This window comes from Campylobacter insulaenigrae NCTC 12927 (genome assembly GCF_000816185.1).
In the GTDB taxonomy this organism is placed as follows: Bacteria; Campylobacterota; Campylobacteria; order Campylobacterales; family Campylobacteraceae; genus Campylobacter_D; species Campylobacter_D insulaenigrae.
In genome coordinates this window covers 57,672-288,357 of the sequence record NZ_CP007770.1, presented here as the reverse complement: position 1 = coordinate 288,357, position 230,686 = coordinate 57,672, and the positions used below count along the sequence as shown (strand labels likewise).

Genomic DNA, 230,686 nt, shown 5'->3' with positions numbered 1-230,686 from the left:
TGCAAATCATGTACATATAAAATTCGACCCTCTACATTATACTTAACACTTAATTGTTCTATCAATTCTGTATAATCTTTATAACCTCTATCCATAGGATGATGTTTAAAAACGAGATAAGATTTAGCTTTTGCATGATTTGCAAAAGAAATAATCAATTCCTCTATAAATTTTTCAGTACTTTTTTTATAATGATGAGAGAGTTGAGTATCATTAAAAACTTGTAAAATTGCCAAAAAATACTTTTGCTTTAAACTAACAATTTTTGCGTTAACTTTTTTTTCTGAAATTTTATACTTTTTCTTTCTATATAAAGATACAAACCAAGGAATAAAGTCAAAAAATTTCAAAGATCTATGATGCAAAGAATTATTAAAATACCATGCCAACAAAGCAGAAAAAAACCAATATAAAAAAGCATAAAATGCCATATTTTTAAATGAACTTGAAAAATTTTTAATTTTAATTTCATGATTAAATTTATTACGAGTTAAATAAAATTCTTTATCTCTTGGTAAGGTAGAATTTGCATTTACGCCATCTTTTTCAAAGGTTATAAAATTTGGTCTTATATAACCTTCTTCAAAAATCCATACTTCTACACCCATAGCTTTAGCTACTTTTATAGCTAATTCGTGAATTTTTCGGCAATCATTATACATAATAATGACGTCAATTTTTTTTTCTTTTAATATACCCTCATAAAAATCTTGTAACTTATCAAAACAACCTCTATAATTTATGCTTTTAAAAGGATAAAATGCAAAATCTCCTCCATTAAAATTTACTTTATAGATATTAGCATCGGGAATTTTTTTAGAAATTTTATAAAAAAAATCTCCAACAGGTCCTTGAAGCAATAAAATATTTTTTTTAGAAAATTCTTTAAGTTTTTTTTCTAAATTCATATTTTTTTAATTTCTTTATTGAAATTCACCCAAAGGAGTTGCTTCAACTAAAGCAGGTGATAAAAACATCAATTCACTAACATCTGCAAATAACGCAGTATCAAGTATGCAAGGTCTAATACCAAAACGTTTTTCAATTGGGACATTAGGATTAAAAAAAGTTTGGATACATTCACCGCCACCTTGCACCAAAGATCTAATTTGCACAGCGGAAGTAGTAGTTGGCATAATAGAAAAAACTGTTTCTAATTTTCCTGATTGCAAATCTCCACTACAAGGCTTACCAACAAAAAAACCACTTTCATCTATAGCCAAGCAAACATCTTTATCTAAAGGATTAACAAATTGAACATAACCAAATGGTAATCTTTCAGCATATAAATCTCTTGCCTTTAACTCAGGTGAAAGAATAATCTCTCTTAAAAGCCAATTTTGATCTAATAAATCTTTACTTACTTCCCTAAAAGGACTTAAAGTTATACCTGTTTCTAAGGATCTTATCGCAAAAGGAGGACTAAAATCAGATAAATCACCAGGATCAACCGCTTGTAAATTTATAAATATTGCTAATAACAATAATATTTTTTTCATTTTAAACCCCTAAAATCTTCTAAAATTAACTGGAAAATGATCAGATGCTAAAAAAGTTCTAAGGCCTGCAACAGCCAAAACAGCCGAAAGCAAAGGAGGTGTATAAGCTGCTGTGCGAGTTGAAGTACCTGTCAAGGCATAATCTATCACTCTTCTACCAGTTACCTGGGTAAAACTAGGAGGAGCTACTACTCTTAAGCGATTTCTCAAAGATGCATCTAAGTCTCTCATTAATAAATCAGGCTCTCTATTAAAATCACCCATAATTATATAATTAATCCCAGCTCTAGTTGCAAGAAAATTATCAACGGCTGTAACGGCTGCAGCCGCATCAGCTCCTCCACTTGCTAAAGCATGAACTGAAAAAAATGCATCGTTTCCGATACGAATTCCTATTACAGGACGAGCAGAAGCAACACTTGGATGTGGTATTACTATGACCTCATCTGCTCTTGTTCTGCTTACTATAGCCATATTAACACGATTTGCACCAACATCAATTCTAGAATAATAAATAAAAACACTCTGTGGTCTTGATAAAGTCCCTAAATTCCATTCATATTCATGAATTGGAATTCCCACTCCAACTGGTTGAACCTGTCTTCCAGTATCTCTTGCGCTACTTGGCAATACTCCGGCTTCTTGTACTGCTAAAACATCTAAAGCATTATCTCCTGTCATCAATTGTCTAATGCTAACATTCCACTTACTTTCAGTAGCTGCTGAAGAACCTTGTAAATTCCAAGTGCCTAAATTATAGCTTTCTAAATTAGCAAATAGAAATGTCATATTTATCACTAAAAATAAGATTATCTTTTTCATGGCTTTTCCCTATAAACTGGTCTTGCACTAAAAGGTGGTGGAGCAGCAAACCATTGTTGATCTAAATTTTTATTCCCTGGTTTAGCACACTCACCTAATAAAATTGGAAAAACTTTAAAAAAATCTCCCATAGGATTTCCAATTGTTGTTTTTAAGCAAGTCTTTGTTTGTAAATTTTGAAATTGAAAAGATTGATTTGACATAGGTATCATTTTCCAAAATTGAGCCTGATTAGACTGATCGCAAGGATAATGCACCACTCCATTTCTATATGCATTTAAGCAAGTATGAGTTTTTGCATTCTTTATCATAACAAAATCAAGTGGAAATTCTATCATCTGCCATACTCTTGCATCACCAAAACTTTTACTATTAATCAAAGTATATCCCCAAATCCAATTTCCAGGAGCTAAAGCCCATACAGTTAAAACAGGACCAGCGCTAGACATTATACTCATATAATCACTTACAAATCCTCTGTTTGCAAAAACTGATACTTCATTAAATTCTCCACTAGATTGCAACATTGGTCTTGGTTTATTGGTAAAATCTTTATTATTACTCTCTCTAAGCAAAGGAGGATTTAAAGGTGTTAATGGAACCAAATTTGATCCATCAATCAAGCTTGGAGTTTCTTGCTTTTCTGGTATGGTTGGATTTGATCCTAATTTTAACGGATCAATATCATCAATAGATCCAAATGATCTTCCAAGTGGATTAAAATCAGAATTTTTAGAAAAACACGCACTAAAAATCAACGCAATTAATAAAAATAAGATACTTTTTTGCATAAAAATCCTTGAAAAACTTATTTTGTTATAACACATTCAACTAATCTACGTATTTTTCTTAGTAAAAAAATACGTAGATCAACTAATATTTTAATATAAAATTTATAAAAATAATCTCTTTGCATTTTTAGCATTATATCCAAAGCAAGCTCAACTTCACATAAATTTTTTGTTTTTGGATGAATATATCTTGGATAAAGTATTAAAGCCCCAGCAACTAATTCTTCAATAGCTAATATTCTTGTTCTTCTGCTACAAGATTGCAAATCATTACTCAAACCCCATCCAGCATAAAAAGGCATACCATAAGTAAAAACCTTTTTTCCTCGTAAAAGTGCATCGAATCCACTTGTTGATGTAATAGTATGAATTTCATCACAAGCTTGTATAGCACTATCTATACTTATATTTTCTATTATTTCATCACAATATTGCAAAATAATATTTTTATCTTTTAAGCCCTTGCGATTTCCACTCAATACATCAGGGTGAGGTTTAAAAACTATCAGAGCTTTGGGATTTTTTTCTCTTACCTTTTGCAAAAGCTTTAAAGTATCAAAGCCACACCCACCTAAAATCATAGAAGCATCATCTTCCACTTGTGCAGGAATGAGAATAATTTTTTTATTAGTGTCAAATTGCACTTTTGTATGTTTTAAACCATTGTATTTAGAAAATTTATTTTTCGTTATGGTAATGATAAGATTTTTGGCTCTTTGTTTTAATTTTTCATCAAATTCATAATTTTGCAAAATATATTCTAAATCACTTTGTTCTTTTGGATTTACATATAAACCTTTGCTATCAACTATTAAAGAAAAAGGCCTGGTAAGATCAGATCCTAAAGAAATTGAACGCAAAAAGCCATCTTCTACTAAGAAAATTTCATTTTTAAAGTCTTTAGTTAGCAAAGCCTTATCATACTTTTTACCCCAAATGAAAATTTTATCTTGTGGATTTAATTTTATTTTATAAAGCTGTTTTTTTGAATGTAAAAAGGTAATTTTATTATTTTTAGCTTGAAAAAATGGCTTTATGAACCATCTTTTCCACAAAGTAAATCCTAAAAAATATAAATTATAAGAATTATTTTGTTCAATTTTTTTATATTTTGCTAAAGTGGTAATGACATCAAAAATATCACTTCTTTGATTTAAATAAGGATTAAAATACTCACTATAAAGTATATAAGTGGCATAAAAAATTTCTTCTAAACTTCTTTTTTTAACTCTTCTTTGACATATTAATTTATCTTGTGTCAAGCCCCATCCAGCATAAAAAGGCATACCATAACATACGCACTCACATCCTACCACTAAAGCTTCAAATCCCATACCAGAAGTTTTAGTATAGACTTTTTTAAAATAATTTAAAAGCTCAATGGGATTATAATTTTCTTCTAAAATCACACACTTATTTGGTAAATCTTGCACACTAAAATCACTTTGTTTTTTACCACTTAAGACATCAGGATGAATTTTAATATATATTTTAGCATTTGGATTATCCTTAATGGCATCGTTTATAATATCTTGGGTTAAAAATTTATCAGCTAAACCGAATTTAAGCGAAGCATCATTGGATACTTGAGTGATAATTAAAACCCGTTCTTCACAAGGATTAAATAAATTTTGTGGTATGGAAATATTATTATTATATTTACTTAATTTTTCTTTTTTTATAAGCTCTATAGCTTTTTTTGATTGTTCTAATTCTTTAAAATTAAATTCGTAATTATTTAAAATATTTTCAAGTTTTGAAGACATAGTTGCATCATAATAAATACCCACATCATCTTTTACTAAGGAAAAACTAGGACTATTATCTAATCCCAAATTTAAAGAACGCAAAAAGCCATCTTCCAAAAGCAAAAATTTACTATCATATTTTTTTGCTAACTCTAAAGCTTTAAATCCAGATTTTTTACGACCCCAGCCTATAAAAACACTATTTTTATTAGCGCCTTTTAAGAAACTAAATAATGAAATAGAATAAAAATTTTTAACATTATCAATAAGTTTTTTTGAAGTGGTATAAAAATTCACAAGATTTGCTTCATTATCATATCAATTTTATAAGCTAAATCATTTTGTATAGAATTATCTATGACATAGTCTGATTTTGGCTCATCAAATGGCATATCTACACCAACCACATCAGATATTTCTTTATTTAAAGCTTTTGTATAAAGCCCTTTTTGATCTCTTTTGATTAATTCTTGCATCTCGCATTTTACATAAATTTCAAAGTAGTTTTTAAAATTTTTTCTATTGTATTCATAAATTTCATTAAACATTGAAATAGTTGTTACAACAACTATCATCTCTTGGTCATTTAAAAATTTTGCAAATTGAGATCTTTTTAATGCCATATCAATACGGCTTTTCTTATCATACCCATAATGTCCAAGTAAATCTCTTAACTCATCTCCATCAAGGTAAATTATATTTTTATGTTTTTGCTTTAATCTTTCATACAGAGCTTTTCCTATTGTACTCTTTCCGCTACCTGCAAGCCCTGTTAACCATATAATAGGATATTTCATGTATTTTCCTTACATATTTTTTCAAATTCTTGATAATGTCTCCAAGAAGCTACTATATCTGGACGATACTGCTTGATATGAATTAATTCCTTATCAAGAATACTTTTAAGTTTTATCCTAGCCGCAAAATTATCTTTTAAATAAGCTAAAACTTCGGATTCTTTCATCATAGTATCTTCAGTATAATCAACTATATATTTTACATCATCTAAAAAATAAGATAAATAATTTTTGATTCTATCATAATTTTTATGTTTTAAAAAAAGATCTAGTTTTTCTTTTTCTATATAAATTCCAATATCATTTTTTAAATCATTTTGACTAATTTTATCAAATATATTAATATCATCTCCACCCATACCAAATCTAGTAATATTTAATTTAATATTTTCATCTACATGAAAATTTAAAGGTAATAAATATCTCATATAACCTCTAAATTCTTTTCTTTGAAAAAAATCTTTATCATCGTTATGGGGGGGGGTAAAATCAAATTTTTGTGCTAAATATGTAAAGGTATTAAAAATATTATCTGAAGAAAGCTCACTCATATCTAAATAGTGTATTTTGTCCTTATTTATTTTATCTAATAAATAATGGTTTATAAAAGTGTCATTTAATAAATTTTCAAAATCATCTTTCATATGAGTTTTTTGTGGTGTAAGAAATTTAATATAACAATTATAATCACAATTTAAATCAAAATCTTGTGGATAATTTCTTTGAACCTTGCTCCAATCTCTTCCGTAATTGTGCTTAAGCAAAGATATTGGATCTCTAGTTTGAATTAAAATTGGTGTATTTTGATCTATTAAAGATAAATACTTATCTATTTGTACCACATTAATTTCTGATATATTTATTGCTGATTGACAATATGTAATCAAAGACTTAAAATTTAAGCTATACCTATAATCAGATCTAGGAGGTAAAACCCAAGAAACAGGACAATAAATATTACATGATTGATTTAATAAAGTCAAAAAAGCAGCTGCACCAACACCATGAGGAGATATATAAATAAATTTTGCAGTTTTTAATGGAATATTTAAATTCCATGCAAGCATAGCACAATAATCACTTGCTTCAATATCTATATACTCAGGATTTAATAAAGGAGGGTAAGGATTATCTTCATATTTTTTAAATTCATCACAATTTAACCAAGTTATGATATCAGTAATATTTTGTAAAATAAATTGTTGAGCTCTTTCATCAGTACTATCTTTCAAGGCTCGTAGCAGCAAATTAGCTTTTTTGCTATCTAAATGATTTTTTAAAAACTCAAATAAATTTTGCATTATATTTTAAATCATCTATGGAATCTATTTCCATCCATTGTCCTTGAAATTTAAGTGCCTGTGCGTTATTATATTTATCTATTAAAAGTTGTAAAAAACTAGTCATATACATATTATTAAAATCTTTGCCATCATATAAAATATTTCTATCTAAATCATTATATACTTTCATAACTTCTTGTAAAAAAGTATAAGAAAATTTAAATAAACCCATGTATTGAGCATGAATTTGATCATAACTACAAGTTTTCTTGCCAAGTTCTATTACTAAATCATTTTTTATTATCAAACTTTCAGCATCATCTAATGGATTAGTAAATCTTTTATCCCAAAGTTCTTTCCAATTTTCATCTACTAAAATGGAAAAATCACTTTGAGAATTTTGTAGTTTTAAAACAGCATCTTTAAAATATACTATGTCTGCGTAAGAAATTAATAAATCTTGTTTTTGCTCTATACATCTTTGCAAAAAATCTTTAGCGCAAAACAAACTATAAACCATATTTGTTTTGTCATAATTTTTATTCTCATAAAAAAACTTGATATCATATTTGTTTTTTATATAATTTTTTAAAGTATCAAACAAATATCCACCAACAATACCAATTTCATTTACATCATTTAAAGCTTGTAATTCATAATCTATAATTTTTTGATCTTTATATTCTACCATACATTTTGGACTATTTTGTGTAAGTGGCATAAGCCTTGAACCAAGTCCAGCTGCTAAAATTAACGTATTCATTTTATTTCCTTTAACCAATTATGAAAAACACTTTTTTCATTTAAACCATACTCTCTTTCTATATGCCACATGGTTGCATAAATTTTAAATTGTTTATGCTTAAAAGCTTCTATAGTTTTATCTTCTGCAAAGGCTAAACTTTCAAGATCATTACCAAGTTTATTTATACAAAAATTATGGAAAGAATTTACATGAATTTTTTTATCATTTAAATAAATCGCATGTTCTCGTATATGTTCTTTTTTTGTGACAAAAGTAGAATTAAAAAAAGATGCTATCATTTGTGCACCTCTACAAATTCCAAGCAAAGGAATGTTTTCTCTAATACAAATCTTTATAATTTCTGTCTCATAATCATCTCTTTTTTTAGACAAATCATTTTTGTTCAAAAAATATAAATCATTGCCACCACTTAATATAACTGCACTCACTAAAGACTGATATTTTTCAAATTCAAGCTCATAAGATAAAGGTATAGGTAAAAAATCTTGTAAATTTTCTTTAAAAAATTTTCCCCAATCTAATGCTAAACATTCTCTTTCTTCATAATAACTCTCATTTGAAATCAATCTCTGACTTATAGCAATAAATTTCATAGACAAATTATTTGCTCACTTTGACATTCTATTCTTAATCTATCAGCTTGTAAATATTTTTTAAAATTTTCTTCTCCAACACCTATAACTGCTGGCATTGATAATTCTGAAGCACGTATTGCCATATGCGAATTTGCACCCCCATAACAAGTTATAAAACCTGCTATATTTTTAGAAAATAAATAATCATATCCAGGATCTGCTGCATAAATTAATATTATTTTTCCTTCTAAATCTTTATCATTTTCTAAAGCTATTTTAGCATTCACACTTTTTTGTGTTATGAAATTTGGATTTACACCAAAACTAAAAAATCCAAAAAATTGTTCATCACTTGTAAGTAAGGCAGGAAGTTTTAATGCTAAAGTAAGTTCATATTCTTTTTTATTTTCTTCTATTTGACCTAAAAATTGTTTTCTAGGATCTTTAGAATATAAAGTCGAATAAAGATTTAATATACTTTGTATATCTAAATGCGCCATATCTTCTTTTTCTATTTTGTAATACTGGCCAAGCTCTCCTATTAAACTAAGCGCATGCGACAATAACTTGCTAAATTCAAACTTAACAAATTCTCTACCTTCTATTGCAGTTTTTAAAAACATCAAAAAATCATTTGCATTGATAGCTATTCCATGCTCCTTAAGCAAAATATTTAAGCTTTTTATTTTGTCATCGCTTAATTTAAATTCTTTATGATTTACTTTTTGACCTTGTTTTTTAATATCAAAATAAAAATCAAAATTTTCATCATATCTTGGTGATAAAATATTGTAAGTTCCTGCTCTTAAGTGTCCAAATTTTTTCAAAAACTCTTTTTTATTTTCTTCATTTAAATTTTGTATATCTTCGCTAAGAGTTTTACTTACAGTATGTAATGAAGCTAAAAATTCATTTTTTTCTTCTCTAGTAAAAAAATTTATTGCTACTAAAGAATTTAACATAGTCATGGCTATAAATCCAGCTCTTGCTACTCCAGCAAAGGGTAAAGTTCCATATCTTTTACATTCTTCAATTAACCAATATATCTTATCTATAAGTGAAAAATCTGAATTAATGATTTGATAATAATTTTGTCTTAGTTTTTCTACTTTTTTAATATCTTTTATATATAATCCATTTTTACGATTAATTACATTGTTTGTTAAATTTAAAAGTGAAAATTCTATACGCTTAAGCTCATTTTCATTAAAACCATGAGCCAATAGATCCTTTAATCTTTTACCTAAATCAAAATCATAACAAGAAAAAACTATATCAAATTCCACTTTATCATGCAAATTATGATTTTGATCTAATTTATCTAAATAATAATCTAGCAATTTAGTAGCTAAATTCTCATCCAAATCTTTTGGTATAAAAGAATTAAAAGAAAGTCTAACATCAACATAAGGCATACCTAAAAAAGAATGAATTAAAGGATGGGATCTTAAGTCTTTATAACCATAATTATCTCTTTGATAAGCCCATATGCTATCAGTTATAATCTCTTTATATAAACTAAAAGCCAGTCTTTTTGGTCTAAGTCCTATAATCTCAGCAGGATTCCAATCAGGCATTACACCAAATATACCCTTTTTTCCAGATACTCTTAATCTTGCTTCTTGCAAAGAATGAAATCTTTTTTGTAGTCTTAAAAGTGCTTCTTTAGGCAAAGCATTAAATAAATTTAACTTTCCTTGCATAATCAAAGGTCTAACTTGCAATAAATATAAATCATTATTATCATCAAACGCAAATTCTATGTCTAAAAAATTGCAATCAAAAATATTTTCTAATTCTTTGATTAAAGCTATAACTCTTTTAATATCGTTATCTTTTATATTTTCATCATCTCTATAATGAAAATAACTCTTTGCACTCTTTGCACTTCCATCTGTAATGGAATTGCTAGAACCATTTTCATCGTATTGTAAACAAAAATAAGGAGCAAAATTATCTTTATCAACGCTAAAGGCTACACCACATTTTTTGATATTTTTAAGCATAGTTTGGATGAGTATTTCATCATCCTTACTAGGCATAGAAGAACCTACTTTTTTAATTGCATCCAATAATTCATCTTTTTGATTTGCAATATTTGCAAGACTTAAAAAAGCACCAGCATTTGAACACTTAAAGCTATCTTCGCTCTTTGAAGAACTACGAACTATTAATTTATCACTATTTAAAAGTGCAATTTTATTTAAAATATTTTCTTCATCGCTTGAAATTTCATTTAAAGAACAAACTACCGCTTTTAATACTTTCGCATTTTTTAAAACATTCTCAAGATTGATTAAATTTCTAGCTTTAGTGTCAAATACTAATTTATTCATTTTTCCTCTTTATTTTACCTTCTTAGCACTCCAAGCTCTTGTAGTGTATTTAATACCAAATTCAGATGGTAAATTTTGTTTTAATTTGTTAGTAATTTTTTCAAACAACTCATTGCCTTCTTTGGTTTCTAAATCCCAATAAGGATTCTTAACACTCTGCCAAGCATTGATATAATTTTCTATACTTTGATGAAAATAAAAATCTTCTTCTAAATAGATAATATTATCAAAAAGATCTTTGTGTGCTTCAATTATAGGTCTTTGGTCTTCACGTCTAGTACCGCGTGTATAACTAGGAACAAATTCCATTATTATATTCTCAGCTTCTTTTTGAATAGGATCATTTAAATCTCTATGGTTCCACATACAAGTAAAATAACAATCTTGTTTTAACAATCTATAACTTTCTTTTAAAGCCATAGTTCTATCCATAACATTAAAACTAGATCCAAAACTAACCCAATCAAATTCACCATCTTTCAAAGTCGAATCAATTCCAGTAGCTCTTACCCACTCTATATCTAAATCTTTTGTGCGTTCTTTTCCAATTTCTCTCATAGCATCATTTGGCTCAACAGCAACTACCTCACAACCACGCTCAGCTAACATTATACTTAAATTTCCAGTTCCAGCACCTATATCTGCAACTTTTACCTTAGATTTTCCACTACTTTTTTTTGCAAGCTCTATTAGCATATCTATACTACGCGGTGCATAATTTGGTCTATAAGAATAAAATTTTGCATGCTTTGTATAATCCCACACTTGTTCTACGATTTTTTCCATATTATTTTCCTTTAGCTTAAAAGCCACAAGCAAAAAGCTAAAGGATAATTTTTAAGCCTTACGCACTGTCCATGCACGAATTTTGTAAGGAATTTTTATAACATCCATGGAAGAAATTTTATTCTCTATCATTTTTAAAATTTCTTCCCATCTAGCTTTACCGGCTTGTGCTTGAATATCATTTACAGAATGCCAAGCCCCAAGATATCTTTGCTTATCCATAAGCTCATAATAATCACATTCCATAAAAAAACAATCTTTAAAATCTCCTGTCGAAACAAGAATTTCATCCCAATTTTTAACATTTTGAGTACCACTACTCACACGAGCAAGCTCTGGTACAATATGCTTAATTTCTTCTTCGATTTCATAAAACACAGAGCCTTCAACTATATGGCGTGGATTCCATATTGCAGTGAAATACCCCCCCCCATGAAGGACTCTTGCAAATTCGGGTAAAGATTTATTAGGATCAGTCCAGTGAAAAGAACTAGCCATAATCAACCAATCAGCATAATCACTTTCTATATTCGTAATCTCACCACTACCTTTATGCCAAGTAATGTTTTTAGAATCTTGAGTAAATTTTATACCCTCTTCACGCATATTATCATTTGGTTCAACAGCATCTATAAGAAGGTTAAATTCATCTGCTAATATCTTAGTAAGCTTTCCAGTCCCAGCACCTACTTCCACAACATTCATTTGTTCTTTATTTTTATCATTGACACATTTAATAAGCTTTTGTATCAACATAGTGCTATATGCTGGCCTATTGTGATAGTGTTTTGCTACTTCGCTAAAATCACCTTGTTTCATAAAATCTCCTTGAAATTAATTTTAATATTATATTAATTATTACTTATATTTTCTTTTAAAGAATCTTTTTTTCCATCCAGCTCCTCACACATTTTTTCAAATTCTTGATAGTATTTCCAAGATGCTACTATATCTGGACGATGTTGTTTGATATTTTGTAATTCATATTGCATCATTTCTTGTAATTTTATCCTTCTTTCTTTATCTTCTCTATATACTTTCAAATAATCTTCTGGCTTAACTCTAATTTTTTTATGATGCTCTATCGTATCTTTTAATTGTATGTCAAATTTTTTAAAAAATAATTTTAAATATTCAATTTGACATTCTTCTATTATATTTTTATAATATTTTTTTTCAATCAATATGCGATATAATTTCTCTCCTGATTCTGAGAATATTATACTACAAATATCCTTGTATAAATTTGAATCAAATTCCTCATCAAAACTAATCAATAATATTTTAATTCTAGAATTATCAATTAATAAATCTAAAGTTAAGCATAAAGGAAAAAATACCAAAAGATCTCCAATAATATTTCTATCATAATTAAAATCATTTTTATAAGATAAATTACAAATATTGCATATTTTTTTAATAGTATCTTTTGTATTTCGTCCTATAATATCTTTCATATCTATATAATACACATTTAATATATTATTAAATGCCTGCAAAATAGAGTATTCCATGATACAAGTTCTAAAACCCATATTTTTATGCATTATGGGCCATGATAAAAAATTTTCTAAAGATAATTCCAAAGGTTTATTTTTGCCACTCGAAAAATAATAGAAACGATCAAATACTTTATTTAAATCATCCTGAATATTAAACTCATAAATAGCACTCTTACTTTTTGTACGATGGTTAACATAGCAAGTAAAAATTTCAAAATAATCTCTTACTTGAAAAATAAAATTTACTTTTTTCTGAATCAATTTACAAAATTTTTCGAAGTCATAAAAATTATAGTCTTTAATCCTTATTGTTTTTTTTTCATTAGAATTTTCCAATAGCAGTGTTAATGCGTATTTATAACGCTGTATTCCTGTCTCATAATTAAAAAAATTATCCGGAATTTTAACTGGCAAAAAAACCTTTAATGCTTCAGTGCCTGTTCCATGACCTCCCAACCACACAAATTCATAATTATCCGGTAAAGGTAAATTCATCTCCCATGCAAGTTCAGCAGGGATATTATGATAATTTATTTGTTCATTTTCATCATTAAGTTTTTTAGGATCTAATAATGATGGATAAGGATGATTTTCTTTTTTATATTTTTGATAAAAATCATCTGATAATAACCATTCTTTTATTAATTCAAAATTATTTAAAAAATAATCAAAATTATGAAAGATATTATCTATAATAGCTTGATAATCTTTGTGAGTATGTAAGACTTCTTTGATTTTTTCAAAATTGTTTATAAATTTATCTTTATTATTTGCTATTACTTCATACACGCAAGATGAGATAATATTAAATTCTTTCAAGATAGAATTTATATTTTTATAATCTTTTTTAGCTTTTTTTATATCTTTAAATAAAGTAAAATATCCACCTTTAAATTTATTTTTATCAGCATTAATTAAAACAATCCCTAGCATATAAGAAAGATGAAATTTATATTTTATACTTTCATTATAATCACAACAAGTTTCTAATCTTGGATAAGTAAGTTGAGGAAATAATTTTATAGTTTGTTTATATATTTTTTGTTCTTTAGTGTATTCTTTTTTTATTTTATATAATTTATATATTAAGCTTAAATACCCCCCCCCATTAGCTCTATGTTCTATCATAGTAGAACCTAAGCGATAAGCTAGTTGGTTTTTAATTCTTAATATTGCTGAATTTTGCATTTATTTTTAGCCTTTTTAGTAAATTAAAGAGAGGATTATACCCCCCCCCATTTAAATTAGTCTGAATTTATTATTTATGATAAAAAGTTATTTTATTTTTCTAAATTCTTTTTTTAAGTTCCTAATTTCAAACCACAATTTGATATATCCGCCTTTGTACCAAGTTTTATTAGCTTGTATAAGAGCTTGTCCTAGTTTATAAGTAAAACATTCTTTTTCTTTTAAAGCTTCTTGATAATCAGGATATTGTTCTAAAAAAGGTAATTTTAAAGAAAGATCTTTTTTAATTTTTTCTTGATAGATTTTTTGTTCTTGTTTGTGTTTATCTTTTATATAAGATAATACAAAAGGCATTCTTATATAACCTAAGAAAGATTTAGAATTTACTATCATAGCTTGACCTAATTTATAAGCAAGTTGATTTTGAATGCGAGATTTTGCTGTATTTATTGTATCACACATTTTATTTCTAAAATACTCTTTAGAATGAAATTCAATTTTACTTTCTATTTTTTTTAGTTGTTTATATAATACTACACTTTCCATAGAAAATACTATATTATGCTCTTGTTGTAATTTATATTGCTCAACAAGCAAACTGACAGAAGGAACAGCAAGAGCATCAATACGTGTATGTTTAATTTTATTAATTAAAATAATAACTTTATTAAAAACATGTTGCCAAGATATATGATAATCATCATAATAAGAATGATTAATGCTTTTCTCGCTTACAACGCAATTCAAATCTACAGTTTCTACTAAAGTATCTACATAATGTGCATATTGATCATAATACTCACGATATAGATTTAAACCAAACAAAACAGATGGTTTTCTACATATCATAGTTGGTATAATACTCGAAGAGCCATATTCCACAATTGCCACATCAACTTCGGAACAAAAATTAATAGCATCTCTAACGGTAATATTATTTACAGATATTAATTTTACACCATGAACATTAAAATATATTTCATTAAAATAAGTCTGTGCTATATCAATATATTTTTCTAAAAAGTAATTATTTTTATTATTTTCATTAATTTTAATTCCATCTATATAAACTTTAATATTTTTAAATTTCTTTTTTAATTCATTTATTATATTAACACAAGCATCAATTTGCTCAATCCAAATTTTCCCTTCATTTTTTCTATTAACTAAAGCAAACCATATAATTAAATCATAATTATCTTTATTTTCATTTTTTAATCTTGATGTTGATTCTACATACATAACATTAGTATAATATGAAAATATACTTTTTATGCGTTGAGACTTTAGGCTAAATATCATATGTTTGACAAAATTTGGCATAAAGAAAACCATATCATCATTATCCGTTTGAGAAAAACATTTGGGAATAAAAAAACATGACGATGTTTTTAAAGGTTTTACTACACTAAACATGTACAGACATATCAAATGTTCATAAAAAAAATGCCATAAAGAATAGGTATTAGGTAAAACAAAACCAAAATCTATATCTCTATATAATAATTTATCTGATGTAAGATTTAAAAAAATATCATAGTTAATATCCCTCCATTCATAAGAAATCTCATATATAATATTATCCACTATAATTTTATTAAAAATATCACCAGCTTGAAACATTACCCAAGGATACATATTTGTTTGATCTATAAAAAAAATATAATTTCCCTCTCCATTAGTTATAGAAAACACTGCCTTGGTTAAAATATTGTTATAGATTGGGTGGTTCACTTCAAAATAATTCTTAGCTTGCTGCTTATTCCAAAAATTACATATAATTTGTAATATTGCATCTGTATGGAACTGTTTGACAATATTTGATATTTCACAATCATATTTATCAACCTCATAAGACTTTCGAGCAAAATTACTTTCTCCACCTTTAAGTCTATCTAGAAATTCTTCTATTTTTTTCATAACGCCACTCTCTTTATTTTCAAAAAAATTAAATTTTAATTATTTCACAATTACATATTTTTAAGATATCAATTTCAATTTCATCATTATAAATACCACAATTTAAAATCACTAAAACATTATTATCATTTTTTATTATTTGAGGATCTTTTACAAATAATTCAGTACCATACAATCTCTTATTCCATTTATTTTTATTATTATCTAGTATATTTTTTATATTTTTTATATATAAACCATTGTATATTAAATATTGACTAAAGGTATGTGCACCAAATAGATACATAGTTTTATTAGCATTTTGTTGAAATATTACATTTAATTCAGATATTTTATTTTGATAATATTGCTTCATACTTAAAAACATCCGTTTATTTTCTTTATATTCATTATATAAATATACTCCATTGGAGCTTATATTCTGATCTTTCTCTACACAATAAAATATACTATGTTTTAAAAAATATTTTTTGTATTTTATCTTAAATTTATTTTTGAGTAATAAGAATTCAACAATTTTTTCTGTCATTAATATGCTATGTTCAAAACTAATGCAATTAATCCACTTATTTTTTAAATATTCTTTCAAATTAGGGATGGAAAATATCATATACCCCCCCCCATTTAGTAATGTACAAATCTCACTTAAAAAATTATGAGGATCATAAATATGTTCAAGAGTATGAGAATGAATGATCGTATCATACACTCCATGTTTTAAATCAGTAGCATTAAAAAAAGACTCTATATATTGTACTTTTGGGTTTTTATGCGTTGGATTAGGTTCCATTATAGTCCAATTAATATCAGAATTTTCCAGACAATGCTTGGCAAGTTTTCCATGACCTCCGCCAATTTCTAAAACATTCTTAGGCTCAAAATTCAAAATAAATTTTGAAAATTCTTCATGATGTTGATTCCATATCAATCCTGTAGCCCCTGAATCATGTCCACTGGCATACAAGATTTCTAGAGGAATCAATTTCTTTAATTGCACCACACCATCTTGCGATATCACAACCTCTTCTTCGGCAATTAAGTCCAATTCTCTATCATCTAGTACACATCCACAAAACACTGGAAACTTAACTTTAGATAAAATCTCCAATTTTTCACTACATCCTACAGCACACTTTTTACGAACTATATAATCTAACATACTGTCCACTCCTTTTAAATATCAAACCAATATTTATTTTCTAAATATTCATCTGGTGTTCCATAAGAAAAATAATTATCAACAACAACATAACAAATATTATAAGAGTTAATTAATAATTCAAAAACATTATCTATAAAAAATTCTCCATTAGTACAAATATTATCTTTAAATATTTTTTCTATCGCCTCCATCAATATTAAATTTTGCTTAAAGTAAAAACTACCTATCATAACTAAGTTACTATCATCTAGTCTATATTTTACCGATATTTTTTCTACTACACCATGTTCTCCAATTATCCAAGTAAAATAATCAGGATTATCATAATTATATTTAGAAGCTTGGGTAACAAAAATAATAATTTCAGATTTCTCTTGTAACATTTTAAAATTATTATCTATGTGCTTAGCTATTAAATCACATGGAAGAATAAGTACATCACCTTTTAAATCACCACACGATTCTTTATAAGAATATGCTGCACCAATCTTATTTGGCTTAACATACACAACTTCTTCATTAACACTATTCCAATACTTTTTATGATCTTCAGCTCCGATACATCTAATTTTACCCTTAATATTTTTTAAGGTTTTAATAATTTTTTCTACCAAAAACGAATTGCCTAGTGGTAAAAATGGTTTTGGCTGATCAAAATTGAGATTAATAAATCTTTCACCCCTTCCAGCTGCCAAAATCACAACATTATCTATTTTTATATACTCATTATCAAAATCTTGATTATTTAATTTAGATTTTGCATATTCAAAATCTTTTGGAGTACCAAATTGATAAAATTTTTCTACAAATGGATAGCACAAAACATTTTTTAAATAATTATTAGTTATAGAAACATAATATTCTCCAGAAATCATATCTTTAGCTTCTATTTGTTTACAAATTGCATCTACAGCTAATTTTAAAGTTCTAAAATAATATATCCCTGAAGAATAGTATTCTTCAAATTTATTTTGAGAATCATATTTTTCAATGACTTTATATACCTCATAACTATTCTTATATACCTTGCATGCCGCATACACATTCTCCAAAGGAAGCAAATGCGGATGATAGCCAGTATAGCAAGGAATTATCCCTTGAGCTTCTTGATTTTCTTGAATAAATTTTAAAAAATCTTTATAATTCCACTTCTGTCCAAAATCGCAATAACTAATAATCACTTCTTCATTTAATATATTTTGCAATTGTGACATTACTCCATATAAACTCCCAGCAGGTCCTAATTTTTCTCCTTTGTATATAATAACTTTTGCATCAATATTTCTTGATTGTATAAAATACTCAAATTTATTTTTTTCACTTTCTTGCACAATAAAATAAAAGACATCTTTTTGAGTATCAAAGCATTCAAGTACATAATCTAAAATAACTTTATTTTTTTTAACCTGAACAAAAGGTTTTAGATCTTTATAACCCGCCTCTTTAAATCTCCTTCCTATGCCAGTAGCCGGTATAATAACATTCATTCTATGTTCTCGCTTTCCATTATTTTTTTTCTATATTTTTCATCTGGTAAATTAACCAATTTATTGATTTCACTTCGTTTTAAAGAAGTTAAATTAAGATTTTTATCTTTTGCTATATTCTCAATAGCATTCCTAAATAGCCACAATTCAAAATTACCAATATCAATAGCATCATCTGGTGTATAAATAAAATTATTTTGATCAAAAAAATCGTTTTTCAACTTAGCATATAACATATGCATATCTTGAATTTTTTCTGCATAAATTATAACACCATGATTTTTCAACATCACTATACCTTTTTCTTTATATACATAGTTTTTATGCAATATGGCATATAACTCATCACCTGGTAAAGCAAAATCAACCACTTCATAATCATAAAAATTATAGTTATTAGCACATAAATAAGGTAAAATATATACTGGATGATAATGAGCAACATATTTATTTTTAAAAACCATATGCATTTTTACTTCCATAGATGGTTTAATAATATTTGTCGAAAAAATTCCATTGTAACAAGAAAAAGAATTAATATTATTCTTTAAAATAGAAATTTTATGGTTTCTTTTTAAATCTTCACCAGATGACTTAATGATTAAATACTCACCATCTTTAACAGAAATATTCCCACCTTTAGATGGAGCATCTAAAATATTTCCAAATATTTTGTTTAGCTCTTGATACTCTTCAACATATTTTTTTAATCTTGCTATGTCATTTATCATTAATTTAACACCCAACGATTTTGCAAAATTATAGTAAAAATATCTTGTATTGTTTTGATTAAATCTTTATATTCACCATTATACTCTCTTTGTAAATAATTATTTAATAATATATCCTTCAATTCTATTATAAATTTTCCATTCCTCACTACAACTAAAAAATTCGCATTATCTTTTTGCTTTTCGAGATAATCTTTATAGTCTTTTTCTCGTTTTTTTATAGTATCGATTATTTTAGATTTTTCATGATTTCTTTCTAAACTATCTCGATTGATTTTTTGACTATCTGCCTCATCTGAATCAATATAAATTTTTATTTTAACAAAATCACCAATCACCTCTTTATATAAAGTATGTAATCCTTCTATAATTACAATGTCTAGATCTTTAACTTTAACTTTATCTGATTTAATTATAACACCATTTGTATGATCATATAAAGGAATATGTAAGATATTTCCAATGTCCTGATAAATATGCTTTATATCCATAGCTAATTGAATAAGATTATTTGCCTTTGGATTATAATGAGTAATCCTCTCCCATATTTTAGAATTTCTTTCATATTTATGATAACCATCTGTGCTAATTATAAAACTTGTATAAATTTCATCGATAGCTTTGCTTAAAGTAGTCTTACCACTACCACTTTTACCCGAAATAGAAATTAATAATTTAGAGCAATTATAAGGATAATAATTTATCCTATACCCCCCCCCTAAAAAATTATCAACAGCTGAATCGCCAATCATTATAATCTCTTCATCATCAATCGGCTCTTTGTACAACTCTAAGGCTCGATTAATAAGAGCTTTATTTGGTTTTTCGAGCTCAAACTCTTCAGAACAAACTAAGTAATCAATCATACCTGTAAGATTTGCACGATTTAATTTATTCATCTGTTCTATAAAATAAAAATTAGTAATAGCTATAACTTTTTTATTTAATTTTTTCACATAAGATAAAAAATTAAACATTGTTTTATCCACTTTAATATTTTCTATAAAAGTAAAAGTATATAATTCAAACATTTCTTTTGCTTTTGCAAAATGAATATTTTTATTTTCACAGATAATTTTAAAATATAATTCTTTTTTATGGTGATTAGCTGCTAAATTTCTCTTATCAAGACTTTTTTTTGCATGGTTGTAATCTTCTATAGAAAAATTAAATTGCAACATTACATTTTCTAAAGCTTTTTTATGGGCAAAAGTATAATTAAATAAAGTGTTATCGATATCAACCATAATAAGTTTATATTTTTTTGCAACGTCATTAAGATTAAACATAGCAACTCCACAAATCTGGATTTTTAGTACACACTGCAAATCCTTTAGGTAAAATTTCTTGAATAGATTTTACAAATTTTACATATGATAAATCGTACAATTCAGGAGAAACCAATATAGGAATAACTTTCTTAATATTAGGTATAATACCACTGAGGATAAATTCTTTATAATGTTCTATTTTAAAATTATCAAATTGCGAATAATCTATCCACACATATTTAGGTTTACTAATTTGTATCAGTTTTTCACTATAGGGTTCAACATCTGAAATTCTAATGATAAATTTACTTTGATATCCATTTTTTGATAATCTTAAAATATCTGGAATTTGAGAATCTAAAAAGTAATAATCATATTTATCACCGAGTAGCTTTATAACTTTTTCCTCCAAATTAGACTCTTTTATGTTGCATATGATAGGTATATTTTTTACAAACCGTATCTTATCCTTAAAAAGAGGATAACATTGATTTTCAATTAGCACATCATGATTTAATACCAAATCGCCATTAAATCTCAAATCAATTTCTACACCATAATTTTTCTCAATATACTGCTCCAAGCTATTTTGTCTATGTAAAAAAATCATTTACACCTCTATTATAATCTTGTGGTATTCCAATATCTATAAAATAATCATCAAATACTACAGAATTTATGTTTAATTTCTTATAATTTTCTTGCAAAAATTCTTCAAAAGAAAATTTATTATCTAAATTAAAATTATTAAAAATATCCTTGCTTATAAGATAAATTCCGCCATTGATTAAGCCTTGTTTGACATAAGTTTTTTCTTTGAAAGATTTTATAATATTGTTTTTGTCAATTTCTATAGCACCATATCTATCAAAATCTCTCATTTGTTTTAATGCTATACAAATTTTACTACCATTTAAAAATAATTTATTTAAATCTATATCAAAAAAAGTATCACCATTTAAAACAAAAGTCTCATTTTTAACAAATTTCAAAGCATCTTTTATAGCCCCTCCAGTGCCTAAAAGCTCTTTTTCTATGTTATAGATTATATTAATATTTTCAAATTTATCTTTAAAGTATTCTTGTATCAACTCGTACTTATAAGAAACACTTAAAATAACTTCTTTAATACCTTGCTTTTGCAAGTATTGCAACAAATATTCTAAAAATGGTTTACCATTAATGGGTGCCATGGGCTTAGGTAAGTCTTTTATCACACTTTGAAGTCTAGTCCCAAGGCCTCCTGCTAAAACAATAGCTTGCAATCAAAAACCTTTACCAAACAACTCTTCTTCTACTATAGCGCAAATGATATGTCCTATTAAAATATGTGCTTCTTGAATTCTTGGTGTGCAAGATGAAGGAACTTTAATACAATAATCACAAAGCTCATTCATAGCACCGCCACTAGCTCCAGTTAATCCCACGCTTATAATATTTTTTTCTTTGCAAAGCTCTAAAGCTTTTATTATATTTTTACTATTACCGCTTGTAGAAATTCCTATAAATACATCTCCACTTACACCCTGAGCTTGTACTTGTCTAGAAAATAAATTCTCATAGCCATAATCATTTCCTATAGCAGTCATTATGCTAGTATCTGTGCTAAGAGCTATACTAGCAAGTCCAGGTCTATCAAAATAAAATCTACTTACAAATTCGCCCGCAATATGCTGTGCATCAGCTGCACTACCACCATTTCCAGCTAATAAAGTTTTATTTCCTTTTTTGTATGCATCTAATATTTTTAAAGATGTTTGTTTTATTAAATTTAATAAATTTTCATCATTTAAAATTTCATTCTTTACCTTGATAGAATCAGCAAAATGTGATTTTATATACGCATTTAAATTTTCCATGATCTTGCTCCTTCTTTTGTAAAATAAAATTCTTGGATATAACCTTGCTCTTGATTTAAGATTTGCTTTAATTTATATTTTTTAATAGGATCAACTAAAAAAAACATAAACCCGCCAGCGCCAGCTCCACTAGTCTTACCACTATAAGCACCATTTTGCATAGCTAAAGAATGAATTCTCTCAAGCTCATCATTACTAACTATGTCTGAAATTATCTTTTTTGATTGCCAAGATTTGCCTAAAATTTGTGCAATCTTATCAAAATCAGCTTTAAATAGAGCTTCTTTCATGTCTAGTGCATCTTGTTTTATAGCATGCATAGCATTAAGTGATTTTTCATCTCCTAATTTTCCTTTTTTATGCTCTTCTATATCTTTTGCTTCACGAGTAATATTTGTAAAATAAAGTAAAATTCTAGCTTCTAATTCACTCATTATCCAATTTTTAATACGCAAAGGATTAACTATCACTCTTTTTTGATCATAAAATTCCATAAAATTAAATCCACCAAAAGTAGCAGCGTATTGATCTTGTGCTCCGCCTACTATACCCATATCTTCTCGCTCTATCTCATAAGATAATAACGCTATTTCGTAATCACCTAAAGGTAAATTTAGCCACTCTACAAATGCTTTTATAATACCCACCACCAAAGTAGAACTACCTCCTAGTCCACTTCCACTTGGTACATCTGAATAAGTATGTAAAGAAAAACTCAAAGGCTTTTTTATATAATCTTTTATCAAACGATTATAAATTGCTTTATAAAGATCTAATTTTCCATCATTTTCTAAAAATTTTTTACTATCATATTCCACATACATTTTGGTATCTGATGAATCAAAAATAATCTTTTCATCATCTCTTTCAATGAGAGTGCAGTGTATATAAAGTGAAATTGTGGCATTTAATACATAGCCTGTGTATTTATCGCTATATAAATTTATATCAGTTCCTCCACCTGCTAAACCTAAGCGTAGTGGAGTTTGAGAACGAATTATCTTCATAAATCTCGCTTTTTAAATATTGGCAAAAGAATTTACCTTCATCATAGGAAATGCTCTTAAAAGCTCTTGGATACCATCATCTAAACTATAATCAGGTTTCCAACCTGTAGCTTCTAATTTATCATTTGATACTAAATAATCCCTTTTATCAGGATCTTCACCTATGCTAGCTGAATGAATATAAAAATCAGGTACATATTTTTTTATAGTTTCTGCTAGCTGCCGTTTTGTTAAATTTGCTGAACTAAGCCCCATATTGTAAGCTTGTCCTTTCATTCTATCATAATTTTCTATACCATGAATAAAACCTTTGACAACATCTCTAACGTGTATATAATTTCTTCTAAAATGCTCCTCAAAAAGAACTATAAATTTATCCTTATATGCTCTATAAGTAAAATCATTTACTAATAAATCAAGTCTCATTCTAGGAGAGATGCCAAAAACTGTAGCTAATCTAAAAGTAACACAATTTCCTTTGTTTAATAAATATTTTTCAACTTCAACTTTATCAATACCATATTCTGAAATAGGTTTTAATGGGGATTCTTCAGTACACATAGCATCTTTTTCTCCTATACCATAACCACTATTTGTGTTTGGATATATAAAAATTTGAGATGAAGTTGCATAATCAGAAATCATTTTTACAGCTTCATAATTAATCATATGAGCTAATTTTGGATTTCTTTTACAAAGAGGAGCTCCAACTAAAGCAGCAAGAGGTATAATAATATCAGCTTTTGTAACTTCTTTTTTTATAAGTTCCTCATTTAAAACATCACCATTAATAAAAGCAAATTTTTTATTATTAGCATGAGATAAAATCGAAACTTGATTAAACATTAAATTATCTATCACACAAACCTCATAACCTTTTTCCAATAATACCGGTGTTAAAACCGAACCTATATAACCTGCACCACCTGTAATTAAAACTTTTTTTGACATAATATTCCTTTCAATCATCTATCGATTGAGAGGAATTCTGCCTTTTTTAATTTCATTTCTCCAATGCTCCAATAAATCTTTAAGCATTTTACTAACAGGAATCTCTGGTTTCCAATCGATAAATTTTTTTATTTTAGTATTATCAAACATTTGATAATCTGCATCTATAGGACGCAATCGATCTTCATCTTCTACAACTTCAATCCCCCCCCCATAGTGCTAAAATTCAATAATATATCCACAACTTCGGGTAATTTAAATGCTTCTTCACCTGCTATATTAAAAGCTTCACCACAAGGAACATTTCCTTTTTCACTTTCTAAAGAAAGTAAATAATAAGCTCTTATAGCATCACGACAATCTTGAAAAGTTCTCACACTTGATAAATTTCCCACTTTAATAACAGGCTCTTGATATCCTGCTTCAATCAAAGCTATTTGCTTAGCCACAGTGCTTTCAAAAAAAACATCACTTCTTCTTGGTCCACTATGCGTTCCCATTCTAGTAACATATGTTTTTATACCATAAGCTTCACCATAAAAACGCCCTAAATAATCTGTCCCTATTTTACTTATACTATATGGACTAGCACCATGAAAAGTAGTTTCTTCGTTCAATTTAATACCTGCTTTTGCTCTACCATAAACTTCACTTGATGAACAAATATGAACAACTGGGTCATATCCATCTTTAGCTTTTAGTATTTTTATATTTTCTAAAATATTTGCTGTACCTATGATATTAGTTTGCAAAGTTTCTATAGGTATATCAAAAGAAGTTTTTGGATAAGACTGTGCAGCCAAATGAAAAATCACATCAGGACGCTTAGTTTCAAAAAGCTTTTGAAGACTAGAATAATCATTTAAATCAGCATAAAAAATGCTGATTCTATCTTTTTTATTTATCCTATCGCTTAAATGATAGATATTATCCATAGGTTCTTGCCAACGCATCATACCTATAACATCATAGTCAGTATTTTCTAGTAAAAAATCAGCCATTTGTGAGCCAACTTGCCCCGTAAAACCTGTAATTAACGCTGTTTTTTTCATATATTTATCCTTTGATTTACTCTAAATACCACTTATACATATTCTTTATACCATCTTCAAGTTCTATTTTATGCTTCCAACCTAAAGAATGAATTTTAGAACAATCCAACAACCTATTCATAGGACTATCTGGCTTACTTGTATCAAATCTTATTTCTCCTTTAAATCCAACTATATCCTTAATAAGATAAGCTAAATCTTTTATAGATAAATCTTGACCGGTTCCAACATTAATGTGAGTATTTTTAATTTGTTTTACATCTTTATCATATAAATGTGAAAAATCAATATTATTCATTATAAAAATACAAGCATCAGCTAAATCTTGGCTATGTATAAATTCTCTTCTAGTATTCCCACTTCCCCAAATTTCTATATGATTTTCATATATCCCATTTTTATTTAAATGTTCTACACTAGATTCTATAGTGTCCATATTTAAATCTTTTAAAATATTATCATATTGTTTTTCATTTAATAACTTCGCAAGATGAAATTTCCTGAGCATAGCAGGCAATACTTTGGCTGTTTTAAAATCAAAATCTTTAGTTTCTCCATATAAATTAGTTAATGCAACTGATAAAAAATTAGTATTATATTGTAAATTATATGCTTCACACATCTTAATGCCTGTTATTTTAGGTAAAGCATAGGACTCGGCATTGTATTCTAATTCATCTGTTAATAAATACTCTTCTTTTATAGGATTTTCAGCTGATTGTGGATACATCCAAGAACTACCAAAAAATATAAGTTTTTTTACATCATATAAATAAGCATTATGAAAAATATTATTTTGCATTGTGAGATTTTCATAAAAAAGTTCAGCTGGCATCTGCATCCCTAAGTGCCCCAATTTAGCAGCTGCAAAAAAAATGTATTCTGGCTTTTCTTTTTCAAAAAATTCTTTAACAGCTATATTATTGGTCAAATCTAATTCATCATGTGTTTTAAATACTAAATTGGTATAACCTAGAGCTTGTAAACGCTTTAGTATAGCACTACCTGCAGTTCCTCTATGTCCTGCTATATAAATTTTTGAATTTTTATCCATAATCATCCTTTATTTGATGCTAAAATATCTCTTTCTGAAAGAATAGGATTTCTAGTTGGCCAATCAATCCCCATTCTTTCATCGTTCCAAGCATAAGTAAATTGATCATCAGCATCAACATACTCTCCTAAATACGCACATTTATAATAATACACAGCACCATTACTACTTACATAATGAGCATTTCCAAAACCTGCTGGGACTAATATAATTTGCTGATTTTGCTCATTGATAACAAATTTTTCCCATTTAAGATAAGTAGAGCTTTCCTTTCTACAATCGACAACTACCTGATGAACTTCCCCATGAACGCAAGTGGCAAGTTTATAAGTCTTGTTATCTCCATGAATTCCTCTGATAACATTATGTTTAGAATAAATAAATTTATCATGTATAAATTTAAGGTTATCTGGCAAAAGTTTATCTATACTTTCACTTGTAAAAGCTGTCCAAATTTCACCTCTTAAATCTTTAAATTTGTTAGGAGTAATGATATATACCCCTTTTAAAATTTTTGATTCTTGTATATCAAATTCTATTGCCATTTTTTCTTTCCTTGTTTAAAATTTCTATACTCTTTATAAAGTCTATAAGGTAATAATAAATAAGCCCCTTTGTACCAAGACTTATGTGTATTAAACAACAATATACCAAATCTATAAGATAAATGATTCATAACCTCTTTAGCTTCATCACAAACGCAAAGATTTTCTAACTGCAACCTATTTTCAATACCACCTATTAATTTATTTTGTTTTTTTTCATTACTTAACATTTTAAATATCATCAATATATTCATAGATATTAATGAATTACCTAATTTATAATAAAGACTTGATTTAATATATTTTACTACATTATATTCTTTATGAATAGAGAAAGAATTAGATATGGAGAGAATCTCATCCCTATGTATACTTTTTTCTATAAGTGATTTTAAGTAATAATACCTGTTTAAATCTCCTAAAAATTCACATATATTCATAGCCAAGAATACTATATACGGATAATGAATGTTATCAAATTCTATATAATCCTTATAACATTCATCAAAACCACCCAAAGAATAAGGTAGTAATGTTTCATAAAATCTATGATAACGTTGCGATAAAATACTTTTTAACTCCAAATTAATATCTTCGTATTTTTTTTGTGTAAACAAACATTTTAGAATGTATATTCTATATCCATCGTTATCATCATCAATCTTCAAAGCCTCATAAAGATATTGCATACTCTCTTCAATAGATTGACCTAATTCTTGAGATAATTGAAAAAGCCTAAAATAAGACATGGAAACTTGCAAAGGATGTAGATTTAATATATACATATTTTGAGCAATTAATTTTAATTGCTCTTGTTGATTAAAAACATTATGAAAAGACAATAATATATTTTTTCCTGAAATCATCATAGCAATCTTAGAAAACACAGATTCTTTAGCTGAATAAATTTTTTGTGCTTTAGACATAAAATTAATTTCAAAAAAAGCCCGTTGCATTTCATTGTATTCTACTTTTATCAATGAACTAATATCGATAATGCTTAAATGTTTATATTCTCGTAAAGATTGCAAATACATTACTAATTCTTTATTAGCATTCAAATCCTGTCCAAAAACTATAATATTTTTGTTGTTCTTCAATTCCATAATAGCAATTTCTAAAGCGATCTCATATGGAAAAAACCTCTCCACAACTGGAGTAAAATTAGGAGATTTTCTTATTTTAGAATAAATAATATCTCCTCCTCTGATATGCAAAGCTATAAAATTGTTTTGTAAATTCGAGAATTTATCTTCTACATCACATATAATATTCTTATATTCATCAGAGAAACTTATATTTTTATATAAATCACTAATCTCACCTAGACACTCTTCTTCATTACAATCTTTAAGCCATTTACTTGGTAATATATCAGTAGAATACCACCCCCAATCTTCTTCAAAATTACTTATATCAGACAAAAAATCAAGATTTCTTTCCTTTTTTCTAATAATATTTCCATGATTAGAGGCTAATGCATCTTTATCCAATAAAAATTTTGAGATGAATACTTCGTCAAATACTTTATCTACTTCATCCATAGCATTTCCAAGATAACAAATATCACTATCGTTTTTAGATTCTGTAATACCCATGAATGCTAAATCTATAGAATTAGGCCAAGTAAATCCGAAATTAAAATCGAGTTTTTTTGCCAAATACATACCAACTAACATACTTGCAAGTCTCATACCAAAGCCATCTGGTTTTGCTGAAACAATATACCCTTTTTTATTTCTTTTGAAAATTTCAACTTTAGACAAACTAAGTGTCTCCTCTCTTAATGATAACTTTACATATCTTACAGAAATTTTATTCGATAAGACAATATCACATTCAAAATCATTATATTTCCACTTACAAAATTCCTGAGGGATAAAAGTCCAATGTATATTATCAATCGAAGTATAAATTTCAACATTGCATAATTTAGATCTTGAAAAAATATTTTTAGTATTAAATAATCTTATACACTCTATATACACTGCTTTTTCTAGATCAATCAACCACCAATTATGCTTATTTGCACTAGTGCAAAAAGCATAATTATTTATGTTTAAATCATAATTTAAAGCTCTAGAGGCATCATTAAATTTAGAATATACACTTAGAGAACTTTGTATTGCTTGTTTGTTTTTAGCTATATTTATCAAGGCATTATCTGGAAATATGAATGTATCATTTTTTATTTCTAAATTCTTCTTATTTTCTCTACTTAATTTAAATTTCTTGTATGTTTTATAAAATAAAAAAGGAATCAAAAATGGTTTACCATAATACCACTTTTTAAATGAATCGATAATTATTTTTCCTAATTTATAGGAAAGATATCCTTGTATAACATATACATTTTTATAATCAGGATATTCGTGAAGTTTTGGTAAATCTTTATCTCTCTTAGTAAATTTAAATTCAATAGCTGCATAAATTAATTTAAAAGGTATTTTATAAAAATTATTAATTTTACTATTGGTAATTAGAATTTTACCCAATATATAAGCTAAGTGATTATTTATCCTATATTTAACCAATCCATATTTGCAAAAAAAATCAAATTCTGGATAACGACTGTGATTTTCTTCATATACTGGCTTATACATTTTTAACAAACTAGTTATTCCTCTAGGATCTTTTTTAAAATCTTTAAAATCAAAATGCCAAAAATATAAAAATGAAAAAAAAGCTTCTTCTAAGATGAGACCTTTTTGTTCATTTAAAATATCACTAATAAATTTTCTAATATGGTATGCATTCAAAAAAATACTACTTTTTGCATGATACTCTTTTGCAAGTTTCAAATTATTATCAAATGCGATATATAAATTATGAATATAAGGAGGTATATTATCCTTTGTCACGAGTTTATCGTATGTAGCAGTAGATGCTGATCTGATACGGTAATTATACAAATTTTTAGGAAAAACATATATTAGATCAGCTTGTGAGAATGTAAATATACCAGAATGTACATCTTCATGTATCAAACCATCTAAAAATTTAAATTCTATCTTTAATAGGTAATCAAAAGAAAACATGCCCCCACACACACACCAGAAAGGCAAATCTGCTTGAATTTTTAAGCATCTCATAAGCCATTGCATGGAAGTAATTTTTTCAGGTTTATAGTATTCATATATTTTCATTTGCGATTTAGTTAAATTTGTTTTATTGGAATAGTATTTTTTTTCTATATTATCATAAAACATTTTATAATCAAACCAAACAATCTCAACTCCTTCCATTCTAGGAACACATTCTTCTATACAGTTTAATTCCCAATAATCATCAGGATCTAAAAAGATAATATAATCAATTAAAGGATGAGAGAAATTTTCTAAGTTATTATTAAAAGCTTTAGAGCTTTTATAAGCTTTGTATATATTGTAATGATTATTTTCTACATTAAATTCTATTAAATCATTTTCTGTGTTTGTACTTTGTAGTTTATATTCTCCACTAAAATATTCTATACCTACATTTCTAGCAGTGCTTTGTCCACCATTTTCTTTATCAAATAAAATAAATCTTTCATCTTTTAAAGTATATTCTTTAGCTATATTAAGTGAATTTTCATCTGTACTTCCATCATTAACTAATACTATTTCTAAATTTTTATAAGTTTGATTGATTACACTATCTAAACATTCTCTTAGATATTTTTCTACATTATATATGGGAATTACTACGCCGACTTTTTTCATTGAAATAAACACCATTTTTCATATTTTTATTAGTAGGAAAATTATATATAATTAAAACTTAAAAAAAGAATTTAGAAAAATAAAATAACTTTTTATCATAAATAATAAATTCAGACTAATTTAAATGGGGGGGGGATATAATCCTCTCTTTAATTTACTAAAAAGGCTAAAAATAAATGCAAAATTCAGCAATATTAAGAATTAAAAACCAACTAGCTTATCGCTTAGGTTCTACTATGATAGAACATAGAGCTAATGGGGGGGGGTATTTAAGCTTAATATATAAATTATATAAAATAAAAAAAGAATACACTAAAGAACAAAAAATATATAAACAAACTATAAAATTATTTCCTCAACTTACTTATCCAAGATTAGAAACTTGTTGTGATTATAATGAAAGTATAAAATATAAATTTCATCTTTCTTATATGCTAGGGATTGTTTTAATTAATGCTGATAAAAATAAATTTAAAGGTGGATATTTTACTTTATTTAAAGATATAAAAAAAGCTAAAAAAGATTATAAAAATATAAATTCTATCTTGAAAGAATTTAATATTATCTCATCTTGCGTGTATGAAGTAATAGCAAATAATAAAGATAAATTTATAAACAATTTTGAAAAAATCAAAGAAGTCTTACATACTCACAAAGATTATCAAGCTATTATAGATAATATCTTTCATAATTTTGATTATTTTTTAAATAATTTTGAATTAATAAAAGAATGGTTATTATCAGATGATTTTTATCAAAAATATAAAAAAGAAAATCATCCTTATCCATCATTATTAGATCCTAAAAAACTTAATGATGAAAATGAACAAATAAATTATCATAATATCCCTGCTGAACTTGCATGGGAGATGAATTTACCTTTACCGGATAATTATGAATTTGTAGTACTTGGTTCATCATTATCAGGTCATGGTGCATTGCATATGTATCTTGAACTTTGTGATATAAATATAATAAGTTGCTCTCATCATGATTCATATTCAATGTATTTTTATTACTATACAAATTTACTCAAAAATGGCCTATATAATATAATTGCGTATTTTGATTATACCCACATTTATATTAGCAGAAAAGATTTAAATAGATTTTTAAAACTCATTAATAATACAAAACCTGCTGTATATCTTGCACGAGATCCTATATCTAGACTAAAAACTGGACTTAACCATATAAATTTTAAAGTAGACAAAATTGACAATTGTGATTTGAAAACACCTGTACACAATATTTTAGATAGAGAAACTTACTATTTTGAAGCCAAAAATCCAACATGTGAACACATACGAACTTATTGGAGCTATGCAGAATCTTTTTTAAGAATGGATTTTATGATAAATTCTCTAAAACCAAAATGTATTAATTATATTGATATGGAATATATTAGACCTAGTAAAATTCTACACACATTACAAAATTTAAATTCTCTATATAATATCCCAAGAATACCTTTTGAGCATGAATTGGACAATGGTTTAACTTATGATGAACTTGGCGTATTGTTACCAATTACACTAAATGCAAATTTAAAAGATGTATTAGAGAATGGGACTGATAAAAATATACAAATTATTATTACCACAAAACAATTAAAAAATGTATATAAGTTAAAAAACTATAAGAATATTAATAACATTTTAATACACAATATTTTTAAGAATTTAATATTTTGTGTTCACAATAATGATTTAAATTATTTTTTAAACAACACTAAATTAAAAGAATATACTCAGAAATATCTTAATAAATTTATTTTAGAATTAGATCAAAAAATGAAAGACAAGAAAAAACATTTAATTAAAGAAGAAAATATATTAAAATTTATGAAAGAAAATAGAGAAATAAGAAATATTTGGAAAAATACTTTCAACGCTCAATTAAATCATATTAAAACTAATCGTCCTGACATAATAGCATCTTGGAAATATTATCAAGAATTTGAAAAAATATGTGATGATACTAATTAATTTTTTTCATATCCTCAAAAAATAACTTTGGACTATACAATAATTTTTTTAAAAGTCTATAATACCTTAGATGAGAAATCTTTGTCTTAACAAAATCTGGCAACAATAAATCAAATATTTTTACAAATAAATTATTATTTTTTATCTCATAAATATAAGGTTGATATACTAAAGAATTTAAATTATACATTATTTTATCTACAGATTCTAGTTTTAATTTGTTTTCAAAATCAATATTTATTTCATAAAATTTAATACTTTGCACTTTATTATAAAATCTTTTATTTTTAAAAGTTTTTTTATATTCTGATTTACCATAACTATAAAAATATTTATTTAAAAAATATACAAATTTTAAAACCTTATTGTAATCTACTTTCAAATCACTATTTAAAAGTTTTTCAAGTTCTTGTTCATCTTTTGCCTTGTAATTTATACCTTCAAAGTTATAAAAAGCATTAGCACAGTTTATACAAGGTTTATTCATCATCATAGCATAAACACCAACCCCAGAATTTAAAGTCACCAAAACATCACAAACGTTTATTAAATCGATGATATTGGTATTATTATCAACAAAATATATTTTTTTATATTGATTTGAGTGAATTTTCAAACTTAATGGATGTTTTTTCGCTATAAAAATGTGAGTATTTTGTAATTTTTCTGCCAGCTTATTGATAATACCTAAAAAATTTTCATATGAAAATGGTTTGTAAGCAAAATATTTTACTACGCTATCATTTTCAACCTGTAAAGGGATAAAAACTACTTTTTTATTTGAATTTTTGTATTTTTTTTCCAAAAAGTATAATTTTCTTTTTCCTTGTTTTTCTAAAAAATTATTTCCATTAATTACATTATCAATATACTTTTGACATTCTAAAATCTGCTTTTCGTTAAGATTTTTGTTCCAATTATTTTCATGATATGAAGTAGAATCATAATTAAATCCATTAACATCAAAGAACCAACTATCAGGTAATGCACCTCTATCATAACAAATAAACTTAATATTATTTTCTCTTACAAAATCATATATAATGCGTCTTTTTTCATTACCGTAAGGGTTTGGAAATAACACTACATTAATTTTTTTATCTTTAATAAAATTTAAAAATTTATCTTGTTGAAAATTGCTACCATCAAAAAAATAACTTTCCTTTTCACTTTGAATTTTTCCAATATATGAAATGACATCTCTTAAGGAATTTAAAATTAATTTCTCATCATTACATAAAAGTAATATCTTATCATTTAATACACTTTTATCCAGCAAAGGTGTAATTTGATACTTTTTCAAACTCTTTAAATTCTCATAAAATTTTTTATGATTTTTTCTACGATTAGACATATAATTATTTTGATTAGGTTCTTCATGAAAAAAATGATACATATATACACCATGAAAACTCATCTCATAACCAAGCAAAGAAAACCAAGCTCTAAAACCTTTAAATTTTCTAATATTCCAAGTACCCTCATCATAACAAAGTGCTTTAGGAGATTTTAAAAAATCTGTAGTATTAAACAATAATCTTGCAAAAAAATCATGATCTTCATAGCTATGACCTATGAATTCATTGTTATTGCCACCAAGAGATAAGAATTTATGTCTATTTAAAATGACAGTACTTGATACTAAAGAAAAATATTTTATCAAAGTTCGTTTTCCACCGATAAGATCATTTTTAATGATATCATCCCACATTTTTTTATCTTGTTTATAAATAAATTCACTACCTTCTTTACTAAGATATATTACAGGTAAAACCAAAATTTCATTAATGCTTTGTGATATATTTTTAACATCTATAAGGTTTAAAATTTTTTCTAAAGAAAATGAAGAAATATAACAATCTACATCTAAGAATGTAATTACTTTAGCATTAGCAAAGATTGCACCAAGATTACGACACTTACCTTGTGAAAAAAAATCTATTTGACTTTCATCTTTTATATAAATATGTCCTTTACTTTCTATAAAATTTTTTAAATCATGCTTTAAAGATGAATATCCTTCAACAAAAATATACTCAACCTTATCATCACTCCTAAATTCATTTGCTTTAGATCTTACTCTTTCTTCTATATAATTTCGTTCTTTGCTTAAACCAAAAGGAATTATAATAGAAAGTTTCACACATTTCCTATTGCATAAAGTTGTATAATACCTACTATTTTTGTATCTTGTGTGACAATTATTTCTTTAATCTTATGTTTTAACATAAGCTCTTCAGCTTCACTAGCCATAGCATTTGCTTCTATAGTTTTAGGATTAATACTCATTATTTCTTTAGCTTTAAAATCAAATCTTGGCTTAATATTATTTTTTAGTGCTCTTCTTAAATCTCCATCAGTAATTATACCGACTAATTTTTCATTTTCTAACACTATACAAAGTCCAAGTTTTCCACTTGTCATAATATCAATCAATTCATTAAATTCACTCTCAGGAGAAACTATAGGCAATTTTTGTGAGACCATCAAATCACTTACTTTAGTTAAAAGTTTTCTTCCTAAACTTCCACCAGGATGAAACAAAGCAAAATCATCTGGCTGAAAATGCCTTTTTTTCATTAAAACTGCGGCTATAGCATCACCCATAGCTAAAGTAGCTGTTGTAGAAGACATTGGAGCAAGTTGCAATGGGCATGCTTCTTTTTCAATAGCTATACTAATAAAATAATCTGCTTGTTTTGCCAAAGTTGACTTTGCATTACCCGCCATGATTATCAAAGGAATATGCCGTCTTTTAACTACTGGTATAAGTTTTAAAACTTCTTCAGTCTCACCAGAATTTGATATAGCTAAAAGCACGTCATCACTAGTAAGCATACCTAAATCTCCATGCAAAGCCTCGCCTGGATGCATAAAAAAGCTAGGTGTTCCCGTACTTGCTAAGGTAGCAGCTATCTTAGCACCTATGTGGCCTGATTTTCCCATGCCAGTTACAACACACCTGCCTTTAATAGAAAAAATCAACTCGATACTTTTAATAAAATTATCATTTAAGTGTTTGGTTAAATCTAAAATAGTCTTAGATTCTATCTCTAAAACTTCCTTTGCTATATTCAACATATCATTTTGAGTCATTTTCTACCTCATAAATTTAAAACAACATTTGTTGCAATAGCTATTTGATATAAAATTTGAGTTAACATGCTTACAACTTGTAAATTTTGGCTATCTACTTTTGGTAAAACTAGTACAGAATCACCTGGCTTGACATCTGCTGAACTTCTACCATTGTATTTTGTTGCTTTTCCATTAGCATTAATAATTAAAACTCTTGAAACATCAGCTCTGTCGCTATAACCACCAGCTAAATTAATATAATATCTTAATTTTTCTTTGTTTATATACACAAAAGCTCCTGGTATAGAAACTTCACCTTGAACTAATACTATATTATTTTTGCTTGGAATATTAATAATATCGCCATCTTCTAAGACAACAGCTTTGTAAGCTTTTACACTATCAATAACAATCTGTCCTTTTGGTTCAACCTTTTTAGCACGCTCAATAAAGTCTAAAATTGTCTTTGCTTGAGTAGCTCTTATACTAGCTTGCTCAGCATTCACAGATGAACTTGTAAGAGCTAATGTTTCAAGCTCTTTAAGTTGAGCATTTATAAGTTGTTTTTGAGTAGCAGCTACACTTTTTCTAAAGATTTGCAAAGCTTGCATATTTGATTGTGGATTTGCGCTAATCATATCGACTACATCAGCCAAAGTAGTACCTTTTTTTACTACTATAGAATGTAAGCCACTGTGCTCACCTTCTATTTGTATATTAATATTTTGCGCAGTATAATCAGGTCTAAATTCAATTTCATCACCTGCATGCAATATTACCTCTGAAAAATCTTTTTTCGCATAAGCATCTATTTGCAATCTATGATCAGCTCTATAACTTTTAACCACCGCATTTGTTACTATAGGCTTAGCTCCTGCGATATTTGCTATATCAGCTAAAGTTTTAATATCTTGACTTAGTTCAAATCTAAAAGGCTTTTGTACATCACCATTAACAAAAACATAATCTTTCACACTACCTACTAAAATCACATCACCCATTCTAAATGGGAAAAGCCCTAATTCACCTTTTAATAAAAAGTCATATAAATCAATTTTTTTAATGACTTGATTATCTCTTAAAATTTCAATTTCTCTAAAGCTTCCATATTCTAGATTAATTCCCTTTGCTTTATCTATATATTGAATAATAGAATCTGAACTCAAACCTTGGTAAAGACCTGGCTGATTTACATTACCTGTTACAAAAACTGAAACATTCTGATAAATATCCATATCTGCATATACATAAACATTACTTTTATAAATTTTATTTATTGCTTTAGTGATAACACTTACCAAAGCACTATTTTTTACACCCAAAAGATTAATCGCTCCAACTTTAGGAATAAAAATATTTCCTTGAGAATCCACAGTTAAAGTCTGAATAAATTCAACAGCACCCCAAATTTTTACATTAATCCTATCACCTACGGTTAATTTATAATCAGGGTTATAAACATGCTGTGTAAATTTTGTGAAATTACCACTAAATAAATGTGCACCAAAAACCTTGATTACAGAAAATTGAGTTTGATTTAAATCGCTATTATTACTATCATAATTTACTACTTGTTTTTCTTTTATATCCAACGAATCATTTTGAATTTTAGCTATCTGAGAAACATCTACTGCACCAAATACAAATAGTGGTAAAACCAAAAATAATAAAATCTTTTTCATTAATATCTATGCTCCTCAATAATCATTTTAATAAATTTAACAATACCAAAAATTAAAGATAAAATCATAAAGGCTGTTAAAATATTATATAAAGTTTCAGGATATTTTGCACTTTGTGGTACACTAGGACTTTGTATAATTACCACTTGCTTAATTTTCCTTAGAGCTTCAATCCTTGCAGTTTCATAAGCTTTTAAAGCTGCTGTATAAGCACTTTCTGCAAAACCTACTTCTATAGTAAGATCTTGAAATTTAGCTGCTAAATCATTTAATTTTTGTGATGACTTTGATGAAGTGATCTTAGCTTTCTCTTTTTGAAGTTGTTTTTTTAATGCTGTGATTTCTGATTTTATAGTGACAATTTGTGGTGCATTATCATTGATATAACTTTGCATCATCAAAAGCTCAGCTTCTTTTGTAGCAATCTTAGCTTCAAGTTCAGCTACAAGTTTTAAAATTCCTTCTGATTGTTTAAGTGGGTCAAACACTCCATATTTGTTTTGAAAAGCTAAAAGTTCATCTTTTGCTTTTTGAAATCTTTGTTTAAATTTAAATAACTCTTCTTCAGCAAAAGCCATTTGCTCTCTTGCGGTTTTATGTGAAATTTCATTAATAAATCTTTCGCTTTCTTTAACTATAGTAGTAGCTATCAAATGAGCATCTTCTGGCTCAAATCCTTCTACTTCTATCTTAAATATTCCACTACCTAGATTTTCTTCTACAATTTTTACACGTTTTTGATAATATTTTAAAAAACTTTCTTGACTCATGGAATTTGACACACTATAAAAAATGTCAAATTTATGTTTTTTGTAAAGCTCTTGAATATTGATTTTTTCTTCTAAAATTTTTAACATATCCAAAGAATGAATATAAAATTTTAAATAATTTGTATCCTCACTAGAAAAAGAATTATTTGTAAGCAATGAAGCTAGACCATTGACTGCTGAATTATTCCCTGCAGTTGATTTAACACTAAGTATGCTTTCGCTTACATAACGATCTGCTGCCATAAAAAGATAATAAAATATTACAAAAAACATTATAATCAAAACAATTTTAAATGAATGTAGAATTTCTATATTTTTAATTTTCTCAAATATTTTATTTTGCATTAATCATCCCTTGATACACAGCTATTCCTTCTTCTATATCATCATAAACAGTTGCTTGACCATTTTGCATAAATATGATTTTATCGCACCATTGCTTAATTTCAGCCACATTATGTGAAACCATAATAACCTTTGATTTGCTTAATTGCTCTTTATAAAGTTTAAGACTTTTTTCTTGAAAACTTGGATCTCCAACTGCTCCAGCTTCATCAATTAAATAATAATCAAAGTCAAATGCCATACTTAATCCAAAAGAAATTCTAGCACTCATACCTGCTGAGTAAGTGTTCATAGGTTCATTAAAAAATTTTCCTATTTCAGCAAATTCCTCAACAAATTCCACCTTTTTGTCTAATTCTTTTCCTTTATATCCATATACTCGTGCAACAAATTTTACATTATCTCTAGCTGATAATCTGTGCTGAAAAGCTCCACCTAAACCCAAAGGCCAAGATAACTTTTTATTTGTTATAATTTTTCCACGATCAGGTAATTCAGAACCACTTAATAGTTTCATTAAAGTTGATTTACCTGCCCCGTTACATCCCATCAAACCTATACTACAATTTTCTGGAAATTCAAAAGATAAATCTTTAAATACATAATGTCTTCCATGTGTTAAAGGATATGATTTAGTTAAATTTACTAATTTAATCATGTCTTTCTCACTGCAACAATAGCCTGTCTATTATAATAATATAAAAACAAAGCTATAAATAAAATAACACAAACCCAAGCTAAAGGGTAAGTATAATTATAATCATCTTGCAAAGGATAATGATCAAAAAAATTATATTTTAAAAGCTCCATTACATGCATCAAAGGATTATAATATAAAATATCTAGTATAGAACGAGGGGTTAAAAAAGCAGGGAAAATAACTCCGGAAGTCCAATAAAAAACTATACTAAAATAAGTAAGAAGCAGCTTCAAAGATTCCACAAAATGTCCAATTATCGCAAAACATATCCCCAAAGAAAATGCAAATACTAACAATAATACAAAAGAAAATAATACTTCTAAGAAATGTCTTGGCAACACATCATAATGAATAAACCATCCAGCAATAAACATAACAAACATAAAAATCGTCATATAAATACAAAATTCTAATAATGCTCTTGCTATAAAAACATGTATAGGTCGTACCGGTTTATAAGCAAATAAAGGTAAATTTGAACTTATACCATTAATGATTTGATTTATAATACTTCTAAACATAAAAAAAGGTATGATTCCTACCGCTAAAAACATAAAAATAGAAATACCTGGTGGCATAACTTGATGATGAAATTCTCTTATAGCACTAACAACAGAAACTATCACAAAAACAATTAGCATAGGTTCACCAATCACCCAAAAATAGCCCAAATGTTTATTAATCCCAAATCTAGTCTTTAGCTCTCTAAAAAAAAGAGCATGGACGACATCGATCATATTTTCATTACCTTTTTTTGTAAAAATTAAAAATTTTTATATTATACTTTTTATTCTTATACAATATTTAATGAGAGAAAAAATGCGGATAAATTTCTTTACAAATTTAGAAAAAATTTTATATGAAAAAAATATCAATACCAAAATTGATATTTTTAAAAATTTTTATGAGAATTTTAAACTTAATCTATGTGATTTTAATCATAATCATAAAGCTATTATCCAAGAGAATATTCAAGTAAAAATACTTCATCCTACAAAAATACGAAGACCTAAACAAGCAAATAGTACTTTAGCATTAGCTAAAATTATCCATTCAATAGCTCATATAGAATATAGTGCTATAAATTTAGCTTTAGATGCGAGTTATCGTTTTAAGAATTTACCCTATAATTTTTATAAAGATTGGCTTGAGGTAGCAGATGAAGAAATAAAACATTTTTTATTACTTGAAAAAATTTTAAATGAATTAGGATTTAAATATGGTGATTTTAGTGCTCATGATAATCTTGAACAAGCTCTATTTTTAACAAAAGATAGTTTGGCTCAAAGAATGGGTATAGTGCATAGAGGACTTGAAGCAAAAGGACTAGATGCCAATCCTTTTGTCTTAAAAAAATTAAATTCAAGCAATCATCCTATAAAAATACTTTTCAAAGATATTTTTAAAATTATATTAGAAGATGAAATTAAGCATGTAAATAAAGGAAATATATGGTGGGAATTTGCAAAAGATGAAAAAGATGATTATATATCCTTATGTAGAAATTTCAAAGAATTTAATTTAATAGGAAAACAGTATAACAAAGAAGCTAGAATTAAAGCTGGATTTAAACAATATGAATTGGATGAAATGGAGAAACTTTATAATAAAAATGGTGGTTAGAGGCAGAATCGAACTGCCGACACGCAGATTTTCAGTCTGCTGCTCTACCGACTGAGCTATCCAACCACAAAATTGAAGTTATTATTATATTCTTTTCTTCTTTAAAAGAAGTTGAAATCTATAAATATTTATTCTATTTTGCAAACGCACCCATTTTAAATATTTTTTGCATTCTCAAAGCAGCTAACTCTCTTACATCAAATTTTTCTAATTCCTCAATGCTTTTTAAAATATAATCACTTACATTTTTTATGGCATTTTCTCTATCTCTATGGGCTCCACTCATAGGTTCTTCTATTACATCGTCTATTAAACCTTGATTTTTTAAATCATCAGCTGTCACTTTCATGGCCTTTGTTGCAGCCTCTATTTTAGATGGATCATTCCACAAAATAGCTGCACAACCTTCTGGGGAAATTACCGAAAATACAGAATTTTTCATCATAGCAAGTTTATCTGCAACCCCTATAGCTAAAGCTCCTCCACTTCCACCTTCACCTATAACAATAGCAATGCTTATAGTTTTTAGATTACTAAGTTCATATAAATTTCTAGCTATAGCTTCGCTTTGACCCCTTTCTTCTGCACCTATACCTGGATATGCACCCGGAGTATCTACTAAAAAAACAACTGGTATATCAAATTTTTCAGCCATTTTAGCTACTCTTAAAGCTTTTCTATAACCTTCTGGATGCGGCATACCAAAATTTCTATATAGTTTTTCTTTTGTACCCCTTCCTTTTTGTTCACCTATTACTATAACTCTTTTACCACCTATATATCCTAAGTAACAAACTATAGCAGGATCATCTCTAAAAGCTCTATCTCCATGTATTTCATAAGCATCAGTTAAAATAGCTTGAATATAATCTAAAGCATATAAACGATCAGGATGTCTTGCAAGTTGCAAACGTTGATAATCGCTTAAATTTTTATAAATTTTTTGTGTTTCTTTTTCTAGATTTTTCTCTAAAATTTTAACTGCTTCATAATCACCTTTGATCTTAGCATTAGCTAAATCTTCATCAATTTGCTGAATGCTTTTTTCAAAATCCAAATAAGAAGCCATTTAATCCAACTTTTTAAAGATTACGCAACCATTAGTTCCGCCAAATCCAAAAGAATTACTCATAACTACTTTTAAATCGTGATTAACTGAAACATTTGGAACATAATTTAAATCACAATCCTCATCTGCACTAGTTTGATTGATTGTTGGTGGAATAATACCTTGGTCTAACGCCATTAAAGAAATTACTGCTTCAATAGCACCTGCAGCGCCTAAACAATGTCCAGTCTGCCCTTTTGTAGAACTAACTAGTGGAACTTTGTCTTTAAATAATTCTTTAATAGCTGCAGTTTCATTTTTGTCATTTGCAGGAGTTGAAGTTCCATGTGCATTAATATAATCAATATTTACATTACCAGCCATATTTAAAGCTTTCTTCATAGCACGCAAAGGACCTTCTAACGTCGGAGAGGTTATATGATTAGCATCAGCACTTTCACCGTATCCAACTAATTCAGCATAAATTTTTGCACCACGTTTTTTTGCTACTTCATATTCTTCTAAAACTAAAGCTCCAGCACCTTCGCCCATAACAAAACCATCTCTTTCTTTATCAAACGGTCTTGAAGCTTTTGATGGTTCATCATTTCTAGTAGAAAGTGCTTTCATTGCGGCAAAACCACCAATTCCTACAGAACAAATTGCAGCTTCAGCACCCACAACAAGCATCCTATCTGCATTACCCAAAGCTATACTCTTGTATGCTTCTCCAACAGCATGAGTCCCTGCAGCACATGCTGTTACGCAAGATATATTTGGACCTTGCAATCCATGTTCAATGGAAATAATTCCACCAAGCATATTGACCAATGCCGAAGGAATAAAAAAGGGAGAAATTTTACGAGGTCCACGCTCTGAACAAATAACAGAATTTTTTTCAATGTTTGGTAGTCCGCCTATTCCAGCAGCTGAAACTACTCCAAATTCTTCTTTATTTATATCACTATCAAATTTAGCATCTTCCATAGCCTCTTTTGCAGCCTTGATGCCAAGCTGTATAAAACGATCTACTTTTTTAACCTCTTTGGCATCACACACACTCAAAGGATCAAAATTTTTTACTTCAGCAGCAATTTGAACTGGAAATTCAGAAGCATCAAAAAGAGTAATTTTATCAACGCCACTTTTACCTTCACAAATAGCTTTAAATGAACTATCCTTATCTAATCCAAGGGCATTAATCATTCCTAAACCTGTTATTACAACGCGTTTCAACCCGTTCTCCTTAAAATTTAAAAATAATTATTTTTGAAGATTATCAATATAATTTACAACATCTTCTATTTTTACAAGTTTTTCAGCATCACTATCTGGAATTTCAACATCAAATTTTTCTTCTAAAGCCATTACTAATTCAACAACATCTAAAGAATCAGCACCTAAATCTTCGATAATTTTTGATTCCATTTTTACTGTATCTTCATCGACACTTAATTGCTCAACCACAACCGCTCTAACATCATCAAAAGTTGCCATTTATATCTCCTAAAATTAAAAAATAAGCCGTATTTTACAATAAAAAAATAAATTTCTCATTTAAAAAACTAAAAATTCCAAAATAACACATATACAAGATAAATAATAAGTCTTATTCTACACTTTATGAGCAACAACCTCTATCTCTACTTTTGCTCCTTTTGGAAGATCTTTAACCGCAAAAGCGCTTCTTGCTGGATACGGAGCTGCAAAAAATTCAGAATAAACTTCATTAAATGAAATAAAATCTTCGATATTTGCTAAAAAACATGTAGTTTTTATCACATTATTAAAATGAAGATTATTTTCTTCTAAGATCGCTTTTATATTTAGCAAAGATTGTTTAGTTTGCTCTTTAATGTCTTCATTTTCTATATTACCACTTTTTGGATTAATAGGAAGTTGACCCGAAATAAACAGCAAACCATTTGCTTCTCTATAAACTGAATATGGACCAATAGCTTTTGGATAATTTGCCATAAATACTCCTTATGTTTTATTAAATAATCAATAAAATACTATCACAATATTTTAATAAAACAACAATTATTTTAAAAACTCAATAATAATTAAAAAACAATTTGTGATATAAAATAAGCACTTACAACAGCACCAATAATCAAAGCAAAACCTGGTCTTAAATAAGAGTGATTTATCACAAATTTACCTATTTTTGTAGTGCCTGTCCTATCAAAAGCTACACAAGCAATTTGATTTGCACCAGGTACTATAAAATCTCCACTTACACAAGGATAAAGTACTACAAGAATATGAGGAGGAATTCCCAAACTCACACCTAAAGGCATTAAAGCAGCTACTGTTGCTGATGGAGAGAAAATCACCATAGAAAAAGCAAATAAAGCTAATCCAAACAAATAAGGATAATCTCTTACAACATGCGATAAAGAATCGCTAAATAAAGGTTTATAGGCTTCAAAAAACGTTCCTGTCATCCAAGCTATACCAAAAACTCCTACAACACCTATTAAACCAGATTTAAACACTGATGCTTCGGTTAATTTGTTTGCAGGAATTCTAGCAAAAAGCATTATGAAACAGGCAGTTGCAAGCATAATCATTTGGATTAAATTCGGGGTGGAAAGTCTTTCTATTTCACCACCAGCTAATTTATAGTGAGGTAATAAATTCGTAAAAGTACCAAAGAAAATGATAGTCAAAATGCCTAAAGAAAATATGATTAAAGCTCTTTTAACTTTTGGATCTATTTTTTGTTTTGTCTCTTGTATTTCTGGAGCTAAAAACTGATATTCTCCTGCCATTATTTTTCTTTTAAATTCTTCATCTTGTTCAAGTTCTTTACCTCTTTTAAAAACACTCAAACATGCACACATGACACCTATTAAAAATGCTGGCATTATGACAACTAAGATTTGAACAAGTCCTACACCACTCGCAGCCAAAATAGCTACCATTCCAGCAGTAGCAGCACTCATAGGAGAAGCCACCACTGCAATACCTGCTGCTATAACTGAAACTGAAAGTGGTCTTTCGGGACGAATTTTAGCTTGAGCAGCTACTTCAGCAATAACAGGATAAACAGAAAATGCCACATAAGTAGTGCCACAAAAAATCGTAAAAGTAGAAGTGATTAATGGACCTATAAAAACAATAGCTTGAGGTTTTTTCTTTAACGCCCTTTCTGCTATCTTAACCAATAAATCAAGCCCACCTGCACTTTGCAAAACACTCACGCAAGTAATCACAGAAAGTATAATAAAAACAACATTCACAGGAAGCGAGGCTGGTTGCATACCAAAAACTAAAACTAAAATGCACATACCAAGCCCACCAGAAACTCCAAGACCTATGCTACCATATCTACCACCTATAGCTATCATAGAAAAAATGATAAAAAGTTGGAGTATAAAAATAATATCCATATTAATCTTTGCCTTTTATGATTTATTTTTATTTCTACTTAAAAGTTCTTTTGCATATTCAATTTGTTCTAAGACTACTTTAGTTCCCGTACCACCATAAGAATTTCTTGCATCCACGCAAGTTTGTAAAGCAATTGCCTCATAAATATCTTCTTGAATATTTTCATTAAACTGACGAAATTCTTCTATGCTAAGTTCTTCAAGCATTTTTTTACACTTAATACAATAATTCACAGCTTTACCTACTATACTATGAGCTTCTCTAAAAGGTATATTTTTTCTTACTAAATAATCAGCCATATCAGTAGCATTAGAAAAACCATTTGCAGCTGCTTTGTACATATTTTCAGCACAAATTTGCATTTTTGCTATCATAGGTGTTAAAATATTTAAACTATCTACTAAAGTATCCATAGAATCATACACTTGAGCCTTATCTTCACTCATATCAGTATTATAAGCAAGTGGCAATCCTTTCATGATAGTTAACATTGCCATAACATTACCATACATTCTACCTGTTTTACCACGCATTTTTTCAGCCACATCTGGATTTTTCTTTTGTGGCATAATACTTGAACCTGTGCAAAAATCATCGCTTAATTCTATAAACTTTAAATCTTGACTTGAAAAAAGAATTATCTCCTCACAAAAACGGCTAAGATGCGTAAAACACATTGCTGCCACAGAAGTAAATTCTATCATATGATCTCTATCACTAACGCTATCAATGCTATTTTCAGTCGGTTTAGTAAAACCTAATTCTCTAGCGCAAAAATGTCTATCTATATCAAAAGTAGTTCCACCAAGTGCTGCTGCTCCCAAAGGACACTCTTCCATTCTTTCATATAAATTTACAAAACGAGAATAATCTCTACTTAACATCCAAAAATAAGCCATAATCCAATGAGAAAATAAAATAGGTTGAGCAGTTTGCAAATGAGTATAACCAGGCATAATAGCTGTAATATTTTTTAATGCTTGATTAATAATTTCATTTTGTAAATTTAAAATTTGCTCTAAAATTACTTTGATTGTTGCTCTCATATGCATTTTAGAATCAAGCGTTGTTTGATCATTTCTGCTTCTTGCAGTATGAAGTTTTCCGCCAACACTTCCTGCAATTTGTGTCATTCTTTTTTCCACAGCCATATGAATATCTTCATCAGCCGTATCAAAAATAAAAGTATTGTTTTGAATTTCTTCTTTAACTTGCCCTAAAGCTTTAATGATAATATCTGCTTCATTCTTATCTATGATTTTTTGATTTGCAAGCATGGTACAATGAACAACACTACCTTGTATATCAAATGGGGCAAGTCTTGGTTCTACCAATAAAGATGCAGTATATTCTTCAACTAATTTATTTGTAGGTAAATCGAAACGTCCACCCCATAATTTTTCTTTTTTTTCTTGCATAAAATAATCCTTAAATTTTTAAGATTATTTTATAATTTTTATTCTATTAATTGCTTTAATTTTTCTTTCTTTTAAAAACTTTTAACACAAAAAAAGCTAATTTTTTAAGGAAACTTTTTTTAGAATTTTGTGCTAAAAATTCCACAATTTCTCTATGTCCAAACATTACTGCAAAACTAAATGGTGTCATACCTAAACCGTTATTCTCATCAATATTAGCTCCATAATGAACTAAAAGTTTACACATAGGAAGATATCCTTTAAAACACACTCCAGCTAATGGAGTTTGACCCTTATCGTTTTTATCATCTACCCTAGCACCATTTTCTAAAAGAAATTGAGCACATTCATAAGAATTGTGATAACTTGAAAGCATTAAAAGACTATCACCCTTATGATTTTTTAAATTAACACTCAAGCCTGCTTCTATCATAATCTTTAAATTTTCTAAGTCATTTTTTCTTGCAAAATCAAAAGCCATAGTACAAAGCTCTTGAATTCTTTGTTCTTCTTCATTATTAAACATATTTTTCCTTTATAATCTTTAGTTTGCCACCTTTATAAAAAGGTAGCAAGTAAAAATTATTTATTTAAAGCCTTTTTAACTCCATTTGCATATACATTTGAAATTTTTTCAAAATGATTTAATGCTCTTTGTATAATTTTTTCATCAACTCCCTCCATAGAAGCAGCAATATTTTTAAATAATTGTTCTTTTTGTTTTTCACTCATTAAATCAAACAAAGCTCTTGGCTGGGTATAAAAATCATCATCAAGTGGTGCATATCTTTGCGCATCACCTTCTAGTTTCAAATCAGGCTCAAGGAAATTTTTATCTTCTTTTGGACTATCATCATAACTATTTGGTTCATAATAAGCCAAACCATTTTTATAAGTATCAAAATTCATAGCCCCTGCAACATTATAGGTATTAACTTCACTCCTTGAGCGATTAACAGGGAGTAAATGATAATTTGTTCCTATGCGATATCTGTGCGCATCTGGATATGAAAAAATTCTAGCTTGAAGCATTTTATCAGGACTAAAACTAATGCCTGGAACAATATTACTTGGACTAAATGCAGCCTGTTCTACCTCATTAAAATAATTTTGAACATTTTTATTAAGCACCAATTCTCCAACTTCAATCAAAGGAACTTTACTATGAGGCCAAACTTTAGTTAAATCAAAAGGATTAAATCCTAATTTTTCCACCTCATCTTCTTTTAAAATTTGAATTTGGAAAGTCCATTTCGGAAATTCTCCTTTTTCAATCGCATTAAATAAATCCCTTTGATGACTTTCTCTATCGTTTGCTACAATTTTTGCAGCTTCTTCATTGGTTAAATTTTTAATACCTTGTTGAGTTTTAAAATGAAATTTAACCCAAAATCTTTCATTTTTATCATTAATTAAACTATAAGTATGACTACCAAAACCATGCATGTGACGATAACTAGCAGGAATACCTCTATCACTCATTAAAATAGTTACTTGATGCAAGCTTTCTGGACAAAGCGTCCAAAAATCCCAGGCTGCATTATTGCTTCTTAAATGACTTCTTGGATCTCTTTTTTGAGTATGAATAAAATCTGGAAATTTATAAGCATCTCTTATAAAAAATGTAGGAGTATTATTACCAACTAAATCCCAATTTCCTTCTTTGGTATAAAATTTAATTGCAAAACCTCTAACATCACGCTCTCCGTCAGCAGCTCCCATTTCACCAGCAACAGTTGAAAATCTTATAAACAAAGGAGTAGTTTCTCCAAGCTGTAAAACTTTTGCTTTAGTATATTGTGAAATATCCTTAGTTATTTTGAGCTCACCATAAGCACCACTTCCTTTAGCATGAACCGTTCTTTCAGGAATTCTTTCTCTATTTTGATGAGCAAGTTTTTCAAGTAAAAGATAATCTTGCATTAAAAGTGGGCCTTTAGCACCAGCACTTAATGAATTTTGATTATCTGCAACTATATTTCCGAAATCATTAGTTAATTTTTTCATATTTTTTCTCCTTTAAATAATAATTTTTATTATTTGATAAATTATATCAATAAAATATAAAAATAATATTAATCAAGATAAATTATCTTTGAATTTAATAGCTAAACAAAATATTCTTTTTGTTTTTTAAGTATATTTTTTCTATTTTATATTAAAATTACCGCAATTTTACTATAAAAAAGGGCAAAAACATGAATAAAAATACTAAAGCTTATTACATTAAGCTAGTGAAATTTCTAGCAGACACACTAGGGAGAAATTATGAGATTGTCTTACATGATGTTAGTGAAGATGGGGCAAATATAGCAGAAATTGCTAATAATCATATTAGCAAAAGGACTATAAATTCACCACTTACTGGTATTGCTATGGAGATGATTAAAAACAAAACTTATCTTGAGCGTGATTATATTACACATTATAAAACTTCAGATGAAAATTCAAAATCAATGAGTGGATCAACCTTTTTCATAAAAAAAGATGAAAAATTAGAAGGATTGCTTTGTATTAATCATGACACAACAGCTTTTAAAAAAATATCTGATGAAATTTTAAACCTAGCTTGTATTTATGATAATCCAAATGATGAAGTTGAAAATAAAGAATATATAAAATTAAATTTAGAAGAATTAATAAAAGATATCACTGGTATGAGTATAGAAAATTTTAAAAATAAAAATTTAAAACCCAAAGAAAAGCAAAAAATAATAGCGAGTTTTTACGAAAAAGGAGTGTTTAATGTAAAAGGTATTATACCAAAGGTAGCAGAAATTTTAAATATATCCGAACCAAGTGTGTATAGACATTTACAAAAAATAAAATAAGCATATCAATTTATATTATAGAATAATTTGATACAATTACAGTTTTATAAAATGCAAAAGGAATAATATGGCAGATGAAATGATGGATGAACAAGCTCAAACCAAAAAAAAAGGTGGAAATACTTTAGTTATTATTATTGTTGTATTTTTATTTGTTTTTTTATTAATCATTATAGGAGCTATAGCTTACTTAATGTTTAGTGGTAGTCCTGAAGAAAATCCTACCCCACAAACTGAAAATCAAACTCAAACTATGCAAACACCTAAAAAAACAAATTCTGTAGCTGCAAGAGGAAGTGATTATACAAATATTGGTGTAATGTATCCCTTAGCACCTTTTACTTTAAATTTACTTAGTGATGGTGGAGCTAGATATGTTAAATGCACTATTCAACTAGAGCAAAATGTCGAAACACTTACTCCTGAATTAGATAAAAAAAGTGCAATCATTAGGGATATTATTATTAGAACTTTAACTTCTAAAACATTTGAAGAAGTTAGTACGACCAAAGGAAAAGAAAGACTAAAAGATGAATTAACTGGTAAAATCAATGAAGTTTTGACCGATGGTTTTATTAAAAATATTTATTTTACAGATTTTGTCGTTTCTTAATGGTTGGATGTGATATAGTTGCATGTTCTCGTATAGAGAAGATTTACAATAGACACAAAACATTTTTCTTGGATAAATTTCTATCCAAGAAAGAACAAACATATATTAAAAATTCCAATACCTTAGCAGGGTTTTGGGCAATTAAAGAAGCTGCTTCTAAAGCTTTAGGAGTTGGAATTTCTAAAGAGTGTTCTTTTTTTGATATCATCATTTCCAAAGATGATAAAAATGCCCCTTATATTGATTTTTCACAAAAAGTTATAAAAAATTTTAATATAAAATCAAGTAGCGTTAGCATGGCTCATGATGGTGGATTTGCTATAGCCATTGTCACAATAGAAACATTAAGCAAGGATAACCTTGCTTAATTACATGTAAAGACCACCATTTACTTTTAAAGTCTCTCCTGTTATGTAAGAAGAAGAATCACTTAGTAAAAAAGCTACAGCTTGCGCTACTTCACTAGCTTCTGCAAGACGTTTTAGAGGAATATTATTAATATAATGCTGTTTTATTTCTTCACTCAAAACATCAGTCATATCGCTTTTAATAAATCCTGGGGTAATACAATTATATCTTATATTTCTAGCAGCACCTTCTTTAGCAAAAGATTTAGTAAGAGCTATCATACCTCCTTTACTTGCACTATAATTTGTTTGACCTGCATTTCCCATCTCACCTACAATGGAAGCTATATTTACAACTGCTCCAAAACGTTTTTTGCTCATAGTTTTTAAGGCTTCTCTACATCCTAAAAAACTCGAATTTAAATTAGCATTAATTACCGATGAAAAATCTTGCATGCTCATTCTAAGTGCCAATTTATCATTTGTGATACCAGCATTATTTACTAAATAACTCAATTCACCATCACTTTCTACAATTGTAGCAATTGCATTTATAAATTCTTCTTCTATACTAGCATCAAATTTTATTACAGCTGCTACACCACCATTTTTTTCTATTTCTTCTTTAAGTGCATCAGCAAGTTCAGGCTTACTTCTATAATTAATCCAAACTTTTAAACCATAACTTGATAATTCTTTAACTATAGCAGCACCTATACCTTTACTTGCACCTGTAATTAATACATTTTTTCCACTAAATTTCATTATTCTCCTTTGAATTAAAATAAAGCCTCATCCATTTCTTTTGGAATTGGCAAATCTAAGATTTTAAGCACACTAGCAGCAATATTACTAAGTCCTTTATTATTTTTTAATTTATTCACCCCACTTGCCTCTACAAAAGCAAATACATCAAAAGTGGTATGATTTGTCAGCATATTTTTATTTTTATCCCTCATCTCTTCACAATTACCATGATCAGAGGTTATAATGAAAGCATAATTATTTTCTCTAGCAACTTTAATTACTTTTCCTAAACACATATCAACACTTTCTACAGCCTTAATTGCTGCTTCAAAATTTCCTGTATGACCTACCATATCACCATTTGCAAAATTTACAACAATAAAATCTATACCGCTGTTAATACCTTTAACAACCTCATCACTCACTTCTTCTATACTCATTTGAGGTTGTTGATCATAGGTTTTTACCTTTGGGCTTGGAATTAAAACACGAGTTTCATTGATCTCTACTTCTTCTTTACCTCCATTGAAAAAGAATGTTACATGGGCATATTTTTCTGTTTCAGCTGTATGAAGTTGCGTTAAATTTGCCTTTGCTATAGTGGCAGCTAAAGTATTTTTTAACTCTTCTTTTTCAAACATCACAGGTAAATTAAAATTTTCATCATATAAACTCATGGTAATTGCATTACGAAAAATACATTCTCTACCAAATTCATTAAAATCTTCTTGGGTTAATGCTTGAACTAACTGACGCATTCTATCATTTCTAAAATTGATAAAAATTATACCATCATCTGGTCTGATTCCATCAAATGTAGGATTAATCACAGGAGTTAGAAATTCATCGGTGATATTTTTATCATAGTTTTCTTGTATAAATTGCAAAAAATCATCACTTATTTGAGCTTTTGCTAGTAAAGCATCATAATACGTTTTTATTCTCTCATAACGTTTATCTCTATCCATGGCATAAAATCTACCAGATAAAGAAGCTAAACATATATTTTCATCTTTACAAAAATCATATAATCTTCTAATAAAATCCAAACCTGATTTTGGAGAACAATCTCTTCCATCACTAATTGCATGAGCAAACACTTCTTTATTTTCTTGCTTGCAAATTTTCAAAAGGGCATCAAAATGTGTATGCATAGAATGCACACCTCCATCACTATAAAGACCTATAACATGAATTCTCTCAGATTTATTCAAAAGATTTTGCAAAGCATTATTTTCTCTTATGGTATTATCATCAATTGCTTGATTAATTTTTACTAAATTTTGATAGATTACACGACCACTACCTATACACATATGTCCTACTTCGCTATTTCCCATCTGACCTTCAGGCAAACCGACAGCTAAACCACTTGTCTTAATTAAAACATTTGGAGTATTCTTAAAAAGCTCATCATATGTTGGTTTTTTGGCATGAAAAAATGCATTAAATTCTTGATTATCGTTATATCCTATACCATCTGTTATTATTAAAACACATTTTTGACTCATTTTTTACTCTTTTTTATGATTTATTTATTATGATTTTACTAAAATTATGCTTTCAAAAAACAAACATAAGGTTAAAATTTTGCTTTATCTTACAAATTATACTGATTATATGTTTTTTTCTTACATAAGTGTGCGAGCTGGATTTGCTTTTTTTATTGCATTATTTTTAAGTTTATATTTTATGCCACGATTTATTAAATGGGCGCAAAATAAAAAAGCAAACCAACCAATTTACCAATACGCTCCACAATCTCACCAAGTAAAATGCCACACTCCAACAATGGGAGGGTTGATTTTTATATTCGCTACCATTATTGCAAGTGTTATATGCGCTGATTTAAATAATTTTTATGTAATAGTAGGTTTGTTGTGTTTGATTTTATTCTGTGGTATAGGTTTAATTGATGATTTAGGTAAAATTTTAAAAAAAGACAATCATGCAGGACTTAGTCCAAAAATGAAATTATTTAGTCAATTTGGTGCTGCTTTAATTTGTGTCGTGTTGCTTTATATAATGAATATAAATACCGAATTTTATCTACCACTTTATAAATATGCCTTATTTGATGGTAGTATTTTTATGTTAATTTTATGGGTCTTAGTTTTGATATCAAGCTCAAATGCTGTCAACCTAACCGATGGATTAGATGGTCTTGCAACAGTTCCTTCAATGTTTTCATTGGTGAGTCTTGGAATTTTTTTATATCTAAGCGGCAATGTCATTTATAGCTCTTATTTATTTTTACCAAAAATTCAAGGTCTAGGAGAACTTGTAGTAGTAAGCGCTGCTTTGATTGGTTCTTTGATGGGATTTTTATGGTATAACTGCTATCCTGCGCAAGTTTTTATGGGCGATAGCGGAAGTTTAAGCATAGGTGCTTTTTTAGGTTATCTTGGTATAGTTAGTAAAAATGAAATTTTACTTTTATTGATTGGTTTTGTTTTCGTCTTAGAAACAATTTCAGTAATTTTACAAGTAGGTAGTTTTAAAATTTTTAATAAAAGAGTATTTAAAATGGCACCAATTCATCATCATTTTGAAAAAGTAGGTTGGGTGGAAAACAAAATTATTGTCCGTTTTTGGATGATTGCACTACTTGCAAATATCATTGCATTGATTAGTATAAAGTTAAGATAATGAAAATTTCACTTTTTGGATATGGAAAAACTACAAAAGCTTTTGCGCAACGCTTCGCAAATTGCGATATCTATGATGATAATTTTAAAGATATTAGTAAAGATGAATTTAACAACACTTTTTTACCACCACATGAATTTGATTCTAATAAAAGTACATTAGAAATTCCAAGCCCTGGGTTTCCTAACGATCATTTTCTCATAAAAAATGCAAAAAATTTAATCAGCGAATATGACTTTTTTTATGATGCTATGCCAAAAAGTGTATGGATAAGTGGCACAAATGGCAAAACAACTACTACCCAAATGACTCATCATTTATTAAAACATATCAATGCACAAATGGGTGCAAACATAGGAATACCTTTAGCAAATTTAGATACAAACGCAAATTTATGGATACTAGAGAGTTCTTCTTTCTCGCTTTTTTATACTAAGGTTGCAAAACCTGAAATTTATGCGCTCTTACCTATAAGTCCTGATCATCTCTCATGGCATAATAATTTTAAAGAATACGAAGAAGCTAAATTAAAAGTATTAAAACGAATGAATGAAAATGATGTTGCAATATTACCTAAAAAATATGAAACTTATCCTTGTGCAGCTCATATTATAAGTTACTTTGATGAATACGAACTTGCCCACAAAATGGAAATCGACGTAGAAAAAATAAATTTTAAAACACCCTTTTTACTTGATGCAATAATGGCACTAAGTATTGAAAAAATTATATTAGATCGATGCTCTTATGATCTTTTAAACGAATTTAAAATTGAAAAAGATAAATTAGAAGAATTAAATGACCATAAAAATAGACTATGGGTAAATGATACCAAAGCTACAAATTTAGATGCGAGTTTAGCGGCATTAAAACGCTACAAAGAAAAATCAATTCATCTTATTATAGGTGGAGATGATAAAGGAGTAGATCTTAGTGATTTATTTAATTTTATGAAAACACTAAATATAAAACTTTATGCCATAGGTTCTAATACAGATAAAATTTTAACATTAGCAAAAAAAGCAAATATACAAGCGTATTCTTGCAAATTTTTAGATGTTGCAGTAAATAAAATAAATGAGAATTTAAAAATTGGTGAAATTGCTCTTTTAAGTCCAGCTTGTGCTAGTTTGGACCAATTTAAATCCTATCAAGAAAGAGGAGAAAAATTTAAAAAATATATAGCGAATTTAACTTAAAATTCTCTTTGAATCTGTTTGATTAAAAATTCACAAAAATTTATAAATTTCTTGTTTGGTTCCTTGCTTTTATGATAAATCACAAACAATTCTCTTGAAATTTTAAAATTTTTTAATCTTATTTGAAATAATTTTTTATTTTCTAGTTCTTCTTTTACGCTAAATTTTGGTAAAACAGCTAAAAAATTTCCTTTTTTTACAAGTTCTTTTATCATAGCTGTAGAATTTAATTCATATATTAATTTTAAATCAACACCTTTTGGAAGAGCATTTAAAAATACTTCTCTAGCTCCAGAACCTTTTTCTCTACTAAGCCATTTAAAATTTTTTAATTCATCTATAAAAAAATCTTTATTAAAATAATTTTTACTAACAACGATTAATTCATCATCACAAATTTTAATTTTTCGAAGATCTTTGTCTTTACATATACCTTCTATTACGCCAAGATCAATCTCCTTCTCTAAAACACTTTTTATGATATTTTTACTATTATCTAACGAAAGATCTAATTTTATATTATCATCTTTTTTATCTAAAACTCCACAAAGTAAATAAATACCGATATTTTGACTAACCTTCATGCTTAATTCGTAAAAATTATCATCTTGCATTTGCTTTTGTATGCATTCAAATTCAAAAATCAAAGGAGAAATTTGTTTTAAAAATACCTTACCTTTTTCATTTAAACTTAGAAATTTTGAATTTCTATCAAATAATTTTACATTTAAATTTTTTTCTAATTCAAAAATAGCCAACGAAAGTGCAGCTTGAGTAATATTTAATTCCTTTGCACAAGATCTTAAATTTAGATTTTTACTTAGTGCTTGAAAATATTTTATTTGCTTAAAAGTCAAAATAGTCCTTAAATATGATAAATATTTTTTATCATTATATCAAATAAAATTAATTTTTCTAATCATTTAAAAAAAGCTAAAATTGCACAGAAATTATAAAAAAAGGAATTATATGCACAAAAAAAGAAAAAATATTTACAAAGGTAGAAAATTTGAAAGTGCTATGTTATTAATTGTATTAGCATTTTGTTCATATGCTGTATCAGAACTTTCATTTTTTAAAAATTATGGGATTTCAGCTTTAATTGTAGCAGTGCTTATTGGAGCTATGATAGGAAATTTTGCACATCAAAATACAACTTTACTTAAAAAAACAGGAATCTTAAATATAGCTACAAAACAAGTTTTGAGACTTGGCATAATACTCTATGGCTTTAGAATTACTTTTTATGACATACAACAAGTTGGAATGGGTGGTATTTGCGTAGCTTTAATAATAGTATTTTCTACATTTTTTATAGGACTTTTACTTGGGAAATTTTTCAAACTTGATTTAAAAGAAAGTATGTTAATTAGTAGTGGTTCTAGTATATGTGGTGCAGCAGCAGTTATGGCTAGTGAAAGTATAATAAAAGGTGGTCCAGATAGAGTTGGTATAGCTATTTGCACCGTAGTTGTTTTTGGGACTTTAGGAATGTTTTTATTTCCTATTGCTTGGAATTTAGGTTGGCTTAACTTTTTTGATCTAAATCATATGGGATATTTTATGGGAGCTACGCTACATGAGGTTGCGCATGCAGTTGCTGCAGGAGAAGCCATAAAAGCTGGAGATAGTGCTGTTATTGAAAAAATGATCAGAGTTTTAATGTTAGTTCCATTTTTAATATTTCTTGCAATTTTTTCTTTAAAATTTTTAAATAAAAATGGTGAAAAAGTTGGTATAAAAGATAATATTCCTTATTTTGCTTTATGGTTTTTAATAGCAAGTGGAATTAGTTCTTTAGATATACTAAATACTGATTTTGCTATAACCTACATAAAATCAACAATTACAATTATAGATACACTTTTGCTTTCTATTGCTATGGTGGCATTAGGTGTCAATATACATAGAAATGTTATTTTAAAAGCAGGATTTAAACCTTTTTTTATGGCTTTGGTACTTTTTGTATGGCTTATAGTATCAGGAATTTTTCTTGTTAATTATTTTATGTAATTTTCTAACTAGCGTATTAACAATAAAGGTTTTTTAGATTTTGTTAAAATTTCATTTGTTAAGCTTCCAAAAAGAATACTTTTTAACCAATGATGAGAATACGCACCCATTATAAGCAAATCTACATTATTTTGCTCTTGAAAATCAAACAAAGCTTTACAAATTTCACCATTTAGATGCTTAGTTTCGATTGTTAAATTTGCATCTTTAAAAAGTTTATTTGCCTGCAACAATAATTCCCAAGAATTTTTCTCATCGTTAGATACATTTACTACATAACGCTTTGCATCTTTAAAAAGTGGGGCTTGTATTGCTTGTGTTATAGCTTTTTTTGCTAATTGGCTTCCATCATATGCCATCATAACGCTTTTTATTTCTTTAAAAGCAGAATTTATCAGTAAAATTGGCACGTTAAGTGCTCTTACTAATTCTTCTATGTGCTTTCCTATCTTTTGTTTTTCTCCATTACCTTTTAATCCAGCTATAACTAGTCTCATCTTACCATCATAGTCTTTTAAAATTTCTTCTAAATCACCATCTCTTTGTACACCAAAGCACTCAGCAACACCTTTGTCTTTTGCGTAAAGACTCAATTCTTTTAAAATTTTTTTACTTTCTTTACATAAATTTTCATTCTTTTGAGTTTGTTCTTCAACCAAATCTTCTATCACGCATCCACTAGAACCTATTCCAAAGCTACAAGCAAGCTCTGTATTAGTAAAATTTGATTCTACAACATATAAAAACATCAAAGGTAAATTTAATTTTTTAGCAAAATATATACCATAATCTACACTATTTTTACAAGGTTCTAAAATATCAATACAAACTAAAATTTTTTGTCTCATATTAACCCCCAAATCTTAGTTTTGCGACTTTTGCGTAATTAATACACCTTCAATTATTTTTTTAATATCCCCATCTAAAATATTATCAACCTGAGCATAAGCTTCATTAGAACGATTATCTTTTACCTGCTGATAAGGAAAAAGCACATAAGAACGAATTTGATGGCCCCAACCTATTTCACTTTTTTCATTTGCATTGGTCTCATCTTGTTGCTTCATAAGTTCAAGCTCATAAAGACGTGATTTTAGCATTTTAAAGGCTGTGGCTTTATTTTTGTGTTGGCTTCTATCATTTTGACATTGCACTACTATACCTGTTGGAAAATGCGTGATTCTTACAGCTGATTCTGTTTTATTAACATGTTGCCCTCCAGCTCCACTTGCTCTATAATAATCAATCCTTATATCTTTTTCTTCAATCTCTATCTCTATATCATCATCAAGCTCAGGACTTACCATCACACTAGAAAAGCTAGTATGACGACGCCCTGCACTATCAAAAGGTGAAGTTCTAACAAGACGGTGTATGCCATTTTCAGCTTTTAAATACCCATAAGCATTCTCACCCTTAACTAAAAAACTCACATCCTTAAGCCCTGCTTCATCACCTTCTTGAAAGTCCAAAGTTTCTACTTTAAAACCTTCTCTTTCACAAAATCTTAAATACATTCTATAAAGCATACTAGCCCAATCATTACTTTCAGTGCCACCTGCACCAGGGTGGATAGAGACGATGGCATTTTTATTATCATTTTCTCCGCTTAAAAGCATAGAAATTTCAAGACTTACTATAAGTTCTTCTAAATTTGTAGCATCATCAAACAAAGCTTCTATAGTTTCATCATCATTTTCACTACTTGCAAGCTCAAAAAGCTCACTAGCATCATTAAGAGTATTATTAGCATTTTCGTATTTTTTAAGTAAATTAGCTATTTTAGTTTTTTCTTTTCCTATAACGCCAGCTTGCTTAATATCATTCCAAAAATTTGGAGAATTTTCTAAATCTTCTATTTCTTTTAATCTTATCATAATATCTTGTGGCTTTATAATAGAAGCGATATTTCCAACTTTATTTTTAAGCTTTTTTAAAAGCTCACTATATTCGTAACTATCCATAAAAATTTTCTTTCTAATTTTAATATAATTTAATTTTTTAATTTTAGCAAAAATTAAAAAGAAATTATTTAATTTTGCTTAAATTCCCTTTTCAACTTCCTAATTTCAAACCATAATTTGATATACCCGCCCTTATACCAATTTTTATTAGCTTATATAAAAGCTTGTCCTAGTTTATAAGTAAAACATTCTTTTTCTTTTAAAGCTTCTTTATAATCAGGATATTGTTCTAAAAAAGGTAATTTTAAAGAAAGATCTTTTTTAATTTTTTCTTGATAGATTTTTTGTTCTTGTTTGTGTTTATCTTTTATATAAGATAATACAAAAGGCATTCTTATATAACCTAAGAAAGATTTAGAATTTACTATCATAGCTTGACCTAGTTTATAAGAAAGTTGATTTTGAATGTGGGATCTTGCTGTGCCATATTTAGTTTGAAATGATAATAATTTTTCTTTTTCTTGTATGATATTTTCCAAATTTAAAATTTTATTAGCTTTACTTACTAATTTCAAACCTCTAGATTCTATTTGATCGTATAAATTTTTATTATATAAACTATTATCTATGATTACATCTTTAAAAAAATCGCTTATAAAATGTAAGGTATATTCTGCAGAATTGCTAAGATTAATTAATTTAAGAAATATATCATATAATATAAAACCTAAGCATTTCTCTGGAAAATGTAAAATTTCATTTCTCCATAATTTCAATTTTTCACTAAAAATATATTGAAATATTTCAATATATTGTTTATCTTGATTTTCCTCTATAAATTTAAAAACCATTGCCGCTGTTAAAAATAAACTACTATGACGATAATATTGTCTTGTTAATTTTATATCCTTGAATTCTTTATATATATAATTATTATACAGAGCTAAACTATTTAAATTAGGATTTTTTATTGAACTCATTATACTGTCTGTTCTTTGTCTATAGAAATATAATTTCTTTAGCAACACAAATATATATTTAGATTGAAAAAATAAAAGTTTAGCGAAATAATGATCTTCATGCGAAATTTTATCTAGAAACTTAAGTTTAATAAATTTCAGATAATTGAAATTTATCATACCATGCCAACCAAACCAAAAAGAATTTTGTTTTATATAAGCAGTTCTGTCCAGCCAATATTTTAAAGAAATTATACCTGAATGATTCAACCCATATCCTTCCAATATAGTACTTGGTATTATATCTGGTTTTTCTATATCATCATAATAAAAAAAATGATCAAACCAAACAATCTCAACCCCCTCCATTCTAGGAACACATTCTTCTATGCAGTTTAATTCCCAATAATCATCAGAATCTAAAAAGATAATATAATCTATAATAGGATAAGTAAAGTTAGTTAAATCTTGTTCATTATTAAAAACTTTAGAGCTTTTATAAGCTTTGTATATATTGTAATGATTATTTTCTACATTAAATTCTATTAAATCATTTTCTGTGTTTGTACTTTGTAGTTTATATTCTCCACTAAAATATTCTATACCTACATTTCTAGCAGTGCTTTGTCCACCATTTTCTTTATCAAATAAAATAAATCTTTCATCTTTTAAAGTATATTCTTTAGCTATATTAAGTGAATTTTCATCTGTACTTCCATCATTAACTAATACTATTTCTAAATTTTTATAAGTTTGATTGATTACACTATCTAAACATTCTCTTAGATATTTTTCTACATTATATATGGGAATAACTACGCCGACTTTTTTATTCATTGTAAATGCCTTGATTTTTATTTTTATATTATACTATCATTCTGAAAAATTGTATTTAGGAGAATTATGTCAAAACTTTTTTTAATGTCTTTAGGTTGTAATAAAAATTTAGTTGATAGTGAAATTATGCTTGGATGTTTAAATACATATGAAATTTGCGATGAACCAAGCAAAGCTGACGTATTGATAGTAAATACTTGTGGATTTATAGAAAGTGCTAAAAAAGAAAGTATTAATGCGATTTTAAATTTACATGAACAAAGAAAAAAAGATTCTTTGTTAGTAGTAACTGGATGCTTAATGCAACGCTATCAAGAGGAATTAATGAAAGAATTACCCGAAGTAGATCTTTTTAGCGGTGTTGGTGATTATGAAAAAATAGATGAAATGATACTTAAAAAAACCAATCTTTTTTCAAATTCTACTTATTTACAAAATGAAAACACTGAACGTGTTATCACAGGATCAAATTATCATGCTTTTATTAAAATTGCTGAAGGCTGTAATCAACAATGCTCTTTTTGCGCTATACCTAGTTTTAAAGGTAAGCTAAAATCTCGATCTTTAAAAAGCATAGTCAATGAAGTTAAAACTCTTGTTGATAAAGGTTATAAAGATTTTTCTTTTATCGCGCAAGATACAAGCTCATATTTGTTTGATCAAGGACAGAAAAATGGACTTTTAAAACTTATTGAATCAATAGAAAGTATTCAAGGAATAAAAGCAGCTAGAATTTTATACTTATATCCAACAAGCATCAGCAAAGAAGTAATAGAAAAGATTATTAATTCAAAAGTTTTTGTAAATTATTTTGATATGCCTTTACAACATATAAGCGATAATATGCTTAAAATTATGAAACGTGGAGCCAATAAAGCAAAATTAATCGAACTTTTAAATTTAATGAAACAAGCTCCGAATTCATTTTTGCGTACAGGTTTTATAATAGGGCATCCTGGTGAAAGAGATGAAGATTTTGAAGAATTATGTACTTTTATAAAAGAATTTAGTTTTGATAGGATTAGTATTTTTGCCTATTCTAAAGAAGAAGACACTGCAGCTTTTAACATGGAACAAATTCCTAGCAAAATCATCAATAAAAGATTAAAAACTATAGAAAAAATTGTTGATGAATGCATAGAATCAAGTTTCAAAAGACAAGTTGGCAAAAAAATTCTAGCATTTTGTGAGGGAAAAAGTAGCGAAGGTGACTTTTTTATAGGAGCTAAGGATATTTGCTGGGATAGAAATATTGATGGCGAAATTCTTATTAATGAAAGTGATTGTGGAGATTTAATTATGGGTGAAATTTATGAGTGTGAGTTACTTGATAATATAGACAAAAAACTTATTGCTAAAGCTTTAAGAAAGAAATAACAACTAGTCAAAATATTAAATATGTCTAAAAAGTAGATAAAAAATTTAAATTATAAAAATGATAGAACAATACTATAATATTTTAACACAAGGAAAAAATCTTTTAGCCTTTTCTCATGGTAGTGATTCTAGTGCTTTGTTTTTTATACTTTTAGAAAAAAATATAGAATTTGATTTGATATTTATTAATTATAAAACACGCTTAAGTAGTGATATAGAAGAACAAAGTGCCAAAGAATTAGCTAAAAAATACAATAAAAAAATTTTTATCAAAATAGCACCTAAGATAGAAAAAAATTTTGAAGCAAACGCAAGGCAAGTGCGCTATGATTTTTTTAATGAAATTTGCAAAAAATATCATTATGATAATCTAATTTTAGCCCATAATTTAAATGATAAATTTGAATGGTTTTTAATGCAAGTTAGTAAAGGTGCTGGTTTTGTGGAGCTATTGGGCTTTAAAGACATAGAACAAAGAGAAAATTTTACTATCATTAGACCCTTATTAAATACTAGTAAAAACGAAATTATAAATTTTTTAAAACAAGAAAACATTAAATATTTTAATGATGAAAGTAATCAAGATGAAAAATATTTTAGAAATCATATAAGAATTAATTATACAAATGAATTTTTACTCAAATTTGAAAATGGAGTTAAAAATACTTTTAAATATTTAGAAAAAGATTTGATGTTTTTTGAAAATAAATTTGATGTTTTTTGTGGAATTTATATTTGTTTTAAACACGAAAGTGTGATCGCTAAATGCTTTAAACGCTTAGGCATACTTTTAAGCTTCAAACAACGCCAAGAAGCTTTAAAACACGATGGAGTAATTTCTCATAAAATTGCTATTGTATATATCCAAAATAAAGCTTTAATTTTTCCTTTTACTATTTGCGAAAAAATTCCTAAAGAATTTAAAGAAAATTATAGAAAGGCGAAAATTCCTAAGCTTTTAAGAGCATATTTGTACCAAAACCACATTGATTGCAATGAGCTTATGCAAGCTCTTTTAAAATAAGTTTATAGGTTTCTTTCACTTTTGCTTGAAGAAAATCTTTAAAATCTTTAGTTGTAGCTTCTGTTCTCATAATAAGATAAGGGCTTGTATTTGAAGCACGCAAAAGCGCCCAACCATTTTCAAAAATAATTCTTACACCATCAATTTCATTACATTCGAGCATATTTTCAAAAATATTAGCTTTTACTTTTTCTTTAAATTTTTCTATAATTTGGAACTTATTTTCTTCACTAACCTTTAACTTCACCTCATCACTTGCATAAAGTTTTGGTAGTTCATCAACTAAAGCCTTGAGATTATAATTTTTTGCTAAAAGCTCTAAAGTCCTCAAAAATGCATAAATTCCATCATCATAGCCAAAATATCTATCTTTAAAAAAGATATGACCACTTAATTCTGCTGCTAAATCTATATTATGTTCTTTCATCATTGCTTTGATATTAGAATGTCCTGTTTTACCCATCATAATAAAACCAAATTTAGCCACTTCATCAAAAAGATTTTTAGAACATTTTACTTCCCCTAAAACTCTAGGATTTTCAATATTTTTAGCAAATAAATAACAAAGCTCATCACCTTTAAAAACATAATCGCCGCTTACAACCACCAAACGATCTCCATCTCCATCAAAGGCAAAGCCCATTTTCGCTTGCATATCTTTTTTTAAAACTTCTTGTAAGACATACAAATTTTCAAGTTCCGTTGGATCAGGCGCGTGATTTGGAAAATTACCATCTGCTTCTTCGAATAAGATTTGCACATTAAGACCTAATTTTTCAGTTAAAGGTCTAATAATTACACCAGTGGCTCCATTAGCACAATCAATAACAATTTTTTCCTTATAATTTCTAAGATGATTAAAATGCTTAACTAAGAAATCTATATACGCATTTTTTATATCATAAGCCTCACATTGAAAATTATCCTCTATATTTATATTTAAATATTTTTGTACTTTCTTGGAAAGAATTTTTAAATTTTCACCAAAAAAACTTTCTTTATTGATAGTAATTTTAAAACCATTGTATTCTTTAGGATTATGTGATCCTGTTATCATAATATTTGCATCAAACATATCATCAAAAAATAAACTAAAATATCCCATAGGAGTTGGACCTAATCCTATATTGTATACTTTCATACCAGCTTTATTTAATCCACTTATTAAATAATTAAAAAGCTCATTTGCACTATATCTTGCATCATAACCCACACTAATTTTATGGCATTTTTTTTCTTTCATCACTAAGCCTAAAGCATAGCCTATAGCTTTAACACTCTTTTCGTTAAGTTCACTAGGATAAAGACCTCTAATATCATATTCTCTAAAAATCAAATCTAACATCATAATTCCTTTATTTTTTTAAGCTCAATTTTAGCTTGCTTAATACTTTTTTCTATGTCAGTATTTTCATTTGATAAACAAAGCGAAATTTCCAACTTAGCACTTTCTTCATTAAATTCAAAGATATATTTTTGCATAAAATTCTCTAGCATTTGTAATTTGCTCTGCACAAACGCTACACTTTCTTCTTCAAAAACAATTATTAAATAATCTCTCTCATCTTTAAAAATTCTAGCATGCAATGCTTTTTTAAGAATTTTAGTAAAAGAATGCAAAACATACTCTTGCATCTTATATCCCTTATCATCACGAATTTGATTAAGATTTTTAAGTTTAATTACTGCTAAATGAAAATTTTCTAATCCTTGTGAGTATCTTCTTAAAGCTTTTAAATTTGGTAAATTTGTAATGCTGTCAAAAAAAGCTATTTTATAAGCTTTATATATCAAAAAAGTTATAAAAACTAAAGATGCAAATTCATAATATCCTAAATCTACATTATTGTAAAATAAAAATTGCACACTCAAACCTACATAAGCAAATAAAAAATGAAAATCATTGTTTTTAAAATACGAAAATAATAAAAATATAAATCCTACCCAAAATATACAATAGCTAAATTCACTAATAGGCTTAAAAAATCCATTATAAAAACCAAAAATTTCACTTGTTATATAAGAATTAAAATTTGTATTTGTGCTAAGAATCAAAGCAATAATGCTAATAAAAATGATATAGGTAAATTTAATAAAATTTATTTTTTCAAAAACTAATTTACTATCTTGCAAAAAAACAAAAAGCACATATGAAAATGGTAAAAATATAGAAATAAACAAATGTGCTTGGTATTCACTAGCAACCAAAGAAAGACTTCTAGCACACAAAATCAACAAAAGTAAGAAAAAGATTTTATTTTGTTTAAAAAAATAAGCTAGGCATAAGGCTAAAATTTCTAGAACAAAACTCAAAGAAGGTAAAAAAGATAATAAAACCAAACTCAATCAATAACCTTAAATAAAAAATAATCCTGAAATTATACAATAAAAATAAATCTATTTTTTTAATACATATTTTTGCACATCTTTTTGAATTGATGAAAGTTTTTCATAATATTCTTTACTTTCCTTGACAGCTTCTTCAAAAGCCAATCCTTGCATAATTATGCGATAAAGGTTAGGACGTGTTTTTTTCCAATTCCGTAAAGTTTGAACATCAACACCTAAAAAGCCTGCTATATCTCGTTTTGTCATTTTAAATATCTTTTTCAAATATAATTTGGTAAAGATACTTCAATAATCTTTAAAAGCAAACAACATAATATTTATTCTTTATTTAATATAAAAATATAAATATTATTTATTTTAAGATTTATTTTATATTTATTTTTTATAATTTTGAAAATAAAATCTAAGTTAAAAAATTAAGGAGGAGTTAAATGTGAGTGCTGAAGAAATAGGTAATACTACAGCTATTATAATATTTACATTATATATGCTTCCATCAGTAATAGCACTTTGTAGAAAACATAGCAACTGGTTTGCAATTATTGCTTTAAACTTATTGCTGGGATGGACTTTAATAGTATGGATTGTTTGTTTAATATGGTCTTTCATAAATAAATCACAGCAAGCAATAATTATACAAAATGAAAAAATAATATCAAAGGATAAAAAAATGAATAAAAAAATTAAAATTGCTTTTATAGCAGGATTAGCAAGTTTATTTGTAGCATGTGGTGGAGAAAAATTTCCAGGACAACCGAGTGATACAGTCAAAATAAACCAAAGTCAATATACAAATGGAAATCTTAAAGAAGAAATTCCTTACAATTCTCAGTCTAGAATTCATGGAATAAAAAGAACTTTTTTTAGTAATGGACAATTACAAAGTGAAGAAGAGTATAAAGATGGTAAAAAAGAAGGATTTGTAAAACAATATTTTGAAAATGGACAACTCCAACTTGAAGCACAAACTAAAAACAATCAATATGATGGACAATTTAAATCTTATTATGACGATGGAAAAATAGAAGTCGAAGGAACTTATAAAAATGGAAAATATATTGGTGCTTATAAATTATATGCTTCTAATGGGAATATCGTTTCAGAGCAAAACTACAACAAAGATGGTAAAAAAGATGGAATTTTTAAAGAATATAATCCAGATGGAGCCTTAATGTCAGAAGAAGAATATAAAAATGATTTAAAAAATGGTATTTTTAGAAAATATAGAAATGGCGCTATAATAGACGAGCAAAAATTTGAAAATGGAAAATTAATTCAAAAATAATCTAAAGGTTTTCTATGAAAAAAATTATTTTATTCTTACTTTTTCATACTTTTGTTTTTGCAAATTTTTTACCAAAATGTGATGATCCAAAAATCATCACTCTTTTAGACCAGAAATTAAAGGATTTTTATATATCACACTATGATGAAATGTTTAATACAGCTATAAAAGAAAAATTAAATCAAAGTGATTTTGAACCAGCTACATTTTTTGAAAAAAATAAAATTGAAGTTTTTAATGGAATTAAAAATTTTAACTTTGGTTTTCAAAATTTTAAATTTATCATTGACAGTAATATTCCAAATATTAGACATTGCAGTGTTAAAGCTTCTTCACCTTTTTTATTTTCAGCCCTAGCAATAGATGTTAATGATGTTGATATGGCAGAGTATATAAAAATAGAAGGAATTTATAACATAACACAATTAGAATCAGAAATTTATATTGAGATTGTTACAGGTTTTGCAATAGATGTATTTTATGATTTTCTTGAAGATAATAAGAAATTTTTAAAAGAAATTTCTATAAAAGATTTCAAATAATACTCATTATTTGATACAATTTCAAGCAAAAAACTTAGGAATATTCATGGTGGAAGTTAAAAATCTCACTATGCGTTTTGCAAACCAACTTTTATTTGAAGATGTAAATTTAAAATTAAACCGTGGTGAAAGATATGGACTTATAGGCGCAAATGGCGCAGGAAAATCAACCTTTTTAAAAATTCTCTCAGGCGAAATAGAATCAAGTAGTGGAGAAATATGCATAGATCCAAATTTAAAAATCGCTGTTTTAAGTCAAGATCAATTTGCTTTTGAAAATTATACTGTAAAAGATACAGTAATGTGTGCAAATAAAAGATTATATGATGCACTAAAAGAAAAAGAAAAACTTTATATGAGTGAAGAATTCACAGATGAAATCAATGACAGGTTAAGTGAACTTGAAATAATTACCGCAGAAGAAGACCCAAATTATGATTGCGAACTTAGATGTGAAAAAATTCTTAGCTCTTTAAATATCAAAGATTTTAACGCTTTAATGAGCACTTTACAAAGTGCGGATAAATTTAAAGTTTTATTAGCTCAAGTTTTATTTTTAGGAGCTGATATTTTATTTTTAGATGAACCCACAAATAACCTTGATTTAGAAGCAATATCTTGGCTTGAAAACGAACTTTTAAGACATGATGGTACTTTAGTGGTGATTAGTCATGATAGACATTTTTTAAATAAAGTTTGTACAAGAATTTTAGATGTTGATTTTAAACAAATTCGAGATTTTGCTGGAAATTATGATGATTGGTACATGGCTTCAACTTTGCTTGCCAAACAAGCTGAACTTAAGCGAGATAAAACCTTAAAAGAAAGAGAAGAATTAGAAAATTTCATTCGTCGTTTTAGTGCAAATGCTTCTAAGGCCAAACAAGCAACAAGTAGAGCTAAAGCTTTAGAAAAACTTGAACTTGAAGAAATTAAAACTTCAAATAGACGCGATCCTAGCATAGTTTTTAGAGCTAATAGAGAAATAGGTAATGAAGTTTTAGAATTAAAAAATATAAGTAAAGCTTATGATAAAACTTTATTTGAAAATTTAGAATTAAAATTAGAAAAAGGTGATAAAATAGCTTTAATAGGTGCAAATGGTGTTGGAAAAAGTACTTTAGCTAAAATCATCGCATCAAAATTACAACCTGATAATGGAAATATTCATATAGGTGCTACTATAGAAATGAGTTATTTTGCTCAAGATACTACAAATTTAATTAATGAAAATTTAAAACTTTATGAATGGCTAATGAGTGAAAAATTTAAAGACTTAGATGAAATTCGAAAATGTCTTGGAAGAATACTCTTTAGTGGAAATGATCAAGAAAAAGTGGCAGCAAGTTTAAGTGGTGGAGAAAAACATCGTCTGATGCTTTCAAAACTTATGCTAGAACGAGGAAATTTTTTACTTTTAGATGAGCCAGATAATCACTTAGATCTTGAGAGTATTATTGCATTAGGAGAAGCTTTATATAATTTTAAAGGTTGTGTGATTTGCATTAGTCACGATAGGGAATTAATTAATGCTTTTGCAAATCGCATATGGTTTTTAGAAAATGGTCAGTTAACAGACTTTAAAGGAAGTTATGAAGAATTTTTAGGAGGTTTAGAATGAATTCATTTAAAATAAAATATGCTGCAGGATTTGGACATTTTACACAAAATCACAAAGGTTTTGGTCCTACTATATATATAGAAGAAAGTGTGAATTTTCAAAGTGAAAAAGATTATTTTGATTATGTGGATTTTTATAATCTTTATTCTAAAGAAGATGATACATATTTTCATATTTCATTTTTAGAAGAACGCCCATTAAATGAAAAAGAATTACAAAGCAAAATTGCTTATAGAAAAATTAGAGACGAACGCTGCCACAAAGCCAGAGAAGAATTTATAAAAAACAATGAAATAGAAGCTGAATATCATCCGACCCACGGAGACTAAGGAATATTTTTTGCTTGTTACTCCTTGCAATATTTATGAAAGGAGATAACATGCAAATTAACGATAATTTATCTGTTAAAGAATATGGTTATAGTCAAAGTGTCTATAAAGATTTTCAGAAAAATAATGAAGATTTTATGTCTTTGCTCAATCAAAATATTGATGAAAATCTTAATGAACAAGGTGCTAAATTTGATGAATTTTTTTCTAAAGCCACAAATCATGATAAATTTGGCCATGGAATTTATAGTTCTAATATGTCAAATATCTACAATTATCGCTTTAGAAATCAGCACAATGAAACACCTATCCAAACACATTTAACAAATGAATCTGATTCCAAAGACATGGTAAAAGATTTATTAAATTCATTATAAAAGTAAGCGCTTTAGCTTACTTTTATAGATTTATATTTCTTTAATTTCAAATTCTTTTGCAAAATTTTTAAAATCTTTTTCTTCTTTTTCATTAACATAAATTGTTAATTCTACACATTCTGTAAATTTTCTCTCAAAATTAATATTATTTTTATTCAAAAAATATTCAAATCTAGAATAAACTGCAAAAGGAATACACAAATTTAAGGCTTGTTTTAATTCAAATTCTAAAAGTTTCGCATTTAAAACAACAGCATTAGTGGCTTCGCTATAAGCTCTTACCAATCCTCCAACACCAAGTTTTATACCACCAAAATACCGCACAACTATTACCGCACAATTAATAAGAAAGGCTCCCCTTAAAACATTTAAACAAGGCATAGCAGAACTTCCTTTAGGCTCACCATCATCACTTTTATCTTCAACGATTTGTTTGTATTCGTTTAAATATCTATAAGCATAAACAAAATGCACTGCTTTTAAATGCTCACTTTTAAGCTCTTTTATTAAATTTTTAAAATCTTTATATGGACATAAAAAAGCTAAGAAATTTGATTTTTTAATTTCAATTTTAGCTTGATAAATTTGATCAATAGTTCTCATTTTTACCTTAGAATTTGATATAATCAGCAAAATTATAATTAAATCAACTTATAAAAATTTAAGGAATAACTTATGCTTCAAACTTGTGTATTTCCTGCAGCCGGATATGGAACAAGATTTTTACCTGCTACAAAAACCCTACCTAAAGAAATGTTGCCTATATTAACAAAACCACTCATACATTATGGAGTAGATGAAGCTTTAGAAGCTGGTATGGAAACTATGGGGTTTGTAACAGGTAGAGGAAAAAGAGCTTTGGAAGATTATTTTGATATATCTTACGAACTTGAACACCAAATTGCAGGTACTAATAAAGAATATCTATTAAGTGAAATTAGGACTTTAATCAATCGATGCACTTTTACTTTTACAAGACAAAATGAGATGAAAGGTTTAGGTGATGCGGTATTAAAAGCAAAACCCTTAGTACAAGATGAAGCATTTGGAGTAATCTTAGCAGATGATTTGTGTATAAACGAAGATGGTATAAATGTTATGGCACAAATGGTAAAAATTTATGAAAAATATCGTTGTTCTATTGTTGCTGTTATGGAAGTAGAAAATGAACAAGTTTCAAATTATGGGATTATCGCTGGCAACAATGTTGAAGGAGATTTAATTATGGTAAATTCTATGATAGAAAAACCTGATATAAAAGATGCACCAAGTAACTTAGCTATCATAGGAAGATATATTTTAACTCCAGATATTTTTGGAATCTTAGAAAACACAAAAGCAGGTAAAAATGGTGAAATTCAATTAACAGATGCTTTATTGTCTCAAGCAACCAACAATATGGTACTAGCTTACAAATTTAAAGGCAAAAGATTTGATTGTGGTAGCGTAGAAGGCTTTATCGAAGCAACAAATTATTTTTATAAGAAAAATAAATGCTAAATAATACTTTACACTTTAAATTACAAGATTTATCTAAAATCACTGCTTATGCTAATAGAATGAATGATGAATTACAAAGTGGTGACATAGGATATTATCATCTAGTAGATACAAGTTTAAATTTAATTCAAGAAAGTAAAGAATTTATAGCAAAAAAATCTCATATAAAAAATATTGTTTTAGTAGGTATGGGTGGATCAAGCTGTGGAGTTAAAGCTTTAAAAGAACTTTTATTCGATTCTTGCGCAGATAAAAATCTTTTTATTATTGATAATACCTCTTCTCATATTTTTACTCATACAATGCAAAAATTAAATCCAGAAGAAACACTATTTGTTATTGCAAGTAAGTCAGGCACTACAATAGAAGTAATTTCTTTATTTAAACTCATCATAGCGCATTTTAATTTTAAATGTATGAATTTACACAAATATTTTGTTTTCATTACAGATTTAAATTCTAAACTTCATAAACTAGCAGATGAATTAAATATAAAATGTTTTTTTATACCTAAAAATGTTGGCGGTAGATTTAGTGTTTTATCTGCTATTGGCATAGTACCTTTAAGTTTTTGTAATTATGACACAGAGGCTTTATTAAAAGGAGCAAAAGCTTGTTTTATTGATTTTTTTGAAAAAAAAGATACAACAATTTTACAAAAAGCTTATCATTATTGTACGCATAAAAACGCTCATATCAATGTTCTTTTTTCATATGGAGATGCATTTAAAGCTTTTAATGAATGGTATGTTCAATTAATAGCCGAGAGTTTAGGAAAGAAACAAGGTTATAAACGCATTGGTTTAACCCCAGTTGCTTTAATTGGAGCTAGAGATCAGCATAGTTTTTTACAGCTTATTATGGATGGACCTAAGGATAAAACTATAACTTTTTTAAAAATTAAAGATAGCTATAAAGCTCCTTTGATTCCAAATATAAGTTTTAATTATCTACAAAATTGTGATTTTACCAATGAAATAAATCTACACGATCTTTTAAATGCTCAATGTGATGCGACTGCACAAGCTTTAATAGCTGAAAATTTAAGCGTAGATATCATAGAACTTGAAACTTTAGATGCTTGGCATTGTGGATATTTGATGTATTATTATGAATTATTTACTTCAGCTTGTGGAATTATGCTTGGTATTGACACTTATAACCAACCAGGCGTTGAAGTCGGTAAGCTTATTCTAAAAAATATGCTTAGTAAATAAATTTGCATTATTATAAAAAAAGAGTATAATGAAAACGGAATAACTTATAATATATTTATTATTAAATAATAATTTTTATTATTTAATAAAATTATGTTATAATATTTTAAAATATAAAAAAGGAGATAACATGTCAGTTACTAAACAATTATTACAATTACAAGCAGATGCTCATAGTTTATGGATTAAATTTCATAATTATCATTGGAATGTAAAAGGACTTCAGTTTTTTTCAGTTCATGAATACACAGAAAAAGCATATGAAGAAATGGCTCAGCTATTTGATGAATGTGCTGAAAGAGTTTTACAACTTGGAGAAAAAGCTATAATATGTCCAAATAAATTATTAGAAAATGCTGGAGCTCCAAAAACTCAAAAAGAATGTTTTACTCCAGTCGAAGTATTAGAACTCATAAGAGAAGATTATAAATATCTTTTATCTGAATTTAAAAAATTAAATGAAGTATCAGAGAAAGCTAGTGACACTACAACAGCAGCATTTGCTCAAGAAAATATAGCTAAATATGAAAAAGTACTTTGGATGCTAAATTCAACTATTCAAAACACTTGTTCAATGTAATTAAGCAGGATATTCCTGCTTAATGCAAATCTTCATTTAATTTTATTGCTTTTTTATTCAAAGTCACTATCATTGCACCTGTAATTGAATCTTGTCTAAAATGAAGTCCATTTAAATTAGCCAATTCCAATCCTTTGTATATATCTTTGTCAAATTTAAAATTAGAGTTAATTTTTTGCAATTCTTCTTTATTTTTAAGTACAAATTTAGTACCTTCTAACACTGCTATACCCGCATCCACAATGCAATTATCTCCTAATGGAATTCCTGTGACTGAATTTGCACCTAAAAGACAAGCTTTACCTATACTAATAGCATTTCCACTAGTGCCACTTAATACTCCAAGTATTGATGCACCACCTCCAACATCGCTACCTTCGCCTACAACAGCTGAAGAACTAATACGCCCCTCCACCATACAAGCACCGGTTGTTCCTGCATTAAAATTAACATAAGCAGCTCCTGGCATAATTGTCGTTCCAGAAGCTAATACAGCACCCATTCTAACTTTTGAACTTTCTAAAATTCTAGTATTATCCTCAGGAATAATATGAGCTAAAAATCTTGGAAATTTATCTACATAATCAATCTTAGGATATCTTTTACTCATCTTAAGATCAATCTCATTTTCTCTTAAAAAATCCAAATCTATAGGATAATTATCGCTCCAAGCAACATTTGGTAAAAGTCCAAAAGCACCATTTAAATTTAAACTCCTAAGTTCAACTTTCTTACTAGAAAGCAAATATAGCTTCAAATATACATTTTCTAATGTTTTTGGAGCTTCATTTTCAAACATACACACAAAAGCAAATTCATTTTCTCTAAAATTTTCCCTAACTGCTTTTATAATATCAATATTTTTATGACCTTGTTCTTCCAAAAATGGCTTAAAGCATTCTAGTGCAAAATCCAAATCTTCCTTAATTAATGTACCTGTGAATTCACTTTCATTAAAATCAATTTCAATTCCTCTTCTAAAAAATGCCTCAAACATAATAGCTGCTGATGCATAATTTTGTTCATAATTTACCAAAGCAAAAGAAGCTTGCATTTTTTTACTTGCATCTACTTGACTGAGATCAAGTCTTGCTACGCCGAAAGCTTTAGGTTTTTTATAATTTATTTTTTGCTCAATTTGTTTAACCAAATTTAAAAATTCTTCTTTACTTTCAATAGCCATTTTATCTCCTTATTGTGAGCAAGCACTCTTGCCATTTGTTATCGGTTGTATTGCTGAATTACCTACTTTGCCTTCCTGATTTACTTTTTCTATAAAATCCCAAATTTTTTCTGCAGCTTGCAAATATCTTTTTGAGCTTATACTTTCTGGAAGATAAAAACTCACAGGCTTACCTTCGTCACCACCTTCTCTTATACTCATTTCAATAGGAATTTGAGCTAAGATATCACATTTATACGACTTTGCCATCTCTTCAGTAGTACCTTTTCCAAAAATATCATATTCTTTACCATTATCAGGACATAAAAATCCACTCATATTTTCCACAATACCTGCTATTGGAATATGAAGCTTTTCAAACATATCAAGTGCTCTTTTACTATCATCTAAAGATACAATTTGCGGAGTACTTACACATACTCCTGCACTTACTGGAACACTTTGCGCTAAAGTAATTTGTGCATCACCTGTACCTGGAGGCATATCAAGTAATAATATATCAAGTTCTGGCCAAAGCACATCAGCTAATAATTGTTCTATAGCTTTCATTATCATAGAACCACGCCACATGAGACCTTTACCCTCTTCTATCAACACACCCATACTCATCATATAAACCCCATGAGACAAAATAGGACGAATTTTTTGACCCACTATTTCTGGCTTACTTTTACTCTCACCTAACATTCTTGGTATATTAGGTCCATAAATATCAGCATCTAAAAGTCCAACTCTTTTTCCCATTTTTGCTAAAGATATTGCCAAATTTAAAGTAGTAGTACTCTTTCCAACCCCTCCCTTACCACTTGAAATCATAAGAAAATTCTTAATTTGCGGTGCAATATTCTTTCCACTTCTTGAATTACTCTTTTCTTCAGGAATTTGAGGTTGAATCAACTCTAAATTAAGTTCTAAATTTAAATCCTTCAAAGTATTTACAATATTTAGTTTTAATTCTTGTGCTATCTGTGCATTGGCTGATACAATTTCAACAACAATATGAGCTTTTTTACCATCAGTTTCAATCTTTTTTACAAAACCAAAACTCACAATATCTTTTTTAAATCCTGGATATATGACTTGCTTTAATCTCTCTTCAATTTTTTCTTTCACATTTTTCTCCTTGATTGTCAAAAAAATAATTCTACTAGTATAAATATTAATTTTGGCTTTTATTGTGTATAATATTGTAACATTTATGAAAATTAAGGTGTAACAAATGTTAGATATTTCCTTGATTATGCTTTCTGCTGGGGATTCTTCAAGATTTAATCTTCCTGTAAAAAAGCAATTTTTAAGACTAAATGATTTACCATTATGGCTTTATGCTACAAAAAATATCAGTTCTTTTTATCCTTTTAAGCAAGTAATTGTTACTTCTAGTAATATTTCTTACATGAAAAAATTTGCTCCTGAATATAATTTTGTTAAAGGTGGAAAAACAAGAGCTCAATCTTTGCTCAATGCTTTAAATTTAATTCAAAGTGAATATGTTTTAGTAAGCGATGTAGCTAGGGTTTTAATTAGCAATAATCTATTTAATAATCTAATGGAGAATTATGATAAAGCCGATTGCATCAGTCCTGTTTTAAAGGTAGCTGATACCACAATTTATCAACAAAATATCATAGAAAGAGAAAAAATCAAACTCATACAAACTCCGCAACTTTCTAAAACGACTATGCTAAAAAAAGCTTTAGAAAAAAATGTAAATTTTACAGATGATAGTACTGCTATACAAGCTATTGGGGGTAAAATTTGGTATATACAAGGTGATGAGATGGCTAAAAAAATCACCTATAAAGAGGATTTGAAAAGTCTAAATTTACCAAAACCTTCTCAAGATATTTTTAGTGGGAATGGATTTGATGTACATGAATTTGGAGAACAAAGACCTCTAATTTTAGGTGGTATAGAAATTCATCCTAATATGGGGCTTAAAGCCCATTCTGATGGAGATGTTTTAGCACACTCTTTAATTGACGCACTTTTAGGAGCAGCAGGACTTGGTGATATAGGTGAATTATTCCCAGATACTGATAAACAATATAAAAATGCAAATTCTATGCATTTATTGCAACAAAGTTATGATTTAATTCAAAATTATGGCTTTGAACTTGTCAATACTGACATTACAATAATAGCTCAAACGCCTAAAATGAAAGATTTTAAAGATAAAATTATTTTTAATATTGCTAAATTTTTGAAAATTACTCCAAATAAAATTAATGTAAAAGCCACTACGACAGAGCATTTGGGTTTTGTAGGTAGAAAAGAAGGAATCGCTGTTTTAACAAGTGTAAATTTAAAATATTATGATTGGACAAAGCAATGAAAGTATTAATTGTTGAAAATGAATTTTATTTAGCTCAAAGTATAGGTTCAAAATTAAATTCAATAGGCTACAACTGCGATATTATCACAAGCACTAATGAATTAACACATTATGAGTATGAAATCATATTACTTTCTACTAGTATAGCTAATTTTGAATTTATAGTAGAAACATTTAAACACAAAATTATCATTTTATTAATCTCATACATAAGCTCAGATACGGTTTTATCACCACTTAAAGCAGGGGCAAGTGATTATATACAAAAACCCTTTATGATAGAAGAACTTACGCGTAAAATTAAACATTTTCAAGATTTTAAGAAAATGGAAATTTTAAACCATACCTATGAAGCTTATTTAAAACATAAATTTGAAACCATTAAAATAGCTCATTTTGACTATAAAAAAATTAAGCTACCATTGATTTTAAAAGCAAATAATCAAATACAAGCAGATTGTTTTGTATTTAATTATTCTAAACAAAATAATATTGCAAGTGTGTATGTAAATCTTTCTCATCCTCATAATTTAGATAAAATTTTAAAAGATACCAATACATATTATCTTACAAATTTTCAAAGCCTAAAACCATTAGAAAAAGAAAAAATATTAAATTTAGCAACCAAAAAATCTATTATTATTCACACAAACAACAATATAGAAAACAAGAATTTCCAAACTTTAGAGCTTATAGATGAAGAAAAAAACTTCGAAAGTAATGGAATTTTAACTATAGATGATTATGTCAAACATATTATATTAAGTTATCAAAATGTATTTCCTGATACAGATTTATCTAAAAAATTAGGAATTTCAAGAAAGTCTTTATGGGAAAAAAGGAAAAAATATGGCATCAGCAAGAAAAAATAGTATTATCATTTCAGAAGAAGAATATGAAGTTTTATGTTTCATAAAAGAAGGAATTTTTGGATCATTTACAAAATTAATGAATGAAAAACAAAGGGATCAATTTCTAAAAACTGGTATGATTGATCAACATAAAATTCCTTATGCATTAACGTTTGCTCCAAGTAACGAAAATAAAAAAGCGATAGAAAATGCAAAAGAAAAAGACAAATTAGAATTTATCTGTAACAATCAAATAGTAGGACATATCATTTTTGAAAGTAAATTTAAAAATGATAAAAATAACAATGATATTTTTAGGCCTAACATTTGCTCTATAGAAGATTTTAGAGAAATTTGCATCAGTGGAGAAATTGAAATTTATCAAAATCGTATTAAGGCTATCAAAAAAGACTTTGAAAAAATTACAAAGAGATTAAATCCTTCTAATATTACCGCCATAGTATCAAGCTTTGATCCTTTTCATAGAGCCCATGAAAGAATTCTAAGATGGTCTATAGAGCAATCTGATTTAGTAGTAATTTTTTTAATAGAATCTTATGAAAGTAATGGCTTAAGTTTAAATCTTAAAAAACGATGTTTTGATATATTTGCACAAAATTATTTACCTTCTTCAAGAGTTGTACTTATACCTTTACACAATATAAAAATTTTTGCTTCCCACTTAAACCCTGTTTTAGAATGTGCCTTAGCAAAAAGTTTTAATTGTAATAAAGTTTTTGTAGGACAAAATCATGCTGGACTTGGAATGTTTTTTAATCATAATAGAACTTTTACAATACTTGATGATTTTGCGAAAGATTATAATATAGAAGTAACCATTCTTCCTGAGTTCGTATTTTGCGATGAATGCAAAATGATAGTTAGTGCCAAATCTTGTCCTCATGGAGCACATCATCATATGAAATATCACGGAGATTCTTTAAAAAATTTACTTAGACTTGGTATCATTCCACCAGCAGTTTTTATAAGAAGAGAAATTTCTGCCCTGATTTTATCAGAACTTTTTCCAAATCGTTTTCATAATAAACAAAACATTTATAGTAATTTATTTCCAACACATGGAATTTTAGAATATAGAAGTGATAAAGAATTTTATGAACAACTTATAAAGCTTCATCAAATGTCTTATATGGTGTGATAATGCAAAAACTATTTTTAACTTTTTTTTATTCAGGTAGTATTAATAAAGCTCCAGGAACTTTTGGAACCATAGCAGCGCTATTCCCTGCATTTTTTATTTTAAGGTATTTGGGCATAGGAACTTTGATCTTATTTGCAATTTTACTTTTTTTAATCTCTATAAAAATTATCGATCAGTATGAAAACAAAACAGGTAAACACGATGATAAACATATTGTGATAGATGAAGTTGTTGGGGTATTTTTAGCCTTAGCAATTTGCGGGCAGAGTATTTTTACTTTTTTACTTTCTTTTATTTTATTTAGGTTTTTTGATATCACCAAACCTTCTATCATAGGCAAAATCGATAAAAAAGTTAAGGGTGGGTTAGGCGTAATGCTAGATGATGTTTTAGCAGGAATTTTCGCAGGATTACTTAGTGCAGTAATTTATGGAATTTTGCTTAAATTTAATCTTTTATGGTTTGATATAAGCATTATGGAGATATTTTAGTCAATATCAATATGACTTTTATGATAATTCATACTAACAAACACGATATTCCATATAAAACATACTAAGATTTATCGCGTAGTTTTTATAAAATATAGCTTAAAATAGCCACGATTATAATTATGCAAAATATTAACTTCACAAATATTGAAGCGACTATGCCAAGTATAGAATCAAGTTTTGATATATTACCACCTGATCTATAATTGACACTTTGAATAAAATCATTATCAACAAAAGAAAATAAATCAACCTTGAAAATAAAATCGATATAATAAGCTAAAATAAAAAAAATATCCATAATTACTCCAAAGTTTCTATAAACTCACCTTTTATTTTTACATCTTTGTAGTTTCAACTTTGCTAAATTTAATTTTTCAAGAGCTGTTATTCTTTGTCTATCATAAAAATTCCTAACCTCATTTTGTATATTAAAAATATCTTTTATTTGATTAACTTGATCTCTATTTCTATTTTTAATAGATTGATAAGAATTATAATTAGGACTAGTTATCTCATCTATTATATCTGCTTGAGTTTTTAGATTCTTTCTAGAGTAATTAGCTAATTGTGTATCCAAATCCATTTGCTCTTGTTGATCTAAATTTTGTATAGCAATTTTATATTCTAATACAGCTACTTTATAATCATTTTGCTCATTATTGCAATTATCTGCGTACATTACAGATAAAAATAACATAAAAATTACTATTCTCATTATGTTTCCTTGTTATATATTCTCTTTTTCAAAGAATATTGCCTTATCTAGTACTTGAAAAAATGAATGATAAATTTCTGGATCTTCTACAAGAATTAGAGCTTGCATATTAGATCCATATTGAGCATTAGCTCTAATAGTTGATTTTTTATCTCCTTTTTCTCTTGCAACCAATGTCATACGCATTGTTGCACCTTTTGATAATTTCGTTGCAGTAACTGTTCCTGTTTGCAAATCCGCTTTATCAATTACAAAACCAAGATCTTGTAATGCAGAAACACCAGCTTTCGCAACAATTTTTTTAGGATAATCATATTCTTTTGTTTGATATATTCTAACTTGAAGCTGCTGAGTATTTTCAATAACCATTTGTCTAGAATTTGTACCACACCCAACAAAATACAAAACCATTATAAATAATAATATTTTTTTCATAGTTCATTTGCCTCCAAAAACACTGATTTTGATAATTTTTCATAAAATTGTTGATAAATTTCTTTATCTTTTATAGTTCCAACTTCATTAACAGAGCCCTCTTGATTTCTTACAATTCTTTGCATTGTAAACCTTACAAAAGTCTTTTGGATTTTATTATTCGTAGAGATAACTACACTTGCCTTAATTTCTTGCGTATGATCTGACTGTTTTGAAGCAGCCATAGCTGCACCCGGAGATAAAAGCGCCAAGACAACAATCCCAGCTTGAGTAGAAACTTCTCTTGCATCTCGTGTTTTAGATGCACTTACTATTCCAAAATCTCTATTAATTTCATCTATATTAAATCCAAGATCTTGCAATGTTGCAATACTAGATGATAAAATTTTATTTGTATCAACAGTATTAAAACTTTTAGTCTGCAATTGCCTTTCTTGTGCTGTAGATGTTTCAATCTTCATCATCTCTTTAACACTAGTTGTTGCACAACCGCTAAAAATAAGTAAAAAAATAGGTATTATAAACTTCATATTTAATACCTTAAAAACTTGAAGTGTGGTATGCCACATCTCTAACTTTTTGGTTATTATCAAATTTGATAATAACAGTTAAAGTTCGTTGCGTACTAACGTTACTACCACTATTTCCAGTAACTCCGGCCAAAATAATACTTATACCACCAGATGAATTTTGATAAGCTCTTTGGGTGCTAATCTTATCATATACCCAAACTTCTCTTCTTTGTTCATCAGTTGATATAATATTTGGAGATCCCATTATTTCTATGATTTCAGACGAGCTCATACCAACTTTTATATCTTTTTGAGCTTTTGATACTGTTATTTTTTCATCCACTTGTGGATTATATAAAGTTTTATTACATGCAGTGAATGATAAAACAATGACAAAAAGTAATGAAACTTTACGCATTAAACCTCCTTTAATTTATCCTATAGGATATATTTTAAAAAATTATATCTTTGTAAAGTTTAATTTCATATTAATCCTATAGGATAAAAAATGGAAGATGACTTTAGTAATTCTAGCGAAGAAGAAATTCTAAATTTTTATAAAAAAGTATCATCAAATATAAGAAAATTTAGGGAGAAAAAAGGAATTTCTCAGCTTGAACTAGCCCTAGATATAGGTATAAAATCCGTTGCATTCTATTCAAATTGTGAGTGCAATCGATATGGTAAACACTTTAATTTAGAACACTTATATAAAATTTCTAAAAGCTTAGAAATTCCATTAAAAGATTTATTAGATTAATCACTAATCACTATAATGCTAAAGGGTTGCAACTCTTTAGCATTATTTTATAAATCCACTTGCAAGTACTAAATCTTTATCGTAAAATACCGCCATTTGTCCACTAGCAAGGCCATAAACAGGTTCTTGCAAGATAATCTTAGCGCTTTTATCTTCATTAATCAAAACTTTACATGGAGTTGATCTTGATCTATAACGTATTTTCACTTCGCAATCTAACTCTTTTGTATCAACAAATAAATTTATATTATTAAGATTAAACTCACTTATTTTAAGTTCTTCTTTTTTGCCTACTACGATTTCATTCTTTTTAGGATCAATCTTTAAAACAAAATGAGGCTCATGTGCTCCACGCACTTCAAAACCTCTTCTTTTCCCTATAGTGTAGTGCATATATCCTTCATGTTGCCCTACTTCTTCACCTTTACTATTCCTAACAATACCAGGAATTTTTGTATCCATAAATTGATTAAGTACACCAACATAAGTATCTTCCACAAAACAAATTTCAGAACTCTCTTTTTGCGTAGCAAATGATTTTAAAATCTCGATTGTAGAAGCAAATTTTTTAACATCTTCTTTTTTCATATCTCCAAGCGGAAAAATTAAATATTTTAATGCTTCCTTATCTGCGTTAGCTAAAAAATAACTTTGATCTTTACTCTCATCAAAGGCACATTTGATTAAATTATTTTCTATTCTTGCATAATGTCCAGTAGCAAGTTTTTCACAACCTAAATTTTTAGCAAATTCTAAAAGCTTACCAAGCTTAATAAAACGATTACATAAAGCGCAAGGATTTGGAGTTTTTCCTTCTTTATATGTATTAACAAAAGGCATATAAACTTGATTTTTGAAATCTTCTTGTAAGTCTAAAATATGATATTCTATCTCAAGAAATTTAGCAACTTTCTCAACTTTTTGTATATTTTCTTCATGATAATTTGGCTTCCCATGAAGCTTCATATAACATCCTATAATCTCATGGCCAGCTTGCTTTAATTTATAAGCAGTAACAGTACTATCCACACCCCCACTCATTGCAACAAGAATTTTCATTATTTTCCTTTATAATTCTTATAATTTCATCTAAATCATCACTTATACTATACTTCAACCTATCATCTTTAGATATAGTCTGAAGTTCAAGTAAAGAAGTTTTGATAAATTTGTCAAGAGTATGCCAAAATTTTTGCCCAACCAAAATAATAGGAACATTTTTTCTAATACTAAGTTGTTTAAGCGTAAGAATTTCAAAAAATTCATCTAATGTTCCAAAGCCGCCTGGGAAAATCACAAAAGCAAAACTCTTTTGAATAAGAGCCATTTTGCGAATGGCTAAGCTCTTAAAAGTTATATTATACTCTAAAAAACTATTTGCTTTTTGCTCAAATGGTAAATGTATATTAAATCCTACAGATTTCAAATGCGAATTTTTACTCAACATAGCTCCATAGTTAGAGGCTTGCATAATACCTGCTCCACCACCACTTACAATACAATATCCTAAATCAGCTAATTTTTTAGCTAAATTTGAGGCAAATACACAATATTCATTATCCTGTTTTAATCTTGCTGAACCAAAAAAAGTTACACAATTATGTATCGGCTCTAGTTTTTTTAAATATTTAACATCATCAATGACTTTTTTTGTCATCTTAATTGCTCTAATCTTTCCTTTTTAGATCCAATTTCAGTAATTTGAACTCCAAAATTACCATCAACAATTACAACTTCACCATATGCAATTCTTTTATCACCTATTAAAATTTCTAAAGGATCATTAGCAAGCTGATCAAGTTCTATAACAGAACCTATGTCCATTGTTAAAACGTCTTTTAAAAGCATTTTTTTGCTACCTATACGAACCCTTATAGGTAAACGTACATCCATAATAAGACCAATATTTTTTAATTCTTCAACATTGGCTAAAACTTTATGTTCTTGTGTATTATCTGCAGAATTTAATGGAGCTTCTATCACTTCTTCTAAATCTGTTTTGGTTAAAATATTATAAATCTTTTCATCAAACACTAATGAAATTTTTTCTTCCAAATCAGCAATTTTTACATTATAAAAATATAATTTATAAAAGCCTCCAAGCTCTAGATTATCAGTAATAAATTCACAATTTTCTAAATTAAATTCCATTTTAGGAATTTCTTTTTGAGCACCTAGAGTTGTTGAAAATGCTGAAATGATGTTTTGTAATGCTTCTTTTGCAGCATCCATCTCATCATCATTTAACTCACTATTTTTAGAAATTTCCTCTTCACCCATCATCCATTCGCCGATGGCACTCATTAAAACTGCACTAGATAAAATTTTAATTTTCATATCATTGTTTACTACAAAAGTAGCACTTACCAATGGAGGAGTCATTGAATCTTGAGAACTTACATCGTACTCATAATACTCGCTAAATTCAGCACTTTTACCTGTTAAACCTTCGATGGTACTTATGCATTCATTTACAAATATACTTAAAAAATTATTGATCATCTTCTTCCTCTTCTAAATCATCATTATCATCATAAGAATTTGCTTTTGCTCTTCTTTCATCCTCATACTTCTCAAGTATCTCTTTAATCTCATCTTTATCAGTTTTAATCAATTCTAGTATTTTGATTGATTTTCTAAATCTGTGAAGTCCAACCTGAGCTAAAAATACTTCTTTTTTATCTATAGAAACTATAGCCTTATCATCAGCCGTTCTGTCAAGTTTTAAAATATCTCCTTGTTTGAGTTCTAAAAATTCATTAACATTGACAAAGGTTTTACCCAGCATCGCTTCATATATAACTTCAGCACGCCCAATTAAAGTTTTTAATTCTTTATTTCTTGATTTTTTTGCTGATGTTTCACCCATCATAATATCACGATTTGCTAAACGACTCAATACACTTTCTAAATGCACAACTGGATAACATATATTAACCATACCACTTGAATTTCCTATGATAATTTCCATTACAACCATAATGACAATTTCATTTTGAGAAACTATTTGAACAACATTAGGACTTGATTCTTTAGCTTCAACACTAGGATAGATTTCTGTTACATTCATCCAACTTTCTTTTAATCTTTGCATTATAATACGCAATATAGAATCAAGTAAATTAAGTTCAATTTCTGTCAATTCCCTTAAAGTATCAAAACTATCACCTTGTCCGCCTAAAAGCCTATCTATCATAGGGAATGCTATGCTTGGATTAATCTCTAAAACACAATTTCCGTCTAAAGGTTTTATAGAAAAAACATTAAAACTAGTAGGACTTGGTAAAGACATTAAAAATTCTCCATAAGTCATTTGATCTACCGAATGAAGTTTAATCTCAACTATACTCCGCATCATAGAAGAAATTTGCGAAGCAAGATTCCTTGCTAATTTATCATGAATACCCTTAATAGAACGAAGCTGTTCTTTAGAGACTCTATTAGGACGTTTAAAATCATATACGACTATGTCTCTTTTATCTTCTAATTCTTCAAGTCTAGAAGAAGCGGCGCTATCATCACTATCATCATCAACAACTTCTAATAAAGCATCAATTTCTTCTTGGGAAAGTATTTCAGCCATTTTAAGCTAACCTCTCACGAATTTTCTTTAATAAACGTTTGTGAATTTGAGAAATTCTAGATTCACTAATCTCCAACACCTCAGCTATTTCTTTTAAATTTAATTCTTCATAATAATAAAGCTGGATTACAAGTTTTTCTCTTTCTTTAAAATCTTCTAAAACCAAATTAATTTTTTCTATCAATTCTTCTTTCTCAATTTGCTCTATGATATTACTATCATTAAAACAATTTAATTGCTCATCTAAAGGCATAACAAGAGAAATAGCATGTGCAGCTCTAGCTTCTTTTACTTTTTCAATCTCCAAATTTAATCTTTGTGCTAAATATTCATCATCTGGCTCTGTTTCATTTTCTTGATAAAATTCATCAATAATTCCATCAATGTCCTTAATGATCTTTCTATTGCTTCTACTCATTACATCAAGACTTCTTAAATAATCAAGCATAGCACCATTAACTCTTTTTCTAGCAAAGCCCCAAAAACTATCGTTTTGTTCTTTGTCGTAGCGACGCGAGAGTTTTATCATCTCCTCAACGCCTATACTAATTAAATCATTTACATCAATACTTGCTGGCAAACGCTCTCTTAGTCTAAATGCCATAGCTTTTAAAGCAGGCATATAAGAAATAACCAAATCATCTTGTTCTTTTTTTAAGGTAGAAGCATAAGCATTATGCGGCTGCATGTCTCACACTTCTTTTCTTATGAGAAGTTTCAAGCTTTTTAAGATCTTCTCTTTCTTCTTGAAGTTTTTCAAGTAAATAATCCATTTTCTTTTCTCTAGAAGCTAATTCTGTAATAAATTTATTATTTTCTGTCTCATATTTTTCTTTATTAAAATGCCTACCGCCAATTTTATGAATATCTACAAAAATCATTATAACAATATGAATCAAAACATAAAAAACAAAGGTAATTAAACAAGTATAAACCAATATTTCTACAGCATCGCTAATGTTTACTATAGTAAACATTAAACCTATAAAAAAACCGCAAACTGTAAAAAAAGCTACAAAATTTTCTGGCCTCATAATTTTCCCTCAATCTAAAAACGATCCAAAAGCTTTTTAAAAAAGCTCATTATATTTTTGTCTCCCACATCACTAAGCACTTTTTGTTCCAACCTATACAAAAGCTTAGAAGCTATAGCTTTGAGTTCATCACTTGCATTAGTATCATCATCACTAAATAAAGTTCGCTTTTTAATGCTTGAGCTAATATCTTTACTTTGAGATAAAAAACCTAAAAATTCTAGATTAAGATTATGTTTTATATTAATATTTGCAACTTTTTTAATATTATCAAAAATTCTCAAAGCTTCATTTTCGTTTTTGACTACATTAAAAATCATTAGCAAATTTTCTTTAGTTTTTGAAGTAGTTTTAATAGTAGCATAGGCATCTGTAATCGCAGCAGGATCAGGGACAGTCACCACTATAACCTCATCTGACATTTCTAAAAAATTTCCTATATTACCGCCAATTCCTGCACCTGTATCAATAATCAAAAAATCTAAATCATCTAAAATACTCGTTTGATTTAAAAATCTTTCATAAATATTTTTATCATTGTATTTTAAAATTTCGTCACCACTTTCACCAGGTATTAACCATAAATTTGGTTTAACATTTATCAAAATATCTTCTAAAGAACATTCACCTTTTAAAACATGCAAAAGATTTTTTTCAACTCGAACATTTAAGATTACATCTAAATTAGCAAGTCCTATATCCGCATCAAAAAGTCCCACTTTATAACCATTTTTAGCTAAAATATTGCCTAAATTCGCACTAAAGGTACTTTTACCAACACCACCTTTACCACTAGTTACAGCAATAAAATGAGTTTGTTTAACACTAGCTTTTTCATCTTTTACAAGATTTCTCAATTTTTCTGCTTGATTACTCATTCTCATCCTTTTTGAAACCCTCTAAAACACAATGAACTAAAAAATCACTATTTGCTACTTCTATATCATCAGGCACTTCTTGTCCTATAGAAAAAAAACTCATAGGGGTGTTTGTTTCATAAAGTAAAGAAAAGACATTTCCAAAAACTTTAGTTTCATCAAATTTAGTAATAATCAAAGTATCTATATTCAAAAATGAAAAATTCTTATAGGTTTCTAGCAAATCTTCATATTTTGTATTTGCAGAAAGTACCAAATTTACATCAATTTGCGCATTAGAATGTGACAAAAATTCCTTAGTTTTTTCAAGTTTTACCTGATCATATTGCGAATTTCCTGTAGTATCTACTAAAATCACTTCACAAGTATTTAAACTTTTAATAGCATCATCTAAATCTGTAGGTTCAATACTATCAATAATCGGTAGTTTCATCATTTTTGCATACTGAAAAAGTTGTTCAACAGCACCAATTCTATAAGTATCTAACGTGATAATACCCGTTTTATAGCGTCGATCACCATAAGCATAACGAAACGCAAGTTTAGCTAAAGTAGTAGTTTTACCTACCCCAGTTGGTCCAACTAACATCATAATTTTTTGTTTTTTAATTTCACTTTCTAAGCGGCAAGGAAACATATTTCTTAAAAGTGAATAAAAATACCTTTGCACAGCTTCTTGATTGGCTTTCATAGTACTTGGCATATTTTCTATAGTAGCTTTCATAATAGCCTCTAGATGAGACTCTTGCATGCCACTTGCTTTAGCTTGTTTATAAATACTGGCAAATTCAGGGGGTATAATAAGCTCTTTGCGTAAATCCGCTTTATCATCCCACATCATATCCACAAGTAAATTCATTTTATCATTTAACTTACTCATTTGTTTTTCAAATGATTCTATTTTTTTATCATAATTTGTATTTTTAGGCATAGAAAAATCTTGATAATTAGAAACTTTACTAATTTCTGAACTTACTTGAGAAAGTTTATTTTTTAGATTTAAAAAATTATCATCTTTATTTTCTTTTTTGTGCGTATTAGCTGATTTTTGTTTAACATTTTGAGAAAAATCAAAAACTACATCTTCTTCTTTTTCTTCTTCATACACAGGAGTTTGAATTTTTGATTCTGGAAAATTTGCAGCATTTGGCTTTTTTTTCTGCGGTATTGGTTTATTATTTTGCTTTAAATGCTCTTCATAGTCAGCTTCTTCTATAGCAACGATAACTTCATATAACGGCTTTTGATTTATCGTCTTTGGGCGAATTTGTTTATTAGTTACAATTAAAGCCTTATCTCCATAATCTTGTTTAACCTTAGGTATAATTTCATCAGTGCTTTCAACTGTAAAGGTGTGAATTAATTGTCCCATTTTAATCCTTATCTTAACAAGCCCAACGGCAAAATCACGCTAATCCTGTCATTTACCCCTTGATGAGGCACTATACAATACTCATCTTTTCTCACTTTCTTTGAAAAATATAACAAATCCAAATCTAGTGTTCTAGGAGCATTTTTAAAAGTTCTTTTTCGTCTGAATTTAAATTCATAAAAAAATAAAACTTTTAAAAGCGCTCTTGCATGTAAACTCGTACTAATCATCATTACGGCATTAGTAAAATCTTTTTGTTTTTCAAAACCAAAAGCTTTATTAATTAAAAACGGTGAAGTTTGCAAAATTTGCAAACGCCTATCTTGCATTATTTTTCTAAACAAAGCTAAAAAACGATTTTTTTCATTTTCTATATTACTTCCTAAGCCTATAATAGCTAAATATTTTCCTTTTTGCTGTTTTTTAGAATAAAAAGGGAAAAAACGATTTTTTTCTATCTTTCTAGCTCCTTTTATAAACAAACTATAACACCGCCTTTTCTTGATATTTAATACATCAGGTTTTCTAATAAATAAATCTTATCTTAGTTTCATCAATTTTGCTGATTGATTTGTGCTGCTTTATGTGCGTTAATTCTGTCAAAAATTTGAAAAAGCCCCATTAATGCCATATGATAACCAAATGGACCAAAACCTATAATACTCCCTGCACAAACTGGCGCTATCATACTTTTTTGTCTAAATTCTTCTCTTCTGTATGTATTGCTAATATGCACCTCAATCACTGGTAAATTTATTGCTGCGATAGCATCACGAATCGCAATAGAAGTATGTGCATAAGCTGCAGCATTAATAATAACCCCATCAACACTTCCTATACATTCTTGAATCTTATCTACCAATTCGCCTTCAAAATTACTTTGAAAAAATTCAATTTCACTATTTGCTTGCTTAGCAGCCATTTTCATTTGTTCATGGATATCATCCATTTTCATATTGCCATAAATATGTGTTTCTCTCATTCCTAGCATATTGATATTTGGACCTTGTATAACCATAACTTTCATATATCTAACCTTTTTTAGCAAAATTTAATACATTATAACATTTAAAGCTAAATTTTAGCTACAATTTCCCTTTTTAAAGGTTGATATATGTACATAATTGCTCCTAAAATAATTTTTACTTGTGATAATGATTTTAATATATTACAAGATAAAGCTTTGCTGTTTAATGAAAAAATTTTACAGATAGATACTCTAAAAAATTTACAAAAAAACTACCCACAAGCACAACTTATTCAAATTGATGAGAATTCCTTGCTTTTGCCAGCATTTATTAATCCTCACACTCATTTAGAATACAGTGCAAATAATGGAAATTTAATTTTTGGAGATTTTTTACAATGGCTTGATAGTATATTTAATAATCGCTTTGTTTTAAACGAAAAAGCAAAAGAAAAATTAATCTTAAAAAATATTCACAAGATGTTAAAAAGTGGTACAGCAACTATAGGAGAAATATCAAGTTTTGGAAGCGATCTAAATCCTTGTATTCGTTCTCAAGCAAGAATTATATTTTTTAATGAAATCTTAGGATCTAACGAAAATTTTATAACAGAAAAAAAAGAAGATTTTTTGCAACGCTACGAAAAAAGTTTGATGCAAAAAAATTCTAAATTTATTCCAGCTATTTCAGTACATTCACCTTATTCTACACACCCTGAGCTTGTTAAATTTGCAATACAACTTGCACAAAAAAATAATAATCTAATCAGCACTCATTTTTTAGAAAGCAATCATGAAAATAATTGGTTAAGATTTAAAAAAGGAGGATTTAAAAAGAGTTTGTCTAAATTTGCTAAAAATCCTATGCCATTTTATACTCCGCAAAGTTTTTTAGAATTTTTTAAAAATCAAAGAACTTTATTTACTCACTGTGTCTATTTAAAAGAATTTGAACTTTTAGATAATAACTTGCATTCTATCACTCATTGTGCTATGTCAAATAAATTTTTAAGTAAAAAAACATTTAAGTTAAAACAAAATTTAAAATATGGGATTAATATCCATCTTGGAACTGATGGCTTAAGTTCTAATACCTCTTTAAGTATGCTAGATGAAATGCGTGCAAATTTACTCATTCATAATGATTTTGAATTAGAAAAATTTGCTAAAATATTAATTTTAATGGCAACTAATAAAGCCGCAAAAGCACTGAATTTAAATTTGGGAGAGATAAAAAAAGATAAAATTGCTGATTTTAGTATTTTTACTTTACCAAATAGTGCAAATTTTGATCAACTTCCTTTGCAATTTATCTTACAAAGCAAAGAAGTATTAAAACTCTTTATAGAAGGAAAAGAATGCAAATTATAAAATTATTTTTTAAGGGCATAGGAAAAACTATTTTTTATATCAATAAATACTTTAAAACCTTTGTATTTTTGTTTATAGTATTTTTAATCTTATCTCCAGATGAAGAAAAAACAAAACTCTCTAATGCTAATCTAGCACAAATAAATCTAAAAGGTGAAATCACAAACGTAGATAATCTTTTAGAGCAAATATACAAATTAAAAGATAATGATGCTATAAAAGGTGTCTTGTTTTATATAGATAGTCCAGGCGGAGCATTTGCTCCAAGCATGGAATTGGCTTTAGCTATTAAAGATTTAAAAGCTAAAAAACCTGTAGTCGTATATGCAGGTGGCACTATAGCAAGTGGAAGCTATTTAAGTGCAGTAGGTGCTAATAAAATAATTGCAAATCCAGCAAGTTTTGTAGGTTCTATTGGCGTAATAATGCAAGGATTTAATGCAAGCGATTTAGCTCAAAAAATAGGCATAAGCGATCAAACCATAAGCGCTGGAAGCTACAAAGAAGCAGGTACTTTTATGCGAAAATGGAGTGATCAAGAAAAAGAATTTTTACAAAATTTAGCCAATCAAAGCTATGAGCTTTTCACAAGTTTTGTTGCTAGCAACCGTAATTTAGATTTAAATCAAACCTATCAATGGGCTGATGCTAAGGTATTTTTAGCAAATGAAGCATTAAAATTAAAACTCATAGATAAAGTTGGAAATTATGAAGAAGCTAAAAAAGATTTAGAAAAAATTTCAAAAGTACAAAATCCTATATGGCAAAAAGAAGATGCTTTTGATAAATTTATAAAAAGACTAGAAGAACAAAGCACAAGCTTTTTTTCTAATGTATTTACAAAAATTTTCATAAAACTTAATGAACAAAAAATTTATTAAGATATTTGAATTTTCTCATAAATTCCATAAGTATCATTTTCTAAAAAGCCTTTATACAAAGGCTTTAGCTTCATATCTAATTTAACATTTTCAAAAGTATTTAGATTTGAACTTGAAAAAATCAAAAACATATCCATCTCATCTTTAAAGGCATTTAAAAAATTCTCTCCACCCTCATACATGATAAATCTTGCATCATTAGGAATACTTGAAAAAACCTGTCTATTTGGCACACCGAACAAAGGTATATTTTTATCAAATGTTTCTAATTTTTTATGACTTAATATACATACATTTGGTGCCTTAGCGTTTGCTAATCTTGCATCTAAAATAGGCCTATCATACCTTATAGTTTCTCCACCTACCACAAGCAAATCAAGCTTTGAACGTATCCTATGAGCGTAAGTTCTACTGGCTTTAGAACTGACTATTTTTCCAAGAGCTGAGCCGTTTAAAGAAAGAGCTAATTTAAAAATTTTAAAACTTGATTTTTGCCATTTTAAAAATGGTTTTAAAAGCTCCTTGGCTATTTTTTCACAAATCCCTATTTGCACTTTTATACCTTGATTTTTTAAAAATTCTGCTCCGCCACTTGCAAGTTTGTGCTCATCTTTAGTAGCGATAAAAACTTCACTAAAACCAAGCGTGCTAAAAAGCTTTGTGCAAGGTGGAGTTTTACCTTGATGATTACAAGGTTCTAAACTCACATAAGCAGTGGCATCTTTTAATAAATTCTGATGATTTTTACAAATAAACTCATGCAAATCGTTTACATTTTGTGGCAAAACTAAATTTGGATTAAGCATTTTTAAAGCTTTACTCACTGCTTCAAGCTCTGCATGGGCTTTGCCCGCTTCTTTGTGTGCCTCTATGCTTAAAATTTTGCCATTTTTATCCAAAATCACACATCCAACAGCTGGATTTGGATAGGTTAAAAACTGATACTTCCAAGCTTCATCTATGGCTAAATTCATATAAAATTCGTGATTCATATAATTTCCTAAAAAGGTAAAGGTGCAAAAAATACTTGCACTTTTATATCATCTTTAAAATAGCGTTTTTCATCTTCAAACCACAAATATTTACTTGCATTAAATATTAAAGGCTTTTTGATTTTTTCTTTTAATTTCATAGTTCTTTCACAAAGTGGATATACAAGCTTTATATCATGAATTTTAAATTTACAAGCATAAGCAAACATTTGATATAAATCACTTTGAGCTATACCATGCTTTTTTTCATCTTCACTATCATCTGGAATTTTCCATTTGATATCTAAAATCATTTTATCCTTAATACATAAATCAGGTTTTAACATAAAACATTTTTCATCATTTTTTGAAACTAAATACTTTTCACTACTTTGAGTTTTTATATTTTCACTAGGATTAGCAAGTTTAAACATATACGCTACGTAGTTTTCAAAAAGTTTTTCCATAGGAAAAAGCAAAGCAAAGGCTTCGTTTTTACCTTTATATGGAGCAAAGCTTTGATTTTGTAAAAATATCTTACACCAAGAAAGTATATTTTCATAATAAGCAAAATTTCTTGAAATTTTAAAACTAAAATCTTTTTCATAATTTTTAGAAAATTCTACCTCATCAAGCATTTGCATGGCTTTGATAATTTTAAATTTATTCAAGCTTGTTTTGGATTTTAAAAAATTTAGAGTTGATTTTACTAAGCGATTTGGCGCTATGTCTAAAACAAATTCATCACTACTTGTAAAAAATCTTTCTTTGTGTATTAAATTTAATTTTATATGTTCGTTGAAAAGTAGTTTTCCTTTTAAAAAAGTTCTATTTTCTTCGCTATTTACATAAGATCTCATCAAGCCTTTTTTATACATGCTATCAAATTCATCTAAAAACATCGTGATAAATACCTCAAACAAAGGCATTTTAGTAATTTGTAAAGATACAATTTGAGACTTTTTAAAAGGAGAATTTTTTAAAGTTTTTAGCATGTTGATTAAAAGATTTTTGGGGTTGAAATTAAAATCCTCTCCATAAAAATTCTCATCAGCTTTAACCTGATTTATTTGTGTTAGATCATAAGTTTTTAGCAGTTTTTCTCTCAAGATAGTATATGTTTTACACTCTTTATCTTTATAGCTATCTAAATTTGTGCATTTTGGTAAAATCTGCAAAACCCCGCTTTTAGTCTGTATAATACCTACATAATTTTTAGCTTTTAAAGTATTTTTGTTTTTAAAGCCTAGAAGATTTTCGTTATTTTTTGCAAAGTCTTCTAGTTCTTTATAAAAGCTTTCAGCCTTTTCTTTGAAAATATCTTGTAAATCTTCTTTAGAAAAAGCTTGATATTCGATGATAGAAAATGTGTTATTGCTTATCATTTTTTATTTTATCATTATAAATTACTTGATATGTCTTTATATCGTCCCAAATTTCATCGTTAAATGGAGTGATAGTATAAATATTTCTTTCACTATCTACATTATGTAAATTTTTTATTTTTTGAAGATATGTATCATCTTTTTTATCTTCAAAAATCATACCATTATCATTTAAAACCGCATTTATCAAAGCATAATCATTATAAAAATACTCTTGCAAAAGTGGAATGATTTTATTTTGAAAAACTTTTTTTAAATCTTCTAAATTTTCAACACCTATAAAAAACGCATGTCCTATAGTTTTTTCTCTATCTAGTAAGTATTCTATACGCGTATTTATGGCTTTTGATAATTCTTGCAAATTTACACCTTTACAATTATCAGACAAAACATTAGGATTAGGCATCATCTCGACAAATTCAAAGCGTCTTCGCAAAGCTGTATCAAGTGAAGTTATACTTCTATCAGCTGTATTCATAGTGCCTATGATATAGACATTTTTAGGCACTCCAAATTCTTTAGCACTATAAGGTAAAATTACTTTTAGCTCTTCTTTTGCACCTATCCTTTTGCTAGGCTCTATTAAGGTTATAAGCTCACCAAAAATCTTACTTACATTTCCACGATTAATCTCATCTATGATTATTATGTGAGGTTTTAAATTTTCTTTTTTTATTTTAAATTTTTCATTTTGTATATTTTCAAATTCTTTTAATTTATTATAAAACATAAAATAGTAAATTGCATTACTATGATAATCACTTTGACTATCATATTTTGGTTTAATATCTTTAAAAGATAAAATTTTTCCATTTTTAAAACTTAAATAATCCCTTTTTACAATGTCTACAGTTAATCTTTGAGGACTTTTAATTGAACCACCTAATAAAAAAGACCGATATTCATCTTTAGAATTTAAAAGGATTTTTTTTAATGCTAACTTTATTCTCTAAAGGAAATTCATTTCCTTTGTCTAAAAAATTTTGATTAATATAATTAGCAAATTCAAAAATTAATTTATCTAAATCAGTTTCATTTTCATTTTGCATTGACAAAATATAATTTTTAAAAGATTTATCGCATAATTCTTTAAAAATTCCATCTTTTATATCGTATTTGATTTCTTGAGAATTTTCATCATTGTTTATTATGGGTTTTATACTTTCAACAAATTCTTCATATCCATAGCTTTGATGAAAGGTAGTAAAAACGATTTGCCCATTTTTTATATATTCATCAAATTTTGCTTTTTTCTCATCTCTACTTATTAAATTTTCACCCAAAATCTCTAAAGCCTTATCTATAGTATGATAAGTTTTTCCTGCCCCTGGAGGTCCATAAAGAATTTGATTTAAAGGTGGATTTTGGTTTTCTTTATTTTGTTTGAGGATTTCTTTTGTATTAAAATTTTCAACTTTTGTTTTTAAATGCTCTTTTTGTGTCTCTTTAGCTTCGTACAATTTAAAATCATTTTCATCTAAAGAACTAAAATAATTCATCATTTCTAAAAAATCTTTTACTAATTTATCTTTGTCATCTAAATCATAAATAAAATCAAATTTCTGTAAATATCCTTCACTCTCCATTTTATTTACTGCTACACATCTTGAATTTTCAATATCACCTTGCGGAAAACCAAATTTTAAAACTAAATGTCTATTATTTTGAAAATATCCAGAATATGCTATAAACAAATAAACACCTTTTGTAGGGGTAATTTTTTTACCATTAATAAGATTCTCTTTTAACAAATCATTTCTAACAAACATTATCCAACAATCATTACTTAAAAAACCATTAGAATTTCCTATTGCTATTTTGAAAGAATAATTATATTTATCACTAATAAAACTTAAATTTTGTTTTATATTTTGACTAAAACTATCTTTATTACTAACATCACCCCGTTGTGTTCTTTTATTTCTTAAGATACAATCATCTACTTGTTTTACTAATTCGTCTATAGCTTTTATAAACTTTTCTCTATCCTCATTTGAAAATTCAATCATAATACAACCTCACTAATCTACAATTGCAAAAAAATTACAATTTTGTAGTATTCCCATAAAACACTTTCTTTGTTTTTATTTATAAAGTTTAAACAAATAAGACTTTGTTTTATAACTACATAATAAGTTTTTGTTTAAATTTATTATAACATGATTTATAATAGCTTAAGAATATTTGAAGGTTAAAAAACCTTCAAAAAGTTATATTTAGCTTCCTATAACTCCGCCATCAAGTTTGCGTATTTGTATAACAGAGCTGCGAGGAGTAGTGCTAGCTCCATGTGGAAAATGACTTGGAGCAAGTTTTTCTCCGGGGTGTTGGATACCAACAAACATAGTAGTATAATCCTCATCAAAAGCGATACCTGTAAGCTCACAAGCTATAGGACCTGTTAAAAAGCGTTTTATTTCTCCTGTTTTAACATCAGCTGCAAGTATTTGATTATTGCCCATTCCTTCAAAATCACCCTTATTAGAATAATTTCCATCCGTTTGTATCCATAATCTCCCATCCTTGTCAAAAGCTAAGCCATCTGTGGAATTGAATTTATTTTTGCTAGTGATATTGTTTGAGCCTTTATTAAGCGTGCTTTGATTATCAGGATTACCAGAAAGAGCAAAAATTTCCCATGAAAAATCCTCATCTTTATGTGAATTTTTAGGACTCCACTTAATAATTTGCCCATAGATATTTTTAACTCTAGGATTAGCAGCATTAGGTTCTTTCCGAGACTTGTTATTAGTAAGGGTAGCAAATACTTCTTTAGAACCACTTTCTTTGTGAGAAGCTATCCATTTACCACTACCTCTCATATCTCCTAGTTTGCCGTTAAATTGTCCTACATATAAAATTCCCTCATCAAGAATCTTACTAGTATCCATACCTTTTTTAAATTTATGTTTGCTAACAAATTTATAAATAAACTCATCAGCCTCATCATCTCCCATATAGATAATTACAGAGCCATCTTTTTCGATTATAATCTCAGCATTTTCATGCTTAAATCTTCCCAAAGAAGTTCTTTTAACAGGCGTGCTCTTAGCATCAAAAGGATCAATTTCTACTATCCATCCAAAGCGATTGGCTTCATTGGGATTTTTGGCTAAATCAAATCTTTCATCAAATTTTTCCAACCGTATTTACTTTTAGTCTTAAAACCAAAACGCTTTTAACCTTTGTTAAAATTTATATTTTCATCAGAACTACCAAAAAAATCATCTATATTTTCTTCACAGGTAATATAAGTTCCCCAAGAAGTTTTACCATTAGAGCAATTATTTAAAGTCCCATAAACAAATTTTTGTCCTTTTAGCACCTCATTTTTAGCCTCACCGCTAACTTTCATTTTAGTATGTGCATCAATACGGCGATTAAATTTCGAATCTTCAACTAGCTCTCAAGTATCACCTTTCTTTTGCACTTCTCTTCTATAATGCTAACGCCAAGACTTTTTTGCTCATATAAAACATCTTCTTTGCTTAGCTCTTTACCTTGGTGATTAAACATAATTTCAGGATTAATATATTCATTATTAATAGCTAAAATAGCTCTTGTTTTAGATAAAGAAAAAAACTCATACCATCATTATTATCACCAAAAACAAAAGATGCATTTTTAACAGCCTCATCATCTATCAATTTATTTTCATCATAAGGTTTTGCTTTGCTAAAAAGCTTATCACCCCAAGAAATCAAAAGCTTAGCTTCATAACCATCAGGTACAACAATATTATCCTCTATGCTAACATCTATTGCTTTAAATCCCAACAAAGATTTATTTTTAAGTAAATTAGCATGTAGATTAGATCCAGTAAAAAAAGCTAATATAGAACTAAATGCTGAATATTTTAAAACACTCTTCTTTGCACAATAAACTCCTTTACAATTTTAAGCTGTATAGGCAGTATAAAAAAATTTGGAAACTTTTTTGGAAACATAAAAAATAAAATAATATTTACTAATAAAATATTTTGCTGATTATATAATTAATAAGAATTGATGAAATTTATATAAAAAGCTTAACTAAAAATTAGTTAAGCTTTAAACAATTTATTTAGAATTTTTTCTTTTTTACATCTTCTAAGATACTATTAGCAATATCACTAACTGCATTAGATATGATTGCACTTTCATTAGCTATTGCTACATTGTCTTTAGTTGTTTGATCAATTTGAGCTACAGCATCATTAATTTGAGTAATACCTGTAGTTTGTTCTTTAATACTTTCACCCATTTCATTAATAGATTGAACTAAGATATTAGTATTAGCTTCAATTTCACCTAAAGACTTTTGAGTTCTTTCAGCTAGATTTCTAACTTCATCTGCAACAACAGCAAATCCACGTCCATGTTCTCCAGCACGAGCTGCTTCTATTGCAGCATTTAATGCTAATAGATTGATTTGATCAGCAATATCTCCTATGATAGAAGTAACATTTTTAATCTCTTCACTTTGAGCTACTACTTCACTAGTTTTAGATGAAACATTTTGCATAGAAGAAGTTATTTCTTCTAAAGCTGCTGCAGTTTCTTCTAAAGAAGAAGCTTGAGAATTTGAACTAGTAGTTAAACTTTGTACTGCTGATTGTAATTTATCACTCTCATTAACTAAAGAGTTAGCAAATTCAGAAGATTGTCTTAACATTTGAACAATTTCTTGTCCTAATACATTAGTAGTTACTTCTACTTCACCTTTAGCATTTTTAACTTCAGTAGTAAAGTCTAATGCTTTATAGCTATCAAATACACGATTGATTTCATTCATATTAGAACCAACTTTTGCTTCTAATACACTAAGCATTTTATTTAATACATTTTTTAATTCTATTAATTGAGGATTTCTTGGATTTGCAGTAATTCTTGCTGTTAAATCACCGCTTTCTACTACAGAAACAGTTTCTACACTTTCTCTAACTGCTTGATTATCTTGTTCAAGTCCCTTTTTTGTAATAAGAATATTTTCATTTAACATTTTTCCTATAGCACCAAGCTCATCATTAGCATGAATTTCTATAGTTTGTAATTCAATTTTTTCATGATTTAAAAAGCGAAATAAAGAATCTAAAGATTTTACAAGCACTGGAAGTCTTGATCCGACTATTTTTCTAATCAAATAATAAACCACGATCATAATAACAATTAAGAATATTAATCCTATACCAACAAAAATAAATTGAAGTTTATATAAAGGAGCAAGAACAGAGCTCTTAGGCGCTGTAACCATAACACTCCATTCACTAGAATTACCTATAGTTTTAAATGATGCTATACTTGCATAACTTTCAACACCTGTAGTAGTATGGTAATTATCAATTATAATATTTTTATTGGCTTTTACCGCATCAACTACCATTTTAGCTTCAGGGTATGAATTAGCTTCTTGTAAATTTTTAAGAACTAAACTAGATACAGAATGAACTGCTATTAATCCATCTTTATTCAATAAAGCTTTAACTTCTCCATTAAAAATATTTAAAGAAGGATCTAATAAAGCAGTTGAAAAACTATTTAAATCAAAAACATATCCAACAGCACCAATATTTTTATCATTTTGGTCAAAAATTGGTATTGCAATATTAATACCAATAAATTCACCTTTTCCTAAATCTTGTTTAACTGGTATACCTACAAAAACCTTATCGCGATCATTATGTTTAACTTCAGCATAAAGTTTATTAATTATAGGCATATTTTTAAGCTTTTCTGTAAATTGAATCGTCTCCAATCCTCCTACATTATTTACATCATTATCTAAAAAAAGCATACCAAAATTACCATTTTCACTTCTGTATTGTTTTTTGACATTAGTGCTATCTAAATTTGACTTATCTTCTAAAATTAAAAAAGCATAAGAAGCATGAGAAGCTGAATCTAAAGTATTTTGAATAATATTTTCAATACTAGAAATATCAAATCTACCTTCTCTTAATATGAAATCATCAATTGAACTTGCAGTAGATTTTGTTGAAGCAATGCTTTCATTTAAAGCACCTTCAATAAAATTCATATAACGCTTAGATGATTGATGAATAATTTCTTTGGCTTGATTTTCCATATTTGAGGAAACTTGCGTAGAAACAACAGAAATGAGAATCACTACTCCTATAATAACGGCAATAGCTACAGATACAACAAGCTTTGCACCTATATTTAAAGATTTAAACATTTATTATCCCCCTAAATTATTAAAAATTAATATAAAAATGAAATTGAGATTATAATCCAATTAAGATAAAATAAATATGAAATACACTCTCTTAAATAACTATATTTAAAAAAATTAATTAAAGCAACTCAAAATAAGCAATCTTACCATTGCACAAAAGTTCTAGCTTTTTTTATTGCATCAAAATTAATAATCACCTTTTCACCATTTAAAAGTTCTAAATTAATATTTTTATCATCAACACTTAAAATTTTAGCCTCGATTTTTTCTTTATCATTGGTAGTAATTTTTACTAATTCATTAACACTTTTTGTAAAATGTTCTACCTTACTAAGCTTTCTTTCAAGTCCACAACTTGAAACCTCTAAAAAATATTCTCCATTCACAGGAGATTCAACATCTAAAATAGGTGATAAAATTTCACTCAGTTTTGCACAATCATCTAAATTTACTCCACCTTGCTTTTGGACATAAATTCTATAAATTTTTTTACCATTTTCATTAACTAATTCATCATCATAAAATTCTAATTGTACTTCTTTACACAATGCTTCAAGATTCATTTTATCCCTTTTTTATTTTTTCAAACAAGGCATCCATATGATTTTGATATTCTAACCTATCATCAAATTTAAAATGGAAATTAGGACATCTATACCAACCTTGTTCGCTCATACAATAATTTTGCAAAGTATGAGAAGCTTTTTTAAGCTTATTTAGAATTCTCTCTTGTTCTTGGATATTAAAAAACATTTTATCAAGATACACAAAAGCATCATAGCGACCTTTTTTGCACTCAACATCTACCACACACAAATTTCTCAAATTTTCATCATCTAAATTAGATAAAGCTTCAGGAATAAGTTCTTTTAAAATACTCTCTGTGCGTAATTTTTTAATTTCATTTGGATTCATAAACTCACTTTTTCCTCAACTTTTTTATAACTTTCTATATAATCGCCCTCTCTCATATCATTACATCCTTCGATACCAACACCACATTCATAGCCTTTTGCTACTTCTTTAACATCATCTTTAAAGCGTTTTAACGAACTTATATTTCCTTCAAAAACAACAACACCTTCTCTTATAAGTCTAATCTTAGCACCACGGTTAATCACACCTTCAGTTACCATACATCCTGCTATTTGACCTAATTTTGGCACATTAATTACTTGACGAATTTGAGCTTGTCCAAGTTGCTCTTCAGAAATAACAGGACTCATCATACCGCCAAGTAAAGCTTTTACATCATCAAGTAAATTATAAATAACATTATAAGTTTTAATCTCAACACCTTTATCTTTAGCTCTTTCTTTAATCTCACCTGTTGGACGAATATTAAATCCAAGAACTATAGAATTTTCACTAGCACTAGCCAATTCTATATCGCTTTGTGTAATACCACCAACTCCGCTATGTATAATATTTACTTTAATTTCATCATTAGTTAATTTTTCCAAACTTGCTTTTAATGCTTCAAGCGATCCTTGTACATCAGCTTTTAAAATAACTGGCAATGCTTTAAGATTACCTTCTTTAATTTTAGCACCAAGTTCATCTATACTTACTTTAGTAGATTTGCTTAATTCTTTTTGACGATTGTATTCATGGCGCTTATTAGCATATTCTCTTGCTTGCTTATCACTTTCTACTGCGATTAAAGTTTCTCCCGCATCTGCTACTTCGCTAAGACCTATAATCACCCCGCACTCTCCAGGGCCAATTTTTTTTAATGCCTTACCTTGATCATCACTCATCGCACGTACTTTACCATAAGCTTCTCCAGCTACGATAGTATCACCTACTTTTAAAGTTCCATTTTGAACAATAATAGTTGCTACCGGCCCTCTTCCTTTTTGTACAGAAGATTCTATAACACTCGCTTTTGCGAAAGTTTTTGGATTGGCTTGTAATTCCAATAAATCAGCTTGCAATAGCACTATTTCAAGCAAATCTTCAATACCATCACCTTTCTTAGCAGAAACTGGTACGAATTCATAAGAACCACCCCATTCAACAGGCATAATTTCCATTTCAGCAAGCTGTGTTTTTACCATATCAGGATTAGCATTTTCTTTATCCATTTTATTGATAGCTACGATAATAGGTACATTTGCAGCTTTTGCGTGATTAATAGCTTCTTTGGTTTGCGGTTTTACACCATCATCAGCTGCAACAACAATTATAACAATATCAGTAATACTAGCACCTCTTGCGCGCATAGCTGTAAAAGCTTCGTGACCTGGGGTATCAATAAAGGTAATTTTTTTACCATTTTTTTCAACCATATAAGCACCTACATGTTGAGTAATTCCACCTGCTTCACCACTTGCAATACGTGATTTTCTTATAAAATCTAACAAAGAAGTCTTACCGTGATCAACATGACCCATTATAGTTATAACCGGTGCTCTATGGGCTAAATTTTCTTGAGTTTGACTATCATCATAATTTTTTACATAATCAAATTCATTAGCTTCATCAATAATATTAATTTCTATACCAAATTCATCTGCTAAAATTTCTATAGCATCTTCATCTAAAAAATCATTTTTAGTTGTCATCATACCTAACATAAAAAGTTTAGAAATAATTTCTCCGGTATTTTTTCCTATTTTGTCAGCAAATTCATATACACGAATTTCTTTAGGAATGCTAACATTTGTAATTACTTCATTTTCTTTCTTTTCTACTTTTTTAGGAGGTTTTTTACGGCTTCGTCTTTGAATACCACCTTCTCCAAAAGGATTAATTGAGTTATTTAGCGATTGTCTTAAAACATTAGGTTGTTTTTTATTTAAAACTGGCTTTTGTTGCTCTTGCGTACTAAAATCAGGTAACACAACCTCATCTTCATCATCTAAAGAAATATCTGCAAAATCTTTATCACCCAAAAGATCCATTTTAGTTGTATTTTCTTTTTTACTTGCTACAGGATGACTTTTCTTTTCTTTTTTCTTTCTTTTTAAATTTTCATCTGAATTTGAAAAAATCATACTCAAACTTAACCCTTGAAGATTTTGAGTTGGTTTATCTTCTTTTTCATTTAAATTTTCTTTAACTTCTTCTTTTTTCTTTTTGACTATAACTAAACCTCTTCTTTTGGCTAAATTTAAATTTGAACCCAATTTTTCCTCTAACTTTATTTCTTCTTTTTCTTTTTGAGTAATTTCTTCTTTTATAGGATTTGGAATTTGCATAGATTTTTCATCTTTTTTTTCTTCAAGAGTTTTAGTGCTTTTTAACTCTTTTTTGCTAGTTTTTTTCTCATCTTTTTTTGATTCTTCTTTTTTACTAGTCTTTTTTACTGTAGTTTCTTTCTTTGGCTTTTGCAGTTTTTTTACTACATCTAAAATTTTTCCTGATTGAACGAATTCATATATTGCTACCGCTATCTCAGAAGATACCTTTTTATTAGGCGATTTTATATCTTCTAAACCCATTTCATTAGCTTTTTCGATAATCTCTTTACTCGTATATCCTAATTCTTGAGCTATTTCACTAATCTTTACATCTGCCATTAAAAAACATCTCCTTTAAATCCTGCTTTATATTTCCATTAAAATTACCTTTACTAACTCTCATAAAGGCTTTATGCAAAGTTTTATCGTCTTTATTTAAACATAAATCACAAATATACAAGCTTCTTCCAAATTCTATCTTTGTAACAATTTGAGAATTACGGATTTGAAATTGATATAAATTTTGTTTTTCGAAACGACCTTTACATACAATGCACATTCTAATGGGTATATGATTTTTCAAAATTATATCTTTTTTTTTGAAATTTTTAGCAAAATTTAAAGCCTTTATCATCAAAATCTAAAAGCTCTACTCTAAATTTATTAAATTTATTTTTAAGTTTTACTTGAATATTTTTTGCATCTTCTTCATAAGCTAAAGTAAAAAAACTTGAACCAGAACCTGAAAGTGTACTCATAAGAGCGTTATTTTCTAGAGAAATTTTTTGCACTTGAAATAATTCAGGTAAATTTTTCATTCTTTGTTCTTGATGAAGTTTATCTAAACTTGCATATTTTAAAAGATCATACTTTTTTTCCAAAAAACAAGCAGTCAAAAACGAAGAATGGCAAATATTAAAAACACCTTCGTTAAAATTAATTTTTTTAGCTAAAACCGATCTAGATTTTTGCGTATTCATAGAAACATTAGGTATAGTAATGATCGCTCTTAAATTTTCATCTATTTTCTTCTTGATGGCCAAAACTTTTTCATTATGAACCATAGAACACACAAAACCCCCAAGAACTGCCGGAGCTATATTATCAGGATGGTTTTCAAATTTCAATGCTTCATTTAATATGTTATCTTTATCTATCTTAAAACCACTTAATTCATAAGCACAAGCAATGGCTGCAACTATTACAGCAGAAGAACTCCCCATACCTCTAGATAAAGGGATATTATTATGAAAAATAAATCTAAAATTTTGCTTTTTCCCATTTAATTTTTGATAAATTTCATTAAAAATATTTACAAAAACATTATTTTTTTTAAGATAAATATTTTTCGAACCTTCTCCATAAATACTAATGCTAAATAAATTTGATTTTTCTATTATAGTTTGATTAAAATATTTTAAACTCAAACCTAAACAATCAAAACCTGGTCCTAAATTTGCACTAGTGGCAGGAACTAAAATTTTCATCTAAACTAATTAACCGCTTCTAAAACATATAAAGGTGTATTATCATTACTAAAATTCAAATTTTGCAAAGTCTTTGGCATAAAAAAATCACCACTTTGGGTTTTTTGTAGAATAATTTTTTCATCTTTATCTTTAACAAAACAAAAATGTTTATTAGCTGGAATAGGTTGATTGCCATTTAATTCAAAAGCATTGATTGCTAGTAAAGGTATATTTTTTACTATAGCTAAAGTTTGCAAAGAAATATAGCTAATTTTTATACCCATGTAAGATCCTGGCCCATTAGCATAAATAAGCTTTTCAAATTCATATTTTCTAAGTAAATCTTGCAAAATTTGTGGCAGTATTTCACTTATTTTCAAATGACTATCAATCATTTCTATTAATACACCTTTTTCATAAACACCTAACATTAAAGGTTTAGAAATGGCATTTAGAAGCAATGCTACCCTTTTTATGCAAAAACCTTTTCATAAATTTTATAACTACTTTTTTCTAAATTGACTATTTCATATGCACTGGCATCTTTCAATAATTCTTTAGTTAAAAGATGATTTAATCTATGAGAACCTGCATAAGATACATAATCACCAAATACTCTATATCCTAGCAAAGTTAAATCTCCGATGGCATCTAAAATTTTATGACGAACAAATTCATCTTTAAAACGTAATCCTTCAGGGTTTAAAATACGATTATCATCGATCACAACAGCATTTTCCAAACTTCCACCAAGTCCTAAATTTAAAGCTCTTAAAGCTTGCACATCTTTTAAAAATCCAAAAGTCCTTGCTCTTGCTATTTGTTCAATATAATTTTGCTTGCTAAATTCAAAATAATAATTTTGCTTACCAATAATAGGATTATCAAATTCTATAGTATAATTAATAACTGGCATATCAGTAGGAGTCAAGCGGACAAATTTATTTCCTTCTTGTACTTCTATTGTTTTTTTAACAACTAAAATTTTTTTTACCTCATCAAGCTCTTTTAAACCTGCTTCATCAAGCATCATACAAAAGCCTATACTGCTACCATCCATAACTGGTGCTTCATTAGCATCAAGTACAATACGAACATTATCAATACCATAAGCATTAATAGCGCTCATTAAATGCTCTATAGTTGAAACATAACCTCTATGATCTCCAATGACAGTAGCCATTTTTGTATCAATTACATTTTCTGGTTTAGCTTCATATGAAATTCCAAGATCACTTCTATAAAAAACTATACCACTATTTGCATCTAGCGGTTCTAATTGTATGCTAATTGGCTCACCTTTATGCAACCCTATACCCACACCTTTGACTACTTTTGCTATAGTTGTTTGATTCATATTATCCACTTATTTTTTTCTTACTTGTATCTAAAATATTATAAATATTTTCTTTTATCCATTTTGCATCTTGCCACTGCTCAGGACGCACCTCAACCCCTTGAATTAAAACACCAAAATGCAAATGATCGCCAAGTGCTAATCCCGTAGTTCCAGTAGTTCCTATAACCTCGCCAGCTTTTACCTTATCACCTACATTTACATTTATACTAGTACAATGGCCATAAAGAGTATAAATTCCAAAACCATGATAAATTATAATATTTAAACCATAAATCCCATTTTCTTGAGCAAAAACAACATCTCCTGCATTATTGCTCATAATAGGAGCTTCTTTTACACTTGCTATATCAAGTCCCATATGATAAGAACTGCTAAATGTTTGATCATTATAAGAATAAAATCTATGATCAGCAAAATCTGCAACCTTTTGACCGTTTTTTAAAGGTATAAAAAGATTTATTTTGAAATTATTAAGAATAGTATCAGGAACTTTACTTGTAATTTCGTGTATAAGTTCTTCATTTGAATTTCTTAAGTCTTCATTTACAAATTTAAATTTTTCAAGTCTGTTTAATTCCTTATCTTGTGGAGCATAATTTTGAGCTAATACATCAATCTTACCATCTATAAAATTATCATTTAATTTTATATTAGATACACGATATTTACGATTTGCAAAATAATATTTTATTCTTTGTTTATTAATATTACCTGCTTTATCCTCTGCCACGACGTAAGCTCTAAAATTTTCATCTTTAGCATCCCAAGCAATTAAAGCTGCATAATATCCTTCTTTAACAAAAGGAGTTGCCTTAAAAATCTTATCTTTATCAGTTACTATATAAACGCTTTCTAAATTTTCATCATTTGCTTTAAATACGACACTTCCAACTCCACCTTGTTCTATTTGATAAGAATTATCTAAAATCTCCACATAAGGATTTTTAGTATCTACAATAATTTTTATCTCTTTATAAGCTGTATTTCCTAGAAAAAAATTCCATAAACTATTATCACTAGCTTCGATTAAAAGTTTAAAAGAATCTACTTTTTCTTTATAAGCTAATTTTGGTAATTTTAAATCAAATTTAACATTGCGTTTTGAACCTTTAACATTTTCATTTACTAAAATTTGACCATCTAAATCATTATTCTTAAACAAAACTACCTTAATATTTTTTAATGGTATCTTATCATCTATCTCTATAGAAATTGGATTATTGAGATTGCTATATATAATTTCTGACTTAGTTTGTATATTAGGAACACCTCTTTCAAACCAACTCGTATTCAAAACAAATGCCACTATTGCAACCAAAATTAAAAATACTAAAAAAAACCATTTTTTATTAGACTTTTTACGAGCAAAAACCATCTTAACCTTCAAAATTCATAATTTTTATATTAATAATATGATTCTATAGCAAATTAAGAGTAAATTAACTAAATAAAATTATAAAATTTCTCTTAATTTATTTGCATCTTTTATCCAAGCTTCAAGCTCATTGACATCACTTTTTTCTATCATTTTCTTACATTCTTGTAACTCTTTTTGAAACATTTCTATGGAATTTAACAAATTTTGTTTATTTTGCTGAAAAATACCACTCCACATTTTTGGATTAGATTTAGCTATTCTACACATATCTTTAAAAGAAGGACCTCCAAGATGAGTTATATTTTTTTTATTTTCTTCTTTCATGACAAAATTTGCCAAAGAAAAACTTATAACGTGAGGCAAGTGCGAAATAATAGCTGTATGATGATCATGAGATAGACTATCCATAAAAATAATTTTCATACCTAAATCAGAAAAAATCTCTATGGCCCGTTTTTGATGCAAATGAGCAGCATTTTGAGTATCACAAAGTATACAAACTGCATTTTTATATAAATCTCTAATTGCTGCATTTGGTCCACTATTTTCAGTTCCAGCCATAGGATGAGCTGCTATAAAATGTTGTTTTAATTTAGAAGTTAAGTGTTTACTAATTTCTTCTTTTGTACTTCCAAGCTCGATAATAGTACAATCTTGCGAAGTATCTTCTAAATCTTTTAAAATTTCAATAATTGCATTTACAGGTACAGCTAAAACAATCACATCGCAACGTTTAATTTGTTCAAAGTTTACTATCTTATCTACCAATTTTTTTTCTGCTGCTATTTTTTCAAAATCTTTATTGATATCGTATCCATATACCATATCAATCATTTTGTTTTCTCTTAAACTAAGACCTAAAGAACCGCCCATTAAACCAAGTCCAACTATACCTACGTCCATATTTTTGCCTTCAAAACTATTGATTAAAAATATTTTGGTATTATAACGATTTTTGTATCAAATTTTTAGGTAAATTTAATGAAACGATGGATTATATTTTTTGCGTTATCAAGTTCACTTTGTGCATCAACAATCAAAGAAATCAAATTTGAAGGCTTATCTCAACTTTCTAAAGAAAGTGCTATAGAAATTTCTAAATTAAAAATTGGACAGAAAATTGATGTTGAAAATATCAATACAGCAATTAAAAATCTTTTCAGTAGAAATTATTTTAAAGATATATTAGTAGAAGAAAAAAATGGAATAATCCTATTTAAAGTGGTAGAAAAGCCATCTATTGGAAAGATAGATATTCAAGGTATTGCAAGTAATGATAGAAAACAAATGGAAGCACTTGTAGGTTTAAGACCTGGACTTTTATATGATGAAAATTCCATTAAAGAGTCTATAGAAAAGATAAAACTTTTTTATCAAGCTAAAGGCTTTTATGACACAGTAGTTGAAGTCAAAAACGAAAAATTAAGTAATTCTAATGCTTTAAAAATAACCTTTATAGTTAATCGCGGTGAAAATATCATTATAGAAAATGTTTACCTTAGTGGTGCTAAGAAATTAGATTATTCTGACATAGAACCAGCAATAGCTAATAAACAAAAGGAGCCTTTTGGTTGGATGTGGGGATTTAATGATGGTAAACTTAAAATTTTTGATTTAGAAAATGATAGTTCAAGAATTTCTGATGTATATCTAAAAGAAGGTTATTTAGATGTTAGTGTTTCCTCAGCATTTTTAAAAACTTATACAGATACCTATCAAGCTGATTTAACTTATTTCATAAATGAAGGTGAAATTTATAAAGTAAAAGATATTAAAATTTTTAATCCTATATTTAGCGATGAAGAAAATAACGAACTAGCTCACGATCTTGAACTCACCATAGGAAAAAAGGTCAATATAGAAAAATTAAGAAAAGATATCAAAACAATAGAAACAAAAACTGCTGATTTAGGTTATGCTTTTGTTCAAGTGATTCCTGATATACAAAAAGATAAAGAAAATCACAAAGCTGTTATACTTTTTAAAGTAATTCCAAATGAAAAAGTGTATGTAAGAAATGTTGAAATTTCAGGTAATACCAAAACTGTTGATAGGGTAATACGTAGAGAACTTTATTTGACCGAGGGAAATCTTTATAATAGAACAGACTTGATTGATTCAAAAAACGCACTAAGAAGAACAGCATATTTTGATAATGTTGATATTAAAGAGCAAAGAATTGATGATACACATGTTGATTTAATAGTTGAAGTTAAAGAAGCATCAACTGGTGCTATTTCAGGTGGCATAGGTTATGGCACTAGTGATGGAATTTTACTTAGTGCTTCACTTTCAGATGCAAATATTCTAGGTTCTGGTATGAAAGGTAGTGTAAATATTGATAAAGGAGATGATACCTTATCAGGAAGAGTTTCTTTGAAAAATCCTAGATTAAATGATAGTGATTATTCACTTGGAGGATCTTTATATTCAGATCGATTCGAATGGAATAGCTATGATGAAAGAAATTATGGTTTTGAAATTAGCTTAGGTAGATCTTTAGGAAGATATACTAATGTAGATTTATCTTATAATCTTGAGCAAAGTGACATTTATAAATTAAGCGACAGGTTGATTAAACAAGGTTATAAATTAGGTAAATCTTATAAAAGCTCTCTTACTCCATCTATAGTGTTTAACAATACAGATGATTATTACCTTCCACGTTCAGGAATTATAGCCTCTACTGCCTTAGAATATGCAGGAATTGGAGGAGATCAACAATTTATTAATTCCACCACAAAATTCAATTATTACAGGGGATTAGAAGATTATATTGGTTGGGATTTAATTTATCGCTACAAAGCAAGTTTTTATAAAGTATGGGATCAAGGATATTTACCTATTAATGAAAGAGTATATCTTGGTGGTATAGGGACTATTAGAGGTTTTGATAGAAGAAGCGTAAGTCCTAAAAACGAATGGGGGGATGAAACAGGAGGGACTGTAGCGTTTGCAAATTCTGCAGAACTTAGCTTCCCAATATTTGATAGAATTAAACTTAGAGGAAGTGTATTTGTTGACTATGGCACAATAGGAGAACATTCGCTCACTCAAATTCAAAGATGGAGCACTGGTCTTGGTTTTGAATGGATAACTCCTTTAGGGGCTCTAAATTTAGTTTTTGCCAAACCATTTAATACAAAACCTAGTGATGATTTAAGTAAATTTGAATTTATGCTTGGTGCAAGATTTTAATTGTTATAATTGTGAAATTTTATTTTAGGTAGAGATAATGAATTTTTTAGATATTTTTTCTAGCATAAGACGTAAGCAGGCAGCTCCAAATGAAGCACCTAACCACTGGATAAAGTGCAACTCCTGCCATGCCTTAATGTATTATAAAGAAATAGAAACTTCTTATAATGTTTGTCCTAAATGTAATTTTCATATGAGACTTTCTCCGCTTAAACGTATAGATTTGCTTTGTGATGAGGGTACTTTTATAGAAATGGATAAAGATTTGCACGCTGTAGATCCGTTAAAATTTGTAGATAGCAAATCTTATAAAAAACGATTAGCTGAAAATGAAGAAAAAACAGGTAAAAATAGTGCTATTATAAGCGGTGAATGTAAAATCGATGGAATTGACACTCAACTTGTTGTATTTGATTTTTCTTTTATGGGAGGGAGTCTAGGATCTGTTGAAGGTGAAAAAATTTTAAGAGCCATAGAAAGAGCCATAGAGAAAAAAAATCCTGTTGTTATTATAAGTGCTTCTGGTGGAGCTAGAATGCAAGAAAGCACTTATTCTTTAATGCAAATGAGTAAAACAAGTGCTGCATTAAAGCTTTTAGCAGAAGAAAAATTGCCTTATATTTCGGTTCTTACTGATCCTACTATGGGTGGAGTTAGTGCTTCTTTTGCATGGCTTGGAGATATCATTATAGCCGAACCTGGTGCTTTGGTAGGTTTTGCTGGAGCAAGAGTTATAAAGCAAACCATAGGAGCTGATCTACCTGAAGGCTTTCAAAGGGCTGAATTTTTATTAGAACATGGTCTAATTGATGCTATTGTAGAAAGAAACGATCATAAGAAATTTATTGCAGATTTTTTAAGATTTTTTTCTAAAAATTAAACGATGCAAATTAATCTTATTAGTATTCAAAAAAATAATAACGATGAATTCTCAAAGCTTGATGAATACTATTGTAAGTTAATAAAAAAATTTGCTAATTTTAATGATATAAGTATTTTTAATAAAAAAATAGCAAATGCACAAAATATTAATACAAATGAAGCAAAAAAAGCCTACACCCAAGCATTGCTTCCTTACAAAAAAGGTTTTTGTGTCGCTTTAGACGAAAGAGGTCAGGAGTTTACAAGTATTGAATTTGCATCATTTTTACAAGATAAAAATGAAATCTCTTTTTTTATCGGTGGTGCATATGGTTTTGACAAAAATTTTATAGATCAAATGCAACAAAGTATTGCGCTTAGTAAAATGACAATGGCTCATAAATTTGCAAAAACAATGCTTTTAGAACAAATTTATCGTGCATTTTGTATTAATACCAATCATCCATATCACAAATAGGAATATCTATGCAAGAATTCAACTTAAAAGATTTTCAATATATTTTAGAAACAAGACAAAAAGAAATTTTACAAGAACTTCAAGGTAACACAGCAAATATTTGCAATCTTCACAATAGCGAACCGCGAGATGAAGTAGACATGCAACAAATTTCCAATAGTTCACATATTGATTTTAAAATAAATGAAAATTTAAAAAAAGAATTAGATGAAATTAAAATTTCATTAAACAAAATAAAAAATAATACCTATGGAATTTGTGAATATTGCGAGGAAATAATTCACTTAGAAAGATTAAAAATCAAACCTCACGCAAAATATTGTATTAATTGTCGTAAAAATTTAGAGAAAAGGAAAGAAATATGAAAATAAGATTATTTTTCTTTGCAAGTTTAATTTATCTTTTGATTATTGCAGCTTTGGTCTATAACCTAGAATTAGGAAACTACATTTTCAATATTTTTACATTTAGTTTAAATCTTCCTATTAGTTTGTGGATTATTCTTCCTGCTTTTATTTTAATGTTATTAGCACTTTTGCATATGAGTTTTTACGGTTTTTTAAAGCATTTACAATTTAAAAATCTTATTAAAGATAGTAAAAATTATGAAAATTTAATTGAGAATTTATTATTAAAAAAAAGGACTAAAATCAAATTTAAAACTCAAGAATTCCAAGATATAGAAAAACTTACTCATTCTTTGGTATTTAAAGAAAAAACGCAAAATGAAAAAATAGATCATATATTAGATATTTTACAAGATGTTAATGAAGGAAATTTTGTAGACCTTAAAAAATATAAATTAGATTTTGAAAATGAAATCACTATATTGAATGAAAAAAATCATTGTATTCAAGATAATGATTATGCCTATTCATTGATTAAAAATAAAAAAGATTTAAATAATGATTTAGAATTATTTGCTTATAAAGAAATTTTACAAAATTCATCGTACGAAAAAATAAAAAATCTTAAAATAAAAAAATCTCAAGAAGATATTTTATCTTTATTTAAACGCTATGAAATGCAAAATTTAGAACTTTCTCTCTCTGAAATAGAAGTATTACTTAGTATGAATGATTTTGATGAAACAATATTTTTGCAAATTGCTAAAATGCTTAGTAAAAAAATAGAACCTCAAAATCTCATAGCTTTATTCAAAAAACTACAAGATAATAATATAAAAGTTAAAAGAGCTTATTATTATACACTTGCTGAATTTGGAATGTTTGATGAATTACTAAATCAGCTAGGAAACAACCAACAAGAATTTAAAGATTTCCAACTTGTATTATTTTTAAAAGAACATGGCAAAAAATTTAACTTAGATGTGCTGATCCAATGATTGATTTTAGTAAAAAACCTTTATTTTTAGCACCTATGGCTGGATTTTCTGATCTGCCTTTGAGAAATTTAGTTAAACAATTTGGTGCTGATGTTACTATTAGCGAAATGATAAGCTCTAATGCTTTAGTTTATGAAAGTGAAAAAACTTTAAAAATGCTTGAAAAAGCTGAACTTGAAAATCCTTATATAGTGCAAATTGCTGGATCTGATGAGGAAATTATAAAAAAAGCAGTTGAAATTTTAAACAAATTTGACTTTATAGATGGAATTGATTTTAACTGTGGATGTCCCGTCAATAAAGTTATTAAGCAAAGTGCTGGAAGTGCTCTTTTATTAGAACTTGATAAACTGCAAAGAATTTTAGAACTTATCAAAAAAACAAGCAAAAAAAGAATTACAAGTGTAAAAGTTAGAATTGGATACGACAAAAAAGATCCAATTGAAATCGCAAAAGCTTGTGAAAATGCTGGAGTAGATTTTATCAGTATGCATGGACGTACAAGAAAACAAATGTATAGTGGAAATTCAGACTATGAAGCCATAGCTTTAGCTAAAAAAAGTATCCAAATTCCTTTGATAGCTAATGGAGATATCAGCGCGATAAATGCAAAAGAAGTTTTCGATAAAACAAATTGTGATGCTTTGATGATAGGTAGAGCAAGCATAGGAAATCCTTGGATTTTTTATGAAATCAAACAAAATAAAAAAATAGACAAACAAACAAAAAATAAAATCATTTTTACCCATTTTGACGAAATGTTAAAACATTACAAAGAACAAGGGGTAAGTATTTTTAGAAAGCACTTGCATGAATATTCTAAAGGATATGATGATGCTTCAAATTTTAGAGACCAAGTTAATCGCATAAATAATGCTAAGGAAATGAAAAAATATATAGAAGATTTTTTTAATAAGGAATAATTTTTGCTTATTATTTTATAAGCAATATATGAAGAGATACCATAAACAAGGAAAGTTAAATGGGAGCTCATATTAATTCAAAGGGAATTCACAAAACAATAGGTAGCATTAGAACTAGTGCCAACAATTTTGCTGCACATGCTTCAAAACTTAGTAATCAAACTTTAAATTTTGAACAAATTTTGCAAAGTCAAAAGCCAAAATGTATCCATTCTTGTATTAAAAATTCTCAAATACAATTAAATACATTATTAAAAAATATCGAAAATACCAAAGAAAATCTCTTAAAAAACACCACACATAATAATAATTTCAAGATTATCGCGAAATTAAGACAAGAAGCTATCATGATGTATGATATTACTCTTAAAATCCCTCTTTGATAATTTTATATAATTTATCAATACTTTCATCGCTTAAATGCGATGAATTCTTTCTTTTATAAAAATCATAGATTTCTTCACATGTAAACTTACACCCAAAAATACATTTTATATGTGCTGGAAGAAACGCTCTGACTAATACAATATTTTGCGTTATACTTTCATCACAAGCAAAGCATGTAAAATCTTCATGTAAACGCCCTTCATAATTTAAAATTTTTAAATACGCATCTACGATAACTCTTTTACAATCTTGCTTTTCAAAACGTTTAGCACACTCATCTAAAAGCTCATAATAAAATAAGTCTATTTTCTCAACATCTTTTAAATGCCAATAAAAAAGCTTTATAAATTCTTGCCAAAAAATCATTTTTTCTCTATCTAAAATCCAAGAAAAACCAATATGCATTACATCTTTTAAACGTGGCAAAAATCTTGAATTTTCTTCTAGCTCAAAATCTATCTTATAGCCACTTAAAATATTTGAATGTCTCATTCCATAAAAACGGAATGATTTAATCACTTGCACAGGACTGAGTATATAGACGATTAAATCTTCATCTTTTACACTCTGAGTGTGTAAAATATAACCTTGCATTAAACAATTTTCACACCGTAAGCCCTTAAAATATCAAAAGAACTTTGCTCTAATTTTTCATCAAAACTAGCACTAGCGTCTTTATGTAAAATTATTTCAGAATTACAACTAGCACTTTGTGCTAAAATAATATTACTAAATACACATATGTGAGAAACTAAACCACAAAATTCTATACAATCATAAAAATTATCTTTTAAAAAATTAGCAAATTCTAAGCTACCAAAAGAATTTTTATAAAAAATTCTTTTTGATTGTTTTAGATAATAATCAAATTCCTGAGGCATCGACCAACCAGAAGTATTTTTTATACAATGTAAGACAGGAATATTTTCACCTTCTTTAGTCGATAAGTAATTTTGTTCGTGAGTATCAAAAGTAAAGACAATATCCCCTTGATGATTTTTTAAAAGAGAAATTATATTATCTTTAATTCCAATAGCTTGTTTGAATCCTAAGCTACCATCTATAAAATCGTTTTGATAATCTACTACAACTAAAAGTTTAGGCATTTTGAGTACAAAAAAAACTATTTGTATGGATATTACTAAAAGCGGTTTTTAAACTAGTAAACAACTTTGGATTTTCTTTTTCTAAATTTGCTAAAAGCTGTTTTGCCTCTTCTCTAGCATGTGGAAATTTGATATTTCTTTCACTAAGCTTCATACCAGGACAAAATTCATTTCCTATTACTTCTAAAGCATTATTAATAGCATTTTCTCTAAGTTGTCTTTCTCTCACAAAAATTAAAGGCCTTATTACTTCTATCCCTCTTTGACTTTTATATTTTGGCGCTAAACTTCTTAATGAACCATTATATATAAAATTCATAAAAAAACTTTCCACAGCATCATCTAAATGATGCGCAATAGCAAGTTTATTGTATCCTTGATCTAAAGCATAAGTATATAAAGCCCCTCGTCTCATTCGCGAAAAATAACTACAAAAACTTGAATTTTTTCTTATAGTATCACCAGAAATTTCATAAATATTTGAGTCAATAACTTCATGATCAATGCCATAATCTTCACAATGTTGATGAAGATTTGTATAATCTTCACCCATTCCATAACTCAATGTTACAGCCTTCAGCTCAAACTTAAAAGGAGCATGTTTTTGCATACGATTTAAAAGATGAGCTAAAGCTAAAGAATCTTTACCTCCACTCAAACCTAACAAAACTTTATCATTATTCTCTATAAGAGAAAATTTAGCATTAGCTTTTGCTACCTCTCTAATAAGTTTCTTACTAAGATTTATCATTATAATTTATCGCATATCTTCAAAACAAAATTTGCCGAAATCTTTGCTGATTTTTCCACAAATTCGTCAAAATCAAATTCCGCTTTCTCTCCAGCTTTATCACTCATAGATCTTAGTATAAGACAAGGAATTTTCAAAGCATCGCAAACTAAAGCCACACTAGCTCCTTCCATTTCACACGCATCTGCATTAAAAATTTCTCTTATTTTAGTCTTTTTATTTTCATCACAAATAAATTCATCTCCAGTTGCTATAATGCCTGCTTGAATTTTAATTTCCAATTCATTTGCCACTTTTAAAGCTAGAGCATTTAATTTGTCATCCGTTTTTACAAAAATTTCATTACCAGGAACAAAACCTAAAGGATGGCCAAATGCTGTAATATCTAAATCATACTGAACTAATTTTGTAGCATAAATTAAATCACCTATTTCTAAATTAGGATTAAAAGCACCTGCAACACCCGTAAAAAGCACAATCTCAGCTTTGAATTTTTCTATTAATATTGTTGCACTAAGAGTTGAGTTTACTTTTCCTATTTTTGAATAAGCAATCACTAATTCATGGTTTTTATATTGTGCTAAATAATAAGTATTATTTGCATAATCAATTTGCTCGTATTCTTTTAATGTTTCCAATAAAGGCGTAATTTCCTCTGGCATAGCCCCTAAAATTGCAATTTTCATTTTAAAATCCTCAATACTTCATCTATATCTTCTATTTTACTAATACTATAAGTTTGCTTACTGCTTATTTTTTTATTTAAACCTTTTAAAACATTGGCGCCAAACTCTATATAAAAATCAATCTGATCGTCTATATTTTGTATGCTCTGTTTGTAAAGCACCGGTTTTACTAGTTGATCACTTAATAATTGTAAAGCTTGTGTTTTATCATTATAAGCCTTTGCATTAACATTTGATATTACATTATTAAATTTAGAATTTAAAACACTATCTAATTCATAAGATAACTTTACCGAAGCATCTTTCAAAAGTGGACAATGGCTTGCAACACTCATATTCAAAAGCATAACTCTTTTAGCACCAGCTTGTTTAAAATCTTTTTCTAGCAAAATCAAATCAGCTTTTAAACCTGCAATTACAATCTGTCCTTCACAATTATAATTTGCTGCATATACTTTCGCACCATTTTGTTGTGCTTTTTGACAGATGTCTTCCACACATTTATCTTCAAGTCCCAAAACCACCATCATACCAGCTTCAATTTTTAAACAATCTTCTTGCATAAAAATTCCACGCTTATTTACTAAAGAAATAGCATCTAAAAAATCAAAAGCTCCTTGAATAGCCAAAGCACTAAATTCACCCAAAGAGTGACCAAGAGCATTCGCAGTTTCTAAAGAAATATTTTCTCTCAAAGCCTCATACGCCATCAACGAATTTAATACTATTGCCATTTGAGTAAATTCACTTTGATTTAATTTATCATTTTCTTTAAATAATAAATCTTTAAAATTAATTTTACAAAAATCACTTGCATTATCAAGTAATTCCTTAGCTTTTTTAGAATTTTCATAAAAACTAAGGCCCATACCAAAATTCTGAGAACCTTGACCTGGAAAAATAAATGCACTATTCATTAATGGCCACCGCAGCAACCACCGCCATGACCATGGCCACCGCAGCAACCACCGCCTCCATGATGATCGTGATGATCATGATGATGTCCTCTACTAGCACAACCGCAACTTTTACTTCCCGCAATTATTCCTGTTAAAATTTCATCTTCACTTGCAGCTCTAACATCAACAATATTTAAAGAAAATAATAAATCTCTTCCAGCATAAGCATGATTATAATCAATAGTTACTTCATTATCACCAATTTCTCTTACTATAACTCTAACAGTTGCTCCATCTTCACCCTCTCCAAAAAGCTCCATACCAACTTGCAAATCAATCCCAGCAAATTGTTCTTTCGGTAGAGTTTGTAGTGCATTAGCATCATAATCACCCAATGCTTTTTCTTTCTTAATAACAATATCTTTATTACAAGGAGCATCTAATTTTTGAATTTCTTCCTCTAAACCTTCTAAAATTTGTCCTTTACCTAAAATAAAAGATATAGGTTCTGCATGTAAATTTGATTCTAAAACTTCATTTGTGTTTGCATCTTTTAATTCATAAAACATAGAAACCACACTATTTTTTTCTATAGCCATCTTTTCTCTCCTTAATTATTTTCTATTTGGCGAAGCTTTTGCTTCCGGACTATCAGGATAAGCTGTTTTTAGTGCTTTATAAAATTTATTAGCACTTTTAGTATCACCAACCTTATCCAAACTAATTGCTGTGTGATACAATAATTTCGGTACATAATCGCCTTTGGTACTAATAGCAGAACTTTTTTTATAAAAATTCAAAGCTTCAGCATAATCTTGCTGCTTATATCTTATTTCACCAAGCCAAAATGTAGACCTTGCTGGTTTATAATGAATATTTACCAAATATTCAAATTTAATCTTAGCTTCATCGAATTTATTTTTATTAACTTCTTCGATAGCTTGTTTTAAAATTTCACTTGATTGTAGTTTTTTCCAACTTTCATCTACAATTATTTTATTTTCTTCTTTTAATTCTTTTCTTTCACTATCACTAACATTTAATTCTTGATTTATATTACTAATATTATCATCACTTTTCATCTCAACTTTAGAAATCATATTTGCTTTATTTTTTTCAACTCTAGCAATTTCAGATTGAAAAAAAATCATGCTTTGATTCATATCATCTTTAGAAATATAATCTGCGTTGATTTTATTTATTGCGTCGGTTATCTCATTTAAAATTTTTTGAATTTCTTGATAATTGTTTTCTTGAATCTTTCTATTTTCTTCTACATACTTTCTTAAATTTTGAATTTCTTGGGTAATGTTTGAATCAAAATCATTATAACTTTGTTCTAAAGAAAACAGTCGAGTATTTACCTTAGAATACTGTGTATTTAATCCTTCAGTCACACTTTGTAGACCTTCTATATTTTCCACTGCTAAATTAATTTTATTGGTTAAATTTGTATAATACTCATTTAGCATTTTTAAGCGTTCTTGATTTTCATATTGGAGTTTTTCATTTGGTGTTAAGCCATAAGGTGTTTTACTATCTACTTTTCCTGCATCAAAAGCTGATATTTCTGCATGTAAAAAAGTAGCTCCACAAAGAGCTACTAAAAATAATTTTATCTTCATATTTTAGAATAAAATTTATTTTGCCATTTTAAATTCAGCACGACGATTTTGAGCATCGCATGCTTTTGTTCTTTCAGTACATACAGGATTAGTCTCTCCGTAACTTTTAACACTAATTCTATCAGCACTAACACCTTGAGCTACCAAAGATTCTTTTACTGCTTTTGCTCTTTTTAAGCCAAGAGCTTGATTATATTCATCAGTTCCCCACTCATCGCAGTTTCCTTCAACAAGAATAGAAGAACCAGCAGCTTCACCATTGAAAACTTGAGCATTTTTGGCTATTACTTTTTGCATGTCATTTCTAACATTAAATTTATCAAAGTCAAAATAAATGCTAGAAACGGAATTGAAAGAATCTAAGTTTCCATAACTATCTGAACCACCACTTCCTTTAGAACTATCAACACTACTTGAGCTACTCATAGTTGTGTTATTCTTTGTAGCACAACCACTTACAATTACTGCAAATGCAGCTATTGAAGCAAAAACTATTTTTTTCATCCGTATCTCCTTAATTGAATTATGTTTTAATTATAACAAAAAAAAGATTATTTTATACTTACCAATCAATAGATTGAATTTTACCAACCTTTAAACCATAATAAAATGCTTTATTTGCATTAATTCTTATAATACCTAATGCACTTTGAGAACCTAAATATTTAATAAAAACAATACTTTCACCATCGCTTGAAAATCTTGGAAAAAGATTTTTTCCATTTGCAGTTAATTGTCTAATATAATCACTTTGCGTGGACATTAAATACAAATTAAAAACGCCGTTTTGATCATGTTCTCTACTTGAATATACCATATAATTTTTATACGTTGAAACTGACGAATTATTTTTTCCATGAAAAACAACTTGCTCTGTAGTATTATTTTGTAAATCTTGCATAAAGATATTTGGATACCCTAAACGATCAGAAACAAAAGCAATTTTTTGAACACCATCAATAAAATTTCCATTTACATCTATACCAGAATAATTGGTAATTTGTTGATAATTTTTTGTATTAATATCATACAAATATATATCTGGTTGATCTTTTGGTGCCATAGTAAGCAATATTTTTTTGCCATCATCGCTAATATCAGAAGCTACCATCATACCTTTACTTGCTATAATTTTTGTAGTATTTTTATTTTTAATATCATATTTGTATAAAGTTGGAACCTCATCATCATAGGCAGTAAAATAAAATGCACTTTGCTCTTTATTTGCCCATTTAGGAAATAAATTTAACCCTTTTGAAATTAATATTTTCTGATAAGTTAGCGTATAGTCTGCAAGCAGAATATCGCTTTGCTTACTTCCTTGCGTTCTTGCTATTAAAATCTTATGATCCATCCAATCAACTGGAGCATAACCTAATTTTTTATTCATTTGTGAAACACTCTTATGTGCCAAGAAAGGATATTCTTCTACAGATACAATTTGCTCATAAATTTTTGCCTTAACTTCGTTTGCAGCAAAAATATCAATATTAATATCTAAAAGTTTTCCATTTTTATTTAAAATATAAGAAAATATATAATCACCCTGATTTTCTTCTTTAACTATTTCATAATTTGCACTTACTTTTATGTCATTTACCAACATGTTGTAAAAACTTTTTTTCAACTCTAAATCAGCTAGATTAGACTGATCTTTAATATAAATCTTTGGTAATTGCACACCCTTATTTACCACAGAAATAGTCGCATCTTGTCCAAATAAAATCATACAAAAGGATAAAAAAACTAAAATCTTTTTCATTGTTTCTCCGTATTAAAATCAATTACATCACTAAGTCTCATTTTAATTTGTGTTATTTTACCACTTGGAGGTAACGTTACGTACTTACCTTCTAAATTTTTCAAAAATTCTTCTGCTTTTAAATCAAAATTTTTACTAAATGCCTTAGAAAAATTGATTACATGAAAATATCCTTCACTATCAATTATAAATTCAACTTCTATACTCAAATTACCACTTGGATTATAAATTCTCCATCTCTCTTCAAGATGTTTTCTTACAGCTCCTAAAAATTGATCATAAATTCCAACTTTTTGTTCCATTAAAGATTGTCCTAAATTTTCATTAAGTTGTAAATTTTCATTAAGTTGTTGAGAAAAATTTGAAATTTTTTCTCTAGAAGTAAAAGTAGGCTTTTTTGAAGGCATAGAAGATTGAACTTTAGTTGTTTTTTCCTCCTGATACTCTTCTATATCTCCAAATAACTCATTAAATTTACTTGCTTGTTGTTCTATATTTTGTGTTTTCACACTTTTATTGGTGGTATATTTTTGAGTTAAATTATCTTTGAAAAGATTTTGCAAAGATTCTTCTTTAAATTCTTGTAAATTCTCTGAAGATTTCTGTGCAATATTATCACCTAACTCTATATTGATAAAATTATTGGGATTATCAGTATATTCCAGCGCTTGTTGCTTAAGTTGCACAATTTTAAAAAAAACCAAAAATACAATACAAAAATAAATCAATACTGCATAAATAAAAGACTTAATATTAAAATCTGAGTATTCTTTCATATTTTACTCAGTCTGCAATGCAACTTTATAAAATCCGATGTGTTTCATAGTCTTTAATACACTCATGACATCATCATACTTTAAATTTTTATCAGCACGTATAAACACTACTTCATTAGTATTATATTGATATTTTAAAGAATTCATATTATCAGCAAAACTTATAAAATCAAATTTTTCTTTGCCAACAAAAATCTCTTTTTTTGCATTGATAGTAATAATGAGACTTTTTAAATTTGGTGCGCTAGAATTATTTTGAGATCCTTGAGGAAGTTGAACTTTTTCTTCATAAGTCATGCTCGGCGCTGTTACCATTAATATAGCAAGCAAGACAAGCATAATATCAACTAAAGGAGTGATATTTAATTCGGGTTTATCCTCTAAAAATTTCACTTTAAACCTTTAAACTGATTAATAATTTAATTTCACTATCTAAAATATTAATTAACTCATAAGCTTTGCGTTTAATAATCAAATGAAAACTATAAGCTGGAATAGCAACTAATATCCCACATCCTGTCGCAACTAAAGCTTCACTGATTTTTGGCGCAATAATACTCAATGAATTTTGAACTTCAAGACCACCAAAAGTTTCAAGTATAGAAATAACTGTCCCAAAAAGACCTATAAAAGGTGAAGTAGATGCTACAATACTAAGCCAAGTTAGACCTATAGTTGATTTTTTTTCAAGTAAATTTCTATAAATATTTAATTTTGATTCATCTATATCAACACATCTTTTTAAGATCGACGAGCTTTGATTTAAATCCTTCTCACCTCTCATTAAAGCTTCAAGAGATTGACTTTCATCTTTAATCCAGCCACCAATAATTGCTAATCTTGAAAATAAAATCGTAAAACTAAGTATAAAATATATCGACAACCATGCCAATACTATATAAGTAATCAAACTTGTATTGTCAAAAAAATTAAAGATTGCTTGAAAGTCCATCACTTTTGCCTTACATTGTTATCCATTTTAGCAAAAGTTGAAGCTAAAGCCATACTATCACTACTCATAGATTTTATGAGTTCTTTTGCTTCGTTGAGTTTTTTTGCTATCTCACTATCACTATTGCCACCAACCCACACAGCACCTTTAGCAAGAACACTTATTTTTGTTTCAGATATTTTGGCATGACCAGAATCAATAGCCACTAATTCATGGGTAGAATTTGATGTTTCAATATCTATAATTCCAGCCTTCAAAGAGGAAATCAAAGAAGCATGGCCTTTCAAAACCCCAAATTCTCCTTCACTTCCTGGTAAAACAACAAGCTTTACTTGATCTTTATAAATCACTCCAATTGGTGTAACTATTTCTAAAGATATTAAATCTTCCATAAATTAACCTTTTTTAGCTTTATCCACTTTGCAGTTATCTAAACACACATCATTTCTACTTACTTCTTTTAAAGTATCAGCTTTTGCAATGGCTTCATCAATATTTCCTACCATATAAAACGCATTCTCCGGTAAATCGTCATATTTACCATCTAAAATTCCTTTAAATCCAGCTATCGTGTCTTCTAAAGTTATATATTTTCCTGGACTTCCCGTGAATACTTCAGCAACGAAAAATGGTTGTGAAAGGAATTTTTCAATTTTTCTAGCTCTTTCTACTGTAAGCTTATCTTCTTCACTTAATTCATCCATACCTAAAATAGCAATAATATCTTGCAAATCTTTATACTTTTGAAGCACTGATTGTACCCCGCGCGCTACTTTATAATGCTCTTCTCCAATAATTTGAGGATCTAGCATTCTTGAAGTTGAATCTAGAGGATCAACAGCAGGATAAATACCTTTTTCAGCTATAGATCTATTCAATACTGTAGTCGCATCTAAGTGTGCAAAAACTGTTGCTGGTGCAGGATCTGTTAAATCATCTGCTGGCACATAAACTGCTTGAACTGAGGTAATTGATCCTTTTTTAGTTGAAGTAATTCTTTCTTGAAATTTACCCATTTCACTAGCCAATGTTGGTTGATATCCAACAGCTGATGGAATTCTTCCTAAAAGTGCAGACATTTCAGATCCTGATTGAGAAAATCTAAATATATTATCAATAAACATCAAGACATCAAGACCCATTTCATCTCTAAAATATTCTGCCATAGTAAGACCTGTTAAAGCAATACGATTTCTTGCACCTGGTGGCTCATTCATTTGTCCATAACATAAAGCAACTTTATCTAAAACATTACTCTCTTTCATCTCATTATAAAGATCATTACCTTCACGAGTTCTTTCTCCAACACCGGCAAAAACAGAATATCCACTATGTTTGAATGCCACATTATGAATAAGCTCCATAATAATTACTGTTTTTCCAACACCAGCACCTCCAAAAAGACCTACTTTACCACCTTTTGCATAAGGAGCTAATAAATCTACAACTTTAATACCTGTCTCAAAAATTTCGCTTTTTGTACTTTGTTCTTCAAAAGCAGGTGGATCCCTATGAATTGACCAATGCTTGTCAAAACTAACATCCTCTCCTTCATCAATCAAGTCACCCGTTACATTAAAAATTCTTCCAAGAACTTTTTCGCCTACTGGTACACTTATAGGATTTCCTGTAGCTTGTGCCTTCAAACCTCTTACTAAACCATCAGTCATATCCATAGCAATAGTTCTAACTTTGTTATCACCTAAATGTGCAGCCACTTCAAGGACTAATTTAAATTCTTTTCCTTCTAAATCATAATTTACCACGATTGCTTCATTAATTTGAGGTAAATAATCTTCAAATTCTACATCAACAACTGGTCCTAAAACTTGAGAAATAAAACCTTGCATCATCACTCCTAAATTTATTTCATTGACTCAACACCGCTGATAATTTCTATCAATTCGGTTGTAATAGATTCTTGTCTGGCTTTATTATAAGCCAAATTTAATTCTTTTACTCTAGCTTTTGCGTTATTAGTTGCATTGTCCATAGCTTGCATTCTCGCACTATGTTCAGCAGCTAAAGAATCCACTAAAGCAAAATACATATTGTATTCAAAATATGTATTTAATAAATCATTTAATATTTCTTCGCTTTCTGGCTCTAAATCAAGCAAAGAACTTGATTCTTGTTCTTCTTTGCTTGCAATAGCAGCAACAGGTAATAACTCATTAATACAAAGCTCCTGTGAAATCATATTTTTATATCCATTATGAATAATTACTACCTTATCGCTTAATCCTTGTATGAAATCTTCTACCACGCTTTTAATAATTTTGCATGCTTTTTCATAATCTGGACTAGAACTTGTATCCAAGTACTTTTCTAAAATTTCAATGTTTTGAAAATTAAAATATTCTATACCTGTTTTGCCTATAGCTCGTAGGCGCACTTTTATTTTTTTTGCTTTATATTCATCAAGCATTTCATTAACTGTTTTAATCGTTTTGATATTAAAACCACCGCACAAACCTTTATCCGCAGTTATAAAAATAATATCCACCTTTTCCACTTTTTCTTTTTTTCTAAAAAATGGAAGTTTATTATCAAGCCCCTCATATTGATTTATTTTAAATGCAATTTCTGACAAAACTTCATCAATTTTTTGTGCAAAAATCTTTGACTGTTTAGCTGCTTCCTCTGCTTTTCTAAGTTTAGCAGTAGAAACAAGTTTCATCGCATTCGTTGTTTTTTGCGTATTATGAACGCTTTTAATTTTTCTTTTTATTTCTTTTAAATTAGACATCAAAAAACCTCATATATGGTTTGCTTTAAACTCACTCAATGCTTTAGCTAATTTTTCTTCTAAATCTTTATCTAAAGACTTTTTAGTTCTAATTTGCTCAAAAATTTCCGGATATTTAGCTTCAATAAAAGGATATAAAGCAGTTTCAAATTCGCCAATTTTAGAAACAGCAATATCGTCTAAATATCCTTTAGTTCCAGCATAAATCATTACAACTTGATTTTCTGCTGATAGTGGAGAATAAGGCGGTTGTTTTAAAACTTCTACCATTCTTTGACCTCGTTCGAGCTGTTTTCTGCTTGCTTCATCCAAATCACTTGCAAATTGTGCAAAAGCTTGTAATTCTCTATACTGAGCTAAATCAAGCCTTAAAGTTCCCGACACTTGCTTAGTTGCCTTAATCTGTGCTGCTCCACCTACTCTAGATACCGATAAACCCACATTAATAGCAGGTCTAATACCTGAATTAAATAAATCTGTCTCTAAGAAGATTTGTCCATCGGTAATCGAAATAACATTAGTCGGTATATAAGCTGAAACATCTCCTGCTTGTGTTTCTATAATAGGTAACGCTGTTAAGCTTCCAGCTCCCAGTTCATCACTCAATTTACTTGCACGCTCTAACAATCTTGAATGCAAGTAAAATACATCTCCAGGATAAGCTTCACGACCTGGAGGACGACGTAAAATCAATGACATTTCACGATAAGCAACCGCATGTTTACTCAAATCATCATAAACAATTAAAGCGTGTCTTGAATTATCTCTGAAATATTCTCCCATAGTTACACCAGTATAAGGAGCAAGATATTGTAATGCGGCAGGATCTGATGCGCCAGCATTAACAATAATACTATATTCCATAGCGCCATATTCTTCAAGTTTCTTAACTACTTGAGCTACAGTACTTTGTTTTTGACCTATTGCAACATAAATACAAATAACATCTTTACCTTTTTGACTGATGATAGTATCAATCGCTACAGTAGTTTTTCCTGTTTGTCTATCGCCTATAATAAGTTCTCTTTGACCACGACCTATTGGAACTAAAGCATCAATAGCTTTTATACCTGTGTGTAAAGGCTCATGAACACTTTTTCTAGCCATAATACCTTTTGCTTTTTCTTCAACAAAACGAAATTCACTAGCTTCAACCACACCTTTAGCATCAATTGGCTCACCTAAAGCATTAACAACACGACCAATTAAGGCATCACCAACCGGAACTTTTAAAAGTTTTTTAAGTCGTTTTACAGAGCTACCTTCTTTAAGACCCAAAGCTTTACCTAAAACAACAATACCTACACTAGATTCTTCTAAATTAAGAACCATACCTTTTTCACCATTTTCGAATTCAACCATCTCTCCAGCCATAGCATTCTTAAGACCATAAACCTTAGCAACACCATCAGCCACTGAAATAATTTTACCAGTTTCTTCTATCTCAAGATTAAAATCAAAATTTTCAATCCTTTCTTTAATAATAGAACTTATTTCATCTGCTTTAAATTTCATTCAGTCTCCTTAAATTGCTTTTAATATATATTCATTCATTTTGGCTTTTAAATTTTGCATAGAAAATGATATTTCATATCCTAAAGTATCTAAACTAATTTTTACACCATCATTATCATTTATTTTACTATCTAACCTAATTTTTGCGTTAAATTTCTGACTCAATTTATCTTCTAAATTTTTAATTTCATATTCGTTTAACGCTTCTTTGGAATAAATCTTCCCTAAAAAAATATTATCCTTTAATGCCTTTTGCTCACTTAATTCTTTAGTGATTTGAGGTATTAAATTTTCTCTAGAGTTACTTACAATCAATGCTATAAAATTTTTAAAAGCTTGTGTTGGATTATCCACCAAAGAAAATAAGAAATTTAACTTTTGTTCTTGCTTTATATCATAAGAATTTAAAATATCTAAAAATTTAGATGATCCAAAGGCTGAAGAAAGTATTAATAATTTTGAATAAAAATCTTCAAAATCACCCCTACTCAAAACAGCCTTAGCATAAACCTTTGCTATAATATTATCCATTACGATGCCTTTTTCATCATTATATTAATAATGTCTTCTTGTTTTAAATATGAATTATCATCTTTAAAAACTTCCTCTAAAACTGAATTTATAACCTCTTTTTCCATTTTTCTTATCTCGTATTTTTTATGCTCTTGAAATGATTTTTCCAATACGCTTAATTCAGTTTTTGTTTCATTTTCAATTTTACTAGCCAATATTTCAGCTTCTTTCTTAGCAAGTGCGACAGCGTTAATTGACTCTTGCTTAGCAAGATCTAACTTTTTCATCATTTCTAATTTTAAATTTTTACTAGCAATTAATTTTTCTTGAATTTCATTCATTTTAGATGAAATTTTATTAATTCTATCATTATAAAATTTTTTTATAGGAGTCGCAATGAAATAATATAAAATTGCCACAAATAAAATAAAGTTTACCGTTCTTGGTAAGATATCATAATTTCCACTCCCATCCCCTGCAGCAAAAACATAAAAAGGTATGATGGTAATTAATAAAATATTTCTTATCATTTCTAGTTCCTTAAATTTTATTCAAGCTATTTTGAAAACTTTGCTTGAATTCTGGTACTTTTAAATACAATTCTTCTTTTAATTCTTTTTCTTTCTCCTTCAAACTCTTCAAAAAAACATTCATTTGTTCTTCAAGTTCTTTTTTCTTGTTAGTTAATTCTTTTTCTTGTTTTATTTTTGCTTCTTCTATAGTTTTTGCTTTAATTTGATTAATTTCATCTCTAGTTTTAACATGAATTTTCTCCAATTCAAATTCTACACTAGAGATATCATCAGAATTTTTTTTCATTTTATCTTCATCATTTTTAATAGTTAAATCTCTAGAATCCATAAACTTTATCAAAGGCTTATAAAGCATAGAATTTAAAATTGCTATCATAAATAAAAAGATTACTCCCGTGGCAATCATAATAGAAAAATGTATATCATCAAACATTGATACTCCTAAAAATTCTTTAAAGTAAGCTGAGAATTATAACAAATAAATCCTAAAAACATATTTAATTTAAAATATGTAACAGTTTTTCAATTTGATTTTCATCTTGAAAATCAATCACAAGCTTAAAATTTTTAACATTAGATTTAAAACCGAGCAATTTAAGCTTAGAATGCAAATTTTTCATTACTACTGATACTTCCTTATGACATTCATCTGGCTTTGTATTCATATCTATATTTTTAAAATTTTTGATTAATTTTTCAGTATCTCTCACATTTAATTTTTGTCCAACAATCGTATCAACAATAGTTTTTTCATCTTCTTTTTCAAGTCCAACTAATACTTTTGCATGACCTTGAGATAACTTACCTTCTATAATCAAATTTTGTGTTTGTTCATTTAAATTTAACAATCTTAAGGTATTTGCAATCTGAGATCTTGACTTATGTATAATATCTGAAAGTTTTTCTTGAGTAATATTATAAATATCTAACAATTCTTTATAAGAATGAGCTAATTCTATAGGATTTAAATTTTCTCTTTGTATATTTTCAATTAAAGCAAGCTCTCTTAGCTTTATCTCATCTACATCAAGGACAATTGCTTTTATTTCAGCATAACCTAAAAGTTTACATGCTCTAAATCTTCTCTCACCGGCTATTAAAATATAAGAAAATTCATCTTTTTTTAAAACTACGATAGGCTGTAATAAACCATATTCTTTTATAGAATTTGCAAGTTCATCTAAAGCTTCTAAGTCAAATTTTTTTCTTGGCTGATAAGGATTTGGTGTAATTGTATCTATATCCACCATTTCAATTTTATTATTAATGCCAAGCTCTTTCTCATAAGCTTCATCAACATCTGCTAAAATACTACTTAAACCTCTTCCTAAAGCACTCTTTTTTGCCATAAATCATCCTAAAATTGACTGAGCTAAATTTTGATATGCCAAAGAACCAGGAGATTTTATATCATAAAGTATGATAGGTTTTCCATAACTTGGACTTTCTGCTAATTTAACATTTCTTGGAATGATAATAAAATCATCTTCATTTTCACCTGTTTTAAATAATTTTTGCCTAAAATTTTGCTTTAAATCTTCCATAGTATCTTTTGAAAGATTATTTTGCGAACTATACATTGTAGGTAAAAAACCTTTAATTTTAAGCTTAGGATTTATACTCTTTTTTACGAATTTAATAGTATTTAATACCATAGCAACCCCTTCAAGCGCATAAAATTCACATTGTATAGGAATAATCACACTGTCACTAGCTGCAAAAGCATTAACAGTAATACTACCAAGTGCTGGAGGAGAATCAATAATAATAAAATCATAATCATCAGCAACTTCTTTCAATTTTTCGCGTAGTATAGTTCTATATTCTTTATTTTCTTCAGCCATCTCTTGTTCAATGCCTACTAAAGAAATATTTGAAGGTGCTAAATACAATTGTGGCAATTCTGTTTTTAAAATAATTTCAGAAAGCTTTTTTCTACCTATAAAAACATGGTAGATATTGTATTCATAGTTACTTCTATTAAAACCAAGTCCAGTAGTAGCATTAGCTTGCGGATCAATATCTATTAAAAGTATCTTTTTTTCAGCCACAGCTAAAGATGCTGCTAAGTTAATAGCAGTCGTAGTCTTTCCAACTCCGCCTTTTTGATTTGCTATAGTTATTATCTCACTCATCTTAAACTATATATCCTTTTATTGTCTAATAATATAGAACCATCTTTATACAACAAAGCATCATTTAATGACAAAATATCACCATCATTATGTATAAAAAATTTTCTTGATTTTTCGAATTCTAACATATACTTGCTAAAAATATTCTTCCATAAAATTTTCTTTTTTATATATGAGAAATATGCATTTAAAAGTTCTTTGATATCTACTTCTATATCTAAAATTTCAGCATTAAAAGGTGCAAATTTCAAATTAATTCCTATACCTATAACCAAAAAATCATTTATTTTAGAACTCATTAAACCGCCAATTTTTTTATCATCAATATAAAAATCATTAGGCCATTTAATCCAAACTTTAGATTCTCTTTTTTCTAAAATCTCTTTCATCAAAAATGCAAAATAAATACTTGCCGAAGCTAATGGCAAATCATTTGGTAAGTCTTCAATTCTAATACAAAATGATACATGCAAATTTCCTTTTTTACTCTGCCACAAATTTTCTCTACTTCCTATACCGGCAGTTTGAGAAAAAGCACAAATTGCATTATTATGATTTATCTCATTAGAACGAATTTTTTCACATAAATACATTTGAGTAGAGTCAAGCTCATCAAAATAAGTAATTTCCAAGCTTTAACCTTTTTCCATTTAAATATGTTTTGCCATCTAATATTTTTTTACCACTTTCTTGTAAAAATTTAATTTTTAAAATACCTTTTTCACAGCCTAACAAAAAACCATCATTTTCTATATTTAAAATTTTTCCACTAGTTTGATTTTCACTTGTATTAATAAGTTCAATATCAATAAATTTCAAACCATTTTCTAAAAAAATTCCAGGCCAAGGATAAAAGGCTAAAAATTTCTGATAAATTAATTTTGCATCATTTAGTTTTATAAGACCATCTTCTTTTTTAATTTTTCTACAAAAAGTTACCTGATTTTCATCTTGAATTTTCGGGATAATCTGCTGAAAATTATTTAAAGTACTCACACAAAGTTTGGCAGCTATATTTGAAAACAAAGCAAATACTTCTTCGGAATTTTTATTTTCTATATCACATGTTACGCTCTCTAAAATAGATCCGCTATCAAGCCCTTCTTCCATTAGCATCGTGCAAACCCCGCTTATCTTATCACCATTTAAAATAGCACTTTGTATAGGACTTGCTCCGCGATATTTTGGTAATAAGGAGGCATGTAAATTAACACAAGGGGCTATATCTAAAATTGATTTTGGCAAAATTTTTCCATAAGCAGCAACTACTATAAAATCGGGTTTTAAATTCTTAATATCTTTTATAATATTTTCATCTTTTAAACTCTTTGGAGTAAAAATTTTTATATCCAAATTACACTCTGTGATAAATTGCTTGACATTGCTTGGGGTTAAAATTTGTTTTCTGCCGACTGGTTTATCAGCCTGAGTTAATACAGCTTGTATATTAAAACCTGTATCAATTAATTCTTTTAAAATACAAGTTGCATAATGTGGAGTTCCCATAAAAACAATATTTTTCATAATTTCCCTATATCTGCAAATAAAGTAACATTATAATAGATATAGGTAAATTTTATATTTTAGTTAAAACTAAAAGTCCAATCCCCATGATCGGTTTCAACTTGCACTTCTAAAACTTTATCACAACTAACAAGTGGAATATAATCCCAAGTTTCTCCATAAGATAAAATTTTATCAATTTTTGCCTTATCTTTATCCAACAATCCGCCAACTTTACACTTCCCTCTATTTGGAATAATATTGGTAATTTTTACACTATCAACCAAAGAAGTTATACTTAAATACTTAACATATCTATGTAAGATAGGATTGTGCCTATCACTTACAGATACCTCAATGAGAACTTTATTTTCTCCACCACATGCAGCAAAAAACACGGATACAATAAAAATAAATATTTTTTTCATCAATCTCCTTTTTTAATCTATAATAATAGAGTGGATATATTTTGATTTACGAATTTAATAAAAATGAAATTAATTATTTATTTTATAAACAAATAGCACAAAATGTAGCTAAAGTTAGAAAAGAAAAAGGTTATTCTTAGTTAGAACTAAGTTTGGCTATAGGATACAAATCCGTTTCACTAGTAAGTGGAGCAGAAGCTGGATACAAAAATATTCATTATATTATTGAACATTTGTATAAAATTACAAAAATTTTAGAAGTAGATATTAAAGAATTTTTTAAAATTCTTTGATTATTTTTATGTATTTTTAATATAATTAGCTAGCTTAACTTCTAATTTTTTTAATTTCATCTAAAAGCATAAATTTAAGTTCTTTCAGTCCTGTCTTTTCTAAACTTGAAACTTTAACAAAAAAACTTTGAGGATTGTTTTGTTCTTTTAAATACTTAGAAAGCTCATCAAAATCAAGATCCATTTTTTGTGCAAATTCCTCACCTAAACTTGCACTATCACTTTTTGAAAGCATAATTCCAAATTTTCTACTAAAAAGTTTGTTAGAAAATTTTTCAAGTTCTTTTCTTAGAATTATAAATTGATCTTTTAAACTCATATCTCTTAAAGGGTCTAAAACAAAAAGTAAAAATGAAGTACGCTCAATATGTCTTAAAAATTCAAGCCCCAAACCTTTGCCAATACTTGCACCTTCAATAATTCCTGGAATATCAGCCATTACAAAAGAATTATAATCATCAACCTCTACCATGCCAAGTTTTGGGGTTAATGTTGTAAATTCATAATTAGCAATCTCTGGTCGAGCGTTTGATACAACACTTATAAGAGTTGATTTACCCACATTTGGAAAGCCTACAAGCCCGACATCTGCTATGAGTTTTAATTCTAAGCGCACACTTAAGGTTTTTCCTGCCACGCCTGGTTGTGCGTAGTCTGGGCGTTGATTGGTTGAATTTTTAAAATGAGTATTACCAAGACCGCCTTTACCACCTTTTAAAAAAAGTTCTTTTTGGCCTTCTACTAGCATATCAAGCAAAACTTCCCCACTTTGTGCATCAATAATTTGAGTACCTTGTGGAACAATTAACTCCAAATCTTCCCCGCGTTTGCCATTTTTATTACGACCAAGTCCTGGATAGCCATTTTGAGCTTTAAGTTCTTTCTTTCCTTTAAAATGTGCTAAAGTATGAGTATTATTATCACAAATAAAATATACACTACCGCCATTTCCTCCATCGCCACCATCAGGACCACCCAATGGTACATGCTTTTCTCGACGAAAACTTACAGCTCCTTTGCCACCATTTCCAGAACTTAGAGTTAATTTAACATTATCTATAAACATGCGATCACCAAATACAAAAATTTTAAAATGATACTATAATTTTTATAATATTTTAAGTTTAAAACGAAGAAAAGGCTACAAAGTAGCCTTAAAAATTATGCAGGGTAAACAGAAACTTTTTTTCTATTTTTATCTTTTCTTTCAAATTTCACAAAACCATCAATTAAAGCAAAAATAGTATGATCTTTTCCTATACCTACGTTATTACCTGCATGAGTTGCTGTTCCTCTTTGACGAATAATAATATTGCCAGCGCGAACAAATTCTCCACCAAATTTCTTAACGCCTAAACGACGACCTATAGAATCACGATTATTCTGAGTTGAACCCTGACCTTTCTTGTGTGCCATTCTTTACTCCTTAAGCTTTAATATCTACTACTCTAACACGAGTAAATTGTCTTCTAAAACCACGTTTTAATTTTGAGTCTTTTCTACGTCTTTTTTTGTAAATTACAACTTTCTTATCTTTTCCGTGAGTAATTACTTCTAAAACAACTTTTGCACCCGCAACAAATGGTGCACCTACCTTTAATTCTTTATCGCATACAGCAAGAACTTCGCTTACTTCTATGCTTGATTTTATTTCAGCTTCAAAACGATCAAGTTTAAGCTCATCACCTTGGCTTACTTTATATTGTTTTCCACTGTGTTTTATAATAGCATACATACAGCTATCCTTTCTTAAAATATTTTGGTAGCACCATAAAGCATTATGTATAAAACATAAATTTAGAAAGCTTTAATGGCTAAAACTTGTGATTATACTTATTTTTTTTTAAATTTAGGTTAATCACCAACCCAAATTTACTGTTCCATTTTGATTTACACTATGTTGTTTTTCTATTCCTACGCCACTGTCATCTAAAGGTCTGCATACATCTCCTTTTTTTACATTTCCTTCAATGATTTGCGCATAAGATAATTTCGGTGTTGAGTGTATAATTTTTACCATTCCATTTTTAGTTTCAATTCTTGCAGTGTTTTCCTTTGTATAAGAATCTTTTATAACTTCACCCAAAGAATAGCATTCATAAATATCATCATTGGTTAATGTTTGCGAAAATATAATCTCATTGTTACTAACTTGTGCAACCTTTAAAGGATAAATAGCATTTAAAATATCATCTGAAATTTTCTTTGCGATTTTTTCGCTTACTTTTTCACTAGCTATTAAAGAATTATCTTTTAAGTTTACTTTCATAGTTAAAGTATTTGAAAATTTAATTTGTCTTGTTGCAAATAATAGTACTCTATAATCAACCACAATCTCAATTTTATTTTTATTTCCATTAGCTGCAGCATCTATACCACTAACATTAAATAATAATATATAATCTGTTGCCAAGACATTTTTTAGCTTATAAATTTCATCAGAATTAGCATCATCTGATTTAATAAGAGATTTTTCCATATCATAATATCCCTTACTATCTCTATCTAAAACATTAAATTTCCTACTTTGAAGCAAATCGGTGATAATTTTTTGCTGTAAAATATTACCAAACTCTCTATAATTAGAAGAGGTATTAAACACTGTAATACTTCTTCTACTATCTGATTTATGACCTGGAATATCATAAGCTTTTTTTACCGTAGATTTAAAAATTTCTACTGAAGCAATATATTTATTTCCGTTTTCTTCTACATTTATAATTTTATAAGAATCAATTTTTCCACTGGTAGCTTTTAATAAATTTTCACTATATAGCTCTTTTAAATTAGTATTTTCACCATCACTAATCATAAAAGCATTTGATGTTTTTATAGAATTTATACTAACTCCATTAATTTTTCCTACAGCTTCAACAATTGCATTATTAATTGCTTCTTCTCTAGTTAAACCTGTTCCTTCCCCTACACTTGTTTTTGTAGAGACAGATGTAACAACCTTTGCATTTAAATTTAATCCTAAAATTAAAATTAATATAGCTATATTAATAATTTTCATCTTATACACCCTTAAAAATCATCAATATCATTGACTACATTAGATTTTCTTTGTATATTAGCTGGATTTTTAGGTGTTTGTTGATTTTTTCCTTCTTGATTTTGATTTGAATTTAAAGCTTCATTTGTATTTTTTAAATTATCATAAGAATAATATCTCACAGCACCAACAAATTCTACCCCATTTTCTCCTGTATAATTCCAAGTTTTAAGTGTTCTAATGCCTCTTAATTTACCACTAGCACTGGCCTTAATCTGTGTTTTAACTTTATCTATAATATTTGCTATAGTTTGCTCTTGATCTTGTACAGAATTATCATTTATATTCAGACTCTGCTTAATAAGCTCCTCATAATGTTCACCTGCAACTCTTTCATCTTTAAAACTTGAATTTGTATTTACAAATTCTAAGATAGCAGCGTCTGCTTGAGTGGAAGCATTTTTCTTAGCATCATCTTCTAGGCGATTTGTCATTTTATTATTAGCATTTGGCACAAAACCCCAATTTCCATAACTTAAAATAACAGGAGCCCCATTTTCATCATAAATTAAACGAATTCCATATTCATTTAAATAAGATTTCTCATCCTTAGGTAAATAATCATTTATAGATCTTCCTTTACCTACAATCAAACTTTTTCTACCCAAACTCATATCTTTTGCAATTTGTCTAGTTTTATTAGAGATAACAGCTATTACACCGACTTGATATTCTCCTCTTTTTTGTGTAATAATTGTTTGTACAGGAATTAAACCACTCATACTCCTAAAAGCAGAAGTTAAATTTTTAATTAAAAATTGTTCTTTAAATAGAGTTTTTTTCCTTTCCTCGGTTAAACCACTAACATTTATACCCATATCTTGCAAAGCCTTATCTAATTTTGCGCCAGCTAATTGTGTTACTTTATCTATAATTTGAGAAAAAGTTCCTCCTTTTGATAGCTCTTCAAACTCTCTTGCATTAGTTGAATTATCAGCTTCATAATTACTTATCTTCTCAGTACTCATACGCCCAAAAGCATCTTTGATAAATTCCACTTGAAGATTTAATAAAGCTTTTTGATAAGAAAGTTGTAAAGCTTTTGAAAATTGAGGATCTGTATCATTTACCAAAACATCAGCTCTACCAATATAAAATGTTCTTCCTTTTTCAGTTTGTCCATATTCTATGCCGTATTGCTCTTTAAATTCGTTAAAAAAATTATCTAAATTTTTAGGCATATTTTCATTAATACTAGATATTTCATTTTGAATTTTTACATCCTCTTGAGTAATTTCATCTTGTGCAAAAATAAAATTTGCTAAACATAAAAAACCTATCCATAATATCTTTTTCATTCTTATCCTAGTTTATAATTATTACCAACTTACAGTTTTGCTAGACCCAAGTTTATTGATTCTATTTGTTTTTTGCCATACTACCAAACCACTAACTTTTTCAGCTAACTTCATAACAAAAAAGTATTCCACTTGGGTTTTTCCATTGCTTAGCTTTACATTTTTTTGATCTAATCTACCTTGTAAAGTTAAAGATGCGCTAATTTGTGTGTAATTTTTTGAAACCGTAGCTTTGTCATATCTATCATCATCTTTATCACTCATAACATCATCCATATTGTTTTGAGTGGCAGTATCATTACCTTGAGTAGCTGAAGCTGCAAATTTACCTGAATTGATAAGTTCTTCTACCATTAAATCAGTTAAATTCCTTGTATCCACCCTTAAAGCAGTGTTATTTACTACATCATAAACTGCAACAATAGCCTTGCCTGAATTTCCTATTTTATTTACAACATAAGCTGAATTAAATAAACTATTTAACATTTCTTTTGCGGTATTATCAAAATCTTCTCCAGTTAAACTCATACTTAAAGAATCACCTTGTTTTACTTTAGCTGCAGTACCATCTACATAAGTTGGTTGTTGCATACAAGCACTAAATAAAACACCAACAGCTACAATACTTGTCAAGATTTTAATTTTTTTCATATTTTTTCCTTTTATTTAATATAGATTTTGTATTTTTTTATTTTCTTATCAGTAGCAATATTTTGCACAATATGCTCTTGTCTAGCCATTAATCTAATAGTTTTATAATTTCTATCTATAGTATTTTTTACTACAAAACCATCTTTATCAAACCATTCTATTTTGTAAGAAAGCTCCTTATTAACTGAGCTATAAAAAACTATTTGGACCTCCAATAAACCTGAATCGCCAATTCTCTCTTTAACGCTTTTAACATTGGCATGTTTAATTTTACCAATGTCATCTTGGGAAAACAAAAACATGCAACTTAAAAGTAGAAAAATTATTTTTTTCATTTTTCTATCACATTAATATTAGGTGTAATATTTGGTGCAAAAGAACGAACTATAATCAAAACATTCTTTTTTAAATTCACTTTTTGGTTAAATAATACCTCTTTATTAGGTGTTTGGATAACAACATTACCATTATTTTCAACCACAACAACTCCTATACTTTGCGGCAATCCTCTCCAAGATCTAACATCTGCTTTAGTTACCATTGCTGTTGTAATCCCACTAGCTAAACTTAAAATTCCTCCTGTTGAGTCATTATTAGCCACTGCTGCATTTACAATTGTTTTTAAAATAGCAGAACTTATAGCCTTTGTAACTATTGCCGGTTGTTCAAATTTAAATTCACTCGCAACCACATCATCTAAATTTACTAATTTTGTAGTATTAACATCATTTACACTAAGATGATCAAAAGATTGACTTCTTTTTTTCAAAGTCGGTAAAGCAATTGATGCTGAAGTTATCGCATCATTTAAAATTAACGGTAAAGTAAGTTTAAATTCATCTTTTATCACACCAAAACCATTTTCATATACCACAAAAATATATTTTTTATTTTTTTTAGCAGAATTAATTACTTTCCATTCTTTATTAATTTCATTATTTTTAGAATTTAAAATTCTAATTTCTTTAAATAAATCCTTAGCTATAGTATAATCTTGATTCATAAAATAAAAAATCGAAGCAAGGTAAGTTGCGTAAGGATTGGTAAATTTTTCACTCGTTGAAAATTCTTCAAATAAATTAACATATTGAGCATTTATTTCTTTAGCTGAATCATTAAAATTCTTTGTAAAATTTGGGTCTTCTTTTTTAGCTTTTTCTAAATCTGCTTTATTTTTTGCAATTTGATTTTTAAAATAATCTTTTGCCCTATCTTGACGTAATAATGCTCTTTTAAATTCAACTCTAGCATTATTATGATCACCTTCGCTCATAAAATTTAAACCCTTATAAACATTTACCATAATTCTTTCATATAAAGATCCATCATAATCTAACATATCATCATTAATTAAAGTAGTTGCTGTAGTTTTTAGAATTTTTTCAGCGCCATTTCTAAGATCAACATCGACTTGATATGAATTTTCTACCTTATCAAAAAAATCATTACTAAGATTAAAATCACCGCAATTTCTTGCGATCAACCCTACATTTAATCCCACATAAACTGCATCATCTTTTTTGTCCACCTTACTCATTTCCTGAGTAAAAAAATCATCTGAACAAAATTTCTGAGTTAATTTTTGCTCTAAGTCATTGTTTACTTTTGCATGATCAGCACAAGCAGTAAATATAAATATTATTGCACTCATAAGACAAAATAAAATTTTAGTTTTCATAAATAATCCTCAAATAGTGTTTAAAAGGTTGGAATTGTACAAAAAGAATAATTAAAGATTAATTATTTTTAAACCCAAAAAATATATTTTTGGGTTCTTTATTATTAAAGCTCTGGTTTTGGAGTTTTTTCAGTAGCTTTTGGAAGTTGTGGATAAGTGATAGTTGGTTTTTTACCTGTTAAAGTATTTAAAAATTTTTCAATAGAAGCTGCTTCTTTATCAGAAATTTCTATACCAAGTTGAACACTACCCATTTCCTTGATAGCATCTTGCAACGACCAAATAGCACCATTGTGGAAATAAGGTGCAGTTTCAGCTATATTTCTTAAAGTAGGAGTCTTAACTAAACCATTAGCATCACCTTTAAAATCTCCAACATTTGCAAATTTATATTGTGCAGCCACTTGAAAAGCTTGCATGCTTCCACCTAAATTTACACCAGTATGACAAGCTGTACATCCTTTATCAATGAAAGTTTTTAAACCTTCTTGCTCTTTTTTATTTAAAGCTCTTGTATCACCTTCTAAGAATTTATCAAATTTAGATGGAGTTAAAAGTGTTCTTTCAAAAGTCGCTATCGCATCAGCGATATTATCAAAAGTTACTCCATCGTTTCCATAAACTTTTTTAAATTCTTTTACATATTCCGGCATAGAAGCAATTTTTTCAACAGCTAGCTTTGCTGGAGTTGCCATTTCAGGTTCTGCTTCAATAGGACCTTTTGCTTGATCTGCTAAAGTACCTGCTCTACCATCCCAAAATTGAGTTGAATTTAAAACAGAATTGTATGTCGTTGGAGAATTTAAATGATGAGGGTTTTCTGTCCATTTATGTCCAACAGCAGCTTCAACACCATCAGCACCACCCATGCCTAAGTTATGACAGGTATTACATGAAATCAAACCACTTTTTGAAAGTCTTGGTTCAAAATACAATTTTTTTCCAAGATTTACTTTTTCTTTAGAGAATTTACTTGCTTTTACACCCATTTGATCTAGCATTTTTTCAACCCCAGCTTGATCTTTTGGTAAAGGCATTAAACCAGCAGCTTTAGCTTCTTCTAACAATGCTTTGTCAGCAAATGCTGAAGTCGCAACTAATAATGAAGATGCAATCAATAATGGAATTTTTTTCATCATTTTACTCCTAAAAATAAGATAAAATAAAGCCTAAATTAATAAACTTTATGAAAATATATCTATAATTTTCTTTAAATAAGATAAAAAATTATAATCAAAAAATAAAAATTATTATGAAATATAATCCTTATTAAAACTTATTTTCAGCGTTATTTTATTATCATTTCCATTCACTATAAATATAGTAGGAAAAATTAATGGAAAATTTAATCATTTATCTTTTAGCATATCTTATAGGAGGTATTCCTTTTGGCTTAATACTTACCCAAATTTTTGCCAAAACTAATATTAAAAATTTCGGTAGTAAAAGTATAGGTGCAACTAATGTTTTAAGAGTTTTAAAAGAAAATAATCCGCAATTAGCTAAAAAACTTGCTATTACCACGGTGGTACTAGACGCTTTAAAAGGCATTGTGCCTATTTTGATAGCTAAATTTTTAAATTATGATGATAATATTTTATGGACCATGGCTGTTTTGGCAGTTTTTGGACATTGTTTTTCTCCATATTTAAAATTTGAAGGTGGCAAAGGAATTGCTACTGGAGCTGGTGTGTTGATCTTGTTTTTACCCTTAGAAATACTTGTAGCTATTATAGCTTGGTTTCTTACAGGAAAAATTTTCAAAATTTCTAGCTTAGCCTCACTCATAGCTTTACTAGTTTTAATCATTTCATCATTTATATTCCACTATGACATTCCAGTTATAAATACACATGCCCCTATATTTATTATCGCATTTATAGTCGTTTATAAACATATTCCTAATATTGTGAGATTAATAGGAAAAAAAGAATGCAAAGTCATATAAAAATCAATTTAGAATTTAAGTGCATTATAGGACTTTTGGATTTTGAGAGAATTCAAGAACAAAAAATCCTAATAGATTTGGAAGCTAAAAGTGAAAAATTTCTCGATTATGCTAAATTATGTAAACGTATAGAAAAAATTTATAAAAAGAAAAAATTCAAAACTATAGAAAAATCTTTAAAGTATGTATGTAAAAATATAAAAAAACATCATAAAAAAGTTAAATTTATATCTATAACTTGCTATAAGCCAGATATTATAGCTAATGCCAAAGTCGGTGTTACCTTAACTAAAAAATATTAAAATATTTTTAAAGAATTTTGAATATTTGCTTAATTTGTGATATACTTGCTTCCTAAAATTATCCTTAAAGGAATATAATGCGTATTTTAGTAGTAGAAGATGAAGCAACTCTAAATAAGACAATTGTAAACACTTTAAATGAATTTGGTTATCAAACAGACTCTTCTGAAAATTTTAAAGATGCTGAATATTTTATAGGTATTCGACATTATGACCTAGTATTAACAAATTGGTTAATTGAAAGCAGTGATGCGAGTGATTTAATAAATATAATCAAACAAAAATCACCTAGAACAGCCATTGTAGCACTTTGTTCTAAAGCAGATAAAGATAATGAAATTAAAGCATTAAAAGTTGGTGCTGATGATTTTATAAAAAAACCTTTAGATTATGATATTTTAATGGCTAGAATAGAAGCTAGGCTTAGATTTGGTGGAACTAATATTATTAAAATTGATGATTTAACAATAGATCCAGATGAAGAAAAAATCACTTATCAAGGAAAAGATATAGAATTAAAAGGAAAACCTTTTGAGGTTTTAACACATTTAGCAAGACACTCTGATCAAATAGTATCCAAGGAACAACTTTTAGATGCAATTTGGGAAGAACCTGAACTTGTAACTCCAAATGTTATAGAAGTAGCAATTAATCAAATAAGACAAAAAATGGATAAACCTTTAAATATTTCTACTATAGAAACTGTACGTCGCAGAGGATATCGCTTTTGTTTTCCTAAAAAATCAAATTAAATATTAAAATGGAATTTCAAAATACAAATAATGAGATTTCATTTTCTTTCTTTTTAAATTACATATAAGTTTTTATATAGTATAAGTTTTTCACTATTTATAAAAAGGAAAAGAATGTCACTTTTAATCACCAGAGATTGTATATCATGTGATGCCTGTAGGGAAGAATGTCCTGATGAGGCAATTTACGATAATGATCCAATTTATGTAATAGATCCTGATTTATGCACAGAATGTGTTAATGAATTTTCAGAGCCAGCCTGTATAGTAGCTTGTCCTGTTGATTGTATTATTCCTGATCCTGACAATGTTGAAAGTATTGAAGAACTTCGCTTAAAACACAAAAATAAAGCTTATTAATGGCTAAAAAAACTACAGTAATTGATCTTGGTTCAAATTCCATCCGCATGGTTATTTTTGAAAGAACATCAAGGTATGGTTTTTATATTTGTAGTGAGTACAAAAAAAAAGTTCGTCTTGGAGAAAATGCCTATAACAACAATAAAATTCTTCAAGAAAGTGCAATGTATAAAGCTGAACAAGCTCTAGCTTATTTTAAAGAAAAAGCTTTGAAAGAAAAGTGCAATAAGATTATCGCAGTTGGGACTTCAGCTTTAAGAGATGCGCCAAATTCTAAAGATTTCATAAAAAGGATTATGCGCAATGTTGGTTTAAATATAAAATGCATCAATGGCAAAACAGAATCCTTTCTCGGTGGTCTTGCTGCATTAAATTTATTATCAAATACACAAAATGCCACGACTATAGATATAGGTGGTGGATCTACAGAATTATGCTTGATAAAAAATGGTAAAATTATTGATTGTCTTTCTTTAGATATTGGAACTGTAAGGCTTAAAGAGTTGTTTTATGATAATAAAAAATTTAATGCTTTAGATAAATTTATACAAGAAATTTTAATACAAATTCCAAAAAAATTTCATAATGACAATATTATAGCAATTGGTGGAAGTTTAAGGGCTATATCTACCTCCATTATGAAAAAAAATTCTTATCCTTTGAAAATACTTCATAATTTTTGCTATGAATTCGAAAAAGAAAAAAATCACATAGAAAAAATTTTAAATGCAAAAAATTTGATTGATTTTAATATAAAAAAAGATCGCTTTGACACCATAAAAGAAGGTTGTGTGATATTCCTTGCATTGCTTAAAAATTTAAAAGCAAAAAGAATTATTACATCGGCAGTTGGGGTAAGAGAGGGAGTCTTTTTATCTAATATTTTCGCTAAGCATAATAAAATTCAAGAACAAACAGATGACTTTTTAAAATTTAATTCCAAATTTCCTCCAAATTTTAATCCAAGTTTAAAATCTTTGCAAGATCGCTTTAGCGTGAATTATCCTAATAAAATTGCGTACTTTGCTAATAAAATTTTTGATACTTTAGAACCTTTGCACAATATAGACAAATGTTACAAAAATGATTTGATCAATGCAGCGAAGATAGCTTTAATTGGAGAGAAAATAAATTTTTATTTTTCAAATGAACATAGTGCATACATGGCATTAAATGGGTTAAATTTTGGATACTCTCATCAAGAGTTAGCATTGATTTTTACTTTATTAAAATTAGATGGTAAAAAAATAAATCCTTACACAATAGAATATTTTAAAATTTTATTACCAAACACCCATATTCTTTCTTGGTTAAATTTCATACTAGCTTTAGCAAAAAAACTCGCAAAAGATACGAATGAAAATCTTAATTTTGTATTAAAAAATCATACTTTATATATTTATTTGAATGATAAAGAAATATATTTTTCTAATGATGAAATCAAAAAGATAGCAAAACCAAAACTCATAGTTTTAGCATTTAATCAGAAAATATAATTTTTATTTTTGTTTTGATAATAAATCTTGCAATCTTTGTTTATTTTCTTCAAAATAAGAATTAAAATCTTTTTCTTGAGTCTCTTTAGGAGTTAATTTTAAAGAATTTTCTTCCATTGAAATTTGATTTGACTCTAAAACAATATTAGAGTTTCCAACTACCATGGTATAACGCTTCATTCCATATTCAAATACCACAAGTTGATTATGTCTGTCAAGTGGTCTTTGAAAAATTAAATTAAAATTTCTATCTAAAGGATATCTTTGTCTTAGATAAATTTTTAAAATCCACAACCCGACAAGTAAAAGTATTAAAACACTCATAACCAAAATATAAGTTGTAAAATCATATTCATTTTGCTTGGTATCCATCTGCATTTCTTTAGTTTGCAATGGCTTTTGAACAATTCCTTCTTTTTGAACACGCAATCTTAACACATACTGATCTACATCAGCTTTTAATTCCACATTTTCTCCCGTGTCTAAAACTACCAAAGTTTTTTCTTTTTGAGAAAATATTTTAATCTTTTTTACGAAATTAGAATTTATAACTTTATCTTCTTCTTTTGAAATTTTTGCATTTAATGTTACGATGAGAGTATTGCCTTTTTTATTTTGACTCACACCTCCTTTATAAGGCGTATCAAAAGAAAAAGTGATATCAACTCTATCATCTCTTGTATAAATATTATAATCTACTATTTTTGCAGCAAAAAGTGGTAAAGCTAAAATAAAAAGCAGCAAAAACCTCATTGCAATTCTTTTTTAAAGTATTGTAATACTGATTTAGAATCTAAAATTTCATTTATTCTAATGGCGAGATTTTTTTCATATACCATTACTTCGCCCTTACCAAAAATCCTTTTGTTTAAATAAAGTTCAACACTTTCTCCAGCGGGCTTTTCAAGATCTATCACTGAGCCTACTTCAAGCTTTAACAACTCTTTGACACTCATATTTGTAGTGCCAAGTTCACTAACAAAATCTACACTAATATCTAAAATTTCTTCATAAGATTGTAATAACCCCAGATGATCTTCCATCATAAACTCTTATATCCTATTCTAAAACTAGAATTCTTTAAATTATAAGTAAATTTTTCCTTTAATTTAATAGACGAAAGTTTTTCTACATGACCTAAATATTCTGGCACGCCAAGCTTAAATTCATCTTTTCCATTAGTATCATTAAGTAACTTTTTAGCATAACCTACAATTTGATTAGCAATTTCCTTAACTAAATCTGCCAAACCATCTTCTTTTAATTTATCATGCAATAAAACTGCAGCTATTTCATTTAAAGCTTCTTTTTGAAAAAACAGATAAAAACTATATTCTTTGTCTTTAAAATATATAGGAATAGAAGCTCCATAAAGCTCTCCTCTTATAGTGTTTGTTGATTCTATTTTAAATTTCAAAACTTGTACAAAAAAATGGTGTATAGAATATTCTAAAGTTTTATTCATAACAAATCCTTACAAAAGCTCGATTTTTAATAGAAATTATTTTACTAAATAAACCTTTAATCATAATTAATAATTTAACTATAAAATACATATAAAAATTAAAGGGAAAATAGTGTTTATAGAAAATTTTGATTTAAATGAAAAAGTTTTTATCATCGCTGAACTTTCTGCTAATCATGCAAATGATTTAAATACAGCTTTAAAAACTATAAAAGCAGCTAAAAAAGCAGGCGCTGATGCTATAAAATTACAAACTTATACCCCAGATAGCCTAACCTTAAATTCAAATAAAGATGATTTTTTGATAAAAGATGGATTATGGAAAGGGAGAAAACTCTATGAGCTATACGAAGAGGCCAAAACTCCTTATGAGTGGCACAAAGAACTTTTTGAATGCGCAAAGAAAGAAAATCTAATGTGCTTTTCTAGTCCGTTTAGTAAAATAGATCTTGATTTTTTAAAACAATTTAATCCACCAGCTTATAAAATAGCTTCCTTTGAAGTTAATGATTATGATTTTGTAAGATATGTTGCAAAAGAAAAAAAACCTACTTTAATATCAACTGGAATTGCTTACGAAGAAGAATTAAATGAAATTATCAAGATTTTTCAAGAAGAACAAAACCCAAATTTAATTTTACTAAAATGTACCTCTGCTTATCCATCTAAAATAGAAGATTTAAATTTAAATGCTATTATCACTTTAAAACAAAAATTTAATACAACTATAGGCTTAAGTGATCATAGCGAAGGTTTTTTAGCTCCCGTTTTAGCTGTCGCACTGGGAGCTAGAGTAATAGAAAAACATTTTATGCTCGATAAAACTTTACAAAGTGCTGATGCTAATTTTAGTCTTGATTTTGACGAATTTAAACAAATGTGTCATATGGTACGTTTAAGTGAAAATGCCTTGGGAAAAAATGATATAAAATTAGATAATAATACCTTAAAAAATCGCCATTTTGCAAGAAGTTTATATGCTAGCAAAGATATAAAAAAAGGGGAAATTTTTACTTTAGATAATGTCAAAAGCATAAGACCTAACTTAGGCCTACACCCCAAATTTTTAAATTCGATCTTGGGAAAAAAAGCTACTAAAAATATAGATTTTGCTCAAGCTTTAAAAGAAAGTGATTTTGAAGGAAATTAATGCAAGAAAATTTATTTGATAAAAATATCAATGCTTTAAAAGATAAAAGATTAAAAGAAAAATTACAAAATTTTAATGAAAGAAAATTTCAAGTTCAAATAGGAGATGATAGCTTAGATATCAATTTTATAAAAGAAAATTATGGGGGGGGGTATAATAAAATTTATGATGATGCTCTTTTTGATTTGCATGAAAAAATTAAAACTTATGATGATAAATATTTTTTATATCCCATACTTTATTTTTATGGTTTTGGAAATGGAATTTTATATAAAGTGCTATTACAAAACAAACATCATCAAAAAATAGTAGTTTTCGAACAAGAACTAGAATTTATTTTTCTTAGTTTTCATTATATTGATTTTAGCGAAGAATTAAAAACCAACTCTTTAATCATTTTTGATACTAGCGCCATAAATATAAATGATTTTGAAAGAATCTGCAGACATTCTCCATTTTTTAATTTTTTGCGAGTTTATTTTTTAGACTTACATTGTGATTATTATGAAAAATATCAAGATGATATCTTAAAAATAAATAGACAAATGCAAGAGCATATAAAGAAAATTATTTATGGTTTTGGAAATGACTCAAAGGATTCTTTGATCGGGGTGCAAAATTTTATACATAATATTCCAAATATTGTTTCTTGTATCACTTTTAAAGAATTACTTAAAAAAAGAAGCAATGCAAGAGAAAATGCCATAATAGTTTCTACAGGTCCTTCTTTAATAAAACAATTACCGCTTTTAAAACAATACTCTAATAAAGCAACAATATTTTGTGCTGATAGTGCTTATCCTATACTTGCAAAATACAATATAAAACCTGATTATGTTTTATCTTTAGAAAGAGTTGATTTTACTAGTGAATTTTTTAATAATGATTTTGGAGAATTTGATAAAGATATAGTTTTTGTTTTAAAATATTTAACACACCCTAATACTTTTAAATATTTGAATAAAAAACAAACTAATATTACAATTATATCTGAATATTCTCCTTGTATAAATTTTATAGGACTAAATGATTTTGGTTATATATACACCGGAAGTAGTGTTGCAGTAATGGGTTATATGCTAGCAATGCATTTAAAACATCAAAATATTATTTTAATAGGTCAAGATTTAGCTTATGCAAATGATGGTGCTTCCCATCCTGAAGAGTATCACTACGGAAAATATGATACTTATGATCCCAAAGATATAGATTATAATTTAAAAACTACCGCTTATGGAGGTAAAGGAGAAGTTAAAACTACAACAACTTGGAATTTATTTAAAATTCAACTTGAAGAGGCTATTTTTAATGTCAAACAACTATGCAATATCACTACTTACAATGCAACAGAAGGTGGAGCTAGGATAGAAGGAGCTATAGAAAAGTCTTTTAAAGAACTTTGCGAGAATATATTAGATAAAAACTTTGAAAAATCATTTAAGAATTTAGAAAAATTAAACCATAAAAGACAAATAGAATTAAAACTAAAAGCCTTTTATAATATATATGAGATAATTAAATTTTGTCAAGATTTAGAAAAAGAATGTATAAATATTCATAATCACATAAGTTTTTTGAGCTCTGATGAGCAAAATTTTACAATTTTAATTAAAAAGCTTGATGAATTTAAAACTAAAATAGAAAAAAATTCTATTATAGCATCCATAACTACTTCTATCAACATACAATTTGACTTAAATTTAGCTAGAATTTTTGTCTTAAACCCAAAAACAAAAGAAGATAGTTTTAACAAAACTCTACTATGGATACAAGAACACTTAGAATGGATTACCATGTTAGAAGAGCATATAAAAACTTTAAGAAAAACTTTAGAACATTCTTCTTTGTTTTTAGAAGAAAATTTAAAACAACACAATTTACACAGGCAAATTCAAAAAATAAAATCTACTAAACTTAAACAAAGAATTTTTACTTTCAAACCTATGAATTTTATTTAATGCCATTTTGATATAATTAAAAAATGGCTTAATAAAAATTTATGGGAAAAATATGAATAAAGAATTGTTTTTAAAAAATACTCAAGCTTTATTTGAAGTTGATCAAATTTTAGCTTACGAGCTTAGAAAAATCTCAACTACTATTCGTTTTAAATTAATACAAAATCAAATATTTGATGAAAAAAATCAAGTATTTTTAGATAAGAATCACAACTTCGATAAAGATAAATTTGAACTTTATCCTGTGTTGTTTTTTTATGGTTTTGGGGATGGAACTTTTTTTACAGAATTAAATGCAAATAAAAATTTAAAACATATAATTATTTTTGAAAAAGAATTAGAAATTTTATATTTAGCCTTTCATCTATATGATTTTAGTCTTTTTTTAAAAAAAGAAAAACTAATTTTATTTTTTACACCACATATCACTACAGCTCAACTTAAAATTCTCTTTGATTATCCTAATATCAAACATACTATGAAAATTTTTAATTTTCATTTTTACAATGATTTTTACTTAAATTTTTATTCTGATGAAGCTAATGTTTTACTTCAAAATTTACTAAACATTATCAAAACTTTAGTTTTAAGCAGAGGTAATGATCCAAAAGATGCCCTAATGGGTATAAAACATAATATTATTAATCTTGAAAAAATCATTTCTCATATGCCTTTTAAAAATTTCTTAAAAGAAAGGAAAAATAAAGCAAAAAATGTTATTATAGTATCTACTGGACCATCTCTTACAAAACAACTTCCTTTGCTTAAAAAATATCAAGAAAATGTGATAATTTTTAGCGCTGATAGTTCATATCATATACTAGCAAAATATGATATCAAACCTGATTATGTTTTTTCTTTAGAAAGAGTTGATTTTACTAGTGAATTTTTTAATAACGATTTTGGCGAATTTGATAATAATATTTTATTTATTATATCCTCTTTAACTCATCCTAAAACTATAGAGTATTTAGAACAAAATAATAGAAATTATATGCTTGTCTTAAGGCCTTTATTTTTTGAAAGTAAACTTGGTTTAAATGAATATGGATTTTTAGGGAGTGGCATTAGTGTGGCTAATATGGCTTATGAACTAGCTGGTGCTTTAAAATTTGAAAATATTATTTTAATAGGGCAAGATCTAGCGTATGCAAAAGATGGCACTTCACACCCAAAAGAACACCTATATGGAGAACAAGGAGATGAAGAACTTTTTTATAAAAATATCTGTGCTTATGGTGGAAAAGGAGAGGTTAAGACTCAACTAACTTGGTATTTATTTTTAAAAAGTTTTGAAAAAGATGTTGCTTTAGCAAGAGATATTTTAAAAATCACAACTTATAATGCAACTGAAGGTGGAGCTAGGATAGAAGGAACCATAGAAAAGCCTTTTAAAGAACTTTGTGAGAATTTATTAACTCAAAAATTAGATAAAAAAATATTTTTACAAGCTCCAAAAAATGTAGAAAAAACACTAAAAAAATGCAAAGAAAAACTAAAAAAGCAAATAAGACAAAGTGAATTGTTTGTAAAAGAATGTCAAAAAGCTATTGCAGAAAAAAATATAGCAAAATTAGAAAAACTCAGACTAAAAATTCCAAAAAGTGATTTTTTTTCCGATATACTACACGCTAGATGTTATCAAAATGAATGTGAAGTTGTAAAATACCAAGTTAATAAAGAAAGAAATGAGAAAATATATCTGCAAGAGCAAATCAATTTCTTTGAAGAAATCATTCTTTATCTGGAAGAATATAATAAAACTATAAAAGAAAATTTAAAAGAGTAATTATGGATAAAAATTTATACACAAAAAATATTAACGCCTTAAATCCAATTTTTAAAGATACATTTAAACAAATCACTTCATCAGCATATAAAATAATACAAGGAAAAGATCCTTTAGATATAAATATTAGTGATAGACAAGGTCGAGCCATTTACCAAAATCCTCTTAAAGAATTAAATATGATGCTAAATCACTATAACCAAAATTTTAGTCTTTATCCTGTATTGTATTTTTATGGCTTTGGCAATGGTATTTTATACAAAGCCTTGCTTCAAAATCCGAATTTAAAACATATAGTAGTATTTGAAAAAGATTTTGAATTAATACATTTATTGTTTTTTTATATAGATTTTTCTAAAGAGCTTCAAGAAGGTAAACTAATTTTAGCAAAAGATGATGCTGAAAATTCTATGCTACTTTCTTTAATGTCTAAAAATCCTTTTAGAGAATTTATAAGAACATATTTTTTAGAGCCTCATTGCAAATATTATGAACAATACCAAGAAAATATTTTAAATCTAAATACCAAAATACTCTCATGCATTAGAACTATTTCTATTAGTAAGGGCACTAGCACTCAAGATACTTTTCAAGGTATAGAACAATTCATAAATAATATACCAACCATGATTTCCAAACCTTCTTTAAAAGAACTTTTAAAGAAAAGAAAAAATAAAGCAAAAAATGCCATTATAGTATCTACTGGACCATCTCTTACAAAACAACTTCCTTTGCTTAAAAAATATCAAGAAAATGTGGTAATTTTTTGTGCTGATAGCGCTTATCCCATACTACATGAAGCCAGTATTAAACCTGATTATGTTTTTATGGTAGAAAGAAGCGATTTTACAGCAGAATTTTTTAATAATGATTTTGGAAAATTTGATAAAGATATCACTTTTATTTTAACTTCTTTAGTTCATCCAAATGCCATAAAATATTTAGAACAAAATGATAGAAATTTTATGCTTATTTCAAAAGAAACTTTTGAAGTTTATTTTGCATTACACAATTTTGGCTATGTAGATTATGCTATATCAGTAGCACATCTCGCTTTTATATTAGCCAGTTTATTAGAATTTCAAAATATTATTTTTATAGGACAAGATTTAGCTTATAATGATTTAGGCGAATCTCATCCTAAAAATTACAAACATAGTTCAGATTTTGAAAGCAATTTAGATAAAATTCAAACTCTAGCTTATGGTGGTAAAGATTACGTTCAAACTCATATAGCGTGGGATATGTTTAGAGTAAATTTAGAATATTTAATCTCTAACTCTAAAACAACAATTTATAATGCCACTGAAGGTGGAGCTAGGATAGAAGGAACTATAGAAAAACCCTTTAAGGAACTTTGCGAAAATTTATTAACTCAAGTGATTAACAAATCTTTTAATAAACTTAGCAACCCCTTACCTAATAAAAAACAAGAATATCTTTTAAAATTTTACCATAGGACTTTAATTTTACTAAAAAATACTGAGTTTTATATCAAAAAATACACAAAAAAATGTGAATTTATACAAAAAAATACCGATTTAGATAAAATTATAAAATACTTAGACGATTTTGATCTAGATGATTTTAAAGACAACATATTGATCAAACTTTTATTAGCATGTTTTCTTGATCAATTACGCTTTACACTAGGAAAAATTTATGTGATACAAGCATTTGATGAAAATATGCGTTTAGAAAAAACAAAAGCTTGGGTACAATCTCACTTAGAATATTTTAATCTAATATGTGTTAATTTAGAATATTTAAATTCACTCATACTAAAAAATAAGATATTTATAGAAAATGAACTTATACAAAATAAACTAGAAAAATATATCAAAAATGACGATATTTGTAGCAAAAAAAGGTAGACTATGAAAACAAAAATTTTTAAGAAAAATCTAAATTCTTTAGCAGGTGGAGAATACAAAATATTAAAACAAAAATTAAGTAAAATAAAAGAGAGTAAAGATTATACCTATGTTTATGATAAAGACCCATTAAATTGTAATATTCTTTATAAATATTCTAAAACATTATATAAAAATCCGTTAAAAGAATTAGAAGAAAATTTAGAAAATTTTAATAAAAATTATACAAGATATCCAATTTTATTTTTTTATGGTTTAGGAAATGGATTTTTTTACAAAGCCTTATTAAAAAATAAAGAACATAAAAGAATAGTAGTTTTTGAGAGAGACTTAGAACTTATATTTTTGATCTTAAATGTAATTGATTTTTCCAAAGAATTACAAGAAGGTAGGTTTATACTCATACATACCAAAGAAATGAATGATGCTAAAGCTGATTTTTTATGCTCTTTTTTTGATTTATTTTTAAAAACATACAATCTTCACATACATTCTAATTTTTACGAACAAGAACAAAAAGAAGAAATTAAAGCTATTAATGATCTAAATTCAAAAGTTATTAAAAATATGGCTTTAAGAAGGGGTAATGATCCAATTGATGCTATGCAAGGAGTAGAACAATTTGTATTAAATTTACCAAAAATGCTGACTCATCCTAGTTTTAACGAACTAAAGAAAAAAAGAAGCAATAAAAGCAAAAACGCTATTTTAGTGGCTACTGGACCATCTTTAAAAAAACAGCTTCCTTTGCTTAAAAAATATGCCTCTAAAGCCACAATTTTTTGTGCTGATAGTGCTTATCCTATACTAGCAAAAGAAGGTATCAAACCTGATTATGTTTGTATGTTAGAAAGAGATGATATAGTAGCAAAATGTTTTGATAATGATTTTAGCAAATTTGACGAAAATATTATTTTTATCTTAGCTTCTTTAGCACATAAAGATACCATAAATTTTTTGGAAAAAAACAAAAGAAAATACATGTTAGTATCTAGATCTTATCCTTTTGCACATTCTTTGGGTTTACATGATTTTGGCTATGTTCAAGGTGGAATGAGTGTAGCTCATTTAAATTATGAATTAGCACTTTTATTAGGCCATGAAAATATTATTTTAATAGGGCAAGATCTAGCTTATAGCAAGGAAGGTAAATCCCACACCGAAGATTTTTTACATAGCGATTATCATATAAATGACTATGAAAGAGATAAAGATAAATTTAAAATTCCAGCTTATGGTGGTAAAGGTTTTGTTCAAAGTTCTCAAGTTTGGGTTTTATTTAAACAAGTATTTGAAAATTTATTTTACAAACAAACAAAAGCAAAAATTTATAATGCTACCGAAGGCGGGGCTAGGATAGAAGGAACTATAGAAAAACCCCTTAAAGAACTTTGTGAAAAATTATTAACTCAAGATATTAAAAAGCCTTTTACGAAATTACAAAATTTAAAACGTAAAGAAAGCGAAGAGTTAATGCTTAAAGCTTATAATCAAATCAAAAAAAATATTAAATTAAGCCAAAATTTTTTAAAAACTTGTAAGAAATTGCACAAAGAATTAAATACTCAAAGTAAAATTCGCTTAACTTTTGATGAATTAAATTTAAAAATCGATTCTTTAAAAGAAAAATTAGAAAGCAATAAATTTATCTTTTTAAGAGAAATTTTAAGTCCTTCATTGTTTCATCTAGAAAGTACTTTTTCTAAAATTTATGTTAGTTCTATTCATAATGAAAGTGATAGACAAAATAAACTAGTAGCTTGGCTTGAAGCACATAAGGCTTGGATTGAAGACATCACTGAACTTATTCAAGTTCAAGAAAAAGCTTTAAAAATAGCTATTATACCTTTGCAAGATGTATTAGAAAAAAGAAAATTGATTTAGTAAAGAGTTTTAAGCTCTTTACTAAAAATATTATTGTAAAAGTTTTAAAACGTTTTGCTGCACCGCATTTGCTTGACTCATAGCATAAGATCCACTTTGAGCTAGGATGTTATACTTTGAAAAATTCGCACTCTCAGCAGCAAAATCAACATCTCTAATGTTTGATTCAGCTGATTTTATATTTACTTGAGTAACACTGATATTATTTAATGTAGCAGTAATTTGATTTTGCACCGAACCAAGATCAGCTCTAATAGCATCTAAATTTGCAGTAGCAGTTTCAGCTATATCCATTACAGCCATAGCTCCTTTTAAAGTAGTAACCCCAGGAGTTTGATCTTTAGCTGCTATACTCATAGAAGCTAAAAAATTTGCAAACTGAGAATTTCCAGCAACAACAGTTACACCAAAGGCTACAGAGAATGCAGTAGCAAATAAAATATTGTCTGCTGCATATATAGCAGAATAATTTTTACCACTACCTACAGAGAATCCTGAACCAGCAGACATACCACTACCATCCGCACTCATATAAGCTGAAACAGAAGAATGAGTTACAATTATTTTACCACCACCCTTGTAAGCATTAAATCCCATAGCATCAGCTACATTAGTGTCAATTTGTCCTTTTGATTCTCTTAAAGATACAGAAGCTTGAGATATCATATCTGTAGCTCCCATGCCCATAGCAGAAAGACCGGCACCTGAAATCAAAATATCCTTACCATTGTTTTTAATCAAAGATAAACGACCATAATTTTCATAATGATCTTTCAATATTCCTGATCCTCCACCCATATTGCCTTCTATCTTTATACCTCTACCTTCTCTAGAAGTAAGGATTAATTTACCATTTTCATCTTTAGCTGCTTCTATACCTGTTGCATCTTTAACTGAGTTAATAGCTGAAATTAAGGCTCCATTTTGATCATTTTCTTGATATTCTATCTTACCAATTTTTACTCCATTAATTGCAAAATCATCACTTGTAGTACCAGCTTTCATAGGAGCTGCACCTGTAGTTTGAACTAAGAAGTTAGCCCTAACTCCTGTTACATCAGCTACTCTATTAATCTCTTCAGCTAAAGCTCCAAGACCAGTTCCTACTGAAGTAGATATAGTAACAGGAGGAAATTTAAAATCATCCACACCATTATAATTTTTAATAACAAACTCAGTTACACCACTTGATTTAGACATAGAACCTGTTTCAAATCTAGTAACTCCTATCTTAGAGCTTTGAGTAGGTCCTATAGTAGCTTTAACGGTTTGATTAGACTGAGCACCCATTTGGAATTCTTGATTTACAAAACCACCACTTAACAATTGTTTACCATTAAAAGCTGTAGTATTTGCTATATTATCAAGTTCTTCCATTAAACGATTAATATCTGCTTGAAGCATGTTTCTTGTTTTTGTGCTTTGTCCATCTTGAGCAGCTTGGGTAGCTTTTACTTTAATAGTATCTAAGATTTTAAGCTGTTCATCCATAGCTTTATCAGCTGTTTGTAAAATACCTATAGCATCGTTACCATTATTAATAGCTTGTCCTAAAGTGCTAGCTTGTGATCTCAAGCTATCAGCTATTGCCATACCTGAAGCATCATCAGCTGCAGAGTTAATTCTAAGACCTGAACTAAGTCTACTTAGAGATTTATCTAATTCTCTTGCATTTATAGTTGAATTTGCATGTGCATTCATTGCACCTATATTGGTGTTTATTCTAAAACCCATTTTAAATCCTTTCAATAATATTGCTATGAAAATATAAAAGCAATATCTATTCCAAGATTAAAATAGATTGAATATATTTTTAAATTAATAGCGGATAATAGAAAAACACCTTAAAAATAAGGTGTTTAAAAGTTATTGTAATAATCTTATTACATTTTGCTGCACCGCATTTGCTTGACTCATAGCATAAGATCCACTTTGAGCTAGGATGTTAAATTTAGCAAAATTCGCACTCTCAGCAGCAAAATCAACATCTCTAATGTTTGATTCAGCTGATTTTATATTTACTTGAGTAACACTGATATTATTTAATGTAGCAGTAATTTGATTTTGCACCGAACCAAGATCAGCTCTAATAGCATCTAAATTTGCAGTAGCAGTTTCAGCTATATCCATTACAGCCATAGCTCCTTTTAAAGTAGTAACCCCAGGAGTTTGATCTTTAGCTGCTATACTCATAGAAGCTAAAAAATTTGCAAACTGAGAATTTCCAGCAACAACAGTTACACCAAAGGCTACAGAGAATGCAGTAGCAAATAAAATATTGTCTGCTGCATATATAGCAGAATAATTTTTACCACTACCTACAGAGAATCCTGAACCAGCAGACATACCACTACCATCCGCACTCATATAAGCTGAAACAGAAGAATGAGTTACAATTATTTTACCACCACCCTTGTAAGCATTAAATCCCATAGCATCAGCTACATTAGTGTCAATTTGTCCTTTTGATTCTCTTAAAGATACAGAAGCTTGAGATATCATATCTGTAGCTCCCATGCCCATAGCAGAAAGACCGGCACCTGAAATCAAAATATCCTTACCATCATTTTTAATCAAAGATAAACGACCATAATTTTCATAATGATCTTTCAATATTCCTGATCCTCCACCCATATTGCCTTCTATCTTTATACCTCTACCTTCTCTAGAAGTAAGGATTAATTTACCATTTTCATCTTTAGCTGCTTCTATACCTGTTGCATCTTTAACTGAGTTAATAGCTGAAATTAAGGCTCCATTTTGGTCGCCATCTTGGTAATCAACCTTACCAATTTTTACTCCATTAATTGCAAAATCATCACTTGTAGTACCAGCTTTCATAGGAGCTGCACCTGTAGTTTGAACTAAGAAGTTAGCCCTAACTCCTGTTACATCAGCTACTCTATTAATCTCTTCAGCTAAAGCTCCAAGACCAGTTCCTACTGAAGTAGATATAGTAACAGGTTGAAATTTAAAATCATCCACACCATTATAATTTTTAATAGTAAGCTGAGCTACACCACTTGATTTAGACATAGAACCTGTTTCAAATCTAGTAACTCCTATCTTAGAGCTTTGAGTAGCACCTATAGTAGCTTTAACAGACTGATTAGACTGAGCACCCATTTGGAATTCTTGATTTACAAAACCACCGCTTAACAATTGTTTACCATTAAAAGCTGTAGTATTTGCTATATTATCAAGTTCTTCCATTAAACGATTAATATCTGCTTGAAGCATGTTTCTTGTTTTTGTGCTTTGTCCATCTTGAGCAGCTTGGGTAGCTTTTACTTTAATAGTATCTAAGATTTTAAGCTGTTCATCCATAGCTTTATCAGCTGTTTGTAAAATACCTAAAGCATCGTTACCATTATTAATAGCTTGTCCTAAAGTGCTAGCTTGTGATCTCAAGCTATCAGCTATTGCCATACCTGAAGCATCATCAGCTGCAGAGTTAATTCTAAGACCTGAACTAAGTCTACTTAAAGAGTTATCTAAAGCTCTTGAGTTTATGTTTGCACTTGTTTGAGCATTTAAAGATGCTACGTTAGTATTTATACGAAATCCCATTTTAAATCCTTTTAAATAATTTCAACCGCTTCCATGCGATTGCTAAATACCATATCGAAAATGTAAAAAAAAAGTTTATAGTTTTAAAAGAATTTTATATTTTTCAATAGCTAAATTTGTATTATCTAAGCTTTGCTTGCAAAATTCTAAAAAAATTTTTAAAAAATCGACATAAGCACTTGCTATGTTATTTGGATCTTGATAAAGATTTACATTAAAAAAACCTCTATAATAAAACAAAGGTTTATACATAAAATATTTTAAAACATAAGAATTATCTATCACTGCATTAAAATCAAAAATGCTTTTTATAATTTCATCATGATTTTGCATTTCTTGATTTTGCTCTAAATTTTCTAAGAGTTTTTGAGCTTGGCAAGAAAGATGAGTTAATTCCAAATTTTCTTGTTGAATTTGATCTAATATTTTTTTACAAGCTTTTTCTTGTTTATTATCGCTTAAACCATCGGGTAAAATATAATCTTTTTTTTCTTGTTTGAGTTTTTTTAAAATTATTTCAAAAGGTATTTCTGTAGTGTAATCTATATAAGCACCACCTTCGGTTGCATTATAAAAATTTATTTTAGAATTTGATACAAATAAAACTTCTAAACGCTTCCTAAATTCATCCCAACCTATATGAGTTTGCACAAAATCTTTTTGACCATAAGCTAAAACTGAAAGCTTTTTTGCTTTGTGTTCTACTTCTTCTACATCGTGGAAAGTAAAGACACTAGCATCTGCATGAGAATTACCATTTTCATTAAAAGCTAAATCTTGTCCTATCATAATAACATTTAAAAACCCAAGCGCTATGGTAAAACTATATGCAAAATGTGCTACATTTACACCTGAGTCTATGTAGCCAAAATCATTTAGTCTAAAGTCTTGTTGATAATCCATATTTTTCAAAGTAAAAATTTTTTTCTTTTTATCTTTTAATACTTGAATTAATGCTTGATCCACACTAGAATTAATCACATAAATAGGTTCTTTAAGATTGAGTGGCAAATTCTCATAAAATTTCGCACATTCTTCATAAATATCCATAGAAAAAACAAAATCAGGATAAATTTCATTTTTTAGTAAAGTTTTATAAGTAGCATCTAAAGAAAAAATTACAAAATCATTTTGATACTGTTTTAAAAGAGCTAATTGCTTATTTAAAGAAGGTCCTGCACAAACTACTACAACACTTTTATTTTTTCCTTTATTTTCATAAATAAATCTTTGCAAAGGGGTGTTTTTCAACACTGAAGGTAAGTTCAGCAAAAACTGCCTATGAATTTTAGTTTCCATATTAAAATTTGTATCCACATTACCTACCACCCTAGATATAACACTTATACATTTTTGATAAACAAAATCTTCCATTGTGCTTTTTTCATAAAATTGACTATAGGCAAAAAGTTTGAAAAGCCCTAAATACTCAAAACAATCATTTTGTGAAAATAATAAGCACAATTGCTCTTCTAATCTCTTTTCCTCCACATCACAAAGATAAATTTTGCCACTAGAAAGCTCTGTACTTAAATCAATTTTACTTAAAACATTGGCAAAAAATTCAGCCTTATCAAATATAAAAATATGTTTATTGATTAGTTTTTTTAAGAAAAGTCCTTCACCTATACCACAAAAAAATATATTAGGCATCATCAAAGCCTCTTTTGGTGGTATGAAAGGCGTTTGACTTGGAAAGATATTGAGAAAATATTCTTCTTTTAAATTTAAAATTTTGTCTTTTAGTGGCCTATTTGTTAATTCCAAAGCATTAAGATTTTTTTGTAAAATCATTCTTTTCCCTATTTTTAAATTAACTAAAATTATAACATTAAATGTATTTTATTTAAACTGCATTTTATAAGCAAAAAATTTATTTTTTTTGTATAAACTTTTATAAACTTATATTTTAAGGCAATTAATGAAGAATTTAATTATAGTAGAATCACCTGCAAAAGCTAAAACTATAGGAAATTTTTTAGGAAAAAACTATGAAGTAATAGCTTCTAAAGGACATATAAGAGATCTACCTAAAACTAGCTTTGGTATCAAAATAGAAAATGAAGAATTTAAACCAGAATACCGAATTTCAAGCGATCACTCTAATTTAGTTAAAGAATTAAAAGAAAAAGCAAAAAAAGTTGATCAAATCTATCTTGCAACCGATGAGGATAGAGAAGGTGAAGCTATAGCTTTTCACATAGCAAAAGCTATTAATAAAGATGAAAAAACTCTACCTAGAATTGTTTTTCATGAAATTACAAAAAATGCCATAGAACATGCTTTGCAAAATCCAAGACACCTAGATACAAATAGCGTAAATGCTCAACAAGCAAGACGCTTACTTGATCGTATTGTTGGATATAAGTTAAGTCCTTTGCTAAATCAAAAAATTCAAAAAGGCCTTAGTGCTGGTCGCGTACAAAGTGCAGCTTTAAAAATAATTGTAGATAGAGAAAGAGAAATCAACGCTTTTGTGCCTTTAAAATACTTTAGTATTGATATGATTTTTAAAAAAGACTTAGAAGCAGAATTGGTTGAATTTCAGGGTCAAAAAATAGAAAAATTTACCATCACTAATGAAGATAGAGCAAAATTAATTTTCAATACTTGTCAAAATTCTAACTTTAAAGTAAAACATATAGAAAGTAAAGATAGAAAAATAACTCCCCCTCCTCCTTTTATGACCTCTACTTTACAACAAAGTGCTAGTAATCGCCTAGGATTTAATCCTAAAAAAACTATGATGATTGCACAAAAACTTTACGAAGGCGTGAAAACACACCAAGGGATTATGGGTATTATTACTTATATGAGAACTGATAGTTTAAATATAGCTAAAGAAGCTTTAGAGCAAGTTAGAAAACTCATAAAAGATGAATTTGGAAAAGAATATTTACCTAGTAAAGCCAATATTTATACCACCAAAAGCAAAGGTGCACAAGAAGCACACGAAGCTATAAGACCTACAAATTTAACTTTTACACCTCAAATTGCGAGCGAATTTTTAGATAAAGATGAAGCAAAACTTTATACACTAATTTATAATCGTTTTTTAGCTAGTCAAATGCAGCCAGCTATATCGCAAACACAAAATGTTTTTGCAAATTCCAATGAAGCAGTGTTTAAAATCAGTGGTAGAAAAATTTTATTCGATGGACACTATAAAGCTTATGGAGATATGGATAAGGATAAAATTTTACCTAATTTAAATTTAAATGACAATTTAAATATACAAAATATAGAATTAAATTCACATCTTACCGAGCCTCCTTCAAGATATTCTGAAGCTGGGCTTGTAAAAAAACTTGAGAATTTAGGTATAGGACGTCCATCAACTTATGCACCAACTATATCTCTTTTAAGCACAAGAGCTTATGTTAGAATCGATAAAAAGCAACTAATCCCTAATGAAATAGCTTTTAATGTCACAGAAATTTTAGAACAAAATTTTAGTGATATTGTTGATAGTGATTTTACCTCGAAAATGGAAGAATCTCTTGATGCTATCGCAGAAGGAAAAATGGACTGGCAAGAACTTTTAAAAAATTTTTATTTTCCTTTTATGCGCAAAATAGATGCAGGTAAAAAAAATATAAAAAGTCAGAAAACCTTTACTAAACTTGATGAACAATGCCCTGAATGCGGTGGTGAGCTTGCCATACGAAAAGGTAGATATGGAGAATTTATTGCTTGTTTAAACTTTCCAAAATGTAAATATTCAAGAAATTTAAAACAAGAAAACCAAGAACAAGAAAAATCTCCACTCAAATCTATAGGATTAAAATGTCCTTTATGTCAAGAAGGTGAAGTAGTTGAACGCTTTTCAAAACGAGGAAAATTTTATGGATGCAGTGCTTATCCAAAATGTAATTTTATTAGCAAATATAAACCAAGTGAAGAAAAATGTACAGAGTGCGGAGAAATTATGGTTATTAAAGAATTAAAAAAAGGAACATTTTTGGAATGTTTAAAATGTAAAATAAAAAAGGAAATTTAATGCAAATAATGCTTTGCGCTATATCTAATATAGCAAGTGGTGGATGTAGTGAAGATTGTAAATACTGCACTCAAAGTGCTCATGTAAAGACTAATATACCAAAATATAAAAAAAAAGATATTGAACAAATTGTAAAGGAGGCAAAACTCGCAAAAAAGAATGAAGCTTTAGGTTTTTGTTTAGTAACAGCAGGTCTTGGGCTTGATGATGAAAAATTAGAATATGTTTGCAAAGCCGCATATGCTGTTAAAAAAGAAGAACCTGATTTATTACTTATAGCCTGTAATGGTAAAGCAAATTTAGATCAATTAAAAGAACTTAAAAAAGCTGGAATTTTTTCTTATAATCACAATCTTGAAAGTTCAAAAGAATTTTTCCCACATATTTGCTCTACTCATAGCTGGGAAGAAAGATTTCAAACAAATCTTTATGCCAAAGAAGCAGGATTAATGCTTTGTTGTGGTGGAATTTATGGATTAGGAGAAAGCCAAGATGATAGAATTAGTCTTAGAAAAAGCTTGCAAGAGCTTCAACCTTTTTCTAGTCCTATAAATTTTTTTATTCCTAATGAAAATTTAAATTTAAAACAAGAATTACTAGATACAGAAGAAGCTTTGCAAATCATCAAAGATAGCGTCAAGGCTTTACCTCAAAGCGTTATTATGGTAGCAGGAGGTAGAGAAGTGGTTCTTAAAGAAAGACAATACGAAATTTTTGAAGCAGGCGCTAGAGCTATAGTTGTAGGAGATTATCTTACAACTAAAGGTGAAGAACCTAGTAAAGATATACAAAAACTAAAACAAATGGGATTTAGCTTTGCTACACAATGTCATTGACACCCAAGCTGCAGTAGATTTAAAAATTTTACTTGTTGTGGCAATTTGTTTATTAACATCTCCTTATATCGCTAAATTTTTAAAGTTGCCTCTTTCGGCAACTGAAATCATACTTGGCTCTTTAATAGGATTTTTAGGCTTCATAGGAGAAAGTGAAAAATTTAGACTTTTGGCTAATGCTGGATTTTATTATTTGATGTTTATAGCAGGCATGGAAATCAATCTAAAAACTTTCTTAAAAACAGAAAAAAGTTTATTGCATAAAGCATTAATTTATATTATTTGTTTATATTTATCTAGCATTATAGTAGTAGAAAGCGCTGATCTTTCTTATATTTTTATCATTATTATACCTATTATGAGTGTGGGATTACTCTCTACTCTTTATAGAGATTTTGGTAAAAATTGTGATTGGTTAAACATTTCCATGGTAGTTGCAACCCTTGCAGAAGTTGTAAGTATAGTTTTACTCACTATTACAGCAGCTTTTTTAGGACAAGGAACAGATATTTTTTCTTTGGCTCAAAATTTATTATATTTAGTAGGATTTTTAGCTCTTTGCATTTTTGGATTTAAATTTTTAGAAGTACTTTTTTGGTGGTATCCTCAACTTAGAACCATACTGATGCCTTGGCAAGATCAAAATGAAAAAGATATAAGATTTTGTATGGCAATATTTATAGCCATAGTAGCTATTATGATTTATTTTAAACTCGAAGTTGCCCTTGGAGCTTTTATAGCAGGTTCTTTTATAGCAACATTTTTTGATCACAAAAAAGATTTAGAACATAAATTATCAAGCTTTGGTTATGGTTTTTTAATCCCTATATTTTTTATTTATATAGGATCAAGTTTTAGATTAGAAAAACTACTAAATTCTGAGGTTTTATTTATAGCCTTTTTACTTACCACTTTTATGATAGTCTTAAGAATTTTATCTGCTTTAGTTTTTATAAAAAATTTAGGTATAAAAAATACTTTTTTATTTGGACTTAGTCATTCTATGCCATTAACTTTACTTATAGCTATAGCCACACTCTCATTAGGAGCTAAAATTATTACAGAAGAAATTTATTCAGGATTGGTGCTTACAGCTTTGCTTGAAGCCATCTTAGCAATAAGCTTAATCAAATTTATCAATAATTTTAGCAAAAACAAATCTCAGTAATATTATGCTATACTTCATACTATGAAAAATTTAGATACACTTTTAGAATTGGCCTTAAAAGCAGGCAAGGAAGCAGCAAAAATTTTGTTGGAGTATAAAAATAAAAATACTCTATGGACTAAAGATGATAATTCTCCAGTTGGATTAGCTGATATAAAATCGAATGAAATCATAAGTGAAATTCTATCTTCAAGTGATATAGCAATTTGTTCAGAAGAAAATATACTTTCTTATGAAATACGATCACAATTAAAATATTTTTGGCTAATTGATCCGTTAGATGGAACCAAATCTTATGCTAAAAACGATAAAGAATATTGCGTACTGATTGCTTTAATTCATAAAAATAGACCTGTATTATCCCTCATAGTTGATGTTGAAAACGATGCTTATTATTATGCACACACTCATACAAAAGTATACAAAAATGAAAAGCTTATAAATTTTGATGATGAAGCCTATAAAAAGGTACAAAATATAGCTTTATACTCTAAAAACCACGATAATAATGAAGATTTTTTTATTCAAAATAAATTAGAAGGGATAAAAGTTTCTTCTGCTTTGAAATTTGTATATTTACTTGAAGCTAAAGCTGGAATTTATCCTCGTTTTGGTGGTCCTAAAGCTTGGGATATAGCAGCTGGTGATTTTTTGATCATACAAAATGGCGGAATTATGCAAGATTTTAATAAAAATTTACTTGATTATAACACTAAAGATCTTGCCCTGCCAAGTTTCATCGCTTTTGCTAAAAAAGAATACACGCTTAAAGGTTTTTAGTGAAATTTTTTTTAATATTTTTATGTTTTGTCAGTGGAATATTTGCAAATTCTTTTGAAAATAAAAAAATTATCAAATTAGATACTCAAGATGAATTTAACATCATAAATCTAAATCAAGACATTGATTATGAAAAACTTTCAAACATTACCACTTTAGCCTTAATTCCAAGCTATGAGAAAGAATATAATTTTTATTTTTCAAATTTTAAGATTGACTCTTATACTATGGCTAAAAATACTCTTTTAAAATTAAATTATATTGTTAATCAAAATAAAGATTTTATTTTAATCAGTCAAAAAGAAAATCAAAATTATATTAATTCCCAAAGTTTTATTTATCCACAAAAAGAATTTGTTAATGCAAACAACTTTTTAGAATTTAATAATTTTAAAAAACCAAATTTTATTGTTTTACTTGATTTAAAAAATATACAAGCAACTCAAAGAAATTTCTTATTTTTTTTAAGCTTTGACACATTAATTGACATAGAATATAAAATTTACAATGCAAAAACAAATAAATTAAAAGATCATAGATTATTAACAATTCAAAGTAATTTCAATACTAACAATAAAGAAAAATCTTATGAAGAACTTGTAACAAATATATCCAACGCGATTTATGAAGATATAAGACAAATTATATAATCACTACTTCTTCTTCCAAAAGAATACCAAATTCATCGAAAACTTTTTTCTTTGCTAAATTTATTAAATATATAGCATCTTCAAAATTCGCATGTTTTTTATTAATCAAAAAATTCGCATGCTCATTGCTAAACATAATATCATTTTTATTAAATCCCTTCAAACCCACCGCTTCTATAAGTCTTCCCGCATGATCATTTATAGGATTTTTAAAAATAGAACCAAAACTAGCACCTTTAGGTTGATTTTTTCTGGCATTTTTTAAAAACTCATCTTTTTGCATATCAAAACCAAATTCTAAGAAAAAAACAGCACTAAACATCACTGTTTCAATAGGATTAAACCTATAAGCAAAAGATATATCTTTTTTAAATATTTCTTTTTTAAAAACTTTTATACTAAACAAATGATTGCTGATATTTTCATCTTTCAAACCAGCATTCATTTTTAAAATTCCACCTAAAGTGCCTGGAATATTTCTTAAAAATTCAAATCCCTTAAGATTATTCTTTTTAGCAAAATTATACATACTTAAAGACTTGCTAGCACAACCTATTTCTAAAAAAAGTCCATTTTGTTTTTTGTCCAAGATTTTTATATAATCAAATTCCTTACCCAACATTCCAAGTTTTTTAGCTTTTGGAGAAACTAAAATATTGTTGGCTCCACCTATTAATATCCCATCAAATTCACAAGGTTCTTCTAAAATTTGAACTTCAAATTTATCCCCTATACGTACAGAGCTGTACTTAGAAAAATCAATATTCATTGTATAAAATTTGGAATATGATTTATCATATTAATAGTAAAATCCATCATAGAACTTATCATCCATGGCATTAAAAAAACTATTACAACAACAACGAGTAAAATTTTTGGAACAAAAGAAAGTGTTGCTTCATTAATCTGCGTTACAGCTTGAAAAATACTTATAATCAAACCAGCAATAAGCCCAGCTAAAAGCATTGGTAAAGATAGCATAAGGGTTATTTTGAAAGTTTGAACCCCTAAGGATACTAAAGCACTTTCCATTATTTCTCCTTCATAAAAGACAAAATTCTATCAAAATTTTTTAAGAATTTCTAAATTTTTCATATTCATCAGGAATGAGATACAACCTACTTTTAATCAAATTGTCATAAAAATTATGTTCATAACCTAACTTAAAAAGTTTATCAATAGCATTATACTGCCTATCGCTCATATTGATTGAATTTTTATTTGCATATAAACCTAGGTAAATTTCTAATTTTTGTTCATTTACGCGTATTAAATTTCTTTCCATCAACATAGGTGCTAAAATTTTTTTATTATGATCTGCTAATTGCACAGCTTTAATCAAATCTTTTTCTATATTAATAGCATCATTTAAAGGTAAAGATCTTCTTAACGCCATACCGCCAAGTGGCAAAGGCAAATCATCTTTTATTAAATCTTGCCATATATCCCAAATTTCAGCTTCAACACACAATGAATCATCAAAGTCTAAAATACTTTCATGAATCAACACTCCAGCATCAACTTCATCTTCTAAAACCGCCTTTTCAATTTCTAAAAAATTCTTATAAATAATTCTTGCTTGAGGATACTTTATACGAAAAATCAAAGCATTACTAGTATGCATTCCACTTAAAGCTACTTTAAAATTTGGCTTTAATTTTTTATTTTTTTTTCTAATAAGTTTTGGACCATAACCCTCACCAAAACTCACTGCAGTCTTTAACAAAGCATATTCACTAGCTATTAAAGGATACAAAGCAAAAGAAATTGCACTCACATCAAATTCATTTTGTAAAGCCATTTCATTTAATGTTTGTATATCTAAAGCTATATTGTTATATTTATAATTATTACCAACCCAACCAAATTTAATAGCCATATACATAAAAATATCATCAGCATCTGGAGAATGTGCGACACTAATTTTTTTCATATTTTTTCCTAAAAATTTTTGTAAAGTATTTTAGCAAAATTAAATACTAAAACTTATATTAAATTTCTTTTTGATACAATTTTTAACATAATTTAACAAGGAAAACAACTATGGATGATAACAAAAGAAAGTCTTTAGATGCGGCTTTAAAAAGTCTTGATAAAACCTTTGGAAAAGGAACCATTTTAAGACTTGGTGATAAAGAAGTGGAAAAAATCGATTCTATTCCCACTGGTTCAGTTGGACTTGATCTAGCTTTGGGTATAGGTGGAGTTCCAAAAGGTAGGATTATAGAAATATATGGACCTGAAAGTTCAGGAAAAACTACTCTTACTTTACATATTATTGCTGAATGTCAAAAAAAAGGTGGAGTGTGTGCATTCATAGATGCTGAACATGCATTAGATGTAAAATACGCAAAAAATTTGGGCGTAGATACTGAAAATCTTTATATTTCTCAACCTGATTTTGGCGAACAAGCTTTAGAGATCGTAGAAACCATAGCAAGAAGCGGTGCGATTGATTTAATTGTGGTAGATAGTGTTGCTGCACTTACGCCAAAAGCTGAAATAGAAGGAGATATGGGAGATCAACATGTAGGACTTCAAGCAAGATTAATGTCTCAAGCTCTTAGAAAATTAACTGGCATAGTTCATAAAATGAATACTACTGTTATCTTTATAAACCAAATTCGTATGAAAATAGGTATGATGGGATATGGAACTCCTGAAACTACAACAGGTGGAAATGCACTTAAATTTTATTCTTCTGTACGTTTAGATGTAAGAAAAACCGCTACGTTAAAACAAAATGATGAACCTATTGGAAATAGAGTCAAAGTAAAAGTTGCTAAAAACAAAGTAGCACCTCCTTTCAAGCAAGCAGAATTTGATGTAATGTTTGGAGAAGGAGTGAGTCGTGAAGGAGAATTAATAGACTATGGAGTCAAACTCGACATTATCGATAAAAGTGGTGCATGGTTTTCTTATAAAGCTACTAAACTTGGACAAGGAAGAGAAAATGCAAAAGCATTTTTAAAAGAAAACGAAGCTGTTGCAGATGAAATTACACAAGCTATACAAAATTCTATCGGTATTGACAATGTAATTTTAGGTGCTAAAGAAGACGAAGAAGGAGAAGAATAATGCTAATTATAGAAGATTTAAGAGCTTTTGAAGTTTTAGATAGCAGGGGAAATCCTACAATAAAAGCTGAAATAATGCTAAGTGATGGTAGCTTAGGAAGTGCTATAGTTCCAAGTGGTGCAAGTACTGGAAAAAAAGAAGCTTTAGAGCTTAGAGATAATGATGAGAGATTTGGGGGCAAAGGAGTTTTAAAAGCTATAGAAAATATTAATGGTATTATTGCTGAAAATATAATAGGACTAGATGCTTTTAATCAAACTCAACTAGATAATACTTTGCTTGAAATTGATGGTTCAAAAAATTATTCTAATTTAGGAGCAAATGCCACTTTGGGAATTTCTATGGCGACTGCTCGTGCAGCAGCAAATGCACTAGACATTCCATTATACCGATATTTAGGTGGAGCAAATGCAAGTGTGTTACCTGTACCAATGTGTAATATCATAAATGGTGGTGCTCACGCAAATAACAGTGTTGATTTTCAAGAATTTATGATTATGCCTTTTGGGTTTTCAACTTTTAAAGAAGGCTTAAGATCGGTATGTGAAATTTATGCTGTCTTGAAAAAAGAATTAGCAAATTTAGGACACTCTACTGCTTTAGGTGATGAGGGTGGATTTGCACCAAATTTGGCAAATAACACCGAACCACTAGATCTTTTAATGACTTGCATTAAAAAAGCTGGTTATGAAAACAAAATCAAACTTGCATTAGATGTAGCAAGTAGCGAGCTTTACAAAGATGGCAAATATCATCTAGAAGGAAAAAGTTTTTCAAGTGAAGATCTTATTGCTCGCTATGAAGAACTTTGTGCGAAATATCCTATATTCAGTATAGAAGATGGTTTGGCTGAAGATGATTATGATGGCTGGATAAAGCTTACTCAAAAACTTGGAAATAAAATTCAGCTTGTAGGTGATGATTTATTTGTAACAAATGAAGATATTTTAAGAGATGGTATAATGAAAAATATGGCAAATGCTGTATTAATTAAACCTAATCAAATTGGAACTATTACTCAAACTATGAAAACAGTAAGATTAGCACATAGAAATAATTACAAATGTATTATGAGTCATAGAAGTGGTGAAAGTGAAGATGCATTTATAGCTGATTTTGCTGTCGCATTAAATACAGGACAAATTAAAACTGGAGCTTTAGCTAGAGGCGAAAGAACTGCAAAATACAATCGTTTATTAGAAATTGAATTAGATAATGATGAATATTTGGGAGAAAAACTCTGAGTGATTTATTAAAAGAATATGATGAGCATTCTAAGAAAAAAGAAGCTCATCAGCATCTTATTAAAACCATCATGTTATCTTTACTAGCAATTATTGTTGCTATATATTTTGGTAATATGTTTTTTGGAAAATCATCACTAGATGTATTGCTAAGTTTAAAACAAGAAAAAAAGCAATTAGAAAATAATATTGATATTTTAAAAGCAAAAAATGCTCAAGCACAAAAAGAATATTTACAGCTTTTAAGACTTAAAGGAGCGAATGTTGAAAATTAGATATTTAATATTTTTATTACTAGGGGTATTTTTAAATGCCAAGGAAAATCCTTTTGATAATGAAATGGAAAAAAAGAATCTTGAATTTGAAAATTTTAGTCCTTTTCAAAGACAAGATTTTAACTTTGATTCTAATGCAAGGATTTTAAAAAATATTACCTTAACTTATATAAATCTTGATGGATCAGAACAACAAATCATTTTAGATATAAACAAAAGCATAGATTGGCACGATAATTTTGCTTTTATAAAAAGCAAAGCACCTAATACAACACCTATACTTGACGTTTCTGTCACAGTTCCAAAAGAAAAGAAAGCTGAAAGAAAAAGTGGAGAAAATAACACAACTGTTAATATAGAAACTCCTTTATTTACAGGAGATATCTACAATTTCATATCTCTTAGTTTTTATAATAATAAAATCAACATTAATACGCGCGATAAAATGTTACGAAATTTATCTATAGGTGATCCAACCAAAATCATTGTTGATTTTGCAAAAAATCAACATTTTAATACAAAAACACTTCAGGTAAATACTGCTAATGTGAAAAAAGTAGTATTTGGATCACATAAAAATTTTTATAGACTAGTAATTTATCTAGATGGTAAATATGATTATGATTATTCAAAAGGTAAAAATCTTCACACCTTTAATCTTCGCTAAGAGTTTTTTATAACTCTTAAGCGAATTTATGTTCATAAATAATCATTTGAAATCTTTGAGCAATCATTTTTGCTCTTTCTAATATAACACTTCTTGCCTCATCTTCAAAAATTTCCTCTAAACTTTCATCGAATAATTTAAGCCATATATCAAAAAACTCCCTTGGAAAGGGTGGTAAATCGTGATGAGCTTTTAATGGAGATCCGTTATATCCACCCTCTCCTAAAAACATTCCCATCCAAAAACTTGCTATTTTTTCTTTATGTTTAGTCCAACTTTGTTCATCTGTCCCAATAGCTGTATTGAAAATTGGCGACAAATCCTTATCTTTTCTTACTTTTGCATAAAAAATATCCATCAACTTTTTTATACCTTCTTGATTGATAGTATCAAATTTCATATTTTTCCTTTATTTTTTATTTTATTTTAGTAAAATTACCGCACAAAAATATAAACACTAGTTAATTTTTAGTATAATTTTTTAAAAATTAAAGATTTTAAATGACTTATACTATTTTACCTCCTAATCAATTTTTAGATGATTATATTTTAAATGTAGAATTTTATCATTACGCTAATATTTCAAAAAACGCTTTTAAATTTTGGAAAAATACGCAAGCTGCAAAATATCAAGGTACACGAGTAATTTTTTTACATAAAAAAAATATTTTGAATAAATATCAAAATATCATCAATCAATGTACAAATTTAAGTGGATATGTTTTAGCAAGTGCCTTTTGTTCTTTTACTACTTTAGCACCTTCGCATTTAGTTAAAAAAAACAATTCTCAAATTTATAAACTCTTACAATTAAAAGAAGTTCAAGGCATAAAATTCGTAAATTTAAAAGCATTTTATGATTTTTTAAAGCTTGATTATAATTGTAATATCTATATAGAAAAATGTCACTTTTTTAGTCCAACCCCACTAGAAAAAAGGATCCAAATTACTCCTTCTTTGTGTGTGGGGTATTATTAGTATTATAAACTTTCATCATTAAAATGCTAGCCACTAAAGCAGCCAAACAAACAATCAAAATATAAATACTTGGTCCATATAAAACATAGCATGTGTTTTCATTATCCTTAAAACAACTGATGCTATTTATAGCTTTGCTATGTAAATATGTAATAAGCTGAGGTGTAAAACCACCTGCAATAGCATAAGCTATATTATATGCAAAAGAAATTCCACTAAATCTAATATAAGGTTTAAATGCATCATTCATAAAAATAGGACAAAAACTCACAACACCACCTGCACTCAAACAAGTCAAACAATAAAAAATAACAATAAATTTTTCATTTTTAATTTCTGGTAAATTGTAAATTTCTGTAAAAAATAAAAAACTAAACACAGCAAATACAAGCGTGAAAACGATACAGATCTTATATGCTTTAATTTTATCTGCTAAAAAACCACTAAATACAATAGAAGCCATCAAACAAAGCAAACCTGTAATTTGCAAATAAGTTTTTTCAAAAACATCAAAGTTAAGTATCTTATAATTAGCAATTTCAGGTTTAATTAAAAAATTTGGCATTATTAAAATAAAAATCAAAATACAGGCTGTAAGAGTCCAAGTTATAAGCATAGAAGCTATAATACCTATTTTAGGACCTTTTAATACTTCTTTGAGCGGAAATTTTACTAATGAGCTATCCGTTTTCATTTGTTTAAAAACAGGTGTCTCTTCTAAAAATTTTCTTAAGTACACAGAAATCATACCAAAAATTCCACCTAAGGCAAATGGTATACGCCAAGCCCATTCTTGAACCTCTTTAGTATCAAATAAAGCATAAATACTAATATACACTAAAGATCCAAGCAAAATACCAGCTGTAACCGAAGCAGTTAAAAAGCTTAAATAAATATTTTTTTGTCCTTGCGGTGCGTGCTCATGTATAAATACCCAAGCACCTGGTAACTCCCCACCCACAGCAATACCTTGACAAATTCTAATTATTATCAAAATAATAGGTGCAGCATAACCAATATCTTCAAAAGTTGGCATAATTGCCAATAAAAAAGTAGGAATAACCATCAGCAAAATACTCAACATAAACATATTTTTTCTTCCAAATTTATCCCCAAAATGCGCCATGACAATTCCACCTAAAGGACGTGCTAAATAACCTGCTGCAAAAATACCATATACATTAATATCCTTCCATATAGGTTCTAAAGTGTTTGGAAAAAAATGGTTTGCAATAATACTTGCAAAAAATACATAAATGATAAAATCATAAAATTCTAATGTTCCACCTAAAGATGAAAGTCCTAAAATTTTAAGTTGCTTTTTATTTAAGGTCTTTTTCATTAATCTATCTCATAAGTATCATCATCACTATAATCATCATCGTATTCATAGTCATCATCATCATAATTATAAGATTTTTGCCTATCTACATACTCATTTTCTTCTACATCTTCATAATTTTCATCTTCATAATTTTCAAATTCTTCATCATAAGCCATTTGTTTTTCCTCAATTTATTGATTTTTGGCAATATTTTAATATAAAAATATATATTTTGATATAATTTTTTAAATTTTCAAGCAAGGAAAAATATGAATTTGACACATTTAGATGAAAAAAATCACCCAAAAATGGTTGATGTAAGTGCAAAAGATATCAGTTCTAGAGAAGCAGTAGCTAGTGGAAAAATTTATATGAGCGAAGAAGCTTTTAAAACTATTATAGAAAATAAAGCTAAGAAAGGTCCTGTTTTACAAACTGCTATCACAGCAGCTATTATGGGTGCTAAACAAACTTCAAATATTATACCTATGTGCCATCCTTTGATGATTTCAAAAATTCAAGCCCGTATTGAAGAAAATCAACAAGAATACTCTTTCAAACTTTACATTAGCGTAAAATGCGAAGGAAAGACAGGTGTTGAAATGGAAAGTTTAACAGGAGTGAGTATAGGACTCTTAACTATTTATGATATGATAAAAGCTATTGATAAAAGTATGAAAATTACAGACATCGTATTAGAAAGTAAAGAAGGAGGAAAAAGTGGTAAATATTTGCGATCTTAAAAAAGAACCTGTTATTAATTATCCTACTTTTTGGGATTATAAAGTAGTAGTAGAAGCTGATGTTGATATTTTAAAAATTTTTAATAATATTTTTAACGAAAGAGAATTTACATATAAACCTTCAAATACTAGCAAAGAAGGTAAATACAAAAGTTATTTTTTAAGTGTTTATGTTGATAGTAACACAGATCGTTTAAATATTTTTAATCAACTAAAAAATCAAACAAAATTTGTACTCTAAGGATTGATTATGAAAAATTTATTATTAATTTTTGAAAATTCCATTTTAGCCGCAGAAAAAGAACAAATTCCTCATTTAATTAGCGAATTAACTTTTAATTTAAGCTATAAAAAAATATCAACCGAATATATAAGCAATGAAATATTATTAACAAATTTCATACAAATTTTAGAGAAATTGCAACTTTTAAATGAAGAAAACGTAACAAAAATCATACAAGCAATAACTCAAGCTAGAATTGAAAATGAAAAAAAGGTGTTTTTTAATTATATCAATGAACTTGGAAAATTAAAGACTAAAATAGAAGAACAAAAAGACACTATAAAAAATAAAATTTGTGAAAATTTTATTGATCTAGAAAATACTTTAAATGTGTTAAATTTAAAACATTTTAATATTAGCATTAACGATGCAATGCTTTATGATATAGAAATTTTAGGACTTTTACAAGAAACAGCAGAAAACGCTTTTATTACAACCTTGGAAAAAGGAGAAGATATAGAACTCACAAGTTGTGAAATAGCAAAAAATTTAGTATTTAATGCTATTTGTGAGGGGGAATTTGAATCTAAAAGAATTTTAGATATTTCTAAAGTTGTTTTAAATGCTGCTTTTGACTTAGCTAATGAATCTAAACTTTTTACTTATGATTTATGTGTAGGTGTAATATATGGCACACAAGAAGGAATTTCCTTGGCAATAGATAAATTTAAATCTAATTTCGCATATTGTGCTTTAGAACAAGATTTAAAACAAAAAGAAAAAGAACTTATAGATATTGAATATGAATTTATACAAATATTAAAAGACATCAGCTTTTCTATAAATAATCCAGTAAAAGATATATTAAAAGACTTGCTTGATAATAAATTTGATACTTTATTTGCGAAACTTAAGCGTCTCATACAAGAAAATAGAGAACAAATTTTAATAAAAATTACCGAACTAAAACAGAATCCAAAAATTGATGATTTTAGTAAATTTGCTCAAAATAAATTAAATGTATTAGCAAAAGAATTTAATGAACTTGAAAAAATAGCTAGCAAAAAATACAAAAATTTAGACAAACTTAATGCTAAAGAATTAGGAAAAAGGTTATGGGAAAAAGCTAAAAAAATTATTAAAAATAAAAATTAATTAAAAAATATTCTCATTTATATTTAATTTAAAATAAAAAGGAATAATCTCGCAAAACAATCTAAGGAGTTATAGTGAGACAAAAAATACGAGGTTTAGCTAACAAATTGACTTTTTTAATTGCTTTTTGTATTGTTGCTATTTTAATTGTGACAAATATAGTGAGTTATTCTTCTTCTAAAAATGATAGCAATACTTTTATAAATAAACAACAGCTGCTATCTTTAGATGATAGTTTAAAATTTTTTGAAATATATAAAGAAAATCGAAGCAATGCTATGATTGAACTTAGCAAAGAAATTGCTCAGCATCAAGATAATGAAGAAGATATTTATAATATTTTAAAATTCTTTAAGGAAATTTCTGGATTTGATTCTGCATTTTTTGCCTTACACTCAACCAAAAAAACTTATTTATTCAACGGAACATATTTAGATTTAAGTAAAAAATTTGATGTTACCACAAGACCTTGGTATGCAAATGCTTTAAAAGAAAATAAATTAATCACAACAGAACCTTATGTATCAAAAAGCACTGGTAATACAGCAATTGGCTATGGAATTCCTGTATTAAACAATCAAGGACAAATTATAGGCGTAGTAGGCGGGGAATATAATTTAAAAAAATTTTCAAATGATATTTTAACAGTTGGTATCACAAAAGAAATTCAAAGCGGCGTCTATAAAAACGATGGCACAATCTTATTTAGTTTAGATACTGATTCAATCTTAACAAAAACCGCTTTTAGTACAAATATTGCAAACACCATTCATAACGATCCAACACTAATTGACCAAAAGGCAATGTTTTTCAAAGCAACTGATGATAATAACATAGAATACCAAGTAACCTGTTCAAAGACTAGTGATCCTTCACTTAGAATTTGCAATTTTTCACCTAATACTATCTACACAGAATCTGCTAATAAAACGCTTATAAAACAAGCTTTAGTTGGAATTATCGCTATAATCTTAGCTTTAATCATTATCAAATTTGTTATAAACTTTAGTCTTTCCCCACTTCAAAAAATCCAAACCGGCCTAAACTCATTCTTTGACTTCATCAATCATAAAACAAAAGACTCTGCTATGATTAATGTTAATACTAATGATGAATTTGGTGCTATGGCTTTAGCTATTAATGAAAACATTACTAAAACTAAAAATGCTTTAGAACAAGATGGTCTAGCAGTAGAACAATCAGTTGAAACAGCTAAAGAAATAGAAAGTGGTAATCTAACAGCAAGAATTACTGCAATACCTGCTAATCCTCAATTAATAGAATTAAAAAATGTATTAAATAAAATGCTTAGTGTATTAGAAGCAAAAGTTGGTTCTAATATGAATGAAATCAATCGTGTATTTGATAGCTATAAAGCATTAGACTTTACTACTGAAGTTAAAAATGCTAAAGGTGAAGTAGAAGTAACTACTAATGTATTAGGACAAGAAATTGTTCAAATGTTAAGACAATCTTCTGAATTTGCTAATTTATTAGCAACAGAAAGTGGTAAATTACAAAGTGCTGTTAGAGAATTAACAGATTCATCTTCTAGTCAAGCTTCTTCTTTAGAAGAAACTGCAGCAGCTTTAGAAGAAATAACTTCTTCTATGCAAAATGTTTCATCTAAAACTAGTGAAGTAATAGCTCAAAGTGAAGAGATTAAAAATGTTACTTCTATCATAGGAGATATTGCTGATCAAATCAATCTATTAGCATTAAATGCTGCAATAGAAGCAGCTCGTGCTGGAGAACATGGACGTGGATTTGCTGTTGTTGCAGATGAAGTTAGAAATCTAGCTGAAAGAACTCAAAAGTCTTTAGGTGAAATTGAAGCTAATACTAATATCTTAGTTCAATCTATTAATGAAATGGGTGAAAGTATTAAAGAACAAACTACAGGTATTACTCAAATTAATGATGCTGTAGCTCAAATTGATCATGTAACTCAAGAGAATTTAAAAATAGCTAAAGATAGTTCAGTTATATCAGAGAATGTAAATCAAATAGCTCATGATATCTTAGAAGATGCAGGGAAGAAGAAGTTTTAATAATTAAAGAGGTATATTGTTATACCTCTTTGTTGTTAATGTTGGAAGCCAACTATTTTATTCTTATCAAAAGATGATTGTAATTCTTTTTCTATAGTTTCGATAAAATAATCCATTTTGAATGTACTTTTCTAAATATACTTTATTTTAATATTAAATTATATAGTTACTTGTGAATTTCATATAAATTGTTTTGTGTTTATTTATTGTTTAAAATTAAGTTCTTAAATTATAAACAATAAGTTAATGAAATAAAATAAACTGCAATCATATTTTATTCATAATTTTTAGGATATTTTTATCATAATTTTACAGAAATTATAAAAATTTATGCAACTTTTATAAAATTTTGTTATATAATACATACAAGTTTATAAACAAAACTTAAATAAACCCACAAGGAGAACATCATGGGAACAAGAAGAGAACACGATTTTATTGGAGAATTAGAAATTTCTGATGAAGTTTATTATGGGGTACAAACCTTTCGGGCACTAGAAAATTTTCAAATGAGTGGTAGAAAATTACAAGATTATCCTTATTTTGTTAAAGCTTTTGCACAAGTAAAAAAAGCTGCCGCTCTTGCTAATAAAGAAGTTGGAGTTCTTGATGCTAGCAAAGCTGATGCTATTGCTAAAGCTTGCGATAGATTAATTGCTGGTGAATTTTTAGATCAATTTGTAGTGGATATGATACAAGGAGGTGCTGGTACTAGCACAAACATGAATACTAATGAGGTAATTACAAACATTGCACTTGAAAGCATGGGGCATAAAAAAGGTGAATACCAATATCTTCATCCAAACGACCATACAAATTTAGGTCAATCAACAAATGATACTTATCCAAGTTCAATTAAAGTTGCAACATATGCAAAACTAACTGATCTTTTAAATGCTATGGAAAATCTAAAAGTAGAATTAGAAGCAAAAGCAAGAGAATATAAAGACGTAATTAAAATGGGTAGAACCGAACTTGAAGACGCTGTTCCAACCACTTTAGGAAACACTTTTAACGCTTTTGCAAGTTATATTAAAAGCGATATTGCCAAAATCACAGCTGCTCGTGAAACTATGACATTTTTAAATCTAGGTGCAACTGCTATTGGTACAGGAATCAACTGCCATCCAGATTATAAATTTGTAGTTGAAAAAAAATTAAAAGAAATTACAGGAGTTGATTTTAAACCAGCTGAAGATTTTATAGCCGCAACTCAAGATACAGCTGATTTTGTTCATGTAAGCGGTGCTTTAAAAACTGCTGCAGTGAGACTTTCTAAAATTGCAAACGATTTAAGATTAATGAATTCAGGTCCAAGATGTGGATTAGGCGAAATAAATCTTCCTAAAATGCAACCAGGCAGCTCTATCATGCCAGGTAAAGTAAATCCTGTAATTTGTGAAGTTGTTGGAGAAGCTTGCTATGAAGTTATAGGCAATGATGTAACAATTATGCTTTGCTCAGAAAGAGGAGAATTTGAACTCAATGCATTCGAACCAGGTATTGCATATAGTCTATTTAATTCTATAGTATTGCTTGAAAATGCAATGAAAACACTAGCTCAAAAAGCTATTAAACACTTAACAGCAAATCCAGAAGCTTGCAAAAAACTTGTATTAAACTCAATTGGTATTGTTACAGCTTTCAATCCTATTTTAGGATATGAAAAATCAGCAAGCATTGCTAAAGAAGCTTTAGAAACTGGTAAAGCAGTTGGAGATGTTTGTCTTGAAAGGGGTTATTTAACAAAAGCTGAAATCGATGAAATTTTAGCACCAGAAAAAATGTTAAATCCTCACATGACCAAGGAAAGAAAAGCTTAATAAGCTAAAAAAGGAGGGAACTATTATGGACATAATGCTTATTTTGCAACTTATTGTTTTTCTTGGAGCAATTTTTATAGGTATCCGTCTTGGTGGCATAGCTATTGGCTATGCCGGCGGATTGGGTGTGGTTATTTTGGGTCTTGTTTTAGGAATGAAACCAGGAAATATTCCTTGGGATGTTATATTAATCATTGCAGCAGCAATTGCAGCGATTTCTGCTATGCAACAAGCAGGTGGTCTTGATTATATGGTAAAAGTTACTGAAAAAATTTTACGCAAGCATCCAAAATTTATTAATTATTTAGCTCCAGCTTGCGGCTGGTTACTTACTATTTTAGCAGGAACAGGTAATGCAGTATTTTCATTAATGCCTGTTGTAATTGATGTTGCAAAATCTCAAAACATCAAGCCTTCAGCTCCGCTTTCATTAATGGTTGTAGCTTCTCAAATAGGTATTACAGCATCACCTGTAAGTGCTGCAGTTGTTTATATGACGGGAGTATTAGAGCCTCTTGGCTGGAATTATCCAGCATTAATTGGAATTTGGATTGTAACTACTTTTGCTGCTTGTATGATTACAGCTTTTATTGTAAGTTTAATCACTCCTATGGATTTAAGTAAAGATCCTGTATATCAAGAACGATTAAAAGCAGGTCTTGTAAAGAGCTCTTTAGATGTTTTAAAAAGTGAAGATAAGCCTGGTGCAAAACTTTCAGTTGCAATCTTTTTAATCACTGTTTTATGTGTTGTACTTTATGCTACAGCTATCTCCAATAATATTAAATGGATTGATCCTGTTGTAATTCCAAGAGATGCTGCTATTATGAGCTTTTTATTAACAGCTGCGACTTTGATAACATTCTTTTGCAAAGTTGAACCGGCAAAAATTCTAGACACTAGTGTATTTAAGTCAGGTATGACAGCTTGCGTATGCGTATTTGGTGTTGCTTGGCTTGGAAATACTTTTGTTGCAGGTCATGAAGCAGGTATTAAAGAAGTAGCCAGTGAATGGGTAAAACAAAAACTCCTGCTATGCTTGCAGTTGCTTTCTTTTTTGCTAGTATGCTTTTATATTCTCAAGCAGCTACTGCAAAAGCCATTGTTCCGGTAATTGTTGCTGCATTAGGAATTTCAGCAGCAAATCCTGCCGATTCTTATATGCTAGTTGCATGCTTTGCTGCTGTTTCAGCTTTATTTGTTTTACCAACCTACCCTACTTTATTAGGCGCTGTACAAATGGATGACACAGGAACTACAAGAATTGGAAAATTCATATTTAACCACGCATTCTTTATCCCTGGTGTATTAGCTATAGCTATAGCTGTTGCATTAGGATTTTTAGTAGTAGGAATGCTTTAACACTCTAACTTTCCACGTTTTAAGTGGAAAGTTCTCTTTTTACTTATTAACTAATTTTGAGTAGAATGTTTTAATTTTAAAGAATCAAAATGACAAAATTATCCTTAGATAGAAAAAGTATAAGAATTTTATTTATAGGTTACATCCTAGTTGCACTTTTTGGCACCTTTATTCTAATGCTTCCTATTATGCACACTAAGCCCATATCTTTTTTAGATGCATTTTTTACTAGTGCTTCAGCTGTAAGTATGACAGGACTTATTGTATTAAATACCTCACTAGATTTTAGCTTTTATGGACAACTTGTTATCTTATTGCTTATTCAAATAGGCGGCTTGGGTTATATGAGTATAGCTATGGCTTTATATATTTTAGTACGTAAAAAGATGAGTTTTGGAGAAAAAAACCTTTTAAGAGAATCCTTGATTTATCCTGAAGCTGATGGCCTTATAGGATTTTTAAAAAAGGTTTTATTTTTTGTATTTACTATTGAGCTTTTAGGTGCTCTATTGTTATTTTTAAGATTTAAGCTTGATATGAATTTAAGTGAAGCTCTATGGGTTAGTATTTTTCACTCTATTTCTGCTTTTAATAATGCAGGATTTAGTATATTTGAAAGCGGTCTAATGCCTTATAGAGATGATTTTTGGATTAATTTTGTTATCACCTCTTTGATTATCATTGGAGGTTTAGGGTATTTTGTATTATTAGAATTATACTTTTTTTCTAAAAAACGTTTTGCAAGCTTAAGTTTACACACAAAACTTGTTTTAATTTCTACTGTTATATTGATTATTTTTGCAAGCTTAGTAGTCTTTTTATTTGAATACCATAATTCAAAAAGCATAGGAGAATTTTCACTTTTTGATAAAACTATGAGTGCATATTTTACAGCAGTAAATTACCGAACAGCAGGGTTTAACACTCTTGATCTCAGTACCTTTAAAGATGCAAGCTTATTTTTTGGATCTTTGTTTATGATTGTAGGTGGTGCACCTGGTGGAACAGCTGGGGGCATTAAGATAACTACAATTGCTGTATTGCTAATCTATGCTTATTGGAGTATCAAAGATAGCAATACAAGGATTTTCAACTTTGAAATTCCTACAGAAACTATTAACAAAGCTTTTATTATAACAGTAAGTTCTATTGTATATATCATCACTTGTGTATTAATTTTATCCTTAATTGAAGATGATAAAAGCTTTTTACCCTTGCTTTTTGAAACAAGCTCGGCATTTGCTACAGTAGGAGTTTCAGTAGGCGATGGTGGGGCTTTATCGCTTAGTGCGCTTTTTAACTCTGAAAGTAAATTACTTATCATATTGTTAATGCTTAGTGGTAGAGTGGGTGTGCTTGCATTTTTATTTAGTATATTTTTTAAAGAAAAAGAAAAATATTTGAATTATCCAAAAGGAAAGATAATATTATGAAAAAAGAAACTTATGGTATTATAGGACTTGGAAAGTTTGGCTCAGTTTTAGCAAAAGAGCTTATTGATCAAGGTAAAAGAGTTATTGTTTCTGATATTGATGAAGAATCAGTTAAGGAATTACAAGATCATGCAGACTTCGCTTATATTTTAGATTCTACTCATACCATAGCCTTAAAAGAAGCAGGTTATGCAAATGCAGATGTTGTCATACTTAGTATAGGTGAAAATTTAGAATCAAGTATACTTACTTTCATGGCTTTAAAAGAAATAGGAGTAAAAAACATTATTGCCAAGGCAAACTCTTCTACACATGGGCAAATTCTTTCAAAACTTGGAGTTAATAAAGTCATCTATCCTGAAAAAGAATCAGCAAAGCGTTTGGCTAAAATTCTTATCACTAATCCAAAATTTGAAATCATAGATCTTTCAGCTAATACCATCAAAGTAGCAAAACTTTTAGTGGATGAAAACTTAGCAGGAAAAACTTTGCAATCTATTGGTCAAAACTTAAAAGTCATTGCGCACAAACAGCATGATACTTGGAGTATTATGCCAAATTTAGAAACCACTGCTTATCTGAATGATATATTAATGCTACTTGGCACCCAAGAAGAACTAAATCAATATGAATATTAATAAATTTAAAGCTTATTTTTAAGCTTTAAATTTTATACTTAAGCCACCTTTCATTTTCCATTAGTTATTTTAACATGTTATTTTATCTAGCATCTAAGTTATAAAAACATATAAATTATAATTGAATATATTTTATAAGTTATTTTAAGATTACAACAAGATATTTATATTCTTTTATTTATTATCATATATAGTTTGATACATATGATAGATCCTGTATTAATAACATTTATATAAATATTAAACAATGCAATAAAGTATAAACATCAAAGCTATAAATCTATTGCTGTATTATTAAAAAACAATACCAAATCAAAGTAATTTTGATTATAGGTTATAAATGATATTTTTATAATTTTACTATTGCTTTTATGTTTTTGTACTATATCTCCATCACAGGTAAAAATTAAACATGAGTTATAGCAGATATCAAAAATCTTACAGAATATAAAAATTTATTATTAAAAGTATTATCATTTTCAAAATAAATCAAAAACGTTTAATTATGAAAAAATACATACATTTTATTAACATCTTTGAAGAAACTTTTTCATATAAATTTTGTAAAATATCATCAAAATATTAAAAAATCACTAGAAAATGTTTTTAAAAAGCTAGATGGTGTCAAGGGGGAGACTTGAACTCCCGACCTCCGGCTTATGAGACCAGCGCTCTAACCAGCTGAGCTACCCTGACATAAAATTAAGCTAAAATTATACTTAATTTTGCTTAACATTTAATAAAAAATATATTCTAAATACTTTTTATATTTTTTTTATATTTTTTGTGTTAAAAATATAAAAAATTTCGAAAGTATTTTATGCAGATTAATTCTAATTTTAACAATTATTTTTACTCACAATATTCGCAAGATAATAAAAAAGAAAATCAAAAAGATCAATTAACACTTAAAGATGAAAATACTGACGAAAATGAAGAAAAAAATACTCAAAAAATTAATGGCAAAGATTTAAATCAAGAAGAAATTAGACAAGTTAAAGAACTTGAAAAGATAGATAGAGAAGTTAGAGCGCACGAAGCTGCTCATCAAGCTGTAGGTGGTGCTTTAGCAGGATCAGCTAGTTTTGGTTACACCAGAGGCCCTGATAATAAAATGTATGCGGTTGAAGGAGAGGTACCTATTAGAATGCAAAAAGGTAATACTCCTGAAGAAACCATAGCCAACGCTATGCAAATTATAGCTGCTGCCATGGCACCAGCAGATCCTAGTCCACAAGATTATAAAGTTGCAGCCGATGCTATGCAAATGCAAAATGATGCACGTATTGAACAAATAAAATTAAAAGCCGAAGAAACAAAGAAAAAAAATGAAGAAACTTCTCAAGAAAGAACTTCAGATTCAGATATTATAAAAACTTATATACAAAACACCGAGGATAATTCTTTGGGAAATAATATAAATAAGAGTTTTTAATGGCAGAGAGGAAGGGATTCGAACCCTCGGTGAGTTGCCCCACACACGCGTTCCAGGCGTGCTCCTTCAACCACTCGGACACCTCTCTAAAAGCTAAAATTATAACTTATTTTTTAATTTAAAGCAAAAAAAGGTTTAAAATGTCTATAAAAAAAACTATTTTAGTGTTATTAAGTTTTGTTTATTTTTGTTTTTCACAAGAGATAGATTTAAATAAAACTATTGGTGAAGGATACGGTCAAACAAGAGATAAAGCCTTAAAAAGTGCTATAGAAGATGCATTAAGCACAACACAAGAAATAACACTTGAAAAATTTAAATTTAATTTTAGTGGAGATTTTGATATTGGTTATGATAAAGAAATTGATTTGGCCAGCAAAGCGGTTTTTAATAGCTACAGTGTTGAAGAATTAACTCAAATCGACACTGATAAGTTTTATGCTAAGGTAATGCTTTACAAAAAAGATAATAGTACCCACATCAAACAAAAATCACTTATTGTTATTAATACCAAAGTAAATAATTTGTCAAAAAATATAGAACAAGAAATTTTTAATACTTTATTGCAAGATGATATTTTTAAAATTCTAGATCAAAATGCTTCCAAATCTTATACACAACCAATACTATCTCAAATATCTCAAAGTGAAGAATCGAAGAAATTTTTTAACCCTTTAAAAGCTAATTTTTTGCTGATAATTTCACCAGATATTACTCAAATATCAAACGAAGATTCTGCAGAATATAGTGTTAATATTGACTACGGATTAATAAATTTTACAAGCAATATAATACATTTTTTTTCTCCGATTAACTTAACAATGAGCTCTACAAGCAAACAAAGCGAACAAAGAGCTTTTAAAAATATAGCTAAGCAAATAGTTGATCAGATAACAATTTATTCTCAAAATACATTTTTAAAATAACAAATTAAACTTTTGGGCTTTGTAGAATTCACATCTTTTACAAAGCTCAGCCTTTAATATGCGTTGTTGAAAACCGTGTTTTAAATCCAAATATAAAGAAGAATGTAAAAGCTCTTCAAAACTTTGTTCAAAACAATTTCCTAAATTTATATCTGCTTTAACGTCTAAACAACAAGGGACCAAAGTACCGTCGCTTAAAATAGCAATTTGTTTAGTCAAAGCATGACAACTTCCAACTTCATTTAAAATTTTATCTTGCAAAGATGGCCATTTAAATAATCTTGCTTGATTTAAAATTATATGTCTTGCTAAACGATTTTTTTCTAAATTTGTATGGATTTTTATGCAAAATATATCTTGTAAAAACTCATATATTTGATTGTTTTCAAGAGGTGGTACAAAATTTTTATCTAAATTCCAGAGCCTTAAATTAATAAAAGATGATTTTTTATTTTTAATATGCAAAAAAATAAATTCTAAAATAGGTTTAAAATAAGCATTTATATTTATTTTACTTTGAGATAAAAAAGCAGCTAAGGAAATATTTACTTGATGAATATTACTTGCATTGAGTATTAATTTTATTCTTTCATCATCAAAATAAAATCCACTAGTAGTAAGTTCTATTTTCATATTATATTTATTAGCTATATTTAAATAATCTTTCAAATGTTTATTCATCAAAGGATCACCTAAAACATGAAAAGTATAAATTTTAGCAAAACCTTGAACACTCTTGCATATATGTTCAAATTTATCAAGATCCATTTTTTTTCTTTGGCCCTTTATACTAGGGCAAAAATCACATTTTAAACCACAAACATCACTTAATTCTATATATATTTTTTCAAAGCTCATTTATAAACTCTTCTTATAAACATCTAAAGCCTTTAAAGCAAATTTAGATAATGCTATTTTTTGTAATTTCTCATATGTAAAAAGCTCTTCATCTTGAATTTCAAACATATCATCTTGTAAAAAATATACCTTAGCTTCAATTTTATATTTAGTATAAGAATGTTTAAAGCTACCTATATATATGGCATTTTTGTGCTTTTTAAATTCTAAAAAATTATACATGTTAAAATACAATTTTTCTTGACTCTTTTTTAATACAAAAAAATCATGCTTTTTTAATACGAGTAAATTTAAATTTAATTTTTCATAATTAATCTTTTTATGAATATTATATTTTTCATAATCAAATTTTGCTTCACAAAATTTATATAGTGGACATTTATCACATCTTGCATTTTTAGGTAAACATATTAAAGCTCCTATATCTAATAGGGCTTGATTGTGAGTAAAAGCATCAAAATGATTTAATAATTCTTTAGCCTTTTGAATTAAAATCTTAGGAGTTGGATTATTTAGTTTATAAAATCTAATCAAAATCCTTTTTATATTTGCATCAACAAAGGCTTCATTTTGCAAAAATCCAAAACAAGCAATTGCACCTGCACTATAATCACCAATACCAGGAAGCTTTTTTAAATTTTGAATATCACTTGGTAATTTAGAATCAAATTTCTTTACACAAATTTGAGCACTTTTGTATAAATTTCTAGCTCTTGTATAGTATCCAAGTCCTTGCCAAGCTTTTAAAATTTCTTCTTCTTTGGCCTTTGCTAATTTTTCTAAAGAATTAAATTTTTCTAAGAATTGAAAATAATAATTTTGTAAAACGCTTTTTACCTGAGTTTGTTGTAGCATAATCTCACTTATATAAACCCCATAAGCTGGATCTATATTTTTCAATTTTAATAAATACTCTTTTTTAGCATAAATTTTAAATTTATCATGCAAAGTTCTCCATGGAAGATCTTTTCTTCCATTATCTTTATACCATTGCAAAATGTTTTGATGAATTTGTTCCATAAAATATTTTCTAGATTTTTAAAAAACATTATACAATCAATTTTTAAAGGCTTTGTGTTAAAATACAAAATAATTTTAAATATAAGGATAAATAATGAAAAGTTTTTTTAAAGGACTTGGGGTAGGATTGTTATGCTTACTTGTCTTTGTCTTAGGCGTAGTATTTAATACCGAATTTTTAGGTTTAAAAAATCAAAATTCGAATTCTTTACAATTTACAAGAGATATAGAAGTCTTTGATGAAATAATACCTAATACCTATAAAGCGGATTTAAATTTTAATGCAAGTAATGAACTTAGTCAAAAAACCATTATAGATGAAGAAGAAAAAGCATCTATTGCAAAAACCTTTAAAGAACTTAGTACCCGTATAGCTAAGGAAAATTTATGCAAAGGAGGTAGCTATACTTTAGAACCAAGCTATAGTTATAATCAAGGACACAAGACCTTAAACGGACATAATTTTTATTCAAATTTTTCTTGCGCTTTTACTAAAGAAAAAAACAAAGATTTTGACAATCTCATCAAAGATATTAATAATATCAGTGCTAAAAATTCTTTAATTGTATTTTCCACAAAAGCTTTACAAGCTATGATTGATGAAGAAATTTTAGAAGAAAATAAAGAAAAATTATATGATCTTGCTTTGAAAAAAGCTTATGAAAAAAATGAATACTATTCTAAGAATTTGAATAAAATTTGCTCTATAAAAAGTATCGATTTTGATACAAATCCATCAAAATTAATGCGGGCTAATATGGTTTATGATAGTGTTGCTTTACCTATTGTGAAAAACGAAAAACAAAAACTCTTAGCAAAAGTTATTTTTGAGTGTAAATAATTTACACTCATTTGCATCAAAAAAAATGAGTTTATGCAATGCAAATTGATATAGATAAAATAAATATAAATCAAGATTGGAAATTATTTTTAAAAGATGAATTCTCAAAGTCTTACTTTTTAAAAATAAAAGAAAATTACATTAATGCTTTACAAAACAAAGAAATCATTTATCCACCAAGTAATCTGACATTTAATGCCTTTAACTTAACCCCACTTGAAAATCTAAAAGTTATAATTTTAGGACAAGATCCTTATCATGGTAAAGATCAGGCTATGGGACTTAGTTTTAGCGTACCTTTTGGTGTAAAAATTCCACCTTCTTTGCTAAATATATATAAAGAACTCTTTAATGATTTAAATATCCCTATAGCTAAACATGGAAATTTGACAAAATGGGCTAAGCAAGGAATTTTGCTTTTGAATTCAATACTAAGTGTTAAAGCAAATAACCCAGCTTCTCATGCAAATTTTGGTTGGCAAAATTTTAGCGATAATGTTATTTCAAAATTAAGCAAAGAAAAAGAAAAGTTGATATTTTTGCTTTGGGGAAATTATGCAAAAAGTAAAAAAAATCTTATAGATGAAAATAAGCATTTTATTTTAGAAGCCGCTCATCCTTCTCCTTTGGCAAGAGGAGCATTTTTTGGTTGTAAACATTTTTCAACAACTAATAATATTTTAAAACAAATAGGTAAAGATCCTATTGATTGGAATTTAAACCTTTAATTGAGTAAAAATTATAAAGTTTTAAAAAATAAATTTAATTTATATATTTTATAAATAAATATTATTAAAAATTTTCTTTATATGTTACAATAAAATAATTTTACAAAAAAGGAGAACTCATGAAAAAAATCATTATTAGCACATTGTTAGCTTCAAGTTTTTTAGTCACTGCAAATATAGCAAATGATGATTTAAAAATGCAAAAAGATGGCTTAGTAATAAAAATGCAAATGCTTGAAGATGCAAATAAAGATATCGGAGAGATTATAGCTGTTCAAACAAAATATGGAGTCGCGTTCTATCCAAATCTTAAAGGATTAAAAAGTGGAATTTATGGGTTTCATATTCACGAAAATGCAGATTGTGGAGCAAATGAAAAAGGCCTTGGTATGAAAGCTGGAAGTCATTGGGATCCTGATAAAACCAAAGCACACTCAACTCCTTGGGATGATAAAGGCCACAAAGGAGATTTACCACCTCTTTATGTTGATAAAGATGGTAAAGCTACAAACCCTGTACTTGCACCAAAAATCAAAAATATAAAAGAATTAAAAAACCACTCATTAATGATACATTTTGGCGGGGATAATCATAGCGATCATCCAGCAGCTCTTGGTGGTGGTGGAGCCAGAATGGCTTGCGGTGTAATTAAATAATTACAAACTAAAGGCTTCTTTGCCTTTAGTTTTACTTAAAAATCTTTTTAAAATCATTTTTTGTATCAAAATCCATGCCGCAAAAACTTTGACCTAAATTATAATTAGCTATGGCTATTGCAAGTTCACTAAGTAGTGAAGAAACTTCTTCTCTTTTATCTTCTATATATGCCTTCATACCTGCATAATCACTATTTTCTAGAATTTTTATTGGATTACAAATTTCAAAACTAAAAGCTTTATTTCCAACATTTACATTATAATTATTATCAAATAAAGCACTACCTAAAAACGAGCAATTATCTACTATTTTAATGCTTTCACTGGCAATTAAAACTTTATCTTGAACATCTTCATAATTCCTATCTTCTAGTAAATTTAAAATCTTTTTTAACGAAGAATCCAAGATTTGCAAAGCACCTACAAAATCATTCGCATCTGTAATATCTTCACTAAATTTTTGTGTTTGATGCTTTAAACTTGCACCATTTAAATCAACTTGTCCTAAATGCTTTTGTAATATTTCTAATTCATCTATCATAATACAACCTTCTTTATTATTGCTATAATAAAGAAGCATTTTTTATTCCAAATTTTTTATCATCCAAGTAGAAAATTCTTCACCAAATTGTTTAAAAATATCATTATAAGCTTTAATTAGCAAATCAGGCTTAGTATTGTTAAGTTTTTTTTCATAGTAAAAATATTGACTAGCAACAATATTTTTATCTTTAGCATTTACCAAAGTAAGATTGATAGCAAATTTAGCTTTAGAATGTGTTCTATCTAAAAATTCTTGCTCTAAGATGTTTACTTTACTTTCTAAAATAAAATCTACTTTAGCCAAGCTATCTTGGTTTAAAACTGCTTTAAAAATTTTAAGATTTTGCAAGTTAAATTCTAAAAAATTCTTAATCATTAAATTAGGATTTTCTTTCCAAAAATGATACGCATAAGTATAAATAATCTCATCTTTTTTATAAAAAATATTGTTTGAATAATCCAAACTTTTAGGAAGTGCTACAATAATACTTGCGTCTTTATAAATACTTGTATTTATCTGTATATTTTGTAAATTTATAGAAAAATATTTCATAGAAGGTAAAGTTTGAGTTGGATTAACTACAGAACAAGCACTAAAAAGCAAGGCTGTTAAAACAAAATATAGAGTTTTCATATTATTCCCCTGGAGCATATTGAATCTTTTGATCTTTATAAATAACATTAGAAGGATTTTGTTTTACTTTTTCAAGTAATTGAGTAAAATCTAAAAGCAAAAATCTCAAAATTTCTAAATTATCATTTATCAGCATCTTACTTTTTTCTAACCCATCAAGTTGTAAATTTGCTTTACTTAAGAATAAAGCAAATTCGTCTGAACTTTTAGCTATTTTTGAAGAAGTATTTTGAATATTTGATAAAAATGGCAACGACTGTTTATTTAATTTTTCTACTAATTGAGAAGAATTAGATAAAAAATTTTCAAAATTTCTTAAATTTTTGTCACTTAAAAGAATATCGAGTTTAAGTTTTGAACTAGAAATTAATTCTAAAATATTTGTAGTTTGTTTGTCTATACTTGCAAAAAAACTTTCTTTAGAATTAATAACTGGATACTTGCTATTAAATGCTTTTAAAATTGGTGCTTTTTCGCTTCCTCCAGAAAGTTGTATAAATTTAAAACCAGTGATACCTTGGATTTGCAAACTAGCATAAGTATCCGTTTTTATCACTAAATTAGAATCAAGCTTTACTAAAATTTGAACTCTAAAATTTGAACTTGTTGTATCAATACTTATTTTTTCAACACTTCCTACATCCACACCTAAAAATTTAACAGGGGCTTTAACACTAAGTCCTGCCACAGATTCTTCCATAAAAATTTCATAATAAGCAAAAGTTTTTTCATCTTTTAAATTACCATACCAAACTATAAAAAATAAACTCATAAAAAAAATAACACTTACAAAAATTCCTATAAGTATGTAATTTGCTCTATTTTCCATTACTGCATAAACCTTTTGTATAATTTTTCATTTTGATCTTGTAATTGCTTTAAATCACCTAAAAATCCTACTTTTTTATTATCTATAATTAAAAATCTATCTAAAACTTTTTTCATACTTTCTTTATCATGAGTTACTAGCACCACACATAAATTAAAACTATGCTTTAAATTTAAAAGCAAATCATCAAATTCCCTTGAACTATAAGGATCAAGTCCGGACGTTGGTTCGTCTAAAAATAGTAATTTTGAATCAAGCGCTAAGGCTCTTGCTATTGCTACTCTTTTTTTCATACCACCACTTATTTCACTAGGATAAAGCTTAGCAGTACTCTCATCAAGCCCAACCATTTTGAGTTTCATCATAGCTATTTCTTTGATTTCATTTTTTTTTAATTTAGTGTATTCATTTAATGCTACGCTGATATTTTCAATCACATTAAAAAAACTAAACAAAGCTCCATATTGAAAAACAACTCCCCATTGTTTTTGTAAAAATAAAGCATCTTCATCGTTTATATCGCGTAATTTTTTACCTAAAACTTCATATTCGCCACTATCAAAATGTTCAAGCAAAAGCATTTGTCTTAAAAGCACTGATTTTCCACTACCACTACCACCTAAAACTCCAAAAATTTCATTAGCCTTAATATCAAAACTAATCTCTTCATGGACGCATTTTTCACCAAAATAAGTGCTTATGTTAGTAGCTTTAATAATCAAATTCCAGCCTTTGTTAAAAATACAGAAAAAATAGCATCAAAAGCTATAACCCAAAAAATAGCATTGACAACGCTTTTTGTTGTATAAACCCCTATACTCTCAGTTGTTTTTTGTACAAAAAATCCCCGAAAACAAGCTATAGAAGCAATTAAAAATCCAAACATAGGTGCTTTTATAAGTCCGATAATAATATGTTTTAATTCTACTGCTTCTTTAAAACGATTCATAAATTCACTTGCAGTAATTTCTAAACTTACCCAAGCAACTACAACACCACCTGAAATACTCAAAATATCAGCTACTATTACCACAAAAGGCATGGCTAAAGATAAAGCCAAAACTCTAGGTAAAATAATAAATTCACTCTCTTTAAAACCCATTGTCTTCATAGCATCAATTTCATCTGTTAATTTCATAACTCCTATTTGTGCTGTATAAGAACTTGCACTCCTTCCAGCTATCACAATAGCACTAATTAAAGGTGCTAATTCTCTAGTGGCAGAAATTCCCATTAAATCAACTATATAAATGTTTGCACCAAATTGCACAAGCTGATAAGCTGCTTGATAAGCCAAAACAATTCCAACAAGTAAAGAAGTAAGCATAACTATGGGTAAAGCGTTAATAGCGCTATTTTCCACATGATATAAAAAAGCTTTAAAACGTAATTTTTTAAGACTAAATAATGTTTGAAAACAAGTAACAATTATCAAGCCTATAAAATTTAAAAATTGAATTAATATTTCAAAAGAAATAAAAATTTTCTTTCCCAAATTTTCAAAAAAATCTTTGATTTTGCATCGCTTACCTTGAGAGTCATCTAAAGTTTTATAATATTTCTCGCACAAAGTAAAAAGTATATTGTGTTGATTTGATAAATTTATCCTAGCTATTTCATAGCCTTTTTGTTTTAACTCATTTTCTAAAGCTAAAAAATATCTTACGCCTATAGTATCTATAAAATCTAATTTTAAAAAATCAAAAACAATATTTTTATTCTGTGGAAGATCGGGAATTTTAGCGTTAGTTATGCTATCTTTATCCCAACTTCCAAAAACACTAAAAACACATTCTTTAGTATTAATAAATGTTTTAATCTCCATCACACAAACTTATAATATAAGAACTTAATTTTTCCTCACTAAATCCAAAAAATTCAAACACATCTTTATCTTTGCCACTTTCACCAAAGCTTTCTATACCATAAACCTCATCGCAAATTCTATAAAGTTCGTTTGAATTAGCCGCTTCCACTCCTATAACTTTTCCTTGTAAAATTCTTTTCATATAAGCTTTATCTTGTTTAATAAATAATTCATAGCAAGGCATAGAAACTACATTACAAATGATATTTTTTTCTTGTAATTTCATAGCAGTTTTTAAACACAAAGAAACCTCACTCCCACTAGCTAATAATGTAAATTGAGCATTAGCTTCTTCTTTTAATAAATACGCTCCATTTTCGACATCTCCAAAAATTGGATCATTTAAAGCATCTAATTTTTGACGTGATAAAACAAAAATACTTGGCATATTTGTTTTAAGTGCTATTTGCCATGCTTTGACATTTTCCACTCCATCTCCGACGCGAAAGGTAAGAGAATTAGGCATAGCTCTAAAAGTGCTAAGTTGTTCTATTGGTTGGTGAGTTGGTCCATCTTCTCCTACACCTATACTATCGTGAGTAAAAATAAAAAAATGTTTTATCTTCATTAAAGCAGCAATTCTTGCTGCTGGCTTTAAATATTCACTAAATATAAAAAATGTAGCCGAAAAAGGCAAAAATAAACCATAACGGGCAAAGGCATTATTTATAGCCGTCATAGCATGTTCTCTTATACCATAGTGGATATTTTTTCCACAAGGAAAATCACCCATATCTTTAAGTTCTGTCTTATTTGAAGGTCCTAAATCTGCACTACCGCCTAAAAATCCAGGTATAGCTTTTGCTATTTCATTTAAAATCACACCATTACTATCTCTAGTAGCTAAATCCTTTCCTTTAAAGTCTGGAAAATTAATCTTGCTAAAATCAGGTTCTAAAAGTTCTTTCAATAAAGCTTTTTTATCTTCACTTAAATTCTTTACTTTTTGCTCCCATTTAGCTTGTAATAAATCTCCAAGCTCAACAACTGCTTCAAAACGCACTTTTACATCTTCAGGAATTTCAAAAGTTTTTTGTGGATCAAAACCTAAAGCTTGTTTTGCTTTTTTGATAAGCTCTTCTCCTAAAGGTGCTCCATGAGAATGATGACTTCCCTCAAGTTCTAAAGCCCCTTTAGCTATGGTAGTATGGGCTATAATTAAACAAGGCTTTTTACTTTCTTTTGCAGTTTTTAATGCTAAATCAATTTGTTCAAAATCATGTCCATCTATCTCAAGCACTTCAAAATTTTGTGCTCTAAAACGATCTTTTACATTTTCATTAAAAGCAATAGCCACATCACCTTCAATTGAAATATTATTACTATCATAAATGATGATTAAATTATCAAGATTATGAAAACCCGCTAAAGAACACGCTTCATAAGAAATTCCCTCTTGTAAATCTCCATCACCACAAAGACAATAAACTTTATGATTAATGATATCTTCTCCTAAAAGCAAGCTTGCTTTCTTAGCTGCCATAGCAAAACCTACCGCATTAGCAATGCCTTGTCCTAAAGGACCTGTAGCTATTTCCACTCCTGAAGTAAAAATTTCAGGATGGCCTGGCGTTTTAGAATGAAGTTGGCGAAAATTTTTTAAATCATCTAAATTTATATCATAACCACTCAAATATAAAAAGCTATAAAGCAAAGCACTAGCATGACCACCTGAAAATACTAATCTATCGCGGTTTAACCATGTAGGATCTTTTGGATTATGCACTAAATGAGTACTTAAAACACTCATAATATCTGCTAAACCCATAGGTGCACCTGGATGACCGCTATTTGCCTTTTGTATCATATCAGCACATAAAAATCTTATTGTATTTGCTTGTTTTTGTAACATTTCATCCCTTTAAGTATTTATCTATTAATTTATAAAGTTCATTTGCAATTTTTGGATCCATTTTTTTTATTTTTTCTTCACATAGAGTAATTTTGTCATTTTTTGCCTTTTTAGCACCTTCTAAACCTAAGAGTTTTATAAAAGAATTTTTATGCGTATCATTATGTGTAGGTTTTCCAGCTTCATTTGCGTCTAAAGTCGCATCAATGATATCATCTTTGATTTGGAAAATTAGTCCAATCAAAATTCCTACTTCGTAAATTTCTTCACATTCTTTTATTTCAAGCTCACAAATTATCGCACCCATTTTTAAACTAGCTGCTATTAATCTTGCAGTTTTATGAATATGTAAAAATTCAACCTCATCTAAAGTTAAATTTTTATCTTCAAAATAACAATCAATAGCTTGACCTATAATCATTCCATTAAGCCCAGCATTAAAAGCTAGTGTTTGAACTAACTTAACCTTTATCTCATCTTTTAAATCAAGTTTTGAAAGTAGTAAAAAAGCTTCAGTATTTAAAGCATCTCCTACTAAAATAGCTGTAGTTTCATCATATTTTTTATGTAAAGTTTCTTTACCTCTACGCAAAAAAGCATTGTCCATAGCAGGTAAATCATCATGTATTAAAGAATAAGTATGAATAAATTCCAAAGCCAAAGCTGCATTTAGAGCCTTATCAAGTAAAGTAGGATTTTTAGCATTAACTATACCCAAAAGAAGTTGTGCCCTAAAATGTTTTCCACCAGCTTCTAACATCCATTTTAAAGCATCATTAAAAAATGGATGAAAATTTTGTACTCGTGGATAATTTTGCTCTAAATGCTCATTAAATTTAGCAAGTATCACTTATTAAGCCTTATAAAAAAGTCAAAATATCCTTTATTGATTTGTTCTAAATTATTATTTTGTGCTGAAGGCATATTGGTAGCTTTTCTTGAAATTAAAATATCAAAAGAATTTTCTTGCATTAAGATATTTTGAAATTCGTTCATATTATGCATTTTGTGATTATTTACTCTTAATATTTTATCTCCTACCAAAAAACCAGCCATTTGTGCTTTTGAGTTAGAACTTACCTCTATAACATTCATTTTTGTATCTACGCGTAATCCTAAATTACTATAAAAAGAAGTTGGTTTTGCAGGAGCAGCCTTTTTTGGCTTTGCATAGATTCCTAAATCTTTATCAAAAACCATAGTAGAGATATTTAAATCTTCATTATCTCTTAAAACATTAAAGTACAAAGTACTTCCACGATCAGCAAATAAAATTTTTTCATTGAGTTTTCTTATATCATCATATGGCTCTCCATCAACTGCAATCAACTCATCATTAAGTAAAAATTGTCCGTTTTTACGAATTTTTTTAACATAAATTTTTCCATCACGCATTTCAAAATCTACCCCTATATCACCCCAATATACATCAGGATATTTCATAAAATGCTTTAAATAGCGATTGCCTATTAATTTACCATTATCTAAAGTGATGCCAAGCATTTTGCAACATGGTGAATTTAATTCTCCTATTTTAGTTTCAAAATCAAGCTGATCTCCTTCAGTTAAATTTTGACCAAAATACTTTAAATGACCTATGTAACTTTTATTATCATCTAAAATACCCACCCAATTACTACGCGTAAGCTCTTCTTCATTGGCCATAGGTGCAGGAATTAAACTAAAATCTGTTTTTACTAGATATAAATTTAAAAATGGGTCATATTTAGTATATTTGTTTAATTTTCCATCTTTTGTTTTTACCACTGCTAAAGTATTTTCATCTAAAGCAAAGGCAGGTAAGCCCTCATAAATCAACATACTTGCTTTATTTTTTTGATAACACCCCAAAAAATCATTAAAACTCGGTCTTGGAATAGCAAATAAAATCCCAACTAAAGTTAAAATACATACTATAATTCTCATATAACTCCCATTCCGCTAAATAAATTACTAGCCATTGACTTTTTATTTTGTTCTACCATTTTAAGCACATCGTTAATCCCAGAAATTAATAAAATTTGCATAGATTCTTTATCTTCTAACAAAGAATCATCTATATCTATGTCAATAATTTCACCTTTTCCATTGGCACTTACCTTTACAAGACCACCGCCACTTTTTGCACTAAATTCTTTTTTTAAAGCTTCTTGCTCTAATTCATTTGCTTTTTCTTGAGCTTTAGTTAAAAGCTCTCCCATTTTTGAAAAATCCATATTTTCAAACATTTATTTTCCTTCTTTTAATATCTCTAAAACTACTTCTTTATCATTAAAAGGATATTTAACTCCTTTAATTTCTTGATAATCTTCATCACCTTTTCCTAAAATTACCACAAATTCATCATTTTGTTGTAATTTCAAAGCTTGCGTGATAGCTTGCTTTCTATCACATTCTACAAACACATTTTCATCTTTTTCTATGCCACTTAAAATATCATTAACAATATCCATAGCTTCCTCTGATCTAGGATTATCGCTTGTGATGATAAGTTTTTTAGCATAATGTTTTGCTACTCTTGCCATTAATGGACGCTTGCTTTTATCTCTATCCCCGCCTGCTCCAAAAACTACAATCAAGTCTTTATATCTTAAAGCATCAAGAACTTTTTCTATGCCATCAGGAGTATGTGCAAAATCTACTATCACATTTTTAGCTACAACTTGCATTCTACCTTCAATACCACCAAAATTACTAATGGCTTTTTCAAGCTCATTTAAATTTGGCTTTACAAGTTCATTTACACAAGCACTAGCCGCTAAAAGATTATAAAGATTAAAAAGTCCTACTAAAGAAGAATCTATCAAAAAAGTTTCTTTACCAAAATTTACCACAGCTTCGATGCCATGCTTTAAAGCATAAGCTTTTATATGATAAAAACTTGGATTTTCTATCCCGTAAGTAAAAGCATTTTTTACATTAAATTTAATAGCTTTTGCATCTTTGTTGATAAATTTCATACTTTCATCAGTAAAAAAACTTTCTTTAGCTTTTTGATAATTCTCAAAAGTTTTATGAAAATCTAAATGATCTTGAGTAATATTAGTAAAAATTTTAGCCTTAAATTTAAGCCCTTCAATACGATTTTGCACAAGAGCATGAGAGCTAACTTCCATTATCAAAAAATCACATTTTTCTTTGCTTGCTAAAGCTAAAAATTCTAAAGTTTGTAAAATAGGAGTCGTAGTTAAGCCTTTTGGATAAATTTTTTTATCATTAATAAAACTTCCCCTAGTTCCCATTAGAGCACATTTATATCCTAAATCAAGCAAAATAGAATAAATCGCTCCAGCGGTAGTTGTTTTGCCATTAGTGCCACTTATACCGATGAGTTTGATATTTTCATCTATTTTTAAAAGTCTTTTACATTCTTGTATATTAATAATCTTTACTTGTTTTTCTAAAGCTTGCTGAATAAATCTTTCATTTTGCGTAGTTTTTAAAAAATAGCATTGATATTCGCATTTGCTGGAATTATCCGTGATAAAAGTATCATTTACTTTAACTATCACAATAAGCCTTTTAATTTTTCACTTAGTTTTATAAAACGATAATTAGAATAAAAATGCGGTGATACATCTTCCATATAAGCTACCAACATATCTTTGTATCCGTATTCTAAAAGTTTTTCTAAAAAATCCACAAAATCTTCTTTATCATCTATAACGAGTTTATTGGAAATTATAACATTTTCTAAAGCTTGTTTAAATCCCACTTCTTTTTCACTTAGTAAAAAATCTTGATAACTCAAACCCTCAAAATCTTCACTATTTTCTTCAAACTGCACACTTTGACTTAAATTTATAAGTTTTTCTAAATCAGTATCTATTTTTGTATTTTTATAATTTTGTAAGAAAAATTCAAAAAATACAAAAGCTTCATCTGGGCTTTGTAATGCTAAATCACAAATGTTTATAAAGGTTAGCAGTCTTTTGTTTTTTCTTTTTTGATAAGCTAAAGAAAAATACATTTTAGCATTTTTAAAATCTTTATTATAAAAGCACTCAATAGCTATTTTTTTATAATTTTGCAAATTCGCTTTCTCCACCTGCTAAATTTACTATGCTTATATCAGGGTGTATATCGATTTTTAATTGTTTTTCTAAACCATATTTTAAAGTAGTGCCGCTAGATGGACAACCATTACAAGCACCTGTTAATTTTACATAAACGATGCCATTTTTAATACCTAAAAAATCAAGTCCCCCGCCATCACTTTCTAAAATATGCATAGTTTTTGCTAAGCTTGCTTTCACAGGTTCTATTAATTCCTCATCGCTAAAAGGCATATTCATAAAATTTTTCCTTTTATTTTTATTTTATCTTATTTGGCTTTAAAAAATGTAAATTATTGTTTATTTTTAACTTAGATTTTCTTTAATTTTTATTTTTTTTAATATAAAATTTAATAAAAATTATAGGATATTTTATGCAAAAACGCACGCAAATTCAAGGTTTAGACAAATTAAAACTCATCATTATACTAGCATTTTTATCAGCCATAGCTCCTTTATCGACAGATATGTATTTGCCTGCTTTAAATGAAGTAGAAAAAAGTTTTCAAACAAATTCTTTTTACACTCAGTTATCTTTAGCAAGCTTTTTTATAGCTTTTTCTTTAGGTCAGCTTTTTTATGGACCATTAAGCGATGTATTTGGTAGAAAAAAACCTTTGTATATAGGGCTTTTTTTATTTATCTCTTCAAGTATAGCTTGTGTGCTAGTAGATTCTATCCATGTTTTTATAGCCTTGCGTTTTTTCGAAGCCTTAGGAGGTTGCGTGGGAGTAGTAGTTGCAAGAGCTATTGTCAATGATTTATTTGAACTCAAAGAAGCTGCTGGAATTTATGCTTTGATGATGGTTTTTACTTCTTTAGCTCCTATGCTTTCACCAACTTTTGGGGGAATTTTATTGCAATTTTTTTCATGGAGAAGTATATTTTTTACTCTTTTTATTTTGGGATTTGTATTGTTTTTATTGGTAATTTTTGTTTTAAAAGAAAGCAATCACAACACGCAAGGTAAAAAATTCAATCACAAAGAAGTTTTAAAAAGTTATAAAATCACTTTAAAAGATCGTCGTTTTAATGTATATTTGTTATGTGGAAATTTAATATTTGCTGGATTTTTTGCATATTTGACAGGTTCATCTTTTGTTTTTACAAGAGTTTTTGAACTTAGCGAGCAACAATACGCTGCACTTTTTGGAATTCATGCTTTAGGCTTTTTAATATCTGCTAAAATTAACGCAAAAATGGCACTTAAATATTCTCCATACTACATACTTCCTAGAGCTTTAATAGCCATCACTTTTTTGACTTTTTTACTCATTATAGGCGCTACTTTTGATTTAGGATTTTTTGCTTTTGAACTTCCTTTAATTTTTATCATCGCTTCTTTAGGATTTATCTTGCCAAACACCACAGCTTTAGCAATGTCTAGATCAAAACAAAACGCAGGAAGCGCTTCGGCTCTTTTAGGCTCAACTCAATTTGCAATGGCAGGGATAATGGCTTTTGTAGTAAGTGTTTTAAATGCTAATACACCTATTTTATTAGCAATAATTTTAGGCATTTGCACCTTTTTAGCTTTAACTTCTTATCTTAGCTTGATAAATAAAAGAAAATTAAATAAATTAATTAGAAGATTAAGCGTGAGAAATCACGCTTAATTAAGCAATATTTTTGAAAAGATTCATTAACTATATCGCATATTTGTCAAAAAACTTTATATCGCAGTAATTTAAATCAATGAAATTTAAAAAGTTAAGATTTGTTATTAATTCTTATTTTATCTTGTCGATATGACAATCATGCTACCCACTCCTTAAGGCAAAAAAAGAAGTGAGTTAGCAATAGATTGAAGGCCAAGGCTATCAAGTATTACAAGATTACCATGATAACCTTGTAAAGCTTGAAAACCAAGGCTTTTAAAGCCTTGGAAGTTATTGTTTTAATTGAAGCAAAGTATTTAAAAGCTGATCACTTGTAGTGATTGTTTTAGAACTTGCTTGATATCCTCTTTGTATAACTATAAGCTGAGTTAAAGAACGACTCAAATCCACATTTGACATTTCTATAGCAGAAGATTTTAAGCCTCCTCTACCGCCTTCACCTGCGTGACCTATAGTAGCCGTTCCTGAATTTGCTGTAGCTTTGAAAAGATTACTACCCATTTCTTCAAGACCCATATTATTTGGGAAAGTTGCAAGTGCTACTTTAGCTAAAGCTAGAGTTTTACCATTAGTAAATTCTCCATACACATAACCATTTTCATCTGTTCTTAATGCATCTGGTTTTAAATTTCCCCCTGTGTAGCCATCTGTTTCTTGCTTTGTTGTAGCTGAATCTTTATCATAACTTGTTAAGCCATCAAAAGCCCCTGTTGTTCCAAAATCAAGTTTTACTACTTGGTTTGGTTTTGAGCCGTTATTTCCTGTAAAATTTAAAACATTTGGAGTATAGCTTTGAAGTGAGCCATCATTACCAAATCTTAAATTTCCTACTACTATATTTCCTGGTGCACCATTACCAGCAAAATTAATCTGTGCAGGTTCAGGTACTGATATGATGATAGACCATTCAGCTCCACCATCAGCAGTTTTTACTTGCTTTGTAAATTGCACTGTTAATTCATGCTTACTTCCTAATGAGTCAAAAATTTCTATACTAGCAGTATGAGCTGAAAGATACATATCTTGAGAGAATTTTTCATCTTTTCCGGCATTAAAATTTCCATCAAAAGCACTAAACATGGAAGTAAATTTGTCATTTGTAGCTATTTTATTAGTTTCATTAGAATAGCCGGTAACTTTAAAAGTCATATCTTTAGCACCAGGATCATTAGGATTTACTATTTTAAATCTACCATCTTTTTCTACTGTTACTTTTACATTAGCATTTTCATCAGCGCCAACACCCGCACCAGCTACCCAGTTTTGTATTTGTCCATCCCCATTATAATCTACTGCAAATCTAGCATCTCTTTGCATTAATTCTCTTAAATCTTCAGTAGTATGGAAGGTTCTTTGACCATTAGCTTGAGGCATATTTGCATTTTGTTGTTGCTGTGCATTAGGATCTGGATTTGGACCTATATCTACATTATTGGTGCTATAAATATATTCATGTGCTGTAACAACTTGTCTATTCATTACAGCATTAGTATTACCAGCCCCAACAATTCCAAGCCAAGCTCCATTACGACCACCATTTGCTACATGCGCTACAAAGTTAGCTTGTGTTGGAGCACCACCACCAACTATAGGTAAATTTCGAGTAGTTACTTGTGCTCCTGCATTATTATTTGGTCCAATTTGAATATCAATATTTTTAGTTTTCCCTGTAGTTCCTATATCATTTTTATTTGTAAAAGTTATTTTTCCACCTACTATAGAAGCAGTTACACCAGTTTCAGCTGTCTTAGCATTAATAGCATTGATGAAAGTATCCTTACCTACACCTGTAGCTTGAATATGCGTTCCGTTTATAGTAATATCTAAAGTAGCTGAAACAGGTTGTCCATTAAAATTATAACCCCAAAAAGTATAATTTCCATTTTGCCATTTTGCAACATCATCAGGTAAATCAGTATTCATCGTAATATTAGAAGTATGTTTAGCATCTTGGTAGCTTACCCACATACCCTGACCATCGCGTAAATTTAAGCCCTCACCTTGAGCATTAAACACTACACCCATATCCACACCCTTTTCAGTAACTTGTGCTCCTGTTTTAGATGAAGTATAAAATTCTGTATGACCCGTATCATTTTCATTTATATTTGTTCCTGTATCTTCTCTCATTCCATGAGTTGAGTCAAGTGCAAATATAGGGCGTTTAGCTGAAGCATTCGCACCTAAAGTGTTACCACTATCAAGATTTGCTGTGAGTTTTACATTAGAACTAGCTCTAGCAGGCATACTCATACCAGGTGGTATCACTATATCTTCTACTGATTTAGAAGAATCAATCTGACCTGTTTCTTGATTATAATTCCAGCCTTGAACTGTGTAGCCGTTATTATCTACGAAATTTCCTACAGCATCAGTTTTAAAGTCTCCTGAACGAGTAAAAAACTGAGTTACACCACCATCATTAGATACGACGAAGAATCCATCTCCATTTATAGCTAAGTCTGTATTTTTATCTGTAGTTTGAACATTACCTTGAGAATGAATTCTAGTAGTAGAATTTACACCTGTACCAAGTCCTACTTGCATAGGATTTTTACCACCTAAATTTCCATCTGGAGCGGTTGCTATCTTCGAAGTTTGACTCATAAGTGTAGAAAAATCTGCACGAGAATATTTAAACCCGAAAGTATTAACATTGGCTATGTTGTTTCCCTCTACATCCATAGCGTATTGGTGTGCTTGAAGTCCTGAAACTCCAGACCATAGAGACCTCATCATAATTGAATCCTTTAAAAAATATTGTTTTTGTGAAATATCACAATTTCTATTGCTTAGCAAAATCAAAGCAATAAGTGTTCCAAAAATGTAGCAAAATGTTAAAAAATGAATACTTATTTTATAAAATAAACATAGCAAATTAATCTAAAAATAGTGTTTTGATGAAAATTAAAATAAATATACTTAAAACAACGAAATGTTAAATTGTATTATATGAATATAAAGTTTTTAAAAAAATACTCGATATAGTTGGTGAATCTTTTCAAAAATATTGCTTAATTAAGCGTAATTTTCACGCTTAATTTTTATTTCTTTCTTTTAATTTAGCAATCACATCATTTAAACTCAAATTTGCATCGGCTAGCAAAACTTCTAAATGATAAAGCAAATCTGCTGCTTCGCAAATAAGTTCATCTTTATCTTTAGCCATAGCTGCTAAAGCTGTTTCAACTCCTTCTTCACCGACTTTTTGAGCTATGCGTTTAGTGCCTTTTGAAAAAAGTTCAGCTGTATAGGAAGAATGTGAAGAAGAATTTTTTCTTGAGTAGATGAGTTTTTCAAGGCGTGATAAAAATACAAAATCAGCCCTTTTAGAAAGTTCTTCAAAACAAGAAATACTACCTTTGTGACAAACTTCTCCACAAGGTTTTACAAGCACTAAAATACAATCTTTATCACAATCAAGCCCTAAATCTATGATATTTAAAAAATTACCACTTTCCTCACCTTTCATCCACAAACGCTTTTTAGTGCGTGAGTAAAAGACAACTTTTTTATGTTTGAAACTTTCTTTTAACGCCTCTTGATTCATAAAGCCTTGCATTAACACTTCACAACTTTGATAATCTTGCACTATCACAGGCACTAAGCCATCAACCTTTTGCCAGTTTATACTTTTTATAAATTCTACTTCATTATTTATCATAGCTTTTTCCTAAATGCGAATTTGCAAACCTTGCTCTTTTAAAAAAAGTTTTAATTCTTTTATATCTATAAGTTTTTTATGAAAAATTGAAGCAGCTAAAGCTCCATCTAAACCTAATTTAAAAGCGTCTAAAAAATGCTCTTTAGCTCCTGCTCCACCACTTGCTACTAAAGGCACAGGGCAAATTTTTCTTACTAAGGCTAATTGTTCTAAATCATAGCCTTTTTTCATACCATCTTGATTCATCATATTTAGCACAATCTCACCTGCACCAAGCTCACAAGCTTGTTTGATCCATTCTAGAGTTTTTTTGCCACTATGATGGGATTTACTCTCATCGCCTGTGTATTTATAAACTAAAAGCTCACCATTTTCATCTTTAAAGGTATCTACTCCCACCACAACACACTGCACGCCAAAGCTTTTTGCAAGATGTGAAATTAAATCAGGATTATTTAAAGCAGGGGAATTAATAGAAATTTTATCTGCTCCATTTGCTAAAAGCTCTTTTGCATCATCTTCGCTTTTAATACCCCCTGCAACACAAAATGGTATGGAAATATTTTGAGCTACCTTACTTACCCAAGTCCTATCCACACGCTCATTTTTGGCTGAAGCAGATATATCATAAAATACAAGTTCATCAATGCCATTTTGTGAGTAAAATTTAGCAAGCTCTATGATATCTCCCATATCTTCGTGATTTTTAAACTGCACGCCTTTTACAACCCTACCATCTTTTACATCTAAACAAGCTATTATGCGTTTTGCAAGCATTCTTTAGCCTCCTTTATGCTAAATTCATTATCAAGCAAAGCCTTACCTACTATAATACCACTTACTACGCCATTTAAATTTTTAAAATCTTGCAAACTTGCCACACCTCCGCTTGCTTGTACGCTTAAATGTGGAAATTTTTCTTTTAAACTTTTGTATAAGGCTATATTAGCTCCGCTCATAGTGCCATCTTTTGAAATATCTGTACATAAAAGATGCTTTAAATTTTTATAAAATTTTAAAAGTTCAAATAAACTTTCATTACTCCTTTTACTCCACGCATCTGTGCTTACAAAAAATTCATTATTAACACTAAGACTATCAAGCGCTAAAACTATGTTTTCTATACCAAAATATTCTAAAAGCTCTTGAGTAAATTTCTTATCTTTAACAGCTAAAGAACCTATTACGACTCTTTTAATACCACAATCAAATAAAGCTTTTATTTCATCTTTAGTGCGTATGCCTCCACCTATTTGTAAATTGACTTTAACATTTAAAGCTAATTTTTCTATGAGTTTTAACTGCCTTTTGCTAGGATCTTTTGCTCCGTCTAAATCTACTAAATGAAGCCACAAAGCACCCTGAGCTTCGTATTCTTTAAATTTAGCTAAAGGATCATAAGAATACTCTTGTTTTTTAGCATAATCACCTTTATAAAGTCTTACTACTTTGCCATTGATTAAATCAAGTGCTGGAATGATTTGAGTTTGCATTTTTACCTACATTTGTATGAAATTTTTTAACAATACTTCGCCTGCTTCACCACTTCTTTCAGGATGAAACTGCACACCATAAAAATTGTCTTTATTTAAACTTGCACTAAATTTAGTAGAATACTCACACTCTGCTATGGTATAAGCATTTAAACTCACACAATAACTATGTACAAAGTAAAAATAAGCCCCATTTAAGCCTTTAAAAAGTTCGTGCGAGCTAAAAACTTGATTCCAACCCATATGCGGGAAAGTATAATTTGCTTTTTCTTCAAATTTTTGCGTTTTAAAAGGTATGATATTAAGTGTTTTTTGATGCAATTCTTCTGAAAATTCTCCTAAAATTTGCATACCTAAACAAATACCTAAAAGTGGTTTTTTGGTATTTTGTATAAAATTTTCTAAATCGAGCATTTTTAAATTATACATAGCTTTTGCTGCTGTACCAACACCTGGAAGCAAAAGCTTATCAGCTTGCGAGAGTTCTTTTAAATCATGAGTGATAATACTTTCTTGATTTAAACGCTTTAAGGCAAACTGCAAGGAAGCCAAATTCGCACAACCTGTATCTATAATGGCTACTTTCATATCACTCCTTTAGAGCTTGCTAGGTTTTCATTTTCTATTTTTATAGCCATTTTTAAAGCTCTTGCAAAGGCTTTAAAAAGTCCTTCTGCCTTGTGATGATCGTTTTTTCCTTTTACTTTTAAATGCAAACTTGCTCCCATAGCATAGCTTAATGAATAGAAAAAATGTTCTATCATTTCAGTGCTTAATTCTCCAAGTTTTTCTTTTTTAAATTTAGCCTTATAAATTAAATGCGGTCGGTTGCAAAAATCAATAGCACAACTTGCTAAGCACTCGTCCATAGGTAGAGTAAAACCATATCTTGCAATGCCTATTTTATCACCTAATGCTTTTTTTATAGCCTCGCCTAAAGTAAGTGCTATATCTTCTACACTATGATGCTCATCTATCTCTAAATCTCCTTTGCATTTGAGTTCTAAAGAAATATTTGCATGTGTAGAAATTTGCTCTAACATATGATCAAAAAAAGCTATACCTGTATCAATATCACTTTTTGGAGTATCATTAAAAGCTAACTTTACTTGAATTTGTGTTTCTTTTGTATTGCGAGTGATATTTGCATTTCTAAAATGCTTTAAAATATACTCACAAATTTGCTCCCAATTAAAATCAATTTTGTCATATTTTAGACCTTGAATTTGAAGATTTTTAGCTAAAAGCATATCGCTTTGCCTATCACCAATCACGAAACTTTGATTTTTATCAAAAAGCTCATTTTTAATATAGTTTTCAAGCATAGCAGTTTTTGGTTTTCTACAAGCACAATTTTCATGTTCAAAATGCGGGCAAATAAAAATATCTTTAAATCCTATGCCACAACTCTGAAAAATATTTAACATTTTTTTATGAGGAAGTTCAAAAGAATTTATAGGAAAAGAATCTGTTCCCAAGCCATCTTGATTAGTTATCATAACAAATTTAAAACCATAATTTTTAAGCTTTAAAAGTGCATTAATAGCACCTTTTTCAAATTCAAGTTTCTCTAAAGAATCTATTTGAAAATCACTTTTTGGCTCATCAATTAAAGTTCCGTCTCTATCTATAAATAAAATTTTAGATTTCATTTTAAGCTTTCTAATCTTATGCTTACGGCATTTTTGTGAGCATCAAGTCCTTCAGCTGCTGCTAAAATTTCCACTATAGGTCCAAGTGCTTTAAAGCCTTCTTTGCTAAGCTCTTGCACTGTCATTCTTTTCATAAAATCAGCAAGTCCTAAAGAAGAATAAGCTTTCGTTAAACCATAAGTTGGTAAAACATGATTTGTTCCACTTGCATAATCACCCATAGACTCAGGAGAATACTCACCTAAAAACACTGAACCTGCGTGCAAAATTTTATCAAGTACATAATGAGGATCTTGGGTATGGATTATCAAATGTTCTGGAGCGTATTGATTTGAAATATCTATAGCATTTTTTAGATCTTTTGCTATGATGATTTTGGAATTTTCTATGGATTTTTTTGCAATTTCTTTTCTAGAAAGCTTTTCAAGTTGCAAAAAAACTTCATCGTAAACATTTTTAGCTAAATTCTCATCTACACACACTAAAAGTGCTTGAGAATCTACCCCATGCTCAGCTTGAGAAAGTAAATCAGATGCTATAAATTTAGCATTAGCCTTTTCATCGGCTAAAACTAACACCTCTGAAGGTCCTGCTTGCATATCTATAGCTACGCCGTTATTATTTACTTGCTTTTTTGCTTCAGTTACAAAAGCATTACCTGGACCAAAAATTTTATCTACTTTTACTACACTTTGAGTACCATACGCAAATGCAGCTATGGCACCTGCACCACCCATTTGATAAACTTCATCTACATCGCAAAGTTTTGCTACAAAAGCAATAGCTGGATGCAATGGTGCAGGTGAAGCTAAAGCTATATGCTTACATTTTGCGATTTTTGCTGGAATTGTAAGCATCAAAGCAGTAGAAAACAAAGGTGCTAATCCTCCTGGTATATAAAGTCCTACTTTTTCTATGGCTCTAGTTAATACTTTACAAGTTACTCCTTCAAAAGTTTGCACTTGTATAACTTCACCTTCTTGGGCTTTGTGAAATTTATATATATTTTCATAAGCTATTTGAATGGCCATTTTTAACTCATCATCAACTTTGGAAGCTAAATTTTCTAACTCATCTTGAGTTAATTTTATAGCATCTAGTTTTGTTTTATCGAATTTTAAAGCCATCTCTTTAAGGGCTTCATCGCCTTTTTCCTTGACTTCTTTGAGAATACCTTCAACTATAACCTTAACTTCTGCATTAGCACTCATAGCAGGACGCTTTAAAGCTTGTTCTTGTTCTTTAGAGTTTAGATTTTGAAATTTTAATATCTGCATATTTTTCCTTAAGAGAGCATTTTTTCTATAGGCAAGACTAAAATGGCAGTTGCCCCTTCTTTTTTTAAAGCTTCCATAGTTTCCCAAAAAAGATTTTCTTGGCTTACCATATGCAAAGCAACTCTTGCTTTATCGTTTTCCAAAGGTAAAATTGTAGGTTTTTCAACACCTGGCAGTAAGGCTGTAATTTTTTCCAACTTTTCAATAGGTGCATGTAACATAATATACTTTGACTCTCTAGCTTGTATCACACCATTTATACGTATAAGTAATTTATCTATTAATTCTTGTTTTTGCGAAGTTAGTTCTTCTTGTTTTTGCACAATACAAGCTTTAGATTTATAAATTACCATAACTTCTTTTAATCCATTAGCTTTTAATGTAGCTCCACTTGAAACTAAATCACAAATTCCATCAGCCAAATTAGCACTTGGAGCGACTTCAACCGAACCTGTAAGCATACAAGTCTTATATGGAATATCATTTTCTTTCATAAAACGTCTTAAAAGCTGAGGATAAGAAGTAGCTATGCGTAAATTTTTAAAACTTTCTATACCTTTATACTCGATATTTTCTGGCAAAGCAAGCGACAATCTACATCCACCAAAATCAAGCTTTTTAAGCATTTTGTATTCTGATATTTCGTGCTTTGATTTTCTTTCTAATTCATTTTCTTCTAAAACATTTTCACCTACTATACCAAGATCAACAACTCCATCAAAAATAAGTCCTGGTATATCATCATCTCTTACTCTTAAAAGATCAATAGGTAAATTTGTAGAAAATGCGATTAAGCTTTGATCATGTATGCGAAGTTTTACACCTATAGATTCAAGTAAAGCAATAGAATCTTTACTTAATCTTCCTGATTTTTGTATAGCGATACGTAATCTTGAATTTTCTTGCATTTTTTCCTCTTTTTGTTAGAATTTTAATCTTAGCAAAAAAAGGATAAAAACACAAAGTATAAAAAGAAGTTTCAGCCTTAAAAAAGGCTAAAATTAAGCTACAAACTCAATAAATGCCATTTCAGCGGCATCACCACGACGAGTTCTAGTTTTAATAATTCTTGTATAACCACCATTTCTATCAGTATATTTTGGTGCTATTTCTGTAACAAGTTTATTAGTAGCTTCTTTATCTTGTAAGCTTGCAAATACAGCTCTATGTGCATTAAAGTCACCTTTTCTTGCACGAGTAATTAATCTCTCAACATAACCTCTTAATTCTTTTGCTTTAGGTAATGTTGTTTCTATTTTACCAGCCTTAATAATAGCAATGGTAAGATTTTTTAATAAAGCAGCACGATGAGTTGAAGTGCGGCCCAATTTTCTATATCCATGTCTATGTCTCATTGATTATCCTTCATTTTGTGCTTTTAATTCTGTAATTTTTACTCTTAGTGTTTCTTTAGCACTATCACTAAGACTTGTACTTCCTATAGGAAAACCTATAGATTCCATAACGCTTTTAATCTCATCAAGAGATTTTTTTCCTAAATTTTTTAAATCAGCAAGTTCACCTGTGCTCATTAAAGCAAGTTCGCCTATATAAACAACATTTGCTTTTTCTAAGCAATTATAACTTCTAGCACTTAAGTTCAAATCAGTGATATTTTGAAGTAACTTCACATGTTCTACTTCATTTGCTGCAGTTTGATTTGTCACTACATTCTTTGCACTAGCTATTTTATCAAACACTGATAATTGTTTATACATAGCTTCTAAAGCATTTTTAAAGGCATCACTTGGAGAAATTTGTCCATCAGTTGTGATAGTAAAAACAACTTTTTCATAATCAGGATTATCTTCAAAAAGCACTTTTTCTATATCATAAACTGCATGTTTTACGGGAGTAAAAAATGCATCAAGTGCTATAAATTCAGGATTTAAGAAATTTTGAATTTCTTCAGATGGAACATATCCTATACCTTTTTCTATAACCAAAGTAAATTCTAAATCAGCATCTTCATTGATAGTTGCAAGATAGCTATCTAAATTTACTACTTCAACAATATCATTGTTTAAATCTTTACCAAAAATTTCCTTTGGTCCTTTAAAATTAAAAGTAATAGTTTCTTTTTCAGAATCAGTTTTTAATTTAAATCTTAATTTTTTTAGATTGATAATAAATAGTGCTACGTCCTCTAACATTCCACGCATACTATCAAATTCATGCGACACGCCTTTGATCTTTACACCAGTTGGTGCATAACCTATAGTGCTAGAATAAAGCAAACGACGTAAAGGATGTGCTAAAGTAATGGCATAACCTATTTCAAAAGGCCAAGCACTTACTTTTGCAATCGTATCACTGATATTTTCAATACTAAACTCTGTCGGTGTATAAGCAGAAGTTGTAATATGTCTCATATCAAATACCTTTATTATTTAGAGTACAACTCAACGATAAATCTTTCCTCAACTGGAATGATCACTTCTTCTCTCTCAGGTTTTCTTGTAAAAATTCCAAATCTTTTATCTTTTTCTACATCAACCCAAGCAACTATGCCAGTTTGAGCTGTAAGCTCGATAGCTCTTGTAATTTGAGGATTATTTTTGCTTTTTTCTATCACCTCAATTTTTTGACCTGCTTCAACTCTATAACTTGGAATATCAACTCTCTTACCATTTACTAAAATATGTCCATGAGTTACAAGCTGTCTTGCAAAACGACGAGTTGTAGCAAATCCCATTCTATAAACAACATTATCAAGTCTTTGTTCTAAAAGTTGAATCAAAAGCGCACCCGTATTACCATCTTTTCTTGCAGCTTCAGAAAATAATCTTCTAAATTGTTTTTCACTAACGCCATACATAAATTTAGCTTTTTGCTTTTCTCTTAATTGAAGTCCATATTCACTAATTTTTGCTTTTCTTTGTCCATGTTGACCTGGTGCATAAGGGCGTTTGTCTAAAGCACTTTTACCTGCTAATCTTCTTTCGCCTTTCATTGCTAAGCTTACGCCAAGTCGTCTTTCTAATTTTTCTACTGGTCCTCTATATCTTGCCATAATATTCTCCTAAAATCTTCTATCTTATTCTTAGACACGACGACGTTTTGGTGGTCTACAACCATTATGAGCTAATGGAGTTATATCTTTTAAGAAAGTTACTTTAATACCTTCCATAGCTCCTACACTTTTTACCGCTGTCTCACGACCACTTCCTGGTCCTTGAACTTTAATACCTACTTCTTTAATTCCATGTTCTTTCGCTTTATTTAAAGCATCTTCAACTGCTTGTTGTGCTGCATAAGGAGTTGATTTTTTAGAGCCTTTAAATCCTAAACCACCTGCACTGCTCCAAGCTATGGCATTTCCCATTTCATCTGTAACTGTTACCATGGTATTATTGAAAGTTGCACTGATATATACTATACCTTTTGCAATATTTTTCTTAACTACTTTTTTCTTAACTACTTTTCTTTTTGCCATTTTTTATCCTTATGATTTTGCACCAACAGTTTTTCTCTTACCTTTTCTTGTTCTAGCATTTGTTTTAGTTTTTTGCCCACGAACTGGTAAGCCTTTTCTGTGTCTTAAACCTCTAAAGCTTCCTAAATCCATCAATGCTTTGATATCCATAGCAACTTGTTTTCTAAGATCACCTTCAACCATATAGTTTTCTTGAATTTCTTTACGAATAGCAGCAGCCTCATCTTCGCTTAACTCATGAACTCTCTTATCATAAGAAATTCCAGTTTTATCTAAAATTTTTCTTGAAGTATGCAAACCTATACCATATATATAAGTTAAGCCATATTCAACTCTTTTTTTCTTTGGTAAATCCACACCTGCAATACGAGCCATAAATTATCCTTGTCTTTGTTTGTGTTTTGGATTTTCGCAAATAATGCGAACAACGCCTTTACGACGAACTACTTTGCATTTGTCACACATCTTTTTAACAGATGGTCTAACTTTCATGCCTCACTCCTGTATTGTAAATTCCACTTTGTTTTTTACAACTGCATCAGGTTTTTTGAATAACCAACTATTTTCAAAATAAGTGGTGATTTTGAAAATACTTCTTCATACAGTTTAATTGCAATTTCTGCAAAAGTGCTAATGATAGCTTAATTTTGCTTTTAAATAACTTAGACTATTTATATCTAAAAGTTATACGACCTTTGTCAAGGCTGTAAGGGGTAAGCTCTACTTTAACTCTGTCACCAGGCATTATCCTTATATAATGCATACGCATTTTACCAGCAATATGACAAAGTATTATGTGCTTATTATCCAATTCAACTTTAAAAGTTGCATTCGGCAAAGCTTCAACTACATTACCATCTATCTCGATAACATCATCTTTTGCCAATGTTTCATCCTCCTTTCAAAAAATAAAAGTGGATATTCTAGCATATTTATTCTTTATTATATTTTTAATACCTATTAATATCTTAAAATATAAATTTACAAAATATTATTTTGATAAGATATCCGCTTTGCCATTAATAATTGCAACACAATGCTCATAATGTGCAGTATTTAAACCATCTTTACTTCCTGCCTCCCAATTTCCTTTTAAGTGGATTGGAGTACCATCTTTTTGGCATATCATAGGTTCGATACAAAATACCATTCCATTTTTTATTTTAGGACCGCTTTTTGCACTAGCCCCATTTTCAAGATAGTTTGGAATTTCGGGTTCTCCATGAGGTTTTCTTCCTATGCCATGACCACAATATCCCCTCAATGGAACAAAGCCTCTTTTAGTAATAAATTCACCAAGTGCATAAGAAAGTTCTTTAAAACGCATTCCTTCTACAATAATATCAATAGCATAACACAAAGCATCTTTTGCACAAGCTATCAAAGCCTCATCTGTAGCTGAAATTTTGCCTATAGGGATAGTTCTTGCAGCATCTCCATAAAAACCATCTATGCAAGTACCTACATCAAGACCTAAAATATCACCTTCTTTTAAAATTCTATCATCTCCTACTCCGTGAATACAAGCTTGATTTAATGAAATACAAATTGTTCCTGGAAAGCCATATAAACCTTTAAATGAAGGTTTAGCTCCATGTTTTAATATAAATTCATCTGCTTTTTGATCAATATATTTTAAACTCATACCAGGCTCTATAATGCTTTCTAAATAATCTAAGGTCCTAGCTACAAGCTCATTTGCTACGCGAAGTTTTTCTATTTCAACAGGTTTTTTAATTTCTATCATAAATCATTCCTAATTTTTTCAGAAATTTAACATTAATAGACTTTTAAAAGAATTAAGAAAAAATCTTAGAAAATCTAAGATTTTAGCAAACATTAGTAAGGTTAGTAGCTAAACCACCAAGGGAAGTTTCTTTGTATTTTGAATTCATATCTTTACCTGTTTCATACATAGTCTTAATAACCTCATCAAGACTAACCTTAGGTGTAGATTTTCTACTCATTGCCATTCTAGCAGCTGATATAGCTTTAATGGCTCCAAAAGCATTTCTTTCTATACAAGGAATTTGAACTAAACCAGAAACTGGATCACAAGTTAAGCCTAAATGATGCTCCATAGCAATTTCTGCAGCATTGCAAGATATATTCGCATCATAACCCATAACCGTAGCCATAGCACCCGCAGCCATAGAGCTAGCACTTCCAATTTCTGCTTGACATCCAGCTTCAGCGCCACTTATACTAGCATTTTTTTTATAAAAAGATCCTATCAACATAGCAGTTAATAAAAAATTTATAGCTTTTTCATCGTTAAAGCCAATGGTATGATTTTTCAAATAAAGCATCACAGCCGGCACTACTGCACACGCTCCATTAGTGGGAGCAGTTACCACTCTAGCACCACTTGCATTTTCTTCTGCAATTGCTATAGCATACAAAGAAATAAAATCAATAATTCCCAAAGGATCGCTTGTCATAGCTAAACGTTCGTTAAGTCCTTTTGCACGACGTTTTAAGTGTAAATTTCCAGGAAGATAGTCCAAATTTGGATGGATACCATTATAATATACTTCTTGCATCACTTCCCAAATTTCTAAACAATATGCTCTAATTTCTTCCTTAGTGTGAAATTGCAATTCATATTCATAGGATAACTTTGCCAAATCCCAAGATTTTTCTTCACAAATTTGCAAAGCATCACTTGCATTATTAACATCTAATTCTAATTTAGCATACTTTTGCTCATGTATTCCATTTTTGTGTTTTGAAAGCTCATTCTCACTCATAACAAAACCACCGCCTATAGAATAATAAATTTCTTCAACAACAAGTTCATTGTTTTCATTGTAGGCACTAATTTTCAAACCATTTTCATGTAAAGGTAAAAATGCTTTTTCAAAAATTAAATCTTTATCATAATCAAAATGAAGTTCTTTTTTAGCATTTAAGATTAAAATTTTATCTTGCAAAATTTTATTAAAAACACGATCTTGCAAAGCAGCATTAAGCTCTTTAGCTTTTAAACCACTTAAACCCCATATGATAGCTTTATCACTTAAATGCCCTTTACCAGTTAATGATAAAGAGCCATAAAGGCTAACTTGAATTTTTGTAATTTGCGTGATTTTATCTTTAATTTTCTCACAAAACATATTTCCAGCTAACATTGGTCCTAAAGTATGAGAGGAAGAAGGACCAACACCCACTTTAAATATACTTAAATTACTACTCATCTAATAAAACCTCAAAAAGTATAAATCACGGTAATGATGGTTAAAATTCCTGTTATAAATACAAAAGCATCTAAAGCTTTATTTTGGAATTTTTTCATTTTAGAGACAGTGTAAATAGCAATCATTGGCATCAAAAATAATATTGCAGCTATGATTGGCCCTCCAAGACTTTCTATAAAACCTAATATACTTGGATTTACATAAGCAGTTACCAACATCACAATATACATAATTAAAGTTGAATAAACCGCAATTTTTTTCAAATCAGGATTTTCATTGCCTGTTAATTTGCAACACTTTCTTACTATACCATAAGCACCCTCTCTAGCACCAAAATAGTGTCCAAAAAATGAACTTGAAATCGCTAAAAATGCAATCAATGGTCCACCATAAGAAATAAAAGGATTATCAAGTTTATTGGCAAAATAAGAAAGCACAGGTATATTTTGAGATCTTGCATCAGCCAATTCTGCTGGTGTTAAAGAAAGCACACAAGAAACCACAAAAAACATTACAAAAGCAAGCAACATTACAGAAGTTCTAAATAAAATTTGATTTGCTTTTTGTACTGAATTATCAGGATAATGTCTCTTTATATTTAATGAAAAAGTAGAAATGGCAGGAGAGTGATTAAATGAAAACACCAACACAGGCAAAGTAAGCCAAACTATAGTGATAAATTCTTTAGTTTGTGGGATAGCACTAAAACTTTCAAAAGACCATTGTGGTATAAGATATAAAGAAAACAAAAATAATATAGTACATAAAGGATACACAAGCCATTCGCAAACTTTAGTAATTAATTCTTCACTAAAAAGCATAATAAGCATAAAAATACTTACCAAAATAAAAGCAAACATCGCTCTATAAAATGGTAAAAGATTCGCTACTACCTTACCAGATTCTGTTACATTAGTCTCATACATCAAACGAATAGTATTTGCTAATGAACCTTCTGTATCTAATAATGGTAAAAATTGATGATATACAAAACTTTCAAAGGTATTTGTTATACCTACACAATATGCCAAACAAATTGGAAAAATAGCAAAAAAATAGAGTATAGAAATAAAAACACTAATTTTTCTACCAAAATATTCTTCGGCAGCATGAGTAATATCTTTGTCATGTCCATTAGCCTGACAAACAAAACGACTCAAAGCTCTATGACTTAAATATACCATAGGAAAAATAATTAATGCCATTACGACAACTGGCCAAAATCCACCAATACCTGCTTTTATGGGTAAAAATAAAATTCCCGCACCAACTGCAGTCCCAAAAAGAGAAAGCATCCAACGCGTATCAAAAGAATTCCATTTGAGTTTATCCACATTTTCTCCTTGATTAAAATAATAAAAAAAGTTTTTTCAAATTAAAAAAACTTTGTATATTATTTTATAAATATGCCCTTGAGTAATTTGGCATTATCTTTTCTCTTTCATTTAAAACAACTGCTGCTTCATTAGCAAAATTTGGATTTTGAAGCAATTTTCTACCATAACACACCAAATCACAAACTTCACCTAAAAGTAAAGCCTCTCCTTCACTAGCACTATTTATCAATCCTACGCATGCAACTGGAATATTTAAAATTTCTTTTAAAGCTTTAGCATAAGGAGCTTGATATAGTGGCGCAATATGTGGCATCAAAGAAGGTTTGTTTATATTTCCTCCTGCTGAAACATCGAGCATATCAATACCTAGTTCTTCTAAAATCAATGCTAGTTTTTTGCTATCTTCTAAATTCCATCCATCTTCTTGCCATTCAGTAGCTGAAATTCTCACAAATAAAGCAATACCAACTTCTTTTTTAATACGTTTAACAATATCACATAAAAGCCTTATTCTATTTTCAAAGCTACCACCATATTCATCTTCTCTTTTATTAGATAAAGGTGATAAAAAAGAGCTTAGTAAATATCCATGTGCACCATGAAGCTCAATTGCATCATATCCTGCCTCTTTAGCTCTTTTTGCACTTTTAACAAATTCTTCTTCAATCTGAATAATTTCTTCCTTGCTTAGAACATGAATTTTAGAAAATTTTTCACTAAATGCTATGTTGCTTGGAGCTTTTCCTATAGCATTTATACAAGAATTTTTACGACCACTATGGTTGAGTTGAATAGCTATTTTTGATCCAAAATAATGACATAAATTTACAAGTTCTTTATGTCCTTTGATTTGCATATCACTCCAAAGACCTATGTCATTATCTGCAATTTTTGCATTTTCATTAATGGCTGTAGCTTGAACTATTATAAGCCCAACTCCACCCAAAGCTCTAGCTCCATAATGAGTCAAATGAAATTGATTAATTTGACCATCTACAACTTCTATCTCATACATATCCATAGGAGGCATAACAATACGATTTTTTATATCAAAACTAGAAAAATTTAACCTACTCAATAGTAAAGACATCAATACCTTTTTAAAACATTTTCCGTTACTATAATAGAAAAAAAATTAATTTTTATTAAAAAAATACTAAATTTTAAAAAGTGTAACAATATATAATAATAATTTATTATATATAAATATATTAAAAATAATTTATTATATTTAATACCGCTATAGTTTAATCAAATAAATTCTTTTCAAAACATCTTAATGTGAAACTTTTTCTATGTAAAGGTGAATAACCATATGTTTTAATTTTTTCTATATGAATTTTAGTTCCATAGCCTTTATGTTTATAAAACTCATATTTATCATAAATTGCAGGCAAAAAACACATTTTTCTATCACGACTTACTTTAGCCAATATGCTTGCTGCAGAAACTTCTTGAATTTTCATATCTGCTTTTATCATAGTTTTGACGCCTAAAACACCGTAATTTAAATTTCCATCATATAAAATTTCATCTTTATTAAAATGCTTTTGTATAATTTCTAATGCAAGCTTTAAACATTTGCTAAGTCCTAAAGTATCGATTTGAAAAGGAGAAAACGCAAGTATCAAAAAGTTTGAATTTTTTATGATTTGTTCGTATAGCCGTTCTCTTTGTGTATTGTTCAATTTTTTAGAATCTGCCAAACCATCTATATGATTTAAGAGCTTGCAAGCTCCTATATGCATATCTCCAGCCAAAGCTCCTCGCCCTGCTTCATCAATCCCAACCAATGTCATTATCTTCCTTTAGTAGTTATATTTTACCAAATAAAAATATTTTAAGGCAATGATGAAAATTATATATAGTATTTAATCCTTGATAAAAAGAAAAATTATTTTATCAAGGACCTTAAAGTTTACCCTAGAAATTCTCGTTTGAAGTATTCTTTTGGAGCCTTACACAAAGGACAGGCAGCTGGTGCTTTCTTTCCTCTATGAATATGTCCACATACTTCACAAACCCATAAATCTTCAACTTCTGAATTAAAAAAATCTTCTTCCTCAAGCATTTTTTTAAGTGCTAAATATTCTCGCTCATGCTCAATTTCAACTTTACCAATAGCAGTAAACAACCTAGCAATATTTTTCTTTCCTTCATCTTCAGCAATTTGTGCAAAATTTGGATACATAATAGTGTGCTCATAATTTTCTCCATCAGCAGCACAAAGTAAATTTTTTGCAGTTTCTTCTAAGGCTTTACCATCAACTAATTCATGATAAGCTTTAAATTCAGCTCTTGCATGCCATTTTTCATTTTCAGCAGCCTCTCTAAAATGTTTGGCAATAGCATGCCAACCTTCTTCTTGTGCAATATCAGCAAACAAATCGTATTTATTTCTAGCCATTGATTCACCTGCAAAAGCTTTCATTAAATTTACCGCAGTTAAATCTTGTGTGGTACACTCCATTTCTTGTCCACAGCAACTTAGTTTACCACCACCTACATTTTGAATTTCAACCTCATTGCCACATTTGTGACATTTGTATGTTTCGTATTGTTTCATTAATATTCTCCTATAAATTAAATTTAATATTTTAAAAAATACTCTTGAATTTTCTTAGTATCATTAGTTTTTGTCAAAGCAAGCATTAATAAGACTCTAGCCTTTTGTGGATTCATATCACCTGCATCAATAAAGCCAAGTTCTGCATCTGTGTCACTGATCGCCACTCTTCCAGCTATTACTCTAGAACTCACAGCAACCTTTAAACCTTTTTTTAAAAGTTCTTTTAAAATATCCTTTTGATAATTATGAATACTCCCTGCACCACTACCAGCTACCACTATGCCTTTAGTTCCATTATCAAACAAAGCTTTAGCAGCAACACCGCTACCATCATTTGCATAACTATAAAGAATATCTACTTTTGGTAATTTTTGTAATTTACTCACTTCAAATGGAGATTTTTTGGTATGTAATTTTGTATTGATATTATAAAAAAATACTTTTCCATCTACAATATATCCCATATCACCCATATTAGGAGAGCTAAATGCATCAACATTTAAACTATGGGTTTTTACCACACCTCTAGCACTTTGAATTTTATCATCCATAGCCACCATAACACCTTTATTTTTGGCTTGTGGATCTGCAGCCAATGCAACTGCATTATAAAGATTTTTAGGACCATCAGCACTTATTGCAGTAGATGGACGCATAGCACCAACTAATACAACAGGCTTATCGCTTTTTATTGTCAAATTTAAAAAATATGCAGTTTCTTCCATAGTATCTGTACCATGAGTAATAACAACTCCATCAATATCAGATTTTAATAATCTATTAATTTCTTTAGCCAATTTTAGCCAAATTTCATCTGTCATATCTTTGCTATCAATATTCGCAATTTGTTCACCACTAATTACTGCTAAATTTTGAATTTCAGGCACAGCTTTGATTAAAGCGTCAACCCCTAAAACTCCAGCAGTATAACCCGTAGTAGCCACAGAACTATCAATAGATCCAGCTATAGTACCACCGGTAGCTAAAATAGCAACTTTTGGTTTTGCTTCCAAATTTACAACTCCTAAACTTAATGCCATCACAGCGCATGCTAATATTTTTTTCATCATCAACCCTTTTTTGTTTGAAGTATAAGGATTGTAATACATATAAATTTAAATTAAAATAAATTATAAATAAAATATACAAAATATTAAACAATAATCAATCAAGCCACAATTTTGCAATATCTCTTAATTTTTTCTCATCACTTGATGCAAAAAAAGAAAGTTTAATATCCTTATATTTTTCTCTTAAATCATACTCTTGTTTAAGCTGTAAAGCCATAGCTTCACCAGAGTGAATTAATTTTGTATTATTTCCAAAATATTGTTGTAATGATGAAGAGATTAATGGAAAATGAGTGCAAGCTAATATTAAAGCATCGGGAATATAAGTGAGATTATCAAAATAATATTTAAAAGCTGATTCTAGAAAATACCCTTGAAAAATTCCTTCTTCTACCATAGGCACAAAAAGTCCCGTAGCTCTTTCTTCTATATTAAAAAAACCTTCCTTATTTAAACCTTTTTTGTATTCGTGAGAATCTACAGTAGCCTTTGTGGCAATTACTAAAATTTTTGATTCTTTATCTAATAAAGTATTTTTTGTTGCTAAAATTCCTGCATCAATTACTCCCAATACTGGAAAGTTCGCATTAGATCTTAAAATTTCTAAAGCATGGGCGCTAACAGTATTACAAGCAACAACGAGCATATCAACTTGTTTTGTTTTAAAAAAGTCTAAAGCTTCTAAAGAAAATTTTATAATCGTATTTTTATCTTTAACACCATATGGAACCCTAGCAGTATCTCCATAATAAATGTATTCTTTAAAAAAATGGGTTTGTAACAATGACTTTAAGACGCTTAATCCTCCAACACCACTATCAAAAACACCTAATTTCATCATTAAAAAAAAGAAAGTAGAAAAACTACTTTCTTATAAGCCTACTGCGCTTAAAGTTTGGTATTTGCTCATATAAATTTGAGCTTCAATTTTTCTCATAGTATCAAGAGCAACCTGAACAACAATCAAAACTGAAGTCCCGCCAAAATAAAAAGGCACACCAAATAATTTCACTATAAGCCAAGGTAAAGTTGACACAAGTCCTAAATAAATAGAACCTGAAAGAGTCAATCTAGACGCAATTTCATTTAAATAATTCGCTGTTCCTTCACCTGGTCTAATTCCTGGTATAAAACCGCCTTGTCTTTTAAGATTTTCAGCTATATCCTTTGCATTAAATACAATTGATGCATAAAAATATGCAAAGAAAATAACAAGTAAAAATGTTAGAATATGAAAGAAAAATCCATTAGGGTTTAAAAAATCATAAATTTTTAATACATATTCATTAGTACTTGTTTGCAAAATAGTACTTGGAAACATCAAAATAGCACTAGCAAAAATAGGAGGAATTACCCCACTTAAATTTATTTTAATAGGAATATAATTCATAATACGCTTGTTTTGATTTTGCATAATAACTTTTCTAGAATAAGAAATAGGAATTCTTCTTTCTCCAAGTTCTACAACAATAATTGCCCAAATAGTAAGTAAAATTACCGCTAAAATAGCAATGATAGTCAAGAAATTCATCTCACCTGTATTTACCAAATTTACCGTTCCGCTAATTGCACCAGGAATAGAAGAAACAATACCACCAAAGATAATTAATGAAATACCATTTCCAATTCCACGCTGAGTAATTTGCTCGCCAATCCACATTAAAAGCATGGTACCAGCCAGCATAGACACAGCAGATAATGCAATGAAAGTATTCATATCAATCATGATAGCAGATTGTCCAGTTTTCCCATGAAGACTCTGTAAGCCTATAGATACTCCAATACTTTGAATTAGTGTAATAACTATAGTAGCATAACGGATAATTTGCATATATTTTTGCATGCCATCACGCTCTTTTTTCATCTTACCTATATTAGGAAAAGTAGCAGCTAAAAGCTCCATAATAATAGAAGCAGTGATATATGGCATAATGCCTAGAGAGATAATGCTAAGTCTTTCAGCAGCACCTCCACTAAACATATTAAACAAGCCCAATGCATTAGATGCATTAGAATCAAAGAATTCCTTGATAACATTGACATTTACTCCAGGAACTGGCACATAAGCTAAGATTCTATAAGCAAATAAAAAAGCCAATGTGATAAGAATTTTATTTGTCAATGTTTTATTCATTATTTTTGTCCGCTAAAAATAATCTTTTCATCTTTTATTTTACTTGCAAGATCTTTTGCACTCGCACCAATAAGTTTAACTTTATTTATATTTTTTGAAAGTTTATGAACGCTATTGATAGTTTCAAAAGTTATCTCACTAAGTTCTTTTATAGCTGTAATTTTTTCTACATTAATTACATAAGGTTTTTCGAATTTAGAAGTAAAACCAACCTTTGGTAATCTTCTTTGAAGTGGTTGTTGACCACCTTCAAAACCTCTTTTTTCATTATAACCTTTTCTAGCAGTTTGGCCTTTTCCACCTTTAGTAGAAGTTTTTCCCATACCGCTACCTTGACCACGACCTATTCTTTTAATTTTATGTGTTGAACCTGGTGCTTTTATTAAATTCATTGATTATCCTTTAAGCATTGTAAGTGCCTTGATAGTAGCACGCACAACATTTGCTGAATTATTCGAACCTAAAGATTTGGTTAAAATATCTTTAATACCTGCAAGCTCTACTATAGGACGAGTTGAGCCACCAGCAATAACTCCAGTACCTTCACTTGCTGGTTTAAGTAAAATTCTACTTGCATTGTATTTTACTTCTACATCATGAGGAATAGTTGAGCCTTTGATTTTAACTTCAACAATATTTTTGAAAGCATCATCAACAGCTTTTCTTATAGCATCTGGAACCTCTTTTGCTTTTCCATATCCTACGCCAACTAAGCCTTTTCTATTTCCAACAATAACTAAAGCAGTAAATCTAAATCTTCTACCACCCTTTACAACCTTAGTAACCCTGCCGATATCGACGATTACTTCTTCAAATTCTTCTCTATTATATTTTTCCATCGATCTTCCTTTTGGGTTATAGTTTGATTGCATTTTCTCTTAGCACTTCAGCTAAAGTTGCAATTACACCATGATATAAATAACCATTTCTATCAAACACTACTTCTTCTATATTTTTAGCTTTCAAAATTTTAGCAAATTCAGTCGCTATTTTCTTAGCACCTTCTTTATTCGCTTTTACGCCAATTTTTCTACCATCAATAGCCGCTAAGGTTACTGATTTTACATCATCAATAGCTTGGATGTATAAAGTTCTGTTTGATTTAAAAACAGATAATCTTGGAAGATTTTGTGTTCCTGAAATTTTTGCTCTAATTCTTTTTTTTCTTTTTATTCTTAAAGATATTTTTCTTTTTAATACATTTGCTCTCATATTCTATCCTTACTTCTTAGATGTCTTACCAGCTTTGCGGATAATACGCTCATCTGAATATTTAACACCTTTTCCTTTGTAAGGCTCAGGTGGTCTAAATTCGCGAATTTGAGCAGCAACTTGACCTACAACTTGTTTATCACTTCCTTTAACAATGATATTGTTTTTTTCCACTGTGATTTCTATACCTTCTGGTATAGCATAATTAATAGGATGAGAAAAACCTAAAGCAAGTTCCAAAACTTTACCTTTTAATGCTGCTTTATAACCTACACCATTAATTTCTAAAGTTTTACTAAAACCCTCAGTTAAACCAATAATAATATTTTGGGTTAAAGCTCTATAAGTTCCCCAATACGCCCTGCTTTGTCTATCTTCACCTTTAGGAGAAAAAAGAATTTGTCCTTCTTTAATCTCAATATTAACATTTGCTTTTGTATCGAGTTCTTTTGCTAAATTTCCTTTTTTAAATTTTAGCAAATTACCTTCTAATTTTACTTCCACTCCATTTGGAATAGAAACTGGTTGTTTTCCTATACGTGACATATTTTTCCTTTTTATTTGCCTACGATATGACTACTTTATAAGAATGGATACCGAATACCATAAAAAGTAGAAACTTTTACCAAATAGTACATAAAACTTCGCCGCCAACACCAGCTTTATAAGCTTCATCGTTGGCTAACACACCTTTTGAAGTGCTTACTACAATAGTACCATAACTATTTTTAAATCTTTTGATTTCATCTTTGCCTTTATAAACACGACGACCTGGTTTAGAAATACGTTTAACTTCATTGATCACACTTCTACCTTTTTCATCATATTTTAAAACTACGTTGATGAATTTCTTTTTATCTTCTTCTATTACATTAAAACTTTCAATATAACCCTTAGCTTGAAAAATTCCAAGCAAAGCTTCGATAACTTTAGAATGTAAAAGCCGAGTAGTTTCTAATCTTCTCATACCTGCATTTCTAATTCTTGTTAACGAATCTGAAATTAAATCATTTATCATGGTTCTTTCCTCTTACCAACTTGCTTTTTTGAGACCAGGAATTAAGCCTTCATTTGCCATTTTTCTTAAACAAACTCTACAAATTCCAAAATCTCTATAAACTGAATGTGGTCTTCCACAAATTTGGCATCTAGTATACCCTCTAACACTAAATTTAGGTTTACGGGCAGCTTTTGCAATCATTGATTTTTTAGCCATCTTACTTTCCTTTTGCAAATGGCACGCCAAATAATTCTAATAATTTTTGTGCCTCTTTGTCTGAATTTGCTGTTGTAACGATAGAAATATTCATACCATGGGTTCTTAAAATTTTATCATATTCTACCTCTGGGAACATTAACTGCTCGTCTAAACCGAAATTATAATTTCCTCTTCCATCAAAACCATCTCTTGGAAGACCTCTAAAATCTTTAACACGAGGAAGTGCAATAGTAATTAATTTATCTAAAAAAGCATACATGTTATCTTTTCTCAAAGTAACCATTACACCTACTGGAAAGCCTTCTCTTACCTTAAAACCTGCAACTGATTTCTTAGCTTTTGTAATCACTGCTTTTTGTCCAGCAATCAAAGAAATAGTATCTGCTACATTTTGTAAAACTTTTTGATCTTTAGCCAATTCTCCAGCACCCACACTTATAACAACTTTTTCAACAAAAGGAATTAACATAGGGTTTTTTATATCAAATTCTTTTACTAAAGCAGCCTTGATGCTTTGATTATATTTTTCTTTTAATCTCGTCATCTTACTCACCTGCCTTTGCTACATTTGAAATATCCATTGGCATTTCTTTATTTACAAAACCGCCATTTGGGTTTTTATCACTTGGTTTAACAGCTTTTTTTACTATTTTACATCCTTCAACAACCACTTTATTTGTCTTAGGAAATACTGCTAATACTTTTCCTGTCTTACCTTTATCATCTCCGGCAATAACTTTAACCATATCATTCTTTTTAATTTTCAATTTCATTACAACACCTCCGGTGCTAGTGAAACAATTTTCATAAAGCCACCATATCTTACTTCACGACCTACTGGTCCAAAAATACGAGTTCCGACTGGCTCTCTTTTAGCATCAAGAATTACAGCTGCATTCTCATCAAAACGAATTAAAGAACCATTATCTCTATGAATTTCTTTTTTAGTTCTAACAATAACAGCTTTTACCACTTGACCTTTTTTAACCTTACCATTTGGTAAAGCTTTTTTTACAGATGCAACAATCACATCACCGACCGTAGCATATCTTCTTTTGCTACCACCTAAAACCTTGATACACATTAATTCTTTTGCACCGCTATTATCAGCAACTGCAAGCCTAGTAAAACTTTGAATCATTACTCAACTCCTGCTGATACTATAGTTTTCAAACGAAACGATTTTCTCTTAGAAAGTGGTCTACATTCGATTGCTATAATCGTATTTCCCACTTTAAGTTCATTTCTTTCATCATGAATTAAATATTTTTTAAAGCGTTTTACAATTTTTCTATATTTTGGGTGAACAACTTTTCTCTCAACCAAAATTGTAGCTGTTTTATCTCCAGCAATTTGAACAACAACGCCTTGAATTTCTCTTTTAAATGCCATTTTCTATCCTTATTGTAAAGCACTAATTGCAGTATTGATTCTAGCAATGTCTTTTTTAACTTCGCTAATTTCTTTAGGATTAGTTAGCTGCATCGTTTTTAGCTTTTGTCTTAAAGTAAACAAAAGCACCTTTTTTTCTTTTAGCATTGTTGCAAGCTCGGCTGCTGTCTTATCTTTAATATCAGTATATTTCATTTTGGCTCTCTCTTGTAACAAACTTAGTTTTAAATGGCAATTTATGCATAGCTAAAGTTAAAGCTTGTCTTGCCATTTCTTCATTCACACCCGCCATTTCATAAATAATACGACCTGGCTTAATATTCATTACCCATTCTTCCACTGCACCTTTACCTTTACCCATACGAGTTTCTAAAGGCTTTTTGGTTAAAGGTTTGTCTGGAAAAACTCTAATCCAAGTTTTACCTTGTCTTTTTACAAAACGAGTTAAAGCAATACGAGCTGCTTCAATCTGACGTGAATTTATACGACCTGCTTCTGTTGCTTTTAAAGCATAATCACCAAAAGTAAATTCAGTTCCTCTATTGGCATAACCTCTATTACGCCCTTTCATCATTTTACGATATTTTGTTCTTTTTGGCATTAACATGATTATTTACCTCTTCTTGCTCTTCTTGGTTTTTTAGCTGGAGCATTTTCATCGGTTTTTTCAGGTTGAACACCCTTTTGTAAAACTTCACCTTTAAATATCCACACTTTAATACCTATATTTCCATAAGTTGTATGAGCTTCAGCAAAACCATAATCGATTTTTGCTCTTAAAGTATGAAGTGGTACACGACCTTCTAGATACCATTCTGTTCTTGCCATTTCAGCTCCACCTAAACGACCTGAAACTGATACTTTGATACCTTTAGCACCTGCTTTTTGTGCTCCTTGAATTACTTTTTTCATAGCTCTTCTAAAAGCAATTCTTTTTTCAAGCTGAGTAGCAACACTCTCAGCAGCAAGTTGTGCTGAAGCACCTGCTTTTCTTTCTTCTTTAATATTGATGTTTACTTCTTTACCAATTAAGTTTTGAAGATCTTTTCTTAAAACATCAACATCACTACCTTTTTTACCAATAATAATTCCCGGTCTTGCAGCCACAACAGTTACTCTTAATTTTTTTGCTGTTCTTTCTACAAGAATTTGACTAATTCCAGCATAATATAATTTTCTTTTTAAAAAAGTTCTAATTTTATAATCTTCACCAATATTTTCTGCTACATTAGCCTTAGTAGGAAACCATCTTGATTCCCAATTTCTGTTAATTCCTAATCTCAAACCAATCGGATTTACTTTTTGTCCCATATTAGCTTTCCTTTTTCACTGATGCTTTTTTAGCTTTTGTAGTTTTTTCAGCACTTAATTCTACTTTGCTAACTTCTACTAAAATATGTGAAGTTGGCTTTCTAATACGACTAGCGCTTCCTCTTGCTCTTGGTCTAAATCTTTTTAATACTGCACCAGCATCAACACGACAACTTGAAACAATAACTTCATTTGCTTCAAAACCACCATTTGCAACAGCACTTGAAATAGCATTTGCTATAAATTTAGCACCTTTATTTGGCATAAACTTTAAGCTTGCTAATGCAAGTTCAGCATTCATACCTTGAACTTCTCTAGCAATCAATCTTGCTTTAGTTGGAGACAATCTTATGAATTTAATTAACGCTCTACTCACAATTTCTCCTTACTTGCCTATTTTCTTTTGAACAGAGCCTTTGTGACCCTTAAATGTTCTAGTAGGTGCAAATTCACCTAATTTATAACCAATATGATTTTCAGTTACGTATACAGGTATAAAGCTTTTTCCATTATGAACATTAAAAGTTAAACCTATCATATCAGGTATAATAGTGCTGCGTCTTGACCAAGTTTTAATTGGCTTACCATCGTTAGCTTTTTTAGCAGCGATGACTTTTTTCATTACATGGTCATCAACAAAAGGACCTTTTTTTAGTGACCTAGCCATCTTACTTTCCTTTTCTTCTTGAAATTATTAGCTTATCGCTAGCTTTTTTACGGCGAGTTTTAGCACCTTTAGTTGGTTTACCCCATGGAGTAACTGGATGACGACCAGAGTTTTTCTTACCTTCTCCCCCTCCGTGTGGGTGATCAACTGGATTCATAGCAGAACCTCTAGTTTGAGGACGAATACCTCTATGGCGATTTCTTCCTGCTTTACCTATGGTGATATTTGACCATTCTTCATTACCTACTTCACCAATGCTTGCCATACACTCAGCTAAAACTTGTCTCATTTCACCACTTGCAAGTCTTAAGATAACATATTTTTCTTCTTTACCCATAAGTTGCGCATAAGCACCAGCTGAACGGATCATTTGACCACCCTTACCTGGCTTTAATTCAATATTATGCACAATAGTACCCACAGGAATATTTTTAAGCTTCATCGCATTACCTGGTTTAATATCAAGACCGCTTTCTGCTGCACAAACAATATCGCCAACACCTAAGCCTCTAGGTTGCAAAATATATCTTTTTTCACCATCTCTATAAGAAATTAATGCAATACGACAATTTCTATATGGATCATATTCAATTGCTTCAACTTTACCTTCTATGCCAAATTTTCTTCTTTTAAAATCTATAATTCTATAAAGTTTTTTAGCACCAGCTTCCTTATGACGACTTGTAATTCTACCATTATTATTACGGCCTGCATGTGCTGGAAGCTTAACAAGCAATGATCTCACACTAGCTTTTGCAGTAATATCTTCAGAACTTACACCTGTAATGTATCTTCTACTTGGAGTATATGGTTTGTATGTTTTAATTGCCATCTTATGCCTCCGAACTTTCTAAGCTAACACCCTCTGGTAGCTTAACATAGAATTTTTTAAAGCTATTTCTTTGACCTTCACGACCTCTAAAACGCTTTATCTTTCCATCCATTTTTAAAGAATTGATTCTTACTGGAGTTACACCAAAATATTCTTTCAAAACTTCTTTTAAACCATTTTTTGTCATCTTTGGAGAAGTTTGGATAACTACAACACCTTGCTCTTGAAGGTTTAAACTTTTTTCAGTGTAAAGTATTGTTTTTATATCAGTAATATCTGCCATTTTAACCCTCTTTTACGATAGATTCAAGTGCTGCTTTTTCAATAATAACAGCATTAAATACAGATACTAAATAAGCATTAACTTCACTTGCATCAACAACATAACAATTTGCTAAATTTCTAAAAGCAAGTAATGTTTTTTCATCTAGTAAATCTTTTACAATTAAAGTATCTTTCAAACCAAGCTTTTTAATAACTGCATTTGCATCTTTTGTTTTGCCACTTTCAATACTCAAACTATCTACTGAAAATAATGCATTTTTTTGAGCTTTATCAGCTAGTGCTCTCTCAAGTGCTAAGCGTTTTTGTTTTTTATTCACTTTTTGAATATAGTTACGATTATTTGTAGGACCAAATGCTACAGCACCACCTACCCAAACATTCGTTCTGCTTGAACCAGCTCTTGCACCACCACGTCCTTTTTGTCTCCATGGTTTTTTACCACCACCACTTACATCACTCCTACCTTTAGTATGAGCTGTATTTGCTCTAAGACCAGCAAGATAAGATTTTACATATAAATAAAGGTTGTGAGAATTAACTTCTGCATATTTTGCTGGAAGTTCGAGTTCACTAGTTTTTTCAAATTTATCATTTAAAACAGTTACTTTACTCATTTTGCAATCCTTATTTTACCCATAGCACCATTATATCCTGGTACAGCACCCTTAACTACTAAAACACCATTTTCTTCATCAAACGATACTATTTCATTTTTTACAGTAACTTTTACATTACCATAATGACCTGCCATTTTCATACCTGGTTGAACACGACCTGGCCATTCACGATTACCTATTGACCCGTGGCGTCTATGAAATCTTGAACCGTGACTTGCAGGGCCTCCAGCAAATCCATGTCTTTTCATAACCCCGCTATAGCCTCTACCTTTAGAATTAAAACTAACTTTTAATATTGAAGCCTCTTTTAAGGGATTTAAATCAATATCCCCTGCTTGAGTATTTGCCACTTCTAAATTAGCAAATCTATTATATTCAGCTGAAAGATTATATTTTTTTTGCTGACCAGCAATACATTTGTTATTTGCTTTACCTTTCACATAAGCGACTAAAGCTTTTCCATTTTCAACTTCACATACCTTAGTTTGCACAAGTTTAAGTAAGGTTACAGGAATGCTTGGTGTGCTTATTGTTCTACTCATACCAATTTTTTCTACAATGTATTCCATAATTTTATCCTTATTTACCCATAGCTCTTACTTCAACATTAACTTCAGGAGCTAAGTCAAGTTTTGTGAGTGAATCTACTGTATCTGGAGTAGCTGCTACAATATCAAGCATACGTGCATGAATTCTCATCTCAAACTGCTCGCGTGAATCTTTGTTGATATGTGGAGATTT

Annotated in this window: 247 protein-coding genes, 3 tRNA genes and 7 pseudogenes (2 of these 257 only partly in view); 68 read left to right on the top strand and 189 right to left on the bottom strand. The window is 28.5% G+C overall.

Going from position 1 to position 230,686, the window contains the following annotated elements:
* From kpsS to CINS_RS08055, 28 genes and pseudogenes are all read right to left on the bottom strand, one after another.
* Nucleotides 1-908, bottom strand: the 5' portion of a protein-coding gene (kpsS, locus tag CINS_RS01570; protein WP_039649268.1) for a capsule polysaccharide modification protein KpsS. It extends 259 nt beyond the left edge of the window; 908 of the gene's 1,167 nt are visible here — the first part of the coding sequence; the start codon lies at nucleotides 906-908; the stop codon falls past the left edge of the window.
* Nucleotides 909-923: 15 nt separating this feature from the next.
* Nucleotides 924-1,499, bottom strand: coding sequence for a cytolethal distending toxin, subunit CdtC (locus CINS_RS01565; protein ID WP_039649266.1), 576 nt, complete (start codon nucleotides 1,497-1,499; stop codon nucleotides 924-926).
* A 9-nt stretch (nucleotides 1,500-1,508) separates the two neighbouring features.
* On the bottom strand, nucleotides 1,509-2,321 hold the full coding sequence (locus CINS_RS01560) for a cytolethal distending toxin subunit B family protein (protein WP_039649265.1): 813 nt from the start codon (nucleotides 2,319-2,321) through the stop codon (nucleotides 1,509-1,511).
* Nucleotides 2,318-3,112 (bottom strand): cytolethal distending toxin, subunit CdtA, encoded by a 795-nt coding sequence (locus tag CINS_RS01555; protein WP_039649263.1) that lies wholly within the window; start codon nucleotides 3,110-3,112, stop codon nucleotides 2,318-2,320. The genes CINS_RS01560 and CINS_RS01555 overlap by 4 nt, the downstream gene beginning before the upstream one ends.
* A gap of 17 nt (nucleotides 3,113-3,129) precedes the next feature.
* Nucleotides 3,130-5,157: a capsular polysaccharide export protein gene (locus tag CINS_RS01550; protein WP_039649261.1), complete on the bottom strand. Its 2,028-nt coding sequence runs from the start codon at nucleotides 5,155-5,157 to the stop codon at nucleotides 3,130-3,132.
* Nucleotides 5,154-5,657 (bottom strand): adenylyl-sulfate kinase, encoded by a 504-nt coding sequence (locus tag CINS_RS01545; protein WP_039649259.1) that lies wholly within the window; start codon nucleotides 5,655-5,657, stop codon nucleotides 5,154-5,156. Before CINS_RS01545 ends, CINS_RS01550 begins: the two co-directional genes overlap by 4 nt.
* Nucleotides 5,654-6,958, bottom strand: coding sequence for a capsular polysaccharide biosynthesis protein (locus CINS_RS01540; protein ID WP_039649258.1), 1,305 nt, complete (start codon nucleotides 6,956-6,958; stop codon nucleotides 5,654-5,656). Before CINS_RS01540 ends, CINS_RS01545 begins: the two co-directional genes overlap by 4 nt.
* A complete protein-coding gene (locus CINS_RS01535) occupies nucleotides 6,942-7,703 on the bottom strand; it encodes a phosphoramidate cytidylyltransferase (protein WP_039649256.1) in 762 nt (253 codons plus the stop codon). Before CINS_RS01535 ends, CINS_RS01540 begins: the two co-directional genes overlap by 17 nt.
* The gene (locus tag CINS_RS01530; protein WP_039649255.1) at nucleotides 7,700-8,299 is read right to left on the bottom strand and encodes a gamma-glutamyl-CDP-amidate hydrolase; all 600 of its coding nucleotides are present in this window, start codon (nucleotides 8,297-8,299) and stop codon (nucleotides 7,700-7,702) included. Before CINS_RS01530 ends, CINS_RS01535 begins: the two co-directional genes overlap by 4 nt.
* Nucleotides 8,296-10,617: a PEP/pyruvate-binding domain-containing protein gene (locus CINS_RS01525; RefSeq protein ID WP_039649252.1), complete on the bottom strand. Its 2,322-nt coding sequence runs from the start codon at nucleotides 10,615-10,617 to the stop codon at nucleotides 8,296-8,298. Before CINS_RS01525 ends, CINS_RS01530 begins: the two co-directional genes overlap by 4 nt.
* A 9-nt stretch (nucleotides 10,618-10,626) precedes the next feature.
* On the bottom strand, nucleotides 10,627-11,403 hold the full coding sequence (locus tag CINS_RS01520) for a class I SAM-dependent methyltransferase (protein WP_039649249.1): 777 nt from the start codon (nucleotides 11,401-11,403) through the stop codon (nucleotides 10,627-10,629).
* Nucleotides 11,404-11,454: 51 nt separating this feature from the next.
* Entirely contained in the window at nucleotides 11,455-12,222 is a 768-nt protein-coding gene (locus CINS_RS01515; protein ID WP_039649248.1) for a class I SAM-dependent methyltransferase, read from the bottom strand.
* Nucleotides 12,223-12,254: 32 nt separating this feature from the next.
* Nucleotides 12,255-14,093, bottom strand: coding sequence for a putative glycosyltransferase (locus tag CINS_RS01510; protein WP_039649246.1), 1,839 nt, complete (start codon nucleotides 14,091-14,093; stop codon nucleotides 12,255-12,257).
* 87 nt (nucleotides 14,094-14,180) lie between these two features.
* On the bottom strand, nucleotides 14,181-16,013 hold the full coding sequence (locus tag CINS_RS07925; RefSeq protein ID WP_052251937.1) for a hypothetical protein: 1,833 nt from the start codon (nucleotides 16,011-16,013) through the stop codon (nucleotides 14,181-14,183).
* 28 nt (nucleotides 16,014-16,041) lie between these two features.
* On the bottom strand, nucleotides 16,042-17,172 hold the full coding sequence (locus CINS_RS01500; RefSeq protein ID WP_039649244.1) for a class I SAM-dependent methyltransferase: 1,131 nt from the start codon (nucleotides 17,170-17,172) through the stop codon (nucleotides 16,042-16,044).
* A 14-nt stretch (nucleotides 17,173-17,186) separates the two neighbouring features.
* Nucleotides 17,187-18,662, bottom strand: a complete 1,476-nt coding sequence (locus tag CINS_RS01495; RefSeq protein WP_039649242.1) for a sugar phosphate nucleotidyltransferase — start codon at nucleotides 18,660-18,662, stop codon at nucleotides 17,187-17,189.
* The gene (locus tag CINS_RS01490) at nucleotides 18,659-19,393 is read right to left on the bottom strand and encodes a class II aldolase/adducin family protein (RefSeq protein ID WP_039649241.1); all 735 of its coding nucleotides are present in this window, start codon (nucleotides 19,391-19,393) and stop codon (nucleotides 18,659-18,661) included. Before CINS_RS01490 ends, CINS_RS01495 begins: the two co-directional genes overlap by 4 nt.
* Nucleotides 19,393-20,682, bottom strand: coding sequence for an HAD-IA family hydrolase (locus CINS_RS01485; protein WP_039649239.1), 1,290 nt, complete (start codon nucleotides 20,680-20,682; stop codon nucleotides 19,393-19,395). Before CINS_RS01485 ends, CINS_RS01490 begins: the two co-directional genes overlap by 1 nt.
* Complete coding sequence (locus CINS_RS01480; protein WP_039649236.1) at nucleotides 20,675-21,274, bottom strand: phospholipase/phosphodiesterase; 600 nt, start codon at nucleotides 21,272-21,274, stop codon at nucleotides 20,675-20,677. Before CINS_RS01480 ends, CINS_RS01485 begins: the two co-directional genes overlap by 8 nt.
* Nucleotides 21,258-21,929: a D-glycero-D-manno-heptose 1-phosphate guanosyltransferase gene (hddC, locus tag CINS_RS01475; protein ID WP_039649233.1), complete on the bottom strand. Its 672-nt coding sequence runs from the start codon at nucleotides 21,927-21,929 to the stop codon at nucleotides 21,258-21,260. The genes CINS_RS01480 and hddC overlap by 17 nt, the downstream gene beginning before the upstream one ends.
* The gene (gene gmhA2, locus CINS_RS01470; protein WP_039649232.1) at nucleotides 21,930-22,523 is read right to left on the bottom strand and encodes a D-sedoheptulose 7-phosphate isomerase; all 594 of its coding nucleotides are present in this window, start codon (nucleotides 22,521-22,523) and stop codon (nucleotides 21,930-21,932) included. It abuts the gene before it with no gap.
* The gene (hddA, locus tag CINS_RS01465) at nucleotides 22,511-23,530 is read right to left on the bottom strand and encodes a D-glycero-D-manno-heptose 7-phosphate kinase (RefSeq protein WP_039649228.1); all 1,020 of its coding nucleotides are present in this window, start codon (nucleotides 23,528-23,530) and stop codon (nucleotides 22,511-22,513) included. Before hddA ends, gmhA2 begins: the two co-directional genes overlap by 13 nt.
* 12 nt (nucleotides 23,531-23,542) lie before the next feature.
* Nucleotides 23,543-24,481 carry an NAD-dependent epimerase/dehydratase family protein gene (locus CINS_RS01460; RefSeq protein ID WP_039649226.1) on the bottom strand — a complete coding sequence of 313 codons (939 nt, stop codon included), beginning with the start codon at nucleotides 24,479-24,481 and terminating at the stop codon, nucleotides 23,543-23,545.
* Between the two features lie 18 nt (nucleotides 24,482-24,499).
* A pseudogene (locus CINS_RS01455) lies at nucleotides 24,500-25,533 on the bottom strand (GDP-mannose 4,6-dehydratase).
* Nucleotides 25,534-25,549: 16 nt separating this feature from the next.
* Nucleotides 25,550-26,587, bottom strand: a complete 1,038-nt coding sequence (locus CINS_RS01450) for a GDP-L-fucose synthase family protein (RefSeq protein ID WP_039649223.1) — start codon at nucleotides 26,585-26,587, stop codon at nucleotides 25,550-25,552.
* A 2-nt stretch (nucleotides 26,588-26,589) separates the two neighbouring features.
* Nucleotides 26,590-27,132, bottom strand: coding sequence for a dTDP-4-dehydrorhamnose 3,5-epimerase family protein (locus tag CINS_RS01445; protein WP_039649221.1), 543 nt, complete (start codon nucleotides 27,130-27,132; stop codon nucleotides 26,590-26,592).
* Nucleotides 27,123-30,224 (bottom strand): discoidin domain-containing protein, encoded by a 3,102-nt coding sequence (locus tag CINS_RS08010; RefSeq protein ID WP_414973619.1) that lies wholly within the window; start codon nucleotides 30,222-30,224, stop codon nucleotides 27,123-27,125. The genes CINS_RS01445 and CINS_RS08010 overlap by 10 nt, the downstream gene beginning before the upstream one ends.
* Before the next feature lie 252 nt (nucleotides 30,225-30,476).
* Nucleotides 30,477-30,836, bottom strand: a pseudogene (locus CINS_RS08055) (glycosyltransferase family 2 protein); the annotation flags it as partial.
* A 176-nt stretch (nucleotides 30,837-31,012) separates the two neighbouring features.
* Between CINS_RS08055 and CINS_RS01435 the strand changes: the two are divergent.
* Nucleotides 31,013-32,824 (top strand): capsular polysaccharide biosynthesis protein, encoded by a 1,812-nt coding sequence (locus tag CINS_RS01435; protein WP_039649218.1) that lies wholly within the window; start codon nucleotides 31,013-31,015, stop codon nucleotides 32,822-32,824.
* On the opposite strand, the gene CINS_RS01430 is transcribed toward CINS_RS01435, so the two are convergent.
* The 6 genes from CINS_RS01430 to kpsM are packed head-to-tail and all read right to left on the bottom strand — an operon-like array spanning nucleotide 32,817 to nucleotide 40,136.
* A complete protein-coding gene (locus tag CINS_RS01430; RefSeq protein WP_039649216.1) occupies nucleotides 32,817-34,967 on the bottom strand; it encodes a glycosyltransferase-like protein, family 2 in 2,151 nt (716 codons plus the stop codon). The two genes, CINS_RS01435 and CINS_RS01430, sit on opposite strands and share 8 nt — an antisense overlap.
* A complete protein-coding gene (locus CINS_RS01425; RefSeq protein WP_414973618.1) occupies nucleotides 34,964-35,905 on the bottom strand; it encodes a KpsF/GutQ family sugar-phosphate isomerase in 942 nt (313 codons plus the stop codon). The genes CINS_RS01430 and CINS_RS01425 overlap by 4 nt, the downstream gene beginning before the upstream one ends.
* A 23-nt stretch (nucleotides 35,906-35,928) precedes the next feature.
* Nucleotides 35,929-37,584 (bottom strand): capsular polysaccharide export system, periplasmic protein, encoded by a 1,656-nt coding sequence (locus tag CINS_RS01420; RefSeq protein ID WP_039649213.1) that lies wholly within the window; start codon nucleotides 37,582-37,584, stop codon nucleotides 35,929-35,931.
* Nucleotides 37,584-38,699 (bottom strand): capsular polysaccharide export system, inner membrane protein, encoded by a 1,116-nt coding sequence (locus CINS_RS01415; protein ID WP_039649211.1) that lies wholly within the window; start codon nucleotides 38,697-38,699, stop codon nucleotides 37,584-37,586. Before CINS_RS01415 ends, CINS_RS01420 begins: the two co-directional genes overlap by 1 nt.
* Nucleotides 38,689-39,357 carry a capsular polysaccharide export system, ATP-binding protein gene (locus CINS_RS01410; protein ID WP_039649210.1) on the bottom strand — a complete coding sequence of 223 codons (669 nt, stop codon included), beginning with the start codon at nucleotides 39,355-39,357 and terminating at the stop codon, nucleotides 38,689-38,691. The genes CINS_RS01415 and CINS_RS01410 overlap by 11 nt, the downstream gene beginning before the upstream one ends.
* On the bottom strand, nucleotides 39,354-40,136 hold the full coding sequence (gene kpsM / locus CINS_RS01405) for a capsule polysaccharide transporter KpsM (protein WP_039649209.1): 783 nt from the start codon (nucleotides 40,134-40,136) through the stop codon (nucleotides 39,354-39,356). The genes CINS_RS01410 and kpsM overlap by 4 nt, the downstream gene beginning before the upstream one ends.
* A gap of 82 nt (nucleotides 40,137-40,218) precedes the next feature.
* Here kpsM and CINS_RS07570 point away from each other — a divergent pair, with 82 nt between their 5' ends.
* Nucleotides 40,219-41,022 carry a ferritin-like domain-containing protein gene (locus CINS_RS07570; RefSeq protein WP_052252000.1) on the top strand — a complete coding sequence of 268 codons (804 nt, stop codon included), beginning with the start codon at nucleotides 40,219-40,221 and terminating at the stop codon, nucleotides 41,020-41,022.
* Here the strand turns inward: CINS_RS07570 and CINS_RS01400 are convergent.
* The 9 genes from CINS_RS01400 to CINS_RS01360 form a co-directional block, all read right to left on the bottom strand.
* Nucleotides 41,013-41,088 (bottom strand) — tRNA-Phe (locus tag CINS_RS01400). The two genes, CINS_RS07570 and CINS_RS01400, sit on opposite strands and share 10 nt — an antisense overlap.
* A 67-nt stretch (nucleotides 41,089-41,155) precedes the next feature.
* Nucleotides 41,156-42,091: an acetyl-CoA carboxylase carboxyltransferase subunit alpha gene (locus CINS_RS01395; RefSeq protein ID WP_039649207.1), complete on the bottom strand. Its 936-nt coding sequence runs from the start codon at nucleotides 42,089-42,091 to the stop codon at nucleotides 41,156-41,158.
* The gene (locus tag CINS_RS01390; RefSeq protein ID WP_039649205.1) at nucleotides 42,092-43,306 is read right to left on the bottom strand and encodes a beta-ketoacyl-ACP synthase II; all 1,215 of its coding nucleotides are present in this window, start codon (nucleotides 43,304-43,306) and stop codon (nucleotides 42,092-42,094) included.
* 27 nt (nucleotides 43,307-43,333) lie between these two features.
* Nucleotides 43,334-43,567, bottom strand: coding sequence for an acyl carrier protein (acpP, locus tag CINS_RS01385; protein ID WP_039649204.1), 234 nt, complete (start codon nucleotides 43,565-43,567; stop codon nucleotides 43,334-43,336).
* A gap of 117 nt (nucleotides 43,568-43,684) precedes the next feature.
* Entirely contained in the window at nucleotides 43,685-44,047 is a 363-nt protein-coding gene (locus CINS_RS01380) for a Rid family detoxifying hydrolase (RefSeq protein ID WP_039649202.1), read from the bottom strand.
* A gap of 89 nt (nucleotides 44,048-44,136) precedes the next feature.
* Entirely contained in the window at nucleotides 44,137-45,468 is a 1,332-nt protein-coding gene (locus CINS_RS01375) for an anaerobic C4-dicarboxylate transporter family protein (protein WP_039649201.1), read from the bottom strand.
* A gap of 15 nt (nucleotides 45,469-45,483) precedes the next feature.
* Entirely contained in the window at nucleotides 45,484-46,887 is a 1,404-nt protein-coding gene (gene argH, locus CINS_RS01370; protein WP_039649199.1) for an argininosuccinate lyase, read from the bottom strand.
* A 55-nt stretch (nucleotides 46,888-46,942) separates the two neighbouring features.
* On the bottom strand, nucleotides 46,943-47,413 hold the full coding sequence (locus CINS_RS01365) for an ankyrin repeat domain-containing protein (protein WP_039649198.1): 471 nt from the start codon (nucleotides 47,411-47,413) through the stop codon (nucleotides 46,943-46,945).
* A 56-nt stretch (nucleotides 47,414-47,469) separates the two neighbouring features.
* Complete coding sequence (locus CINS_RS01360; RefSeq protein WP_039649196.1) at nucleotides 47,470-48,894, bottom strand: catalase; 1,425 nt, start codon at nucleotides 48,892-48,894, stop codon at nucleotides 47,470-47,472.
* Nucleotides 48,895-49,085: 191 nt separating this feature from the next.
* On the opposite strand from CINS_RS01360, the gene CINS_RS01355 reads away from it, so the two are divergent.
* The 3 genes from CINS_RS01355 to acpS all read left to right on the top strand — a co-directional run bounded on the left by CINS_RS01355 (nucleotide 49,086) and on the right by acpS (nucleotide 50,699).
* Nucleotides 49,086-49,718 carry a YheO-like PAS sensor domain-containing protein gene (locus CINS_RS01355; protein ID WP_039649195.1) on the top strand — a complete coding sequence of 211 codons (633 nt, stop codon included), beginning with the start codon at nucleotides 49,086-49,088 and terminating at the stop codon, nucleotides 49,716-49,718.
* Nucleotides 49,719-49,785: 67 nt separating this feature from the next.
* The gene (fliL, locus tag CINS_RS01350; RefSeq protein WP_039649194.1) at nucleotides 49,786-50,331 is read left to right on the top strand and encodes a flagellar basal body-associated protein FliL; all 546 of its coding nucleotides are present in this window, start codon (nucleotides 49,786-49,788) and stop codon (nucleotides 50,329-50,331) included.
* Nucleotides 50,331-50,699: a holo-ACP synthase gene (gene acpS, locus CINS_RS01345; protein WP_039649190.1), complete on the top strand. Its 369-nt coding sequence runs from the start codon at nucleotides 50,331-50,333 to the stop codon at nucleotides 50,697-50,699. Before fliL ends, acpS begins: the two co-directional genes overlap by 1 nt.
* Here the strand turns inward: acpS and fabG are convergent, their stop codons facing one another.
* Both fabG and gpmI read right to left on the bottom strand, forming a co-directional pair.
* Nucleotides 50,700-51,443 carry a 3-oxoacyl-ACP reductase FabG gene (fabG, locus tag CINS_RS01340; RefSeq protein ID WP_039649188.1) on the bottom strand — a complete coding sequence of 248 codons (744 nt, stop codon included), beginning with the start codon at nucleotides 51,441-51,443 and terminating at the stop codon, nucleotides 50,700-50,702. It abuts the gene before it with no gap.
* A gap of 14 nt (nucleotides 51,444-51,457) precedes the next feature.
* Nucleotides 51,458-52,936: a 2,3-bisphosphoglycerate-independent phosphoglycerate mutase gene (gene gpmI, locus CINS_RS01335; RefSeq protein ID WP_039649186.1), complete on the bottom strand. Its 1,479-nt coding sequence runs from the start codon at nucleotides 52,934-52,936 to the stop codon at nucleotides 51,458-51,460.
* A gap of 46 nt (nucleotides 52,937-52,982) precedes the next feature.
* On the opposite strand from gpmI, the gene mraY reads away from it, so the two are divergent.
* Nucleotides 52,983-54,074, top strand: coding sequence for a phospho-N-acetylmuramoyl-pentapeptide-transferase (mraY, locus tag CINS_RS01330; protein ID WP_414973611.1), 1,092 nt, complete (start codon nucleotides 52,983-52,985; stop codon nucleotides 54,072-54,074).
* Nucleotides 54,074-55,273: a UDP-N-acetylmuramoyl-L-alanine--D-glutamate ligase gene (murD, locus tag CINS_RS01325; RefSeq protein ID WP_039649179.1), complete on the top strand. Its 1,200-nt coding sequence runs from the start codon at nucleotides 54,074-54,076 to the stop codon at nucleotides 55,271-55,273. Before mraY ends, murD begins: the two co-directional genes overlap by 1 nt.
* On the opposite strand, the gene CINS_RS01320 is transcribed toward murD, so the two are convergent.
* The gene (locus tag CINS_RS01320; RefSeq protein WP_052251936.1) at nucleotides 55,270-56,130 is read right to left on the bottom strand and encodes a LysR family transcriptional regulator; all 861 of its coding nucleotides are present in this window, start codon (nucleotides 56,128-56,130) and stop codon (nucleotides 55,270-55,272) included. The two genes, murD and CINS_RS01320, sit on opposite strands and share 4 nt — an antisense overlap.
* Nucleotides 56,131-56,242: 112 nt before the next feature.
* On the opposite strand from CINS_RS01320, the gene CINS_RS01315 reads away from it, so the two are divergent.
* Nucleotides 56,243-57,286 carry a YeiH family protein gene (locus CINS_RS01315; protein ID WP_052251935.1) on the top strand — a complete coding sequence of 348 codons (1,044 nt, stop codon included), beginning with the start codon at nucleotides 56,243-56,245 and terminating at the stop codon, nucleotides 57,284-57,286.
* Between the two features lie 8 nt (nucleotides 57,287-57,294).
* Here CINS_RS01315 and CINS_RS01310 read toward each other — a convergent pair whose 3' ends face one another.
* From CINS_RS01310 to CINS_RS08045, 3 genes and pseudogenes are all read right to left on the bottom strand, one after another.
* Complete coding sequence (locus CINS_RS01310) at nucleotides 57,295-58,134, bottom strand: universal stress protein (protein WP_039649177.1); 840 nt, start codon at nucleotides 58,132-58,134, stop codon at nucleotides 57,295-57,297.
* Nucleotides 58,135-58,149: 15 nt separating this feature from the next.
* Complete coding sequence (prfB, locus tag CINS_RS01305; protein ID WP_039649175.1) at nucleotides 58,150-59,250, bottom strand: peptide chain release factor 2; 1,101 nt, start codon at nucleotides 59,248-59,250, stop codon at nucleotides 58,150-58,152.
* A 1,204-nt stretch (nucleotides 59,251-60,454) separates the two neighbouring features.
* Nucleotides 60,455-60,986 (bottom strand): annotated as a pseudogene (locus CINS_RS08045) (glycosyltransferase family 2 protein); the annotation flags it as partial.
* Between the two features lie 66 nt (nucleotides 60,987-61,052).
* On the opposite strand from CINS_RS08045, the gene rimO reads away from it, so the two are divergent.
* A complete protein-coding gene (gene rimO / locus CINS_RS01295; RefSeq protein WP_039649174.1) occupies nucleotides 61,053-62,363 on the top strand; it encodes a 30S ribosomal protein S12 methylthiotransferase RimO in 1,311 nt (436 codons plus the stop codon).
* A gap of 58 nt (nucleotides 62,364-62,421) precedes the next feature.
* A complete protein-coding gene (gene tilS / locus CINS_RS01290) occupies nucleotides 62,422-63,387 on the top strand; it encodes a tRNA lysidine(34) synthetase TilS (protein WP_126437483.1) in 966 nt (321 codons plus the stop codon).
* Here the strand turns inward: tilS and CINS_RS01285 are convergent.
* Genes CINS_RS01285 through CINS_RS01275 form a run of 3 tightly spaced genes read right to left on the bottom strand, consistent with a single transcriptional unit; the run spans nucleotide 63,365 to nucleotide 65,982 of the window.
* Nucleotides 63,365-64,732, bottom strand: coding sequence for a phosphomannomutase/phosphoglucomutase (locus CINS_RS01285; protein ID WP_039649171.1), 1,368 nt, complete (start codon nucleotides 64,730-64,732; stop codon nucleotides 63,365-63,367). The two genes, tilS and CINS_RS01285, sit on opposite strands and share 23 nt — an antisense overlap.
* Nucleotides 64,732-65,733 (bottom strand): diguanylate cyclase domain-containing protein, encoded by a 1,002-nt coding sequence (locus tag CINS_RS01280; RefSeq protein ID WP_039649170.1) that lies wholly within the window; start codon nucleotides 65,731-65,733, stop codon nucleotides 64,732-64,734. The genes CINS_RS01285 and CINS_RS01280 overlap by 1 nt, the downstream gene beginning before the upstream one ends.
* Before the next feature lie 51 nt (nucleotides 65,734-65,784).
* Nucleotides 65,785-65,982 carry a hypothetical protein gene (locus tag CINS_RS01275; protein ID WP_052251934.1) on the bottom strand — a complete coding sequence of 66 codons (198 nt, stop codon included), beginning with the start codon at nucleotides 65,980-65,982 and terminating at the stop codon, nucleotides 65,785-65,787.
* 187 nt (nucleotides 65,983-66,169) lie between these two features.
* Between CINS_RS01275 and CINS_RS01265 the strand changes: the two genes are divergently transcribed.
* The 5 genes from CINS_RS01265 to CINS_RS01245 are packed head-to-tail and all read left to right on the top strand — an operon-like array spanning nucleotide 66,170 to nucleotide 69,890.
* On the top strand, nucleotides 66,170-67,021 hold the full coding sequence (locus CINS_RS01265; protein WP_052251933.1) for a superinfection immunity protein: 852 nt from the start codon (nucleotides 66,170-66,172) through the stop codon (nucleotides 67,019-67,021).
* 14 nt (nucleotides 67,022-67,035) lie between these two features.
* Nucleotides 67,036-67,563, top strand: a complete 528-nt coding sequence (locus CINS_RS01260) for a hypothetical protein (protein ID WP_039649168.1) — start codon at nucleotides 67,036-67,038, stop codon at nucleotides 67,561-67,563.
* Nucleotides 67,564-67,609: 46 nt separating this feature from the next.
* Nucleotides 67,610-69,184, top strand: coding sequence for an ABC-F family ATP-binding cassette domain-containing protein (locus tag CINS_RS01255; RefSeq protein WP_039649167.1), 1,575 nt, complete (start codon nucleotides 67,610-67,612; stop codon nucleotides 69,182-69,184).
* Nucleotides 69,181-69,513: a hypothetical protein gene (locus CINS_RS01250; RefSeq protein WP_039649165.1), complete on the top strand. Its 333-nt coding sequence runs from the start codon at nucleotides 69,181-69,183 to the stop codon at nucleotides 69,511-69,513. The genes CINS_RS01255 and CINS_RS01250 overlap by 4 nt, the downstream gene beginning before the upstream one ends.
* A gap of 50 nt (nucleotides 69,514-69,563) precedes the next feature.
* Complete coding sequence (locus tag CINS_RS01245) at nucleotides 69,564-69,890, top strand: hypothetical protein (protein ID WP_039649164.1); 327 nt, start codon at nucleotides 69,564-69,566, stop codon at nucleotides 69,888-69,890.
* 30 nt (nucleotides 69,891-69,920) lie between these two features.
* Here CINS_RS01245 and CINS_RS01240 read toward each other — a convergent pair whose 3' ends face one another.
* Nucleotides 69,921-70,493, bottom strand: a complete 573-nt coding sequence (locus CINS_RS01240) for an IMPACT family protein (protein WP_039649163.1) — start codon at nucleotides 70,491-70,493, stop codon at nucleotides 69,921-69,923.
* A 72-nt stretch (nucleotides 70,494-70,565) separates the two neighbouring features.
* Between CINS_RS01240 and galU the strand changes: the two genes are divergently transcribed.
* The 3 genes from galU (at nucleotide 70,566) to CINS_RS01225 (ending at nucleotide 73,187) form a co-directional block, all read left to right on the top strand.
* Nucleotides 70,566-71,390 (top strand): UTP--glucose-1-phosphate uridylyltransferase GalU, encoded by an 825-nt coding sequence (gene galU / locus CINS_RS01235; protein ID WP_039649162.1) that lies wholly within the window; start codon nucleotides 70,566-70,568, stop codon nucleotides 71,388-71,390.
* Nucleotides 71,384-72,607, top strand: coding sequence for a glucose-6-phosphate isomerase (locus CINS_RS01230; RefSeq protein WP_039649161.1), 1,224 nt, complete (start codon nucleotides 71,384-71,386; stop codon nucleotides 72,605-72,607). The genes galU and CINS_RS01230 overlap by 7 nt, the downstream gene beginning before the upstream one ends.
* A 130-nt stretch (nucleotides 72,608-72,737) precedes the next feature.
* On the top strand, nucleotides 72,738-73,187 hold the full coding sequence (locus CINS_RS01225; RefSeq protein ID WP_039649160.1) for a Dps family protein: 450 nt from the start codon (nucleotides 72,738-72,740) through the stop codon (nucleotides 73,185-73,187).
* A 19-nt stretch (nucleotides 73,188-73,206) separates the two neighbouring features.
* Here the strand turns inward: CINS_RS01225 and CINS_RS01220 are convergent, their stop codons facing one another.
* Together CINS_RS01220 and CINS_RS01215 are read right to left on the bottom strand one after the other, a co-directional pair.
* Nucleotides 73,207-74,370: a 2,3,4,5-tetrahydropyridine-2-carboxylate N-succinyltransferase gene (locus tag CINS_RS01220; RefSeq protein ID WP_039649159.1), complete on the bottom strand. Its 1,164-nt coding sequence runs from the start codon at nucleotides 74,368-74,370 to the stop codon at nucleotides 73,207-73,209.
* Nucleotides 74,371-74,379: 9 nt separating this feature from the next.
* Entirely contained in the window at nucleotides 74,380-75,483 is a 1,104-nt protein-coding gene (locus tag CINS_RS01215) for an Mrp/NBP35 family ATP-binding protein (RefSeq protein WP_039649158.1), read from the bottom strand.
* Nucleotides 75,484-75,589: 106 nt separating this feature from the next.
* Between CINS_RS01215 and CINS_RS01210 the strand changes: the two genes are divergently transcribed.
* Genes CINS_RS01210 through CINS_RS01195 form a run of 4 tightly spaced genes read left to right on the top strand, consistent with a single transcriptional unit; the run spans nucleotide 75,590 to nucleotide 79,209 of the window.
* Nucleotides 75,590-76,705 carry a bifunctional 2-C-methyl-D-erythritol 4-phosphate cytidylyltransferase/2-C-methyl-D-erythritol 2,4-cyclodiphosphate synthase gene (locus tag CINS_RS01210; protein WP_039649157.1) on the top strand — a complete coding sequence of 372 codons (1,116 nt, stop codon included), beginning with the start codon at nucleotides 75,590-75,592 and terminating at the stop codon, nucleotides 76,703-76,705.
* On the top strand, nucleotides 76,702-77,577 hold the full coding sequence (locus CINS_RS01205) for a receiver domain protein (protein WP_039649156.1): 876 nt from the start codon (nucleotides 76,702-76,704) through the stop codon (nucleotides 77,575-77,577). The genes CINS_RS01210 and CINS_RS01205 overlap by 4 nt, the downstream gene beginning before the upstream one ends.
* The gene (locus CINS_RS01200; protein WP_039649155.1) at nucleotides 77,555-78,715 is read left to right on the top strand and encodes an ATP sulfurylase (sulfate adenylyltransferase); all 1,161 of its coding nucleotides are present in this window, start codon (nucleotides 77,555-77,557) and stop codon (nucleotides 78,713-78,715) included. Before CINS_RS01205 ends, CINS_RS01200 begins: the two co-directional genes overlap by 23 nt.
* A gap of 2 nt (nucleotides 78,716-78,717) precedes the next feature.
* Entirely contained in the window at nucleotides 78,718-79,209 is a 492-nt protein-coding gene (locus CINS_RS01195) for a phosphatidylglycerophosphatase A family protein (protein ID WP_039649154.1), read from the top strand.
* Nucleotides 79,210-79,294: 85 nt separating this feature from the next.
* Here the strand turns inward: CINS_RS01195 and CINS_RS01190 are convergent, their stop codons facing one another.
* The 5 genes from CINS_RS01190 to bamE are packed head-to-tail and all read right to left on the bottom strand — an operon-like array spanning nucleotide 79,295 to nucleotide 81,292.
* Nucleotides 79,295-79,510, bottom strand: coding sequence for a hypothetical protein (locus CINS_RS01190; protein ID WP_039649153.1), 216 nt, complete (start codon nucleotides 79,508-79,510; stop codon nucleotides 79,295-79,297).
* Between the two features lie 24 nt (nucleotides 79,511-79,534).
* Nucleotides 79,535-79,927 carry a hypothetical protein gene (locus tag CINS_RS01185; protein WP_039649152.1) on the bottom strand — a complete coding sequence of 131 codons (393 nt, stop codon included), beginning with the start codon at nucleotides 79,925-79,927 and terminating at the stop codon, nucleotides 79,535-79,537.
* Nucleotides 79,928-79,939: 12 nt separating this feature from the next.
* Entirely contained in the window at nucleotides 79,940-80,338 is a 399-nt protein-coding gene (locus CINS_RS01180; RefSeq protein ID WP_039651279.1) for a hypothetical protein, read from the bottom strand.
* A gap of 20 nt (nucleotides 80,339-80,358) precedes the next feature.
* Nucleotides 80,359-80,892 (bottom strand): hypothetical protein, encoded by a 534-nt coding sequence (locus tag CINS_RS01175; protein ID WP_039649151.1) that lies wholly within the window; start codon nucleotides 80,890-80,892, stop codon nucleotides 80,359-80,361.
* A 10-nt stretch (nucleotides 80,893-80,902) separates the two neighbouring features.
* Complete coding sequence (gene bamE / locus CINS_RS01170; protein WP_039649150.1) at nucleotides 80,903-81,292, bottom strand: outer membrane protein assembly factor BamE domain-containing protein; 390 nt, start codon at nucleotides 81,290-81,292, stop codon at nucleotides 80,903-80,905.
* A 90-nt stretch (nucleotides 81,293-81,382) separates the two neighbouring features.
* Here bamE and CINS_RS01165 point away from each other — a divergent pair, with 90 nt between their 5' ends.
* Nucleotides 81,383-81,634, top strand: a complete 252-nt coding sequence (locus tag CINS_RS01165) for a helix-turn-helix domain-containing protein (RefSeq protein WP_039649148.1) — start codon at nucleotides 81,383-81,385, stop codon at nucleotides 81,632-81,634.
* Nucleotides 81,635-81,676: 42 nt separating this feature from the next.
* Here CINS_RS01165 and mnmA read toward each other — a convergent pair whose 3' ends face one another.
* From mnmA to aroQ, 10 genes are all read right to left on the bottom strand, one after another.
* On the bottom strand, nucleotides 81,677-82,693 hold the full coding sequence (mnmA, locus tag CINS_RS01160) for a tRNA 2-thiouridine(34) synthase MnmA (RefSeq protein WP_039649146.1): 1,017 nt from the start codon (nucleotides 82,691-82,693) through the stop codon (nucleotides 81,677-81,679).
* A complete protein-coding gene (locus tag CINS_RS01155; protein WP_039649145.1) occupies nucleotides 82,656-83,291 on the bottom strand; it encodes an LOG family protein in 636 nt (211 codons plus the stop codon). Before CINS_RS01155 ends, mnmA begins: the two co-directional genes overlap by 38 nt.
* Nucleotides 83,288-84,136, bottom strand: coding sequence for a flagellar motor switch protein FliY (gene fliY / locus CINS_RS01150; protein ID WP_039649143.1), 849 nt, complete (start codon nucleotides 84,134-84,136; stop codon nucleotides 83,288-83,290). Before fliY ends, CINS_RS01155 begins: the two co-directional genes overlap by 4 nt.
* Entirely contained in the window at nucleotides 84,126-85,217 is a 1,092-nt protein-coding gene (gene fliM, locus CINS_RS01145) for a flagellar motor switch protein FliM (protein ID WP_039649141.1), read from the bottom strand. The genes fliY and fliM overlap by 11 nt, the downstream gene beginning before the upstream one ends.
* Nucleotide 85,218: 1 nt before the next feature.
* A complete protein-coding gene (locus CINS_RS01140) occupies nucleotides 85,219-85,905 on the bottom strand; it encodes an RNA polymerase sigma factor FliA (RefSeq protein WP_039649139.1) in 687 nt (228 codons plus the stop codon).
* Nucleotides 85,892-86,251, bottom strand: a complete 360-nt coding sequence (locus CINS_RS01135) for a hypothetical protein (RefSeq protein WP_039649137.1) — start codon at nucleotides 86,249-86,251, stop codon at nucleotides 85,892-85,894. The genes CINS_RS01140 and CINS_RS01135 overlap by 14 nt, the downstream gene beginning before the upstream one ends.
* Nucleotides 86,252-86,265: 14 nt before the next feature.
* Nucleotides 86,266-87,129, bottom strand: coding sequence for a flagella biosynthesis ATPase FlhG (gene flhG / locus CINS_RS01130; RefSeq protein WP_039649135.1), 864 nt, complete (start codon nucleotides 87,127-87,129; stop codon nucleotides 86,266-86,268).
* Nucleotides 87,122-88,501 (bottom strand): flagellar biosynthesis protein FlhF, encoded by a 1,380-nt coding sequence (flhF, locus tag CINS_RS01125; RefSeq protein ID WP_039649133.1) that lies wholly within the window; start codon nucleotides 88,499-88,501, stop codon nucleotides 87,122-87,124. The genes flhG and flhF overlap by 8 nt, the downstream gene beginning before the upstream one ends.
* An 8-nt stretch (nucleotides 88,502-88,509) precedes the next feature.
* Complete coding sequence (gene folK / locus CINS_RS01120; protein ID WP_039649131.1) at nucleotides 88,510-88,983, bottom strand: 2-amino-4-hydroxy-6-hydroxymethyldihydropteridine diphosphokinase; 474 nt, start codon at nucleotides 88,981-88,983, stop codon at nucleotides 88,510-88,512.
* 71 nt (nucleotides 88,984-89,054) lie between these two features.
* Nucleotides 89,055-89,528 (bottom strand): type II 3-dehydroquinate dehydratase, encoded by a 474-nt coding sequence (gene aroQ / locus CINS_RS01115; RefSeq protein ID WP_039649129.1) that lies wholly within the window; start codon nucleotides 89,526-89,528, stop codon nucleotides 89,055-89,057.
* 87 nt (nucleotides 89,529-89,615) lie between these two features.
* Here aroQ and mqnF point away from each other — a divergent pair, with 87 nt between their 5' ends.
* Complete coding sequence (gene mqnF, locus CINS_RS01110; RefSeq protein WP_039649127.1) at nucleotides 89,616-90,839, top strand: aminofutalosine deaminase family hydrolase; 1,224 nt, start codon at nucleotides 89,616-89,618, stop codon at nucleotides 90,837-90,839.
* Nucleotides 90,827-91,720, top strand: coding sequence for a signal peptide peptidase SppA (gene sppA, locus CINS_RS01105; protein WP_039649125.1), 894 nt, complete (start codon nucleotides 90,827-90,829; stop codon nucleotides 91,718-91,720). Before mqnF ends, sppA begins: the two co-directional genes overlap by 13 nt.
* Here the strand turns inward: sppA and ribD are convergent.
* From ribD to CINS_RS01030, 14 genes and pseudogenes are all read right to left on the bottom strand, one after another.
* Nucleotides 91,717-92,712, bottom strand: coding sequence for a bifunctional diaminohydroxyphosphoribosylaminopyrimidine deaminase/5-amino-6-(5-phosphoribosylamino)uracil reductase RibD (gene ribD, locus CINS_RS01100; RefSeq protein ID WP_039649123.1), 996 nt, complete (start codon nucleotides 92,710-92,712; stop codon nucleotides 91,717-91,719). The genes sppA and ribD overlap by 4 nt on opposite strands.
* A gap of 8 nt (nucleotides 92,713-92,720) precedes the next feature.
* The gene (locus tag CINS_RS01095; RefSeq protein ID WP_039649121.1) at nucleotides 92,721-94,076 is read right to left on the bottom strand and encodes an McrBC 5-methylcytosine restriction system, component McrC; all 1,356 of its coding nucleotides are present in this window, start codon (nucleotides 94,074-94,076) and stop codon (nucleotides 92,721-92,723) included.
* A pseudogene (locus CINS_RS07720) lies at nucleotides 94,063-95,437 on the bottom strand (McrB family protein); the annotation flags it as partial. The gene CINS_RS01095 and the pseudogene CINS_RS07720, both read right to left, overlap by 14 nt.
* 855 nt (nucleotides 95,438-96,292) lie before the next feature.
* Nucleotides 96,293-97,912, bottom strand: a pseudogene (locus tag CINS_RS01080) (PhoX family protein).
* A gap of 226 nt (nucleotides 97,913-98,138) precedes the next feature.
* Complete coding sequence (locus CINS_RS01075; RefSeq protein ID WP_039649119.1) at nucleotides 98,139-100,250, bottom strand: MCP-domain signal transduction protein; 2,112 nt, start codon at nucleotides 100,248-100,250, stop codon at nucleotides 98,139-98,141.
* A 143-nt stretch (nucleotides 100,251-100,393) separates the two neighbouring features.
* Nucleotides 100,394-100,813 (bottom strand): ribosome maturation factor RimP, encoded by a 420-nt coding sequence (gene rimP / locus CINS_RS01070; protein ID WP_039649117.1) that lies wholly within the window; start codon nucleotides 100,811-100,813, stop codon nucleotides 100,394-100,396.
* Nucleotide 100,814: 1 nt separating this feature from the next.
* Entirely contained in the window at nucleotides 100,815-101,165 is a 351-nt protein-coding gene (rbfA, locus tag CINS_RS01065; protein ID WP_039649115.1) for a 30S ribosome-binding factor RbfA, read from the bottom strand.
* Nucleotides 101,162-103,774, bottom strand: a complete 2,613-nt coding sequence (gene infB, locus CINS_RS01060) for a translation initiation factor IF-2 (RefSeq protein ID WP_039649113.1) — start codon at nucleotides 103,772-103,774, stop codon at nucleotides 101,162-101,164. Before infB ends, rbfA begins: the two co-directional genes overlap by 4 nt.
* Nucleotides 103,755-104,018 carry a YlxR family protein gene (locus CINS_RS01055; RefSeq protein ID WP_084593994.1) on the bottom strand — a complete coding sequence of 88 codons (264 nt, stop codon included), beginning with the start codon at nucleotides 104,016-104,018 and terminating at the stop codon, nucleotides 103,755-103,757. Before CINS_RS01055 ends, infB begins: the two co-directional genes overlap by 20 nt.
* A gap of 25 nt (nucleotides 104,019-104,043) precedes the next feature.
* Nucleotides 104,044-104,922, bottom strand: coding sequence for a homoserine kinase (gene thrB, locus CINS_RS01050; RefSeq protein ID WP_039649111.1), 879 nt, complete (start codon nucleotides 104,920-104,922; stop codon nucleotides 104,044-104,046).
* Nucleotides 104,923-104,927: 5 nt separating this feature from the next.
* Complete coding sequence (locus CINS_RS01045; protein WP_039651269.1) at nucleotides 104,928-105,335, bottom strand: glycoprotease; 408 nt, start codon at nucleotides 105,333-105,335, stop codon at nucleotides 104,928-104,930.
* 41 nt (nucleotides 105,336-105,376) lie between these two features.
* A complete protein-coding gene (lpxC, locus tag CINS_RS01040; RefSeq protein ID WP_039649109.1) occupies nucleotides 105,377-106,261 on the bottom strand; it encodes a UDP-3-O-acyl-N-acetylglucosamine deacetylase in 885 nt (294 codons plus the stop codon).
* 1 nt (nucleotide 106,262) lies between these two features.
* Nucleotides 106,263-107,639 carry a peptidoglycan metallopeptidase Pgp6 gene (gene pgp6, locus CINS_RS01035; RefSeq protein WP_039649107.1) on the bottom strand — a complete coding sequence of 459 codons (1,377 nt, stop codon included), beginning with the start codon at nucleotides 107,637-107,639 and terminating at the stop codon, nucleotides 106,263-106,265.
* Nucleotides 107,640-107,717: 78 nt separating this feature from the next.
* Nucleotides 107,718-108,545 carry a chorismate mutase / prephenate dehydrogenase gene (locus CINS_RS01030; protein ID WP_039649106.1) on the bottom strand — a complete coding sequence of 276 codons (828 nt, stop codon included), beginning with the start codon at nucleotides 108,543-108,545 and terminating at the stop codon, nucleotides 107,718-107,720.
* Between the two features lie 78 nt (nucleotides 108,546-108,623).
* Here CINS_RS01030 and bamA point away from each other — a divergent pair, with 78 nt between their 5' ends.
* Genes bamA through CINS_RS00995 form a run of 7 tightly spaced genes read left to right on the top strand, consistent with a single transcriptional unit; the run spans nucleotide 108,624 to nucleotide 114,830 of the window.
* Nucleotides 108,624-110,840 (top strand): outer membrane protein assembly factor BamA, encoded by a 2,217-nt coding sequence (bamA, locus tag CINS_RS01025; protein WP_039649104.1) that lies wholly within the window; start codon nucleotides 108,624-108,626, stop codon nucleotides 110,838-110,840.
* A 37-nt stretch (nucleotides 110,841-110,877) separates the two neighbouring features.
* Nucleotides 110,878-111,720: an acetyl-CoA carboxylase, carboxyltransferase subunit beta gene (gene accD, locus CINS_RS01020; RefSeq protein WP_039649103.1), complete on the top strand. Its 843-nt coding sequence runs from the start codon at nucleotides 110,878-110,880 to the stop codon at nucleotides 111,718-111,720.
* A 3-nt stretch (nucleotides 111,721-111,723) separates the two neighbouring features.
* Nucleotides 111,724-112,179 carry a 23S rRNA (pseudouridine(1915)-N(3))-methyltransferase RlmH gene (locus CINS_RS01015; protein ID WP_039649101.1) on the top strand — a complete coding sequence of 152 codons (456 nt, stop codon included), beginning with the start codon at nucleotides 111,724-111,726 and terminating at the stop codon, nucleotides 112,177-112,179.
* Between the two features lie 8 nt (nucleotides 112,180-112,187).
* Nucleotides 112,188-112,544: an RNA polymerase-binding protein DksA gene (dksA, locus tag CINS_RS01010; protein WP_039649099.1), complete on the top strand. Its 357-nt coding sequence runs from the start codon at nucleotides 112,188-112,190 to the stop codon at nucleotides 112,542-112,544.
* Nucleotides 112,541-113,524: a hypothetical protein gene (locus CINS_RS01005; RefSeq protein WP_039649097.1), complete on the top strand. Its 984-nt coding sequence runs from the start codon at nucleotides 112,541-112,543 to the stop codon at nucleotides 113,522-113,524. The genes dksA and CINS_RS01005 overlap by 4 nt, the downstream gene beginning before the upstream one ends.
* Nucleotides 113,521-114,447 carry a tRNA dihydrouridine synthase gene (locus CINS_RS01000; protein ID WP_039649096.1) on the top strand — a complete coding sequence of 309 codons (927 nt, stop codon included), beginning with the start codon at nucleotides 113,521-113,523 and terminating at the stop codon, nucleotides 114,445-114,447. Before CINS_RS01005 ends, CINS_RS01000 begins: the two co-directional genes overlap by 4 nt.
* A 59-nt stretch (nucleotides 114,448-114,506) precedes the next feature.
* Nucleotides 114,507-114,830, top strand: a complete 324-nt coding sequence (locus CINS_RS00995) for a hypothetical protein (protein WP_039649094.1) — start codon at nucleotides 114,507-114,509, stop codon at nucleotides 114,828-114,830.
* Here CINS_RS00995 and recO read toward each other — a convergent pair.
* The 24 genes from recO to CINS_RS00875 all read right to left on the bottom strand — a co-directional run bounded on the left by recO (nucleotide 114,814) and on the right by CINS_RS00875 (nucleotide 132,767).
* Complete coding sequence (recO, locus tag CINS_RS00990) at nucleotides 114,814-115,428, bottom strand: recombination protein RecO (protein WP_039649093.1); 615 nt, start codon at nucleotides 115,426-115,428, stop codon at nucleotides 114,814-114,816. The two genes, CINS_RS00995 and recO, sit on opposite strands and share 17 nt — an antisense overlap.
* On the bottom strand, nucleotides 115,428-115,940 hold the full coding sequence (locus CINS_RS00985; protein WP_039649091.1) for a cysteine hydrolase family protein: 513 nt from the start codon (nucleotides 115,938-115,940) through the stop codon (nucleotides 115,428-115,430). The genes recO and CINS_RS00985 overlap by 1 nt, the downstream gene beginning before the upstream one ends.
* The gene (locus tag CINS_RS00980) at nucleotides 115,933-116,691 is read right to left on the bottom strand and encodes a PP-loop family protein (RefSeq protein WP_039649089.1); all 759 of its coding nucleotides are present in this window, start codon (nucleotides 116,689-116,691) and stop codon (nucleotides 115,933-115,935) included. The genes CINS_RS00985 and CINS_RS00980 overlap by 8 nt, the downstream gene beginning before the upstream one ends.
* Nucleotides 116,691-117,377: a 5'-methylthioadenosine / S-adenosylhomocysteine nucleosidase / 6-amino-6-deoxyfutalosine hydrolase gene (locus CINS_RS00975; protein ID WP_039649087.1), complete on the bottom strand. Its 687-nt coding sequence runs from the start codon at nucleotides 117,375-117,377 to the stop codon at nucleotides 116,691-116,693. Before CINS_RS00975 ends, CINS_RS00980 begins: the two co-directional genes overlap by 1 nt.
* Complete coding sequence (fabD, locus tag CINS_RS00970; protein ID WP_039649085.1) at nucleotides 117,374-118,294, bottom strand: ACP S-malonyltransferase; 921 nt, start codon at nucleotides 118,292-118,294, stop codon at nucleotides 117,374-117,376. Before fabD ends, CINS_RS00975 begins: the two co-directional genes overlap by 4 nt.
* Nucleotides 118,294-118,875 (bottom strand): FKBP-type peptidyl-prolyl cis-trans isomerase, encoded by a 582-nt coding sequence (locus CINS_RS00965; RefSeq protein WP_039649084.1) that lies wholly within the window; start codon nucleotides 118,873-118,875, stop codon nucleotides 118,294-118,296. The genes fabD and CINS_RS00965 overlap by 1 nt, the downstream gene beginning before the upstream one ends.
* Before the next feature lie 15 nt (nucleotides 118,876-118,890).
* Nucleotides 118,891-119,901, bottom strand: a complete 1,011-nt coding sequence (locus CINS_RS00960; RefSeq protein ID WP_039649082.1) for a Tol-Pal system protein YbgF — start codon at nucleotides 119,899-119,901, stop codon at nucleotides 118,891-118,893.
* A 15-nt stretch (nucleotides 119,902-119,916) separates the two neighbouring features.
* Complete coding sequence (locus tag CINS_RS00955; RefSeq protein ID WP_039649080.1) at nucleotides 119,917-120,405, bottom strand: Tol-Pal system peptidoglycan-associated lipoprotein; 489 nt, start codon at nucleotides 120,403-120,405, stop codon at nucleotides 119,917-119,919.
* A gap of 58 nt (nucleotides 120,406-120,463) precedes the next feature.
* Entirely contained in the window at nucleotides 120,464-121,663 is a 1,200-nt protein-coding gene (tolB, locus tag CINS_RS00950; RefSeq protein ID WP_039649077.1) for a Tol-Pal system protein TolB, read from the bottom strand.
* Nucleotides 121,660-122,439, bottom strand: coding sequence for a Tol-Pal system subunit TolA (locus tag CINS_RS00945; protein WP_052251930.1), 780 nt, complete (start codon nucleotides 122,437-122,439; stop codon nucleotides 121,660-121,662). Before CINS_RS00945 ends, tolB begins: the two co-directional genes overlap by 4 nt.
* 3 nt (nucleotides 122,440-122,442) lie before the next feature.
* On the bottom strand, nucleotides 122,443-122,778 hold the full coding sequence (locus CINS_RS00940) for a biopolymer transporter ExbD (protein WP_373274113.1): 336 nt from the start codon (nucleotides 122,776-122,778) through the stop codon (nucleotides 122,443-122,445).
* A gap of 55 nt (nucleotides 122,779-122,833) precedes the next feature.
* Complete coding sequence (locus CINS_RS00935; protein ID WP_039649073.1) at nucleotides 122,834-123,391, bottom strand: MotA/TolQ/ExbB proton channel family protein; 558 nt, start codon at nucleotides 123,389-123,391, stop codon at nucleotides 122,834-122,836.
* The gene (gene atpC, locus CINS_RS00930; protein WP_039649071.1) at nucleotides 123,391-123,783 is read right to left on the bottom strand and encodes an ATP synthase F1 subunit epsilon; all 393 of its coding nucleotides are present in this window, start codon (nucleotides 123,781-123,783) and stop codon (nucleotides 123,391-123,393) included. Before atpC ends, CINS_RS00935 begins: the two co-directional genes overlap by 1 nt.
* 3 nt (nucleotides 123,784-123,786) lie before the next feature.
* Nucleotides 123,787-125,241, bottom strand: a complete 1,455-nt coding sequence (gene atpD, locus CINS_RS00925; RefSeq protein ID WP_039649069.1) for a F0F1 ATP synthase subunit beta — start codon at nucleotides 125,239-125,241, stop codon at nucleotides 123,787-123,789.
* A 14-nt stretch (nucleotides 125,242-125,255) separates the two neighbouring features.
* Nucleotides 125,256-126,140, bottom strand: coding sequence for an ATP synthase F1 subunit gamma (gene atpG, locus CINS_RS00920; protein WP_039649067.1), 885 nt, complete (start codon nucleotides 126,138-126,140; stop codon nucleotides 125,256-125,258).
* A 9-nt stretch (nucleotides 126,141-126,149) separates the two neighbouring features.
* Nucleotides 126,150-127,655: a F0F1 ATP synthase subunit alpha gene (gene atpA, locus CINS_RS00915; RefSeq protein ID WP_039649065.1), complete on the bottom strand. Its 1,506-nt coding sequence runs from the start codon at nucleotides 127,653-127,655 to the stop codon at nucleotides 126,150-126,152.
* Between the two features lie 9 nt (nucleotides 127,656-127,664).
* Entirely contained in the window at nucleotides 127,665-128,186 is a 522-nt protein-coding gene (locus CINS_RS00910; protein WP_039649063.1) for a F0F1 ATP synthase subunit delta, read from the bottom strand.
* Nucleotides 128,186-128,698, bottom strand: coding sequence for a F0F1 ATP synthase subunit B (locus CINS_RS00905; protein WP_039649061.1), 513 nt, complete (start codon nucleotides 128,696-128,698; stop codon nucleotides 128,186-128,188). Before CINS_RS00905 ends, CINS_RS00910 begins: the two co-directional genes overlap by 1 nt.
* A 10-nt stretch (nucleotides 128,699-128,708) precedes the next feature.
* A complete protein-coding gene (locus CINS_RS00900) occupies nucleotides 128,709-129,134 on the bottom strand; it encodes a FoF1 ATP synthase subunit B' (protein ID WP_039649059.1) in 426 nt (141 codons plus the stop codon).
* 64 nt (nucleotides 129,135-129,198) lie between these two features.
* Entirely contained in the window at nucleotides 129,199-130,050 is an 852-nt protein-coding gene (locus tag CINS_RS00895) for a ParB/RepB/Spo0J family partition protein (RefSeq protein ID WP_039649057.1), read from the bottom strand.
* Nucleotides 130,051-130,053: 3 nt separating this feature from the next.
* A complete protein-coding gene (locus CINS_RS00890) occupies nucleotides 130,054-130,836 on the bottom strand; it encodes a ParA family protein (protein WP_039649055.1) in 783 nt (260 codons plus the stop codon).
* Nucleotides 130,833-131,468: a biotin--[acetyl-CoA-carboxylase] ligase gene (locus tag CINS_RS00885; RefSeq protein ID WP_039649053.1), complete on the bottom strand. Its 636-nt coding sequence runs from the start codon at nucleotides 131,466-131,468 to the stop codon at nucleotides 130,833-130,835. Before CINS_RS00885 ends, CINS_RS00890 begins: the two co-directional genes overlap by 4 nt.
* A complete protein-coding gene (gene fmt / locus CINS_RS00880; protein WP_039649051.1) occupies nucleotides 131,449-132,360 on the bottom strand; it encodes a methionyl-tRNA formyltransferase in 912 nt (303 codons plus the stop codon). The genes CINS_RS00885 and fmt overlap by 20 nt, the downstream gene beginning before the upstream one ends.
* Before the next feature lie 59 nt (nucleotides 132,361-132,419).
* Nucleotides 132,420-132,767 carry a hypothetical protein gene (locus tag CINS_RS00875; RefSeq protein ID WP_039649049.1) on the bottom strand — a complete coding sequence of 116 codons (348 nt, stop codon included), beginning with the start codon at nucleotides 132,765-132,767 and terminating at the stop codon, nucleotides 132,420-132,422.
* 152 nt (nucleotides 132,768-132,919) lie between these two features.
* On the opposite strand from CINS_RS00875, the gene CINS_RS07915 reads away from it, so the two are divergent.
* Nucleotides 132,920-133,060 carry a hypothetical protein gene (locus CINS_RS07915; protein ID WP_232012947.1) on the top strand — a complete coding sequence of 47 codons (141 nt, stop codon included), beginning with the start codon at nucleotides 132,920-132,922 and terminating at the stop codon, nucleotides 133,058-133,060.
* Nucleotides 133,061-133,094: 34 nt separating this feature from the next.
* Here CINS_RS07915 and obgE read toward each other — a convergent pair whose 3' ends face one another.
* From obgE to CINS_RS00825, 9 genes are all read right to left on the bottom strand, one after another.
* Entirely contained in the window at nucleotides 133,095-134,126 is a 1,032-nt protein-coding gene (gene obgE / locus CINS_RS00865) for a GTPase ObgE (protein WP_039649047.1), read from the bottom strand.
* A gap of 95 nt (nucleotides 134,127-134,221) precedes the next feature.
* Complete coding sequence (gene rpmA, locus CINS_RS00860) at nucleotides 134,222-134,476, bottom strand: 50S ribosomal protein L27 (RefSeq protein WP_039649045.1); 255 nt, start codon at nucleotides 134,474-134,476, stop codon at nucleotides 134,222-134,224.
* A gap of 10 nt (nucleotides 134,477-134,486) precedes the next feature.
* On the bottom strand, nucleotides 134,487-134,795 hold the full coding sequence (rplU, locus tag CINS_RS00855) for a 50S ribosomal protein L21 (protein ID WP_039649043.1): 309 nt from the start codon (nucleotides 134,793-134,795) through the stop codon (nucleotides 134,487-134,489).
* A gap of 123 nt (nucleotides 134,796-134,918) precedes the next feature.
* Entirely contained in the window at nucleotides 134,919-136,076 is a 1,158-nt protein-coding gene (locus tag CINS_RS00850) for a hypothetical protein (RefSeq protein ID WP_039649041.1), read from the bottom strand.
* An 11-nt stretch (nucleotides 136,077-136,087) separates the two neighbouring features.
* Entirely contained in the window at nucleotides 136,088-137,413 is a 1,326-nt protein-coding gene (locus CINS_RS00845; RefSeq protein WP_039649039.1) for a DUF6844 domain-containing protein, read from the bottom strand.
* Nucleotides 137,414-137,434: 21 nt separating this feature from the next.
* On the bottom strand, nucleotides 137,435-138,064 hold the full coding sequence (locus CINS_RS00840; RefSeq protein WP_039649037.1) for a hypothetical protein: 630 nt from the start codon (nucleotides 138,062-138,064) through the stop codon (nucleotides 137,435-137,437).
* Between the two features lie 11 nt (nucleotides 138,065-138,075).
* A complete protein-coding gene (locus CINS_RS00835) occupies nucleotides 138,076-138,399 on the bottom strand; it encodes a putative periplasmic lipoprotein (protein WP_039649036.1) in 324 nt (107 codons plus the stop codon).
* Complete coding sequence (locus tag CINS_RS00830; protein WP_039649035.1) at nucleotides 138,396-139,742, bottom strand: COG3014 family protein; 1,347 nt, start codon at nucleotides 139,740-139,742, stop codon at nucleotides 138,396-138,398. The genes CINS_RS00835 and CINS_RS00830 overlap by 4 nt, the downstream gene beginning before the upstream one ends.
* A 104-nt stretch (nucleotides 139,743-139,846) precedes the next feature.
* Nucleotides 139,847-140,878, bottom strand: coding sequence for a cytochrome c551 peroxidase (locus CINS_RS00825; protein WP_039651265.1), 1,032 nt, complete (start codon nucleotides 140,876-140,878; stop codon nucleotides 139,847-139,849).
* A gap of 200 nt (nucleotides 140,879-141,078) precedes the next feature.
* Between CINS_RS00825 and plsY the strand changes: the two genes are divergently transcribed.
* The 5 genes from plsY (at nucleotide 141,079) to CINS_RS00800 (ending at nucleotide 144,600) form a co-directional block, all read left to right on the top strand.
* Entirely contained in the window at nucleotides 141,079-141,690 is a 612-nt protein-coding gene (gene plsY, locus CINS_RS00820; RefSeq protein WP_039649033.1) for a glycerol-3-phosphate 1-O-acyltransferase PlsY, read from the top strand.
* A complete protein-coding gene (locus CINS_RS00815; RefSeq protein ID WP_039649031.1) occupies nucleotides 141,675-141,992 on the top strand; it encodes a dihydroneopterin aldolase in 318 nt (105 codons plus the stop codon). The genes plsY and CINS_RS00815 overlap by 16 nt, the downstream gene beginning before the upstream one ends.
* A gap of 77 nt (nucleotides 141,993-142,069) precedes the next feature.
* Complete coding sequence (gene hsrA / locus CINS_RS00810) at nucleotides 142,070-142,744, top strand: homeostatic response regulator transcription factor HsrA (RefSeq protein WP_039649029.1); 675 nt, start codon at nucleotides 142,070-142,072, stop codon at nucleotides 142,742-142,744.
* A 114-nt stretch (nucleotides 142,745-142,858) separates the two neighbouring features.
* The gene (locus tag CINS_RS00805) at nucleotides 142,859-143,104 is read left to right on the top strand and encodes a YfhL family 4Fe-4S dicluster ferredoxin (RefSeq protein WP_039649027.1); all 246 of its coding nucleotides are present in this window, start codon (nucleotides 142,859-142,861) and stop codon (nucleotides 143,102-143,104) included.
* The gene (locus tag CINS_RS00800) at nucleotides 143,104-144,600 is read left to right on the top strand and encodes a Ppx/GppA phosphatase family protein (RefSeq protein ID WP_039649024.1); all 1,497 of its coding nucleotides are present in this window, start codon (nucleotides 143,104-143,106) and stop codon (nucleotides 144,598-144,600) included. Before CINS_RS00805 ends, CINS_RS00800 begins: the two co-directional genes overlap by 1 nt.
* A gap of 3 nt (nucleotides 144,601-144,603) precedes the next feature.
* Here the strand turns inward: CINS_RS00800 and CINS_RS00795 are convergent, their stop codons facing one another.
* Genes CINS_RS00795 through CINS_RS00785 form a run of 3 tightly spaced genes read right to left on the bottom strand, consistent with a single transcriptional unit; the run spans nucleotide 144,604 to nucleotide 146,065 of the window.
* Entirely contained in the window at nucleotides 144,604-145,353 is a 750-nt protein-coding gene (locus CINS_RS00795) for a hypothetical protein (protein WP_039649022.1), read from the bottom strand.
* Nucleotides 145,350-145,646, bottom strand: a complete 297-nt coding sequence (gene fliN / locus CINS_RS00790; protein WP_039649020.1) for a flagellar motor switch protein FliN — start codon at nucleotides 145,644-145,646, stop codon at nucleotides 145,350-145,352. The genes CINS_RS00795 and fliN overlap by 4 nt, the downstream gene beginning before the upstream one ends.
* Nucleotides 145,643-146,065 (bottom strand): chemotaxis protein CheX, encoded by a 423-nt coding sequence (locus CINS_RS00785; protein ID WP_039649018.1) that lies wholly within the window; start codon nucleotides 146,063-146,065, stop codon nucleotides 145,643-145,645. Before CINS_RS00785 ends, fliN begins: the two co-directional genes overlap by 4 nt.
* A 112-nt stretch (nucleotides 146,066-146,177) precedes the next feature.
* Between CINS_RS00785 and pseI the strand changes: the two genes are divergently transcribed.
* Genes pseI through CINS_RS00760 form a run of 5 tightly spaced genes read left to right on the top strand, consistent with a single transcriptional unit; the run spans nucleotide 146,178 to nucleotide 154,720 of the window.
* Nucleotides 146,178-147,215, top strand: a complete 1,038-nt coding sequence (pseI, locus tag CINS_RS00780) for a pseudaminic acid synthase (protein ID WP_039649016.1) — start codon at nucleotides 146,178-146,180, stop codon at nucleotides 147,213-147,215.
* On the top strand, nucleotides 147,215-149,173 hold the full coding sequence (locus tag CINS_RS00775; protein WP_052251929.1) for a motility associated factor glycosyltransferase family protein: 1,959 nt from the start codon (nucleotides 147,215-147,217) through the stop codon (nucleotides 149,171-149,173). The genes pseI and CINS_RS00775 overlap by 1 nt, the downstream gene beginning before the upstream one ends.
* A 52-nt stretch (nucleotides 149,174-149,225) precedes the next feature.
* Nucleotides 149,226-150,962, top strand: coding sequence for a motility associated factor glycosyltransferase family protein (locus CINS_RS00770; RefSeq protein ID WP_039649015.1), 1,737 nt, complete (start codon nucleotides 149,226-149,228; stop codon nucleotides 150,960-150,962).
* A gap of 2 nt (nucleotides 150,963-150,964) precedes the next feature.
* Nucleotides 150,965-152,836: a motility associated factor glycosyltransferase family protein gene (locus CINS_RS00765; RefSeq protein ID WP_039649014.1), complete on the top strand. Its 1,872-nt coding sequence runs from the start codon at nucleotides 150,965-150,967 to the stop codon at nucleotides 152,834-152,836.
* A 3-nt stretch (nucleotides 152,837-152,839) separates the two neighbouring features.
* Nucleotides 152,840-154,720, top strand: a complete 1,881-nt coding sequence (locus CINS_RS00760) for a motility associated factor glycosyltransferase family protein (RefSeq protein ID WP_039649013.1) — start codon at nucleotides 152,840-152,842, stop codon at nucleotides 154,718-154,720.
* A 30-nt stretch (nucleotides 154,721-154,750) separates the two neighbouring features.
* Here the strand turns inward: CINS_RS00760 and CINS_RS00755 are convergent, their stop codons facing one another.
* The 3 genes from CINS_RS00755 to CINS_RS00745 form a co-directional block, all read right to left on the bottom strand.
* Nucleotides 154,751-156,454, bottom strand: coding sequence for a flagellin A (locus CINS_RS00755; RefSeq protein ID WP_039649012.1), 1,704 nt, complete (start codon nucleotides 156,452-156,454; stop codon nucleotides 154,751-154,753).
* Nucleotides 156,455-156,586: 132 nt separating this feature from the next.
* Nucleotides 156,587-158,290, bottom strand: a complete 1,704-nt coding sequence (locus CINS_RS00750) for a flagellin A (protein ID WP_039649011.1) — start codon at nucleotides 158,288-158,290, stop codon at nucleotides 156,587-156,589.
* A gap of 75 nt (nucleotides 158,291-158,365) precedes the next feature.
* A complete protein-coding gene (locus CINS_RS00745) occupies nucleotides 158,366-160,084 on the bottom strand; it encodes a motility associated factor glycosyltransferase family protein (RefSeq protein WP_039649010.1) in 1,719 nt (572 codons plus the stop codon).
* Nucleotides 160,085-160,211: 127 nt separating this feature from the next.
* Here CINS_RS00745 and topA point away from each other — a divergent pair, with 127 nt between their 5' ends.
* The 5 genes from topA to CINS_RS00720 are packed head-to-tail and all read left to right on the top strand — an operon-like array spanning nucleotide 160,212 to nucleotide 165,724.
* Nucleotides 160,212-162,290: a type I DNA topoisomerase gene (gene topA / locus CINS_RS00740; RefSeq protein ID WP_039649009.1), complete on the top strand. Its 2,079-nt coding sequence runs from the start codon at nucleotides 160,212-160,214 to the stop codon at nucleotides 162,288-162,290.
* The gene (locus tag CINS_RS00735) at nucleotides 162,290-163,126 is read left to right on the top strand and encodes a biotin synthase (protein WP_039649007.1); all 837 of its coding nucleotides are present in this window, start codon (nucleotides 162,290-162,292) and stop codon (nucleotides 163,124-163,126) included. Before topA ends, CINS_RS00735 begins: the two co-directional genes overlap by 1 nt.
* A complete protein-coding gene (locus tag CINS_RS00730) occupies nucleotides 163,107-164,294 on the top strand; it encodes a sodium/hydrogen exchanger family protein (protein WP_052251928.1) in 1,188 nt (395 codons plus the stop codon). Before CINS_RS00735 ends, CINS_RS00730 begins: the two co-directional genes overlap by 20 nt.
* Before the next feature lie 21 nt (nucleotides 164,295-164,315).
* The gene (locus tag CINS_RS00725; RefSeq protein WP_039649005.1) at nucleotides 164,316-165,074 is read left to right on the top strand and encodes a 3'(2'),5'-bisphosphate nucleotidase CysQ family protein; all 759 of its coding nucleotides are present in this window, start codon (nucleotides 164,316-164,318) and stop codon (nucleotides 165,072-165,074) included.
* Nucleotides 165,074-165,724: a hypothetical protein gene (locus CINS_RS00720; RefSeq protein WP_039649002.1), complete on the top strand. Its 651-nt coding sequence runs from the start codon at nucleotides 165,074-165,076 to the stop codon at nucleotides 165,722-165,724. Before CINS_RS00725 ends, CINS_RS00720 begins: the two co-directional genes overlap by 1 nt.
* On the opposite strand, the gene CINS_RS00715 is transcribed toward CINS_RS00720, so the two are convergent.
* From CINS_RS00715 to CINS_RS00705, 3 genes are read right to left on the bottom strand one after another with little or no spacing between them, the layout of a single operon-like run.
* Nucleotides 165,717-166,493 (bottom strand): UDP-N-acetylmuramate dehydrogenase, encoded by a 777-nt coding sequence (locus CINS_RS00715; protein ID WP_039649000.1) that lies wholly within the window; start codon nucleotides 166,491-166,493, stop codon nucleotides 165,717-165,719. The two genes, CINS_RS00720 and CINS_RS00715, sit on opposite strands and share 8 nt — an antisense overlap.
* Nucleotides 166,490-166,759, bottom strand: a complete 270-nt coding sequence (fliQ, locus tag CINS_RS00710; protein WP_126418539.1) for a flagellar biosynthesis protein FliQ — start codon at nucleotides 166,757-166,759, stop codon at nucleotides 166,490-166,492. Before fliQ ends, CINS_RS00715 begins: the two co-directional genes overlap by 4 nt.
* A gap of 37 nt (nucleotides 166,760-166,796) precedes the next feature.
* Entirely contained in the window at nucleotides 166,797-167,657 is an 861-nt protein-coding gene (locus CINS_RS00705) for a menaquinone biosynthesis family protein (protein WP_039648996.1), read from the bottom strand.
* 110 nt (nucleotides 167,658-167,767) lie between these two features.
* On the opposite strand from CINS_RS00705, the gene recA reads away from it, so the two are divergent.
* The 4 genes from recA (at nucleotide 167,768) to CINS_RS00685 (ending at nucleotide 170,988) form a co-directional block, all read left to right on the top strand.
* Nucleotides 167,768-168,802 carry a recombinase RecA gene (gene recA, locus CINS_RS00700; protein ID WP_039648995.1) on the top strand — a complete coding sequence of 345 codons (1,035 nt, stop codon included), beginning with the start codon at nucleotides 167,768-167,770 and terminating at the stop codon, nucleotides 168,800-168,802.
* Complete coding sequence (gene eno / locus CINS_RS00695; RefSeq protein WP_039648994.1) at nucleotides 168,802-170,046, top strand: phosphopyruvate hydratase; 1,245 nt, start codon at nucleotides 168,802-168,804, stop codon at nucleotides 170,044-170,046. The genes recA and eno overlap by 1 nt, the downstream gene beginning before the upstream one ends.
* A 71-nt stretch (nucleotides 170,047-170,117) precedes the next feature.
* Nucleotides 170,118-170,321 (top strand): hypothetical protein, encoded by a 204-nt coding sequence (locus CINS_RS00690; RefSeq protein ID WP_052251927.1) that lies wholly within the window; start codon nucleotides 170,118-170,120, stop codon nucleotides 170,319-170,321.
* Nucleotides 170,308-170,988, top strand: coding sequence for an AMIN domain-containing protein (locus CINS_RS00685; protein WP_232012946.1), 681 nt, complete (start codon nucleotides 170,308-170,310; stop codon nucleotides 170,986-170,988). The genes CINS_RS00690 and CINS_RS00685 overlap by 14 nt, the downstream gene beginning before the upstream one ends.
* A gap of 16 nt (nucleotides 170,989-171,004) precedes the next feature.
* On the opposite strand, the gene CINS_RS00680 is transcribed toward CINS_RS00685, so the two are convergent.
* Nucleotides 171,005-171,388 (bottom strand): group III truncated hemoglobin, encoded by a 384-nt coding sequence (locus CINS_RS00680; protein WP_039648988.1) that lies wholly within the window; start codon nucleotides 171,386-171,388, stop codon nucleotides 171,005-171,007.
* A gap of 101 nt (nucleotides 171,389-171,489) precedes the next feature.
* Between CINS_RS00680 and cheQ the strand changes: the two genes are divergently transcribed.
* Nucleotides 171,490-171,966 carry a cheVAW transcriptional regulator CheQ gene (cheQ, locus tag CINS_RS00675; RefSeq protein ID WP_039648987.1) on the top strand — a complete coding sequence of 159 codons (477 nt, stop codon included), beginning with the start codon at nucleotides 171,490-171,492 and terminating at the stop codon, nucleotides 171,964-171,966.
* On the opposite strand, the gene CINS_RS00670 is transcribed toward cheQ, so the two are convergent.
* Both CINS_RS00670 and CINS_RS00665 read right to left on the bottom strand, forming a co-directional pair.
* Nucleotides 171,935-173,308 (bottom strand): MFS transporter, encoded by a 1,374-nt coding sequence (locus CINS_RS00670; protein WP_039648985.1) that lies wholly within the window; start codon nucleotides 173,306-173,308, stop codon nucleotides 171,935-171,937. The two genes, cheQ and CINS_RS00670, sit on opposite strands and share 32 nt — an antisense overlap.
* Nucleotides 173,308-173,466, bottom strand: coding sequence for a highly acidic protein (locus CINS_RS00665; protein ID WP_039648983.1), 159 nt, complete (start codon nucleotides 173,464-173,466; stop codon nucleotides 173,308-173,310). Before CINS_RS00665 ends, CINS_RS00670 begins: the two co-directional genes overlap by 1 nt.
* A gap of 93 nt (nucleotides 173,467-173,559) precedes the next feature.
* Between CINS_RS00665 and moaC the strand changes: the two genes are divergently transcribed.
* The 9 genes and pseudogenes from moaC to CINS_RS00625 all read left to right on the top strand — a co-directional run bounded on the left by moaC (nucleotide 173,560) and on the right by CINS_RS00625 (nucleotide 182,718).
* Nucleotides 173,560-174,033 carry a cyclic pyranopterin monophosphate synthase MoaC gene (gene moaC, locus CINS_RS00660; RefSeq protein ID WP_039648981.1) on the top strand — a complete coding sequence of 158 codons (474 nt, stop codon included), beginning with the start codon at nucleotides 173,560-173,562 and terminating at the stop codon, nucleotides 174,031-174,033.
* The gene (locus CINS_RS00655) at nucleotides 174,011-174,274 is read left to right on the top strand and encodes an HP0495 family protein (RefSeq protein WP_039648980.1); all 264 of its coding nucleotides are present in this window, start codon (nucleotides 174,011-174,013) and stop codon (nucleotides 174,272-174,274) included. Before moaC ends, CINS_RS00655 begins: the two co-directional genes overlap by 23 nt.
* Nucleotides 174,275-174,283: 9 nt before the next feature.
* Nucleotides 174,284-175,411 carry a hypothetical protein gene (locus CINS_RS00650; protein ID WP_039648978.1) on the top strand — a complete coding sequence of 376 codons (1,128 nt, stop codon included), beginning with the start codon at nucleotides 174,284-174,286 and terminating at the stop codon, nucleotides 175,409-175,411.
* A gap of 278 nt (nucleotides 175,412-175,689) precedes the next feature.
* A pseudogene (locus tag CINS_RS08040) lies at nucleotides 175,690-176,157 on the top strand (PDC sensor domain-containing protein); the annotation flags it as partial.
* A 57-nt stretch (nucleotides 176,158-176,214) separates the two neighbouring features.
* The gene (locus tag CINS_RS08035) at nucleotides 176,215-177,462 is read left to right on the top strand and encodes a methyl-accepting chemotaxis protein (RefSeq protein WP_414973617.1); all 1,248 of its coding nucleotides are present in this window, start codon (nucleotides 176,215-176,217) and stop codon (nucleotides 177,460-177,462) included.
* A gap of 410 nt (nucleotides 177,463-177,872) precedes the next feature.
* On the top strand, nucleotides 177,873-179,285 hold the full coding sequence (locus CINS_RS00640; protein ID WP_039648974.1) for an aspartate ammonia-lyase: 1,413 nt from the start codon (nucleotides 177,873-177,875) through the stop codon (nucleotides 179,283-179,285).
* Between the two features lie 25 nt (nucleotides 179,286-179,310).
* Nucleotides 179,311-180,647 (top strand): annotated as a pseudogene (locus tag CINS_RS00635) (anaerobic C4-dicarboxylate transporter).
* 89 nt (nucleotides 180,648-180,736) lie between these two features.
* Nucleotides 180,737-182,080, top strand: coding sequence for a TrkH family potassium uptake protein (locus CINS_RS00630; RefSeq protein ID WP_039648972.1), 1,344 nt, complete (start codon nucleotides 180,737-180,739; stop codon nucleotides 182,078-182,080).
* Nucleotides 182,077-182,718: a potassium channel family protein gene (locus CINS_RS00625; RefSeq protein ID WP_039648970.1), complete on the top strand. Its 642-nt coding sequence runs from the start codon at nucleotides 182,077-182,079 to the stop codon at nucleotides 182,716-182,718. Before CINS_RS00630 ends, CINS_RS00625 begins: the two co-directional genes overlap by 4 nt.
* A 619-nt stretch (nucleotides 182,719-183,337) precedes the next feature.
* Here CINS_RS00625 and CINS_RS00620 read toward each other — a convergent pair.
* Nucleotides 183,338-183,414 (bottom strand) — tRNA-Met (locus CINS_RS00620).
* Between the two features lie 124 nt (nucleotides 183,415-183,538).
* Between CINS_RS00620 and CINS_RS00615 the strand changes: the two genes are divergently transcribed.
* Nucleotides 183,539-184,153 (top strand): putative metalloprotease CJM1_0395 family protein, encoded by a 615-nt coding sequence (locus CINS_RS00615; RefSeq protein ID WP_039648967.1) that lies wholly within the window; start codon nucleotides 183,539-183,541, stop codon nucleotides 184,151-184,153.
* Here the strand turns inward: CINS_RS00615 and CINS_RS00610 are convergent.
* Nucleotides 184,154-184,241 (bottom strand) — tRNA-Ser (locus CINS_RS00610).
* Between the two features lie 52 nt (nucleotides 184,242-184,293).
* On the opposite strand from CINS_RS00610, the gene CINS_RS00605 reads away from it, so the two are divergent.
* Nucleotides 184,294-185,079, top strand: a complete 786-nt coding sequence (locus CINS_RS00605) for a hypothetical protein (protein ID WP_039648965.1) — start codon at nucleotides 184,294-184,296, stop codon at nucleotides 185,077-185,079.
* On the opposite strand, the gene CINS_RS00600 is transcribed toward CINS_RS00605, so the two are convergent.
* Together CINS_RS00600 and mutY are read right to left on the bottom strand one after the other, a co-directional pair.
* Nucleotides 185,071-185,937, bottom strand: a complete 867-nt coding sequence (locus CINS_RS00600) for a radical SAM/SPASM domain-containing protein (protein ID WP_039648964.1) — start codon at nucleotides 185,935-185,937, stop codon at nucleotides 185,071-185,073. The genes CINS_RS00605 and CINS_RS00600 overlap by 9 nt on opposite strands.
* On the bottom strand, nucleotides 185,938-186,957 hold the full coding sequence (gene mutY, locus CINS_RS00595; protein ID WP_039648962.1) for an A/G-specific adenine glycosylase: 1,020 nt from the start codon (nucleotides 186,955-186,957) through the stop codon (nucleotides 185,938-185,940).
* 94 nt (nucleotides 186,958-187,051) lie between these two features.
* On the opposite strand from mutY, the gene CINS_RS00590 reads away from it, so the two are divergent.
* The 3 genes from CINS_RS00590 (at nucleotide 187,052) to CINS_RS00580 (ending at nucleotide 189,182) form a co-directional block, all read left to right on the top strand.
* Complete coding sequence (locus CINS_RS00590) at nucleotides 187,052-187,798, top strand: SIMPL domain-containing protein (protein ID WP_039648960.1); 747 nt, start codon at nucleotides 187,052-187,054, stop codon at nucleotides 187,796-187,798.
* A 38-nt stretch (nucleotides 187,799-187,836) separates the two neighbouring features.
* Nucleotides 187,837-188,526: a uracil-DNA glycosylase gene (ung, locus tag CINS_RS00585; protein WP_039648958.1), complete on the top strand. Its 690-nt coding sequence runs from the start codon at nucleotides 187,837-187,839 to the stop codon at nucleotides 188,524-188,526.
* Between the two features lie 119 nt (nucleotides 188,527-188,645).
* The gene (locus tag CINS_RS00580) at nucleotides 188,646-189,182 is read left to right on the top strand and encodes a superoxide dismutase (Cu/Zn) (RefSeq protein ID WP_039648956.1); all 537 of its coding nucleotides are present in this window, start codon (nucleotides 188,646-188,648) and stop codon (nucleotides 189,180-189,182) included.
* A 31-nt stretch (nucleotides 189,183-189,213) separates the two neighbouring features.
* Here CINS_RS00580 and CINS_RS00575 read toward each other — a convergent pair whose 3' ends face one another.
* Genes CINS_RS00575 through CINS_RS00520 form a run of 12 tightly spaced genes read right to left on the bottom strand, consistent with a single transcriptional unit; the run spans nucleotide 189,214 to nucleotide 199,196 of the window.
* Entirely contained in the window at nucleotides 189,214-189,723 is a 510-nt protein-coding gene (locus tag CINS_RS00575) for a flagellar FLiS export co-chaperone (RefSeq protein ID WP_039648954.1), read from the bottom strand.
* A gap of 42 nt (nucleotides 189,724-189,765) precedes the next feature.
* A complete protein-coding gene (locus CINS_RS00570; RefSeq protein WP_039648952.1) occupies nucleotides 189,766-190,359 on the bottom strand; it encodes an ABC-type transport auxiliary lipoprotein family protein in 594 nt (197 codons plus the stop codon).
* Between the two features lies 1 nt (nucleotide 190,360).
* Complete coding sequence (locus tag CINS_RS00565) at nucleotides 190,361-191,188, bottom strand: MlaD family protein (protein ID WP_039648950.1); 828 nt, start codon at nucleotides 191,186-191,188, stop codon at nucleotides 190,361-190,363.
* Entirely contained in the window at nucleotides 191,188-191,910 is a 723-nt protein-coding gene (locus CINS_RS00560) for an ABC transporter ATP-binding protein (RefSeq protein WP_039648948.1), read from the bottom strand. Before CINS_RS00560 ends, CINS_RS00565 begins: the two co-directional genes overlap by 1 nt.
* Nucleotides 191,907-193,013 (bottom strand): ABC transporter permease, encoded by a 1,107-nt coding sequence (locus CINS_RS00555; RefSeq protein ID WP_052251926.1) that lies wholly within the window; start codon nucleotides 193,011-193,013, stop codon nucleotides 191,907-191,909. The genes CINS_RS00560 and CINS_RS00555 overlap by 4 nt, the downstream gene beginning before the upstream one ends.
* On the bottom strand, nucleotides 193,003-194,907 hold the full coding sequence (gene tkt / locus CINS_RS00550) for a transketolase (protein ID WP_039648946.1): 1,905 nt from the start codon (nucleotides 194,905-194,907) through the stop codon (nucleotides 193,003-193,005). The genes CINS_RS00555 and tkt overlap by 11 nt, the downstream gene beginning before the upstream one ends.
* Nucleotide 194,908: 1 nt before the next feature.
* The gene (locus tag CINS_RS00545) at nucleotides 194,909-195,757 is read right to left on the bottom strand and encodes a geranyl diphosphate synthase / farnesyl diphosphate synthase (protein ID WP_039648944.1); all 849 of its coding nucleotides are present in this window, start codon (nucleotides 195,755-195,757) and stop codon (nucleotides 194,909-194,911) included.
* A complete protein-coding gene (locus CINS_RS00540) occupies nucleotides 195,754-196,833 on the bottom strand; it encodes a DUF7488 domain-containing protein (protein WP_039648942.1) in 1,080 nt (359 codons plus the stop codon). Before CINS_RS00540 ends, CINS_RS00545 begins: the two co-directional genes overlap by 4 nt.
* Nucleotides 196,830-197,135, bottom strand: coding sequence for a YbaB/EbfC family nucleoid-associated protein (locus CINS_RS00535; protein ID WP_039648940.1), 306 nt, complete (start codon nucleotides 197,133-197,135; stop codon nucleotides 196,830-196,832). Before CINS_RS00535 ends, CINS_RS00540 begins: the two co-directional genes overlap by 4 nt.
* The gene (locus tag CINS_RS00530; protein WP_039648938.1) at nucleotides 197,136-198,419 is read right to left on the bottom strand and encodes a UDP-N-acetylmuramoyl-L-alanyl-D-glutamate--2,6-diaminopimelate ligase; all 1,284 of its coding nucleotides are present in this window, start codon (nucleotides 198,417-198,419) and stop codon (nucleotides 197,136-197,138) included. It lies immediately after the preceding gene.
* On the bottom strand, nucleotides 198,416-198,940 hold the full coding sequence (locus CINS_RS00525; RefSeq protein WP_039648937.1) for a hypothetical protein: 525 nt from the start codon (nucleotides 198,938-198,940) through the stop codon (nucleotides 198,416-198,418). The genes CINS_RS00530 and CINS_RS00525 overlap by 4 nt, the downstream gene beginning before the upstream one ends.
* Nucleotides 198,927-199,196, bottom strand: coding sequence for a NifU family protein (locus CINS_RS00520; RefSeq protein ID WP_039651254.1), 270 nt, complete (start codon nucleotides 199,194-199,196; stop codon nucleotides 198,927-198,929). Before CINS_RS00520 ends, CINS_RS00525 begins: the two co-directional genes overlap by 14 nt.
* Before the next feature lie 140 nt (nucleotides 199,197-199,336).
* Here CINS_RS00520 and CINS_RS00515 point away from each other — a divergent pair, with 140 nt between their 5' ends.
* Nucleotides 199,337-200,578: a multidrug effflux MFS transporter gene (locus CINS_RS00515; RefSeq protein WP_039648934.1), complete on the top strand. Its 1,242-nt coding sequence runs from the start codon at nucleotides 199,337-199,339 to the stop codon at nucleotides 200,576-200,578.
* Between the two features lie 273 nt (nucleotides 200,579-200,851).
* Here CINS_RS00515 and flgE read toward each other — a convergent pair whose 3' ends face one another.
* From flgE to rpsJ, 44 genes are all read right to left on the bottom strand, one after another.
* Nucleotides 200,852-203,320, bottom strand: a complete 2,469-nt coding sequence (gene flgE / locus CINS_RS00510) for a flagellar hook protein FlgE (protein ID WP_039648932.1) — start codon at nucleotides 203,318-203,320, stop codon at nucleotides 200,852-200,854.
* A 298-nt stretch (nucleotides 203,321-203,618) separates the two neighbouring features.
* Nucleotides 203,619-204,245 (bottom strand): bifunctional phosphoribosyl-AMP cyclohydrolase/phosphoribosyl-ATP diphosphatase HisIE, encoded by a 627-nt coding sequence (hisIE, locus tag CINS_RS00505; protein ID WP_039648931.1) that lies wholly within the window; start codon nucleotides 204,243-204,245, stop codon nucleotides 203,619-203,621.
* A 9-nt stretch (nucleotides 204,246-204,254) separates the two neighbouring features.
* Entirely contained in the window at nucleotides 204,255-205,022 is a 768-nt protein-coding gene (hisF, locus tag CINS_RS00500; protein ID WP_039648929.1) for an imidazole glycerol phosphate synthase subunit HisF, read from the bottom strand.
* Nucleotides 205,004-205,738, bottom strand: a complete 735-nt coding sequence (gene hisA, locus CINS_RS00495) for a 1-(5-phosphoribosyl)-5-[(5-phosphoribosylamino)methylideneamino]imidazole-4-carboxamide isomerase (protein WP_039648927.1) — start codon at nucleotides 205,736-205,738, stop codon at nucleotides 205,004-205,006. Before hisA ends, hisF begins: the two co-directional genes overlap by 19 nt.
* A 6-nt stretch (nucleotides 205,739-205,744) precedes the next feature.
* A complete protein-coding gene (hisH, locus tag CINS_RS00490; protein WP_039648925.1) occupies nucleotides 205,745-206,326 on the bottom strand; it encodes an imidazole glycerol phosphate synthase subunit HisH in 582 nt (193 codons plus the stop codon).
* The gene (gene hisB / locus CINS_RS00485; protein ID WP_039648923.1) at nucleotides 206,323-207,390 is read right to left on the bottom strand and encodes a bifunctional histidinol-phosphatase/imidazoleglycerol-phosphate dehydratase HisB; all 1,068 of its coding nucleotides are present in this window, start codon (nucleotides 207,388-207,390) and stop codon (nucleotides 206,323-206,325) included. The genes hisH and hisB overlap by 4 nt, the downstream gene beginning before the upstream one ends.
* Nucleotides 207,387-208,667 carry a histidinal dehydrogenase / histidinol dehydrogenase gene (locus CINS_RS00480; RefSeq protein WP_039648921.1) on the bottom strand — a complete coding sequence of 427 codons (1,281 nt, stop codon included), beginning with the start codon at nucleotides 208,665-208,667 and terminating at the stop codon, nucleotides 207,387-207,389. The genes hisB and CINS_RS00480 overlap by 4 nt, the downstream gene beginning before the upstream one ends.
* Nucleotides 208,668-208,675: 8 nt before the next feature.
* Complete coding sequence (gene hisG, locus CINS_RS00475; protein ID WP_039648919.1) at nucleotides 208,676-209,575, bottom strand: ATP phosphoribosyltransferase; 900 nt, start codon at nucleotides 209,573-209,575, stop codon at nucleotides 208,676-208,678.
* A gap of 93 nt (nucleotides 209,576-209,668) precedes the next feature.
* Nucleotides 209,669-210,022, bottom strand: coding sequence for a 50S ribosomal protein L17 (rplQ, locus tag CINS_RS00470; protein WP_039648917.1), 354 nt, complete (start codon nucleotides 210,020-210,022; stop codon nucleotides 209,669-209,671).
* 3 nt (nucleotides 210,023-210,025) lie between these two features.
* On the bottom strand, nucleotides 210,026-211,039 hold the full coding sequence (locus tag CINS_RS00465) for a DNA-directed RNA polymerase subunit alpha (protein WP_039648915.1): 1,014 nt from the start codon (nucleotides 211,037-211,039) through the stop codon (nucleotides 210,026-210,028).
* 14 nt (nucleotides 211,040-211,053) lie between these two features.
* Entirely contained in the window at nucleotides 211,054-211,680 is a 627-nt protein-coding gene (gene rpsD, locus CINS_RS00460) for a 30S ribosomal protein S4 (RefSeq protein WP_039648913.1), read from the bottom strand.
* Between the two features lie 30 nt (nucleotides 211,681-211,710).
* On the bottom strand, nucleotides 211,711-212,103 hold the full coding sequence (gene rpsK / locus CINS_RS00455) for a 30S ribosomal protein S11 (protein ID WP_012660844.1): 393 nt from the start codon (nucleotides 212,101-212,103) through the stop codon (nucleotides 211,711-211,713).
* 9 nt (nucleotides 212,104-212,112) lie between these two features.
* A complete protein-coding gene (gene rpsM, locus CINS_RS00450) occupies nucleotides 212,113-212,478 on the bottom strand; it encodes a 30S ribosomal protein S13 (protein ID WP_039648911.1) in 366 nt (121 codons plus the stop codon).
* A gap of 3 nt (nucleotides 212,479-212,481) precedes the next feature.
* A complete protein-coding gene (rpmJ, locus tag CINS_RS07715; protein WP_002781429.1) occupies nucleotides 212,482-212,595 on the bottom strand; it encodes a 50S ribosomal protein L36 in 114 nt (37 codons plus the stop codon).
* A 175-nt stretch (nucleotides 212,596-212,770) separates the two neighbouring features.
* Entirely contained in the window at nucleotides 212,771-212,989 is a 219-nt protein-coding gene (infA, locus tag CINS_RS00445) for a translation initiation factor IF-1 (RefSeq protein ID WP_039648909.1), read from the bottom strand.
* Between the two features lie 105 nt (nucleotides 212,990-213,094).
* Nucleotides 213,095-213,850, bottom strand: a complete 756-nt coding sequence (gene map, locus CINS_RS00440; RefSeq protein ID WP_039648907.1) for a type I methionyl aminopeptidase — start codon at nucleotides 213,848-213,850, stop codon at nucleotides 213,095-213,097.
* A gap of 82 nt (nucleotides 213,851-213,932) precedes the next feature.
* Nucleotides 213,933-215,300 carry an L-serine ammonia-lyase gene (locus tag CINS_RS00435; protein ID WP_039648905.1) on the bottom strand — a complete coding sequence of 456 codons (1,368 nt, stop codon included), beginning with the start codon at nucleotides 215,298-215,300 and terminating at the stop codon, nucleotides 213,933-213,935.
* A gap of 11 nt (nucleotides 215,301-215,311) precedes the next feature.
* On the bottom strand, nucleotides 215,312-216,595 hold the full coding sequence (locus CINS_RS00430; protein ID WP_039651253.1) for an L-serine transporter: 1,284 nt from the start codon (nucleotides 216,593-216,595) through the stop codon (nucleotides 215,312-215,314).
* Between the two features lie 103 nt (nucleotides 216,596-216,698).
* Nucleotides 216,699-217,727, bottom strand: coding sequence for an oxidoreductase (locus CINS_RS00425; RefSeq protein WP_039648904.1), 1,029 nt, complete (start codon nucleotides 217,725-217,727; stop codon nucleotides 216,699-216,701).
* Nucleotides 217,728-217,884: 157 nt separating this feature from the next.
* Complete coding sequence (locus CINS_RS00420) at nucleotides 217,885-218,436, bottom strand: ribonuclease HII (protein ID WP_039648903.1); 552 nt, start codon at nucleotides 218,434-218,436, stop codon at nucleotides 217,885-217,887.
* A 119-nt stretch (nucleotides 218,437-218,555) separates the two neighbouring features.
* Complete coding sequence (locus CINS_RS00415; RefSeq protein WP_039648902.1) at nucleotides 218,556-219,203, bottom strand: ferritin family protein; 648 nt, start codon at nucleotides 219,201-219,203, stop codon at nucleotides 218,556-218,558.
* A 23-nt stretch (nucleotides 219,204-219,226) separates the two neighbouring features.
* Nucleotides 219,227-220,273 (bottom strand): type II asparaginase, encoded by a 1,047-nt coding sequence (locus tag CINS_RS00410; protein WP_052251925.1) that lies wholly within the window; start codon nucleotides 220,271-220,273, stop codon nucleotides 219,227-219,229.
* 97 nt (nucleotides 220,274-220,370) lie between these two features.
* The gene (gene murI / locus CINS_RS00405) at nucleotides 220,371-221,114 is read right to left on the bottom strand and encodes a glutamate racemase (protein WP_039648901.1); all 744 of its coding nucleotides are present in this window, start codon (nucleotides 221,112-221,114) and stop codon (nucleotides 220,371-220,373) included.
* Between the two features lie 33 nt (nucleotides 221,115-221,147).
* Entirely contained in the window at nucleotides 221,148-222,410 is a 1,263-nt protein-coding gene (gene secY / locus CINS_RS00400) for a preprotein translocase subunit SecY (RefSeq protein WP_039648900.1), read from the bottom strand.
* Nucleotides 222,410-222,802 carry a 50S ribosomal protein L15 gene (gene rplO / locus CINS_RS00395; protein ID WP_039648898.1) on the bottom strand — a complete coding sequence of 131 codons (393 nt, stop codon included), beginning with the start codon at nucleotides 222,800-222,802 and terminating at the stop codon, nucleotides 222,410-222,412. The genes secY and rplO overlap by 1 nt, the downstream gene beginning before the upstream one ends.
* A gap of 3 nt (nucleotides 222,803-222,805) precedes the next feature.
* On the bottom strand, nucleotides 222,806-223,249 hold the full coding sequence (gene rpsE, locus CINS_RS00390; RefSeq protein ID WP_039648896.1) for a 30S ribosomal protein S5: 444 nt from the start codon (nucleotides 223,247-223,249) through the stop codon (nucleotides 222,806-222,808).
* Between the two features lie 16 nt (nucleotides 223,250-223,265).
* Nucleotides 223,266-223,622, bottom strand: coding sequence for a 50S ribosomal protein L18 (rplR, locus tag CINS_RS00385; protein ID WP_039648894.1), 357 nt, complete (start codon nucleotides 223,620-223,622; stop codon nucleotides 223,266-223,268).
* A gap of 9 nt (nucleotides 223,623-223,631) precedes the next feature.
* Nucleotides 223,632-224,168: a 50S ribosomal protein L6 gene (rplF, locus tag CINS_RS00380; RefSeq protein WP_039648893.1), complete on the bottom strand. Its 537-nt coding sequence runs from the start codon at nucleotides 224,166-224,168 to the stop codon at nucleotides 223,632-223,634.
* Nucleotides 224,169-224,244: 76 nt separating this feature from the next.
* The gene (gene rpsH / locus CINS_RS00375) at nucleotides 224,245-224,640 is read right to left on the bottom strand and encodes a 30S ribosomal protein S8 (protein ID WP_039648891.1); all 396 of its coding nucleotides are present in this window, start codon (nucleotides 224,638-224,640) and stop codon (nucleotides 224,245-224,247) included.
* Between the two features lie 12 nt (nucleotides 224,641-224,652).
* Nucleotides 224,653-224,838, bottom strand: coding sequence for a type Z 30S ribosomal protein S14 (locus CINS_RS00370; RefSeq protein WP_012660824.1), 186 nt, complete (start codon nucleotides 224,836-224,838; stop codon nucleotides 224,653-224,655).
* A 1-nt stretch (nucleotide 224,839) separates the two neighbouring features.
* Nucleotides 224,840-225,385, bottom strand: coding sequence for a 50S ribosomal protein L5 (gene rplE / locus CINS_RS00365; protein ID WP_039648889.1), 546 nt, complete (start codon nucleotides 225,383-225,385; stop codon nucleotides 224,840-224,842).
* Between the two features lies 1 nt (nucleotide 225,386).
* On the bottom strand, nucleotides 225,387-225,614 hold the full coding sequence (gene rplX, locus CINS_RS00360) for a 50S ribosomal protein L24 (protein WP_039648887.1): 228 nt from the start codon (nucleotides 225,612-225,614) through the stop codon (nucleotides 225,387-225,389).
* Complete coding sequence (gene rplN / locus CINS_RS00355; protein ID WP_004275679.1) at nucleotides 225,614-225,982, bottom strand: 50S ribosomal protein L14; 369 nt, start codon at nucleotides 225,980-225,982, stop codon at nucleotides 225,614-225,616. The genes rplX and rplN overlap by 1 nt, the downstream gene beginning before the upstream one ends.
* A complete protein-coding gene (gene rpsQ, locus CINS_RS00350; protein ID WP_039648885.1) occupies nucleotides 225,982-226,233 on the bottom strand; it encodes a 30S ribosomal protein S17 in 252 nt (83 codons plus the stop codon). The genes rplN and rpsQ overlap by 1 nt, the downstream gene beginning before the upstream one ends.
* A gap of 9 nt (nucleotides 226,234-226,242) precedes the next feature.
* Nucleotides 226,243-226,428 (bottom strand): 50S ribosomal protein L29, encoded by a 186-nt coding sequence (gene rpmC / locus CINS_RS00345; RefSeq protein WP_039648883.1) that lies wholly within the window; start codon nucleotides 226,426-226,428, stop codon nucleotides 226,243-226,245.
* On the bottom strand, nucleotides 226,415-226,840 hold the full coding sequence (gene rplP, locus CINS_RS00340) for a 50S ribosomal protein L16 (RefSeq protein ID WP_039648881.1): 426 nt from the start codon (nucleotides 226,838-226,840) through the stop codon (nucleotides 226,415-226,417). Before rplP ends, rpmC begins: the two co-directional genes overlap by 14 nt.
* Nucleotides 226,841-226,842: 2 nt before the next feature.
* On the bottom strand, nucleotides 226,843-227,544 hold the full coding sequence (gene rpsC / locus CINS_RS00335; RefSeq protein ID WP_039648879.1) for a 30S ribosomal protein S3: 702 nt from the start codon (nucleotides 227,542-227,544) through the stop codon (nucleotides 226,843-226,845).
* Between the two features lies 1 nt (nucleotide 227,545).
* Nucleotides 227,546-227,920, bottom strand: coding sequence for a 50S ribosomal protein L22 (gene rplV / locus CINS_RS00330; protein ID WP_039648877.1), 375 nt, complete (start codon nucleotides 227,918-227,920; stop codon nucleotides 227,546-227,548).
* A 9-nt stretch (nucleotides 227,921-227,929) separates the two neighbouring features.
* Nucleotides 227,930-228,211, bottom strand: coding sequence for a 30S ribosomal protein S19 (gene rpsS, locus CINS_RS00325; RefSeq protein WP_039617142.1), 282 nt, complete (start codon nucleotides 228,209-228,211; stop codon nucleotides 227,930-227,932).
* 1 nt (nucleotide 228,212) lies between these two features.
* Nucleotides 228,213-229,043, bottom strand: coding sequence for a 50S ribosomal protein L2 (gene rplB / locus CINS_RS00320; RefSeq protein WP_039648875.1), 831 nt, complete (start codon nucleotides 229,041-229,043; stop codon nucleotides 228,213-228,215).
* A 1-nt stretch (nucleotide 229,044) separates the two neighbouring features.
* Nucleotides 229,045-229,326: a 50S ribosomal protein L23 gene (locus tag CINS_RS00315; RefSeq protein ID WP_039648873.1), complete on the bottom strand. Its 282-nt coding sequence runs from the start codon at nucleotides 229,324-229,326 to the stop codon at nucleotides 229,045-229,047.
* Nucleotide 229,327: 1 nt separating this feature from the next.
* Nucleotides 229,328-229,942: a 50S ribosomal protein L4 gene (rplD, locus tag CINS_RS00310; RefSeq protein WP_039648871.1), complete on the bottom strand. Its 615-nt coding sequence runs from the start codon at nucleotides 229,940-229,942 to the stop codon at nucleotides 229,328-229,330.
* On the bottom strand, nucleotides 229,939-230,514 hold the full coding sequence (gene rplC / locus CINS_RS00305; RefSeq protein WP_039648870.1) for a 50S ribosomal protein L3: 576 nt from the start codon (nucleotides 230,512-230,514) through the stop codon (nucleotides 229,939-229,941). Before rplC ends, rplD begins: the two co-directional genes overlap by 4 nt.
* 10 nt (nucleotides 230,515-230,524) lie before the next feature.
* Nucleotides 230,525-230,686 carry the 3' portion of a 30S ribosomal protein S10 gene (gene rpsJ, locus CINS_RS00300; protein WP_012660810.1) on the bottom strand. 150 nt of this gene lie beyond the right edge of the window, so 162 of the gene's 312 nt are visible here — the last part of the coding sequence; the start codon falls outside the window, past its right edge — the gene reads right to left on this strand; the stop codon is at nucleotides 230,525-230,527.

Excerpts from the sequence above, each read along its gene's own strand:
- CINS_RS00680 (WP_039648988.1), bottom strand. The coding sequence starts at position 171,388 with ATGAAATTTGATACTATCAATCAAGAAGGTATAAAAAAGTTGATGGAT.
- CINS_RS01140 (WP_039649139.1), bottom strand. The coding sequence starts at position 85,905 with ATGCAGCCGCATAATGCTTATGCTTCTACCTTAAAAAAAGAACAAGAT.
- rpsC (WP_039648879.1), bottom strand. The coding sequence starts at position 227,544 with ATGGGACAAAAAGTAAATCCGATTGGTTTGAGATTAGGAATTAACAGA.
- CINS_RS01380 (WP_039649202.1), bottom strand. The coding sequence starts at position 44,047 with ATGGCAAATTATCCAAAAGCTATTGGTCCATATTCAGTTTATAGAGAA.
- argH (WP_039649199.1), bottom strand. The coding sequence starts at position 46,887 with ATGCAAGAAAAAAAAGAAAAATTATGGGGTGGACGTTTCGATTTACCT.
- rplD (WP_039648871.1), bottom strand. The coding sequence starts at position 229,942 with ATGAGTAAAGTAACTGTTTTAAATGATAAATTTGAAAAAACTAGTGAA.
- CINS_RS01555 (WP_039649263.1), bottom strand. The coding sequence starts at position 3,112 with ATGCAAAAAAGTATCTTATTTTTATTAATTGCGTTGATTTTTAGTGCG.
- CINS_RS01415 (WP_039649211.1), bottom strand. The coding sequence starts at position 38,699 with ATGCAAAATAAAATATTTGAGAAAATTAAAAATATAGAAATTCTACAT.
- CINS_RS01310 (WP_039649177.1), bottom strand. The coding sequence starts at position 58,134 with ATGAGACAAAAAATTTTAGTTTGTATTGATATTTTAGAACCTTGTAAA.
- CINS_RS01285 (WP_039649171.1), bottom strand. The coding sequence starts at position 64,732 with ATGTTAGATTTGATTTTTAGAGAATATGATATTAGAGGTCTTTATCCT.
- atpA (WP_039649065.1), bottom strand. The coding sequence starts at position 127,655 with ATGAAATTTAAAGCAGATGAAATAAGTTCTATTATTAAAGAAAGGATT.
- CINS_RS01395 (WP_039649207.1), bottom strand. The coding sequence starts at position 42,091 with ATGGCTTCTTATTTGGATTTTGAAAAAAGCATTCAGCAAATTGATGAA.
- CINS_RS00615 (WP_039648967.1), top strand. The coding sequence starts at position 183,539 with ATGCAGATTAATTCTAATTTTAACAATTATTTTTACTCACAATATTCG.
- rplC (WP_039648870.1), bottom strand. The coding sequence starts at position 230,514 with ATGGAATACATTGTAGAAAAAATTGGTATGAGTAGAACAATAAGCACA.
- CINS_RS00600 (WP_039648964.1), bottom strand. The coding sequence starts at position 185,937 with ATGAGCTTTGAAAAAATATATATAGAATTAAGTGATGTTTGTGGTTTA.
- hisF (WP_039648929.1), bottom strand. The coding sequence starts at position 205,022 with ATGCTTGCAAAACGCATAATAGCTTGTTTAGATGTAAAAGATGGTAGG.
- CINS_RS00685 (WP_232012946.1), top strand. The coding sequence starts at position 170,308 with ATGTTGAAAATTAGATATTTAATATTTTTATTACTAGGGGTATTTTTA.
- CINS_RS00765 (WP_039649014.1), top strand. The coding sequence starts at position 150,965 with ATGGATAAAAATTTATACACAAAAAATATTAACGCCTTAAATCCAATT.
- CINS_RS01355 (WP_039649195.1), top strand. The coding sequence starts at position 49,086 with ATGAATAAAAATACTAAAGCTTATTACATTAAGCTAGTGAAATTTCTA.
- CINS_RS00410 (WP_052251925.1), bottom strand. The coding sequence starts at position 220,273 with ATGAAAAAAATATTAGCATGCGCTGTGATGGCATTAAGTTTAGGAGTT.
- CINS_RS01500 (WP_039649244.1), bottom strand. The coding sequence starts at position 17,172 with ATGTTAGATTATATAGTTCGTAAAAAGTGTGCTGTAGGATGTAGTGAA.
- CINS_RS01480 (WP_039649236.1), bottom strand. The coding sequence starts at position 21,274 with ATGATTTTTTTACATAGACAAAATAGCTTGGAGCAGTATATTGAGAAA.
- rpsS (WP_039617142.1), bottom strand. The coding sequence starts at position 228,211 with ATGGCTAGGTCACTAAAAAAAGGTCCTTTTGTTGATGACCATGTAATG.
- CINS_RS01535 (WP_039649256.1), bottom strand. The coding sequence starts at position 7,703 with ATGAATACGTTAATTTTAGCAGCTGGACTTGGTTCAAGGCTTATGCCA.
- CINS_RS01275 (WP_052251934.1), bottom strand. The coding sequence starts at position 65,982 with ATGACAAAACGAGATATAGCAGGCTTTTTAGGTGTTGATGTTCAAACT.
- accD (WP_039649103.1), top strand. The coding sequence starts at position 110,878 with ATGAATTTTTTAGATATTTTTTCTAGCATAAGACGTAAGCAGGCAGCT.
- CINS_RS00980 (WP_039649089.1), bottom strand. The coding sequence starts at position 116,691 with ATGATAAATCTTAGTAAGAAACTTATTAGAGAGGTAGCAAAAGCTAAT.
- rplR (WP_039648894.1), bottom strand. The coding sequence starts at position 223,622 with ATGAGAGCAAATGTATTAAAAAGAAAAATATCTTTAAGAATAAAAAGA.
- CINS_RS00840 (WP_039649037.1), bottom strand. The coding sequence starts at position 138,064 with ATGAAAAAAATTAAAATCTTGACAAGTATTGTAGCTGTTGGTGTTTTA.
- CINS_RS00890 (WP_039649055.1), bottom strand. The coding sequence starts at position 130,836 with ATGAGTGAGATAATAACTATAGCAAATCAAAAAGGCGGAGTTGGAAAG.
- CINS_RS00900 (WP_039649059.1), bottom strand. The coding sequence starts at position 129,134 with ATGTTTGATGATATACATTTTTCTATTATGATTGCCACGGGAGTAATC.
- CINS_RS01545 (WP_039649259.1), bottom strand. The coding sequence starts at position 5,657 with ATGAAATATCCTATTATATGGTTAACAGGGCTTGCAGGTAGCGGAAAG.
- CINS_RS00965 (WP_039649084.1), bottom strand. The coding sequence starts at position 118,875 with ATGGCTATAGAAAAAAATAGTGTGGTTTCTATGTTTTATGAATTAAAA.
- rpmJ (WP_002781429.1), bottom strand. The coding sequence starts at position 212,595 with ATGAAAGTTAGACCATCTGTTAAAAAGATGTGTGACAAATGCAAAGTA.
- aroQ (WP_039649129.1), bottom strand. The coding sequence starts at position 89,528 with ATGAAAGTTATGGTTATACAAGGTCCAAATATCAATATGCTAGGAATG.
- CINS_RS01135 (WP_039649137.1), bottom strand. The coding sequence starts at position 86,251 with ATGAGGCCAGAAAATTTTGTAGCTTTTTTTACAGTTTGCGGTTTTTTT.
- infB (WP_039649113.1), bottom strand. The coding sequence starts at position 103,774 with ATGGCAGATGTAAAGATTAGTGAAATAGCTCAAGAATTAGGATATACG.
- fabD (WP_039649085.1), bottom strand. The coding sequence starts at position 118,294 with ATGAATAGTGCATTTATTTTTCCAGGTCAAGGTTCTCAGAATTTTGGT.
- pgp6 (WP_039649107.1), bottom strand. The coding sequence starts at position 107,639 with ATGGTTTTTGCTCGTAAAAAGTCTAATAAAAAATGGTTTTTTTTAGTA.
- CINS_RS00555 (WP_052251926.1), bottom strand. The coding sequence starts at position 193,013 with ATGGAGATTAAAACATTTATTAATACTAAAGAATGTGTTTTTAGTGTT.
- CINS_RS01095 (WP_039649121.1), bottom strand. The coding sequence starts at position 94,076 with ATGATAAGCAATAACACATTTTCTATCATCGAATATCAAGCTTTTTCT.
- ribD (WP_039649123.1), bottom strand. The coding sequence starts at position 92,712 with ATGAATCACGAATTTTATATGAATTTAGCCATAGATGAAGCTTGGAAG.
- CINS_RS00515 (WP_039648934.1), top strand. The coding sequence starts at position 199,337 with ATGCAAAAACGCACGCAAATTCAAGGTTTAGACAAATTAAAACTCATC.
- CINS_RS00570 (WP_039648952.1), bottom strand. The coding sequence starts at position 190,359 with ATGAAAACTCTATATTTTGTTTTAACAGCCTTGCTTTTTAGTGCTTGT.
- mraY (WP_414973611.1), top strand. The coding sequence starts at position 52,983 with ATGCTTTCAAAAAACAAACATAAGGTTAAAATTTTGCTTTATCTTACA.
- CINS_RS00775 (WP_052251929.1), top strand. The coding sequence starts at position 147,215 with ATGCAAGAAAATTTATTTGATAAAAATATCAATGCTTTAAAAGATAAA.
- dksA (WP_039649099.1), top strand. The coding sequence starts at position 112,188 with ATGCAAGAATTCAACTTAAAAGATTTTCAATATATTTTAGAAACAAGA.
- recA (WP_039648995.1), top strand. The coding sequence starts at position 167,768 with ATGGATGATAACAAAAGAAAGTCTTTAGATGCGGCTTTAAAAAGTCTT.
- map (WP_039648907.1), bottom strand. The coding sequence starts at position 213,850 with ATGATAGAAATTAAAAAACCTGTTGAAATAGAAAAACTTCGCGTAGCA.
- CINS_RS00420 (WP_039648903.1), bottom strand. The coding sequence starts at position 218,436 with ATGACATTGGTTGGGATTGATGAAGCAGGGCGAGGAGCTTTGGCTGGA.
- CINS_RS00795 (WP_039649022.1), bottom strand. The coding sequence starts at position 145,353 with ATGAGGTTTTTGCTGCTTTTTATTTTAGCTTTACCACTTTTTGCTGCA.
- fliL (WP_039649194.1), top strand. The coding sequence starts at position 49,786 with ATGGCAGATGAAATGATGGATGAACAAGCTCAAACCAAAAAAAAAGGT.
- CINS_RS01520 (WP_039649249.1), bottom strand. The coding sequence starts at position 11,403 with ATGGAAAAAATCGTAGAACAAGTGTGGGATTATACAAAGCATGCAAAA.
- CINS_RS00605 (WP_039648965.1), top strand. The coding sequence starts at position 184,294 with ATGTCTATAAAAAAAACTATTTTAGTGTTATTAAGTTTTGTTTATTTT.
- CINS_RS00430 (WP_039651253.1), bottom strand. The coding sequence starts at position 216,595 with ATGCTTTCTCTTTTTGGGACTGCAGTTGGTGCGGGAATTTTATTTTTA.
- CINS_RS00845 (WP_039649039.1), bottom strand. The coding sequence starts at position 137,413 with ATGAAAAAGATATTATGGATAGGTTTTTTATGTTTAGCAAATTTTATT.
- CINS_RS07570 (WP_052252000.1), top strand. The coding sequence starts at position 40,219 with ATGCGGATAAATTTCTTTACAAATTTAGAAAAAATTTTATATGAAAAA.
- hisIE (WP_039648931.1), bottom strand. The coding sequence starts at position 204,245 with ATGATAAATAATGAAGTAGAATTTATAAAAAGTATAAACTGGCAAAAG.
- hisA (WP_039648927.1), bottom strand. The coding sequence starts at position 205,738 with ATGCAAACTCAAATCATTCCAGCACTTGATTTAATCAATGGCAAAGTA.
- eno (WP_039648994.1), top strand. The coding sequence starts at position 168,802 with ATGCTAATTATAGAAGATTTAAGAGCTTTTGAAGTTTTAGATAGCAGG.
- tkt (WP_039648946.1), bottom strand. The coding sequence starts at position 194,907 with ATGTTACAAAAACAAGCAAATACAATAAGATTTTTATGTGCTGATATG.
- mqnF (WP_039649127.1), top strand. The coding sequence starts at position 89,616 with ATGTACATAATTGCTCCTAAAATAATTTTTACTTGTGATAATGATTTT.
- rplF (WP_039648893.1), bottom strand. The coding sequence starts at position 224,168 with ATGTCACGTATAGGAAAACAACCAGTTTCTATTCCAAATGGAGTGGAA.
- gmhA2 (WP_039649232.1), bottom strand. The coding sequence starts at position 22,523 with ATGGAAAATTTAAATGCGTATATAAAATCACATTTTGCTGATTCTATC.
- CINS_RS00800 (WP_039649024.1), top strand. The coding sequence starts at position 143,104 with ATGGCTAAAAAAACTACAGTAATTGATCTTGGTTCAAATTCCATCCGC.
- hisG (WP_039648919.1), bottom strand. The coding sequence starts at position 209,575 with ATGCAAGAAAATTCAAGATTACGTATCGCTATACAAAAATCAGGAAGA.
- atpC (WP_039649071.1), bottom strand. The coding sequence starts at position 123,783 with ATGGAAGATTTAATATCTTTAGAAATAGTTACACCAATTGGAGTGATT.
- CINS_RS01375 (WP_039649201.1), bottom strand. The coding sequence starts at position 45,468 with ATGGATATTATTTTTATACTCCAACTTTTTATCATTTTTTCTATGATA.
- recO (WP_039649093.1), bottom strand. The coding sequence starts at position 115,428 with ATGCAAGGTTATATTTTACACACTCAGAGTGTAAAAGATGAAGATTTA.
- flhG (WP_039649135.1), bottom strand. The coding sequence starts at position 87,129 with ATGAGTAATCAAGCAGAAAAATTGAGAAATCTTGTAAAAGATGAAAAA.
- hddA (WP_039649228.1), bottom strand. The coding sequence starts at position 23,530 with ATGAAGATAATTCGTTCTCAAACTCCACTACGCTTAGGTTTAGCAGGT.
- CINS_RS00425 (WP_039648904.1), bottom strand. The coding sequence starts at position 217,727 with ATGTCTTTACTATTGAGTAGGTTAAATTTTTCTAGTTTTGATATAAAA.
- CINS_RS01195 (WP_039649154.1), top strand. The coding sequence starts at position 78,718 with ATGCAAAAACTATTTTTAACTTTTTTTTATTCAGGTAGTATTAATAAA.
- CINS_RS00625 (WP_039648970.1), top strand. The coding sequence starts at position 182,077 with ATGAAAAAAGAAACTTATGGTATTATAGGACTTGGAAAGTTTGGCTCA.
- flhF (WP_039649133.1), bottom strand. The coding sequence starts at position 88,501 with ATGGGACAATTAATTCACACCTTTACAGTTGAAAGCACTGATGAAATT.
- CINS_RS00575 (WP_039648954.1), bottom strand. The coding sequence starts at position 189,723 with ATGATAGATGAATTAGAAATATTACAAAAGCATTTAGGACAAGTTGAT.
- moaC (WP_039648981.1), top strand. The coding sequence starts at position 173,560 with ATGAATTTGACACATTTAGATGAAAAAAATCACCCAAAAATGGTTGAT.
- atpD (WP_039649069.1), bottom strand. The coding sequence starts at position 125,241 with ATGCAAGGTTTTATTTCTCAAGTTTTAGGACCAGTTGTTGATGTAGAA.
- CINS_RS00640 (WP_039648974.1), top strand. The coding sequence starts at position 177,873 with ATGGGAACAAGAAGAGAACACGATTTTATTGGAGAATTAGAAATTTCT.
- rimP (WP_039649117.1), bottom strand. The coding sequence starts at position 100,813 with ATGAATCTTGAAGCATTGTGTAAAGAAGTACAATTAGAATTTTATGAT.
- rpsH (WP_039648891.1), bottom strand. The coding sequence starts at position 224,640 with ATGATAAATGATTTAATTTCAGATTCGTTAACAAGAATTAGAAATGCA.
- CINS_RS00960 (WP_039649082.1), bottom strand. The coding sequence starts at position 119,901 with ATGAAGATAAAATTATTTTTAGTAGCTCTTTGTGGAGCTACTTTTTTA.
- kpsM (WP_039649209.1), bottom strand. The coding sequence starts at position 40,136 with ATGATCGATGTCGTCCATGCTCTTTTTTTTAGAGAGCTAAAGACTAGA.
- CINS_RS00945 (WP_052251930.1), bottom strand. The coding sequence starts at position 122,439 with ATGAAAGAATACTCAGATTTTAATATTAAGTCTTTTATTTATGCAGTA.
- hisB (WP_039648923.1), bottom strand. The coding sequence starts at position 207,390 with ATGAAATCTAAAATTTTATTTATAGATAGAGACGGAACTTTAATTGAT.
- CINS_RS01315 (WP_052251935.1), top strand. The coding sequence starts at position 56,243 with ATGCACAAAAAAAGAAAAAATATTTACAAAGGTAGAAAATTTGAAAGT.
- CINS_RS01420 (WP_039649213.1), bottom strand. The coding sequence starts at position 37,584 with ATGAAAAAGATTTTATTATTTTTGGTTTTACCACTATTTGTATTTGGT.
- CINS_RS08010 (WP_414973619.1), bottom strand. The coding sequence starts at position 30,224 with ATGAGATGCTTAAAAATTCAAGCAGATTTGCCTTTCTGGTGTGTGTGT.
- CINS_RS01360 (WP_039649196.1), bottom strand. The coding sequence starts at position 48,894 with ATGAAAAAATTAACTAATGATTTCGGAAATATAGTTGCAGATAATCAA.
- CINS_RS01365 (WP_039649198.1), bottom strand. The coding sequence starts at position 47,413 with ATGTTTAATAATGAAGAAGAACAAAGAATTCAAGAGCTTTGTACTATG.
- CINS_RS01510 (WP_039649246.1), bottom strand. The coding sequence starts at position 14,093 with ATGCAAAATTCAGCAATATTAAGAATTAAAAACCAACTAGCTTATCGC.
- CINS_RS01450 (WP_039649223.1), bottom strand. The coding sequence starts at position 26,587 with ATGGATAAAAATTCAAAAATTTATATAGCAGGACATAGAGGAACTGCA.
- CINS_RS00565 (WP_039648950.1), bottom strand. The coding sequence starts at position 191,188 with ATGGAAAATAGAGCAAATTACATACTTATAGGAATTTTTGTAAGTGTT.
- CINS_RS01530 (WP_039649255.1), bottom strand. The coding sequence starts at position 8,299 with ATGAAATTTATTGCTATAAGTCAGAGATTGATTTCAAATGAGAGTTAT.
- CINS_RS00825 (WP_039651265.1), bottom strand. The coding sequence starts at position 140,878 with ATGAAAAAAATTCCATTATTGATTGCATCTTCATTATTAGTTGCGACT.
- CINS_RS00715 (WP_039649000.1), bottom strand. The coding sequence starts at position 166,493 with ATGAATATTGATTTTTCTAAGTACAGCTCTGTACGTATAGGGGATAAA.
- CINS_RS00540 (WP_039648942.1), bottom strand. The coding sequence starts at position 196,833 with ATGAGAATTATAGTATGTATTTTAACTTTAGTTGGGATTTTATTTGCT.
- tilS (WP_126437483.1), top strand. The coding sequence starts at position 62,422 with ATGATAGAACAATACTATAATATTTTAACACAAGGAAAAAATCTTTTA.
- CINS_RS01005 (WP_039649097.1), top strand. The coding sequence starts at position 112,541 with ATGAAAATAAGATTATTTTTCTTTGCAAGTTTAATTTATCTTTTGATT.
- rimO (WP_039649174.1), top strand. The coding sequence starts at position 61,053 with ATGTCAAAACTTTTTTTAATGTCTTTAGGTTGTAATAAAAATTTAGTT.
- CINS_RS00985 (WP_039649091.1), bottom strand. The coding sequence starts at position 115,940 with ATGCCTAAACTTTTAGTTGTAGTAGATTATCAAAACGATTTTATAGAT.
- CINS_RS00735 (WP_039649007.1), top strand. The coding sequence starts at position 162,290 with ATGCAAATAATGCTTTGCGCTATATCTAATATAGCAAGTGGTGGATGT.
- CINS_RS00580 (WP_039648956.1), top strand. The coding sequence starts at position 188,646 with ATGAAAAAAATCATTATTAGCACATTGTTAGCTTCAAGTTTTTTAGTC.
- fliN (WP_039649020.1), bottom strand. The coding sequence starts at position 145,646 with ATGATGGAAGATCATCTGGGGTTATTACAATCTTATGAAGAAATTTTA.
- CINS_RS00905 (WP_039649061.1), bottom strand. The coding sequence starts at position 128,698 with ATGATAAGAAATATTTTATTAATTACCATCATACCTTTTTATGTTTTT.
- sppA (WP_039649125.1), top strand. The coding sequence starts at position 90,827 with ATGCAAATTATAAAATTATTTTTTAAGGGCATAGGAAAAACTATTTTT.
- CINS_RS00975 (WP_039649087.1), bottom strand. The coding sequence starts at position 117,377 with ATGAAAATTGCAATTTTAGGGGCTATGCCAGAGGAAATTACGCCTTTA.
- CINS_RS01495 (WP_039649242.1), bottom strand. The coding sequence starts at position 18,662 with ATGAATGTTATTATACCGGCTACTGGCATAGGAAGGAGATTTAAAGAG.
- CINS_RS01240 (WP_039649163.1), bottom strand. The coding sequence starts at position 70,493 with ATGAGAACTATTGATCAAATTTATCAAGCTAAAATTGAAATTAAAAAA.
- fabG (WP_039649188.1), bottom strand. The coding sequence starts at position 51,443 with ATGAAATTTAGTGGAAAAAATGTATTAATTACAGGTGCAAGTAAAGGT.
- rpsE (WP_039648896.1), bottom strand. The coding sequence starts at position 223,249 with ATGGAAAAATATAATAGAGAAGAATTTGAAGAAGTAATCGTCGATATC.
- CINS_RS01000 (WP_039649096.1), top strand. The coding sequence starts at position 113,521 with ATGATTGATTTTAGTAAAAAACCTTTATTTTTAGCACCTATGGCTGGA.
- rpsK (WP_012660844.1), bottom strand. The coding sequence starts at position 212,103 with ATGGCAAAAAGAAAAGTAGTTAAGAAAAAAGTAGTTAAGAAAAATATT.
- CINS_RS00745 (WP_039649010.1), bottom strand. The coding sequence starts at position 160,084 with ATGATTTTACAAAAAAATCTTAATGCTTTGGAATTAACAAATAGGCCA.
- obgE (WP_039649047.1), bottom strand. The coding sequence starts at position 134,126 with ATGTTTATAGATAATGTTAAATTAACTCTAAGTTCTGGAAATGGTGGC.
- CINS_RS01165 (WP_039649148.1), top strand. The coding sequence starts at position 81,383 with ATGGAAGATGACTTTAGTAATTCTAGCGAAGAAGAAATTCTAAATTTT.
- CINS_RS01250 (WP_039649165.1), top strand. The coding sequence starts at position 69,181 with ATGAATTCATTTAAAATAAAATATGCTGCAGGATTTGGACATTTTACA.
- CINS_RS07925 (WP_052251937.1), bottom strand. The coding sequence starts at position 16,013 with ATGAAAAAAATAGAAGAATTTCTAGATAGACTTAAAGGTGGAGAAAGT.
- CINS_RS01565 (WP_039649266.1), bottom strand. The coding sequence starts at position 1,499 with ATGAAAAAAATATTATTGTTATTAGCAATATTTATAAATTTACAAGCG.
- CINS_RS00535 (WP_039648940.1), bottom strand. The coding sequence starts at position 197,135 with ATGTTTGAAAATATGGATTTTTCAAAAATGGGAGAGCTTTTAACTAAA.
- CINS_RS01030 (WP_039649106.1), bottom strand. The coding sequence starts at position 108,545 with ATGGACGTAGGTATAGTTGGACTTGGTTTAATGGGCGGTTCTTTAGGT.
- fliM (WP_039649141.1), bottom strand. The coding sequence starts at position 85,217 with ATGGCTGAAATACTTTCCCAAGAAGAAATTGATGCTTTATTAGAAGTT.
- thrB (WP_039649111.1), bottom strand. The coding sequence starts at position 104,922 with ATGAAAATTTTAGTTCCTGCCACTAGTGCAAATTTAGGACCAGGTTTT.
- acpP (WP_039649204.1), bottom strand. The coding sequence starts at position 43,567 with ATGGCAACTTTTGATGATGTTAGAGCGGTTGTGGTTGAGCAATTAAGT.
- CINS_RS00480 (WP_039648921.1), bottom strand. The coding sequence starts at position 208,667 with ATGCAGATATTAAAATTTCAAAATCTAAACTCTAAAGAACAAGAACAA.
- rplX (WP_039648887.1), bottom strand. The coding sequence starts at position 225,614 with ATGAAATTGAAAATTAAAAAGAATGATATGGTTAAAGTTATTGCCGGA.
- CINS_RS00910 (WP_039649063.1), bottom strand. The coding sequence starts at position 128,186 with ATGGATAATATTATAGCAAAGGTTTATGCTAAGGCTGTTTTGAGTAGG.
- lpxC (WP_039649109.1), bottom strand. The coding sequence starts at position 106,261 with ATGAATCAAACAACTATAGCAAAAGTAGTCAAAGGTGTGGGTATAGGG.
- CINS_RS00435 (WP_039648905.1), bottom strand. The coding sequence starts at position 215,300 with ATGAGTAGTAATTTAAGTATATTTAAAGTGGGTGTTGGTCCTTCTTCC.
- galU (WP_039649162.1), top strand. The coding sequence starts at position 70,566 with ATGCTTCAAACTTGTGTATTTCCTGCAGCCGGATATGGAACAAGATTT.
- CINS_RS00755 (WP_039649012.1), bottom strand. The coding sequence starts at position 156,454 with ATGGGTTTTAGAATAAACACCAATATAGGTGCAATGAATGCACATGCA.
- cheQ (WP_039648987.1), top strand. The coding sequence starts at position 171,490 with ATGACTTATACTATTTTACCTCCTAATCAATTTTTAGATGATTATATT.
- CINS_RS00805 (WP_039649027.1), top strand. The coding sequence starts at position 142,859 with ATGTCACTTTTAATCACCAGAGATTGTATATCATGTGATGCCTGTAGG.
- CINS_RS01200 (WP_039649155.1), top strand. The coding sequence starts at position 77,555 with ATGGCATCAGCAAGAAAAAATAGTATTATCATTTCAGAAGAAGAATAT.
- CINS_RS01460 (WP_039649226.1), bottom strand. The coding sequence starts at position 24,481 with ATGTCAAAAAAAGTTTTAATTACAGGTGGTGCAGGTTATATAGGTTCG.
- CINS_RS00590 (WP_039648960.1), top strand. The coding sequence starts at position 187,052 with ATGAAAAGTTTTTTTAAAGGACTTGGGGTAGGATTGTTATGCTTACTT.
- CINS_RS01210 (WP_039649157.1), top strand. The coding sequence starts at position 75,590 with ATGTTAGATATTTCCTTGATTATGCTTTCTGCTGGGGATTCTTCAAGA.
- rpsD (WP_039648913.1), bottom strand. The coding sequence starts at position 211,680 with ATGGCAAGATATAGAGGACCAGTAGAAAAATTAGAAAGACGACTTGGC.
- CINS_RS00895 (WP_039649057.1), bottom strand. The coding sequence starts at position 130,050 with ATGGCAAAAAAGAGTGCTTTAGGAAGAGGTTTAAGTAGTATTTTAGCA.
- CINS_RS01075 (WP_039649119.1), bottom strand. The coding sequence starts at position 100,250 with ATGTTTAAATCTTTAAATATAGGTGCAAAGCTTGTTGTATCTGTAGCT.
- CINS_RS01245 (WP_039649164.1), top strand. The coding sequence starts at position 69,564 with ATGCAAATTAACGATAATTTATCTGTTAAAGAATATGGTTATAGTCAA.
- bamE (WP_039649150.1), bottom strand. The coding sequence starts at position 81,292 with ATGCGTAAAGTTTCATTACTTTTTGTCATTGTTTTATCATTCACTGCA.
- CINS_RS00940 (WP_373274113.1), bottom strand. The coding sequence starts at position 122,778 with ATGCTTGTCTTGCTTGCTATATTAATGGTAACAGCGCCGAGCATGACT.
- CINS_RS00415 (WP_039648902.1), bottom strand. The coding sequence starts at position 219,203 with ATGAAACAATACGAAACATACAAATGTCACAAATGTGGCAATGAGGTT.
- gpmI (WP_039649186.1), bottom strand. The coding sequence starts at position 52,936 with ATGAGTCAAAAATGTGTTTTAATAATAACAGATGGTATAGGATATAAC.
- rpmA (WP_039649045.1), bottom strand. The coding sequence starts at position 134,476 with ATGGCACACAAGAAAGGTCAGGGTTCAACTCAGAATAATCGTGATTCT.
- CINS_RS00750 (WP_039649011.1), bottom strand. The coding sequence starts at position 158,290 with ATGGGATTTCGTATAAATACTAACGTAGCATCTTTAAATGCTCAAACA.
- mnmA (WP_039649146.1), bottom strand. The coding sequence starts at position 82,693 with ATGAAAATTCTTGTTGCAATGAGTGGGGGTGTGGATAGTACTGTTACT.
- rplE (WP_039648889.1), bottom strand. The coding sequence starts at position 225,385 with ATGACGAGATTAAAAGAAAAATATAATCAAAGCATCAAGGCTGCTTTA.
- murD (WP_039649179.1), top strand. The coding sequence starts at position 54,074 with ATGAAAATTTCACTTTTTGGATATGGAAAAACTACAAAAGCTTTTGCG.
- CINS_RS00670 (WP_039648985.1), bottom strand. The coding sequence starts at position 173,308 with ATGAAAAAGACCTTAAATAAAAAGCAACTTAAAATTTTAGGACTTTCA.
- tolB (WP_039649077.1), bottom strand. The coding sequence starts at position 121,663 with ATGAAAAAGATTTTAGTTTTTTTATCCTTTTGTATGATTTTATTTGGA.
- CINS_RS00995 (WP_039649094.1), top strand. The coding sequence starts at position 114,507 with ATGGGAGCTCATATTAATTCAAAGGGAATTCACAAAACAATAGGTAGC.
- CINS_RS00315 (WP_039648873.1), bottom strand. The coding sequence starts at position 229,326 with ATGGCAGATATTACTGATATAAAAACAATACTTTACACTGAAAAAAGT.
- secY (WP_039648900.1), bottom strand. The coding sequence starts at position 222,410 with ATGAATAAAACATTGACAAATAAAATTCTTATCACATTGGCTTTTTTA.
- topA (WP_039649009.1), top strand. The coding sequence starts at position 160,212 with ATGAAGAATTTAATTATAGTAGAATCACCTGCAAAAGCTAAAACTATA.
- CINS_RS00520 (WP_039651254.1), bottom strand. The coding sequence starts at position 199,196 with ATGCCTTTTAGCGATGAGGAATTAATAGAACCTGTGAAAGCAAGCTTA.
- CINS_RS00935 (WP_039649073.1), bottom strand. The coding sequence starts at position 123,391 with ATGGACTTTCAAGCAATCTTTAATTTTTTTGACAATACAAGTTTGATT.
- rpmC (WP_039648883.1), bottom strand. The coding sequence starts at position 226,428 with ATGAAATATACTGATATTAAAGATAAGACAGCAGCCGAGCTTGCAACA.
- CINS_RS01490 (WP_039649241.1), bottom strand. The coding sequence starts at position 19,393 with ATGATAAATGACATAGCAAGATTAAAAAAATATGTTGAAGAGTATCAA.
- CINS_RS01190 (WP_039649153.1), bottom strand. The coding sequence starts at position 79,510 with ATGGATATTTTTTTTATTTTAGCTTATTATATCGATTTTATTTTCAAG.
- atpG (WP_039649067.1), bottom strand. The coding sequence starts at position 126,140 with ATGTCTAATTTAAAAGAAATAAAAAGAAAAATTAAAAGCGTTCATAAT.
- rplB (WP_039648875.1), bottom strand. The coding sequence starts at position 229,043 with ATGGCAATTAAAACATACAAACCATATACTCCAAGTAGAAGATACATT.
- CINS_RS01185 (WP_039649152.1), bottom strand. The coding sequence starts at position 79,927 with ATGAGAATAGTAATTTTTATGTTATTTTTATCTGTAATGTACGCAGAT.
- rplO (WP_039648898.1), bottom strand. The coding sequence starts at position 222,802 with ATGAATTTAATAAAAGCACCAGGTTCAACACATAAAATTAAAAGAATA.
- CINS_RS00770 (WP_039649015.1), top strand. The coding sequence starts at position 149,226 with ATGAATAAAGAATTGTTTTTAAAAAATACTCAAGCTTTATTTGAAGTT.
- CINS_RS00690 (WP_052251927.1), top strand. The coding sequence starts at position 170,118 with ATGTTATCTTTACTAGCAATTATTGTTGCTATATATTTTGGTAATATG.
- CINS_RS00830 (WP_039649035.1), bottom strand. The coding sequence starts at position 139,742 with ATGAAAACTAAAATTTTATTTTGTCTTATGAGTGCAATAATATTTATA.
- mutY (WP_039648962.1), bottom strand. The coding sequence starts at position 186,957 with ATGGAACAAATTCATCAAAACATTTTGCAATGGTATAAAGATAATGGA.
- flgE (WP_039648932.1), bottom strand. The coding sequence starts at position 203,320 with ATGATGAGGTCTCTATGGTCTGGAGTTTCAGGACTTCAAGCACACCAA.
- CINS_RS00630 (WP_039648972.1), top strand. The coding sequence starts at position 180,737 with ATGACAAAATTATCCTTAGATAGAAAAAGTATAAGAATTTTATTTATA.
- CINS_RS01045 (WP_039651269.1), bottom strand. The coding sequence starts at position 105,335 with ATGTTAGGTGTTTATGAAAAAGGTGTATTAATAGAAATGATTGATAGT.
- CINS_RS00850 (WP_039649041.1), bottom strand. The coding sequence starts at position 136,076 with ATGAAAATTATTAATATAGCTATATTAATTTTAATTTTAGGATTAAAT.
- CINS_RS01230 (WP_039649161.1), top strand. The coding sequence starts at position 71,384 with ATGCTAAATAATACTTTACACTTTAAATTACAAGATTTATCTAAAATC.
- CINS_RS01425 (WP_414973618.1), bottom strand. The coding sequence starts at position 35,905 with ATGTTGAATATAGCAAAGGAAGTTTTAGAGATAGAATCTAAGACTATT.
- fmt (WP_039649051.1), bottom strand. The coding sequence starts at position 132,360 with ATGAAAAATATTGTTTTTATGGGAACTCCACATTATGCAACTTGTATT.
- CINS_RS00665 (WP_039648983.1), bottom strand. The coding sequence starts at position 173,466 with ATGGCTTATGATGAAGAATTTGAAAATTATGAAGATGAAAATTATGAA.
- CINS_RS00725 (WP_039649005.1), top strand. The coding sequence starts at position 164,316 with ATGAAAAATTTAGATACACTTTTAGAATTGGCCTTAAAAGCAGGCAAG.
- CINS_RS01560 (WP_039649265.1), bottom strand. The coding sequence starts at position 2,321 with ATGAAAAAGATAATCTTATTTTTAGTGATAAATATGACATTTCTATTT.
- fliY (WP_039649143.1), bottom strand. The coding sequence starts at position 84,136 with ATGATCAATAATTTTTTAAGTATATTTGTAAATGAATGCATAAGTACC.
- murI (WP_039648901.1), bottom strand. The coding sequence starts at position 221,114 with ATGAAATTAGGTGTTTTTGATAGTGGTGTTGGAGGATTAAGCGTCTTA.
- CINS_RS01435 (WP_039649218.1), top strand. The coding sequence starts at position 31,013 with ATGCAAAATTCAGCAATATTAAGAATTAAAAACCAACTAGCTTATCGC.
- CINS_RS00370 (WP_012660824.1), bottom strand. The coding sequence starts at position 224,838 with ATGGCTAAAAAATCAATGATTGCAAAAGCTGCCCGTAAACCTAAATTT.
- rplN (WP_004275679.1), bottom strand. The coding sequence starts at position 225,982 with ATGATTCAAAGTTTTACTAGGCTTGCAGTTGCTGATAATAGCGGTGCA.
- CINS_RS01525 (WP_039649252.1), bottom strand. The coding sequence starts at position 10,617 with ATGAATAAATTAGTATTTGACACTAAAGCTAGAAATTTAATCAATCTT.
- CINS_RS01175 (WP_039649151.1), bottom strand. The coding sequence starts at position 80,892 with ATGAAGTTTATAATACCTATTTTTTTACTTATTTTTAGCGGTTGTGCA.
- rbfA (WP_039649115.1), bottom strand. The coding sequence starts at position 101,165 with ATGAATCCAAATGAAATTAAAAAATTACGCACAGAGAGTATTTTAAAA.
- CINS_RS00815 (WP_039649031.1), top strand. The coding sequence starts at position 141,675 with ATGCAAAGTCATATAAAAATCAATTTAGAATTTAAGTGCATTATAGGA.
- CINS_RS01255 (WP_039649167.1), top strand. The coding sequence starts at position 67,610 with ATGGTGGAAGTTAAAAATCTCACTATGCGTTTTGCAAACCAACTTTTA.
- CINS_RS01410 (WP_039649210.1), bottom strand. The coding sequence starts at position 39,357 with ATGATTAAATTAGTAAATTTAACTAAATCATATCCTTTAACACATGGA.
- CINS_RS01225 (WP_039649160.1), top strand. The coding sequence starts at position 72,738 with ATGTCAGTTACTAAACAATTATTACAATTACAAGCAGATGCTCATAGT.
- rpsM (WP_039648911.1), bottom strand. The coding sequence starts at position 212,478 with ATGGCTCGTATTGCAGGTGTGGATTTACCAAAGAAAAAAAGAGTTGAA.
- prfB (WP_039649175.1), bottom strand. The coding sequence starts at position 59,250 with ATGGATAGTTACGAATATAGTGAGCTTTTAAAAAAGCTTAAAAATAAA.
- bamA (WP_039649104.1), top strand. The coding sequence starts at position 108,624 with ATGAAACGATGGATTATATTTTTTGCGTTATCAAGTTCACTTTGTGCA.
- hsrA (WP_039649029.1), top strand. The coding sequence starts at position 142,070 with ATGCGTATTTTAGTAGTAGAAGATGAAGCAACTCTAAATAAGACAATT.
- rplQ (WP_039648917.1), bottom strand. The coding sequence starts at position 210,022 with ATGAGACATAGACATGGATATAGAAAATTGGGCCGCACTTCAACTCAT.
- CINS_RS00760 (WP_039649013.1), top strand. The coding sequence starts at position 152,840 with ATGAAAACAAAAATTTTTAAGAAAAATCTAAATTCTTTAGCAGGTGGA.
- CINS_RS00875 (WP_039649049.1), bottom strand. The coding sequence starts at position 132,767 with ATGAAAAAAATATTTATTTTTATTGTATCCGTGTTTTTTGCTGCATGT.
- CINS_RS01515 (WP_039649248.1), bottom strand. The coding sequence starts at position 12,222 with ATGAAACAAGGTGATTTTAGCGAAGTAGCAAAACACTATCACAATAGG.
- plsY (WP_039649033.1), top strand. The coding sequence starts at position 141,079 with ATGGAAAATTTAATCATTTATCTTTTAGCATATCTTATAGGAGGTATT.
- hisH (WP_039648925.1), bottom strand. The coding sequence starts at position 206,326 with ATGAAAGTAGCCATTATAGATACAGGTTGTGCGAATTTGGCTTCCTTG.
- acpS (WP_039649190.1), top strand. The coding sequence starts at position 50,331 with ATGGTTGGATGTGATATAGTTGCATGTTCTCGTATAGAGAAGATTTAC.
- CINS_RS01445 (WP_039649221.1), bottom strand. The coding sequence starts at position 27,132 with ATGGCAATAGAATTTGATATACAAGAATCAAAAATTTTAAAAGGGGTA.
- CINS_RS00785 (WP_039649018.1), bottom strand. The coding sequence starts at position 146,065 with ATGAATAAAACTTTAGAATATTCTATACACCATTTTTTTGTACAAGTT.
- CINS_RS00465 (WP_039648915.1), bottom strand. The coding sequence starts at position 211,039 with ATGAGACATATTACAACTTCTGCTTATACACCGACAGAGTTTAGTATT.
- CINS_RS01260 (WP_039649168.1), top strand. The coding sequence starts at position 67,036 with ATGAAAAAAATTATTTTATTCTTACTTTTTCATACTTTTGTTTTTGCA.
- CINS_RS01015 (WP_039649101.1), top strand. The coding sequence starts at position 111,724 with ATGCAAATTAATCTTATTAGTATTCAAAAAAATAATAACGATGAATTC.
- CINS_RS08035 (WP_414973617.1), top strand. The coding sequence starts at position 176,215 with ATGTTTTTCAAAGCAACTGATGATAATAACATAGAATACCAAGTAACC.
- CINS_RS01180 (WP_039651279.1), bottom strand. The coding sequence starts at position 80,338 with ATGGTTTTGTATTTTGTTGGGTGTGGTACAAATTCTAGACAAATGGTT.
- CINS_RS01485 (WP_039649239.1), bottom strand. The coding sequence starts at position 20,682 with ATGTTTAATCTTAATGACGTTGCAAAAAAATATAAACTTATTATGGTT.
- CINS_RS01205 (WP_039649156.1), top strand. The coding sequence starts at position 76,702 with ATGAAAGTATTAATTGTTGAAAATGAATTTTATTTAGCTCAAAGTATA.
- CINS_RS01155 (WP_039649145.1), bottom strand. The coding sequence starts at position 83,291 with ATGACAAAAAAAGTCATTGATGATGTTAAATATTTAAAAAAACTAGAG.
- CINS_RS00650 (WP_039648978.1), top strand. The coding sequence starts at position 174,284 with ATGAAAAATTTATTATTAATTTTTGAAAATTCCATTTTAGCCGCAGAA.
- rplP (WP_039648881.1), bottom strand. The coding sequence starts at position 226,840 with ATGTTAATGCCAAAAAGAACAAAATATCGTAAAATGATGAAAGGGCGT.
- CINS_RS01220 (WP_039649159.1), bottom strand. The coding sequence starts at position 74,370 with ATGGCTATTGAAAGTAAAGAAGAATTTTTAAATTTGGTTAAACAAATT.
- CINS_RS00955 (WP_039649080.1), bottom strand. The coding sequence starts at position 120,405 with ATGAAAAAAATAGTTTTTGCTTCAATAGCTGCATTTGCAGTAATTGTA.
- ung (WP_039648958.1), top strand. The coding sequence starts at position 187,837 with ATGCAAATTGATATAGATAAAATAAATATAAATCAAGATTGGAAATTA.
- CINS_RS01540 (WP_039649258.1), bottom strand. The coding sequence starts at position 6,958 with ATGCAAAATTTATTTGAGTTTTTAAAAAATCATTTAGATAGCAAAAAA.
- rplU (WP_039649043.1), bottom strand. The coding sequence starts at position 134,795 with ATGTATGCTATTATAAAACACAGTGGAAAACAATATAAAGTAAGCCAA.
- rpsQ (WP_039648885.1), bottom strand. The coding sequence starts at position 226,233 with ATGGCATTTAAAAGAGAAATTCAAGGCGTTGTTGTTCAAATTGCTGGA.
- CINS_RS00705 (WP_039648996.1), bottom strand. The coding sequence starts at position 167,657 with ATGAAAAAAATTAGTGTCGCACATTCTCCAGATGCTGATGATATTTTT.
- CINS_RS00835 (WP_039649036.1), bottom strand. The coding sequence starts at position 138,399 with ATGAAAAAAATAATTTTTCTACTTTTAAGTTGCATGTTTTTGTTTTCC.